The organism is Pseudomonas sp. LBUM1648 (assembly GCF_059716145.1).
The window spans coordinates 3,360,089-3,590,774 of record NZ_CP166808.1 but is presented as its reverse complement, the minus strand read 5'-3'; the positions used below and the strand labels follow the sequence as shown (position 1 = coordinate 3,590,774).

General features: G+C 57.7%; 184 protein-coding genes, 4 tRNA genes and 1 pseudogene (2 of these 189 cut by a window edge). 85 read left to right on the top strand and 104 right to left on the bottom strand.

What is annotated here, in order from left to right:
• Positions 1-1,391, top strand: partial view of a phospholipase D-like domain-containing protein gene (locus ACA043_RS16335; RefSeq protein ID WP_497657414.1) — the 3' portion only. It extends 256 nt beyond the left edge of the window; 1,391 of the gene's 1,647 nt are visible here — the last part of the coding sequence; its start codon lies beyond the left edge, outside the window; it ends in the stop codon at positions 1,389-1,391.
• A gap of 287 nt (positions 1,392-1,678) precedes the next feature.
• A complete protein-coding gene (locus ACA043_RS16330; RefSeq protein WP_497657413.1) occupies positions 1,679-3,238 on the top strand; it encodes a TerC family protein in 1,560 nt (519 codons plus the stop codon).
• An 88-nt stretch (positions 3,239-3,326) separates the two neighbouring features.
• Here ACA043_RS16330 and ACA043_RS16325 read toward each other — a convergent pair whose 3' ends face one another.
• Positions 3,327-3,770 carry a thioredoxin family protein gene (locus tag ACA043_RS16325; RefSeq protein WP_489879488.1) on the bottom strand — a complete coding sequence of 148 codons (444 nt, stop codon included), beginning with the start codon at positions 3,768-3,770 and terminating at the stop codon, positions 3,327-3,329.
• A gap of 348 nt (positions 3,771-4,118) precedes the next feature.
• Between ACA043_RS16325 and ACA043_RS16320 the strand changes: the two genes are divergently transcribed.
• The 8 genes from ACA043_RS16320 to ACA043_RS16285 all read left to right on the top strand — a co-directional run bounded on the left by ACA043_RS16320 (position 4,119) and on the right by ACA043_RS16285 (position 10,756).
• Positions 4,119-4,967: a transporter substrate-binding protein gene (locus ACA043_RS16320; protein WP_497657412.1), complete on the top strand. Its 849-nt coding sequence runs from the start codon at positions 4,119-4,121 to the stop codon at positions 4,965-4,967.
• Positions 4,968-5,019: 52 nt separating this feature from the next.
• On the top strand, positions 5,020-5,682 hold the full coding sequence (locus ACA043_RS16315) for an amino acid ABC transporter permease (RefSeq protein WP_003225455.1): 663 nt from the start codon (positions 5,020-5,022) through the stop codon (positions 5,680-5,682).
• 9 nt (positions 5,683-5,691) lie between these two features.
• Entirely contained in the window at positions 5,692-6,354 is a 663-nt protein-coding gene (locus tag ACA043_RS16310) for an amino acid ABC transporter permease (protein WP_497657411.1), read from the top strand.
• Positions 6,351-7,148 carry an amino acid ABC transporter ATP-binding protein gene (locus ACA043_RS16305; protein ID WP_187679948.1) on the top strand — a complete coding sequence of 266 codons (798 nt, stop codon included), beginning with the start codon at positions 6,351-6,353 and terminating at the stop codon, positions 7,146-7,148. Before ACA043_RS16310 ends, ACA043_RS16305 begins: the two co-directional genes overlap by 4 nt.
• A gap of 31 nt (positions 7,149-7,179) precedes the next feature.
• On the top strand, positions 7,180-7,569 hold the full coding sequence (locus tag ACA043_RS16300; RefSeq protein WP_007912330.1) for a RidA family protein: 390 nt from the start codon (positions 7,180-7,182) through the stop codon (positions 7,567-7,569).
• 147 nt (positions 7,570-7,716) lie between these two features.
• Entirely contained in the window at positions 7,717-8,481 is a 765-nt protein-coding gene (locus tag ACA043_RS16295) for an IclR family transcriptional regulator (protein WP_187679954.1), read from the top strand.
• A 42-nt stretch (positions 8,482-8,523) separates the two neighbouring features.
• On the top strand, positions 8,524-9,738 hold the full coding sequence (locus tag ACA043_RS16290) for an amino acid deaminase (protein WP_497614195.1): 1,215 nt from the start codon (positions 8,524-8,526) through the stop codon (positions 9,736-9,738).
• An 85-nt stretch (positions 9,739-9,823) separates the two neighbouring features.
• On the top strand, positions 9,824-10,756 hold the full coding sequence (locus tag ACA043_RS16285; protein ID WP_497657410.1) for a sugar kinase: 933 nt from the start codon (positions 9,824-9,826) through the stop codon (positions 10,754-10,756).
• A gap of 75 nt (positions 10,757-10,831) precedes the next feature.
• On the opposite strand, the gene ACA043_RS16280 is transcribed toward ACA043_RS16285, so the two are convergent.
• The 4 genes from ACA043_RS16280 to ACA043_RS16265 all read right to left on the bottom strand — a co-directional run bounded on the left by ACA043_RS16280 (position 10,832) and on the right by ACA043_RS16265 (position 16,391).
• Positions 10,832-11,656, bottom strand: a complete 825-nt coding sequence (locus ACA043_RS16280) for a hypothetical protein (protein WP_497657409.1) — start codon at positions 11,654-11,656, stop codon at positions 10,832-10,834.
• Between the two features lie 2 nt (positions 11,657-11,658).
• Positions 11,659-13,323, bottom strand: a complete 1,665-nt coding sequence (locus ACA043_RS16275; RefSeq protein WP_497657408.1) for an AAA family ATPase — start codon at positions 13,321-13,323, stop codon at positions 11,659-11,661.
• Between the two features lie 203 nt (positions 13,324-13,526).
• On the bottom strand, positions 13,527-13,802 hold the full coding sequence (locus ACA043_RS16270) for a peptidylprolyl isomerase (protein ID WP_007912322.1): 276 nt from the start codon (positions 13,800-13,802) through the stop codon (positions 13,527-13,529).
• A 51-nt stretch (positions 13,803-13,853) separates the two neighbouring features.
• A complete protein-coding gene (locus ACA043_RS16265; protein ID WP_497657407.1) occupies positions 13,854-16,391 on the bottom strand; it encodes a hybrid sensor histidine kinase/response regulator in 2,538 nt (845 codons plus the stop codon).
• A 130-nt stretch (positions 16,392-16,521) separates the two neighbouring features.
• Here ACA043_RS16265 and ACA043_RS16260 point away from each other — a divergent pair, with 130 nt between their 5' ends.
• Complete coding sequence (locus ACA043_RS16260) at positions 16,522-17,634, top strand: PilT/PilU family type 4a pilus ATPase (protein WP_489879495.1); 1,113 nt, start codon at positions 16,522-16,524, stop codon at positions 17,632-17,634.
• A 66-nt stretch (positions 17,635-17,700) separates the two neighbouring features.
• Here the strand turns inward: ACA043_RS16260 and ACA043_RS16255 are convergent, their stop codons facing one another.
• The 10 genes from ACA043_RS16255 to ACA043_RS16210 form a co-directional block, all read right to left on the bottom strand.
• On the bottom strand, positions 17,701-19,656 hold the full coding sequence (locus ACA043_RS16255; protein WP_497657406.1) for an acetoacetate--CoA ligase: 1,956 nt from the start codon (positions 19,654-19,656) through the stop codon (positions 17,701-17,703).
• Positions 19,657-19,691: 35 nt separating this feature from the next.
• Complete coding sequence (gene hbdH / locus ACA043_RS16250) at positions 19,692-20,465, bottom strand: 3-hydroxybutyrate dehydrogenase (RefSeq protein ID WP_497657405.1); 774 nt, start codon at positions 20,463-20,465, stop codon at positions 19,692-19,694.
• A gap of 7 nt (positions 20,466-20,472) precedes the next feature.
• The gene (locus ACA043_RS16245) at positions 20,473-21,864 is read right to left on the bottom strand and encodes a GntP family permease (RefSeq protein WP_187679939.1); all 1,392 of its coding nucleotides are present in this window, start codon (positions 21,862-21,864) and stop codon (positions 20,473-20,475) included.
• Positions 21,865-22,157: 293 nt separating this feature from the next.
• Positions 22,158-23,564 carry a sigma-54 interaction domain-containing protein gene (locus tag ACA043_RS16240; RefSeq protein ID WP_497657404.1) on the bottom strand — a complete coding sequence of 469 codons (1,407 nt, stop codon included), beginning with the start codon at positions 23,562-23,564 and terminating at the stop codon, positions 22,158-22,160.
• Positions 23,565-23,660: 96 nt separating this feature from the next.
• On the bottom strand, positions 23,661-25,235 hold the full coding sequence (locus tag ACA043_RS16235) for an ABC transporter ATP-binding protein (protein ID WP_497614187.1): 1,575 nt from the start codon (positions 25,233-25,235) through the stop codon (positions 23,661-23,663).
• Between the two features lie 9 nt (positions 25,236-25,244).
• The gene (locus tag ACA043_RS16230) at positions 25,245-26,267 is read right to left on the bottom strand and encodes an ABC transporter permease (RefSeq protein WP_305438116.1); all 1,023 of its coding nucleotides are present in this window, start codon (positions 26,265-26,267) and stop codon (positions 25,245-25,247) included.
• Positions 26,267-27,328 carry a microcin C ABC transporter permease YejB gene (locus ACA043_RS16225; protein ID WP_497657403.1) on the bottom strand — a complete coding sequence of 354 codons (1,062 nt, stop codon included), beginning with the start codon at positions 27,326-27,328 and terminating at the stop codon, positions 26,267-26,269. Before ACA043_RS16225 ends, ACA043_RS16230 begins: the two co-directional genes overlap by 1 nt.
• Positions 27,328-29,196 (bottom strand): extracellular solute-binding protein, encoded by a 1,869-nt coding sequence (locus tag ACA043_RS16220; protein ID WP_497657402.1) that lies wholly within the window; start codon positions 29,194-29,196, stop codon positions 27,328-27,330. The genes ACA043_RS16225 and ACA043_RS16220 overlap by 1 nt, the downstream gene beginning before the upstream one ends.
• 133 nt (positions 29,197-29,329) lie before the next feature.
• Complete coding sequence (locus ACA043_RS16215) at positions 29,330-29,611, bottom strand: peptidylprolyl isomerase (RefSeq protein ID WP_401263861.1); 282 nt, start codon at positions 29,609-29,611, stop codon at positions 29,330-29,332.
• Between the two features lie 95 nt (positions 29,612-29,706).
• A complete protein-coding gene (locus ACA043_RS16210; protein WP_497659658.1) occupies positions 29,707-30,576 on the bottom strand; it encodes an esterase/lipase family protein in 870 nt (289 codons plus the stop codon).
• A 335-nt stretch (positions 30,577-30,911) separates the two neighbouring features.
• On the opposite strand from ACA043_RS16210, the gene ACA043_RS16205 reads away from it, so the two are divergent.
• Positions 30,912-31,997 carry a hypothetical protein gene (locus ACA043_RS16205; RefSeq protein ID WP_497657401.1) on the top strand — a complete coding sequence of 362 codons (1,086 nt, stop codon included), beginning with the start codon at positions 30,912-30,914 and terminating at the stop codon, positions 31,995-31,997.
• A gap of 47 nt (positions 31,998-32,044) precedes the next feature.
• Here ACA043_RS16205 and ACA043_RS16200 read toward each other — a convergent pair whose 3' ends face one another.
• Positions 32,045-33,121: a 3-deoxy-7-phosphoheptulonate synthase gene (locus tag ACA043_RS16200; RefSeq protein WP_497657400.1), complete on the bottom strand. Its 1,077-nt coding sequence runs from the start codon at positions 33,119-33,121 to the stop codon at positions 32,045-32,047.
• A gap of 618 nt (positions 33,122-33,739) precedes the next feature.
• On the opposite strand from ACA043_RS16200, the gene ACA043_RS16195 reads away from it, so the two are divergent.
• The 9 genes from ACA043_RS16195 (at position 33,740) to ACA043_RS16155 (ending at position 39,722) form a co-directional block, all read left to right on the top strand.
• Positions 33,740-34,501: a carbon-nitrogen hydrolase family protein gene (locus ACA043_RS16195; RefSeq protein WP_497657399.1), complete on the top strand. Its 762-nt coding sequence runs from the start codon at positions 33,740-33,742 to the stop codon at positions 34,499-34,501.
• Entirely contained in the window at positions 34,498-34,941 is a 444-nt protein-coding gene (locus ACA043_RS16190; RefSeq protein WP_497657398.1) for a GNAT family N-acetyltransferase, read from the top strand. The genes ACA043_RS16195 and ACA043_RS16190 overlap by 4 nt, the downstream gene beginning before the upstream one ends.
• Before the next feature lie 127 nt (positions 34,942-35,068).
• On the top strand, positions 35,069-35,710 hold the full coding sequence (gacA, locus tag ACA043_RS16185) for a response regulator transcription factor GacA (protein ID WP_016984198.1): 642 nt from the start codon (positions 35,069-35,071) through the stop codon (positions 35,708-35,710).
• Positions 35,711-35,712: 2 nt separating this feature from the next.
• The gene (uvrC, locus tag ACA043_RS16180) at positions 35,713-37,536 is read left to right on the top strand and encodes an excinuclease ABC subunit UvrC (protein ID WP_401263868.1); all 1,824 of its coding nucleotides are present in this window, start codon (positions 35,713-35,715) and stop codon (positions 37,534-37,536) included.
• A 32-nt stretch (positions 37,537-37,568) separates the two neighbouring features.
• A complete protein-coding gene (gene pgsA / locus ACA043_RS16175; RefSeq protein WP_007950102.1) occupies positions 37,569-38,129 on the top strand; it encodes a CDP-diacylglycerol--glycerol-3-phosphate 3-phosphatidyltransferase in 561 nt (186 codons plus the stop codon).
• 60 nt (positions 38,130-38,189) lie between these two features.
• Positions 38,190-38,265, top strand: a tRNA-Gly gene (locus ACA043_RS16170).
• A 45-nt stretch (positions 38,266-38,310) separates the two neighbouring features.
• Positions 38,311-38,384, top strand: a tRNA-Cys gene (locus ACA043_RS16165).
• A 194-nt stretch (positions 38,385-38,578) separates the two neighbouring features.
• Positions 38,579-38,665 (top strand) — tRNA-Leu (locus ACA043_RS16160).
• Between the two features lie 208 nt (positions 38,666-38,873).
• Positions 38,874-39,722 (top strand): LysR family transcriptional regulator, encoded by an 849-nt coding sequence (locus ACA043_RS16155; RefSeq protein ID WP_497659657.1) that lies wholly within the window; start codon positions 38,874-38,876, stop codon positions 39,720-39,722.
• A 78-nt stretch (positions 39,723-39,800) separates the two neighbouring features.
• On the opposite strand, the gene ACA043_RS16150 is transcribed toward ACA043_RS16155, so the two are convergent.
• The 9 genes from ACA043_RS16150 to ACA043_RS16110 form a co-directional block, all read right to left on the bottom strand.
• Positions 39,801-40,085: a hypothetical protein gene (locus ACA043_RS16150; protein WP_489879506.1), complete on the bottom strand. Its 285-nt coding sequence runs from the start codon at positions 40,083-40,085 to the stop codon at positions 39,801-39,803.
• Between the two features lie 261 nt (positions 40,086-40,346).
• The gene (locus tag ACA043_RS16145; protein WP_123449131.1) at positions 40,347-40,577 is read right to left on the bottom strand and encodes a hypothetical protein; all 231 of its coding nucleotides are present in this window, start codon (positions 40,575-40,577) and stop codon (positions 40,347-40,349) included.
• Positions 40,578-40,697: 120 nt separating this feature from the next.
• Positions 40,698-40,928, bottom strand: a complete 231-nt coding sequence (locus ACA043_RS16140) for a hypothetical protein (protein WP_187679926.1) — start codon at positions 40,926-40,928, stop codon at positions 40,698-40,700.
• 71 nt (positions 40,929-40,999) lie between these two features.
• Positions 41,000-42,637: an ATP-binding cassette domain-containing protein gene (locus tag ACA043_RS16135; protein WP_497657397.1), complete on the bottom strand. Its 1,638-nt coding sequence runs from the start codon at positions 42,635-42,637 to the stop codon at positions 41,000-41,002.
• A gap of 146 nt (positions 42,638-42,783) precedes the next feature.
• A complete protein-coding gene (locus tag ACA043_RS16130) occupies positions 42,784-43,821 on the bottom strand; it encodes a DNA topoisomerase IB (RefSeq protein WP_489879508.1) in 1,038 nt (345 codons plus the stop codon).
• 72 nt (positions 43,822-43,893) lie between these two features.
• Complete coding sequence (gene modC, locus ACA043_RS16125) at positions 43,894-44,973, bottom strand: molybdenum ABC transporter ATP-binding protein (protein WP_497657396.1); 1,080 nt, start codon at positions 44,971-44,973, stop codon at positions 43,894-43,896.
• A gap of 3 nt (positions 44,974-44,976) precedes the next feature.
• Positions 44,977-45,657 carry a molybdate ABC transporter permease subunit gene (modB, locus tag ACA043_RS16120; protein WP_187679922.1) on the bottom strand — a complete coding sequence of 227 codons (681 nt, stop codon included), beginning with the start codon at positions 45,655-45,657 and terminating at the stop codon, positions 44,977-44,979.
• The gene (modA, locus tag ACA043_RS16115) at positions 45,658-46,425 is read right to left on the bottom strand and encodes a molybdate ABC transporter substrate-binding protein (protein ID WP_497657395.1); all 768 of its coding nucleotides are present in this window, start codon (positions 46,423-46,425) and stop codon (positions 45,658-45,660) included.
• A 168-nt stretch (positions 46,426-46,593) separates the two neighbouring features.
• A complete protein-coding gene (locus ACA043_RS16110; RefSeq protein ID WP_497657394.1) occupies positions 46,594-47,658 on the bottom strand; it encodes an NAD(P)H-dependent flavin oxidoreductase in 1,065 nt (354 codons plus the stop codon).
• 304 nt (positions 47,659-47,962) lie between these two features.
• Between ACA043_RS16110 and acuI the strand changes: the two genes are divergently transcribed.
• Positions 47,963-48,946, top strand: a complete 984-nt coding sequence (acuI, locus tag ACA043_RS16105; protein WP_497657393.1) for an acrylyl-CoA reductase (NADPH) — start codon at positions 47,963-47,965, stop codon at positions 48,944-48,946.
• Positions 48,947-48,954: 8 nt separating this feature from the next.
• Here the strand turns inward: acuI and ada are convergent, their stop codons facing one another.
• The 5 genes from ada to ACA043_RS16080 all read right to left on the bottom strand — a co-directional run bounded on the left by ada (position 48,955) and on the right by ACA043_RS16080 (position 52,092).
• Positions 48,955-50,022, bottom strand: coding sequence for a bifunctional DNA-binding transcriptional regulator/O6-methylguanine-DNA methyltransferase Ada (ada, locus tag ACA043_RS16100; RefSeq protein WP_187679918.1), 1,068 nt, complete (start codon positions 50,020-50,022; stop codon positions 48,955-48,957).
• Positions 50,023-50,109: 87 nt separating this feature from the next.
• Complete coding sequence (alkB, locus tag ACA043_RS16095; RefSeq protein ID WP_489879513.1) at positions 50,110-50,775, bottom strand: DNA oxidative demethylase AlkB; 666 nt, start codon at positions 50,773-50,775, stop codon at positions 50,110-50,112.
• A 5-nt stretch (positions 50,776-50,780) separates the two neighbouring features.
• On the bottom strand, positions 50,781-51,491 hold the full coding sequence (locus tag ACA043_RS16090; RefSeq protein WP_497657392.1) for a 2OG-Fe(II) oxygenase: 711 nt from the start codon (positions 51,489-51,491) through the stop codon (positions 50,781-50,783).
• A gap of 93 nt (positions 51,492-51,584) precedes the next feature.
• Positions 51,585-51,761 carry a hypothetical protein gene (locus ACA043_RS16085; protein ID WP_497657391.1) on the bottom strand — a complete coding sequence of 59 codons (177 nt, stop codon included), beginning with the start codon at positions 51,759-51,761 and terminating at the stop codon, positions 51,585-51,587.
• Positions 51,762-51,789: 28 nt separating this feature from the next.
• Complete coding sequence (locus ACA043_RS16080; protein WP_042559354.1) at positions 51,790-52,092, bottom strand: DUF1883 domain-containing protein; 303 nt, start codon at positions 52,090-52,092, stop codon at positions 51,790-51,792.
• 210 nt (positions 52,093-52,302) lie between these two features.
• On the opposite strand from ACA043_RS16080, the gene ACA043_RS16075 reads away from it, so the two are divergent.
• Positions 52,303-52,659 carry a hypothetical protein gene (locus ACA043_RS16075; RefSeq protein ID WP_187679914.1) on the top strand — a complete coding sequence of 119 codons (357 nt, stop codon included), beginning with the start codon at positions 52,303-52,305 and terminating at the stop codon, positions 52,657-52,659.
• 71 nt (positions 52,660-52,730) lie between these two features.
• Positions 52,731-52,961, top strand: a complete 231-nt coding sequence (locus ACA043_RS16070; RefSeq protein WP_489879516.1) for a hypothetical protein — start codon at positions 52,731-52,733, stop codon at positions 52,959-52,961.
• Between the two features lie 3 nt (positions 52,962-52,964).
• Here ACA043_RS16070 and ACA043_RS16065 read toward each other — a convergent pair whose 3' ends face one another.
• Both ACA043_RS16065 and ACA043_RS16060 read right to left on the bottom strand, forming a co-directional pair.
• Positions 52,965-53,246, bottom strand: a complete 282-nt coding sequence (locus ACA043_RS16065) for a hypothetical protein (RefSeq protein WP_187679952.1) — start codon at positions 53,244-53,246, stop codon at positions 52,965-52,967.
• A gap of 156 nt (positions 53,247-53,402) precedes the next feature.
• Complete coding sequence (locus ACA043_RS16060) at positions 53,403-53,594, bottom strand: hypothetical protein (RefSeq protein ID WP_401263892.1); 192 nt, start codon at positions 53,592-53,594, stop codon at positions 53,403-53,405.
• Positions 53,595-53,852: 258 nt separating this feature from the next.
• Here ACA043_RS16060 and galU point away from each other — a divergent pair, with 258 nt between their 5' ends.
• Positions 53,853-54,692, top strand: a complete 840-nt coding sequence (galU, locus tag ACA043_RS16055) for a UTP--glucose-1-phosphate uridylyltransferase GalU (RefSeq protein ID WP_105345983.1) — start codon at positions 53,853-53,855, stop codon at positions 54,690-54,692.
• A gap of 129 nt (positions 54,693-54,821) precedes the next feature.
• Complete coding sequence (gorA, locus tag ACA043_RS16050) at positions 54,822-56,180, top strand: glutathione-disulfide reductase (protein ID WP_497657390.1); 1,359 nt, start codon at positions 54,822-54,824, stop codon at positions 56,178-56,180.
• On the opposite strand, the gene ACA043_RS16045 is transcribed toward gorA, so the two are convergent.
• Entirely contained in the window at positions 56,177-57,193 is a 1,017-nt protein-coding gene (locus ACA043_RS16045) for a DNA-binding protein (RefSeq protein ID WP_497657389.1), read from the bottom strand. The two genes, gorA and ACA043_RS16045, sit on opposite strands and share 4 nt — an antisense overlap.
• A 177-nt stretch (positions 57,194-57,370) precedes the next feature.
• Between ACA043_RS16045 and ACA043_RS16040 the strand changes: the two genes are divergently transcribed.
• The 3 genes from ACA043_RS16040 to ahpF all read left to right on the top strand — a co-directional run bounded on the left by ACA043_RS16040 (position 57,371) and on the right by ahpF (position 60,698).
• Positions 57,371-58,309 carry a site-specific integrase gene (locus tag ACA043_RS16040; protein WP_497657388.1) on the top strand — a complete coding sequence of 313 codons (939 nt, stop codon included), beginning with the start codon at positions 57,371-57,373 and terminating at the stop codon, positions 58,307-58,309.
• A 138-nt stretch (positions 58,310-58,447) separates the two neighbouring features.
• On the top strand, positions 58,448-59,011 hold the full coding sequence (gene ahpC / locus ACA043_RS16035; protein ID WP_034154256.1) for an alkyl hydroperoxide reductase subunit C: 564 nt from the start codon (positions 58,448-58,450) through the stop codon (positions 59,009-59,011).
• A gap of 124 nt (positions 59,012-59,135) precedes the next feature.
• Complete coding sequence (gene ahpF, locus ACA043_RS16030) at positions 59,136-60,698, top strand: alkyl hydroperoxide reductase subunit F (protein ID WP_497657387.1); 1,563 nt, start codon at positions 59,136-59,138, stop codon at positions 60,696-60,698.
• A gap of 94 nt (positions 60,699-60,792) precedes the next feature.
• Here the strand turns inward: ahpF and gloA are convergent, their stop codons facing one another.
• Complete coding sequence (gloA, locus tag ACA043_RS16025) at positions 60,793-61,314, bottom strand: lactoylglutathione lyase (RefSeq protein WP_497614148.1); 522 nt, start codon at positions 61,312-61,314, stop codon at positions 60,793-60,795.
• 140 nt (positions 61,315-61,454) lie between these two features.
• Between gloA and ACA043_RS16020 the strand changes: the two genes are divergently transcribed.
• The gene (locus tag ACA043_RS16020; protein WP_497657386.1) at positions 61,455-61,973 is read left to right on the top strand and encodes a DUF4946 domain-containing protein; all 519 of its coding nucleotides are present in this window, start codon (positions 61,455-61,457) and stop codon (positions 61,971-61,973) included.
• Positions 61,974-62,190: 217 nt separating this feature from the next.
• On the opposite strand, the gene ACA043_RS16015 is transcribed toward ACA043_RS16020, so the two are convergent.
• A complete protein-coding gene (locus ACA043_RS16015) occupies positions 62,191-62,556 on the bottom strand; it encodes a histone-like nucleoid-structuring protein, MvaT/MvaU family (RefSeq protein WP_497657385.1) in 366 nt (121 codons plus the stop codon).
• Positions 62,557-62,792: 236 nt separating this feature from the next.
• Entirely contained in the window at positions 62,793-64,328 is a 1,536-nt protein-coding gene (locus tag ACA043_RS16010) for an EAL domain-containing protein (protein WP_497657384.1), read from the bottom strand.
• Positions 64,329-64,821: 493 nt separating this feature from the next.
• Here ACA043_RS16010 and hppD point away from each other — a divergent pair, with 493 nt between their 5' ends.
• Positions 64,822-65,898, top strand: a complete 1,077-nt coding sequence (gene hppD / locus ACA043_RS16005) for a 4-hydroxyphenylpyruvate dioxygenase (RefSeq protein ID WP_497657383.1) — start codon at positions 64,822-64,824, stop codon at positions 65,896-65,898.
• A gap of 65 nt (positions 65,899-65,963) precedes the next feature.
• On the opposite strand, the gene rarD is transcribed toward hppD, so the two are convergent.
• The 4 genes and pseudogenes from rarD to ACA043_RS15985 form a co-directional block, all read right to left on the bottom strand.
• Positions 65,964-66,845 (bottom strand): EamA family transporter RarD, encoded by an 882-nt coding sequence (gene rarD / locus ACA043_RS16000; protein ID WP_401263908.1) that lies wholly within the window; start codon positions 66,843-66,845, stop codon positions 65,964-65,966.
• 111 nt (positions 66,846-66,956) lie between these two features.
• Positions 66,957-69,068: an acyltransferase family protein gene (locus ACA043_RS15995; RefSeq protein WP_497657382.1), complete on the bottom strand. Its 2,112-nt coding sequence runs from the start codon at positions 69,066-69,068 to the stop codon at positions 66,957-66,959.
• Between the two features lie 107 nt (positions 69,069-69,175).
• Positions 69,176-70,189, bottom strand: a pseudogene (locus tag ACA043_RS15990) (aldo/keto reductase).
• 68 nt (positions 70,190-70,257) lie between these two features.
• Positions 70,258-71,157 carry a LysR family transcriptional regulator gene (locus ACA043_RS15985; protein WP_497657381.1) on the bottom strand — a complete coding sequence of 300 codons (900 nt, stop codon included), beginning with the start codon at positions 71,155-71,157 and terminating at the stop codon, positions 70,258-70,260.
• A 98-nt stretch (positions 71,158-71,255) separates the two neighbouring features.
• Here ACA043_RS15985 and ACA043_RS15980 point away from each other — a divergent pair, with 98 nt between their 5' ends.
• Positions 71,256-71,612 carry a VOC family protein gene (locus ACA043_RS15980; protein ID WP_187679899.1) on the top strand — a complete coding sequence of 119 codons (357 nt, stop codon included), beginning with the start codon at positions 71,256-71,258 and terminating at the stop codon, positions 71,610-71,612.
• An 80-nt stretch (positions 71,613-71,692) separates the two neighbouring features.
• On the opposite strand, the gene ACA043_RS15975 is transcribed toward ACA043_RS15980, so the two are convergent.
• Entirely contained in the window at positions 71,693-73,003 is a 1,311-nt protein-coding gene (locus ACA043_RS15975) for an MFS transporter (protein WP_401263913.1), read from the bottom strand.
• Positions 73,004-73,173: 170 nt separating this feature from the next.
• Between ACA043_RS15975 and ACA043_RS15970 the strand changes: the two genes are divergently transcribed.
• The 4 genes from ACA043_RS15970 (at position 73,174) to ACA043_RS15955 (ending at position 78,682) form a co-directional block, all read left to right on the top strand.
• Positions 73,174-74,295 carry a sugar diacid recognition domain-containing protein gene (locus ACA043_RS15970; RefSeq protein ID WP_497614138.1) on the top strand — a complete coding sequence of 374 codons (1,122 nt, stop codon included), beginning with the start codon at positions 73,174-73,176 and terminating at the stop codon, positions 74,293-74,295.
• A gap of 175 nt (positions 74,296-74,470) precedes the next feature.
• Positions 74,471-75,610 carry a glycerate kinase gene (locus ACA043_RS15965; protein WP_497657380.1) on the top strand — a complete coding sequence of 380 codons (1,140 nt, stop codon included), beginning with the start codon at positions 74,471-74,473 and terminating at the stop codon, positions 75,608-75,610.
• 217 nt (positions 75,611-75,827) lie between these two features.
• Positions 75,828-77,453 carry a methyl-accepting chemotaxis protein gene (locus ACA043_RS15960; RefSeq protein ID WP_187679895.1) on the top strand — a complete coding sequence of 542 codons (1,626 nt, stop codon included), beginning with the start codon at positions 75,828-75,830 and terminating at the stop codon, positions 77,451-77,453.
• A gap of 41 nt (positions 77,454-77,494) precedes the next feature.
• Complete coding sequence (locus ACA043_RS15955; protein WP_401263919.1) at positions 77,495-78,682, top strand: pyridoxal phosphate-dependent aminotransferase; 1,188 nt, start codon at positions 77,495-77,497, stop codon at positions 78,680-78,682.
• 71 nt (positions 78,683-78,753) lie between these two features.
• Here the strand turns inward: ACA043_RS15955 and ACA043_RS15950 are convergent, their stop codons facing one another.
• From ACA043_RS15950 to ACA043_RS15930, 5 genes are all read right to left on the bottom strand, one after another.
• Positions 78,754-79,731: a 2-hydroxyacid dehydrogenase gene (locus ACA043_RS15950; RefSeq protein WP_497657379.1), complete on the bottom strand. Its 978-nt coding sequence runs from the start codon at positions 79,729-79,731 to the stop codon at positions 78,754-78,756.
• 13 nt (positions 79,732-79,744) lie between these two features.
• The gene (locus ACA043_RS15945) at positions 79,745-81,043 is read right to left on the bottom strand and encodes an MFS transporter (RefSeq protein ID WP_401263923.1); all 1,299 of its coding nucleotides are present in this window, start codon (positions 81,041-81,043) and stop codon (positions 79,745-79,747) included.
• 55 nt (positions 81,044-81,098) lie between these two features.
• On the bottom strand, positions 81,099-82,118 hold the full coding sequence (locus tag ACA043_RS15940; RefSeq protein WP_497657378.1) for a sugar kinase: 1,020 nt from the start codon (positions 82,116-82,118) through the stop codon (positions 81,099-81,101).
• Positions 82,111-82,893 (bottom strand): sugar phosphate isomerase/epimerase family protein, encoded by a 783-nt coding sequence (locus tag ACA043_RS15935; protein WP_497657377.1) that lies wholly within the window; start codon positions 82,891-82,893, stop codon positions 82,111-82,113. Before ACA043_RS15935 ends, ACA043_RS15940 begins: the two co-directional genes overlap by 8 nt.
• A gap of 110 nt (positions 82,894-83,003) precedes the next feature.
• The gene (locus ACA043_RS15930; RefSeq protein ID WP_401263928.1) at positions 83,004-84,029 is read right to left on the bottom strand and encodes a LacI family DNA-binding transcriptional regulator; all 1,026 of its coding nucleotides are present in this window, start codon (positions 84,027-84,029) and stop codon (positions 83,004-83,006) included.
• Between the two features lie 230 nt (positions 84,030-84,259).
• Between ACA043_RS15930 and ACA043_RS15925 the strand changes: the two genes are divergently transcribed.
• The 3 genes from ACA043_RS15925 to ACA043_RS15915 all read left to right on the top strand — a co-directional run bounded on the left by ACA043_RS15925 (position 84,260) and on the right by ACA043_RS15915 (position 89,788).
• Positions 84,260-85,084, top strand: coding sequence for a hypothetical protein (locus tag ACA043_RS15925; protein WP_489879534.1), 825 nt, complete (start codon positions 84,260-84,262; stop codon positions 85,082-85,084).
• Positions 85,085-85,234: 150 nt separating this feature from the next.
• Positions 85,235-87,244 (top strand): hypothetical protein, encoded by a 2,010-nt coding sequence (locus ACA043_RS15920; protein WP_497657376.1) that lies wholly within the window; start codon positions 85,235-85,237, stop codon positions 87,242-87,244.
• A gap of 144 nt (positions 87,245-87,388) precedes the next feature.
• Positions 87,389-89,788 (top strand): autotransporter outer membrane beta-barrel domain-containing protein, encoded by a 2,400-nt coding sequence (locus tag ACA043_RS15915; protein WP_497657375.1) that lies wholly within the window; start codon positions 87,389-87,391, stop codon positions 89,786-89,788.
• 63 nt (positions 89,789-89,851) lie between these two features.
• Here ACA043_RS15915 and ACA043_RS15910 read toward each other — a convergent pair whose 3' ends face one another.
• The 4 genes from ACA043_RS15910 to ACA043_RS15895 all read right to left on the bottom strand — a co-directional run bounded on the left by ACA043_RS15910 (position 89,852) and on the right by ACA043_RS15895 (position 95,777).
• The gene (locus ACA043_RS15910) at positions 89,852-90,313 is read right to left on the bottom strand and encodes a hypothetical protein (protein ID WP_489879537.1); all 462 of its coding nucleotides are present in this window, start codon (positions 90,311-90,313) and stop codon (positions 89,852-89,854) included.
• A gap of 379 nt (positions 90,314-90,692) precedes the next feature.
• Positions 90,693-91,334 carry a DUF1345 domain-containing protein gene (locus ACA043_RS15905; protein WP_497657374.1) on the bottom strand — a complete coding sequence of 214 codons (642 nt, stop codon included), beginning with the start codon at positions 91,332-91,334 and terminating at the stop codon, positions 90,693-90,695.
• Positions 91,335-91,505: 171 nt separating this feature from the next.
• A complete protein-coding gene (locus ACA043_RS15900; protein ID WP_401263937.1) occupies positions 91,506-94,604 on the bottom strand; it encodes a multidrug efflux RND transporter permease subunit in 3,099 nt (1,032 codons plus the stop codon).
• A gap of 15 nt (positions 94,605-94,619) precedes the next feature.
• A complete protein-coding gene (locus ACA043_RS15895; RefSeq protein ID WP_497657373.1) occupies positions 94,620-95,777 on the bottom strand; it encodes an efflux RND transporter periplasmic adaptor subunit in 1,158 nt (385 codons plus the stop codon).
• A 293-nt stretch (positions 95,778-96,070) separates the two neighbouring features.
• On the opposite strand from ACA043_RS15895, the gene ACA043_RS15890 reads away from it, so the two are divergent.
• Positions 96,071-96,772 (top strand): response regulator, encoded by a 702-nt coding sequence (locus ACA043_RS15890; protein ID WP_187678934.1) that lies wholly within the window; start codon positions 96,071-96,073, stop codon positions 96,770-96,772.
• Positions 96,773-96,776: 4 nt separating this feature from the next.
• Positions 96,777-98,078: an ATP-binding protein gene (locus tag ACA043_RS15885; protein WP_497657372.1), complete on the top strand. Its 1,302-nt coding sequence runs from the start codon at positions 96,777-96,779 to the stop codon at positions 98,076-98,078.
• A 31-nt stretch (positions 98,079-98,109) separates the two neighbouring features.
• Here ACA043_RS15885 and pncA read toward each other — a convergent pair whose 3' ends face one another.
• Genes pncA through ACA043_RS15865 form a run of 4 tightly spaced genes read right to left on the bottom strand, consistent with a single transcriptional unit; the run spans position 98,110 to position 100,626 of the window.
• Entirely contained in the window at positions 98,110-98,736 is a 627-nt protein-coding gene (gene pncA / locus ACA043_RS15880; RefSeq protein WP_497657371.1) for a bifunctional nicotinamidase/pyrazinamidase, read from the bottom strand.
• 51 nt (positions 98,737-98,787) lie between these two features.
• Positions 98,788-99,546, bottom strand: a complete 759-nt coding sequence (locus ACA043_RS15875; RefSeq protein ID WP_497657370.1) for an anti-sigma factor family protein — start codon at positions 99,544-99,546, stop codon at positions 98,788-98,790.
• On the bottom strand, positions 99,543-100,073 hold the full coding sequence (locus tag ACA043_RS15870) for an RNA polymerase sigma factor (protein ID WP_497659656.1): 531 nt from the start codon (positions 100,071-100,073) through the stop codon (positions 99,543-99,545). The genes ACA043_RS15875 and ACA043_RS15870 overlap by 4 nt, the downstream gene beginning before the upstream one ends.
• 19 nt (positions 100,074-100,092) lie before the next feature.
• Complete coding sequence (locus ACA043_RS15865) at positions 100,093-100,626, bottom strand: tetratricopeptide repeat protein (protein WP_497657369.1); 534 nt, start codon at positions 100,624-100,626, stop codon at positions 100,093-100,095.
• A gap of 159 nt (positions 100,627-100,785) precedes the next feature.
• Between ACA043_RS15865 and ACA043_RS15860 the strand changes: the two genes are divergently transcribed.
• Positions 100,786-101,559, top strand: coding sequence for a class I SAM-dependent methyltransferase (locus tag ACA043_RS15860; RefSeq protein WP_497657368.1), 774 nt, complete (start codon positions 100,786-100,788; stop codon positions 101,557-101,559).
• 61 nt (positions 101,560-101,620) lie between these two features.
• Here the strand turns inward: ACA043_RS15860 and ACA043_RS15855 are convergent, their stop codons facing one another.
• From ACA043_RS15855 to eco, 4 genes are all read right to left on the bottom strand, one after another.
• Complete coding sequence (locus tag ACA043_RS15855; RefSeq protein WP_497659655.1) at positions 101,621-101,956, bottom strand: DUF2834 domain-containing protein; 336 nt, start codon at positions 101,954-101,956, stop codon at positions 101,621-101,623.
• 232 nt (positions 101,957-102,188) lie between these two features.
• Entirely contained in the window at positions 102,189-102,629 is a 441-nt protein-coding gene (locus ACA043_RS15850) for a hypothetical protein (RefSeq protein WP_489879546.1), read from the bottom strand.
• A 170-nt stretch (positions 102,630-102,799) separates the two neighbouring features.
• Positions 102,800-103,105, bottom strand: coding sequence for an NIPSNAP family protein (locus tag ACA043_RS15845; protein ID WP_150591961.1), 306 nt, complete (start codon positions 103,103-103,105; stop codon positions 102,800-102,802).
• A gap of 21 nt (positions 103,106-103,126) precedes the next feature.
• Positions 103,127-103,612, bottom strand: a complete 486-nt coding sequence (gene eco / locus ACA043_RS15840) for a serine protease inhibitor ecotin (protein WP_497657367.1) — start codon at positions 103,610-103,612, stop codon at positions 103,127-103,129.
• A gap of 371 nt (positions 103,613-103,983) precedes the next feature.
• Between eco and ACA043_RS15835 the strand changes: the two genes are divergently transcribed.
• Positions 103,984-104,253, top strand: a complete 270-nt coding sequence (locus ACA043_RS15835) for a DUF1652 domain-containing protein (RefSeq protein WP_401263948.1) — start codon at positions 103,984-103,986, stop codon at positions 104,251-104,253.
• Here the strand turns inward: ACA043_RS15835 and ACA043_RS15830 are convergent.
• Both ACA043_RS15830 and ACA043_RS15825 read right to left on the bottom strand, forming a co-directional pair.
• The gene (locus ACA043_RS15830; protein ID WP_401263950.1) at positions 104,250-104,648 is read right to left on the bottom strand and encodes a hypothetical protein; all 399 of its coding nucleotides are present in this window, start codon (positions 104,646-104,648) and stop codon (positions 104,250-104,252) included. The genes ACA043_RS15835 and ACA043_RS15830 overlap by 4 nt on opposite strands.
• A 91-nt stretch (positions 104,649-104,739) precedes the next feature.
• Positions 104,740-105,009, bottom strand: a complete 270-nt coding sequence (locus tag ACA043_RS15825; protein WP_497614111.1) for a DUF2790 domain-containing protein — start codon at positions 105,007-105,009, stop codon at positions 104,740-104,742.
• 496 nt (positions 105,010-105,505) lie between these two features.
• Between ACA043_RS15825 and ACA043_RS15820 the strand changes: the two genes are divergently transcribed.
• Positions 105,506-105,802 (top strand): hypothetical protein, encoded by a 297-nt coding sequence (locus ACA043_RS15820; RefSeq protein ID WP_489879550.1) that lies wholly within the window; start codon positions 105,506-105,508, stop codon positions 105,800-105,802.
• Positions 105,803-105,877: 75 nt separating this feature from the next.
• Here the strand turns inward: ACA043_RS15820 and ACA043_RS15815 are convergent, their stop codons facing one another.
• The 5 genes from ACA043_RS15815 to ACA043_RS15795 form a co-directional block, all read right to left on the bottom strand.
• On the bottom strand, positions 105,878-106,222 hold the full coding sequence (locus ACA043_RS15815; RefSeq protein WP_401263953.1) for a DUF3304 domain-containing protein: 345 nt from the start codon (positions 106,220-106,222) through the stop codon (positions 105,878-105,880).
• Between the two features lie 224 nt (positions 106,223-106,446).
• A complete protein-coding gene (locus tag ACA043_RS15810; protein WP_489879551.1) occupies positions 106,447-107,433 on the bottom strand; it encodes a tetratricopeptide repeat protein in 987 nt (328 codons plus the stop codon).
• Positions 107,430-111,002 carry a LysM peptidoglycan-binding domain-containing protein gene (locus ACA043_RS15805; protein WP_497657366.1) on the bottom strand — a complete coding sequence of 1,191 codons (3,573 nt, stop codon included), beginning with the start codon at positions 111,000-111,002 and terminating at the stop codon, positions 107,430-107,432. Before ACA043_RS15805 ends, ACA043_RS15810 begins: the two co-directional genes overlap by 4 nt.
• A 28-nt stretch (positions 111,003-111,030) precedes the next feature.
• The gene (locus ACA043_RS15800) at positions 111,031-111,888 is read right to left on the bottom strand and encodes a DUF4123 domain-containing protein (protein ID WP_497657365.1); all 858 of its coding nucleotides are present in this window, start codon (positions 111,886-111,888) and stop codon (positions 111,031-111,033) included.
• Positions 111,879-113,927: a type VI secretion system Vgr family protein gene (locus tag ACA043_RS15795; RefSeq protein ID WP_497657364.1), complete on the bottom strand. Its 2,049-nt coding sequence runs from the start codon at positions 113,925-113,927 to the stop codon at positions 111,879-111,881. Before ACA043_RS15795 ends, ACA043_RS15800 begins: the two co-directional genes overlap by 10 nt.
• Before the next feature lie 375 nt (positions 113,928-114,302).
• Between ACA043_RS15795 and ACA043_RS15790 the strand changes: the two genes are divergently transcribed.
• Positions 114,303-115,604 carry an OprD family porin gene (locus tag ACA043_RS15790; protein ID WP_497657363.1) on the top strand — a complete coding sequence of 434 codons (1,302 nt, stop codon included), beginning with the start codon at positions 114,303-114,305 and terminating at the stop codon, positions 115,602-115,604.
• A gap of 166 nt (positions 115,605-115,770) precedes the next feature.
• Here the strand turns inward: ACA043_RS15790 and ACA043_RS15785 are convergent, their stop codons facing one another.
• The 15 genes from ACA043_RS15785 to ACA043_RS15715 all read right to left on the bottom strand — a co-directional run bounded on the left by ACA043_RS15785 (position 115,771) and on the right by ACA043_RS15715 (position 133,999).
• Positions 115,771-116,391 (bottom strand): transglycosylase SLT domain-containing protein, encoded by a 621-nt coding sequence (locus tag ACA043_RS15785; RefSeq protein WP_497614102.1) that lies wholly within the window; start codon positions 116,389-116,391, stop codon positions 115,771-115,773.
• Positions 116,392-116,436: 45 nt separating this feature from the next.
• Positions 116,437-117,375, bottom strand: coding sequence for a carbohydrate kinase family protein (locus ACA043_RS15780; RefSeq protein ID WP_497657362.1), 939 nt, complete (start codon positions 117,373-117,375; stop codon positions 116,437-116,439).
• A 13-nt stretch (positions 117,376-117,388) separates the two neighbouring features.
• Positions 117,389-118,885 (bottom strand): xylulokinase, encoded by a 1,497-nt coding sequence (gene xylB, locus ACA043_RS15775; protein WP_497657361.1) that lies wholly within the window; start codon positions 118,883-118,885, stop codon positions 117,389-117,391.
• 132 nt (positions 118,886-119,017) lie between these two features.
• A complete protein-coding gene (locus tag ACA043_RS15770; protein ID WP_497657360.1) occupies positions 119,018-120,490 on the bottom strand; it encodes a mannitol dehydrogenase family protein in 1,473 nt (490 codons plus the stop codon).
• An 18-nt stretch (positions 120,491-120,508) separates the two neighbouring features.
• Positions 120,509-121,612: an ABC transporter ATP-binding protein gene (locus ACA043_RS15765; protein WP_401263972.1), complete on the bottom strand. Its 1,104-nt coding sequence runs from the start codon at positions 121,610-121,612 to the stop codon at positions 120,509-120,511.
• A 33-nt stretch (positions 121,613-121,645) separates the two neighbouring features.
• On the bottom strand, positions 121,646-122,476 hold the full coding sequence (locus ACA043_RS15760; protein WP_187678961.1) for a carbohydrate ABC transporter permease: 831 nt from the start codon (positions 122,474-122,476) through the stop codon (positions 121,646-121,648).
• Between the two features lie 8 nt (positions 122,477-122,484).
• On the bottom strand, positions 122,485-123,411 hold the full coding sequence (locus ACA043_RS15755; RefSeq protein ID WP_489879560.1) for a carbohydrate ABC transporter permease: 927 nt from the start codon (positions 123,409-123,411) through the stop codon (positions 122,485-122,487).
• A 153-nt stretch (positions 123,412-123,564) separates the two neighbouring features.
• Positions 123,565-124,875, bottom strand: a complete 1,311-nt coding sequence (locus ACA043_RS15750; protein ID WP_401263978.1) for an ABC transporter substrate-binding protein — start codon at positions 124,873-124,875, stop codon at positions 123,565-123,567.
• Positions 124,876-125,194: 319 nt separating this feature from the next.
• On the bottom strand, positions 125,195-126,100 hold the full coding sequence (locus ACA043_RS15745; RefSeq protein ID WP_489879562.1) for an AraC family transcriptional regulator: 906 nt from the start codon (positions 126,098-126,100) through the stop codon (positions 125,195-125,197).
• A 93-nt stretch (positions 126,101-126,193) separates the two neighbouring features.
• Positions 126,194-127,105: a phosphatidylinositol-specific phospholipase C domain-containing protein gene (locus ACA043_RS15740; protein ID WP_489879563.1), complete on the bottom strand. Its 912-nt coding sequence runs from the start codon at positions 127,103-127,105 to the stop codon at positions 126,194-126,196.
• Positions 127,106-127,209: 104 nt separating this feature from the next.
• Positions 127,210-128,100, bottom strand: a complete 891-nt coding sequence (locus ACA043_RS15735; RefSeq protein ID WP_497657359.1) for a phosphatidylinositol-specific phospholipase C domain-containing protein — start codon at positions 128,098-128,100, stop codon at positions 127,210-127,212.
• Between the two features lie 118 nt (positions 128,101-128,218).
• A complete protein-coding gene (locus tag ACA043_RS15730) occupies positions 128,219-129,517 on the bottom strand; it encodes a glycosyltransferase (protein WP_497657358.1) in 1,299 nt (432 codons plus the stop codon).
• A gap of 115 nt (positions 129,518-129,632) precedes the next feature.
• On the bottom strand, positions 129,633-131,855 hold the full coding sequence (locus tag ACA043_RS15725) for a M35 family metalloendopeptidase (protein ID WP_497657357.1): 2,223 nt from the start codon (positions 131,853-131,855) through the stop codon (positions 129,633-129,635).
• 93 nt (positions 131,856-131,948) lie between these two features.
• A complete protein-coding gene (locus tag ACA043_RS15720) occupies positions 131,949-133,460 on the bottom strand; it encodes a hypothetical protein (RefSeq protein WP_497657356.1) in 1,512 nt (503 codons plus the stop codon).
• Positions 133,461-133,639: 179 nt separating this feature from the next.
• Complete coding sequence (locus ACA043_RS15715) at positions 133,640-133,999, bottom strand: response regulator (protein WP_489879567.1); 360 nt, start codon at positions 133,997-133,999, stop codon at positions 133,640-133,642.
• 264 nt (positions 134,000-134,263) lie between these two features.
• Between ACA043_RS15715 and ACA043_RS15710 the strand changes: the two genes are divergently transcribed.
• The 6 genes from ACA043_RS15710 (at position 134,264) to ACA043_RS15685 (ending at position 143,803) form a co-directional block, all read left to right on the top strand.
• Entirely contained in the window at positions 134,264-137,761 is a 3,498-nt protein-coding gene (locus tag ACA043_RS15710; RefSeq protein WP_497657355.1) for a response regulator, read from the top strand.
• Entirely contained in the window at positions 137,761-138,594 is an 834-nt protein-coding gene (locus ACA043_RS15705) for a CheR family methyltransferase (protein WP_187678970.1), read from the top strand. Before ACA043_RS15710 ends, ACA043_RS15705 begins: the two co-directional genes overlap by 1 nt.
• Positions 138,591-139,184, top strand: a complete 594-nt coding sequence (locus ACA043_RS15700) for a chemotaxis protein CheB (RefSeq protein ID WP_497657354.1) — start codon at positions 138,591-138,593, stop codon at positions 139,182-139,184. Before ACA043_RS15705 ends, ACA043_RS15700 begins: the two co-directional genes overlap by 4 nt.
• On the top strand, positions 139,178-140,392 hold the full coding sequence (locus ACA043_RS15695; RefSeq protein ID WP_401263993.1) for a hybrid sensor histidine kinase/response regulator: 1,215 nt from the start codon (positions 139,178-139,180) through the stop codon (positions 140,390-140,392). The genes ACA043_RS15700 and ACA043_RS15695 overlap by 7 nt, the downstream gene beginning before the upstream one ends.
• Positions 140,393-140,436: 44 nt before the next feature.
• Positions 140,437-140,814: a response regulator gene (locus tag ACA043_RS15690; RefSeq protein WP_401263995.1), complete on the top strand. Its 378-nt coding sequence runs from the start codon at positions 140,437-140,439 to the stop codon at positions 140,812-140,814.
• Between the two features lie 739 nt (positions 140,815-141,553).
• Positions 141,554-143,803: an RHS repeat domain-containing protein gene (locus ACA043_RS15685; RefSeq protein ID WP_497659654.1), complete on the top strand. Its 2,250-nt coding sequence runs from the start codon at positions 141,554-141,556 to the stop codon at positions 143,801-143,803.
• 49 nt (positions 143,804-143,852) lie between these two features.
• On the opposite strand, the gene ACA043_RS15680 is transcribed toward ACA043_RS15685, so the two are convergent.
• From ACA043_RS15680 to ACA043_RS15650, 7 genes are all read right to left on the bottom strand, one after another.
• A complete protein-coding gene (locus tag ACA043_RS15680) occupies positions 143,853-145,523 on the bottom strand; it encodes an ATP-binding protein (protein ID WP_497657353.1) in 1,671 nt (556 codons plus the stop codon).
• Positions 145,520-147,022, bottom strand: coding sequence for an ATPase domain-containing protein (locus tag ACA043_RS15675; protein WP_497657352.1), 1,503 nt, complete (start codon positions 147,020-147,022; stop codon positions 145,520-145,522). Before ACA043_RS15675 ends, ACA043_RS15680 begins: the two co-directional genes overlap by 4 nt.
• A gap of 131 nt (positions 147,023-147,153) precedes the next feature.
• Positions 147,154-148,209 carry a tetratricopeptide repeat protein gene (locus ACA043_RS15670; protein ID WP_187678976.1) on the bottom strand — a complete coding sequence of 352 codons (1,056 nt, stop codon included), beginning with the start codon at positions 148,207-148,209 and terminating at the stop codon, positions 147,154-147,156.
• A gap of 294 nt (positions 148,210-148,503) precedes the next feature.
• A complete protein-coding gene (locus ACA043_RS15665; RefSeq protein ID WP_401264001.1) occupies positions 148,504-149,925 on the bottom strand; it encodes an efflux transporter outer membrane subunit in 1,422 nt (473 codons plus the stop codon).
• Positions 149,922-153,113, bottom strand: a complete 3,192-nt coding sequence (locus ACA043_RS15660; protein ID WP_187678978.1) for an efflux RND transporter permease subunit — start codon at positions 153,111-153,113, stop codon at positions 149,922-149,924. The genes ACA043_RS15665 and ACA043_RS15660 overlap by 4 nt, the downstream gene beginning before the upstream one ends.
• 15 nt (positions 153,114-153,128) lie before the next feature.
• Positions 153,129-154,382, bottom strand: a complete 1,254-nt coding sequence (gene mexE / locus ACA043_RS15655; RefSeq protein WP_401264004.1) for a multidrug efflux RND transporter periplasmic adaptor subunit MexE — start codon at positions 154,380-154,382, stop codon at positions 153,129-153,131.
• Between the two features lie 272 nt (positions 154,383-154,654).
• Positions 154,655-156,394, bottom strand: a complete 1,740-nt coding sequence (locus ACA043_RS15650; RefSeq protein WP_489879574.1) for a dipeptidase — start codon at positions 156,392-156,394, stop codon at positions 154,655-154,657.
• A 325-nt stretch (positions 156,395-156,719) separates the two neighbouring features.
• Here ACA043_RS15650 and ACA043_RS15645 point away from each other — a divergent pair, with 325 nt between their 5' ends.
• Positions 156,720-157,895: a sugar transporter gene (locus tag ACA043_RS15645; RefSeq protein ID WP_489879575.1), complete on the top strand. Its 1,176-nt coding sequence runs from the start codon at positions 156,720-156,722 to the stop codon at positions 157,893-157,895.
• Between the two features lie 79 nt (positions 157,896-157,974).
• On the opposite strand, the gene ACA043_RS15640 is transcribed toward ACA043_RS15645, so the two are convergent.
• A complete protein-coding gene (locus ACA043_RS15640) occupies positions 157,975-158,889 on the bottom strand; it encodes a LysR family transcriptional regulator (protein WP_262410342.1) in 915 nt (304 codons plus the stop codon).
• Between the two features lie 270 nt (positions 158,890-159,159).
• Between ACA043_RS15640 and ACA043_RS15635 the strand changes: the two genes are divergently transcribed.
• The 5 genes from ACA043_RS15635 to ACA043_RS15615 all read left to right on the top strand — a co-directional run bounded on the left by ACA043_RS15635 (position 159,160) and on the right by ACA043_RS15615 (position 166,739).
• Positions 159,160-160,182 carry a zinc-dependent alcohol dehydrogenase family protein gene (locus ACA043_RS15635; RefSeq protein ID WP_187678982.1) on the top strand — a complete coding sequence of 341 codons (1,023 nt, stop codon included), beginning with the start codon at positions 159,160-159,162 and terminating at the stop codon, positions 160,180-160,182.
• A 549-nt stretch (positions 160,183-160,731) separates the two neighbouring features.
• Complete coding sequence (locus ACA043_RS15630) at positions 160,732-162,198, top strand: hypothetical protein (protein WP_497657351.1); 1,467 nt, start codon at positions 160,732-160,734, stop codon at positions 162,196-162,198.
• A 49-nt stretch (positions 162,199-162,247) separates the two neighbouring features.
• The gene (locus ACA043_RS15625; RefSeq protein ID WP_497657350.1) at positions 162,248-163,651 is read left to right on the top strand and encodes an aminotransferase-like domain-containing protein; all 1,404 of its coding nucleotides are present in this window, start codon (positions 162,248-162,250) and stop codon (positions 163,649-163,651) included.
• A 105-nt stretch (positions 163,652-163,756) separates the two neighbouring features.
• On the top strand, positions 163,757-165,403 hold the full coding sequence (pgm, locus tag ACA043_RS15620) for a phosphoglucomutase (alpha-D-glucose-1,6-bisphosphate-dependent) (RefSeq protein ID WP_187678985.1): 1,647 nt from the start codon (positions 163,757-163,759) through the stop codon (positions 165,401-165,403).
• A gap of 113 nt (positions 165,404-165,516) precedes the next feature.
• Positions 165,517-166,739 (top strand): IS3 family transposase gene (locus ACA043_RS15615; protein ID WP_497657349.1). Its coding sequence is split into 2 segments (ribosomal slippage): positions 165,517-165,868 and positions 165,868-166,739, totalling 1,224 coding nucleotides; the frame shifts between segments, so codons are not numbered across the junction.
• A 52-nt stretch (positions 166,740-166,791) separates the two neighbouring features.
• On the opposite strand, the gene ACA043_RS15610 is transcribed toward ACA043_RS15615, so the two are convergent.
• On the bottom strand, positions 166,792-167,487 hold the full coding sequence (locus ACA043_RS15610; RefSeq protein ID WP_401264012.1) for a pirin family protein: 696 nt from the start codon (positions 167,485-167,487) through the stop codon (positions 166,792-166,794).
• A gap of 277 nt (positions 167,488-167,764) precedes the next feature.
• Between ACA043_RS15610 and ACA043_RS15605 the strand changes: the two genes are divergently transcribed.
• Positions 167,765-170,239, top strand: coding sequence for a UvrD-helicase domain-containing protein (locus ACA043_RS15605; RefSeq protein ID WP_497657348.1), 2,475 nt, complete (start codon positions 167,765-167,767; stop codon positions 170,237-170,239).
• Between the two features lie 50 nt (positions 170,240-170,289).
• On the opposite strand, the gene ACA043_RS15600 is transcribed toward ACA043_RS15605, so the two are convergent.
• On the bottom strand, positions 170,290-170,562 hold the full coding sequence (locus ACA043_RS15600) for a DUF1652 domain-containing protein (protein ID WP_187678988.1): 273 nt from the start codon (positions 170,560-170,562) through the stop codon (positions 170,290-170,292).
• A 264-nt stretch (positions 170,563-170,826) separates the two neighbouring features.
• Here ACA043_RS15600 and ACA043_RS15595 point away from each other — a divergent pair, with 264 nt between their 5' ends.
• The 14 genes from ACA043_RS15595 to ACA043_RS15530 all read left to right on the top strand — a co-directional run bounded on the left by ACA043_RS15595 (position 170,827) and on the right by ACA043_RS15530 (position 192,555).
• Positions 170,827-171,642, top strand: coding sequence for a helix-turn-helix domain-containing protein (locus tag ACA043_RS15595; protein WP_401264015.1), 816 nt, complete (start codon positions 170,827-170,829; stop codon positions 171,640-171,642).
• Between the two features lie 52 nt (positions 171,643-171,694).
• Positions 171,695-173,101 (top strand): NAD(P)/FAD-dependent oxidoreductase, encoded by a 1,407-nt coding sequence (locus tag ACA043_RS15590; RefSeq protein WP_497657347.1) that lies wholly within the window; start codon positions 171,695-171,697, stop codon positions 173,099-173,101.
• 54 nt (positions 173,102-173,155) lie between these two features.
• Positions 173,156-173,500: a cupin domain-containing protein gene (locus tag ACA043_RS15585; RefSeq protein WP_187678991.1), complete on the top strand. Its 345-nt coding sequence runs from the start codon at positions 173,156-173,158 to the stop codon at positions 173,498-173,500.
• Positions 173,501-173,555: 55 nt separating this feature from the next.
• Positions 173,556-174,641, top strand: coding sequence for a polyamine ABC transporter substrate-binding protein (locus ACA043_RS15580; RefSeq protein ID WP_187678992.1), 1,086 nt, complete (start codon positions 173,556-173,558; stop codon positions 174,639-174,641).
• Positions 174,642-175,040: 399 nt separating this feature from the next.
• Complete coding sequence (locus ACA043_RS15575) at positions 175,041-176,507, top strand: serralysin family metalloprotease (RefSeq protein WP_489879581.1); 1,467 nt, start codon at positions 175,041-175,043, stop codon at positions 176,505-176,507.
• 92 nt (positions 176,508-176,599) lie between these two features.
• Positions 176,600-177,028, top strand: a complete 429-nt coding sequence (locus ACA043_RS15570) for an AprI/Inh family metalloprotease inhibitor (RefSeq protein ID WP_489879582.1) — start codon at positions 176,600-176,602, stop codon at positions 177,026-177,028.
• Between the two features lie 204 nt (positions 177,029-177,232).
• Positions 177,233-179,011 (top strand): type I secretion system permease/ATPase, encoded by a 1,779-nt coding sequence (locus tag ACA043_RS15565; RefSeq protein ID WP_497657346.1) that lies wholly within the window; start codon positions 177,233-177,235, stop codon positions 179,009-179,011.
• The gene (locus ACA043_RS15560) at positions 179,008-180,357 is read left to right on the top strand and encodes an HlyD family type I secretion periplasmic adaptor subunit (RefSeq protein WP_187678996.1); all 1,350 of its coding nucleotides are present in this window, start codon (positions 179,008-179,010) and stop codon (positions 180,355-180,357) included. Before ACA043_RS15565 ends, ACA043_RS15560 begins: the two co-directional genes overlap by 4 nt.
• Before the next feature lie 2 nt (positions 180,358-180,359).
• Entirely contained in the window at positions 180,360-181,727 is a 1,368-nt protein-coding gene (locus ACA043_RS15555; RefSeq protein WP_187678997.1) for a TolC family outer membrane protein, read from the top strand.
• A gap of 121 nt (positions 181,728-181,848) precedes the next feature.
• A complete protein-coding gene (gene eprS, locus ACA043_RS15550) occupies positions 181,849-184,800 on the top strand; it encodes an autotransporter serine peptidase EprS (RefSeq protein ID WP_497657345.1) in 2,952 nt (983 codons plus the stop codon).
• A gap of 204 nt (positions 184,801-185,004) precedes the next feature.
• Complete coding sequence (locus ACA043_RS15545; protein ID WP_497657344.1) at positions 185,005-188,091, top strand: autotransporter domain-containing protein; 3,087 nt, start codon at positions 185,005-185,007, stop codon at positions 188,089-188,091.
• Positions 188,092-188,153: 62 nt separating this feature from the next.
• Entirely contained in the window at positions 188,154-189,842 is a 1,689-nt protein-coding gene (locus ACA043_RS15540; protein WP_497657343.1) for a polyurethane esterase, read from the top strand.
• A 209-nt stretch (positions 189,843-190,051) separates the two neighbouring features.
• The gene (locus ACA043_RS15535; protein ID WP_497659653.1) at positions 190,052-191,905 is read left to right on the top strand and encodes a polyurethane esterase; all 1,854 of its coding nucleotides are present in this window, start codon (positions 190,052-190,054) and stop codon (positions 191,903-191,905) included.
• Between the two features lie 275 nt (positions 191,906-192,180).
• Complete coding sequence (locus ACA043_RS15530; RefSeq protein WP_401264033.1) at positions 192,181-192,555, top strand: hypothetical protein; 375 nt, start codon at positions 192,181-192,183, stop codon at positions 192,553-192,555.
• Between the two features lie 99 nt (positions 192,556-192,654).
• Here ACA043_RS15530 and ACA043_RS15525 read toward each other — a convergent pair whose 3' ends face one another.
• A complete protein-coding gene (locus ACA043_RS15525) occupies positions 192,655-192,879 on the bottom strand; it encodes a YgdI/YgdR family lipoprotein (protein ID WP_187681354.1) in 225 nt (74 codons plus the stop codon).
• 194 nt (positions 192,880-193,073) lie between these two features.
• On the opposite strand from ACA043_RS15525, the gene ACA043_RS15520 reads away from it, so the two are divergent.
• The 4 genes from ACA043_RS15520 (at position 193,074) to ACA043_RS15505 (ending at position 199,568) form a co-directional block, all read left to right on the top strand.
• A complete protein-coding gene (locus ACA043_RS15520; protein ID WP_497657342.1) occupies positions 193,074-194,726 on the top strand; it encodes a VRR-NUC domain-containing protein in 1,653 nt (550 codons plus the stop codon).
• On the top strand, positions 194,723-197,041 hold the full coding sequence (locus ACA043_RS15515) for an ATP-dependent DNA helicase (RefSeq protein ID WP_497657341.1): 2,319 nt from the start codon (positions 194,723-194,725) through the stop codon (positions 197,039-197,041). The genes ACA043_RS15520 and ACA043_RS15515 overlap by 4 nt, the downstream gene beginning before the upstream one ends.
• A 5-nt stretch (positions 197,042-197,046) precedes the next feature.
• On the top strand, positions 197,047-198,966 hold the full coding sequence (locus ACA043_RS15510; RefSeq protein ID WP_497657340.1) for a hybrid sensor histidine kinase/response regulator: 1,920 nt from the start codon (positions 197,047-197,049) through the stop codon (positions 198,964-198,966).
• Positions 198,967-199,031: 65 nt separating this feature from the next.
• Complete coding sequence (locus ACA043_RS15505; RefSeq protein WP_187681350.1) at positions 199,032-199,568, top strand: hypothetical protein; 537 nt, start codon at positions 199,032-199,034, stop codon at positions 199,566-199,568.
• A gap of 54 nt (positions 199,569-199,622) precedes the next feature.
• Here ACA043_RS15505 and ACA043_RS15500 read toward each other — a convergent pair whose 3' ends face one another.
• From ACA043_RS15500 to ACA043_RS15485, 4 genes are all read right to left on the bottom strand, one after another.
• Positions 199,623-199,919 carry a hypothetical protein gene (locus ACA043_RS15500; RefSeq protein WP_497614043.1) on the bottom strand — a complete coding sequence of 99 codons (297 nt, stop codon included), beginning with the start codon at positions 199,917-199,919 and terminating at the stop codon, positions 199,623-199,625.
• A 153-nt stretch (positions 199,920-200,072) separates the two neighbouring features.
• Positions 200,073-201,416: a cation:proton antiporter gene (locus ACA043_RS15495; RefSeq protein WP_497657339.1), complete on the bottom strand. Its 1,344-nt coding sequence runs from the start codon at positions 201,414-201,416 to the stop codon at positions 200,073-200,075.
• A gap of 148 nt (positions 201,417-201,564) precedes the next feature.
• Positions 201,565-202,422: a glucose 1-dehydrogenase gene (locus ACA043_RS15490; RefSeq protein ID WP_497657338.1), complete on the bottom strand. Its 858-nt coding sequence runs from the start codon at positions 202,420-202,422 to the stop codon at positions 201,565-201,567.
• A gap of 199 nt (positions 202,423-202,621) precedes the next feature.
• The gene (locus ACA043_RS15485; RefSeq protein ID WP_497657337.1) at positions 202,622-203,770 is read right to left on the bottom strand and encodes a MalY/PatB family protein; all 1,149 of its coding nucleotides are present in this window, start codon (positions 203,768-203,770) and stop codon (positions 202,622-202,624) included.
• A 324-nt stretch (positions 203,771-204,094) separates the two neighbouring features.
• Here ACA043_RS15485 and fdnG point away from each other — a divergent pair, with 324 nt between their 5' ends.
• The 8 genes from fdnG (at position 204,095) to ACA043_RS15445 (ending at position 214,565) form a co-directional block, all read left to right on the top strand.
• Positions 204,095-207,160 carry a formate dehydrogenase-N subunit alpha gene (gene fdnG / locus ACA043_RS15480; protein WP_497657336.1) on the top strand — a complete coding sequence of 1,022 codons (3,066 nt, stop codon included), beginning with the start codon at positions 204,095-204,097 and terminating at the stop codon, positions 207,158-207,160.
• Complete coding sequence (fdxH, locus tag ACA043_RS15475; RefSeq protein ID WP_497657335.1) at positions 207,161-208,096, top strand: formate dehydrogenase subunit beta; 936 nt, start codon at positions 207,161-207,163, stop codon at positions 208,094-208,096.
• Positions 208,093-208,758: a formate dehydrogenase subunit gamma gene (locus ACA043_RS15470; protein WP_497657334.1), complete on the top strand. Its 666-nt coding sequence runs from the start codon at positions 208,093-208,095 to the stop codon at positions 208,756-208,758. Before fdxH ends, ACA043_RS15470 begins: the two co-directional genes overlap by 4 nt.
• Positions 208,759-208,761: 3 nt before the next feature.
• A complete protein-coding gene (gene fdhE / locus ACA043_RS15465; protein WP_489880436.1) occupies positions 208,762-209,688 on the top strand; it encodes a formate dehydrogenase accessory protein FdhE in 927 nt (308 codons plus the stop codon).
• Between the two features lie 309 nt (positions 209,689-209,997).
• A complete protein-coding gene (gene selA, locus ACA043_RS15460; RefSeq protein ID WP_489880437.1) occupies positions 209,998-211,410 on the top strand; it encodes an L-seryl-tRNA(Sec) selenium transferase in 1,413 nt (470 codons plus the stop codon).
• Positions 211,407-213,323, top strand: a complete 1,917-nt coding sequence (selB, locus tag ACA043_RS15455) for a selenocysteine-specific translation elongation factor (RefSeq protein ID WP_497659652.1) — start codon at positions 211,407-211,409, stop codon at positions 213,321-213,323. The genes selA and selB overlap by 4 nt, the downstream gene beginning before the upstream one ends.
• A 7-nt stretch (positions 213,324-213,330) precedes the next feature.
• Positions 213,331-213,426, top strand: a tRNA-Sec gene (locus ACA043_RS15450).
• A 176-nt stretch (positions 213,427-213,602) separates the two neighbouring features.
• Positions 213,603-214,565, top strand: a complete 963-nt coding sequence (locus ACA043_RS15445; RefSeq protein WP_497657333.1) for a fimbrial protein — start codon at positions 213,603-213,605, stop codon at positions 214,563-214,565.
• A 168-nt stretch (positions 214,566-214,733) separates the two neighbouring features.
• On the opposite strand, the gene ACA043_RS15440 is transcribed toward ACA043_RS15445, so the two are convergent.
• The 9 genes from ACA043_RS15440 to ACA043_RS15400 all read right to left on the bottom strand — a co-directional run bounded on the left by ACA043_RS15440 (position 214,734) and on the right by ACA043_RS15400 (position 230,160).
• Complete coding sequence (locus ACA043_RS15440) at positions 214,734-215,678, bottom strand: fimbrial protein (RefSeq protein ID WP_497657332.1); 945 nt, start codon at positions 215,676-215,678, stop codon at positions 214,734-214,736.
• 115 nt (positions 215,679-215,793) lie between these two features.
• A complete protein-coding gene (locus tag ACA043_RS15435) occupies positions 215,794-218,364 on the bottom strand; it encodes a fimbria/pilus outer membrane usher protein (RefSeq protein ID WP_489880439.1) in 2,571 nt (856 codons plus the stop codon).
• A gap of 88 nt (positions 218,365-218,452) precedes the next feature.
• Positions 218,453-219,190 carry a fimbrial biogenesis chaperone gene (locus ACA043_RS15430; protein ID WP_489880440.1) on the bottom strand — a complete coding sequence of 246 codons (738 nt, stop codon included), beginning with the start codon at positions 219,188-219,190 and terminating at the stop codon, positions 218,453-218,455.
• A gap of 71 nt (positions 219,191-219,261) precedes the next feature.
• On the bottom strand, positions 219,262-219,864 hold the full coding sequence (locus tag ACA043_RS15425) for a fimbrial protein (protein WP_489880562.1): 603 nt from the start codon (positions 219,862-219,864) through the stop codon (positions 219,262-219,264).
• A 120-nt stretch (positions 219,865-219,984) separates the two neighbouring features.
• Positions 219,985-220,632, bottom strand: coding sequence for a response regulator (locus ACA043_RS15420; RefSeq protein WP_123531356.1), 648 nt, complete (start codon positions 220,630-220,632; stop codon positions 219,985-219,987).
• A 52-nt stretch (positions 220,633-220,684) separates the two neighbouring features.
• Complete coding sequence (locus ACA043_RS15415) at positions 220,685-223,906, bottom strand: hybrid sensor histidine kinase/response regulator (RefSeq protein WP_489880441.1); 3,222 nt, start codon at positions 223,904-223,906, stop codon at positions 220,685-220,687.
• A 67-nt stretch (positions 223,907-223,973) separates the two neighbouring features.
• Complete coding sequence (locus ACA043_RS15410) at positions 223,974-226,823, bottom strand: ATP-binding protein (protein ID WP_489880442.1); 2,850 nt, start codon at positions 226,821-226,823, stop codon at positions 223,974-223,976.
• A 97-nt stretch (positions 226,824-226,920) separates the two neighbouring features.
• Positions 226,921-228,216, bottom strand: coding sequence for an OprD family porin (locus ACA043_RS15405; protein WP_497657331.1), 1,296 nt, complete (start codon positions 228,214-228,216; stop codon positions 226,921-226,923).
• Positions 228,217-228,456: 240 nt separating this feature from the next.
• A complete protein-coding gene (locus ACA043_RS15400; RefSeq protein WP_497657330.1) occupies positions 228,457-230,160 on the bottom strand; it encodes an amidase in 1,704 nt (567 codons plus the stop codon).
• Positions 230,161-230,557: 397 nt separating this feature from the next.
• Here ACA043_RS15400 and ACA043_RS15395 point away from each other — a divergent pair, with 397 nt between their 5' ends.
• On the top strand, positions 230,558-230,686 hold the 5' portion of the coding sequence (locus ACA043_RS15395) for a nucleotidyltransferase domain-containing protein (protein WP_489880445.1). 477 nt of this gene lie beyond the right edge of the window; only the first 129 of its 606 coding nucleotides appear in the window; the start codon lies at positions 230,558-230,560; the stop codon falls past the right edge of the window.

Sequence of the window (230,686 nt, the reverse complement as noted above, 5' to 3'; positions counted from 1 at the left end):
CCGATTACGCGGTCAATCCGGGGATGACGATTCACTATCGCGTTCACCTGGCTTATGGCACGCCCGATGCGCCGCAACTGGGCGAGTCGCTGGAGCTGACGATCAGTTCAGACGACGGTCACCCGGCCAACCAAAGCGTGATCTTCAACCGTGCGGTCGCTGCCAGCCAGGCGTTCCAGCGCAAATTTCCCGATCTTGATGCTCAGATCAGCGCCAACAAAAACATGCCCATCGAAGCCTGGCCGGATGCGCCACGGCAATGGCTGGAGAACGGCTTGCTCGCGCGTTTGCTGGGTTTTATCCAACGGGCGGTTGATGGTCAGTGGGCGCTGGACATTGCCATTTACGAATATCAGTTGCAGGCCATCGTCGATGCCGTGAATGCGGCATTTGCGCGGGGTGTGCAGATTCGAGTGCTGTATCACGCTCGAATCGACGACGAAGACACCACAATCAACGAGGCGAGTCTGGCGAAACTGCCGGCGACGAGCAAACGTGGGCGGGTGACGCACAACATCTTCCACAACAAATTCATCGTCCTCAGCCGACTCGACGCAGCGGGACAGCGCCAACCGCAAGCCGTGTTGTGCGGCAGCACCAATTTCACCGCCAATGGCGTTTATCGGCAGGCGAATGTGGTGCATGTGCTTGATGACGCTCCCGTGAGTTCGAGCTATCTGCGGATTTTCGAACGGATCTGGGACGATCCCGAAGATCTCGGTGCCACCCGCGACTGGATCACCGAACACAACCCCATGGACGCTGCACAGTCGCTGTTTGCCGGGTTCTCGCCACGCACCGGCGGCGGCGATCTACGCGAGTTCGTCGAGATCATCGAAGCGGCGAAGAAGGATGTCCTGTTCGTCACTGCGTTCGTCTTGCCTGACGCGATTCTCAATGCTTTGCTCGGCCAGCCACACGACGACATCCTGCGTTACGGCCTGCAAAACACCACCAGCCGAATCACCGGTTTTCACGCCGACCGCAGCGCCGAATTCGCCGCCACCGCATTGCTCAACACGGGGCTGGAAGGCTGGCTGCGCGAGAACATGAAGGGCCAGGAGGGCAATCTGCTGGTGCATACCAAAGCGGTGGTCATCGACTTCACGACGGACACGCCGACTATTATCAGCGGCAGCCACAACTTCAGTGCCTCGGCCAGCAACGGCAATGACGAAAACTACCTGATCATTCGCGGCGACACCGATCTGGCGGATCGTTATGGCCTCGAGCTGCTGCGGTTTTACGAACATTACCGGTTTCGTTACTTCGCGAAGAAACTGGCGTTGAAGCAAGTGAATCCGTTGGCGGTGGATGATCGCTGGACCCATGATTATTACGTCGATGGGGATTTGCGGCAGTTGTCGCGATTGCGTTTTGCCGGACGTTGAAGTGTCGCCCTGGCAGGTAATACAGATTTTGAAATGATTTGAGACTGTAGGAAAAGTCACTTCAGCCTGTACGCTTCAAGGCCTTTTTTCATTCAGGATCTACATGAACACCCTCTCGGAGCCTCCCAGTTATCCATTCACCTCGCGCTATGGCGCGGTCTTGACGCACTCGCAGCATCCGGTTTTCCGACACCCGTCTATTGTTGATAACGCGGCCCCAGAGCCTTTGCGTTGCGCTTTGCCGTGTCCGGCAGCCTGAATTTACTGAAGAGAGATCGAGACGTTTTATGGAATGGTTAGCGGATCCCACGGCCTGGTTAGGCTTGTTGACATTGATCGTGCTGGAACTGGTGCTGGGTATCGACAACCTGGTGTTCATCGCAATCCTCGCGGACAAACTGCCGCCGCATCAGCGTGATCGCGCGCGCATCATCGGCCTGTCGCTGGCACTGATCATGCGCCTGGGCCTGCTGGCGAGTATTTCCTGGCTGGTCACCCTTACGCAGCCGCTGTTCGAGGTGTTTGACAAGAGCTTCTCCGGCCGTGACCTGATCATGCTGTTCGGTGGTGTGTTCCTGTTGTTCAAGGCCACCATGGAGTTGCACGAACGGCTGGAAGGCCATGTCGGCGAGCGCTCAAGCAACACCGCTTATGCGCTGTTCTGGCCGATCGTCGCGCAGATCGTCGTGCTCGACGCCGTGTTCTCGCTGGACGCAGTGATTACCGCTGTGGGCATGGTCGATGAATTGGCGGTGATGATGATCGCGGTGATCATCTCCATCGGCCTGATGATTGTCGCGAGCAAGCCGCTGACCCGCTTCGTCAACGCGCACCCGACCGTGATCATGCTGTGTCTGGGCTTCCTGATGATGATCGGTTTTGCCCTGACCGCCGAAGGCTTGGGCTTCCACATCCCGAAAGGCTATCTGTACGCGGCCATCGGCTTCTCTATCCTGATCGAGGTGTTCAACCAGATCGCCCGTGCCCGACGCAAACGCTCGATGCAGGGCCTGCGCCCGATGCGCGAACGCACGGCGCACGCGGTGCTGCGCTTGCTTGGCGGGCGCAAACTGGCGGTGGAGGAGGTTGGTGAAGAGCTTTCCGACCTGTTGGACGACGGTGATGCGCCAAGCACGGAGCTGTTCGACCGTCGTGAGCGGGTGATGATCAGTGGCGTGCTGCAATTGGCCGAGCGGCCGATCCGCAGCCTGATGACCGTGCGCGCCGACGTCGACACTATCGATCTGGCTGACGATGCCGAGGCGATCCGGACGAAGTTGATGCACTCGTCCTACTCGCGTCTGCCGCTGATTCGCGATGGTGTTGTGGATGAACCCTTAGGCTTCGTGCACAAGAAGGAATTGCTCAAGGAGTACCTGGCCGGCGCTGAGCCGAATCTGGAGCACTTGGCGCGCAAGACCATCAATCTGCTCGACAGCTACTCGATCCTCAACGCGCTGGAACAGATGCGCGCGGCGTCGACCCACATTGCCTTTGTAGTCAATGAATTCGGCGACTTTGTCGGCGTGTTGACCATGACCGACATTCTCGAATCGATTGCCGGCGAGTTGCCCGATGCCAGCGAAATCGAAGGCCCGGACGTAGTCGAGGAGCAGGGCGGCTTCATGGTCAGTGGCGCATTGAACCTGGCGCGTGTTCGCCAGCGTACCGGTTTTGGCGCCGAGCCGACCGAGGATTACCAGACCATGGCCGGATTGGTGATGAGCTTGCTGGATCGGTTGCCGATGATGGGTGATCGTCTGGAATATGCGGGCTGGCAGATGACCGTCAAGGCTGTGGAAGAGCGGCGGGTGACGCGGGTGTTGTTGGTGCGTGAGGCCGCGTAAACACGAATCTCCCTTGTAGGAGCTGCGGCACGCTGCGATCTTTTGATCTTAAAAAACAAAATCAAAAGATCGCAGCGTGCCGCAGCTCCTACAGGGATATCGCGTGGTGTCGAAGTGACTGCGCACGCGGGATGCTGCAATAGCTTCTCAAGGTGCGTCGAAGCCAACTCAAATCATGCCGCTGCTTACGCAGCACCATTGGTGCCTTGGTTTTGCCAATGTGCCGGGCGAAGTCAGCCGCCAACGTTTCTTCAGTGCCAATCCCCTTGAGTTTTTTCACCAGCCTGCCGTCCTGGTAGAACAGCACCGTCGGCGTGCCAGTCACCTGTGGATGGCGCGGCGATTCGCTGGTGTTAAGCATGTAGATATTGGCGCGATGCCGGTACGGCTCGGCAATCTGACGAAAAATCGGCCCGGCCCATTCGCAGGCAGGGCAGTGTTCGTTGGCGAAATACAGGATTACCGGCCGCCAGGTTTTCAGGGCTTTGCGGTAGGTGTCGGGCAGGTCTGGACGCTGTGTTACAGGGCGCATATCAACCTCGTTGCACTGGTGATGTCGGCTGGGTTGACGGTAATACTCCGCAAGGCGTTGATCTACTGTCAAAGTTGACAGGTGACAGCGCAAACCCGGTGTGCACTTTCAATAATGTTGCACCGAGATGTGGCCCCGCTACCCGCAATGTGTGGCCTGCGGTAGCGCACGGTGGAGGCACCTCGCTAGACACCTTCTTGTGCGACTCTTGTATCCCTTTGATTCCCCGAACATTTCAATCGGTTGCAGATTCCTCGCGTTTCCTGTGGCACACTTTCTGCTGTCTATTCCGTAGTAACAAACCGAGTTCCGGTATAGCGGAATAAACAACATCCTGGAGTGCTTGCCATGCATCGCCGACCTTCTTTGTTCAAAGCGTGTGTTTTTGTTCTTGCGGCTTCGTCCGCTGCCATGGGTATGGCCCAGGCAGCCGACAGCAAGCTCGACAGTGTTCTGGCCCGTGGGAAACTGATTGTGGGTACTGGCAGCACCAATGCGCCGTGGCACTTCCAAGGCGCGGATGGCAAGTTGCAGGGGTTTGATATCGACATCGCCAGGATGGTGGCCAAAGGTCTGTTCAACGATCCGAGCAAAGTCGAGTTCGTCGTTCAGTCGTCCGATGCACGGATTCCCAATCTGCTCACCGACAAGGTCGACATGAGCTGCCAGTTCATCACTGTGACCGCCAGCCGCGCTCAGCAAGTCGCCTTCACCCTGCCGTATTACCGCGAAGGCGTCGGCCTGTTGCTGCCGAACAACAGCAAGTACAAGGAAATCGAAGACCTGCAGGCTGCCGGCGACAGCGTCATTGTGGCCGTGCTGCAAAACGTCTATGCCGAGGAACTGGTGCACCAGGCCCTGCCCAAGGCCAAGGTCGATCAGTACGACAGCGTCGATCTGATGTATCAGGCGGTGAACTCCGGCCGCGCCGATGCCGCCGCCACCGATCAGTCCTCGGTCAAATACCTGATGGTGCAGAACCCTGGCCGCTACCGCAGCCCGGCCTACGCCTGGAGCCCACAGACCTACGCTTGCGCGGTTAAACGCGGCGATCAGGACTGGCTGAACTTCGTCAACACCGCGCTGCATGAAGCCATGACCGGCGTTGAATTCCCGACTTACGCGGCGTCGTTCAAGCAGTGGTTTGGTGTGGCTCTGCCGTCCCCAGCCATCGGTTTCCCTGTCGAATTCAAATGATCCCGTGAGAGTGGGGCGCCGATAACGCGCCCCGCTCAAGGTACTGCTGACCATGAACTATCAGTTGAACTTTGCCGCCGTGTGGCGCGATTTCGACACCTTGCTGGCGGGGCTCGGTCTGGGCCTCGAACTGGCGCTGGTGTCGATCGCCATCGGTTGCGTGATCGGCCTGCTGATGGCGTTTGCCTTGCTGTCAAAGCATCGCGCCTTGCGGGTGTTGGCTTCGGTGTACGTCACGGTGGTCCGTAACACGCCGATTCTGGTGTTGATTCTGTTGATCTATTTTGCCTTGCCGAGCCTGGGCATCCGCCTGGACAAGATCCCGTCGTTCATCATCACCCTGTCGCTGTATGCCGGGGCGTACCTGACCGAAGTGTTCCGAGGTGGTTTGCTCAGCATCCCGAAAGGTCAGCGCGAAGCCGGGCTGGCGATCGGTCTGGGCGAGTGGCAAGTGAAAGCCTACGTCACCGTGCCGGTGATGCTGCGCAACGTACTGCCGGCGCTGTCGAACAACTTCATTTCGCTGTTCAAGGACACCTCGCTGGCCGCCGCGATTGCGGTGCCGGAGCTGACCTATTACGCGCGCAAGATCAACGTCGAAAGCTACCGGGTGATCGAAACCTGGCTGGTGACCACGGCGCTGTATGTCGCGGCCTGTTACCTCATTGCCATGCTGCTGCGGTATCTCGAGCAGCGTCTGGCGATCCGCCGATAGGAGGCTGCGATGTACGAATCCCCCAGTTGGTTGCATGAATTGTGGGTGGCGCGCGAGCCACTCTGGCAAGGCTTCCTGACCAGTGTGCAGGCCTCGGCGCTGGCGATTCTGTTCGGCACGATTCTCGGTGTGTTTGCCGGTCTGGTGCTGACCTACGGCAAGTTCTGGATGCGCGCACCGTTCCGCTTTTACGTCGACTTTATTCGCGGCACCCCGGTGTTTGTGCTGGTCCTGGCCTGCTTCTACATGGCGCCGGCGCTCGGCTGGCAGATCAGCGCGTTTCAGGCCGGCGCGTTGGGGCTGACGCTGTTCTGTGGCTCTCACGTCGCCGAGATCGTGCGTGGTGCGTTGCAGGCGTTGCCCCGAGGGCAGATGGAAGCCAGCAAGGCCATCGGCCTGACGTTTTACCAATCCCTTGGCTATGTGCTGTTGCCCCAGGCACTGCGGCAGATCCTGCCGACCTGGGTCAACTCGTCCACCGAAATCGTCAAGGCATCGACCTTGCTTTCGGTGATCGGCGTCGCCGAATTGCTGCTCAGCACTCAACAGATCATCGCCCGGAACTTCATGACCCTGGAGTTCTATCTGTTCGCCGGTTTTCTGTTCTTCGTCATCAACTTCGGCATCGAATTACTCGGCCGGCACATTGAAAAGCGGGTGGCCTTGCCATGACTGAAGCTCAAGTTTCCAACGTTCAAAACGGCCAGCCACTGCTGGACATCCGTGGCCTGCACAAACAGTACGGCACGGTGGAGGTGCTTAAAGGCGTCGACCTGAGCATGCAACGCGGCAACGTCGTCACGCTGATCGGCTCCAGCGGTTCCGGCAAGACCACGCTGCTGCGCTGCGTGAACATGCTCGAAGAGTTCCAGGGCGGGCAGATCCTGCTTGAGGGCGAATCGATCGGCTATGACGAGGTCAACGGCAAACGCGTGCGCCATGGTGAAAAAGTCATCGCTCGCCATCGCGCCATGACCGGCATGGCGTTCCAGCAGTTCAATCTGTTCCCGCATCTGAGCGCATTGCAGAACGTCACCCTGGGACTGCTCAAGGTGAAAAAGATGCACAAGGATGAAGCCGTGGTGCTGGCCGAGAAATGGCTGGAGCGGGTCGGCCTGCTGGAACGGCGCAATCACTTTCCCGGTCAGTTGTCCGGCGGTCAGCAACAGCGCGTGGCCATCGCCCGGGCGATTGCGATGAACCCGAGCCTGATGCTGTTCGACGAAGTCACTTCAGCCCTCGACCCGGAGTTGGTCGGCGAAGTGCTCAACGTGATCAAGGGCCTGGCCGAAGACGGCATGACCATGTTGCTGGTGACCCACGAGATGCGTTTCGCCTTCGAGGTCTCGGACAAAATCGTTTTCATGAACCAAGGGCGGATCGAAGAGCAGGGGCCTCCCAAGGAGCTGTTCGAACGCCCGCAATCACCGCGTCTGGCTGAGTTTCTGAAAAGCACGCGGTTCTGAATTTTCACTTTTGTAATCAGGAGAAACACCCATGAGCATTACGCGTTACGGTACCGGCAGCACCGCCGCTGGTGGTCAGCCTCGTCCATTCGCCCGCGCCGTTGAAGCGGATGGCTGGCTGCACGTGTCCGGCCAGGTGCCGGCAGTGGATGGAGAGATTATTGTTGGCGGCATCGTCGAGCAGACGCACCAGACCATGAAGAACCTGATCGCGATTCTCGAAGAGGCCGGTTATGGCCTGGAAGATGTGGTGCGTGCCGGCGTGTGGCTGGACGATCCGCGTGATTTCAGCAGTTTCAACAAAGTCTTCGGCGAGTACTTCAAACCGGAACACGCTCCGGCGCGGGCGTGTGTGCAAGCGAGCATGATGGTGGATTGCAAGGTCGAGATTGATTGCATTGCTTACAAGAAGAAGGCCTGAAATCTGTGCTGACTTCTTCGCGAGCAGGCTCGCTCCCACATTTGAAATGCAATCCCCTGTGGGAGCGAGCCTGCTCGCGAAAGCGGCCTACCAAGCGATGCAATACTCTCGGTAAACTCCCGGCGACTTTGAATGGGAACCACTGAAATGACCGAAGACACCATCAAACGCAGGGCCCGAGGTCTGGACCGGGCGTTCGATATCCTCGATTTCCTCAAGGAAGTCGGCCAGCCGCTGCGTCCGAATGACATCGCCAACGGCATCGGCAGCCCGAAATCCACGGTCTATGAACTGGTCGCCTCGTTGCTGGAGCGGCGAATCCTGGAACCGGTGGGCAAGGACGGTCACGTCTATCTCGGCCGGCAGCTGTACTTCCTCGGTCAGGCGCATTTGCGCCATTTTGACCTCAGCCGCGAAGCCGATCACGCCTTGCAGGAGATCGTCAGCCAGACTCGCGAAACCGCGCAAATGTGCCTGCTCAACGGGCGCAAATACACCGTGGCGCTGATGAAGGAGGGCGAGCGGCACTTCCGCATTTCCTCTGATATCGGCGAGAACGCGCCGATCCCATGGACCGCGTCCGGGCGCTTGCTGCTCGCGCACCTGAGCGATCAGCAAATCATCGACCTGATCGACGAAGACGACTACATCCTGCCCGACGGTGAACGCCTGCCGCTGGAGCGGTTTTTGGCAGAAATCCGTCAGGCCGGTATCGATGGATTTTTCTCCTTCGACAGTGTTGCCGACACCTTCACCCATTGCTTCGCGGCACCGGTCAAAGACCCTTCCGGCGTTGCAATCTGCACCCTGTGCATCGTCGCCCCACGGGCCGACGCGAAGAACAATTACAACGACTATCGCCGGGTTCTGATCGAGAGTGCCAACAGCCTCGCCCGTCGAATCAACGAATAACCGCGGCTGTCTGCGCCGCGAATGAATGCGAGGAGTTTGACCATGACGACTGCCATCAATACTGCTGTGGAAAAGGGCGATGCCGCCATCGGCGCGCACCTGGTACGAGACGTCAGCCTGCCGGCGCTGGTGCTGCACCGCGGGGCGCTGGAGCACAACATTCGCTGGATGCAGAAGTTCGTCAGTGACAGCGGCGCCGAACTCGCGCCTCACGGCAAGACCAGCATGACCCCGGCCCTGTTCAAACGTCAGCTTGACGCGGGCGCCTGGGGCATCACCCTCGCCAGCGCTACCCAGACCCGCGCGGCATATGCCCACGGCGTGCGCCGGGTGTTGATGGCCAACCAATTGGTCGGCACGCCGAACATGGCGCTGATTGCCGATCTGCTGGTCGATCCGTCGTTCGATTTCCATTGCATGGTCGATCATCCGGACAACGTTGCCGACCTCGGCGCCTACTTTGCTTCGCGCGGGGTGAAGCTCAACGTGATGATCGAGTACGGCGTGGTCGGTGGTCGTTGCGGGTGCCGCAGCGAGCAGGAAGTCATTGAGCTGGCCAAAGCGATTAACGCGCAACCTTCGTTGGCGCTTACCGGTATCGAAGGTTACGAAGGCGTGATTCACGGTGATCACGCGGTCAGCGGTATTCGCGCGTTCGCCGCGTCGCTGGTGCGTCTGGCGGTGCAATTGCAGAACAGCGGGGCGTTTGCCATTCCCAAGCCGATCATCACCGCTTCGGGATCGGCGTGGTATGACCTGATCGCCGAATCGTTCGAAGCGCAGAACGCTGGAGGCCGCTTCCTCAGTGTGTTGCGTCCGGGCAGCTACGTGGCACACGACCATGGCATCTACAAAGAAGCGCAGTGCTGCGTGCTCGATCGTCGTAGCGATTTGCATGAAGGCCTGCGGCCGGCGCTGGAAGTCTGGGCGCACGTACAGTCGATGCCGGAACCGGGGTTTGCGGTGATTGCCCTGGGCAAGCGTGATGTGGCGTTCGATGCCGGGCTGCCGGTGCCGCTGCTGCGTTACAAGGCAGGCGTGTTGCCGGCGGAGGGCGATGATGTCAGTGCATGCAAGGTGACAGCGGTGATGGATCAGCACGCGTTCATGACCGTGGCGCCGGGCGTTGAACTGCGCGTCGGCGACATCGTTTCCTTTGGTACTTCGCACCCGTGCCTGACCTTTGATAAGTGGCGCGTGGGGTTGCTGGTGGATGAGCAGTTGTCGGTGATCGAGAGCATGGAAACCTGTTTCTAAGACTCGAAACCGAGTAGTGATCATCGCTGGCTTGCCAGCGATGAGGCCAGACCAGACACCCGCGAATCAGCAGAGACACCACACAATGACCACCCTCAGCCCCTTGGGCCCCAACGCCCCGCGCATCGCCCTGATAGGCGAATGCATGATCGAACTCCAGCAACGCGCCGATGGCAGCCTGCAGCAGAGCTTTGGCGGCGACACGCTCAACACTGCCGTTTACCTGTCTCGCGCCTTGGGCGACAAGGCTCAGGTCGATTACGTCACGGCGCTGGGCGATGACAGTTTCAGCGACGCCATGTGCCAGATCTGGACCAGCGAAGGTATTGGCCTTGACCTGGTGCAGCGCCTGCCCGGTCGCTTGCCGGGCTTGTATTGCATCCAGACTGACGCCAACGGCGAACGGCGCTTTCTCTACTGGCGCAACGAAGCGGCTGTGCGCGATTGCTTCACCACCCCGGCCGCCGAGCCGATTCTGGCCGCGTTGCCGGATTACGACGTGCTGTACTTCAGCGGCATCACCCTGGCCGTGCTCGGTGCGCAGGGCCGCGAAAGATTGATTCAGGTGTTGATCGAAGCGCGTCAGCGGGATGCACGGATTGTCTTCGACAATAACTACCGACCACGTTTGTGGGCGTCACTGGCAGACGCGCGGGCGGCCTATCGCAGCGTGTTGCCGCACATCGATCTGGCGTTGCTGACGGTGGATGACGAGCAGGCGCTGTTTGGTTTTGCCGATTGCGATGCGGTGTTTGACGCTTACGCGCAGATCGGCACGCCGGAAGTGGTGCTCAAGCGCGGCGCCGAGGCATGCCTGATTCGCTGTGACGGTGAAGCGTTTGAAGTGCCGGCGCAGAAGGTCGAGAAGGTCGTGGACACCACGGCGGCGGGGGATTCTTTCAGTGCGGCGTATCTGGCCAGTCGTCTGACTGGCGGCAGCCCGGCTGAGGCGGCCGACGCGGGGCATAGGTTGGCAAGCCGGGTGATTCAAGTGCCGGGTGCGTTGATTCCGAAGTAAACGGTGAATGGCCGCTTGCTGTGCATTCCATTCCGCGAATGCACAGCGCATTAAACACTGCTGAGGGTGTGTTGTTTATCTTGTCTTTAACACAGAGATCTTGGGACTTGTGAGCACGGCCAGCCTTTCAGAATGGTTGATTTCCAACAAGCCTCTAAGAAACGCACCTCGCCAGCAACGCGCTCCACCAGACTTTATCAAGACTCGCAACTCTGTGCTGATCAGTTTTTCAAGGGCCACGTCGGTGCTTTTTTCCTCGGCTCTGATCGCTAATTCACTTCGATAGTTTAGAGTGACAAACCGATACGCTTTATCCAGAACATTCATTTTTATATGAAGTTTGATTCTGTTGTTTTCTGCTGCCGAAAATACGATTTCATTATAGCCCAAGTGAAATTTTATGGATCGGCCTACTATTTGGAATCGCGTAACAAGCTCAAGGCGACAGAGAATAGATTCATCAAAAATGGGGTGAATAAATTTCTCGGCAACAGTGTAAATGTGACGATTTCCTCGCTTGCTATTACAGTCAACGCAGGAGGGTACAAGGTTCAGGCTGAAGATCGAAAACTCAGGGAACGGTGTCTTTGGCAAATAGTGCTCTACCGTTCCCAGTGCGGTATTACCACACATCGGACATGAACTGGCAACGTGGGCCTTTATTTTGTCTATCCAGTGCAATCCATACATTTTCGCCGCGTTCTCGTACACCGAGTGTAGACAGGAAGTCTCACTCTTGCTCAAACCCAACGGGCTCATGTACGGGCTACCTCTAGTGCGTTTGTACTCGCCGTAGGCGCTGGATATTTTATGGTAGGCACTCGTCAAGGCCCCATAGCTTTCACTTACCTGAGACAGGCTCCAGTCATCCTTGGCTGTATATTGTTTATAGCTGTTCATGTCTAATCGTGCCTGCCGGCGTTCTCCATACGATCATTTATCTCAATCAGCATATTTAAGTTGAAAATGTCGCTATAGCTTTCGATAATTTGTTCGAACGTTAGATCCGAATTTGCCAGTTGCTGAGTTATTTTTCTGTGGTAGGCGTTGGCTGTGCTGTCACCGAACACGGTTGTGGATATTTCGGAAATGCTGGCACCTAGGGTATTCAGGTACGGTGATCTGCTTACAACAACGTCATTTTCTCGCTGGAGTACATGAACGCAATGTTTGGGAAGCTCTCTCACTACGTAGGCGGAGTGGGTTGCTATTACTGCTACTGAGCCTGTGGCAGTGAGTATGTTGTACAGCAGCATCATATAGTCGCTGACAAGATTGGGATGCAGATAGGTTTCAGGCTCATCTATGATTAATAAGGAGCCATAGCCGGCATGAGTCAAAAAGTGCAGAGCGAATCGAAACATTGCTCTCTGGCCACTACTGAGGGCTATGGGAAGAGTGCGCGCTGATGAAAAAATTGCAGGTGGCCGGTTTGAATCTACGGTGCCGTAGATGTCCAGACTGTTTTGCTCTCCGCTGATCGTGCTGATATAGCACCACCGGTCCCCGAGTTCATCGACAAAATAATGTTCTTGGGGGCATTCTCTTGTAACTGGAATAGCTAGACAGTCCATTGGAATCAGATTTTCCAGGCTAGTGCTGAGAATCTCCCACGCACGCTGAGAAAATTCGGTGCTCGCGTCCCTCAAAATATTCAATAGCAAATGTGACAGGCTTTCACCGTAAGCACTCGACGAGTTTTGATCTGCCGAGTTGAAAATATGGTATTCGAAAGAAGAAGGCTCGCCAGGTAACGGCAATGTCGTCGACATGTCCGAACAATAAGCGATGACCCGATTGAAATAAAAACCTTCGGGAAGATCAATGCGCCGGTCTGCGCGCTCTATCGGGCTTTTTGATGGGTAAAGTATTCGAGGTTTTGGCAAGTTTTTGTTCATCTCGCCGCAGCGTTGTGCAATCGATCCGATCATTCCAGAGAGTACTTGGGTTTTTCCGACGCCGTTAACGCCAATCAGGCAGTGGATCCTATCTTGAAAGAAGATGTGATTTTTATATTCGAAAGTTAATCGCAGAAACTCATTTGTTCCGGGTAAGAGCATGGAAAAGGAGAAGTCGATACGGGCATCTCCGCAAGTTTCTGCAATATAAGAGTTTTCATACCCGCGGGTGAGAGATAGATAGGCGCTTGTGGCTCTAAGGATGCCTTGGCGAAATGGTTCAAGGGCAGCAATATAATGTAGTTGTGTCTGGGTAATCAGTTTTAGGTGTTTTGCGGCTGAAAGCTCATTCAATGCTTTCAAAAGTTCGATGTAGTCAGATTCATCAAGGCGTGAAGCTAGTTCTTTATACGTAGCAGGCTTGCGGAGCAGACTTAAGTAATTAGTGATTTCTCCTTGCGGGACTTGTGATAGTTCATTAAAAATATTTCTTTGCTCGTCGCTCGGAAGCAGATACAGATCAAAATCGATTGACTCAGATTTGTACTGAATGTTCGCTACGGCGTGATAATTAAACCAAAAATCATTCCAGGTAGGGTTGCGTACCGTGATTATTAAAGTCTTTCTAAAATTTGATAAGTGCTTAGGCAGGGTGATCGTCCATTGCATACCAAAACTCCTTGATGTAGTGGCTGCATGCTATCACTGGGCGATTTTCGGGTCATTGCTTTTTAAGGTATAGGCGCCAGCGCCGTTTGACTGAGGTCAAGTAAGGGTAATGACGCGTCCCTTGGTGGCGGGGCGAGGTGCAGGGGCCGGTAGCGCTCGTAACAGCAACACAAGTGTCGCCCCGATTTTACGTCGAGCACGTGTTAATCGCGGTAAAACACTTGCACCAGGTGATAACCAAACTTGCTCTTGATCGGTCCATGCACCGTACGCAGCGGCTTCTTGAAAATCACCGCATCAATCGCCCCCACCATCTGCCCCGGTCGCACTTCACCCAGATCACCGCCGCGTTTGCCGGACGGGCAGGTGGAAAATTTCTTGGCCAACACATCAAACGCTTCGCCCTTGGCGATACGTTGTTTAAGCTGTTCGGCCTCTTCGGCGGTTTTCACCAGAATGTGGCGGGCTTGGGCTTTCATCTTGCGATACCTGATAACGGGGTGAAGGCGGGGCGCGGATTATGCCTCAACTCAAGAGGTTTGGCTGATCATCGCGCGGATCTTGCTGGCCAATAGCTCGATGGAAAACGGTTTCGCCACCATGTCCATGCCGTCCTCGAGAAAGCCCTGGCGTTCGGCGGCTTTCTGCGCATAACCGGTCATGAACAATACTTTGAGGCCCGGGCGATGCTGACGAGCGATTTCCGCGAGTTGGCGACCATTCATGCCCGGCAGGCCGACGTCGGTAACCAGCAGGTCCACCCGTAGATCGGATTCGAGCAACGGCAGGGCCACCCGGGCGTCCTCGGCTTCGTGCGCCTGATAGCCCAACTCCTTGAGCAGATCGAGCACCAGCATGCGCACCGCCGGGTCGTCTTCGACCACCACCACGGATTCACCGGTGGCCGTGGCCGGTTGCGGCTCGGTGGGCTCGACTGGCAGACGTTCCGCTTCCAGGCCAACCATTCGCGGCAAGTACAGACGCACGCAGGTGCCTTGGCCGGGCAAGCTGTCGAGGCTGACATGCCCACCCGATTGCTGGGCAAAACCGTAAATCATCGACAGGCCGAGCCCGGTGCCCTGGCCGATCGGTTTGGTGGTGAAGAAGGGATCGAACGCCTTGGCCCTCACCGATGGCGTCATTCCCGTGCCGTTATCGCTGACCGCCAGCATCAGGTAATCGCCGGCCTTGACCGGTTCGAGGGTGGTGATGTCGCTGCCGTCGAGGAAGACGTTTGCCGTTTCGATCAGCAAGTCACCGCCCTCAGGCATGGCATCGCGGGCGTTGATCACCAGATTCAACAGGGCGTTTTCCAATTGACTGATGTCAGTGCTGACCGGCCACAAGTCGTCGGCCAACTTTAACTTGAGTTCGATTGGATCGCCCTTGGTGCGGCGGATCAGGTCTTCCAGCGAGTGAATGAGTTCGTTGACGTTCAGTTGCTTGCGATCCAGCGATTGCCGCCGCGAGAACGCCAGCAACCGGTGAGTCAAGGCGGCCGCACGGTTCGCCGAGGCGACGGCGGCTTCGGTAAAGCGGCCGATCTCGCTGGCGCGACCGTTGGCGATGTAGCGCTGCATCAGGTCGAGGCTGCCGATGATCCCGGTGAGCATGTTGTTGAAGTCGTGGGCAATGCCGCCGGTAAGCTGTCCGACCGCCTCCATCTTCTGCGCATGGCGCAACGCATCTTCAGCGCGCTCGCGTTCGAACATCTCGTTCTGCAAACGCTGATTGGCCTGGGCCAATTGCTCGGTGCGGGCGCTGACACGCTCTTCAAGGGTTTCATTGAGGTTACGCAGGGCTTCTTCGGTTTTCTTGCGCTCGGATTCGTCGATCACAAAGATGTAGAAACCGTTGACCGAACCGTCCGCACCGTGGCGCGGCAGGTAATTCATCAGGGCATGGCGGCTGCTGCCGTCGCGGTGGGGCGTGTACAGGCTGAACGAACAGGATCGACCGGCGAGTGCTTCGGCGATATACGGCGCGCGCAGGAAATACGCTTCCTCTCCGATCACTTCTCGAATGGTTCGGCCGCACAGCTCTTGGGGTGTGAGGCCGTACCAGTCCAGATAAGCCGCATTATTGAGGCGAAAGCGTTCTTCGTGGTCGACATAACTGATCAGGATCGGCATGGCGTTGATGATCAGCTGCAGTTCTGTCTGACTCTGGCGCAACGCTTGTTCGGTGTGTTTGCGCTCGGTCAAGTCCAGCGCCGCACCGAGAAAACGCACCGGCCGGCCATGGTGATCCTTGTAGCAGCGGCCGCGGGCAAACACCCAGCGCTGCTCACCGTCGGGCAGCAACAAGCGGTATTCCTCGGCATATTCGGTGCCGTGGGTGATGCAATGTTTGATGCTGCGAGCCACCAGCGCACGGTCTTCAGGATGGACACCGTGCAGGTAATCACTGATGGGCAATTGCGCGGCGCGAGACGGATCAATGCCGTGCAATTGGGCGAAGTGGGCGTCGGCAATGAAGCGGTCTTCGCCGATATCCCAGTCCCAGGTACCGACCGCATCTGTCGCGGCGAGGGCCAGTTGCAAGCGCTCTTCTGTTTCGCGCTGAGCCTTGAGGCTGTCGTCGGAGCGCTGCTGCAACTCCAGGGCGATACGTCGGCGCTCATTGGTTTCGATCGCCGTAACCAGAATACCGGCGACCTGCGCGTTTTCATCGCGGATCGGGCTGTAGGTCAGATCCAGCCAGAAGTCGGTATCTTTACCGTCGCGCTGCAGGGTGAAGCGTCGTTCACTGTAGGTGCGTACCTGGCCTTGCAGGACGGCGCTGTAAATCGGGTCAGTGAAGTCTCGAAGTTCCGGCCATATAAGGTGCGCAGGCTGTCCGAAAGCGTGGGGATGTTTGTTGCCGGCGAGCAGGGCGAAGCCGTTGTTATAAATTTGCGTGAGTTGCGGCCCCCACAACAACAGCATCGGCATCGGCGAGTGAATCACGATATCCACCGCGGTACGCAGGCTCTGCGGCCAGGTTCCTGCCGCGCCCAGTGGACTGCGGCTCCAGTCGGTGCGGGCGATCAGTGCCTGCGCGTCGTCGTTGGTCGGTGCAGCGTTCATCACATCAATCCTGAGCGTCGGTCGGTGAGACGGCGTCTATCATTGTTGCAGGCTATAGACGCTGTATGGCTCGTCGCGTCACGACGGCGGCCAATTCTGCTCATTGAATGCTTCGCGGGTGCTTTTTGCCATGGAAATCGATGCACTGTTATCTCGTTTGTCCAACTTACAGGGTTCTGACCTGTTCCTGTCTACCGCCGCGCCGCCCAGTGTAAGAGTAGACGGTGTACTGACGGCATTAAGCGACGAACCCTTCAAATCCGGTGAAATTGCCGCCATGGCGACCTCACTGATGGACGCCGAGCAGCGCCGAGAGTTCGACCGGGATCTGGAAATGAATCTGGCGATCTCCCGAGCCGGGATTGGCCGCTTTCGGGTCAATATCTTCAAGCAACGCAACGATGTGTCGATCGTCATTCGCAATGTAAAACTCGACATTCCGCGTTTCGAAGACTTGAAACTGCCGCCGGTACTCCTCGAAACGGTGATGCTCAAACAAGGCTTGATCCTGTTTGTCGGCGCCACCGACTCGGGCAAGTCGACCTCGCTGGCAGCCTTGATTGATCACCGCAACCGCCACAGCACCGGGCACATCATCACCATCGAAGACCCGATCGAGTACATCCATCGGCACAGGCTGTCGATCATCAATCAGCGTGAAGTCGGCGTCGACACCCGCAGCTTTCATGCAGCGCTGAAAAACACCCTGCGCCAGGCGCCGGACGTCGTGCTGATCGGAGAAATCCGTGACCGCGAAACCATGGAACACGCCTTGGCATTTGCCGAAACCGGGCATCTGGTGCTTTCCACGTTGCACGCCAACAACGCCAATCAGGCGCTGGATCGGATTATCAACATGTTTGCCGAAGAGCGACGCCCGCAGCTGTTGCATGCGTTGGGTAACCACCTTAAAGCGTTTGTATCGCAACGACTGGTACGCACCCTGGACGGGCAGCGCAGAGCGGCGGTCGAGGTGATGCTGGGTACGCCGACGGTCGCGGATCTGATTCGCCGTAACGAGTTGGGGGAACTGAAGGCGATCATGGAAAAGTCTGCCGAGCTTGGGATGCAGACCTTTGATGCGGCGCTGTTTGCGTTGGTCGTGGAAGGTGTCATCAGCGAGGAGGAGGCGCTCAACCATGCGGACTCAGTGAACAACCTGCGTCTGCGCCTGAAACTGCATGATGATAGGGTGCCCGGGCTGCCGCCAGCCGCTTCGGGGGAGTGGGGGTTGGTGGATTAGACAGCATCAAAAGATCACAGCCTGCGCCGGGCGAGTCTCCCCGGCCGCAGGCTGTGATCTTTACGATCAACTGCGCAACTCGTTTCTATTGCGAAATTGCTCCAGTGCCTCCGGGTTGGCCAGCGCATCGGTGTTTCTCACCGGCTCTCCGTGCACCACGTTGCGCACCGCCAGCTCCACGACCTTGCCGCTGATGGTGCGTGGAATGTCGGTGACCTCGACGATCTTTGCCGGCACATGCCTGGGCGTGGTGTTGGCGCGGATGACCTGACGAATCTGCTGTTGCAGCGTTTCATCAAGTGTCACGCTGTCCTTGAGCCGCACGAACAACACGACCCGCACATCGTCTTGCCACTGTTGCCCGATGGCCACGCTGTCGAGTACTTCCGGGATTTTCTCGACCTGGCGATAGATCTCCGCCGTACCGATGCGCACGCCGCCGGGATTGAGCACGGCGTCGGAGCGACCGTGGATCATCATCGCGCCATGGGGCAACTGTTCGGCGTAATCGCCCTGCGCCCAGACACCGGGGAACAGGCTGAAATAGGATTTGCGCAACTTTTCCCCATCGGCATCGTTCCACAACCCGATTGGCATCGCCGGAAAATGCCGCGTGCAGACCAGTTCACCCTTTTCGTCGATCACGGGCTGCCCGTCGTCATTCCACACTTCAACCGCCATGCCCAGGCTCTTGCCCATGATTTCACCGCGACGCACTGGCGACATCGGGTTGCCATTGACGAAGCAGGAAACGATGTCGGTACCGCCGGACATTGAAGCCAGGCACACGTCAGGTTTGAAGTCGCGGTAAACAAAGTCATAACTCTGCGGCGACAACGCTGAACCGGTGCAAAGCAGGGTTCTCAGGCTGCTGAGGTCATGGCTCTCGCGCGGTCTGAGCCCGTTGCTTTCCAGCGTCGCGAGGTATTTGGGGCTGGTGCCGAAGACGCTGACACGTTCGTCTTCGAGCAGATCCAGCAAACGCTCCGGGCCCGGGTGAAACGGCGAACCGTCGTACAGCACCACGGCGCTGCCGACCGCGAGTGCCGACACCAGCCAGTTCCACATCATCCAGCCGCAGGTGGTGTAGTAAAACAAGCGATCGCCTGGGCCGAGGTCGACGTGCAGGCCATGTTCCTTGACGTGTTGCAGCAGTACGCCGCCGGTGCTGTGCACGATGCATTTCGGCACGCCCGTGGTGCCACTGGAATACAGCACGTACAGCGGATGAGCGAAAGGCACCGGGACGAAGCGCGGCTCATCGCCGGGCTGATAAAAGTCGTCCCACAGGGTGACATTGGCTTGCGTGCGATAGTCTTCGATGCGCGCTTGCGCACGTGCATAGGGAACGATGATCAACTGTTGCAGCGATGGCAGTTGCGCAAGGATTTCATTGAGCTTCGTCGTCTGGTCTATCTCTTTGCCGGCATAGCGGTAACCGGCGCAGGTGATCAGGACTTTCGGTTCGATCTGGCCAAAACGATCAATCACGCCGTGGGTGCCGAAATCCGGCGAAGAGCACGACCAGATTGCCCCAAGGCTGGTGGTTGCGAGCATCGCCACCAGCGCCTGCCAGGTGTTGGGCATACACGCCGCCACCCGGTCGCCGAGACCCACGCCCACGGCTTGCAGACTTGCCTGGAAACCGGCGACCTGGCGAGCCAGTTCGGCCCAGCTCAATTGCTCGCGCTGACCGTTCTCGGCCAGGCTTACCACCGCCACGGCGTCATCACGGCGCCGCAATAAATGTTCGGCAAAGTTCAGGGAGGCGCCGGGAAACCATTCGGCGCTGGGCATGTATTCACCTTCGCGTAACACGGCGTCTGGCTGGGTATGGAAGCGAATGTCGAAGAAGTCGACGATGGCTTGCCAGAACGCTTCACGCTCTTCGATGCTCCATTGGTGCAGGGCAGGGTAGCCTTCCAGATTGAGCGAATGGCGCTGATTGACGAAGCGTCGGAAGGTATCCATGCGCGACTTGGCGATGCGGTTGGCGTCGGGCTGCCAGAGGATGTCGGACATTTGTTTGCCTCTTGTTTTCCTGAAGGTGTCGCGGCTTATTGCGCCAACCACCCACCGTCAATATTCCACGCCGCACCACGCACCTGGCTGCCTGCTTCGCTGCACAGAAACAACACCAGTTCCCCCAGATGCTGCGGCGTAACGAACTCCAGCGATGGCTGTTTCTCGGCCAGCAAATCATGTTGCGCCTGCTGCGGATCGACGCCCTTGGCGGCGCGGTCATCGATCTGCTTCTGCACCAGCGGCGTCAGTACCCAGCCCGGGCAAATCGCATTGCAGGTGACGTTGCTGGTCGCGGTTTCCAGACCGACCACTTTGGTCAGGCCGATCACCCCGTGTTTGGCAGCAACGTAAGCCGCTTTGCCTGTGGAACCGACCTGGCCGTGTACAGAGGCGATATTGATGATCCGCCCCCAGCCTTTGGAGCGCATGCCCGGCAGACTCAGGCGGGTGCTGTGAAACACCGAAGAGAGGTTGATGGCGATGATCGAGTCCCAGCGTTCAATCGGAAACTCTTCCACGGCGGCGACATGCTGGATGCCAGCGTTGTTGATAAGAATGTCCACGCCACCGAACTCGCGTTCGGCGTAGGCGATCATCTCGGCAATCTGCGCCGGGTCGCTGACGTCCGCCGGATGATGGCCGACCTTGCCGCCGAACAGCGCCACCTCGCTAATCACTTTGGACGCATCGCCAAAGCCATTGAGAACAACATTGGCCCCAGCCTTGGCCAGCACGAGCGCAATGCCCAGGCCAATGCCGCTGGTGGAGCCGGTAACCAGTGCGGTCTTGCCAGTAAGAGTCGTCATGAATGCCTCACACAATGCCAGTGGCGTAGAAAGTGCCGATCACCACGAAAACCGCCAGGGTTTTGATCAGCGTAATACAGAAAATGTCTTTATAGGCTTCACGATGGGTCAGGCCAGTGACCGCCAACAGCGTGATGACCGCGCCGTTGTGCGGCAGGGTGTCCATGCCGCCGCTGGCCATCGCAGCCACGCGGTGCAACACCTCCAGCGGAATGTTCGCCGCATTGGCGGCGCTGATGAACTGCTCGGACATTGCCGCCAGCGCAATGCTCATGCCGCCCGAGGCCGAGCCGGTAATACCCGCGAGCAAGGTCACGGTGATCGCTTCGTTGACCAGTGGATTGGGGATTTGCTTGAGCCAGTCGGCCAGCACCAGAAAGCCCGGCAGCGAGGCGATCACTGCGCCGAAACCATATTCGGAAGCGGTGTTCATCGCTGCGAGTAACGCGCCACTGACCGCACTTTTGCTGCCCTCGGCCAGTTTGCTGCGAATCGCCTGAAAGCCGAACGCCAATACCATCAGAATCCCGACCAGCAATGCGGCTTGAACGGCCCAGATCGCCGTCAGTTTGGCGATTTCAGTGGTCACCGGTGTGGCCATGCCTGGCAGCGCCAAGCTGTGGGTCTTGCCGTACCACTGCGGAATCCAGTGGGTGAACAGCAGGTTCATGATGCCCACCGCCAACAACGGCGACAGCGCAAGCCAAGGGTTCGGCAGCGTCAGGTCTTCGGCGGTTTCCGGCTCGTTGCGCAGTTCGGTGCCATAGCCTTCACCGGCGCGTTGAGCCTTGTTGCGTTGACGTTGCAGAAACAGCATGCCGGCGCAGAACACGAAAATCGTGCCGATCACACCCAGCCACGGCGCTGCCCACGCGGTGGTGTTGAAGAACGTGCTGGGAATGATGTTCTGGATTTGTGGCGTCCCGGGCAGGGCGTCCATGGTGAACGAAAACGCGCCGAGGGCGATGGTGGCCGGGATCAGACGTTTGGGGATGTTGCTCTGGCGAAACATCTCCGCTGCAAACGGGTAAACCGCGAACACCACCACGAACAGCGAAACGCCACCGTAGGTGAGGAGGGCGCAGACCAACACGATCACCAGCATGGCCTGCTTTGTGCCTAATAGACGGATGGCCGCCGCAACGATCGAGCGCGAGAAACCCGACAGTTCGATCAACTTGCCGAACACGGCACCGAGCAGGAACACGGGGAAATACAGCTTGATGAAACCGACCATTTTCTCCATGAACACCCCTGTGAAAGCTGGGGCAACGGCGGACGGGTCAGTCAGCAGGACAGCGCCGAGCGCGGCGATGGGTGCGAAGAGGATAACGCTGTAGCCACGATACGCAGCGACCATCAACAGCGCCAGGGCTGCCAAGGCAATGATCACACTCATGGTGTGTCTCTCCAGAATTGTTATTTTTGTGGTTGAAACGGGTGTGGGAAGGGGCAAAGCGAGATGTGTGCCAAGTTGTTAACATGTTGAAATTTAAGGAAATTATTCTCTATTTTGAATATGTGGATAGAGTTTTGTCTCAATCGGGAGATTTAGTCGGCCAAAAAAGGTCGCAGCCTTCGGCAGCTCCTACAATTTGAAGCCTATCCACCCTGTAGAAGCTGCCGAAGGCTGCGATCTTTTGATCTTTAAGGTCTTATCCAGAAATAGAGATAAGCATCTCTTTATTGAGACTAGACGATCCCCAGCGCCACCATTTTCTTGTACAACGTCGACCGTCCAAGCCCCAATCTAGCCGCCGCCTCCGGCACCTTACCCCCGCATTGCGCAAGGGCAGACTGAATCAACTGCCGATCAAACCGCTCCCGCGCCTCAGCGAATGTCTCCTCGGCCAACGACTCAATCATCTGTGCAGAAGCACGCTCCACCGGCGTAAACGTACCGATGGCCGCGCGAATGTCGTTCTCGGTGAGCATCAGGTCATCACTCAGCAGCGCTGCTCGTTCCAGCACATTGCGCAGCTCTCGAATATTGCCCGGCCAGGCATGCTGCCCAAGCAACGTCAACGCTTCACGGTTCAGCTCATGTTGACTGCGAAGCTCTTCCAGAATGGCTTCGCTGAGTGCCGGCAGATCGTCGAGCCTTTCACGCAGCGGCGGTACATTGATCGGCAACACGTTGAGCCGGTAATAAAGGTCCGCGCGGAATTCGCCGCGTTTGATCGCCGCTTGCAGATCCGTCGACGTGGCGGCGATCACCCGCACATCACTTTGGATCACGTCGTTCGAACCTACCGGCTCGAACTCCTTCTCCTGCAGCACGCGCAGCAATTTGCTTTGCAGCGGCAGCGGCATGTCGCCGATTTCGTCAAGGAACAGCGTGCCGCCCTGAGCGATTTGCAGTTTGCCGGTACGGCCCTTGCGGTCGGCTCCGGTGAACGCGCCTGGGGCGGTGCCGAAAAACTCCGCTTCCAGCAGCGCCTCGGGAATCGCCGCGCTGTTGATGCTGACGAAGGCTTTGTGCGCTCGGGGCGAGGCACTGTGGATGGCCTGTGCCAGCAATTCCTTGCCGGTACCGGTTTCACCCAGCAGCAACACAGGAGACTCGGCACTCGCACTGCGCCGCGCACGGCGTTTGACGTCGAGGCTGGCGGCACTGGTGCCGATGAAATGGGCGAAGTTGTATTTGGTCTGCCGCGCGCGCAGCAAGGAGCGGGTCGAGGCCAGCTCTTCCTGCATGCTCAGGTAACGCTTGAGCATCGGCGACAGGGTACGCAACTCATCGAACAGGGCGAAGCCGATGGCGCCAATGACCGTGCCCGCGTCGTCGTGGATCGGCAGGCGCATCACCACCAGCGGTTCTTTTGGGGTGTCCTGCATGTCCAGCAGAATGGGGCGACCGGTGCGCACCACCTCACGCAGGAGACTTCCGGGGATCACCCTTTCACAGGGCTTGCCGATGGCGCCTGCGGCGGATTCCAGACCGAAACGCCGGGCGTAACGCTCATTCATCCAGACGATGTTGGCGTCACGATCGACAATCACCGTGCCTTCGCTCGACTGCTCGATGATCTCGAACAGCGAACGGATCGCCAGAGTGCGAACCCTTTGGTAGTCCTTGAGGCTTTCGGTGGTGTTCATGAAGGCTGGTCCGAGGTTTGTGTTGTCAGTGCCGACGCCATCGCGGGCTCGCCAGCGATGGCCACGACCGGGTTTCAAATCGAGCGCCGATTATGCCTACCCCGGATGCGCCGCCGCCAACAGCTCTTTGGTGTAAGGATGCTGCGGCGAATCAAACACCTCGTGACTGGCGCCACGCTCGACCACTTTACCGTCCTTGATCACGATCATGTCGTGGGCCAAAGCGCGGACCACCGCCAGGTCGTGGCTGATAAACAGATAGGTCAGACCGTGTTTCTCCTGAAGCTGACGGAGCAGGGCGACCACTTGTTTCTGCACTGTACGATCCAGTGCCGACGTCGGTTCATCCAGCAGGATCAGCGCCGGTTTCAGTACCAATGCCCGGGCGATGGCGATGCGCTGACGTTGACCGCCGGAAAACTCGTGAGGGTATCGATGACGACTTTCAGGATCGAGACCGACTTCCTTGAGTACACGGATCACTTGCTCGTCGCATTCGCCAGCGGTGGATTCGCAATGCACTTCCAGGCCTTCGCTGATGATCTGTGCTACCGACATACGCGGGCTGAGGCTGCCGAACGGATCCTGAAACACCACTTGCATCTGCCGGCGCCAGGGTCGCAACTGCTTCTGATTGAGGCCGTCGAGCGCTTCGCCCTGGAAGCGGATACTGCCTTCGGAGTCGAGCAAACGAAGAATCGCCTGACCGAGTGTCGACTTGCCCGAACCGGACTCCCCGACGATGCCCAACGTCTTGCCGCGCTGAATGTTCAGGCTAATGCCGTCGACCGCGCGCAGGTATTGTTTGCGCTGAAACAGGCCGCCACCGACGGCAAATTCGACCCGTAGGTTATCGACTTCCAGCACGTTCTCACGCTCGTCCCTCGGCAGTGCTTCGCCTTCCGGTTCGGCATTGAGCAGGACGCAACTGTAAGGATGTTTCGGCTCGGTAAACAGGGTTTCGCACGGTGCCTGTTCGACGATTTCTCCGGCCTTCATCACGCACACGCGTTGAGCGATGCTACGCACCAGATTGAGGTCGTGGCTGATCAGCAGTAGCGACATGCCCAAACGCTGTTGCAGGGATTTGAGCAGCAACAGGATCTTGCGTTGCACGGTGACGTCGAGCGCTGTAGTTGGCTCGTCGGCAATCAACAATTCCGGCTCGCAGGCCAGAGCCATGGCGATCATTACCCGCTGGCGTTGTCCGCCGGACAGTTGATGAGGGTAAGCCTTTAGCCGCTCCTTGGGTTTCTGGATGCCCACTAGTCCGAGCAGTTCGAGAATGCGTGCTTGCGCCGCTTTGCCTCCGAGGCCGCGATGCAGCAGCAGGGTTTCGCCGATCTGTTTTTCGATGGTGTGCAGCGGATTGAGCGAGGTCATCGGCTCCTGAAAGATCATGGCGATACGGTTGCCACGCAGTTCGCGCAGGACCTTGGGGTCTGCCCCCACCAGTTCCTGCCCGCGATAGCGAATGCTGCCGATGGTTTGCGCTTCACTGTCAGGCAGTAATTGCAGGATTGAATGAGCAGTCACCGATTTACCCGAGCCCGACTCGCCGACCAGCGCCAGGCACTCGCCAGGGCGGATGTCCAGGCACAGGTCGCGCACCACGGGCTGGCCATGGAAGGCAACGTTGAGGTTACGGATTTCAATCAGGTTGTCAGTCATGGCCACGCTTCAGGATCGAGGGTCGAAGGCGTCACGTAACGCCTCGCCGATGAACACCAGTAAAGAAAGGATCAGCGCCAGGGTGAAAAACGCCGTCAGCCCCAGCCAAGGCGCCTGCAGATTCTGCTTGCCCTGACCGATCAGTTCGCCCAGCGAAGCGCTGCCGGCCGGCATGCCGAAACCGAGGAAGTCCAACGCGGTAAGGGTGGAAATCGCCCCGGTCAGAATGAACGGCAAGTAGCTCAATGTCGCATTCATGGCGTTGGGCAAGATGTGCCGGACAATCACTTTGCGGTCAGTCAGACCAAGGGCTCGCGCGGCTTTGACGTATTCCAGATTACGCCCGCGCAAGAACTCCGCCCGCACCACATCGACCAGCGCCAGCCAGGAAAACAGCGCCATGATTCCCAGCAGCCACCAGAAATTCGGCTCGACGAAACCGGAAAGGATGATCAGCAGGTACAGCACCGGCAGTCCCGACCACACCTCAAGCAGACGTTGCCCGATCAAGTCGACCCAGCCGCCGTAGTAGCCCTGCAACGCGCCGGCAGCGATGCCGATCAGCGCACTGACAAACGTCAGCATCAGGGCAAACAGAATCGATACCCGCGCGCCGAAGATCACCCGCGCCAAGACATCCCGCGACTGATCGTCGGTGCCCAGCCAGTTGACTGCCGTGGGCGGGCTCGGTGCCGGTTTGGTGAGGTCGTAGTTCGGTGTGTCGTCGCTGAAGGGAATCGGCGGAAACAGCAGCCAGCCACCGTCCTTGCGGATGAGGTTCTGCACATAATCGCTGCGGTAATCGGCCTGGAACGGCAGTTGTCCGCCGAACTCCTGCTCGGTGTGGCGCTTGAACACCGGGAAGTACCACTGGCCCTGATAGCTGACCACCAGCGGCTTGTCGTTGGCGATCAGTTCGCCACCCAAGGTGACAATAAACAGCCCGATAAATAGCCACAACGACCACCAGCCACGACGGTTCTTCTTGAATCGCTCGAAGCGACGACGGCCCAAAGGCGAGAGCTTGAACATCAGGCGTTCCTCGCGGCGAAGTCGATGCGCGGATCAACGAGGGTGTAGCACAGGTCGCCGATCAGTTTTATCAGGAGGCCGAAGAGGGTGAAGATGAACAACGAGCCGAATACCACCGGATAATCCCGGGAAACCGCTGCTTCGTAGCTCATGCGGCCGAGGCCGTCGAGGGAGAAGATTACTTCGATCAGCAGCGAGCCGGCGAAGAACACGCTGATGAAGGCTTGAGGAATGCCCGACACCACCAACAGCATTGCATTGCGAAACACATGGCCATAGAGCACCCGACGCTCACTCAGACCCTTGGCCCGTGCGGTAACCACGTATTGGCGGGTGATTTCATTGAGGAACGAGTTTTTGGTCAGGATCGTCAATGTCGCGAAACCGCCGATCACCAGTGCCGTCACCGGCAACACCAAGTGCCAGAAGAAGTCGGCGATCTTGCCCAGGGTCGACAGCGATTCGAAGTTGTCCGACACCAGCCCCCGTACTGGAAACCAGTTCAGTGAGGTGCCGCCGGCGAACAGCACGATCAGGAACATCGCAAACAGGAACGCCGGCATTGCGTAACCGATGATGATCGCCGTGCTGCTCCAGATATCGAAATGGCTGCCATGGTGCACGGCTTTGCGGATGCCCAGCGGTATCGACACCAGATAGGTAATCAGCGTCGCCCACAGACCGAGGGAAATGGTCACCGGCATTTTTTCCAGGATCAGGTCGGTGACCGTCGCGCCGCGAAAGAAGCTTTTGCCGAAGTCCAGTTGCGCATAGTTCTTGAGCATCAGCCACAGACGTTCATGAGCGGGCTTGTCGAAGCCGTACTGTTTTTCGATGTCTTTGATCAGCTGCGGGTCGAGACCACGACTGGCACGGGATGTGCCACTCATGGTTTCGCTCGCGCCGCCGCCGACACTGGCACCGCCGATACCTTGCAAGTGCGCGATCGCCTGCTCGACCGGGCCACCCGGCGCGGCTTGAATGATCACAAAATTCACCAGCAGGATGATCACCAGTGTCGGAATGATCAGCAGCAGGCGCCGCAGTATGTAACCCCACATCAGTGCGGTCCTCCGGGTCTGCCGCGAGAGATTTTTTCAGCGGTCATCTGTTGATTGGTCAGCGGTGTGCTGCTGATTTCCCACCAGCTCTCGATGGCTTCGTCATTGCTCGCCTGAACCGACGGCATGCCGAAACGGTTCCACCAGACAGTCGAGGTACCCGGCGGATAGTAGTTGGGAATCCAGTAGTAATTCCATTGCAGCACCCGGTCCAGCGCGTGGGCGTAGTGCAGCATGTCGGATTGGGTCGAGGCGCGCATCAGGCCGTTGATCAAGGTATCAACCGCCGGGTTTTTCAACACCATGTAGTTGTTGGCGCCCGGATCGTTGGCCGACGCTGAGCCGAAGTAGTTGAGCAACTCGCCACCCGGAGACGTGGTGACGGGGTAGCCGGTGACGATCATGTCGTAATCGCGGCTCATCAGGCGGTTGACGTATTGCGAGGAGTCGATACGGCGGATATTGAGATCGATGCCGATCTGTTTCAGCGTGCGCTTGTACGGCAGCAACAGACGATCCATGCCGTTCTGGCTGACAAGGAAGGTAAAACTCAGTGGCTCGCCTTCGGCGTTGACCAGTTGATCGCCATCGGGTTTCCAGCCGGCCTGTTCCAGCAACTCGAGGGCTTGCAACTGCTTGTCGCGGATCAGGCCGCTGCCATCGGTTTTTGGCGCTTCGAAGACTTTTGAGAAGACTTCGTCGGGAACCTGCCCACGCAGCGGCTCAAGGATTTTCAACTCTTGCGCATCGGGCAGTTCGCGAGCCGCGAGTTCGGTATTGGAAAAGTAGCTTTGCTGGCGGATGTACAGGTTGCGCATCATCTGCCGGTTGCTCCACTCGAAATCCCAGAGCATGGCCAACGCCTGACGCACGCGCCGATCCTGGAAAATCGGTTTTTGCAGGTTGAACACAAAACCCTGGGCCGATTGCGGCGCTTCGGTGGCCAAGTGGGCTTTTTGCAGGCGCCCGTCGCTGAGGGCGGGGCTGTCATAACCGATCGAGTAGCCGGTGGCGGAGAACTCTCGGTTGTAGTCGTAGGCGCCGCCGCGCAGCACCTGACGTGCAACGTCGGTGTCGCCGAAATACTCGATGCTGAAGTGATCGAAGTTGTACAGGCCGCGGCTGACCGGCAAATCCTTGCCCCACCAGTCGGCATTACGCTCAAACGTAATGCTGCGCCCCGAATCGACTTTGCCGACACGATACGGGCCGCTGCCCAGCGGTGGCTCGTATCCGCCACCGCCGGCGAAATCGCGGTTCTTCCACCAATGTTCGGGGAACACCGGCAGGGTCGCGATATCCAGCGGGAGGGTGCGGTTTTCATTACTTTTGAAGTCGAAACGCACAGTCAGCGGCGCTTCCACTTCGACGCCTTTGACGTCGGCGAATTGGGTGCGGTAGCGCAGGCTGCCCTGGGTCATCAACAAATCGTAGGTATAGCGCACGTCTTCGGCGGTAATCGGTTTGCCGTCGGCGAAGCGTGCTTTGGGATTGATGAAGAAACGCAGCGACAGGCCGTCGTCCGAGCGCTCCATCTTCTGTGCGACCAGGCCGTAAACGGTGTAGGGCTCATCCATCGAACGCTGGGCCAGCGGCGAATAAAGCAGGCCATCGATCTGAGTGACGCCGATGCCTTTGTCTATATAAGGAAGGAGATGGTCGAAGTGACCGATTTCGATCGCCGAGCGGCGCATCGTTCCCCCTTTGGGGGCCTGCAGGCTGGTGTAATCGAAGTGACTGAAATCGGCAGGGTATTTGGCAGGTTCGCCATACACGGTCAACGCATGTTGCGGTGCCGCGTTCACACCGGCGGCGCCCGACAGCAGGGCGAGGGCGGTGAGCATCAATGTGGGGAAAACCAGTCGCATTGTCAGCCTTGGAACCGGGTAATCGATAAGCGCAAGTTGTACGCGAGAGGCGCGTCAGTCGCCAGCCGTATGTGTAACTGAAACACAACGGCCCACCAGAAGGCGGGCCGTTGGACAGCGCTCAGGCGACGGATCAGTCCTGACGGCTGGTGACTTCCAGCAGGTGATAACCGAACTGGGTTTTTACCGGGCCTTGCACGACGTTGATTGGCGCGCTGAATACCACGGTGTCAAATTCCTTGACCATTTGGCCTGGACCGAACGAACCCAAGTCGCCACCCTGACGGCTGGATGGGCAAGTGGAGTTGGCCTTAGCGATTTCAGCGAAATCAGCGCCGCCTTCGATCTGGGCCTTGAGTTCGTTGCATTTGGCTTCATCGGAAACCAGGATGTGACGGGCAGTGGCTTTAGCCATGAGAAAACTCTCCAATCTATTTCAATAAAGTGCGGAGCCTACCGGATTCAGTGGTCGAATTCTCGGCAAAGTTCCGTTCGGTTGTCATGGCCTGATCAGAGATTCGCTGCTTGCAGGCGCGCGGCATGCTCAACGTAAAGGTCTATCGGGTCGAACTGACCGGTTACCTTGCCGGCGCAATGGCGCAGGCTGCTCAGATGATCCAGCGGATAGTCGGAACGGATGACTTGACCCAAGTGAGAGCTGAAACGCCCGACGAAGCCGTCATTCTGCTCCCCCTCGGTCATGAAATACTGCGACAGCGCCCGGCAGGCTCCCTGCACCGGGTCGAGTGTTGCTAGCCCAATGGCCGGAAGAACGCCGCTCCAGGAGTAATACCGTACACCATTGACCTGTTCGGGGCCGTGTCCGCCCCAAGTGCCGGGTAATCCCTGTGGAAACCTGTCGTTGAAGTCACCCACTCCCTCGGTCGTCAGTGCATTGAGCGCCGCCAATGCATTCTGCGGCAGCGTGGTACTGCCGCTAAGCAACGAAAGAAAATCGGCAAATACCGTCGCCACGTTCTGCGCGACGACTTCCGGCAGCCGACCTGGAACCAGCGCCTTGCGCAAAAAGTCAGCCAATTCCGAGCCATGATTGGGGCCGCTGACTGAAGTCACTGAGGCCACGGTGTGTGGGGCAAGCGCTGCGGCGTATCGAGCTGCCAAAGCTCCCTGGCTGTGCCCGATGAGATTGACTTTTTTGGCACCTGTGCCCCGCAGGACACTGTCAATCTGCGTCAGCAGTTGCTTACCCCTGACTTCATTGTCGTGGGTGGCGGAGAGGTGTGGAACGAACACTCGGCAGTCAGCGGTTTTCAAAGCGTCCTTGACGTCATGAAACAGCTCGAAATGGCCGATACGCTCAAATCCAAACAGGCCGTGTACCAACAGGATGGGATAACGAGTTGTAGCACTCCGTTGCATGTTCTTACCTTTTTCGCAGAAGTTCATCGGGGAAATCTGTTGGCCACTCTAAAACACACACCTCGTTGAAGAAGTACGAAGAGGCTTCACTTGGCCGTTGAATTCGGACTAGAGGCTGTACGAATTTTCAGATACTTACGAAATCCAAATCGGAAGTTCTAGCCGTCCTCCGCCTGGGGAAGGTCGATTTAGTGTTGGTTGCCTACCGGGCTTGTAGCGTTTGCGCCATGGCTGCGGTGTATCGGGCTGATATCGAGAACACCAGCAATCGCGTTCAATGTTGGCTGTCGACGCCGTCATGAAGACAGCGTTTTATCCAGGGAATGGAGTTGCGAATGAACATGCATGAAATCGAGTTTTGCTATCGAATGCGTCACCCCGCCAGCCCCAAGACGGCACATGAACAGTTGCCAGCAGCAACGCTTGATTCTCTGCAGGGGAGCGTGCTCGATCCCGCCCTGAGCAAGGCCGTCGTTCGTATCGCGCCTTATGCAAACATGGCGTGTGGCGATCAGTTGCTGATGAGTTGGGAGGGGCTGGATGTCGAGGGTTTTGTTTATCAGCACGAAATGGTCCGCTTTGTCAGCGAAGCTCAGGTAGGCAAAGACGTCGTCTTCGTTATCAAAGGCATGCACGTCGCGGCCCTGGATGGCGGTTCACTGGAGGTCTACTGGACACTTGTCAGCGCGGCCCTGCCCGAACCTGCATCGTCTGCGCGCTTGCAACTGACAGTGGGGGATTCAAGGCCTCAGTTGCTTGCCCCGCACGTCGAAGGTGCAATCGGTGGGGCCCTGGATCCGGCGCGGGTCGTGGAAGGGGCACTCGTCACTCTCCAGCCCTACGCACGAATGGCGGCAGGCGATCAGGTGTCACTGAGCTGGTGCGCAGACGCGTCATCCGCATCGTTCCACGACAGATTGAAGGTCGAAACCTTTGCTGTTTCAGATTTGCTGTCTTTCTGGGTTCCGCCCGAGTACATCGCAGCAAATCTCGGTGGTGAGGTGTCGGTACGCTACCGAGTCGAGCAGTCCAATGGCGTGGCACGTGAGTCCGAGCCGACGAGAATTCTCATCACCCCGTTTCTTCGTGGCGAACTGGACGCACCCGATGTACTTGAAGCTGAGGACGGCGTGCTGCTTGCGGAAGACTCGATTGATGGCGTAACCGTCGTGATCGGCAACGCTCAGGCGCAAGAGGGTGAGCTGGTTTATCTCAAATGTGACGGAGACTTTTTCAATCATCGGGATGATCGCGAAATCACCCGGGAAACCGCAGGAAAGCCGCTGATTTTTATCGTTCCACATCGCTTCTGGCGCGAGCACCACGGATCTTCCGTGCGTGTTGCGTACACGGTTGAACGTTTGGACGATGTCAGTCAGGAGTCCGCAGTGACGCGGGTGCAGGTAGAGGCCAAGCTGTAACGCTGACGGCCCTCCAGTTTGAATAAGCCGGAGGGCCTGTCTCGCAATCAGCGTCTGGCGTGTGCGCCAAGACGCTTAGCAGCATCGACCAGCAATCGCTCTGTTGCGCTGAAACCTAGGCAGCCATCAGTGATCGAAACGCCGTAGCGCAGCGATGCACTCAGCGGCTGACAACCTTCGAACAAATGAGACTCCAGCATCATGCCGATGAGTGAGCGATCACCGTGTAAGCGTTGTTCAAGCACTTCATTGAAAACGCCAGGTTGACGCAATGGGTCTTTGCCGCTGTTGGCGTGGCTGCAATCGACCATGATTCGGCTCGGGATCTTCAGTCGGTCCAGATCGGCGTGAATTCTGGCAATGCTTTCGCGATCATGGTTCGGTCCTTTATGTCCGCCGCGCAGCACCAGATGGGTGTCAGGGTTGCCAGGCGTCTGGATGATGGCTGGGTGTCCCTGGCTGTCGACCCCGAAATGGCGATGCGGGTGTGAGGCCGAGCGCATGGCATCGACAGCCACGGCCGCGCCGCCGTCGGTGCCATTTTTGAATCCTACCGGCATGTTCAAGCCGCTGGCCATCTCGCGATGGATTTGTGATTCGGTTGTGCGTGCGCCAATGGCAACCCAACTGAGCAAGTCGTCGAAGTAGCCAGCTGCCATGGGTTGCAACAATTCGGTCGCCACGGGCAAGCCGAGACGGATCATTTCCAGCATCAGCCCACGGGACAGGGTCAGGCCTGCGGCCATGTCATCACTACCGTCTAGGTGCGGGTCATAAGCCAGGCCTTTCCATCCGACTGTAGTGCGCGGTTTTTCGATGTAGGCACGCATCACCAGCAGCATTTCATCGCTGACTTCTTCTGCCAGGCGGGCGAGTTTTCCGGCGTATTCAAGAGCGGATTGAGGGTCGTGGATAGAGCAGGGGCCAACGATTACCAGCAGGCGCTGGTCCTCACCGTTGAGGATCGCGCGAACCGCTTGGCGGTGGGCGGCGACTTGTTGGCTCAAGGCATTGCTCAATGGCAATTGCTGTTTGAGTTGCAACGAGCTGGGCAGACGCAGGGTCAGTGCTTCGTTGGCAGAATCGAGGGTGGGCAGTGGCAGAGCAGAAACTGACGAGTTCATATTCGGTCTTCCTGGGCTGGCGGCGGGCTTTTCCCGCGCGCTCGGCCCTACTGGGGTGTTCGACAATTGGCCGTATTGGCTACGTGTGCATGTTTGCCACCTGTAGGTGACCGATCGGAGGCGGCAGGCTGTCCCGAGCGGAGGCTGCTAAATCGCCAGGCGCTAAAGCTGTCGTAACGGTAGTAAGTGGCGTAGTTCATTGCGTAAATCCTCAAGGTGTCTGATGTGTTGCTGAAAAATTTTGGGCCTGAAAAAACAAAACCCCCGGTCGGGAAGCCGACCGGGGGTTGAGAAATCTCTGGTAGGCGACCCGTTTTTATGGGCGCCGTTTGGGTATCAGGCGCGCCAGTGGCTAAACCAATACCCAAAATAAAAGCTGACCGGAGCGCAAACGTCATTCGCCCGGGCAGCCGCAACCGAGCGCAGTGCGCTGGCGGTACGAAGCTGTGAGAGGGCGTTGAACATGGTCTGTCTCCGATGAATGCGCCGAGCTTACTAGAGGCCGACACGCCTCAGCAATCAGAAAATGCTATAGCGCGGCTAGCCAAATGCCTATTGCTTGAGCGCTGCATGAGTTGTGACACACTCAGCGTTTTGCCTGATGACCAAGGTTGAATCATGTCGACATTGAACATTGCAGCCGCCCAGACTACTTCCATTGCCGGCGATCTTGCCGCAAACATTGCCAGCCATATGCGCTTCATCGAGGTCGCGGGGGAGCAGGGTGTGGAGTTGCTGGTGTTTCCTGAGCTGTCACTGACCGGGTACGAAGGCGAGGTGGCTGCGGCATTGGCCATCGATCCACAGGATGCTGTGCTTCAGCTACTACGGGATCTGGCGCACGCACTGGGTGTGACGGCTGTCGTCGGCATGCCGATTCGACTGAAACACAGTTCGGCGGTATTGATTGGCGCGCTGGTTCTGGGCGCCGACGGATCGCTTGGGGTGTACAGCAAACAACATCTGCACTCGGGCGAGGAGCGGGTCTTCGCCGCTGGGTTCGGCGGGTCACCCCTGAGCATCGGTAACGATAAGGTAGCGCTGGCGGTCTGCGCCGATTTCTCTCATGCCAGCCATGCGGCTGCGGCCGCTGATCTAGGCGCCGACCTTTACGCTGCGGGTGTGTTAATCAGTGAGCAGGGCTACGACGCAGACGCCGCGGTGCTGCAGGGTTATGCCCGACAACATGCGATGGCGGTGCTGATGGCCAACCATAGTGGCCTTACCGGCGGTTGGCAGTCGGCGGGGCGTAGCGCGATTTGGTCCGAGGACGGTTCACTGATTGCTGCGGCGCCGGGGTCGGGTGATCTTCTCGTGGTCGCCCGGCGTGACGCCGGTGCATGGCAGGGGCGAGTCATTTACGTGGAACAGGCTCAATGACATTCCAGGCACGCCCTGCGACAACAGAGGACCTGGCGTTTTCGCGCTACCTTACTTGTCAGAACATGCTGCGTTACTACATTCACCATGACCTGTTGTGGCAGGACGAGGCATTCGATGTTGCATGGCTGGGGCGCGAGAACTGGCTGATATTGCGTGATGATGTGCCGGCAGGTTTTTTCAGTCTCAGCCGAGATTCGCGCGCACTGTATATTCGTGAACTGCAGATTGCTGAAGCCTTTCAGCGGCAGGGTGCAGGTTCCTGGGCGATTGATCAGGTTATTGGCATGGCTCATCAGGAAAGGCGCCCGGCTTTGCGACTCACCGTGTTTGAAAATAACCCGGCGAAATATTTGTATGAAAGAAAAGGACTACGCGTGCAAGGCGAGGACGAGTGTTTCCTGCGGATGCAGCTGGATATCGGTACACCTGTGCTCTGAAACCCACGGCGGGCAAGCCCTCAATGATGAATTGAAACTTTTTAAATGATGCTTGCCGCTAGGTCTGTCCGGTACTTTTTGCTAAGGTGTCCGGCATCCCAATAAGACCATATCGCGAGGTGTCTGCTTGATTAGGGTGCTAGTGGTCGATGACCACGATCTCGTTCGTACAGGCATTACACGGATGCTGGCCGATATTGATGGCTTGCAGGTGGTGGGCCAGGCCGAATCCGGGGAAGAATCCCTGATCAAGGCCCGAGAGTTGAAACCCGATGTGGTGTTGATGGACGTCAAGATGCCCGGCATCGGCGGCCTGGAAGCCACGCGAAAACTGTTGCGCAGTCATCCGGACATCAAAGTGGTCGCGGTTACGGTGTGTGAGGAGGATCCTTTTCCTACTCGGTTGCTGCAGGCAGGTGCTGCTGGCTATTTGACCAAAGGCGCGGGTTTGCCGGAGATGGTTCAGGCCATTCGCCTGGTCTTTGCCGGTCAGCGCTATATCAGCCCGCAGATTGCTCAACAATTGGCGATCAAGTCCTTTCAGCCGTCCAACGATTCGCCCTTCGACGCTTTATCCGAGCGTGAAATCCAGATCGCTTTGATGATTGTCGGCTGTCAGAAGGTGCAAATCATTTCCGACAAGTTGTGCCTGTCGCCGAAAACCGTTAACACCTATCGCTACCGTATTTTCGAAAAGCTTTCGATCAGCAGCGACGTCGAGTTGACACTGTTGGCGGTTCGTCACGGCATGGTTGATGCCAGCCTCTGACCATGATTGAAACATTCGATTCCAGCGCCTTCCTGTCTACCGTCAGCGGGCGCCCCGGCGTCTATCGCATGTTCGACAGCGATGCGCGCCTGTTGTATGTCGGCAAGGCCAAAAACCTTAAGAAGCGCTTGGCGAGTTACTTTCGCAAGACCGGGCTGGCGCCGAAAACGGCTGCATTGGTTGGTCGCATTGCTCAGGTCGAAACGACCATCACCGCCAACGAAACGGAAGCGCTGCTGCTTGAACAGACACTGATCAAGGAATGGCGGCCGCCGTACAACATCCTGCTACGCGACGACAAATCCTATCCCTATGTTTTTCTGTCAGATGGACAGTTCCCGCGTTTAAGCATCCATCGCGGGGCAAAAAAGGCCAAGGGCAAATATTTCGGGCCTTATCCAAGTGCCGGCGCCATTCGCGAAAGCCTGAGTTTGCTGCAAAAGACGTTTTTCGTTCGTCAGTGTGAAGACAGCTACTACAAGAACCGCACTCGCCCATGTCTGCAATATCAGATCAAGCGATGCAAGGCACCTTGCGTCGGGCTGGTCGAGCCTGATGTTTATGCCGAAGACGTGCGCCACTCGGTGATGTTTCTTGAAGGGCGCAGTCATGCGCTGACCAATGAGCTGTCCACGGCAATGGAAGAGGCGGCGATCAACCTTGAGTTCGAGCGTGCCGCCGAGCTGCGTGATCAGATCGCGCTGCTACGCCGCGTGCAGGACCAGCAAAGCATGGAAGGGGGCACGGGTGATATTGACGTCATCGCTGCCTTCGTCAACCCGGGCGGTGCCTGCGTGCATCTGATCAGTGTCCGTGGCGGACGCGTGCTGGGCAGCAAGAATTTCTTCCCGCAAGTCGGGATTGAAGAAGACGTTTCTGAAGTCATGGCGGCGTTTCTTGGGCAGTATTTCATCAGCAGCCCGGAGCGCGACCTGCCGAGCGAACTGATTGTTAACGTCGTGCATGAGGACTTCCCGACACTGATCGAGGCGATTAGTGAGCTGCGCGGTCGAGAATTGGCCATCAGTCATCGGGTGCGCGGCACCCGCGCGCGCTGGCAGCAACTGGCCGTCACCAACGCAGAACAGGCGTTGGGCGCACGCCTTGCCAATCGGCAGCACACGGCAGCGCGTTTTGATGCACTGGCTGAGGTGTTGAACCTGGATGAGCCGCCACAGCGTCTGGAATGCTACGACATCAGTCACTCCAGCGGCGAGGCTACGGTCGCGTCCTGCGTGGTCTTTGGCCCGGAGGGCGCAATCAAGTCGGATTACCGTCGCTATAACATCGAAGGTGTCACGGCAGGTGACGACTATGCCGCCATGCACCAGGCGCTGACGCGACGATTCAGTAAGCTCAAGGACGGCGAGGGCAAGTTACCGGATATTCTGCTGGTCGACGGTGGCAAGGGGCAGCTATCGATGGCCCGTGACGTTCTCAATGAGCTTGCAGTCCCGGATCTGATCTTGCTCGGTGTGGCCAAAGGCGCAACCCGCAAGGCCGGCTTTGAAACTTTGTATCTGAATGATGCCGCGCACGAGTTCACCTTGCGCGGCGACTCACCCGCATTGCACTTGATCCAGCAGATCCGCGATGAGGCCCACCGATTCGCAATTACCGGACACCGCGCACGCCGCGGGAAAACCCGCCGCACGTCCACACTGGAAGGCGTTGCCGGCGTCGGGCCGACCCGACGTCGCGACTTGTTGAAACATTTTGGTGGATTGCAGGAGCTGTCTCGTGCAAGCATCGAAGAGATCGCCAAAGCCCCGGGGATCAGTAAAAAGCTCGCAGAGTCGATTTATGCAAACCTGCATAGCGAGTAGAATGCCCCTTCACCTCGTAGCCAGTTGTGCCGATGAATATCCCTAATCTGATTACCGTTCTACGCGTCCTGCTCATTCCGATCTTCATTTTGCTGTTCTATCTGCCTTACCAGTGGAGTTACATGGCCTCCGCCTCGGTGTTTGCCTTTGCGGCAGCCACCGACTGGCTGGATGGTTATCTGGCCCGCCGTCTGGAACAAAGCACTCCGTTCGGCGCTTTTCTTGATCCGGTCGCCGACAAACTCATGGTCGCGGTGGCGCTGGTACTGCTGGTGCAAGAACACGGCAATCTCTGGCTCACGCTGCCGGCTGCCGTGATCATCGGTCGTGAGATTGTCGTATCGGCATTGCGTGAATGGATGGCCGAACTCGGCGCCCGTGCTCATGTAGCTGTATCGAATCTAGGCAAATGGAAAACCGCTGCGCAGATGCTGGCGCTGGTCATTCTGCTGGCCAATCCGAAAGACTTCAGTTTCTGGGTGATCCTCGGTTATGCCTTGCTGATGGTGTCGGCAGGTCTGACTTTGTGGTCGATGGTTCAATACCTTCGCGCTGCCTGGCCACATCTGAAAACCGATGTTGAAAAGAAATAAAACTTTTTTGAATCAAAGGGTTGACGGGGCTTCTGAAATCTATAGAATGCGCCACACCAAGCGGGAATAGCTCAGTTGGTAGAGCACGACCTTGCCAAGGTCGGGGTCGCGAGTTCGAGTCTCGTTTCCCGCTCCAATTTGTACGTGTTTGTTGTTGTGCTACTGACAGCAGATGCTTTGAGGCCGAGTAGCAAAATGGTTATGCAGTGGATTGCAAATCCACCTACGCCGGTTCGATTCCGACCTCGGCCTCCACTATAAACAAGCTCCGTAGATCCATGATTTACGGAGCTTTTTTATTTCCGGTGCGCTGCAAGATTTTGTCTTGAATACGGCCATTGCGAACTTGCTTCACCGGGAAGTGATGTATATATTTCCCGCTCTGCTGCTTAGCGTGCATCCTGTCAGGATCGCGACTCGGCAGTTGAAATGAGCTACACCGCGCTACCGCCCGAATGGCGAAACTGGTAGACGCATGGGACTTAAAATCCCCCGCTCGTAAGGGCGTGCCGGTTCGATTCCGGCTTCGGGCACCATGAATATCAAGGGCTCGCATGAGATTTCTCATGCGAGCCCTTATTTTTTTGCCCGCCATAATATGGACTGTGCACCGCGATTCACTCGCAAATAGTCATATCCTTCGTCGAGCCATAGCCCACGTGATTTTTTGTAACGTCACCATTGGCTCCTGCCTTGTAGGCCCAAAGAAAGTCACTCTTGTGGCGTCGCCGGCGCAACCGGGTAATCCACGTAGCCACGGTGATCGCCACCAAAGAAAGTGCTTGGCTGACGCGCCAGGTGGCAGGCCTGGAAAACGAGCTCGGCGCCAGCCTGCTCAACCGCACGACTCGCAATACCAGCGTTACTGTCGCCGGGCAAACCTATTTCGAGAAAGCCGTGGCCATTCTCGATGCCATCGATGAGGCCGACGCGGTCGTCGCCGATCGTGGCAGCGAGGCGCAAGGACGATTGCGAATCAGCGTCCCCGTCGAGTTTGGCCGGCGCATCATTGCGCCGCATTTGAGTCGCCTGCTGGAGCGTCATCCGGGGCTGGAAATCAGCCTGTCGTTGAGCGACCAGGTCAGTGATCTTTTGAGTGAGCAGATCGATGTTTCCGTGCGCCTCGGCTCCTCGGTGGTCAGCGACGATATCGTCAGCAAGCGGGTAGGGGCGTTCCAGCGCTGGGTCGTGGCCAGCCCGGATTATCTGACTCGGCACCCGACGCCATGTCATCCCCGCGACCTGCTCGAACTCCAATGCCTGCGCTTTGATTATGCAGGCTCCCACCTGCACTGGACCTTTCAGGACGACGAAGAAACCATCCAGCTCAACGTTCACGGTCGTCTGCAAAGCAATAACGCCGATATTCTGCGCGAAGCAGCAATAGCGGGCGGCGGCTTGACATTGCTGGCCGATTGGCTGGTGCGCGACGACGTCGCGGCAGGGCGACTCACCCGATTGTTGGAACACTATGAGGTCAATCCCGGCAGTGCGAGCAGTTGCATCAATGCGCTGTATTTGCCCAATCACCGGGGGTCTAGCCGGATCAATGTGTTTATTGATTTTCTTGAGGAGATTCTCGCTGCGAGATAGATCCCTGGCGAAACTGTCTTCTGAGTAACAACTAACGCAAAAATGGGCCGACTTGCTCGGCCCATTTTTTATCCCGCTCTAAACAAATGCCTGCCCGGCAAATCCACGAGGCAAGCGTTGAAGCCCGGCCATCGCCGTGAGCCGCTCGATCCATTCTGCGCGCCAGTTTGTTGCGCCATGAGTGGTTTTTGCGTGCCGTGCGCTACGTCGGGCTGCATTGCGTTGATCTTTTCTCGCCTGTTTGTAGGCATCGGTATTACGGCAACTGCGGCACTTCACGCGATTGAGTTCCTTGCTCGCAGTGAGTTGCTTGCCTTTGTGGCCGCAGGCCAGATGCCCTTCGACGTTGAAATGGATAACCATGGACCGTCTCCTTCGTGACGTGTACAGGTTATGACAACTCGTAGATAGCGCCGTTCGGTGAGTGGAACTGCAGGCAAAAAAACACCCGCATGCGGGCGGGTGAGAGGGGGACTTTCTAAAGGAGTAATTTCACTGTAAGCGCTTAGATGTGATGGTTATGTGAAAAGAACCAAATCCCTGAGCGAAGAATATAAATGCCGCACAGGCGACGCCGCGGTGGCACAAGCGTCACCGCGTATGAAGCCTTATTGCCAACCTGTGCTATCTGAACCGAGGTAGCGGCCGATCGATTGGCTTGAGCGCTGTCAGCGTGTTGCGAATCAGCGGCGCGTCTTTCTCGATGTCGTTCAGGCGATCGCGGATGCGCAGGGCGGTCGGGTGTCCGCCTTGGTGATCGACCCAGTCGGCGATCTCTTTGCAAGCGGCCGCGAGGCGCGCCTGCCGGGCGTCGAGCAGGGTGAGGAGGGTGGTGATGGACTCTTTTTCGGACATGGAACACCTCCGTTCGTGAAACCGCTGAGCGGCAGCAAAAAGCCCGCTATTTGCGAGCCTTCTGCCGTTGGGGCGCCGCTCCATCAGCTGGTTTCAGTATAGACCCGCTTCTGCTCGGCATCAGCCGGAAGACTCGCGGGCCGGAATGGGCGAACTGACTGCATTGAGACGTGTGCATTCGCGCCGAGCGTCTGCTTCCGCGTCGTAGCCATCGCCGATGAAGCCGCCTGTTCGGGTATCGCAAATGCGGAACCAGCCAATGGCTTCGGCGGGATCATGCTGGCTGTCCTCGGCGCGTCGACCGTGAATAATGATCTTGTTGCAACGCTTCACGACGAAAATGTCTTCCATGGCGCCACCGCAGCTGATTCGTGTCACATCAACTATAGAAGCCCCCGGCGATCGTGCAAAAAATAGACAGGTCAACTCGTCGGTTGCAGGTGCCAACCTAGCGGATGCCAAATCAAATCGTGGGTCGGGTTTAAGGCGCGTAGAAACGTTTGATCGTGGGAAACGGCGACGATCGCCCCGGGAAATGTCTGCAATGCCCGCTCGAAAGCTTCCACGGATGCCAGATCAAGATGATTGGTCGGCTCATCAAGCAGCAACAATTGCGCCGGCGTCTGGCGCCACAATGCCAGGGCCAGCGCGGCTTTCAGGCGTTCACCGCCACTGAGTGAGGCACAGGGCAAGGTGACGCGCTGCGCATTAAGTTGCAGATGCGCCAGATAGCTGCGCAAGGTGCCTTCGTCCAATGGTGTTTGTTGTGCCTTCAGTTGCTCAAGGATGGATGTCCGCTCATCCAGCAGCGTCAATTGTTGATCGATGAACGCAAAAGGCACGTGGGTCAGGCATTCACCGCACACAGGTCTCAGCTCATTGGCGAGGATGTTCAGCAGAGTCGATTTGCCACACCCGTTGGGGCCGCTGACGGCAATGCGCATCGGCCCGTGGATGGCGAGGCTCACCCGCGTAGAAGGCGCACCAATCGGCAGCCATGGCAGGCACGCATCGACCAGTGTGCAGACCTGACGCTTGCTCGGCACGACGCTGCCCGGCAAGTTGATCAGCACCCCGTCGGCGGGCACGACGTTCGCATAAGCGTCGCGCACACGAGTATCCAGATCGCATTTACGAGCCTGATGCCCGTGGCGCACCTTGCCCATGATTTCTCGCGCAGCCGCTTTAGCGGCCACTCGTTCGAAGCTGGCCACGTTGGCAGTCTCAGCTTTATGCCGGCTGCCGGCAGCATGGCGCTGGATCGCATCGTGCTCGCGTTGCAGTCTCGAACGCTCGCGCTGGCGTTCGATCCGGGCTTGATCAAATTGAGCTTGCGCAGCGGCTTGATGGATTCGGCGTTGTTCGGCAAATTCCGAATAACAACCGCTGAAGACGCTGGCGCCCAAAGGCGTGAGTTCAACGATTTTGCGCATTTGCTCCAACAACTGCCGGTCATGGCTGACGACGATCAAGCCACCGCGCCATTCTTCGAGTTTTTTCGTCAGCCACTGCCGGCCCGCGCTGTCGAGATGATTGGTCGGTTCATCCAGCACCAGTAATTGTGCCGGGCTCTGCAGCGCGCCAATCAGGGCGATCCTGGCTTGCTGGCCGCCGCTGAGGTTGGCCGTCAGATCGTTCGCAGCGATGTCGGTCAGTCCGCACTCATCGAGTAACTGGCGCAAGCGTTCCGGCAAATCCCAGCGTTCGCCAATGATGTCGAAATCCCCGGCACTGGCGTGCCCCAGGTTGAGTCGCCCCAGGGCCGCCAGAAGGGAGGCCGCGCCCGTTGCGTCGGCCACGGTTTGCCCCGGTGGTGCGACGAAATTTTGTGAGACGGAATGCACAGTAAAAGAACTCACCACGCTGCCGGTTGTGGGCCGTAGCTGCCCGGCAATTAGCCGCGCGAGTACGCTTTTGCCGACACCGTTCCGTCCGACGATAGCGGTCGGCAGATGATCGAATTTCAGATTCAGGTCGTTGAAAATCGTCTCGCCATTGGCGAATTGAAAACCCAGTTGATTCAGCGAGACGAGTGCGGGCGTACGCGAGACGTGAGTCATCGGCACCTCCAGAAAAATGTCGTGAAAACTGACAAGCGCCGTTTGCGGCGTGTCGCGATTACATTTTCAGAGGGCTGAGTTGTTCACTTCTGCGGTCGTCCTGAGGAGGGGAAAGGTGGCTAGCCTAGAGGACGACGCGCAATCGATCAAGGTGTAGCCGTTATCTCGCTCATGCGTTCGAGAAACATCGCCAATGCCACTTCCTCGGCGCGCAGGCCTTTGCGCACGCGCGGGCGCGGTAATTCGGCGAGGGCACCGAGCATGAATTTTTCCACCACCGCCGGGTGGATGTAGCACTTGCGGCACACCGCTGGCGTGTTGCCCAACTGTTTGGCGACACCCTTCACCATTTCCACCACGTGCCGTTTGGCTTCCGTTTCGGACTCGTGTTTAAGCTCGCGTAAAACCGCTAGTGCCAGGGCACTGCCGGCCCAGGTGCGATAGTCCTTGGCAGTGAAATCGGCACCGGTAAGGGTTTGCAGGTACGTGTTGACGTCGGAGGAGCTGACGGTGTGCCGCTCGCCGTTTTCGTCCAGATACTGGAACAGGTTCTGGCCAGGAAGCTCCAGGCAGCGCTTGATGATCCGCGCCAGGCGTCGATCTTTCACGGTGATTTGGTGTTCGATGCCGCTCTTGCCCCGGAACTGGAACAGGATCGCACTGCCGTTAACCTCGACATGCCGACTGCGCAGGGTGGTCAGGCCGTAGGAGCGGTTGTCGCGCGCGTACTGCGTATTGCCGACCCTGATCAGCGTGGCGTCGAGCAGGGTGATCACCGTGGCCATGACTTTGTCGCGGCTGAATCCGGGGGCAGCCAACAAGGTTTCCAGCTGTTTGCGCAACTTCGGCAGCGCGAGACCGAACTCGCGCAGCCGCGAGTACTTGTCGGCGTCGCGCACTTCGCGCCAGCGCGCGTGATAGCGGTATTGCTTGCGGCCACGGGCATCGCGGCCGGTGGCTTGCAGATGGCCGCGTGGGTCGAGACAGATCCACACGTCGGTGTAAGCCGGCGGCACGGCGAGGGCGTTGATGCGTTTGATTTCGTCGGGATCGGTAATGCGCTGGCCCGACGGTTCGAAGTAGCTGAACTTGCCGCGCAGTTTTTTGCGGGTGATGCCGGGCTGTGTGTCATCGACGTAATGCAGGTCGGATGGCAGTGTATCGGTCAGCACGGTGTCGGGCATGGCGGCTTCCTTCGTTGGCGCGGCGGTCTGTAAAACGATTGACCGCGCACTGATGCCGTCGTGCCAACGGATTTAGGCGAGCACTGCGACTGCCTTGATTTGCGCCCAGAGTTGCTGACCCGGACGCACACCCAGTTGGTCGCGCGAGTACCGTGTGATGCGTGCCAGCAGCGGAGTGCCGCCAGCGTCGAGACGGATCAGCACATGGGCGGCGTTGTCTGCCGCTTGCTCGCTGATCACGGTCACCGGCAGGCGATTGAGGATGCTACTGAAAGCGTCGTTGTGCAGGGCCAGGCTGATGTCGCGCGCGTGTACCTTGCAGCGCAAGGCCTGGCCCACGGCCATCGGTGCATGAGTGACGCGGATGTTCATTTCGGTGGCCGGCAGTTGCAGGCTCAGCAACTGATATTCCGCATCGTAGGCGCTGACCTGACCTTCAATGATCACGCCGGCGTCATCGCCCATTGCCATCGGCAAGTCCAGACGGGCGAGGGTTTCGCCGATCGGGCCGCTGGCCAGGGCCTTGCCATCGTTGAGCAACACCAGATGGTCGGCCAGACGAGCGACTTCATCCTGCGCATGACTGACGTACAGCACCGGAATATCCAGTTCGTCATGCAGGCGTTGCAGATACGGCAGGATTTCGTTTTTGCGCTGGCTGTCGAGCGCGGCCAGTGGCTCGTCCATCAGCAGCAATTTCGGACTGGTCAGCAGCGCGCGGGCGATGCCGACACGCTGACGCTCGCCACCGGACAAATGCTGCGGATGCCGCTCGAGCAAATGACCGATCCCCAGCAGTTCGGTGGCGTGCGCCATGTCTACGCGACGCTGCGACTTGGCGATGCGCTTGAGGCCGAATTGCAGATTGGCCAGCACCGACAAATGCGGGAACAGGCTGGCTTCCTGAAATACATAACCCAGTGCGCGTTTGTGCGGCGGGACGAAAATCCCGTTTTCGCTGTCCTGCCAGACTTCTTCGTTGATCCGGATAAAACCGTGGTCGGCGCGCTCAAGCCCGGCAATACAACGCAGGCAGGTGGTTTTGCCCGAACCGGAATGGCCGAACAGTGCGGTGACGCCACGCCCCGGCAAGTGCAGATCGACATCCAGGCTAAAGCCTGAGTAAGCCAGTTGAAGACGTGCATCAATCATTGATCAGCTCCAGCCCGCGCGGGTTTTACGGCTGGAGTACAGCACCAGCAACACCAGAAACGAAAACACCAGCATCGCGCCCGCCAGCCAGTGAGCCTGGGCGTATTCCATCGCTTCGACGTGGTCATAGATTTGCACGGAGACCACGCGGGTCTTGTCGGGAATATTGCCGCCGATCATCAGCACGACGCCGAATTCACCGACGGTATGCGCGAAGCCCAGGATCGCCGCAGTGACAAAGCCGGGACGGGCCAGCGGCAGGATCACGCTGAAAAACGTGTCCCACGGGTTGGCGCGCAACGTCGCGGCCACTTCCAGCGGGCGGGTGCCGATCGCCGAGAACGCGTTTTGCAACGGTTGCACCACGAAAGGCATGGAATAGATCACCGAACCGATCACCAGTCCGGTGAAGCTGAACGTCAGGGTGCCGAGCCCCAGCCATTGGGTGAACTGGCCGAGAAAGCCGTGTGGCCCCATCATCAGCAACAGATAGAAGCCGATGACGGTCGGCGGCAGCACAAGGGGCAGGGCGACAATCGCCCCGATCGGGCCGCGCAGCCACGAGCGGGTGCGCGACAGCCACAGGGCAATCGGAGTGCCGACAATCAACAGGATCACGGTGGTCAGGGACGCCAGTTTCAGTGTCAGCCAGATCGCCGCGAAATCAGCACTCGTCAGCGACATTTAGAGCTGATAACCGTAAGACTTGATCACCGCAGCGGCTTTCGGGCCTTTGAGGTATTCAACCAGTGCCTTGGCTGCCGCGCTGTCCTTGCCTTTGTTGAGGATCACCGCGTCCTGTTTGATCGGGTCATGCATGCTGGCCGGGACGATCCACGCCGAACCGCTGCTGACTTTGCCGTTCTTGTAGATCTGCGACAGCGCCACAAAGCCCAGTTCGGCGTTGCCGGTGGAGACAAACTGATAGGCCTGAGTGATGTTCTGGCCTTCAACGATTTTGGCTTTGGTGGCTTCGGTCAGCTTGAGCTTTTCCAATACCTGTGTGGCGGCCAGGCCGTATGGCGCGGCTTTAGGGTTGGCGATGGACAGGTGCTGGTATGCGTTCTTCTTCAGCACTTCACCCTGGGCATCGACGTAACCGTCCTTCGCCGACCACAGCGCCAGAGTGCCGATGGCGTAGGTGAAGCGCGAGCCTTTAACCGTGTCGCCTTCTTTTTCGAGTTTTTCCGGGGTGGTGTCGTCGGCCGAGAGGAACACCTCGAACGGTGCGCCATTCTTGATCTGGGTATAGAACTGGCCGGTGGCGCCATAGGCTGCGACCAGTTTGTGCCCGGTGTCTTTTTCGAAGTCGGCTGCGATGGCCTGGATCGGAGCGGTGAAGTTGGCTGCAACCGCTACCTGTACTTCGTCAGCCTGAACTGCGCCAATGGCGAAGACCGCCAGCAAGGATGCAAGGCAGGCAGGGGCAAAACGTGAGGCAAGAATGGTCATGTAACAGCTCCGTTATTGGCGGTGCAGAGGGCAGTTCTTATTGGAATGGACTGCGCCGATGCAGAGGTGAAATCGCTATATAGCGAAATATATAGCGAAATGCCGCCAAACGGGAAGCTCTGCTGGAAATCAGGGTAAAGACCTTTGCTTCCTCACGCTGTTCACACGTCAACGACGAGTCAGCTTAGCCAACGCACCTTCGGCCAATTGCCGCGTCAGCTCGGCGCTACTGATGTCCTTGCCCAGTGTGAAGGCCTGACCGGCCCACAGGTTGGCGAACTGCGCGTCATCTTTCGCACGCAATGGCATCAATGCCCCACCGGCCAATGGAAATGCCGGTGCTTTCGGCGACATCGGCCCCAGTTCACGCATGACGCGGTTGAGAATGCCGCGAGCGGGACGTCCGGTGAAAAGGTTGGTGATCGCTGTTTCGCTTTCCTTGGCAGTGCGCAATGCCTTGTGATGCGAGGCGCTGACTTTCGCTTCGGGGGTGAACAGATACGCGGTGCCGACCTGTACTGCCGAAGCGCCCAGCATGAACGCCGCCGCAACACCGCGGGCATCGGCAATCGCCCCGGCGGCAATCACCGGCACTTTCACTGCATCGACTACCTGCGGCACCAGAGCAAACGTACCGACCTGGCTGCTCAAGTCATCACTGAGAAACATCCCGCGATGGCCTCCGGCCTCATAGCCCATGGCGATGATCGCGTCGCAACCGTTCTGCTCCAGCCAGACCGCTTCATCGACGGTGGTTGCAGAAGAGAGGATTTTTGCGCCGGTGGCCTTCACTCGATCAAGCAAGGATTTTTCCGGCAGGCCGAAGTGAAAACTCACCACCTCAGGCCGGAATTCCTCCAGCACTTCGCACGCCGCCGCATCGAACGGCGCCCGGTTGGACACGGGTGTTGGCGCATCGAAGTCGACGCCCAGTTCGCGATAGTACGGCTCCAGCAGATTCTTCCAGTCGCGCGCCCGCTGCTCATCGGCTGCGGGCGGCTGGTGACAGAAAAAATTCACGTTGAAAGGCTTGTCGGTGTGCTGACGAATTGTCTTCAGTTCTTCGCGCAACTGCTCGATGCTCAGCAATGCCGCCGGCATCGACCCGAGGCCGCCGGCGTTGCAAACGGCAATCACCATGGATGAGTTCGTGGCACCGGCCATCGGGCCCTGAATGACTGGCAGTTCAATGCCGAGCAAGTCGACGATGCGGGTATCTGGCCATGGGCTCATGGGAGCGGTTCTCCGAACGATAAAACGGGGCAGGGACGGTAGAGCCGGTTTTTTAACAGTAAAACCGGATAAAGGGCCACTCTGAAATACAGAACGTCACATTCAGATTTTCAGCGTTGACGGAATCTGCCTCCGCCAAATGAATGGTTCAGGAATTGCGAGCCGCTGTGAAAACCTCGGGTACGCTGATTGCCAAAGTTGTTGGCGGGGATTCGCCGATTGGCGGAAAGTCGAGTGTGGCAACCTGTTGCGATGTGCTATTTGAATGGCATGACTACCGCAAACCCTTCCATGAGAGGCCATCATGTTCAACGGTATTTTGATCAATAAAGACGACAACGGTTACCGCGCCAACCTGCAACAGATCAACGAAGAACAACTGCCCGAGGGAAATGTGACGGTCAACGTCGCCTACAGCACGTTGAATTTCAAGGACGGTCTGGCGATTACCGGCAGCAGCCCGGTGGTGCGCAAATTTCCGCTGGTGCCGGGGATTGATCTGGCGGGCACGGTCGAAGTCAGTTCCCATCCTGACTATAAAGTGGGCGACCAGGTGCTGCTCAATGGCTGGGGCGTCGGCGAAAGCCATTGGGGTGGCCTGGCGCAGAAGGCACGGCTCAATGGTGACTGGCTGATTCCACTGCCCAAGGCTTTTACGGCAGCACAGGCGATGGCCGTCGGTACCGCCGGATACACTGCAATGCTGTGCATTCTGGCGCTCGAACGTAATGGTGTGACCCCGGAGCAGGGCGAGGTACTCGTCACTGGCGCTAACGGCGGCGTCGGCAGTTTCGCTATCGCGCTACTGAGCAAGCTAGGCTATCGAGTAGTGGCGTCCACCGGCCGGGTGTCCGAGCATGAATACCTGAAGCAGTTGGGCGCCAGCGAAATCATCGACCGCGCGACCCTCTCCGAACCGGGCAAGCCGCTGGCCAAGGAACGCTGGGCAGCGGTAATCGACTCGGTCGGCAGCCATACGTTGGCCAATGCCTGCGCCAGTACGCGTGCAGAAGGTACCGTCGCCGCGTGCGGTCTGGCGCAGGGCATGGATTTTCCAGCGTCGGTAGCGCCGTTCATTTTGCGTGGTGTCACCTTGGCGGGTATCAACAGCGTGACCCAACCCAAGGCGCGTCGCCTTGAAGCGTGGGATCGTCTGGCCCGGGATCTGGACTTCACTTTGCTGCCATTGATCAGTCATGAAATCGCCTTGAGCGAAGTCATTGAAGCCGCGCCAAAACTACTGGCCGGACAACTTCGCGGACGGGTTGTGGTTGACGTCAATCGCTGATTAAGTCGCTAAGGCTGCGTCTCGCGCTCAAGCAATTGCCGTTTGCGCTCCACCCCCCAGCGGTAGCCCGAGAGATTGCCATCGCTGCGCACCACGCGGTGGCAAGGGATCGCCACTGCCAGGCGGTTGGCCCCGCACGCTTGAGCCACGGCGCGCATGGAGGTCGGCGCGCCGATGCGCTGGGCAATCTCGGTGTAACTGGCGGTGCTGCCGAGCGGAATTTCCCGAAGCGCCTGCCAGACGCGTTCCTGAAAAGCCGTGCCGCGCACATCCAGCGGCAAATCCAGGCCAATGGCCGGTGTCTCGATAAAACCCACCACTTTGGCGATCAACTGTTCAAATCCAGAGTCGGCGCCAATCAGGTTCGCCTTGCGGAACTGGTCCTGGAGGTCACACACCAGTTGGTGAGGATCGTCGCCTAGCAGGATCGCGCAAACGCCGCGTTCGCTCTGTGCCACCAGAATCGCCCCGAGTGAACATTGCCCAACGGCGAAACGTATGTCGTTGTTCCGCCCGGCGGCGCGGTAGTCGCCGGGCTTCATTCCCAACAACTGATCGGCGGCTTCATAAAAACGGCTGTTGGAATTGAAACCCGCGTCATACAGCGCATCGGTCACAGAACCTCCGTCCGCCAGACGTTCACGGACTTTGCGCGAGCGGTGCGCACTGGCGTAACCCTTGGGCGTCAGTCCTGTCGCGGCTTTGAATACACGGTGGAAATGAAAGGGGCTTAACCCGGCTTTCTCAGCGAGTTCGTTGAGTGCCGGCAAGGTTTCGGCGGACTCGATCTGGCGGCAGGCTGTCGCCACCGTGGCGGCATGCTGAGCGCTCACGTCACTCTGATCCTTGCTGGCTCGTTTGCTGGGGCGATAACCGGCGGCTTCAGCCTGTTGGGCAGTGTCGAAGAACTCGACATTCTGTGGTTTCGGCAACCGCGCAAGACTGCTCGGGCGGCAGTAAATGCCAGTGGTTTTCACGGCATAGACAAATTGCCCGTCTGCCCTTGGATCCCGCGCTACCACGGCGGCCCAACGTGGATCGTCTTCAGCGTTGACGCGGGTTGAAAGCGTTTTCATGGTGGATAATCCGTTGACCTGTTTGATTCAGGTTAACCAGCGTGGGTGGACGCAACACTCCGGGCCTTGCGGTCAAACTTTTGCTGCTTATCCAGCAACGCGAAAAGTCAGATTGATCCGTTGTTCACCCAGTCGTGGATGCCGACCCTGCTTGATCGGCAAAACCCCATGAAAGCGCAAACGATCGACGCCGCCCCAGATCACCATATCGCCATGCAGCAAAGGAATTCGCTGGCTCTTGTCGCTTCGAGCGAATCCGCCGAACAGAAACATCGCCGGCAACCCTAGCGACAGCGAAACGATCGGCGCCGCGTAGGCGTTTTCGTCTTTGTCCTGATGCAATGACATCTTCGCGCCGGGGACATATCGGTTGATCAGGCAGGAATCTGCCTTGAAGTCGGAAAACCCCGATTCCAGCGCCGCCGCATGCGCCAGCTCAGCAAACACTGCTGGCATCTGCGGCCAGGGCAATCCGCTGAGCGGATCGACACGCGAGTAACGATAGCCGCTGCGATCGGTTATCCAGCCCAGCTCCCCACAACTGCTGGTGCCCACCGACATGCTGAAGCCGCCCGGTGTGACCATGTGGCGCAGCGGGGCGGCGACAAGAATGGCATCCAGCGCCGGCAGCAATTGCTCGATAAGCGGCAGGGCAAACCCGCGAAGCACCCACGATTGTTCGCCGATCTGTTCGGCGCGTGATTGTTGTGCGGGTTCGTTGTCAGCGAACAAATCGAACGTGTGAGGCTGCATGGCGGTTATGTGGCGTCGTGAAAGATGATGCCTAGGGTATGCCTTTTTCCACTGTGCAGGCGACTGACACCATGACGCATGGTCACCCGATAGTCACCGCGCACGCCTTTGACCGGACGTTGGTTGACGGCAAAAATCACCGCGTCGCCTTTCTTCAAGTCCAGCACTTGCGGCCGGGACTGCATGCGCGGGCGTTGCTCGGTGAGCACAAACTCGCCGCCGGTAAAGTCGTGCCCGGGCTCTGACAAAAGAACTGCCACTTGCAGCGGATAAACCCGTTCGCCATACAGGTCTTGATGCAGGCAGTTGTAGTCCTGTGGGCCGTACTGCAATAACAGTAGAGTAGGGCGTAACTGCCCGGCGCTATGACAGCTCTGCAGAAATGCTGCGTGGGTCGGCGGGAAGCGAGTGGGCAGGCCCATCCGTTCGTGCCAGCGGTTGGCGATTGGCACCAGGCGCGGATAGAGCGCAGTGCGCAGACGTTCTACGGTCGTAGGAAGTGGATAGCGGAAGTACTTGTATTCGCCGCGACCGAAACCGTGGCGGGCCATGATGACCTGCGAACGAAAGGGTTCGGTCTGCGGATACAGGCCGCTCAAGCGATCACAGCTCTCGGCATGCAGCAGCGAACGGATGATCGCGCAGCCGTCCTGATCCAGTTGCTGTTCCAGGCTGGCCCAGTCGAGCGCATCCAGTCGGGAGGGTGACATCGACATGCTGACTCCTTGACTCAAGGTCGAGGCGGTCAGTCTAGGCAGGCCCCAGCGGCAGATCACTCCGCCGCTTGCGGTTGAATTCCTGCCGCAGTCTTACAGCGCTTTGCTGACGGCGATCTCGCTGATCACGTCTTCGCTCTGGTCGTGGATCGCGTCCAGCGCAGCTTTGGCTTCTTCGGCGGTGCCGTTTTCCAGCTGCGCGAACTCGAAGCGGCGTTCACCGTTGAGTTTGTACTTGATGACGTATTTGGTCGTTTGGGCCACGGTCATGAATACCTGTCTGTGTGGGCGGGGCGGCTCAGCTGAGTTTGGAGCTGGAGCGGCGGATGATCTTGATCGAATGCGTCAGCGTCGGTTTGCGTGTAACGCTGATTGCCCGGGTGGTGACGGTGTCGATGGTGATGTTCCAGAAACCGGTGCTCGGCGCGGTAATACGCGCCGGGAACGTGTCGAAAGCGCCGCCGTGGTAAGAGTGACGACCGCCATTTTTGAAGCTGCGGAAGTTGGCGTCGCTCATCAAACGGATGTTGCAGGTTTGCGAGCACTGGATGACGACGATGTCGTCTTCGTTGAGGTGCTCGCGCTGGTGAATGAATTTCATGGGCGCCTCCAGAAGGGCTTTTTCTACTAAATCAAAACGATAGCTTGTAATTGCGCGCAGTTTATCAGCCCGCACGGGTTATTATCGGGCCGTCGGGCGTTGCTTTGACAATTTTGAACAGATATTCGCGATTGGATGCGGGTTAAATGCAGAAGGCCCCGGAGAAAAACGGCATTTTTGCTGTCGGACGGTCTTTAACGGAGGTTTTGTATGAAGTGGGGTGTGGTGTGTCTGCCGTTGGTTTTGGCTGTGGGTGGTTGTGCGAGCGTTTCCGAAATCAATGAAACGCTGCCGACTGTGAGCGTGATCTCCGGAAAGAAACCCCAGGAGTACGCGCAGTGCCTGACCGAAAAACTGGCTGACAGCCGCGGCGCGCTGCAGGTGCAACCGCACAAGGATGGGGTTCGCGTTATTGTTCCGGGCAAACTGTCCTCAGGCCCGGCCGCCGTATTCGATATCGAAGATCGCTCCGGCGGCAGCAGCATCAAGCTGCATGAGCGCATGTCCAATGTGCCTGTTCGCCCGCACGATGTGCGTAACGCTGCCAATGCGTGTATTTCCGGCTGATAGACTGTGGGTCATCAGCATCGATGCCGTCACAGTCATGCTGTGACGGCATTTTCATTTATGGAGTCGCGATGAAGCGAGAGCAAGTGCGGGAGCGCCATGTAGAGGGCCTTATCTCTGCCACCCATGTAATCCAGAACCCGGCGAACTCGGGCGAGTGGATCGTATTTTTCAAGAAAAGCGCCGGCCGCAGCTACTTCCTGGTGGACGAGAACGACGAAGTCGAGTCATTCAGTCGACTCGACGATCTGATCGAAGTCGTACGCGGGCTCGGAATCAAATTCGCTGAAATTCACATGTAGCGTCTATTTGCAGACCACCACCACGCTGCGGTTCTTGTAGTTGCCGACATCGACGCCCAGTGTCTTGTCGCTTTCCTTAGGCGCTGGCGTACCGTCGGTGCCGATGATGCGATAGCCGGTGCCTGCGCAAGAGGCGTCTGCCTTCTCATAGCAGGTGGCCCAAGAGTTGGCTTCACCGGAGCAGTCGATGGTGAGGCCCTGTTCGCCGTTGTTCAGGGTGGTAGGCTCTGAAGTGGCACAGCCGCTCATTACCAGTACCGCAATCAGTGGCAAAAATACTTTCATGTTCATAGTTGTCGTCTTCAGCGAGGGGGGGACTAGACGCTCTGACAGCGCCGGTGTGAAAAGGTTATAGCGATTGGCCACTTGTTTGCGACTGTTGTTTGGCCAGACACAAAAAAGCCCTGCACGATGGCAGGGCTCTGCTTGCGCCGCTGGAGATCAATCCTGATCTTTATCTTTGCCGCGACGCTTCGCCGACGCTGGGGTATCGGTGAATACCGACGCTACATCAGTCGCCAGCTGTTCGCTGTCGAAAGGCCCGGCGACATGTTCGCCATTGGTAGTAGTCAGAGTCCACTTGCCGTCTTTCTTGTCGATCACATACCCGTTGATGATTTTTACCGCGGCCATCTATCTGTCTCGTTCGCTGGTTCAAAGTCGCCATGATACCGGCAAATGCTCGCATTGGGGGGCGATGAGCGTATGGTGGTTCTGCTTGCCGGCATCTTTGAGCTACGCTGATCTGGTTGCGCAAATATGCCGATGGAACTATCAGCGAGAATATTTCTCTATGTTGGCATCGGTTAGCCAGTGCGGGGCATTGTAAGGTGCACGCCGCCTGATTAGACTGCGCCGAAACTCGTACACACAGCCCTTTCAAGGACTTATATGATCAAGAAATGCTTGTTCCCAGCAGCCGGTTACGGTACTCGCTTCCTGCCAGCGACTAAAGCCATGCCCAAAGAAATGCTGCCGGTGGTAAACAAGCCACTGATCCAGTACGGCGTTGAAGAAGCTCTGGACGCTGGCCTGACTGAAATCTCGATCGTTACCGGTCGTGGCAAGCGCGCTCTGGAAGACCACTTCGACATCAGCTACGAGCTGGAAAACCAGATCAAGGGCACCGACAAGGAGAAATACCTGGTTGGCATCCGCAAACTGCTGGACGAGTGCTCGTTCTCCTACACCCGTCAGACCGAAATGAAAGGTCTGGGCCACGCGATCCTGACCGGTCGCCCGCTGATCGGTGACGAACCGTTCGCCGTGGTGCTGGCGGACGACCTGTGCGTCAACCTCGAAGGCGACGGCGTACTGACCCAGATGGTCAAGCTGTACAAGCAGTTCCGCTGCTCGATTGTGGCCATCCAGGAAGTCGATCCGCAGGAAACCAACAAGTACGGCGTTATCTCCGGCGAGATGATCCGCGACGACATCTACCGCGTTCACAGCATGGTCGAGAAGCCAAAGCCGGAAGATGCTCCGTCGAACCTGGCAATCATCGGTCGTTACATCCTGACCCCGGACATCTTCGACCTGATCGAACAGACCGAGCCAGGCAAGGGCGGCGAAATCCAGATCACCGACGCTCTGATGAAACAAGCCCAGAACGGCTGCGTAATGGCCTACAAGTTCAAGGGCAAACGTTTCGACTGCGGTGGCGCTGAAGGCTACATCGACGCGACCAACTTCTGCTTCGAAAACTTCTACAAGACTGGCAAGGCTTACTGATAGCGCTTGATCCGTCTGTACGAAAAAGCCACCTTCGGGTGGCTTTTTCATTTTCCGTCCTTATATGGATAGCAGTGCTTGCCCAATGGATGTCTACAGGTATGCTGATCCCCTGCCGAGGAGATAGAAATGGCCTACGATTTTGACCTTTATGTGATTGGTGCCGGTTCCGGCGGTGTGCGCGCTGCGCGGTTTGCTGCCGGTTTCGGCGCGAAGGTGGGGGTGGCTGAGAGCCGTTATCTGGGCGGGACCTGCGTCAACGTTGGCTGCGTGCCGAAAAAACTGTTGGTGTACGGCGCGCATTTCGCCGAGGACTTTGAGCAAGCAGCAGGCTTCGGCTGGAGCCTGGGTGAGGCGGATTTTGATTGGTCGACGTTGATCGCCAACAAGGATCGCGAGATCAATCGCCTTAACGGCATCTATCGCAATCTGCTGGTTAACAGTGGCGTGACCCTGCACGAGGCGCACGCCAAAATCGTCGGCCCGCATGAGGTTGAGGTGAATGGCGAGCGCTTCACCGCCAAAAATATTCTGATTGCTACCGGTGGCTGGCCGCAGATTCCGGAGATTCCGGGGCATGAGCACGCGATCAGCTCCAATCAGGCGTTCTTCCTTAAAGAGTTGCCCAAGCGTGTATTGGTTGTGGGCGGTGGTTACATCGCGGTCGAATTCGCGGGGATTTTCCATGGTCTCGGCGCGAACACCACATTGCTGTACCGCGGCGATCTGTTCCTGCGCGGTTTCGACGGTTCGGTACGCAAGCATTTGCAGGAAGAGCTGACCAAGCGTGGCATGGATCTGCAATTCAACGCCGACATTGCACGCATCGACAAGCAAGCCGACGGCAGCCTGAAAGCCACGCTCAAGGATGGCCGCGTGCTGGAGGCGGATTGCATCTTCTACGCCACAGGTCGCCGTCCGATGCTGGACAACCTGGGGCTGGAAAACACTGACGTGCAGCTCGATGACAAAGGCTTCATCAAGGTCGACGAGCAGTATCAGACCAGCGAGCCATCGATTCTGGCGTTGGGCGATGTGATCGGTCGTGTGCAGTTGACGCCGGTGGCGTTGGCTGAAGGTATGGCGGTAGCGCGGCGTCTGTTCAAGCCGGAGCAATACCGTCCGGTTGATTACAAGATGATCCCGACGGCGGTGTTCAGTCTGCCGAACATTGGCACTGTCGGCTTGACCGAGGAAGAGGCGCGCGATGCAGGTCACGATGTGGTGATCTTCGAGAGCCGCTTCCGGCCTATGAAGCTGACCCTGACCGAATGTCAGGAGAAAACGCTGATGAAGCTGGTGGTCGACGGCAAGACCGACAAAGTGCTCGGTTGTCACATGGTCGGCCCGGACGCGGGCGAAATCGTCCAAGGCCTGGCGATCGCGTTGAAAGCTGGCGCGACCAAGCGCGACTTCGACGACACGATCGGGGTGCACCCGACCGCCGCCGAAGAGTTTGTCACCATGCGTACGCCGGTCGGCGCTTAAGCGTCCTTCGGTTTGGCCGAGTCTGGCGCTGCCGCAACGGTAGCCGCCAGACGCTGGCTCTCTTCCAGGCTCGCCCGAGCTTTGCTCAATGCCTTCTCGAGTGACTGATTAAGCTGCGTTTGCTCTTCGACGTTCTGCTTGAGCGTCTGGGTTTCCAGTGATGCCACGCGCAAGCGTTCCTGGAGGAGGGTGCGCTCGCTGTCGACGCGGGTCGCTTGCTCCAGCAGTTGATCCTGGCGCTGGTTGCTGTGCTTGAGCTGATCCTGCATCAGGCTCAGTTCGCGCTGGGTGCCGCGGTTTTCGGTAAGCAGGCGTTCGTTGTCACGGTGCAGTTGAGTGATCTCGTCCTGACGTACCAGCGCACTCTGTTGCGCCTGGCGCAGTTCTGCCTGCAACTGCTGCACTTGCCCTTCGTGGCGACTCTGTTCCTGTTCGCGCTGTTCTTTGGTGGCGTTGCGGTAATGCTCCAGCGCGTCGCGTGCATGCAGATGCTTTTCTTCCAGTGAGCGAATCTGCTCGTCTTTGTCCTGCAAGCGCAACTCAAAATCGGCCAATGCCTGATTCAGGCCGGCGTTGCGGGTTTGTTCGGTCTGCAGCATTGAGCGGGTGTTGCTCAGCGCTTCGGATTCACGTTCCAGTGCGGCGCGTTGGATCTCGTGCTGTTGCTCCAGTTGTTCCAGTGTCTGGCGCAGCTGTTTCAGTTCGGATTCGAGTGTCTCTCGCTGTTCTTCAAACTGCTCGCGAGCCTGCTCGATAGGCTCTTGTGCCTGTTCTTTCAGTCGCTGTGCAAGGCGTGAAACCAGTGCGGTCAGCTCATCATCGATCGGCTCTGCCGACGCTTCGACGAGCGGGGCGCCGTCATCCAGCTCTTTCAAATAACGATGGATCGTGGTTTTCGAGCCGGTATTGCCCATTTCAATGCGTACTGCATCGATGCTCGGGTGTTCGCCGCGGGCCAGGATCGCTGTGCGCGCGATCTGAACCAGTGCTTTGGTAATGCCGCCACGGGCCATGTGAACTCCTACGGTTACGTACTGTGGTACATGCCACTAAAGTACGCAGTGTACCATCTGAGGAATAAAGGTAAATCTTTGAAATTAAAGAGGCGGGATATACTGGTATTACCCAGTGTCAGACGGCAAAATGCGTTTCTGCATCCTTGAATCAGTACGCCAGTGAGAAAACAGCCCATGAGCGACCTCGATCGCTATCTGCAAGCCGCTACCCGTGACAACACCCGCCGCAGTTATCGCGCGGCCATCGAGCATTTCGAAATCACCTGGGGTGGTTTCTTGCCGGCCACAGCAGAAAGTGTTGCGCGTTATCTGGTGGCGCATGCGGGCGTGCTGTCGATCAACACGTTGAAGTTGCGTTTATCTGCGCTGGCGCAATGGCACAACAGTCAGGGGTTTGCCGATCCGACAAAGGCGCCGATGGTGCGCAAGGTGTTCAAAGGCATTCGGGCGCTGCATCCGGCGCAGGAAAAACAGGCCGAGCCTTTGCAATTGCAGGATCTGGAGCGGGTTGTCGATAGGCTGGAACAAGAGATTCAAACCGCCAGAGAACAACAGGATCGTCCGTTATTGCTCAAGGCTTATCGCGACCGGGCGCTGATTCTTCTGGGCTTCTGGCGCGGCTTCCGCAGTGATGAGTTGTGCCGCTTGCAGATTGAGCATGTGCAAGCGCACGCAGGGCGTGGCATTACGTTGTATCTGCCGCGCAGCAAAGGCGACCGGGAAAACCTTGGCCAGACCTACCAGACCCCGGCGCTGTTGAAGCTGTGCCCGGTGCAGGCTTACATCGACTGGATCACCGAAGTGGCGCTCGTGCGCGGTCCGGTGTTCCGCGGTATCGATCGCTGGGGCAATTTGAGCGAGGAGGGCTTGCATGCCAACAGCATCATTCCGTTATTGCGCCAGGCTCTGGAGCGTGCCGGGATTGCCGCCGAACGTTACACCAGCCACTCGTTGCGCCGCGGCTTCGCAACGTGGGCGCATCAAAGCGGCTGGGATCTCAAATCACTGATGAGTTACGTAGGCTGGAAGGATATGCAGTCAGCCATGCGCTATGTTGAAGCCAGCCCCTTTCAAGAGATGGCTCGGATTACGGATAAACCGGCTTCGTCGTAGATATCGTTTTCTTCTATTAATACAGTCTGCTAATAGCGAAAACAAATCAGCAGCATCAGGTTTGCCAATGAGCCATCCGTCGAGTGAGTGGGTAGGATTCACCCCATCAACTTCATAACCCCTGACGGAGAGTCATCAATGCCTATCATCAACAGCCAAGTAAAACCGTTCAAAGCTACCGCGTTCAAAAACGGCGACTTCGTTCAAGTCTCGGACGCTGACCTGAAAGGCAAGTGGTCGGTGGTGTTCTTCTACCCAGCTGACTTCACCTTCGTTTGCCCAACCGAACTGGAAGACCTGGCTGACAACTACGCTGCCTTCCAGAAGCTGGGCGTAGAGATCTACAGCGTTTCCACCGACACCCACTTCGCTCACGCTGCCTGGCACAACACTTCGCCAGCCATCGGCAAAATCGAATACACCATGATCGGCGACCCGACCCACGCCATCTCCCGCAATTTCGACGTACTGATCGAAGAAGCTGGCTTGGCTGACCGTGGCACCTTCGTGATCAACCCTGAAGGCCAGATCAAAATCGTTGAACTGAACGATGGCGGCGTTGGCCGTGACGCTTCCGAGCTGCTGCGCAAAATCAAGGCTGCTCAGTATGTTGCCGCTCACCCTGGCGAAGTTTGCCCAGCCAAGTGGAAAGAAGGCGAGGCCACTCTGGCTCCGTCCCTGGACCTGGTCGGCAAGATCTAAGTCTGTGACACGCAACTCAGGGCGGAACTCCGCACCTACTTAAGTAAGCTGCACCGCCCAATAGAAAAGCCCGGGCGAGATTCGCTCGGGCTTTTTTTCGCCTCAAATAAAGGAAATCGCCCGTATGTTGGACGCCAATCTTAAAGCCCAGTTGAAATCGTACCTGGAACGGGTCACCCAGCCGATCGAGATCGTTGCTTCTCTCGACGACGGTGCGAAATCCCGTGAAATGCTGGAACTGCTGAAAGACGTTGCCAGTCTTTCGAGCCAAATTACCCTGATCGACAGCGGTGATGATGCGCGCAAGCCATCGTTCTCGATCAATCGCCCGGGCGCCGACATCAGTCTGCGCTTCGCCGGCATCCCGATGGGCCACGAATTCACTTCGCTGGTGCTGGCCCTGCTGCAAGTCGGCGGCCACCCATCGAAAGCCAGTGTTGAAGTGATCGAGCAGATCCGCTCGCTCAAAGGTGGGTTCAGCTTCGAGACTTACTTCTCGCTGTCCTGCCAGAACTGCCCGGACGTCGTCCAGGCACTGAATCTGATGGCCGTACTCAACCCGAACATCCGCCACGTCGCCATTGACGGCGCGCTGTTCCAGGACGAAGTCAACGATCGCAAGATCATGGCCGTACCAAGCATCTACTTGAATGGTGAGAACTTCGGCCAGGGCCGTATGGGTCTGGAAGAAATCCTCGCCAAACTCGACACTGGCGCCATCGAGCGTCAGGCCGAGAAAATCAGCGCCAAAGAAGCCTTCGACGTGCTGGTGGTCGGCGGTGGCCCGGCCGGTGCTTCGGCAGCTATTTACGCTGCACGCAAAGGCATTCGTACCGGCGTTGCGGCTGAGCGTTTCGGCGGTCAGGTGCTGGATACCATGGCCATCGAGAATTTCATTTCCGTGCAGGAAACCGAAGGCCCGAAACTGGCCACTGCACTGGAAGAACACGTCAAACAGTACGACGTCGACATCATGAACCTGCAGCGCGCCGACAAACTGATCCCGGGCAAAAACGGCGAGCTGCACGAAGTCCGCTTCGCCAGCGGCGCGACCCTCAAAGCCAAGAGCGTGATTCTGGCGACCGGTGCGCGGTGGCGTGAAATGAACGTCCCGGGCGAGCAGGAGTACCGCAACAAAGGTGTGGCGTACTGCCCGCACTGCGACGGTCCGCTATTCAAAGGCAAGCGTGTCGCGGTGATTGGCGGTGGTAACTCCGGCGTTGAAGCGGCGATTGACCTGGCCGGTATCGTGTCTCACGTAACCTTGCTTGAGTTTGATGTACAGCTGCGTGCTGATGCCGTGTTGCAGCGCAAGTTGCACAGCCTGCCGAACGTCACTGTGATCACCAGCGCGCAAACCACCGAAGTCACCGGCAATGGTGAAAAGGTCAACGGCCTGCGTTACAAAGATCGCAAGACTGACGAACTGCGCAACGTCGAACTGGAAGGGATTTTTGTGCAGATCGGTCTGCTGCCGAACACTGATTGGCTCAAAGGCACTATCGAGCTGTCGCCACGCGGCGAGATCATTGTCGATAACCGTGGTGAAACGTCGATCCCGGGCATCTTCGCTGCCGGTGACGTGACCACTGTGCCGTACAAGCAGATCGTGATCGCGGTGGGCGAGGGCGCCAAGGCTTCGCTGAGCGCGTTCGATCACTTGATCCGTACTTCGGCTCCGGCGTAAACGCCAAGCCTTAAAGCACAAAACCCCATGAGTGATCATGGGGTTTTGTGTGGGTGTAACAAAAGATCGCAGCCTGCCTCAGGCTGCGATCTTTTTACATCGGTGCTGGCTGGATGATCTCAACCCAATAGCCATCCGGGTCCTTGATAAACGCCAGACTCTTCATGCGGCCATCGGTGAGGCGTTTCTGGAAATCACAGCCCAGTTCTTCAAAACGCGCGCAAGCGGCGACGATATCCGGCACCGAGATGCAGATGTGGCCGAAACCACGCGGGTCGGTGTTGCCGTTGTGATAGGCAAACTCAGCATCGTTTTCGGTGCCGTGGTTGTGGGTCAATTCCAGAATGCCCGGGATCGACTTCATCCACTCGGTGCGGGCGGCGGCGTCGGCAGGGATCTGCGCTTTGTCGACCAGGGCCAGGAAGTACAGGCTGAACTCGGCTTCCGGGAAGTCGCGTTTCTCGACCAGCGAGAAACCCAGCACGCGTGTGTAGAAGTCCAGCGACTGGGTGATGTTCTTCACACGCAGCATGGTGTGGTTGAAAACGAAGTTGTGGGTTGCGCTGTCCGGGGTGGCAGTGACGCCAGGGAAAGTGTTCAGTTCGTGCAGGCTCATAGGCCCTCCGTAACAATGGGGCGAGTGAATGGGCGCAATGATACGCATGCCTGCCGGCATCGCCAAACCCAAAGCGCGGGCTTGCTCTGTGTGCGGGTGGGCCTCAGACTTTGTGGTTCAATCTGCGAGTGTTGCCGGCAATGATCCGACTGTTCAAAACCCTGTTTGTTTTCTTTGGCCTGGCGTTTGTCGCGCCGGCCGTGTTTGCCGACCCGCCAGGCATCACTTGGCCCGCAGGTTGGGAGGTCGAAGCGCTGGCTGATACGGCGCCGCAGGTTTTCCGGCAGCGGGCGGTGAAGAATGATGCCGATGGCAATCAAGTGATGGTGATGGAATTGACCATGACTCAGGTGGAGCCGGGTCACCAGGTCAATTTGCAGGGCGTGTTGCTGGAAATGCGCAAGTCGATACAAAAGGACTTTTTTCAGGGGGGTTATCAAAGTGTCTGCAACAAGGTGCATCCTGCGACGCTCGGTTCTTTGTCTGCTCTGGAGACGACTTGTACGGTGACTGAAAACGGTCGGCATGTGTTATCGCAAACGCTCGTCGCAGCCATCGAAGCGGATAAGGCTTATGTCCTTTCGTATGCCGGTCAGGCTGAGGTCTATAAGGCGAGTTCAGACGAAATAGCAGCAGTGAAAAACAGCCTAAAACTTTAGACGCCTGCTCTATTCAAGACAGGATTAGATACCCGAAGGGATTAAGCATAAAGTTTAACGTTGCTCCAGGGCGCAACATCGAGCAGCAAAATGTTTAGCTCGCCGGCTCGGAAACGTTACAGAAAAGTCGCAACTTTAACGATGAAATTCATTTCATTTGTTAGATATTGTCAATAAAAAAAGCCCTGCGTATGCAGGGCTTTTTGTTGGCGTCAGATTAACCGCGCAACCAGGAGTCAACGGTGCCTGCACCGTATTGTTCCTTCCAGGCTTTCAGGCCTCGGTGGTTGCCGCCCTTGGTCTCAATCAGTTCACCGGTATGCGGGTTATGATAGACCTTGACCACGCGAGCGCGGCGGGTTTTAGTTGCTGCAGCGGTTTGCAGGCCGGATTTAGCCGGATTCGGGTCGAGAATGGCGATGATGTCTTTCAGGCCTTTGCCGTAGGTTTTCATCAGCCCCTGGAGCTTTTCTTCGAATTCGATTTCTTTCTTGAGCCCGGCATCGTTCTTCAGCGATTCCAACTGCTTGAGCTGTTCCTGAAGGGCCTTTTCAGCTGCACGAAATTCAGCGAGTCTGGACAATATCTTTACTCCAATAGTGTATTTGGCTGATACCAACCGCAAACAAAGCTATAAGCCAAGAGCCCTGTAGCGACTCGGTGATAATTGGCTCACCTGCCAATCTTTGCGCAGGCAAGAAAAATTGTAGTTGTTAATCCCTCAGGAGTAAATCCTGATGTTGTCTTCATGTAACAGCAGTGGACTTTTTGTATCAATTTGGTGCGCCTTGTCGGCGTGTCACGCTTAAGTCAATTTAGTTAATGGTGACTTAATGCACTAATGAAGTCTGCCGCCGGCATGGGTTTGCCGTACAGATAGCCCTGTAGAAAGTTGACCTTGTGCGCGGTCAGATAGTCGGCTTGCGCCTGAGTTTCGACACCTTCGGCAACAATGCCCAGATCAAGCTTGGCCGAGAGTTCGATGATGGAGTCCAGTATGTGCCGTGAGAGCGCATCGATGCCGATCATGGCAACGAAGCTCTGGTCGATCTTGAGGAAGTCCACATTGAATTTGCGCAAGTAACCAAGACTCGAATGACCGGTGCCGAAGTCGTCGATGGCGATCATCACGCCCAGCGCGCGCAACTGTTCGAACAGTTGTCGTGTCGTGTCGGTGGGCTCGATCAGCTCGCGCTCGGTGAGCTCCAGCACCAAGTGGATGCTGTCGGGAACGAAGGCGGCGAGAAACTCGCGGCAATCCTTCACCAGTACCAGATCCTGACAATGGCTTGCCGTGATGTTTATGCCGATGTGAAACGGTGTGGCGAAGGTCGATGACTGTGGCCCGAGCAATGCTGCGGTCTGCTGCATCAAGGCGCGGGTCATCGGCACGATCAGGCCCGAATGCTCGGCGAACGGGATAAACAGATCCGGACGCACCAGGCCTTCCTTGGGGTGATTCCAGCGCATCAGGACTTCGGCGCCCGACCATTTCTTGCTATCGCCATGAACCACGGGCTGGAAGTACGGAATGAACTCGCCGGCTTCCAGGGCACGGAGCATTTCATGGCTCGGCGAAGTGGAGCGCTTTTGCAAGACGTGCCCGATTGCGCCGGAGACCACACCAAAAAAAATCAGCAGGCTGAACAGCGGCGGGTATTCGTGGGCCATATAACGCCAGGTTTCACCGCTGGGAAACCCGGCAGACACGTTGAATGCATAGCGGGAAGAGTCCAGCATGCTTTGCGCTACCGGGAAAGCGGGCAGGGCACCTTGATGGACTTTGCCATCGGCGGACAACCAGTTGTCGCCCACTTGCAGCAACAGCAGCGTCTGCCGGCCGATCAGGCGCAGCATGTTGCTCAAGTGATAGCCATCCAGTGTCGTCAATGCACCGCCGCGACCTTCACTGAGTCGATACACCAGCAATGCCGTATTGGGCGTCACCGGGTTGCCGTTCATCAACCACAACTTGCCATCGTTGTAGTCGCCGGCATTGACGGCTTCCTTATAGTCTCCGAACAACGAGCTGCAATAGAGGTTGTCTTCCCACACCAGATTGGTGGAGCGTACGAAAGGGCGGCGGGTGACTTGCTCGCGCAGGGCCAATTTGACGTCTTCGCAGCGTTGGCCGGCCAGTGGCAGCAGTTCCTGAGCGGCTTGGGCGGTGTTGTCGAGCATCAACTCAAACTGACGCAACGCCTCCTCGGCGGTCTGTTGTGAACTTTGCTGCAGCGTTCGTTCCGCCTGCATATAAAGAATTAAGCTGCCCAGTAAAACCGGGAGCAAGCCACTGAACAGTGTGACGACGATGCGGGTCATGCGCTTGCGGCGGGTTCTGATAGTTAAAGGCATGAGCGCATCCTGTCGCATGAAAGTGGGATCTTGAATGCAGGCCGGGCAACGGCGCATCACTGAGAAACTGCTCAGTTAGAAGGGATGATAGATGGCCGTTCACGCTTGCGCCGCTCATCGTCAGCTATGCGTAAGGCCAACTCTATAAGTAGCCGCGCTGGCCATCTGCCGGGGATGTGCGGAATGCAGGGCAATATACGTTAGCAACAATCTCCTTGCACCAGCGCCAAAAAAGCGGATTTTATAGAGAGGGCAGACAACCCTATTTACGCTGTGTAGAATCGGGTTACGCATACAATAATAATCGTCTTCTGGCAGCAGAAGCCTCGCCCGCAAGAGCCTTGGGTCGACAATGAAGATATTCGGGTTTCAACTGATCTACGGTGACTTCCTCGCCCGCAGTGTGCGTGGCATCTCCTGCGCGCCACCCACCGGTCTCAGCATTACTGACAAATAACCCTGGTTAATTGATAAGAAATGATGAGGCGCCACCATGGCAGATTTATACGAAAACCCAATGGGCCTGATGGGCTTTGAATTCATCGAGCTCGCATCGCCTGTTCCTGGCACCCTTGAGCCGATCTTCGAGATCATGGGCTTCACCAAAGTCGCGACCCACCGCTCCAAGAACGTGCACCTGTATCGTCAGGGCACGATCAACCTGATCCTCAACAACGAACCGAACAGCGTTGCTTCGTACTTCGCAGCCGAGCACGGCCCGTCGGTATGTGGCATGGCGTTCCGGGTCAAGGATTCGCAAAAAGCCTACAACCGCGCACTGGAACTCGGCGCCCAGCCGATCCACATCGAAACCGGTCCCATGGAACTGAACCTGCCCGCGATCAAAGGCATTGGCGGTGCGCCGCTGTACCTGATCGACCGTTTCGGCGAAGGCAGTTCTATCTATGACATCGACTTCGTCTTCATCGAAGGCGTTGACCGCAACCCGGTCGGTGCCGGCCTGAAGATCATCGATCACCTGACCCACAACGTGTACCGCGGTCGCATGGCTTACTGGGCGAACTTCTACGAGAAGCTGTTCAATTTCCGCGAAATTCGTTACTTCGACATCAAGGGCGAATACACCGGCCTGACGTCGAAAGCGATGACTGCGCCGGACGGCATGATCCGCATCCCGCTGAACGAAGAGTCCTCGAAGGGCGCCGGGCAGATCGAAGAGTTCCTGATGCAGTTCAATGGCGAGGGCATCCAGCACGTCGCATTCCTCTCCGACGACCTGATCAAGACCTGGGATCACCTGAAAAAAATCGGCATGCGCTTCATGACCGCGCCGCCGGAAACCTATTACGAAATGCTCGAAGGCCGCCTGCCGAACCACGGCGAACCGGTTGATCAACTGCAAGCGCGCGGCATTCTGCTCGATGGCTCGTCGGAGCAGGGCGACAAGCGTCTGCTGCTGCAGATCTTCTCGGAAACCCTGATGGGGCCAGTGTTCTTCGAATTCATTCAGCGTAAAGGCGACGATGGTTTCGGCGAGGGCAACTTCAAGGCGCTGTTCGAATCGATCGAGCGTGACCAGGTGCGTCGTGGTGTACTCGCGACCGAGTAACCGGCTACTGAAATGAAAAATCCCGGCCTGCAGTGATGCAGGGCCGGGATTTTTTTGTGTTGGATTTAAGGTCTGCGTTGCCGCATCAAGTGCTTGAAACCTTCAAAAACCAGCACAACGACGGCCAACCAGATCGGAATGTACGTCAACCATTCACCGGACTTGATGCTTTCACCCAGCAACAACGCCACACCGAGCAACAGCACCGGCTCAACGTAACTCAACAAACCAAACAGACTGAATGGCAGTAACCGGCTGGCAATAATGTAAACCACCAGCGCCGAAGCACTGATCAGGCCGAGCAGCGGAATCAGCCACATCAACGCCGGATACTGGTCGAACACGGCCAGGCCTTGCTCGCCGCCCTGAACAAACCAATAGGCCACCGGCAGCATCAGGGTCATATCAACCCACAAGCCGCCGAGGTTGTCGGTTTTCAGGTATTTGCGCAGCACGAAGTACAACGGATAGCCGACCACGACCACCAGCGTCGCCCAGGAAAATCCACCGACCTGATACAACTCGTTCAGCACACCCAGACTCGCGAAGAACACCGCGACCTTTTGCAGGTACGACAGGCTCTCGCCATAGGCAATCCGCCCGGTCAGCACCATGGCCAGCGGCAGCAGGAAGTAGCCCAGCGACACATCGAGGCTGTAACCGTTGAGCGGCGCCCACATGAACAGCCATAACTGCACGCCGAGCAGGCCGGCCGAAACAATCAGTCCGCCGATCAATTTCGGCTTTGCCGCCATCAGGCGAACCAACTCCAGCACCCGCCGCCATTCCCCGGACACCAGCATGAATACGGTCATGCACGGCACGGTCAGCAGCATCCGCCAGCCAAAGATTTCCACGCCGCTCAACGGGGTGAGCAGCGAGGTGTAGTAATACATGACGGCAAACAGCACCGAGGCTGAAACCGATAGAGCGATACCTTTAGACAAACTGTCCTCGCGAGTGGGTGATCAAACGGGGCGCGAAGGATACGTGGTTTTTGTGCTGAATATTGGCCAGATGCTCATTATTTGCCACACACACACAAGCGTAGTCAGTTTTTACGGCCTGGCCTTCAGCGGATTGCCATAGCGCTTGAGGTACATCTCCCCGAACCGGTAAGAGGCGTAGTCAGTCACGTGGCCGATGTCACGGTAGACCGGCAAACCGTCGACCATCGTCACGCAAGTGCCGTCTTTGCACTGCGTGCTTTTCGGATCGATCACAATCAACGTCGGATATTCGGCCGTCAGGTCATTGAAGAGTTTTTCCAGCACGGGGTCTTTATCGCCTGCCCATGGCACCGTAGCGCAGAGACGGCTTTGCTCGGTACTCCCCATCAAACCCCGCAACTTGACCTGTTTTAACAGACACTCGTTGATACCCGGCGGCATTGGCAGGGTGTTCTCCAAAAAGACTGGGGTAGCTCCCGATTTGACGATGATATCCAGGGCTTCGCGGATCGCCACGCCCAGGCGCTGTTGCGACAGTTCATAACTGCGCGGGTCATCCAGTTTGGTGACGATGGCATCGGTGAGATAGGCCTCCCAGAACTGGCCAACAATCACATACTGAAAATGCTTCTTCGCGATCATGGCGTAGTAGCGCTGGGCGGCATCGTGGCACTTTTGATAAAGCGCGTTCTTGTATTTGTTCCAGTTGTACAAATAGATTCCGGGCAGCGCCAGACATGCCGGGTAACCTTGAACAAGAACTGAAAGATTGGCATCCGTCGCCAATGTTTCAACAAAGCCCCAGTAGTGATTTGAAAACGAATCCCCCATCAGTAGTACTTGCGGCGCTGTCTGCGCGCTGCCAATCAAGCAGCCGGGATCGGCACCATCGCTGACACCCAGGCAACCCTCACGGCTCACCGGAACAGCCGCTTTCAAACCGTTGAACAGGTTGGTGTAGCCTTCGTTGAAGCGGTTCGGCCAACCCTCGTGTCTATCGCTGGCTGAGTGGAGGATCGACAGGCAGATGGCGGGCAAAATCATCAGCACTACCAGGGTTTTGGTAAAACCAGCCCGGGCTTTTCGATATCTGTTTTCAATCAGCAAAAAGGACAGCCAGGCAACCACGAAGGTGGAGACGAAGTAGACGACCGTCATCATCGGCGTGAGGGCGATGCCCAAGTAAGTCATCACCGCCAGAATCGGCCAGTGCCACAGGTACAGGGAGTAAGAGAGCGTGCCAATAAACACGAGAGGTTTGAACGCCAGCAATTTTGACGTGATGCTGGCGTCGCCTATGCCCTGAAAGAGCAGCGCTGCGGTGGCGAGACACACGGCAATGGCGTAGTAGTCCGGAAAACCCGACACGATATCTACCCGGGTAGCGCAGTAGATAATAGTGGCAAGTGAGAGCGCACAGAGCAGGGACGCGCTGAGGCGATTGAGTCTGAACCTGTCCGTGCTGAAGATCACGGCACAGGAGCCGATCATCAATTCAAAGATTCGCGCGGTGAAGAAGTAATAGTTCTTTTCGGGGTGCGCGTAAGACAGATACAACGCGAGTGCCATTGCCGCCACGGTCAAAGCGAAGACCACCGCTTTGAAGGCTTTTTTCGCCACATAACGGTTGATCAACCACATCCCCAGTGGCAGAACCAAATACCACTGCCATTCGATAGCCAGCGACCAGGTGTGCAACAGCGGCAGGCTTGCCGCATCGGGCGTGGCATAACCCGTTGTCACTTTGGAAAAGTACTGGTTGGAGATGATTAACGATGTGTACTTTTCGCTTTTCAGAAAGTCGACATAGTCATCGGGCAGGTACAGCAGCGTTGTGACGATCAGTGTCGCTACCAGCAACGCGATGACGGCAGGTTGCAATCGCCAGATCCGACGCGTGTAAAACCCGGAAAAAGTGAATGTGCCGTTGTTCAGCGACTTCAGGATGATCGAGGTCGTCAAATACCCCGAAATCACGAAGAAGATATCGACGCCAATAAAACCGGAGGGGAAAAGCGCCAGTCCGCCGTGAAAAATCAGTACGAGCAGAACAGCGATTGCGCGAAGTCCATCAACATCAGCGCGGTAATTAATGGAGGGCGTGCGATCCCCGGCAGTTACGGCCGCAACGGGCTGACGCCACTGCTTTTTCTCGCCGAGTAGATTAAACAGCAGCCCACGCAAAGACTTTTTTGATACCTCAACGGGGCGATTGAACATGATTAATCCCTGGCGATGTCCGAACGATCACTGATTCCGTTTGATCGTGCTCGATTCAATGAAAAAACAGCCGATTGTATCGGCTGTTGCAGGGATAGGGAAAAATCTTAAGCCCGGTGCGGTTTGCGACCCGACACAAAATGGCTTACATCGTTGAACCCCGGTGTCGAGGCATGGCCTGGTGTCACCAGCGAATCGATAAACGCTTCATCCTCCGCCGTGATCTTCACCGATTGCGCCTTGGTGTACGCGTCCCACTGCGCTTCGGTACGAGGCCCGACGATTGCCGACGTGACTGCGCTGTTGTTCAACACCCAGGCAATCGCAAACTCGACGATGCCGACGCCACGGCCCTCAGTGTATTGCTGAATCTGCTGGGCAATGCGCAGCGACTCCACCCGCCATTCGGTTTCCAGAATGCGTTTGTCCTGACGCCCGGCACGGCTGTTGGCGTCTGGCGTTACGTCTGGCGCGTATTTGCCGCTGAGTACGCCTCGGGCGAGTGGGCTGTAAGGCACCACACCCAGACCATACGTCTGCGCAGCGGTAATCTGCTCGGTCTCGGCCTGACGGTTGACGATGTTGTACAGAGGCTGGCTGATCACCGGGCGATCAATGCCAAGTTTGTCGGCGATGCGAATCACCTCGGCGATCCGCCAGCCACGATAGTTCGACAGGCCCCAGTAACGAATCTTGCCTTGACGAATCAGGTCGCCGATCGCCGAGATCGTCACTTCCAGTGGCGTGTTGTGGTCTTCGCGGTGCAGGTAATAGATGTCGAGGTAATCAGTGCCGAGCCGAGTCAGGCTGGCATCGAGTCCGTTGAAGATATGTTAGCGGCTTAAACCGCTGCGGTTTGGTACGCCGTCCACCGGGCCGAATCCCACCTTGGTCGCCAAGACCCATTCATGGCGATTGCCGGCAATCGCTTCGCCGACGATCTCTTCCGAGCGACCATTGGTGTACACGTCAGCGGTATCAATGAAGTTGATGCCCTGATCCCAGGCCTTGTCGATGATGCGCAATGACTCCTCGGTGCTGGTCTGTTCGCCAAACATCATCGTGCCGAGGGTGAGGGTGGACACCTGCAACCCCGAGTGGCCCAGTGTGCGATAGCTCATGCCAAAATCCTTTTGTCGGTGGGAATGCCTTAATCAAATACCAGAAGCGTGCGACGCGGCAAAGTGAATTATCGGCCCAAGCCTCGGCAGCGTGCCTGCAAAAACGCCTGCAACACACGGACCCGTTCCGATACCTGCACCCGATGTGGGCAGAGTAAATTGAACGGCACACTTTCACCTTCCCAGTCATCGAACAAGGTCATCAGTCGCCCGGCACGCACGTCTTCGGCGACATCGAGCCAGGCTTTGTAAGCGATGCCATGCCCGGCCAGTGCCCAACGGCGGGCGACTTCGCCGTCGTCGCTGAGATAGTCGCCATGGACTTCGACTTCAAGCGTTTCGTCGTCGCGACTGAAACGCCAGGTGTTGTAAGGCCGACCATTGCGTAAGTAGAGCAGGGCACTGTGCTTCGTTAATTCGCTCGGGTTTTGCGGTGTGCCATGACGGGCTAAATAGGCTGGACTGGCGCAAGCCACGCGACGATGCTCAGGCAGGATCGGCAACGCCACCAGCGTCGAATCGCTCGGTACGCCGAAGCGCAGCGCCACGTCCACGGTTTCACGAAACAGATCGGCATGGCGGTCGTTCAGCAGCAGTTGCAACTGAACGTGCGGATGTTCGCGTTTGAAATCATCCAGCCACGGCAACAACACATTGCGCCCGAAGTCCGACGGTGCCGCCAGTTGCAGTACGCCGCTCAGGCCTTCGGTTTGACGCTTGAGCGCCTGCTCACCCTCGGCCAGTGTTGCGAGGGCAAGGCGCACACTTTCCAGATAGCGCCGGCCTTCTTCAGTCAGGCGCATGCTCCGGGTGGAGCGCGCCAGCAGGCGGATGCCGAGGCGGGTTTCAAGACGCTTCAAGGCGATGCTGGCGGCGGCCGGTGTCAGCTCCAATGCGCGGGCGGCGGCGGAAATGCTCCCGGAGTCGGCGACGCGGACGAAGATCTCCAGATCGAGAATCGAGCTCATTGGTAAAAATCCTTTAAAGATCTTTGCGTTTTAGCGGGATTTTTCCGTGATTGGCAAGTGTGGATACTGCAATCAGTGAATAACCGCAGGAGATGAGCATGACGTGGACATTCGATCATCTGGCTTTCAACACCGCTGACGGCCAGACGTTGCAGGACAATTTCGCGGCATTGCTGGGGCTGGCGCCGGGGCGCCGGCCGCCGTTTCCGTTTCCCGGCCGCTGGCTGTATCAGGACGCGCACGCCGTGGTGCATGTGATCGAGCAGCCAACTTTCGATGATACTGAACTCAGCCACATTGCGTTTCGCACCGATGAGCCGGCGGAAACTGTGTTGCGGCGGGTGCGTGAGAGTGGATTGCCGTACCAGTTGGCGCAAGTGCCGGGCGAGGGGATCTGGCAGATCTTTGTGCAGATGCCGGGTGGATTAGTAATTGAGTTGGATGCGTTTTCCTGACAGCAAAAGATCGCAGCCTTCGGTAGCTCCTACACCGACTGTAGGAACTGCCGCAGGCTGCGATCGTTTGATCTTCTAAATCAAACCCGCAACGTCCGCGTCATCCGCAACGCCAGCAGGCTCCCGCCGACAATCACACCCGCCAGCAGATACAACGCCGCATCGGTCGACCCGGTGCTGTCCTTGACCCAACCCACCAGATACGGGCTGAGGAACCCGGCCATCTGCCCCATCGAGTTGATCAACGCCAGACCACCCGCTGCTGCGCCTGCACTGAGCATCGCCGTCGGCACCGGCCAGAACATCGGCAGGCCGGTGAGGGCGCCCATGGTCGCAATGGTCAAACCGAGAATCGCAATCGCCGGGTTGGCCGCAAAGTTCACCGCAATCACCAGACCAATCGCACCCATCAGCATCGGCACCACCAAATGCCAGCGACGTTCTTGGCGCAGGTCTGCCGAACGCCCGACCACCAGCATGAACACCGCCGCCAGCAGGTAAGGAATCGCACTCAACCAGCCGATGACCAGGTTATCGCTGAAACCGAGGTTCTTGATGATCGACGGCAGCCAGAAGTTGATCGCGTACACGCCGCTCTGGATGCAAAAGTAGATCAAGCCAAACGCCCAGATCGCCGGGTTCTTGAATACCGCCAGCAGTGAATCAGATGTGGTTTTTGGCTTGTTCGCCAAGTCTTCGGCCTGATCCGCTTCGAGCACGGCGCGCTCGTGTGGGGTCAGCCATTTGGCGTTGGCGAAGCTGTCGCTCAGCAGGAAATACGCCAGCGCACCCAGTATCACGGTCGGAATGCCTTGCAGCAGGAACATCCACTGCCAGCCGGCCAAACCGCCCTGGCCCGCCGCGAAATGGTTGAGAATCCAGCCGGAAAACGGGCTGCCGAGCAAACCGGACACCGGGATCGCCGACATGAACAACGCCATGATCCGGCCACGGCGGAACGTCGGGAACCACTGCGAGAGATACAGCACAACGCCCGGGAAGAACCCGGCTTCGGCAGCACCGGTGAACAGGCGCAGGGTGTAGAACTCGGTGGGGGTGGTGACGAACAACAGGCAGGTCGACAGCGTGCCCCAAGTGATCATCATCAGCGCGATCCAGCGCCGCGGACCGAATTTGGTCAGCGCCAGATTGCTCGGTACGCCGCACAGCACGTAACCGATGAAGAAAATACCGGCACCGAGGCCGTAGACGGTTTCGCTGAATTTCAGCGCGTCGAGCATCTGCAGTTTGGCAAATCCAACGTTTACCCGGTCGAGGTAGTTGAACAGATAGCAGATGAAGATGAAGGGGATTAAACGCAGGGTGATGCGTTTATAAACGGCGTTTTTACCGTCATCGATGGTCTGGGTAGCTGCGGCGCTCTGCGACATAGCGGCTCTCTCTTTATTATGATTTTTTGCGATGCAAAGGGTAACGTTGATCGCCCTGAGAGTCTCGGCCACCTTTGGCCGGATTGTCTTTGTGCCTGAGCACAGGGTTTGCCGCCAAGCCCTGTGCGCGTGAACAACCGTCCGCCCCGTTTTTAAGGATCTTGCCCACCATGTTCGAACTCGATCACGACCTCGCGCAGGACATCGTCGACCGGGCCATGGCTATTTTGCCGTACAACGTCAACGTCATGGACAGCCAGGGGCTGATCCTCGGCAGCGGCGAACCGGAGCGGATCAACACCCGACATGAAGGCGCGCAACTGGTATTGGCCAACGGTCGGGTGGTCGAAATCGACGCGCCGACAGCCCAGCATTTGAAAGGCGTGCAGCCGGGGATCAACCTGCCGTTGCTGCTTGATCAGCGTCTGATCGGCGTGCTTGGCATCACCGGTGAACCGGAACAACTGCGCACCTACGCCGAACTGGTGCGCATGACGGCGGAAATGTTGGTAGGTCAGCGCAATCAGCAGGCCGAGCAGCAATGGCGGCGTCAACGTTGTGATGATCTGCTGGCGCTGCTGTTAAGCGAGGCGGGAGATTCACCACGGCTGGTCGATGAAGCGCAGCAACTCGGTCTCAAACCGCAATTGACGCGGATCCCGTATTTGCTCGAATTGGGGCCGGAACATGGCCCGGGGCAAACCGTCGAGGCGCTGAGTGCCTGGCTGATGTCACGCTATCCGGACAGTTGGTGCGTGAGCTCGGCAAAGTCGTCGCTGCTGTGGTGTCGGCCGGCGAGCCACAACGTCGAGCATGATCGCTTGCTGGAGAAGCTCGACGGCCTGGGCTGGAACGTCCTGCGCATTGCAGTGGGTGGGCAGGCGGACGGGTTGAGCGGGTTGCGTCGTTGTTATCGCCGGGTGGGCGATCTGCTTGCCTATGGCCGCGAGGTATTGCCGCATTCACGTCTGTTGACCCTCAATCGCTATCGCTTGCCGGTGATGCTCTGGCGGCATCGCAACGACGATGCGCTCGATGAACTGCTCAAGCCTCTGCGCAAGGTGATCGCCAAGGACAGCAACGGCCAGTTGCTGGCGACGTTGCGCAGTTGGTGCGATCACGATGGGCAGAGTCAGGCGTGTGCCGATGCACTGGGGATTCATCGCAATAGCCTGCGCTATCGGATGGAAAGGATTGCCGAGATCAGTGGGGTGGATCCGTTGAGGCTGGAAGGGATGTTGGCGCTGTATCTTGGGGTGCAATTGCTGCCGCAAACTGATCCCTCTGCATGAGGTGTGTTTGAAGACGCCATCGCTGGCTTGCCAGCGATGGCGCCGGGACATTCAGCATCCACTCCAGGGCTTTTGTAGAAATGAACAATAAACGCCTGCGCCCATTGTGCAGCGGACCGGCGTCAATGCGCAGACCGACTGGCAGCATGATGAGCATTGGAACTGGAGAATTCGCATGAAGATCGTCATCGCCCCCGATTCGTTCAAGGACAGCCTGAGTGCCCAAGGCGTCGCCGAGGCCATTGCTCTGGGCCTGGCGCAAATCTGGCCGCAGGCCACACTCATCAAATGCCCGATGGCTGACGGCGGCGAAGGCACGGTCGAATCGATTCTCGCCGCGTGCGAAGGCGAGTTGCGCCGCACCCGCGTGCGTGGCCCGTTGGGTTCAGCGGTTGACGCCGCTTGGGGCTGGTTGCCGCATAACCACACCGCGATCATTGAAATGGCTGAGGCCAGCGGCTTGCAATTGGTGCCGCCGGGGCAGCGCGATGCGTGCATCAGCAGCACCTTCGGCACCGGCGAACTGATTCGCGCAGCGCTGGATGCCGGGGCACAACGGGTAATTCTGGCGATCGGCGGCAGTGCCACCAATGATGGGGGCGCCGGAGCCATGCAGGCGTTGGGGGTGAAGTTGCTGGACGCACAAGGTCAGGCATTGGTGCCCGGCGGCCTGGCGCTGGCGCAATTGGCGCGTCTGGACTTGAGCGAACTGGACCTGCGTCTGGCTCAGGTGCGTTTCGATATCGCCGCCGACGTTAACAACCCGCTGTGCGGCCCACACGGTGCCTCGGCGATTTTTGGTCCGCAGAAAGGTGCATCGCCGACACAAGTGCAGCAACTTGATCAAGCGTTGGGGCATTTCGCCGAACTGAGCGCGCAAGCCTTGGGTAAAGATGTTCGCGATGAACCCGGCAGCGGTGCGGCGGGTGGCTTGGGTTTTGCCGCCAAGGCATTTCTCGGTGCGCAGTTTCAGGCCGGGGTCGAGGTGGTCGCCGAGTTGGTCGGGTTGGCCGAGGCGATCAAAGGCGCGGATCTGGTGATTACCGGCGAAGGACGGTTCGATGCGCAGACGTTACGCGGCAAAACCCCGTTCGGCGTGGCGCGGATTGCCAAACAACACAACGTCCCGGTGATTGTCATCGCGGGGACATTGGGCGAGGGTTATCAGGAGCTGTACGCTCATGGCATTGATGCCGCGTTCGCCGTGACCAGCGGGCCGATGACGCTGGAGCAGGCTTGCGCGCAAGCGCCGCTTCTGCTGCGCGAGCGAGCGTGTGACATCGCTCGAGTCTGGCGACTCTCCACCAAACCCTGACCAACCTCCTGCACGGGGCGTGCGCGCGGTGTTTCAATGGTGTAACACCCAGAAAAATATTTGCTCTTTACACGCAACCTTCCTAAAGCCTGGCCGATACAGCCAATAGGCGCGCACAAGAATCCCAAAAACAGTGACGCCGGACTGAAGCCCGCCCCCCACGGGTCAGTGATCACGGCATGGACGCTCGTAGTTTCTATCTTCCGAGAGTCCAACTATGTCCTTGCGTAACCTGAATATCGCGCCCCGTGCCTTCCTCGGTTTTGCCTTTATTGCCCTGCTGGTAGTCGTGCTCGGCGTGTTCGCCGTGAACCGCATGACGATCATCCGTCAGGCGTCAGTCGAGATGGACTCGACGCAGTTACCCAGCGTGACCCAGCTTGCCATCGTCACGGAAAACGTCCTGCGTCTGCGCATCCTGTCGTTCCGGGTTCTGGTGAACCGCGACCCGGCCGCCCTGCAAGAAGCACAAACCCGCATCGGTGTTCTGGTGGACAAGGTTCGCAGCGGCCAGGCCAAGTACGCCGCGCTGCCGGCCGGCCCGGAAGAGCGCGCGATTTACCAGACGTTCGCGACGACGCTGGACAACTACCTGCAAGCGCAAAACCAGATGCTGGAGCTGTCGCGTCAGGACAAAGTTGACGAGATGCGTACCCTGATCAACACGCGGATCAAGGACGGCACCGACCAGATGGGTGAGCAACTCAACAAGCTCATCGCGATCAACGCTGCCGATGCGAAAACTGCTTCCAATAAGGCTGGCGAACATTACGACAGCGCCATCACCGGTATCGTCATCGTCGCCGTGGTTGCTGCGCTGGCCACCGTGTTGCTGGCGCTCTTGCTGACTCGCAGCATCGTCACGCCGCTGAACCGTGCCGTCGAGGCTGCGCGGACCATTGCCGACGGCAACCTGACCAAACTCATCGAAGTCGACGGCAAGGACGAGCCTGCCCGTTTGCTCGAAGCCCTCGCGGCGATGCAAACCAACCTGCGCAAAACCATCGAGCAGATCGCCGGTTCCGCCACGCAACTGGGCGCCGCCGCCGAAGAGCTCAGCGCGGTGACAGAAGAAGCGTCCCGTGGCCTGCAACAGCAGAACAATGAAATCGAACAAGCCGCCACTGCCGTCAACGAGATGACCGCTGCCGTGGAAGAAGTGGCGCGTAACGCCGTGTCGACCTCCGAAGCCTCCAATCAGTCGACCCACGCCGCCCGTGAAGGCCGCGATCAAGTGGTGAAAACCGTCGACGCGATCCAGACCATGACCCACGACGTGCAGAACACCGCGCAAATGATCGAAGGTCTTGCCACGCAAGGTCGTGACATCGGTAAGGTGCTCGACGTTATCCGCGCCATCGCCGAACAGACCAACCTGCTGGCGCTCAACGCCGCCATTGAAGCGGCCCGTGCCGGTGAGGCCGGACGTGGTTTTGCCGTGGTGGCTGATGAGGTGCGGGCACTGGCACATCGCACCGCGCAGTCGACTCAAGAGATTGAGAAGATGGTCGCCGGCATCCAGAACGGCACCGGTGAAGCGGTTTCCTCGATGCAGCAAAGCAACCAGCGCACCCAGTCCACCCTGGAAATGGCCCGCGCCGCTGGCGTGGCACTGGAGCAGATCACCCAGTCGATCCACCAGATCAACGAACGCAACCTGGTCATCGCCAGCGCTTCCGAAGAGCAGGCGCAGGTGTCTCGCGAAGTCGACCGCAACTTGGTGAACATTCGCGATCTGGCCACGCAATCGGCAGCAGGCGCCAACCAGACCAGCGCAGCAACCCACGAACTGTCGCGTCTGGCGGTCGACTTGAATGCCATGGTGGCGCGTTTCGTGATTTGAGATAGGGTGAAGGCTGGAGACTGCGCAATCAGGAGACGTACATGCGCTATTCAGCCTTGACCCAACGAATCGCCGGCGAGGGAGCAGCGGCCTGGCAGATTCATGACCGAGCGCTGGAGTTACGCGCCGAGGGTGTCGATATTCTGCTGCTGAGCGTGGGTGATCCTGATTTCGACACACCGCTGCCGATTGTCCACGGCGCCATCGACAGCCTGCTGGCGGGCGATACACATTATTCCGACGTGCGCGGTCGCTTGGCCCTGCGCCAGTTGATTGCCGCTCGCCATCGCCGACGCAGTGGCCAGGTGGTCGACGCCGACCATGTGATTGTCATGCCCGGCGCACAATGCGCGGTGTATTCAGTGGCGCAATGCCTGCTGGATCCGGGCGACGAAGTGATCGTCGCCGAGCCGATGTACGTCACCTACGAAGGCGTGTTCGGCGCTTGCGGTGCGACCGTGGTGCCAGTGCCGGTGCGTCCGGAAAACGGCTTTCGTGTCGATCCCACGGATGTCGCCGCACGCATCACCCCGAAAACCCGCGCCATGCTGCTCAACAGTCCGAACAATCCCTGCGGCGCGAGCCTGTCGCTGCTGATCTGGCAGGAACTGGCGGCGTTGTGCATTCACCACGACTTGTGGCTGATCAGCGACGAGGTCTATAGCGAGCTGCTTTATGAAGGCGAGCACATCAGCCCGGCTAGTCTGCCCGGCATGGCCGAGCGGACGGCAACGATCAACAGCCTGTCGAAATCCCATGCGATGACCGGCTGGCGTATCGGCTGGATGATCGGGCCAAAATCCTTGGCCGAACATCTGGTCAATCTGTCATTGAGCATGTTGTTCGGGCTGCCGGACTTTGTGCAGAAAGCGGCGCAGGTGGCGCTGGAAAGCGATTTGCCGGAAGTGACGCAGATGCGCGAGGAATATCGTCTACGGCGGGATCTGGTGTGCGAGCGCTTGCGTGGTTGCCCGGGGTTGCAGCCGATCCGCCCGGATGGCGGGATGTTCGTGATGGTCGATGTGCGCCAGACCGGGCTCGGTGCCCAGGCGTTTGCCGAACGATTGCTGGAAGGTTATGGCGTTTCGGTGCTGGCCGGTGAAGCGTTCGGGCCGAGTGCGGCGGGGCATATTCGCATCGGGTTGGTGGTGGATCGGGTGAAACTGGCAGATGCCTGTGCGCGGATTGCGTTGTGTGCGGCGCAGCTGTTGCAGGCGCGCAGTGCCTGACAATCTTGAACTGCCCGCACAGGCCTCATCGCTGACTTGCCAGCGATGAGGCCCATTAGGCACAGGAGATCTCAACCCAGCCAGGCATCCCGGTTCACCAGATTCAAAGGCTTCTCCCCAGCCAAAGCCGCCAGCAGATTCTCCACCGCGCAGCGCGCCATCGCCTCGCGCGTTTCATGCGTCGCCGACCCCATATGCGGCGTCGCCACCACATTGTTGAGCTGCAACAACGGCGAGTCATGATTCAACGGCTCACGCTCGAACACATCCAGCCCCGCCGCGCGAATCCGGTTGTGACGCAGCGCATCGATCATCGCCGCCTCGTCCACCACCTTGCCCCGCGAGATGTTGATGAAGATGCTTTCCGGGCGCATCAACGCAAACTGCTCGGCGCCGATCAGGCCTTCAGTCTGTGCCGTCAGTGGCAAGGTCAGGCAAATGAAATCGGCCTGCTGCAACAGATCCTCCAGGCTGCGGTATTGCGCGTCGAAGCGTTCCTCAACCGCCGGTTTGCGCGACTGGCTGTGGTAAATCACCGGCATGCCGAAGCCGAAATGCCCGCGCTGCGCCAACGCCTCGCCAATCCGGCCCATGCCGATAATCCCTAGCGTCTTGCCATGCACATCGGTGCCGAAATGCGCCGGGCCGATGTTGCGGTGCCACTGGCCGCTGCGCACCATGTTGGCCAGTTCCACCACACGCCGGGCGGCGGCGAGGATCAGCGCGAAACCGGTGTCGGCCGTGGTTTCGGTGAGTACGTCGGGGGTGTTGGTCAGCAGGATCTTGCGGCGGGTCAGGTAGTCGATATCGTAGTTGTCGACGCCCACTGACACGCTGGCAATGGCCTCCAGTTGCGGTGCCAGATCCAGCAACGCAGCGTCGAGTTTCAAACTGGCACCGAGCAAACCGTGGGCGCGGGGCAGGGCATCGCGCAGTTGCATCAGGCCTTGGGCGTCGAGGCTTTCGATCAGCGTCACATCAAACTGTTCTTGCAGGCGCGCCATCAGCGCGGGCGAGAGTTTCTTGTAAAGAACGACCTGTTTTTTCATGGCAAAAATCTCTTCAGGAATGAGCCGGCACGGGACGCGTGGCCACGGCTTTGGCCACGACGCGATCACTGGCGCCGGGCTTGAGGAAAATCGTCAGCACCACCGACAGCAGCAACGCGCCGCTCATCAGCAGGTAGGAGGAACCGGGCGAACCGGTGGAGCTGTTCAGGTAACCCACCAGATATGAACCGCCGAACGAACCGAGTGCGCCCATGCTGTTGATCAGCGCCATCGCGCCGCCGGCGACGTTGGCCGGGAGAATCTCCGGAACGATCGCGAAGAACGGCCCGTAGGGCGCGTACATGCAGGCGCCGGCAATCACCAGCAACGTGTACGACCACCAGAAATGTTCCGCGCCCAGTGCGTAGGAACCGTAGAAAGCAATCGAGGCGATCAGCAGCGGCGGCCAGACGAAGCGTTTGCGTTTTTGCAGTTTGTCCGAGCCCCACGACACGAGGAGCATGCCAATCACCGCCGCCAGATACGGCAGCGCCGACAGCCAGCCGGCCTCGATCATGTCCATTTGCGCGCCGGCCTTGAGGATCGACGGCAGCCACAGCACAAAGCCGTAAACGCCAATGCTCCAGCAGAAGAACTGCAACGCCAGGATGATCACCTTCGGCGAGCGAAACGCTTCGGCGTAGTTCTTCACCGCTTTGATCCCGACCTGTTCGGCGGCCAGAGCGCTTTCCAGGTCCTGCTTTTCCTGGTCGTTTAGCCACTTGGCCTGGGCTGGACGATCATCGGCCAGACGCCACCAGATAAACGCCCAGAGCACCGCCGGCAGACCTTCGATGATGAACATCCAGCGCCAGCTGAAATGCTGCACCAGATAACCCGAGACCACCGACATCCACAGCATCGTCACCGGATTACCGAGGATCAGGAAGGTGTTGGCCCGCGAGCGTTCGGCACGGGTGAACCAGTGGCACAGATAGACCAGCATCGCCGGCATCACGGCGGCTTCGACCACGCCGAGCATGAAGCGGATAACGATCAGCCAATAGGCGTTGGAGACCACGCCGGTCAACGTGGCGAGCCCGCCCCAGAGGATCAGGCTGACAAAAATCAGTTTCTTCACGCTGTGCTTTTGCGCGTAGATCGCCCCCGGCACCTGGAAGAAAAAGTAGCCGAGGAAGAACAGCGCACCGAGCAATGAAGACAGGCCCGGGGTGATCATCAAATCTTCGGCCATGCCGGAGGCGGCGGCGAAGCCGTAGTTGGCGCGATCGAGATACGCCAGGCTGTAGGTGATAAACACGATCGGCATGATGTACCACCAGCGGCGGGCGGCGAGGGTTGCGGTTTTCATGGTGTTGCTCCTGAGCTTGTTGTTTTTGTCGCAGCAGGTTCAAATTTTTCGCTGACTAGGCTGGCCTCTTCGCGAGCAGGCTCGCTCCCACAAGGGAATGCATTTCAAACGTGGGAGCGAGCCTGCTCGCGAAGGCAGACTCAAATTCAACCGATAACTCCAGGCGGGTCGGCAAACCCTCCATATCCCCGCGACTCTGCACCGCCCGACTGCCAATCCAGTTCGCACGCTGCACCGCCTCGGCAAAACTCTGGTGTTCGAGCAGGGCACTGATCATCCCCACCGCAAAGCCGTCACCGGCACCCACCGTGTCGACGACATGGGCCACTGGCACCCCGGCGACAAAGCCCTGATCCAGATGCGTGCGGTAATAGGCACCCTGTGGGCCAAGTTTGATCGCCACCGCTTCGGCGCCTTGATCGAGATAAAACGCGGCAATGTCCGCCGGATCTTCAAAACCGGTGAGCAAGCGACCTTCGCTCAACCCCGGCAACACCCAATGGGCGAGGGCGGCGAGGCGGTTGATCTCAGTAATCATTTCGCGTTCGCTGGCCCACAGGCTCGGGCGCAGATTGGGGTCGAACGACACGCTACGCCCGGCATTGCGCATGCGGCTCATCAGCTCGAACGACATTTCCCGCGCTGACGCCGACAGCGCTGGCGGAATGCCCGTGGCATGAAGATGCCGGGCGCTCAGCAGGCTTTCGGTGATTGAGCGTGGTGACAGATGACTGGCCGCCGAGCCGCGACGGAAATATTCGACTTGTGGATCACTGCCATCGTCGGTGCGCGACTTGAACTGGAAACCGGTGGGGTGCGCTGTGTCGACATCGACATGGCTGCAATCGAGACCCTCTTTGGCCAGTGTCTCGACCACGAAGCGACCCAGCGAATCGGCACCCACCCGGCTCAGCCAGGCCACATTGAAGCCGAGCCGCGAAAGGCCGATCGCAACGTTGCTGTCGGCGCCGGCAATGCGTTTATGAAAGTGCTCGACCGCCGCCAGATCACCGCATTGCTCGGCCACCAGCATCGCCATGGTTTCGCCAAACGACAGAATATCGATCTCAGACATGGGCAGGCTCCAGACGCGATTGGCCGAGACGGGCGAGGGTGGCGACGTGTGCTGTGGTCAACTCGACCAGATCATCACCCTGCAACGGATACTCGGCCGCGCGCATAACGCCTTGGGCCATGTGCCGCAAGAGTTGTTCCCACAGATGCAAATCGCTGACAGCAGGCGGCACGGCTACCAGTTTGCCGTCGGCACGCCGGGCCACGGCCTTGCAGTGCACGTAGCTGACGTGGCGACCGAGCAGGCGTGCGGCGCTGGTGGCGGACTGGTCTTGCCACTGCCAGTTGCCGATATCGAACGTCATTTTGATTGGCAGGTTGTGCTGTTCGACGGCGGTGAAGAAACGCTGAAAAGGTTCGATCCGCCCGCCGTGCAGGGTCTGGTCGTTCTCCACCAGTAATTGCACTGGGCTGTTATTGAGCCGTTGCTTGAGGACTGACAGATCACAGTTGTCGGTGAAGTAGCCGAGGGAGACTTTCAGCCACTTCGAACCGAACGCCTCGGCGTGCTGCAGGGCGGTGATCAACTCGGGATTGGGTTGTGCCTGGCCGGCGAGCCACAGTTCGGTCGGTGAGGAATAGATGCTTTGCAATCCAAGCGCGGCGGTGGCGGCACTCAAATGCGCGGGCACTTCACGGGTCAGCAATTCCTCGCGCCACTCGATGCGATCGGCACCGGCGGCGGCTAGCACGTCAATAAAAAAGTCTTGCCCGCGTTGACGCACAAGCTCGGCGCCGTAGCTGGACAGGCTGATGGAAACGGCAGGTTTATTCATTGTTTTTTTACCTCTGAAACCGGTTTCATTTTTGTTCAAAAAAATATCAGTGAGTGATGTGCTTTTCTTTCGGCCCTCTTCGCGAGTGCTCGCGAAGAGGGCCGGCAAATTCACCGCAAATTCCCGAGGGTCGAACCGCGTTCAACCAACACAGGCGCAAAATCCAGCACCCGCGCCTCGCCAGCATCCCCACGCAAGCGCTTGAGCAAACACTCAAACGCCCGCGCACCAATCGCCTCCGTCGGTTGGGCAAGCGCCGTAATCCCGCTGCCCACCAACGGATACCAATCCAGATCATCCAGGGCAATCAGCCCGACATCCTCGAACAGCCGACAGCCGATCTCACGCAATGCGCGAGTGCTGGTCAGCGCCGCCACGCCATTGGCGCAGAACAGTGCCTTTGGCCCATTTGCAGGTTTGTTTAGAAAATTCTGCAGACCAGTCGCCAGCTCATCGCCGGTCTCCAGTACCGCGCCAGTCAACCCGGAGCGCTGCGCAATCTGTGCCTGAAAACTGCTGACCCGCTCGATCCGCGAACTGGTCCCGTCATAGGGCTCGGTCACCAGCAACACATCGCGATAACCGCGCTGTTCAAGATGGGCGAGGGCCATCTCCACTGCCTGCGGGTTGTTCAGCCCGACCATGTCGCTGTCGAGTCCGTCGACTTTGCGGTCCACCAACACCAGCGGCATTTCGCGATGCAGTTCATGCAGTTCGTCACGGTGATGGCCGAGGGTGTTAACGATCAGCCCTTCGATGTTGTACGAACGCAGCAGCGCCAGGTGCTGGCGTTCCTGTTCGTCATCGCGGTCGGTGTTGCACACCACCAGGCTGTAGCCGTGCGCACGGCAGGCGGTTTCCACCCCGTGCATCACGGCAATCGAATAAGGGTTACGGATATCGGCCACCAGCATGCCGATCAGGCGAGTGCGACCGCGTTTAAGGCCACGGGCCATCTGGTTCGGGCGATAGCCGAGTGCGCTGATCGCTTGCTCGATGCGCAAGGCAATGGCGTCGGAGAGCAGGGCGCGGTCATCGCCGATGAAGCGCGACACGCTGGCCTTGGAAACACCGGCGCGTTCGGCGACATCTAGCATGGTGACGCGGCTGCGTTGGGCGGCAGAGAAATCGTTCAAGGGATTGACCTTATTTTTGTAGGAAACGCCTGAAACCGGTTTCAGAAGACACGATAAACCTCACTCCCGTCAACCCACTCTCGCGCAGAATTCCCTCTAACTCCCGACAGACGGTCGCATTACCTGTCAGATATGACAGTAGGCAGTTGGAGTGAATCGGCGCTCAATATCTGAAAGCGTCATTCAACAAGAATATGCGCTGAGACCACCTCACAGAGCGAGAATCCGCGATGCCAGAGCCTAATGAACACGTCACCGCTGCAGGTTTGAAAATTGACGGTGTAAGCGAGAGCGATTCGGAAGGCCGTGTACCTTTGGAGCAACTGATTAATGGGACGATCATCAGAGTTCCCAGGTGGGATCGTTTCCCTGATCGACCCGGACGGTTTTCGATCCTTCATATCTTCTGGAAACAGAACAATGTTGAGAAGGAAATATATACCGAGACATACACCGAAGTAGATGACCAGCCAGAGTTTACTTTTCCATTGACGCCCCAACAAATGAGGGAGGATGGGGTCGCTTTTATCTATTATATCCTTGAAGGCTATGATGGGAACGATGATCCTTCTCCTATAAAGAAGCTGACAATTGATCACGCTTTGGCACCAACTCTTAAGGCGCCCGGTTTTCCGGACGCAAATATATCGGGATATATTGGATGTACTCCTGAATATCCGGACAGTCCGCCTGTTTGGGAGTGCATCAGATTAAAAATTTCGGCGGAACTCGTTTTTCGAGAGTTTGACGAGTTTGTCCTTGAGTGGCAGGGCTTCCCGAATCTCAACATCGAACCGCCCCCGCTAACCCAGTTGTTTCGGTTAACCAAAACATTGAGTTTAACGGACGCGAGAGATGGGTTTTTCTTTGAAATACCTTTTGAGCCCTATGTAAGGCCGATGTTTAACAAGCACTCGGGGGCGGCGCAATACACGATAGTTAGAAATGGTGTGCCGTTTGCAAGGTCTTTTAAAGAATATGTGAAGATAGATCGAACTACCAATGGTGAACCCATTCCCTGCGGTGGATTTCCGTTGGGATATGAAGAAGTTTGAAGTTTTCCTGCGTTTTGCGGTGCCGTTGTGTTTCATAAACAGGTAGCCAGTCGCCCGGTGAGAGTGTTGACGTACTTTTTATGCCGTTTCGTCAAACTTCGTAACATGCCGGGATTGATTTGGCTTGGATGTTTTATTCGGAGAAAAAAGATGACTATCCAAGAGAAAATCGGTAAAGGAAAGAAACTAACAGCCCAAGAAGTATCAGCGAATTCTCGTTTGGCGTTGCGTACGTCCACCGTTAACGTAGGCCTTCTCGCTGATGCACCCGTCATTGTGGGGCAGATTGTAGACAATCTGATTCCAAAATCGATTCTAGACCCAGGACCGATGATAGTCAGATTCGACACTAAAACAATTACGCTTCCTCACGATAACGATGAATGGGAACTTTGGCAGCGCAAAGGACCGTCCGGGACTGAAACGATAGTTGACTCTGATGTTTTTGGGCCTATAGCCACTCGCCCTGAATTTTTAGACATCCCGGTACCTACAGCAGGGCTTGTTGATGATGATGTGACGAAGATTTCGACAACTTATCAATTTCAGTTTACGCATTTCAGAGGTATAGATGGCAATCCGGACGATACCGGGTGGGTGACGGCGGAGATTGATCGCACTGCGCCTGAAGAGGATAAAGCTTCCGGTACTAAGTACAAGCCGGAGGCATTTACCTTCTTGAACTTGCCAGCGCCCAGATTGATTGATGATGAGTGGCTAAAGAATAACTCGCAACTTTCTTTGAGTGTCAATATTGGCTATGAGTTTTATCGCCCTGATGATGTGATTGATGTCTATATCGACACAAATTATGGGGCGGGTACACCTGTCCATAGTCAGCCGCTGACCTCGGCCACTGTGAATATTCCACAAGCCCAACTTCCAAAACTCGATTCACTTTACTTTATCTGGTACGTATTGCGCGATGTAGTGGGTAATGAAAGTGCTCCCGCTCTTTCCGGATCGTTTAATGTTCGGCGCCTTCCGCCCCCTTCTTTGATTCCTTGTGTAATTCCCAAGGGCATTTCGCCGGATGTCATCGACCTTGAAGATATTGAAGGTCCTGTTTTTGTGAATGTGCCGTATACCACCAATGGTAATGAGAATGACCGCATTATCACATCGGTCACCAATGGTACATTGCCGATCTCACTGGGCACTCAACCCTTGGGCACAGCGCCAAGAACACTTCAGTTCCAGATTACTACCAGTAGATTGTTGGCGCTTTGGGGCAACGCTACAGCGGAAGTTCCGATTATCGCCAATTACAAGTTTTCACGTGGCCTTGAACCGTTGATTGACTCAGTCGATACGGATTCCGCTCTGGACTTTACCTACCGAGGCCCTGTCAATCCGGTCTTCCCTAGTAGGGAAAACCCAAATATGACGAAGGTCACCGTTCTAGGGGATTCTCTAACACCTAATCATATTACTGCGGATGACCGAGGTAAAAATGCGGACATCAGCACACCAATGATTACTGCTCCCGTAGTATGGGTGCCACTAGGGGACGAAACTGCAAAACTCTGGTTCAATGGCACTGCTGTATCTACCCAGTTGCTGACTGCCGGTTCAACAACACCAATAACCTTTTCGATGCTTCCTGCTGTTATTGACGCAGCGGGCCCAGGTACAAAAATCGCTTACTGGACGATTGAGGAAACGGGTGGACGCAATGTAATGAAGTCACCTGATACTGAGGTGATTATTGACAATGTTCGGGTTACGCTGCCCCCACCATCAGTTCGATTGTATAACTTGTTGGTATCATGCCGGTACTTGACTCGCCCCGCTTATGAGTTGCCAGTGACAGTTCCGATTGATCCGACTCATATGCCGACAGGCACGTCCGTAACATTAAAATCGGTAGGCACAGAGGACTTACTAGGCCTCAAAGAAATTCCAGGTACTGAGTTCAGCAAGACTTACACTATTACCGGCACTGAAACAGGTGGTGTGTTTATAGATAATATCCAGCCATATTTGACGAAGTTGAAGCCCATTCAACCGCCACGCAGCTCCGGTCTTCCGAATGGATATATCAAGATCTGGTATGAGGTCACCATTTCTGGTGCGCCGACACCGTCGTTGGTATTCCTTAATGAGGTTTCCTTGCTCAACGATAGCGGAAACTACTGTGACGCAACGCTAACCAATTAAATCTGACTGAGCATTTACCGGGGGAGCACGCTCTCCCGGTATTTTTCCCATTGCAGTAGGTAAGACTTCCCTGTTGAGTCTCGGATTATTCCTACATACCAGGGTTACGCTTAGTTGTAGTGTGCCGGCGTTAATGAGCGACATATGGTCGCTCACCCATTTCACTTCCTCGTTTCTCCAAGAGCGAAAAAAGCGGAAAACTCTATTATGTGGACAAAAAAAAATCTCTCCCGAACGATGATGGCGAGAAGGTGGGCGGATGGGTCCTCGGTGTGTCTTTTTTCATTGTTGATGTCTCAGACCGCTAACGCCGGAACATTGGTGGGCGGCACCCAAACGATTACGAATGGCTCCAACGTTGAGGGCTGGACGCTTTCTCAAAACGCCACTTTGAATGTCGATGGAGCTCAAACACTCGCTATCACCGCGTTTCAATCAACGTTGAACGCTGATGGTGCGCAGACTCAACAGATCTCTGTTAACCAGGGTTCGACAGTCAATCTCGTCAACACTACCGTCGTGGGAGGCAACGCACGCGCGGGTCTTGAACTGACCAACAGCACTGCGTCTATCAGTGGCAGTACCATCAGTGGTAATCGGTTAGGTTTGCAGGTGGCGCATTTGGTTGGCTCAACTACGGGGTCGAGTGCCGCGCTATCGGATAGCAATGTCACTGGTGTAACCGGCGGTGCGCGCGTAACGGCTTTCAGCACGCTTGAGTTAGACAATTCGACGCTGGAGGGCACGGGGGCGGGCAGCAATGGCCTCACTTTGCTCAGCGGGACTGCGTCCGCGGTAAACGGCTCACACATTGTCGGCGCGCAAAGCGGCGTGACATTGGGCCTGGAGGGGACGGAATTAACGGCCAGTCAATTGCGACTGGATCAATCGAGTGTCGAAGGCAAAAACGGCTCTGCTATCGTTGTTGACAATGCTGGTAATGCGGTGCCGGTTTCTCGAATTGATGTACTCAATGGATCAACACTGACCAGTAGCAATGGAACAATTTTGGACGTGAAGGGCTCGGGCGACGCTGTGTTTAACGTCGAACGCAGTGATCTGACAGGCAATCTCCAAGTGTCGGACAACAGCCGCGCAACATTGAGCTTTACCCAGGCTTCGCTCATTGGAGATGTGAGCGCAGATACCGGCAGCACAGCAACTATCTCGCTTCAGCAAGGTTCGCAATTAAGTGGTGTAATGAGTAATGTTGCCACAGTTGGAATTGATGCCACCTCCAGATGGAATCTGACAGGTACCAGCCAGGTTGGTGACTTGGTGTTGAGCGGTGGCACGGTGAAACTGGGGGCTGATAACGAATACTTCCAGTTGAACGTTCATAATCTGTCCGGTAGCGGTTTGTTTGAGATGGGAACCAACTTCACGACAAACCAGACAGATTTTCTGAATGTCACCGGTACGGCCACCGGTGACCATCAATTGCTGATTGCCAGCACCGGCACCGAACCAGCCAGCGGCGAGCCAATTCAGGTTGTCCACACCGAAAGCGGAGATGCCCGATTTTCGTTGGCCAATGCTGAGGGCCAAGTCGATCTTGGGGCATATTCCTATGGACTGAAACAGGGCGGAACCGGCAACGACTGGTTTCTTGACCCTGAGACTCGCACGATAAGTCCTTCCACACGTGCAGTGACGGCACTGTTCAATACGGCTCCCACTGTTTGGTACGGCGAATTGACGTCGTTGCGCAGTCGTATGGGCGAACTTCGATTCAATCCGGACAAATCAGGCGTGTGGCTCAGAGCTTATGGCAACAAGTACAACGTCAACGATGCTTTTGGTGATGGATATCGACAAACCCAGCAAGGTTTTACGCTCGGTGCCGATGCTCCTCTGCATCTGGGTGACGGGCAATGGCTATTGGGTGTGATGGCTGGCCATAGTTCATCAGATCTGAATCTGCATCGTGGCACGTCCGGCACGATTAAAAGTTACTACGTGGGCACATATCTGACGTGGATGGATGACGTAAGTGGCTACTATGTTGACAGCGTGCTTAAACTCAATCGGTTCCAGAACGATGCCAAGGTCGGTATGACTGACGGCAATCGATCCAAAGGCGATTACGACAACACGGGGATCGGTGGTTCTGTGGAAGTGGGTCGACATATCAAACTGGAAGAAGGTTATTTCATTGAACCTTTTACTCAATGGTCCGCCGTAGGTATTCAAGGTAAAGATTACAAGCTGGACAATGGATTGCAGGCTGAAGGTGATCTCACCCGCTCTTTGCTTGGCAAGGTCGGGGTGACCGCTGGGCGTGATGTGCAGTTGAAGGGTGGGACGAAGTTACAACCTTATGTTCGCGGAGCATTCGCCCATGAGTTTTCATCGAACAACAAAGTCGAAGTCAACAATAATGTGTTCAATAATAACCTCTCTGGCTCAAGGGCTGAGGTCGGGGCGGGCATCGCGATTAATCTTTCGGAACGCTGGCAGGCGCACGCGGAAATTGAGTATATGAGTGGTAAAAATATTGAAATGCCAATGGGTGCCACTTTAGGTGTGCAATTCAAATGGTAGTCAACTGTGTCGTGTAATTAGATGTAAAAGGGCCTGGGTCAAATACCAAGGCCCTTTTTTACTTTATCGAACAAGCGCTGGGCTGGAACGACTGAGTATCGTATCGAAGTGAGCTCTACACAGGTACTGTCCGGAGCCATCAGATTTGTCTATGTCGGCGTTGAATGAGCCCTTCAACGTCATTTCTTTAAGATCCAGTGTATATTGGATCGTACCTGTTCTAGCTTGTTGAAGGGTTGGATTGTCAATATCTTCATAGTTATTGTAGAAAAGCGAAACCTCATCATCACCGTCGGTGATTTTGCCGATATTACTTTCAATGTCTTTCGAGAAGGAGATGGTGAATGTTTTTGCACTGTCGTCTCTTCGGTCAGTGGCGATGACAACCCAGATGTCGCCCCGCCCCGGGGTTGACGAACTCCTGAGCTCAGTAAGCGTTGCGACAAAGTTTTTGCCATCTTCCAGGTTAGCGCTGAAGGTTTCCTCCAGAGTCGAGGCGCAAGCATTCAAGGCGGTATTGCTCATGATTAAACTCTCCATATTTGTGACAGGGAAGTCCAGGCCGCATCTTTCGATGTGAGTTGCTTGGATGTTTCATATAAGACCAATGCCCTGCTTTTGTACACTGTCAGATATAGCAGCTATACAAGGTGTGGAATATGTGTTGGAGGTTTTAGCGTCGATGGCTGTCTTGTATGGCGAGCAAAGCATTTACACGTAACTTTATAACCAGATGTACTGACGGTCCCATCGTCATTCATATAAAGGCTAATATTGGATTTAAATCTTCAGGGTATGAGGATGTGCATTCGTGCATTTCAGGAGCGCTGATACCGCAGCTGTATGTCAGGGGCATCCAAACGGCGCCGGACTTGCGCGGCTGGCTGGTTGGTCGTGGTGACTGTCAGCCAAACAAACCCGCCGCGATGTTGATTGAAAACCCCAGAATCGCCGTATTGAACACAAAACCGATCAACGATTGCGCCAGCACGATCTTGCGCATGTCCCGTGTCGCAACGCCGACATCAGCCGTCTGCACGGCCACGCCGATGGTGAACGAAAAGTACAGAAAGTCCCAGTAGTTAGGCGTTGTCAGACCCTCCGCAAAGCGCAATGCCGGTTCCTTGCCGTCCCAGGTGTAATACAACCTTGCGTAATGCACGCAGAAAATTACCCCGATCAGCAACCATGAGCCGATGACGGTCAATGCGGTGAAACCGTAGTGCATGAGCTTGCGGGTGGTTTCCAGATCCTTGCTGCCGGCCAGTTCGAAGGTGATGGTGGCGAGGCTCGCCAGTGCCGCAATGCACACCACGAACAAAACCAGCCCGGCGTTTTCGTCTTCGACTTCGGCGATGCGTTTGACGTCCGGTGCCCTGGCGCGGGCGGTGAGCCAGAACATCAGGATCAGATACGTCCAGACGCCCGCGTTCCAGCCGATCAGGATTTTGCTGACGATGGAGTCGGCGGGGGCCAGAAGACCTGTGGCGAGACCAAGCAGGGCGGCGGCAGAGAGGCGAGGGTGGGTGCGGGCGAGAAAGCGCATGGAGGCTCACATCAGTGATCGATCCCTGCACCATAGCGCACGCCACCGGGCTTTTGTAGGAGCTACCGCAGGCTACGATCTTTTGGCCTTGGGACGCAGAGCATCCCCAGCGTCGTTCCCACGCAGAGCGTGGGAACGATCAGATCGCAACCTGCGGCAGCTCATACAGGGTCAGTGGGGTTTGGTGAATCTTTTTACGAGCTTCATCACAACGACGAAGAACACCGGGACGAAGATCACCGCCAAGGTTGCCGTGATCATCCCGCCGATCACTCCGGTGCCGATGGCTTGCTGGCTCGCCGAGCTGGCGCCAGTGGCAATCGCCAGCGGTACTACGCCGAGGATGAACGCCAGCGACGTCATCACGATCGGGCGCAGACGCAGGCGTGCGGCCTGCAATGTCGCGTCGATCAAGTCGTGGCCTTCGTCGTACAGGCTCTTGGCGAACTCGATGATCAGGATCGCGTTCTTCGCCGAGAGACCGATGATGGTGATAAGGCCGACCTTGAAGAACACGTCGTTGGGCATCCCGCGCAGCGTCACCGCCAGTACCGCGCCGAGCACCCCCAAAGGCACCACTAGCAACACCGAAGTCGGAATCGACCAGCTCTCATACAGCGCTGCCAGACACAGGAACACGATCAGCAGCGACAGCCCGAGCAGAATCGGCGCCTGACTACCGGACAAGCGCTCCTGCAACGACAGGCCCGTCCATTCCTGCCCCAGACCTTTCGGCCCTTGCGCGACAAGGCGTTCAACTTCGGCCATGGCTTCGCCCGTGCTGTGACCGGGCGAAGGCTCGCCGGAAATCGCAATCGCCGGGTAGCCGTTGTACCGGGTCAGTTGCGCCGGGCCCTGAATCCACTTGGCCTGCACGAATGCCGACAGCGGCACCATTTTTCCGGCGTTATTGCGCACATGCATTTTCAGCAAGTCATCGACCTGACTGCGTTGATCGCCTTCAGCCTGCACCACAACCCGCTGCATGCGCCCCTGATTGGGGAAGTCGTTGATGTACGCCGAACCCACAGCGGTGGACAGCACATTGCCGATGTCTGCGAACGACACGCCCAAGGCATTGGCCTGCTTGCGGTCCACTTCCAGTTGCACCTGCGGTGCTTCGGCCAGCGCGCTTTCACGAACGTTCATCAGCACCGGGCTTTTCTCGGCGGCTGCCAGCAACTCGGTACGCGCCTGCATCAGTGTTGCGTGGCCGAGTCCGCCGCGATCCTGCAAACGGAACTCGAAACCGCTGGACGTACCGAGGCCGTCCACGGGGGGCGGCAGCACGGAAAACGCCATGGCGTCCTTGATCTGGCTCAAGGCGATGTTGGCGCGGTCGGCAATCGAGCTGGCCGAGTCGTCGCTACCGCGTTGCGACCAATCCTTCAGCGTGGAGAACGCCAATGCCGCGTTTTGCCCACTACCGGAGAAGCTGAAACCCAGAATCACCACACTGTCACTGATGCCTGGCTCGCCAGCGTTATGTGCTTCAAGCTGTTCGGCCACTTGCACCGTACGGTTCTTGGTCGCTCCGGGTGGCAGTTGAATGTCAGTGATCGTGTAGCCCTGATCTTCCACCGGCAAAAACGAGGAGGGCAGACGCATGAAGCAAATACCCAGGCCAACCAGCAACACGACGTAGATCAGCAGATACCGTCCGGTACGTTTCAGCGCATAACCGACCCAACCCTGATAGCGGTGGGTCAATTGCTCGAAGCGGCGGTTGAACCAGCCGAAGAAGCCGCTTTTCTCATGATGCTCGCCTTTGGCAATTGGCTTGAGCAGCGTTGCGCACAGCGCCGGGGTCAAGGTCAGTGCGAGGAACGCCGAAAACAGAATCGACGTTGCCATCGACAACGAGAACTGCTGGTAAATGACCCCGACCGAACCCTGCATGAACGCCATCGGTATGAACACCGCCACCAGCACCAGGGTGATGCCGATGATGGCGCCGGTAATCTGCGTCATTGCCTTGCGTGTGGCTTCCTTCGGCGACAAGCCCTCGGTGGCCATGATCCGTTCGACGTTCTCCACCACGACAATGGCATCGTCCACCAGAATACCGATGGCCAGCACCATGCCGAACATGGTCAACACGTTGATCGAGAATCCCAGCGCCAGCATGGTCGCGAACGTGCCCATCAGCGCCACCGGCACCACCAGTGTCGGGATCAGTGTGTAACGCACGTTTTGCAGGAACAGGTACATCACCGCAAACACCAGCAACATCGCTTCGCCGAGGGTATAGACCACCTTGGTGATCGAGACCTTCACGAATGGCGAGGTGTCGTATGGGATCTTGTATTCCACGCCGGCCGGAAAGTAACGCGCCAGCTCATCCATCTTCGCCCGCACCAGCGTCGCGGTGTTCAGTGCGTTGGCGCCCGGCGACAACTGCACGCCAACGGCGGTGGACGGCTTGCCATTGAGGCGAGTGCCGAATTGATATTCCTGACTGCCGATCTCGACCCGCGCCACATCTCCAATACGAACGGTGGAACCGTCCGGGTTGGCCTTGAGCACGATGTCGGCGAATTCCTGCGGCGTCGACAATTGGCCTTTGACCAGAATCGTCGCGGTGATTTCCTGCGTCGACGGCGCAGGCAGATCGCCGATGCTGCCCGCCGACACCTGGGCGTTCTGCGCGACGATGGCGGCGTTGACGTCTGCCGGGGTCAGGTTGAAACCGATGAGCTTCTGCGGATCGATCCAGATGCGCATGGCCCGTTCGGCACCGTACAACTGCGCTTTGCCAACGCCATCCAGTCGCTTGATTTCGTTCATCACGTTGCGCGCCAGATAATCGCTGAGCGCTACGTCATCGAGCTTGCCGTCGCTGGACGTCAGGGTGATCAGCAACAGGAAGCCGGAGGAGACTTTCTCCACCTGCAAACCTTGCTGGTTCACCGCTTGCGGCAAGCGCGACTCGACCACCTTGAGGCGGTTTTGCACGTCGACCTGCGCCAGTTCCGGGTTGGTTCCCGGTTGGAAAGTCGCCTTGATCGTGGCGCTGCCCAGGCTGCTTTGCGATTCGAAGTACAACAGGTGATCGGCGCCGTTGAGCTCTTCCTCGATCAGGCTGACCACGCTTTCATCGACGGTCTGCGCCGACGCGCCGGGGTACACGGCGTAGATTTCGATCTGTGGCGGCGCGACGTCGGGGTATTGCGCCACTGGCAATTGCGGGATGGCCAGCGCACCGGCCAACAGGATGAACAGTGCGACTACCCAGGCAAACACCGGGCGGTCGATAAAGAACTGCGGCATATAAAAGCGTCCTGCTTACTGACCAGAGGTCTGGGCAAGTGGAAGAGGGGTCTCGTCGATCTGTACTTTCTCGCCGGGGCGAGCGTGCTGCAGGCCTTCGATGACAATGCGGTCGCCGGGTTTGAGGCCGCCAGTGACGATCCAGCGATTGTTCTGCACCGCGCCCAGTTGCACCGGTTGCTCGGCCACGCGCATCTGTTCGTCGACAGTCAACACGTTCGCCACTCCGGCACTGTCTCGCTGCACGGCGCGTTGCGGGACGGTGATGCCATTCTGGATGGTGCCCTGTTCCAGGCGCACGCGGATGAAGCTGCCGGGCAACAGGTCGAGATCCGGGTTTGGGAATTCGCTGCGCAGAATGATCTGGCCGGTGCCCGGGTCGACGGTGATGTCGCTGAACAAAAGTTTGCCCGGCAGCGGATACAGACTGCCGTCGTCCTGAATCAGCGTGGCCTTGACCTGATCCTGCCCGACTTCCTGCAATTGCCCGGAACGGAATGCGCGGCGCAATTCGTTGAGTTCGCGGGTCGACTGGGTGAGGTCGGCATAAATCGGGTTGAGTTGCTGAATCAGCGCTAACGGCGTGGTTTCGTTCTGGCCGACCAGTGCGCCTTCGGTGACTAGCGCACGGCCAATACGCCCTGAAATCGGTGCGGTGACGGTGGCATAACCCAGGTTCAGCTTCGCCCGTTCCACCGCGGCTTTGCTGGCGGCGACATCGGCGGCCGTTTGCCGTGCATTGGCGCGGGCGTTGTCGTAGTCCTGGGCGCTGATGGCCTTGTCGTCGATCAACTGGGCGTAGCGCTGCTCTTGCAACTTCGCCTGAAAGGCATTGGCCTCGGCCTTGCGCAAGGCGGCATCGGCGCTGTCCAGATCAGCCTTGAACGGTGCCGGATCGATGCGGAACAGCACGTCGCCCTTTTTCACGTCGCTGCCTTCGCGGTAGGTGCGTTGCAGCACCACGCCGGGCACCCGGGCACGCACTTCGGCAATGCGCGGCGCGGCGATACGGCCGCTGAGTTCGCTGCTGATCGACAGGGGGTGGGCTTCGATGGTCTCGGTGCGCACGGTGGCTGGCGGCGCCTGCTCTTCGGCGTTCGAAGACGAGTCACAGGCGCTCAGCGTCAGCGCCATGGCGATCAGGCCGAGCCCGGCCAGCAGTTTGTTCGACATTTACCACCCCCAATATTGATGCCCGCATCCTACGGGCAGTTGCCGAGAGTAGCGGTGAAGCTTTGTAGGCGCTGTGTGAAATTGTGTAAGGGTTTTACTCAGGAGTGGGTGAGGGCGTATATCCTTTAGCCCTTGAAATTTATTGCGACAGTTCAATAGCTATCGCGAGCAGGCTCACTCCTACAGTGTTTGTGGCGGTCACAAAATTTGTGGCTGACATAGAACCAATGTAGGAGTGAGCCTGCTCGCGATGAGGCCCGAGCAGTCGCCACAGCACTTTTTCTGGAACACCCATGCCCAACATCCTGCTGGTCGAAGACGACACCGCCCTCGCCGAACTGATTTCCAGCTACCTGGAGCGCAACGGTTATTCCGTCAGCGTGATCGGCCGTGGCGACCATGTGCGTGAACGGGCGCGGGTCAATCCGCCGGATCTAGTGATCCTCGACTTGATGTTGCCGGGGCTTGATGGCCTGCAAGTCTGCCGTTTGCTGCGCGCCGACTCGGCGACGCTGCCGATCCTGATGCTCACCGCTCGCGATGACAGCCACGATCAGGTGCTGGGCCTGGAAATGGGCGCTGACGATTACGTCACCAAACCCTGCGAACCGCGCGTGTTGCTTGCGCGGGTGCGTACTTTGCTGCGCCGCAGCAGCCTGGGCGAACCGCTGACGGTCAACGACCGCATCGTCATGGGCAACCTTTGCATCGATTTGTCCGAACGCACCGTGAGCTGGCGCGATCAGCCGGTCGAGTTGTCCAGCGGCGAGTACAACTTGCTGGTGGTACTGGCGCGACACGCCGGCGAAGTGCTCAGCCGCGACCAGATTCTGCAACGCCTGCGCGGCATCGAATTCAACGGCACTGACCGTTCGGTGGATGTGGCGATTTCCAAGCTGCGGCGCAAGTTCGATGACCATGCTGGCGAGGCGCGCAAGATCAAGACGGTGTGGGGCAAGGGTTATCTGTTCAGCCGTTCCGAATGGGAATGCTGATCTGATGTTTCGCATCCTGTTTCGTCTGTATCTGGTGACGATTGTCTCGTACAGCGCGGCCATCTATCTGGTGCCGGATCTGGTGGTCATGGCTTTCCGGGAGCGCTTTGTCACCTACAACCTCGACTACTCCCGTGGCCTGCAATCGCTGATCACCAAACAGTTTCACGCCGTGCCGCAGGAACAATGGCCCGCCGTTGCAGCGTCGATGGACAAGGACTTCCAGCCGCTGCAGATCGTGCTGGCGCGCATCGACGATGCCGACTTCACCGCCATTGAACGTGAGCGACTGCGGCGTGGCGAGAACGTGGTGCGCATCGGCGATTGGGGCTGGCGCACACTCGCGGTCACGCCGCTGGACGACACCATGGCGGTGCAAATGGTGGTGCCGCCCGACCCGATGGACGTCGATCTGTTGTACTGGAGCATCAACGTCTTGATCGGCGCAACGCTGCTCGCCTGTCTGTTGATGTGGCTGCGTCCACACTGGCGCGATCTGGAGCGCCTCAAGGGCACTGCCGAGCGTTTTGGTAAAGGTCATCTGAGCGAACGCACGAATATCGCCTCGAGTTCGAACATCGGCAGCCTGGCCAATGTGTTCGACACCATGGCCGGTGACATCGAGAACTTGCTCAACCAACAGCGCGACCTGCTCAATGCGGTTTCCCACGAACTGCGCACACCGTTGACCCGTCTGGATTTCGGTCTGGCGCTGGCGCTGTCCGACGACTTGCCAGCAGCGAGCCGTGAGCGTTTGCAAGGGTTGGTTGCACATATTCGTGAGCTGGATGAATTGGTACTGGAATTGCTGTCTTACAGCCGCTTGCAGAACCCTGCGCAGTGTCCGGAGCAGGTCGAAGTGTCGCTGGACGAATTCATCGACAGTATTCTGGGCAGCGTCGACGAGGAACTGGAGTCGCCGGATATCGTCATCGATGTGCTGCTGCACGGACAGCTCGAGCGCTTCTCGCTTGATCCGCGACTGACTGCCCGGGCGATCCAGAATCTGGTGCGCAATGCCATGCGGTACTGCGAAAAGCGCATTCAGATCGGCGTACAGGTTTGCGCAAAAGGTTGCGAGATCTGGGTGGATGACGACGGCATCGGCATTCCCGACGATGAGCGCGAGCGGATTTTCGAGCCGTTCTATCGACTTGATCGCAGCCGTGATCGGGCCACAGGTGGGTTCGGCCTTGGACTGGCCATCAGCCGCCGCGCACTGGAAGCGCAGGGCGGGACGTTGACGGTCGAGTCTTCGCCGCTGGGGGGCGCGCGATTCCGACTGTGGCTGCCAACGTCAGTCTGACGGCCGCTCGCCACAGGGGAATGGTCGCCGATCAGCTGATTTCAGTGGATTGAATCAACCCGACCCCTGCGCCCTGCATCCGGTCCATCGCCGCCGCCAGTGATCCATCCAGATCAATCGCCCGGCAGGCATCCAGCACCACAAACGTATTGAACCCCGCCGCCCGCGCATCCAGAGCGGAAAACATCACGCAGAAATCCAATGCCAGACCAACCATGTAGACCGTATCTATGCCGCGCTCTTTCAAGTAACCGGCCAGTCCGGTGGTGGTGCGCCGATCGGCCTCCAGAAACGCCGAATAGCTGTCGATGTCGGGATTGCAGCCCTTGCGGATGATCAACTGGGCGTGGGGCAGATCCAGCTCCGGGTGAAACTGGGCACCGGGAGTGGCTTGCACACAATGGTCGGGCCAAAGTGTCTGTGCACCGTAAGGCAGTTGAATGACATCGAAGGGTTGATGGCCGGGGTGGCTGGAAGCGAAAGAGACATGTCCCTTCGGGTGCCAGTCCTGGGCAATGACAACCTGTTTGAAGTGGCCGGCAATGCGATTGATCAGCGGCACAATCTGGTCGCCTTCAGGCACCGGCAATCGACCGCCGGGAATGAAGTCGTTCTGAACGTCGATCACCAGTAATGCAGTGCGAGACGAAATCGGCATCGGTGGAATACTCCTTGGAAGATTACTTTTCCAGCATAGAAGTGGTTTTTCTCATACGGCTAAACGACTTCTCAACAAATTTGCCTTTTCTTCGAGCCCAGCGGCGGTGTCATGGCCGATCAACATCCACGCATGCTCTCGCTCGGTCCAATACACCACATTCATCCCTTGCCGGCGTTCGTGCGCCAAAGGTTGACTGCCGCTGTTCGAACGCCTGGCGCACAGCGCCAATGGCCCATGTTTCGCGTCCAGATACACGATCTGCGCAATCGGTACGCCGTCGTACTCAAGCATTTGCGCGCGCTTGAATTCGGCGCCCGGCAGTTTCAGCGCGGCAGCGGAAAGATTCAGGCCAAGGCGTGCGTCGACGCTGCGTAACTGTGCGCGCTGTGTAACGTCGTCAGTGGGCAAATGCTCCAGTGTCTGCGGCACATACAGCGCCATATAGTCGCCAACCAACCCACGCCAGTTGTGTGATTGCTGCGCCTGCCAGCCGAGCAACAATCGGTCCGCCAGCACCCCGCCAGCCACCAACGTGGCTGCTGTGGCACCGATAAACCAGCGGCGACTCAGCCCCGGCTTTTGTGGCGAAGGAATGGCATCCAGGCGTGCTTGCAGACGATCCAGCGGCGCTTGTTGCGCCAGTTCATCGTAGGCGTTCTTGAACGGCAGGCTGCTGCGGCTCAACCACTGCGCGCGCAGGTTGAGCAGCGGGTCGTCAGCGATTGCGTTGTCGAGTCGGCGGCGATAATCCGGGTCGAGCTCATCGTCCAGATAGGCCACCAGTTGCTCGTCCGAAGGTGTATTCATGAGCGGTCTCCTTCGGTAGGTTTCGGCACGGATTGCAGCGGCGGATATTCGGCGAGTTTGAGGCGGGCGGTGGCCAGACGACTCATCAAGGTGCCGATCGGCACCTGCAGAATCTCCGCGACTTCGCGATAGGACAGGCCCTCGACATACGCCAGGTACACGGTTTCACGCTGAATTTCAGGCAGCGCATCGACCCGACGAATTACTTGCGCCGCCATGACGTGCGTCTGCGCCGCGTGCTCACCGTCGAACGCCAGTTGCCCATCGGCATCGACCTGACCGGTACCGTGGCGCACGCGGCGAGCGCGCACTTCATTGAGCCAGATCGAATGCAGAATGCTCAGCAGCCAACGATCCATGCGCGTGCCGGTCGCGTACTGCGCAGAACGCTCCAGCGCCCGCACGCACGTGGCCTGCACGAGATCCTCGGCCACGTGTCGATTGCGCGACAGCAGCAAGCCGTAGCGCCACAATCGCGCCAGATGCTGGCCGAGTTCTGCTCTGAATGCCTGATCGCTGACGATGATCGCCTCCGTTGATTGATGCTCAGGTTTTCGATGAATCGTTGATGGCTTCAGCCAAATCCTGGTACTCCTCGCAGGACGTGCCGCAAATCGATTTGATCTGCTGCAACTGTTCCTGCGCCAGGTCGACGCGGCCTTTGATCACATAGGCCTCGCCGAGGTATTCGCGCACTTGCGCATACTGCGGATCGAGTTTCACCGATTGCAGGTAATAGCTGATGCCTTCGTCGGTACGGCCCAGTTTGCGCGTGGCATATCCGCGATAGTTCAGGGCCTTGGCGGTGTTCGGTTGTTGCAGGGTATCGAGCAGCGCCAGCGCTTCGTCGTAGCGACCGTCCTTGGCGAGGCGATAGGCGTAGTCAGCACGATCAGCGTCGGGCAACAGGCTGCTGGTTTGCAATACGCACTTCTGCGTTTTGCTGTCCCAGACCTGGCCTTTGGGGCATTCGGGCTTCTTGACCGGCTCGTCTTCATCACCATTGGCAAACGCCAAATGGCTGGACAGGGCAGCGGCCAGCAGCAACGGGGCGGCGAACATAACGGAACGGATAGTCATGGGCAAGGCTCCACAGAGGGTTATGTCTGACTTTGAACACCACAGGGTGAAATTTTATTCATTGCTTTGTCAGTGACTGTTCAAGGTAGGCGTAAATTCAAGCGCTATGCTCGTGGGCATCCGCCGTTGATCCGAAGCTTTGCCGCAAGGGGAGTTGCCATGAAAGATCAGGTCCATCACTCAGCCGCCGCCGGCTACAAAACCGCTGCCGATACCTACGTCAAAGGACGGCCGGATTACCCGCCGCAGGTCAGCGAATGGCTGACCGTCACATTGGGTCTGGATGGTCATAAAACCGTGATTGATCTGGGCGCTGGCACTGGCAAGTTTACCGGGCGGCTGGTGGCGACCGGCGCGCAAGTGATTGCCGTGGAACCGGTGGCCCAGATGCTGGAAAAACTCTCTGATGCCTGGCCGCAGGTACTGGCGGTGAGCGGGACGGCAACGGACTTGCCATTGCCCGATGCTTCAGTGGACGTGGTGGTCTGCGCCCAGGCGTTTCACTGGTTCGCCAGCACTGAGGCGCTGACCGAAATCGCCCGAGTGCTCAAATCCGGGGGCAAGTTGGCGTTGATCTGGAACCTGCGCGATACCCAAGTCAGTTGGGTGCCGAAACTCGATGCAATCGTCAACGCACTGGAGGGCGACACGCCGCGCTATTACACCGGTGCCTGGCGGGCGGCGTTTCCGCATCCGGCGTTCGGCGCGTTGCAACTCCAGCAGTTTCACCATGGCCACACCGGATCGCCGGAAGATGTGATTTTCAATCGAGTGCGCTCCACCAGTTTTATCGCCGCGTTGCCGGACGCGCAGCGGACGCAGGTCGATGAGCAGATTCGCGCGCTGATCAACTCCGAGCCAGAGCTACGCGGTAAAGATGTGGTGACAGTACCTTACGAAACCGCAGCCTTCTTCGCCGTAAAACTTGGCTGAGTCTCCCTGTGGGAGCGAGCTTGCTCGCGAAGGCGGATTCAGCATCTACACAACATCCGGATCAGCTCAACCGAGGCGCATCGACAACTTTCTTCCGCTCCCGAACCCCACGAACCACCAGATACAACAACAGCCCAACCGACACAAAAACCGCCGTCAGCAACAAATAAGGCACTACCGACCACACAGTCTTCCCGCGCGCCTTGGCATCCTTGACCATCCACACCCCGGCCAGTGTCGCCAGCAAATAAAGATCAATCACCACCTGCGCAGTATCCGGGCGCGACATCAGACTGATCCCGAAGTCGATCAGCGACTGCTCGGCCTGAAGCATCACCGAAACGGTATAACCAGCAAAAGCGAGCAAAGCCGTGAGGGGCAGGGCAATAGGCATCATGCATTCGTTCCTTGAAGTGATGAGCAGAATCGCCAGCCTACCTTTGTCGCGCGGAATTGGCCATTGAAGCGCGAGCACCGCTCGGGCTAATTTCCAGCCCATGACTTCCACCGTATTGCGCTGCCAGCCAAGCATTATTACCGCCATTCCTCATTTGGCGGGCTAGCTCACGACTGCAGCACCCAACCCGCCCTAGAGGCGGGTTTTCATTTGCAGCGGTGCCGATGTAATTTCAGGCCTGTTCAGTCAAATTGAATTGGCCATTGGTGATCCTGACGTGCTTGTCTTGGTATTTGCCGGTGAATGAAACAGTGCCCTCCAGCCGCTTATTGTCAGGCGACGGCACAGTTTTCAGCGTGACCTCGCCGCTTATGGATAGATACGCCTCAATATTACCGGACCTCTGAATGCCATAACTTGCCCAAACTTCTCCCTCACCAATCTTATAGATTCCTGGCGCCACGCCCTCGGCGACGAAGACACTCAGGTGTACCTGCACCGGATCAAATGGGTCTGAGGAGATGTCCTGAGTACCGAAACCTTGCCAATGTGGGGTCGGTATTGAAGAAAGCCTGTCGATTATTTTCGTATTGTCTGCACTGAACAAAGGACGTTCGCCTCCATTTACGTCGGCAGTAAATACATTGGCAGTGTTTGATTTTGAAAGGCTCATCGCAATGCTCCTGATGCATGAACACGGTGGGAGTGAATTCCCGGTGAATGCTCAAACTACGGCATCAGGATGAGTTGCATAACTGTCAGAGTTGACAGGTATAACCAGGTTGGCAATCGCTATTTGATCAAGCTGTATTCGTCGCGCTGCTGCTTGCTGCGTGATGGCGATCAGGGCAGCAATGGGCGCAGGAAACTGCGCTCGTAGCTGATGATGAACTTCTTCTCGACCAGTGATTCCACCAACGCGGTGCTCTCCGGATCGGTCATCGCGATGTGCCGATAGCTTTCGTAATCGGCCAGCGACGGAAAACTGAACAGACAATAAGCGATATTGCTCGCACCCTCGGACGGCAGAAAGTAGCCGTGATGGGTACCGCCCAAGCGTTCGACAATGCCGAGCCAGGCCTTGGCGTAGGCCTCGAACTCGGTCAACTGGTAAGGATCGATCACGTATCTGACGTGGCAGGTAATCACGGAAGATGCTCCTTGCTCAGATCATTCCTGAAGGGCAGTGCCGACTTTGTCCGAGGCGGACCAGATGCGATAACGCACTTCGACGTCCGACGGAGCATAAACCACCACTGGCAACTTGCTGTTGTAACGCAGCATGAAGCCATCCCCGACCACGGGCACGAACGCGCGCTTCTTCTGAGAGCCGGGTGGGCAGGCCATCTTCGTGCTCATCGGGCCGATGACTGTTTCCAGTCGGTAGAACGAGTAACCCCAGCCTTCGAGGTTCTTCTCATCCAGCATGCCGCCCAGACGTTGGCGGTTGCAATCGACTTCGAGGGTTTTGCCAGCGAGGATCTCGACCTGAAAGTTCTCTTCCTGATCCTGCTTGGGCAGATGAATGACCTGACGAGTGAAACCGGCTTCAGCCTTTGGATACGGCGCAACATCTTCCAGTTTGGCCGCGTGGGCGAGGGAGGACAGGCTGGCAACGATCAGGCCGGTGGTCGCGTAAGTACGGAAAGAACCCATGGAAGCCTCCTTGCGGGTGTAGTGTGGATTGAGGGGCATTCTTACCCCCACGCGCGTCGAATGCAAACCGACGCCGAGTTGCAATTTGCAGGGCCTGGAAGTCCTTTTCTTGCATTTTGCAACTGGCCAAATGCTGGCCTCATCGCCAAGTGCTTGATTTTACGAGGGTCAAAACGATCCGATGGAAGGCACGCTTTATGCGTCTGTTTGGTGCAGCGCACCGGGTTCGGGCGCCTACACTCCAAAAGGCATTTCGCAGTACAACCGCTTGCCGCACCAGGGAACCAGCGGGGACACACCCGTGCAGGGGCAGCAAAAGCGGTCAACGTGAAGCGTTGATTGGCAGTTTCATTTAGAAGGAGAGGTTCACCATGTTTCTGTCTGCCTTGGAACTACGCAATATCATTGAAAGCAGCTTTCTGCCTAAACGCTGCCAATGCACGCTGTCGCCAGACTTGTCGATGACCGTCAAGGTTTTCGGCGATCACCAGACCGACCAGGTCGATTTATTGGTTAGCGGCATTGATGCCAGTCATTTGAACGGCTGTCGCGAAATCAACGAACTGATCGCCGGGCTACGCTCGGACCTGGAGCGACAGGCGACGCCGCATCACTACAGTCCACGATCCAGAGCCGTTTAACGCACCGTTTCACCCAGTTCGACCGTCACGCGCCGGGCCTGCACAAAACCAAGGCCCAGCGCGAACTCGACCAGCACCGCGAGCAGAATCCCGGGGCCGGCGTGACCGTTGAGCCATTCTGCAAAACCCAGCACCGCCAAACCAAAACAGCCAACGATAAACCCATTGCTTAGCGCGTTGCGCCCAAGCGATGGCGGCGCGCTGCGCACCAGATAAAACATCAGCCCCAGCGCTGCAAACAGCACCGCACTGCGCCGTGCGACAAAACCGGCTGAGTCGGAATACGCGATGCTCCAGATCGCCAGCAACACGTCGGGGAAAAAGCCCCAGACCAACGCCAAGAGAAAACACAATGAAGAAGTGAGAGTCGACAACGTGCGAAACGACAACTGCATGGCGAATCCTTGCGGCAGTGAGGAAGGGCCCCGAGCATAACCCCGCGAAACACTCCCCGCCTACCGCAAAGCCGCAAATCAGAGCTTTCCGTCAGTTCTGATAACTGCAAGCGTCAGACAACTTCCGATAACTGATTTCCGCAGGCTTGCCGTTGTTATCGATGTACTTCATGTCGGCAGTGATCACCTTGCAATCCAGAGTGGGCGGCTCGGTCAGCGAAACGACCTTCGCCACATGCAGCGGCATGCCGTACTCATAAGGCACAGCGTTGGACGTGGCAGACGAGTCATTGGCCTGGGCGAGCCCAGCGAACGCGGTGCAGGCGAGGGCAGTGGTGAGCAGGAAAGGACGGATATTCATGAAAGGACTCCCGTGTGACGGTTCTAGAGTTCGGCGAGATTCAGCCAAACCTGCCGCACTGGGCGTCAGCCAAAAGCGCTGAGGGCGTGCGGTTCAGTAGAGTTTTTGACCGCAGCGTTAAGCGATGGTTAACCAGGCTGAATGCCGGCTGTCAGGGAGCGGGGCGATTTCCTGCGCAGGCAGGCCGGATTCCTACAAGGACAGATGCCTTGTCTGCTTTCGACGGCTGGAGTGGGGCGGTTATGGTTTCGCGTCGCTGCAAAATCAGCGATTCGGGTTTGGTCACCTGAGCGTTCACCCCATTGCAAATGTGCCATCATTTGCGCTGCGGACATCTATGTCCTCGCAGTGCTCTGTTGTGGCGGCTGTGTGCAGGATCGCTTTCGAGCGAGCTGAGTTGGGGTTATCTCGGTTGACCAAGCCTGTATACAGTCCGCCTCCCATTGTTTGGTCACAGTGCCGGCGGTTACTTTTGCCCCATTATGAGTAATCACCCATGCCTATCATTAATCCGCTCCCCAATCGCTACATCCCCCTCAACAGCGGCGTCACCGAAAGCGCGGCCCTGGTCATCGACACCGAAGCCAACCCCAAAGACATCCTCGAAGCCGCTGTCCAGCGAGTCCGCGCCTCGGCCGATCTCCTCGAAACCCTGCACTGCCTCTGCTTCAAACACGCTGATGTTCAGGACATTCCGCACATTACCCATGCGTTGTACCTGCTGACGCAGGATGGCAATGATTTGCTGCAGGTGGCGCAGCAGCAGATGTTGAATTGGAAGGCGCCGGTTTAAAGATTGGCTGCATGCTCTGGCATTCACGGGCGGAAGAGTTTCTGCCCGTGCTTAACGCTCGTGACACTCGATGAGTCAATGACGAGATTCTTTAACCAGAGAAGATTCAAGCGGACTGATCAAATCAGGGGCCCATTTCAGCTCGACAATATTTCCTGGTAAAAACCGCACATGCAGAAAATCATCACCGCGTTCTCGGCGAGGCAGCGGCAAAGTAACCTCATGATCTTCTTTCTTGACCCCTTGCCTTAACTGCTCGCCTGTACGGCTGAGTATCCAAGAAACCCGAACCGTCTCGCCCTCAATTCTTTGGCAACACACGGTTCCACCACCACCCATTGCAGCCAGGTTTCCGCCCCAAAAATCATTTACCCAGAAACTCAAAATAGGCCGATCCGTGTAGTTTGCGGAAGTCAGCATGGCTCCGGGAGTACGGAGCAGGGCGAGGATTTTGGGTGTGGCATAGCAAAGCAGCAACGCCAATACACTCAGCGCTATTCGCCTTCGTCGCCATGTTTGTTTTCGGCGTGTGTCCGCTGCAATGTCTATCAATTAAAATTCCCAAAGAATGATGACTACATTCTTCGTCTGGAATGCTTTTACCCATTGACTGTGAGCGAATGTTTTATGACGCATCACTGGCGTTAATAACCTAGTTTGTCAGGAAAAAACGATAGGGGTGGGTGGTTAGCCTTCCACGTTTTCGCGAGTTCTTTTGCACTATCTATTTGTTCTTTAGACATGTTTTTTTCAACTTCTGGCAATGTATCATTGACATTATTTATCACGTTCCCACCACCATCAAGCTCTAGTAAATTTAAAAGTAACGCATATGATGTAACCGGGTCCGAGGTAAATCCGTATTTTGGTTCTTTTTCACCAATGTAATATGCATATCCAAAAACTCCCGATACATAGCTTGAAGCAGCAGCTTTCTCATTCCAGATTCTGAACGACGACAAATCGTTTTTTTCAACCCTAGCTGCTGCAAACCCCATCATGCCTGGAGGATACCCATTTTCTGCAGATGCTTTCATCCACTTTTCAATTGCATCAGATCTTCGGGACGGCAGTAGGAATGTCCCGCCCCCTTCTTGATACTTAGTGGCTAAACGAAATTGTGCCAAAGCGAACCCACTTTCTGCAGATTTTTCTAACCAGTCATCGTTACCTGTTATCTCCCATAACAAGTACATTGACTCAGCGTTTCCCTCGGATGCCTGTTTAGTTGCAATGTCTTTAGCTTTATTCATCCACTCTTCGGGCGATTGCTCAGCAGGAGAGCAGTTCTTCATAGTTACACACAAGTCTTCGTCCGCTCCTCCAAGTCGAATCATCGCATAGATATTGCCTTTTTTTGCGGACTCCTCGTATGCTTTTTGTGCATCTTTAGTCATGTAGCGGTTGTTTTTTCTTATTGACTCACCTAAATAATAAAGTGCTTCATCGTCCCCGCCGCTGGCTGCGATTTTCAGATATTCGATTGCGGAGATTGCTTTGTATTGATTGTAGAGCTCCATTCCTTTTTTCTTTGCTTCTTCTTGCTTTTGTGTAAGTGCGGCATTTGCAGTAGTGCAGAACAAGGCAAGGAAGATACAGAACGATGCTGAGTACAATTTTGTATTTTTCAATTTGTTTTTCCCGCTGGGCCTGAGTATCTTACCGAAGGCTTTGGAATATAACTGTTTTCATTCATGGAAATTTTACATGATCCATCAAACGGCTCGCCTAGTAGGGTGGCGTTTTTCTTATATCGAGCTCTTGTAACGTTTCCTATCGGGTCACTTAATGTAAGTACGGGTTCGCCCATGAAGTTGTCAAGAAGATAGCGGTTTTCGCAGTATTTTTGACCGATGTCGACGGGTACTACTCCAAATTTATTCATGCATGCGCAGGCTAACTCAAATTGTTTTTGAGCTTCTAAAAAACTTCCATTTTCTCTGGCGTTGGTAGTGATATAAGTTATTATTATTTCAATCGCTGTTTGTTGGGCTAAATGCGAAGCTTGTCTAGTGTATGTTTTCTTGCCGTCTTTTGATGTGCTGGCGCTACTTTGCTTTGTTGTAGCTATTGTGAACTCTTCTGGGGTAGACATTAGTGTCATTAATATTGGTCCTAGTGCTGCTGGAGTGGCTTCTATCACCCATTTTTTTAACTCATCGGGATTTTGGTATTCAACAATCGCATGAGCAATCGGGCCACCTTTTCCGCTACTGGTCATTGCGTCATATAAGCTCATGACTAAATCCCAGCCCATGAGATAAGACATTTCCACACTAAGTCCAGCTGCTCCTAGTGCGTTCAGAGCCGATGCAAACTTTCCTGCTTCAGGCTCCATCCACTCCACTTTTCTGCCTTTCGCTTTGTGCAGTTCCTTGCGATACAAGTTGATAAGGTCGACCACTGCCTCATATCCAACTTCAAACTTAAAGCTGCCGTTAGCACCGGGACCCAGCACGACCGCCGCTTTCAAGTTGAGAATAAACCGCCCCTTATCCAGAGACACCTGCGCCGTTCCCTGAAAGCCTGCACCTAACGCAACACCCACAGAGCCACTTAACTTGGCGAGGGTTAACCATGGATTCGCTTTCTTGGCATCTTTGTCACTGCCGATGCCCATTGTTGGTGTGGTGCGCAGGGCGACGAGGTCTTTTGGCGGTGCCCAGTTCAGTGCCCCGGTGAGTTCGATGGCGGCTTGCAAGCCTCCGAAAACATTAAAGTTGGCTTTTGCGCCGTTTTCGACTTGCACTTTGGCGAAGCGGCCGCCTCGCAGTTGATCTGTGCTCTTGGAATCGGTGTAGGTGCCGGATTTCGACTTGTGTTCAAGATCGGGAGTAGGGCTGTTGTCACCGCTGTCTGTCTTGGCCTTCTTGGCGGCTTCGTGATCCGCGCGTTCTTCCTTGGCTGAGGCATCTTCACGCTGTGCGCGTTTTACAGGGCTCAGTGACGCACCGTACTTGACGTTGCCGAAGATCGGGTTCAATTCGACGCTGCCTGCCAGCAGCAGAGACGCTCCGGCGTAGCCCCAGGCCTTCACACCGAAGTGGAAGGAAAACCGACCGAAATTCATTTTCTGGGGGACGCCGTCCAGAAAATAATCCAGCGTTCTTTCTTGAGCGCTTTCTTTGGCAGGCATGTCGACTTTCATCAATTGCACTTCGCCGCGGGCGAGGTCCAGGCTCAATCCCATCTCGCCAGATATCTGGAAGCCCTCGGCGGCGGACATTTTCGGGCCTTCGAGCTTCACTTCACCGTGAATACTTGGCTGCGGAGGTGTCAGGCAGCGGACGAATTGTGCCTGAGGGTTGGCATCAAAGAGTCGAACTTTGCCGCGTACACTTTTCTGGAACACCAGTTGCTGAAGGTGATTGCCCCAGTTCGTCAGGGCTGCGTCGTCTTCAAGTTCAGTGACCTCATAGCCTTGTTTTTTCAAGTAAGCGTAAAAGTCTTTAGCTTGAAACCAGCCTTTTTTGTCGAAACAGTCGCCAACCTGATCACTGAACTTTATGGCGCCCTGATCTTGAAGCCATTGGCGGAACGAGCTGATTTCACTGTTTTTATCGGAGCCTTCGGTAGCATCGGCAGGCACGCTTTTAGCGACTTTTTTTACCGCACCGGCCGCACTTTTTGAATCCTCTGTCATGATCTTTTTTGCGTCTTTCAGGTTCGCCATGCTGAACCAGCCCAAGGGTGTGCCCTTGGCATCCGAAAGACTGACTTCACGCAGCGGAAAGCCCGGCTTCACCATACGGTCGACCGGCTTTGGCTGGAACTCTTCCGGTTCCCAAATCAGAAAACGCCCGGGTTTGCTGGTGCTGACATTACTCTGGGCTGTGGTCTGAAGGTCGTCTTTGATTTTCTGCAGGCTATCCCATTTGGCACGTTCCACATCAACCAAACCCGCCGGCGCTTGGGCATTCTGGCCTGTTGCCTCGATCCAGCGTTTGTATTTCTCCTGAAGCTGCGCTGTAACTTCCGCCTGCTCTTTTTCGGTATCCAGATACAGTTTGAACTTCTCGATACCGGAAGGAAGGCCGTCACTGATCAAAGCGAATTCTGGAAGTGCGATGCCGTATTCAGACGCCTTGATGATGGATTCAGTGTAAGCATGGTAATCAAGCGCATCAGCGTTTTTGTAGAGCGTGTATACATACCCGACCAGATCGGCGGTGCAGTCATCCATGCCGCTGCAGATGTTTTCGTAACTTTTTTTCTTTTCCGCCAAGGCTTTCGCAACGTCTTCCAGCGGAATCTGCTTGAAGTTTTTGTTGCTGAGGAGTTTCTTGCGAGCCTCCAAATAAGCTTGCACGCGTGCGCGCGCTTCAATCGCCTCTTTGGAGTACAGCGAGCCACTTTCGTAGGTGTAGCCTTCCAGCTTCGCAGCTGCTACCGCTTCTTTTTTCAGCGCATGCCACTCAGCCCTCTGCTTGTAAAAGTCGGTATAGGCTTTGTGGACTTCCTGGTCAGTAGCCAGGTCTGCCGTTAGACGGTCCAGGCGCGATTGCGGGGTGTCCTCTTGTGGAGACTGTGCAGGAGCCGCTGCTGGTTTGTTTCCGTTAGCTTCGTTTTGCCTCTTTTTGGCGGTGGCGGGATCGATTTCGATCTCATCTCCCATCGCTTCAAATTCTTCCATTCGCGTACGCTTCGCGCCCGTGAGGAAGTTGCTCAACTTAGGCTCAAGGAAGTATTCCAGCAAACCCGATTCCTGCAACCCGTTCAGGCGTTCATCACGTGGTTTGTTGGGGGCAATCATTTTCTCCAGCGTGAACATCGATTCTTTGATAGAGGACTTTGCACGTTCAGGGAGCAGCCAGAACTCTTGCTCCTCGGTTGCATAAATCGCACTGGCAAATTTTTTAGAGCAAGGAGGTGCGTGAGGCTTGAAGGTTTTTGAGGCGTTATCTGGAGCGTCCTTGACGGGATCCAGTTCAACCAGATCCTCAGCAGAGCACTGAGTTGCAGGTTCTGAGTTTGCCTGTGCAGGGGCCTCAGGCGCAGCGGGTGACTGAGCAGCGGGCGAGGCTGGCGCGGCGGTCGCTTGCGCGCTCTTCGGTACGCTCAAGTTCCATCCGACTTTGACGTTGTCCGGATTGGTAATGAAGGGGTTGAGCTGGCGGAGTTGAGCCACGGTGCTGTTGTAGCGCGAGGCGATCTGATCGAGGGTTTCGCCGGGCATGACGGCGTGATTCGTGATTTCCATGGTGATTCCGTTCTGTTGTCGCGTCGCCTTAATGTTGGGCGACGGCGGCTGATTCCAGGAGCCGATCTACTTTGATAAACGACTCGTCCTTAGATTGCAGGATCGCCATGATCTCAGGCTGTGTTTCGAATAGCGGTCCGTTCACGGCATGGCCAAGCTTGAGAAGGTGATCACCGTCATAAATGTTGCTTTTGAGCAGCAGGTCAAGGTTGTCGGCGATATCGTTCAAGCGTTCATCGCCTGGCTCGTCGAATGCCGCGTATTCCTCATCCACCCAATAAACCCATCCCAGGCGCGCTTGAACTTGCGCGGCGGTCTCAGGAAGATTGAATGCCGCTCTGTCACCTAGCCATGTTGATTTCTCATTGGCAATCCAGGCTAGCCATGGTCCACGCTGTTGGCCGAAATGCATTGGCGCGGGGGAGTAGACGGCGCTCCAGCAACCCAACAATTGATCAAAGGCCTTATCGGCGGTGTAGACCAACGCTCCCCACAGGCTCGGTTTATGGAAGCTCAACAAACTCTGGCCTCCGGAGCCGTCGTTGGCTCTGAGTAGCCAGCGTGCGTGAGCCAAGGCTTTTTCGGGATCAGGGGTTGAGATCGCAATTCCCGAAAAGCGTTCCTCACAAAGTTTGGCAGCTTCGACGGCCACTTTGCTGCCCTTGGGCGCTACCAGCCACAAGGGGCCATCAGGTATCTCTGCGAAATCTGTCGAGAAAAACAGCCCTTGGGACACAACCGGTTCGCCTGTTCGGTAGAGGCAAACCAAGGCTTCTGGCTGGAGACCTCGGTCGATGATGAAACATAGCGACTCGCTGGCCGCCGGCAGGTCTGAAAAGTTGTAGCGAGGCTCTGCTAGCAGAGCGCTCAGCGCTTTTACATGCATGTGCAATCCTTACGGCTGCAAGCGCCGTTACTCTGTTTGCCGCACAACGGGGTGATACCTGATTCATTAAGGCGGACGGGGAGTGGGGCTTTACCCGCCTTATCCGCATCCGCTACCTTCATCGGCCCTGGCAGCAACGGCGCAGCCGGCGTACCAACCCCCGGCGCACCGCCGGTATTCACCTTCACTTCAGCGCCACTGATCGTGACACCACCCGCATCAACCTTCACAAAACTCCCACCAGCCTTGGCGGTTAGCTCCATGCCACCCTCAATCACAACCTTCTCGCCAGCGTGGTAATGAATCTCCGTCCCAGCCTCAACAAACTGCGCCGTACCCACCTTCACATGCTGTGTCACCGCAACCGTCAGGTGATCATCCGCGCGCATTTCGCTTTTGCGATCCAGATGCGTAATCCGGTGCTCTTCGACCTTGAACTCGCTCAGGGTGTTGGCTTCAACGGTGTCGTGCCGTTCGTTGCCGACACGAATCTTCTGGTCGTGCTCGATGTTTTCGTCCCAATCGCGCTGGGCGTGGATGTAGATCTGTTCCACACCCTTTTTGTCTTCGATGCGGAATTCGTTATAGCCCTTGCCGCCCGGTGAGCTGAGGGTTTTGAAGGTGCTGCGGGTTTTGTTCGCCGGGAGGTCGTAGGGGACGACGTTTTCCTTGTGGTACAGGCAGCCGGTGACGAGTGGCTGGTCGGGGTCGCCTTCGAGGAAGGTGACGAGGACTTCCATGCCGATGCGCGGGATGGCGAGGCCGCCGTAGGCGGCGCCGGCCCAGCCGCTGGCGACGCGCATCCAGCAGGTGGTTTTGTCGTCGCCCTGGCCGTCGCGGTCCCAGTGGAACTGGACTTTGATGCGGCCGTATTGATCGCAGTGGATTTCTTCGCCTTTCGGGCCGGTGACGACGGCGGTCTGGCTGCCGAGGACTTTTGGTTTCGGGTGTTCGAGGGCAGGGCGGTAGTGCGCGTCCCACGGGGTGGCGAGGAAGCTGTTGCGGTAGCCCTGGTGGAAATCGCTTTTGTTGTCGGTGACGTCGCTGGTGACGTTTTCGCCGAGCACTTGCGGTTGTTTGCCTTCGTGGAAGACTTCCAGAAGCAACCACATATCGTTCCACTCGGCGCGCGGGTGCTCGGCGAGGGTGAGGAAATGGCCGCTGGTGAGGGTCGGCTCGTCACCTTTGCCTTCGGCGAGTTTGTAGTCGCTGCGATGGCGTTCCAGTGCGCGGGTCGAGAGGAACTTGCCGCGCTCGCGGGTGGTGAAACGGCCGGGGTAGTCGTAATCCTCAAGGTCCGGGGCGAACTCGGATTTGACCGCGCCTTCGGGCAGGATCTTCGGTTTTTCGAAGTCGTAGTCGCGGCGGCTGACGCGGGTGGTACGGGTTTCCAAGCGCAGGTTGAAGCGTTTGATCACCGGTTTGTCGGCGCTCATTCCGGAGTCTTGCTGGTAGCTCACGGCTTTGAGTTTGCGGAACACGGTCTGGTCGTCGCCGAATACCAGTTTGTGGCCGCTGCTGCTGTGCTGGAAGTGGAAGTGGATGCCTTCCTCTTCGCACAGGCGCTGGATGAAGTGCAGGTCGGACTCGTCGTACTGCACGCAGTAATCGCGTTCCGGGTATTCGGCGCTGAGCTGGAAGCTGTAGGCGTCGGCGAGAATGCCGCGATCCTCCAGCACCCGGGCGATGATCTTCGGCACGGTGAGTTGCTGGAAGATCTGCTGATCGTGGTTGTGCCGCAGGTACGCCAGTTGCGGCACCAGGCTGATGCTGTAGCGGGTCAGGGTCTTGCCGGAATCGCCTTGCTCGATGCGGTACACCAGGCCATGGATCTTGCCTTCGCCAGTGGCGCCGAAGGTCAGGACGCCGGGCTTGTGCAACAGCTCTTCGAGTTTCAGGTCGGGACGGGCGCTGACCAGTTCGAGGTCGAAACGGAACGGTTCGTTGAGGGCTTCGCGACCGGTGAAGCTAAGGACTTGCAGGTCGGCGTTGGCACCTTCGAGCGTGAGGGTGATGTGGGTTGCGTTGGCGTCCAGCATGCCTTGAATTCCGTCCGTTGAATAAGCAGGAGACGGATGATGGAGGATTAAACCGCCTCATTCAAGGCGCAAATGCCGTAGGAAGGCGCCCCGTGACCCCTAGGGAAAACCCTTAGGCCGGCCTTTTTTTCTAATGAATCCGGGCGTTTGCTGGATTTTTACGACAAAAGTTCAGGTGCAATCAACTGGCCATGCGCTAAAGAATTGCCGGTCAGTTTCAGACTAAAGTCGCCTGTGGCACGTCAAAGCCATCTGCCATCATTGCAACTCACCCCTGCGTGTTCACTTCCTCTCGGCTCAATACTGACCCGGGACGGGAGCTATTTTTCTGGCTTATTGCGCCTGTGCGCAAACGCTGCATTGTTGGAGTTTTTGATGCGTCCCCCATTTCCCCTCATCACCCCGCGCCTGTCATTGGGCTTCGGCGCCGTTGTGCTGTGCGCAGGATTTACCGCGCCCGTTCAGGCCAGCGGATTTCTTGAAGACAGCACGGCGAAAATCGAATCGCGCACGGTGTATTTCAACCGCGATTTCCGTGATGGGCACACGTCCAACGATCAAGGCGCGTCCAAGCGCGAAGAGTCGGCTCAGGGTTTCATTCTCAATCTGCAATCGGGTTACACCGAAGGCACCGTGGGTTTCGGTATCGATGCGCTGGGCATGCTCGGCTTCAAGCTCGATTCCAGCGCCGACAGCAGCAACAGCGGGTTGCTACCTTCCAGCGGGCAGGACCCGCGCGGTTCGAAGGATCAGTACGCGAAACTGGGGCTGACCGCCAAAGTGCGGGTGTCCGATACGTTGCTGAAATACGGCGCACTGCTGCCGGATCTGCCGTTACTCAAGTACAACGACGGGCGTTTGCTTCCAACGATGTTCAACGGTGCGATGTTGACTTCAAAAGAGGTGAAGGACCTGACCTTCATGGCCGCGCGTCTGGACAAGTACACCGCGCGTGATTCCACCGACTCCCAAGACATCCGCGTGCACTGCAAGAACAAGCGCTACGCGTGCAACACCACTGCGGACCATTTCGACATGTACGGCTTTGACTACAAGATCAATGATCGTCTGACCGCGCAGTATCACTACGCGGAACTTGAGGACATCTATCGTCAGCACTTCGTCGGGCTGTTGGGGAATCAGCCTTTGGGCGGCGGCGTATTAAAGGCCGATGTACGCCTGATCAAGAGTGCCGACAGCGGTGCAGAACGGGCCGGTTCCATCGATAACCGCGCGTTGAGCGGCATGCTGTCTTACGCCATCAGCGGCCACACGTTCAGTGGCGGTTGGCAGCGCATGAACGGCGACAACTCGATGCCGTACCTCGATGGCAGCAATCCGTATCTGGTCAACTATGTGCAGGTCAACGACTTCGCTGCCGCGCAGGAGCGCTCCTGGCAGTTGCGTTATGACTACGACTTCAAGGCGATCGGCATCAATGGCCTGAGCTTCCTGACCCGCTACGTGAATGGTGATCACATCAAGGTGTTGGGCAGCGATCAGGAAGGTAAAGAGTGGGAACGCGACAGTGAGTTGAAGTACGTGATTCAGACCGGCACGTTCAAGGATGTGAGTGTGCGTTTGCGTAATGCGACTTACCGCACCAACTATGAAAAGTTTGCCCGGGATGTGGATGAGACCCGGTTGATTGTGAGTTACAACTTTTCGGTGTTGTAAGCCGTTGGGCGTTTTGCGTCTGAACGGACGCTATCGCTAGCAGGCTAGCTCCCACAAGGAGGACGGCTTAACACACCAACCCTATGTAGGAGCTGCCGCAGGCTCTTGTTTGTGAAAATCAAAGTCAAAAGATCGCAGCCTGCGGCAGCTCCTACAGGGGGCCGTGTTATAGCCAATGCCAGAACCGGCTCCAGAACCCGCGATTCAAATCTTCCTTGCACCCGGCATATTGCTGGGCATACATGTCGGAGCGATTCTGCACCTTGCGCGCCGTCGGCATCAGCCAGGCTTTGGCGGCGTAAGTCTTGTTGCGATAGCCGCCCCAGCCTTCGTGGTAGTTGAGGTACTGGCCATAGGCGTCGTATTTGTAGACGCCATTGATCGACGTGGTCTTGTCCATGTACCAGCCGACGAAGTCGATCGCGTCGTCGAAGTCTTCGCGGTCTGCCCAGTTTCTGCCGGTGCTTTTCTGATAGTCAGACCAGACTTCATCCTTGGCCTGGGCATAACCCGAAGCGGTCGACACCCGGCCCCACGGAATTACCCAGAGCAGGTATTTACGCGGGGTCTTGGCGTCGTAACGGTAGCCGGATTCCTGATACATGATCGCGAAGGGCACCTGAATCGGCACCCCCCAGCGCTTTTGCGTGACTTGCGCGGCGTCGTACCAGTCGCTTTTCTCCCGGAAGATCTCGCAGATGTTTTCCGGCGAACGGGGCGGCGAGGTGCCGCAACCCGTCAACAGCGCCGCGAGTGCCAGTAGTCCAACTGTTTGCCCTGAATTCAAAAGCCGTCATCCGTCATGCGCGAAAAAGGGCGACAGTCTACGCGCTCAGGTCAATTGGTGACGATAGGGCAAATCCGGACCGGTCTTGCTGCAGGTCAGCGCTGCGGCTTGCACGGCGAACATGAGCATGCCGTCGATTTGCTCGCGACCGAGTTGCTGCACGCCTTCAACCGAGTCCAGACCGTGCTCGGTCAGCCAAGTGATCAGCGCGGCCTGGAAGGTGTCGCCGGCACCGACGGTATCGGCGATCTTCACCGAGCATGCTGGCACCGACCATGAGCCATGGGCGCGGCTGAACACGGTCGCGCCTTCGCCACCGCGAGTGAGGAAAACGACTTGGCAGCGATGTTCCAGCCAGCCTCCGATGACGCGCTGCGGATCCTGTTCGGGATAGAGCAGGCTCAAGTCTTCGTCGCTGACTTTGATCAGATCCGCCAGTTGCACCAGCGTGGCGATTCGCTCGCGCCACAAGTCGATATTCGGCTCGGGATTGAGGCGTACGTTGGGATCGAGGGTGATCAGGCGTTTGCCGCTTTCACGCTGGACCAAGGCGAGCAGGGTGTCGGCAATCGGCTGCACCACCAATGAATACGAACCGATGTGCAAGCCGCGCACCTCGTCGCCCAGCGACGGCAGATGGCTTGGATTCAGTTGCCGATCCGCACAGCCTTCACCGCGAAAGCTGTAGTGCGGCGAGCCGTTGGCACCGACAGCGACCATCGCCAGAGTGGTCGGCGCGGCGAAATCCACCAGAAAGTCCGGGCGTACACCTTCTTCCTTAAGGACTTGCTGCAAGCGGCGGCCGAGGTAGTCGGTGGACAGGCCGGCGAACAAGGCAGAATCCACGCCCAAACGGCGCAAACCCACGGCGACGTTGAACGGCGAGCCGCCGGCAATCGCCTTGAAATTCACTTTCGATGCCAGACCGCTGGCGTCGTCTTCGCTGAAAAAATCAAACAGGGCTTCGCCACACACCAAATACATAATTGTTTGCTCTTTATAGGGTTGCGACATGCTGTTGATAGCGTTCATAAGCCTGCTGAAACGCCGCGACATTGGCGGCGACCGGCAGGGTTTCACTGTTCAGGTCGAGCTTCACGCAGCGCTGGCACAGGCCGGCCAGTGTGTCCTCGTGACCGTTCGACCATGACTTGCACCACGCTGCTTGAATCGCCGCACCAAGGGCCGCAGCTTCGCTTTGCTCAGTGCAGATCACTGGCGTGTTCATGATGTCGGCGACGATCTGACGCCACACCGCGCTTTTCGAACCGCCGCCGATCAGGCAAATGCTGCGGCTTTGTAAACCATTCTGACGGAGCAAATCCAGTCCATAACGCAGGCCGAAGGTGGTGCCTTCGACGGCGGCGCGGCACAGATTGGCCTGAGTCAGATTATCCAGCATCAAACCGTGCAGGCTGCCGGTGGCATGGGGCAGGGCGGGGACGCGCTCACCGTTGAGGAACGGCAGCATGCTCACGCCTTCGGCGCCAATCGGTGCCTGAGCGACGAGGTCGTTGAATTGCTCGAGATCGAGGTCGAACAGGTCGCGAATCGCGCCCGTGGCGTTGGTCAAGTTCATCGTGCAGATCAGCGGGAGCCAGCCGCCGCTGGAGGAGCAGAAGGTCGCGACCGAGGCGTCCGGGCTGACTTTCGGCGCGTCGGCGTAGGCGTAGACGGTGCCGGAAGAGCCGAGGCTCATGGTGATCGTACCGGGTTGAATATTGCCGGTGCCGATGGCGCCCATCATGTTGTCGCCGCCGCCGCTTGCGACCAGTGCGTTGCGGTTGATGCCGAGGTGTTCGGCGATGGCCGGCAGGATCGTGCCCACGGCTTCATGCGCATCGATCAACTCAGGCAACGCGGCTTGCAGGCGACCGCTGGCGTCGATGTCGCGCAGCAGCTGCAAGTCCCACTGACGGGTGCGCACGTTGAAATAGCCGGTGCCGGAGGCGTCGCCGTATTCACTGCACGAACGGCCGGTGAGCCAGAAATTGAGGTAATCGTGGGGCAGCAGGATGCGGACGATGCGCGAAAACACCTCCGGATGCTGCTCTTTGGTCCACAGCAGTTTCGACACCGTGTAACCCGGTGCAATGACCACGCCGAGGCGTTCCAGCGAACCTGCTTCACCGCCCAGATGGCTGAGCAGTCGATCGTTTTCGGCGCTGGTTTCGGTGTCGCACCACAGCTTGGCCGGGCGCAGGACTTCGCCTTGATCGTCGAGCAAAACCAGGCCGTGTTGCTGGCCGGATACGCCGATGCCCAGGATTGACTGGCCGTCGACATTCGCCGCCAACAGTGCCTGACGGGTGGCGAGTGCGAAGGCTTCCAGCCATTGTTGCGTGTCTTGTTCGCGGCGGCCGTTGGCGCCGCTGATCATGGTGTGCGCGGCGGCGCCTTGGCCGAGCACCTGACCGCTGGCGGCATCGAGGATGATCGCTTTGGTGCCTTGGGTGCCGCAGTCGATGCCGAGGAAGAGTTGTCGGGTTGTCACTGGGATATCCTCAGGGGATCAGGTCTTTCGCGGTGAAGCGATTCGCGAGCAGGCTCGCTCCCACAGGGGGACGCATTTCAAAATGTGGGAGCGAGCCTGCTCGCGAATGGGTCATTAAAGTCACCGCATCACTCAAACCAGAACCCGCTCCAGAGTCTGCGAAACCCCCACCTCGCGCAAGCTGTCACAGCACCACTCGAACGCCGCCACAAACTCCGCCGACTGCGCAATCGCCGTACCGAAAATCTCCTCAACTCCCAGCAAACGCTGAGTCATCGACGCGTCATCCGCCACCAACGCCTGACAGAACGCCGCCCGAGGATCCGGAATCGAATACGTATCGCCATTCTCATCCACGCCTTTCAAGTAAAGCGCCCAAGCCGCGACCACCAACGCCGCGCGTTTGGTTTCCTGGCCATCGGCAATCAACCGATTGATGGTCGGAATGGTGAACTTGGGAAACTTCGACGAACCATCCGAACACACTCGCTCAAGTTGATCGGCAATCGCCTGATTGGAAAACCGCGCCACCAGCGTGTTCTTGTACTCGGTCAAATCGATGCCCGGCACCGGTGCCAGTTGCGGCGTGACATCCAGATCCATGTAAGCGCGCATGTAACGCACGAACAACGGGTCATTCATGGTCTCGTGGACAAAGCGATAGCCCTTCAAAAAGCCCAGATACGTCAGCGCCAGATGGCTGCCGTTGAGCAGTTTGATCTTCATCTCTTCATACGGCGAAACGTCGTCGGTGAACTGTACGCCGACCTTTTCCCAGGCCGGGCGACCGTTGACGAATTTGTCCTCCAGCACCCACTGCACAAACGGTTCGCAAACCACCGGCCAGGCGTCGTCTACGCCGTGTTTGTCGGCCAGTTGCAGGCGATGCGCGGTGCTGGTCATCGGGGTGATGCGGTCGACCATGGCGTTGGGGAAACTGACGTTGGCGTCGATCCAGCTGCACAGATTGCTGTCGCGCAGTGTGGCGAATGCCAGCAATGCCTTGCGGGTCACGGCGCCGTTGTGCGGCAGGTTATCGCAGGACATTACGGTGAAGGCCGGAATGCCCGCTGCCCGACGTTTTTCCAGGGCCGCGCACAAAAAGCCGAACACGGTTTTCGGCGCGTCGGGATTGGCCAGATCGTGCTGAATCTGCGGCAGATGCGCCATGAATTCGCCGTTGCTGTCATCGATGCAGTAACCGCCCTCGGTGATGGTCAGTGAGACGATGCGGATCTGCGGATCGGCGAGTTTGTCGATCAACGCCTGAGCGCTGTCTTCGGCCAGCAGCATGTCGCGAATCGCGCCGATCACGCGCACTTCGGTATCGTCGCTGTCACCCAGTTCAAACAGAGTGAACAGGTAATCCTGTTCCTTTAGATCGTCACGGGCGCGGCGATCTTCAGCGCGCAGGCCAACCCCGCAAATCGCCCAGTCCAGCGCTTCGCCGGTATTCATCAAGGCATCGGTGTAATACGCCTGATGCGCGCGATGGAAACCGCCGACGCCAATGTGCGCGATGCCCTGACGGGTGTCGCTGAGGCCGTAGGCTGGCAGTTTCACTTCGGCGGCGAGGCGGTTGAGGTTCTGTTTATTCAGGTTCATTGGGCAAGTCTCGAAAAATCAGGCCGCAGCACGCAGCGGACGGGTCAGTGCCACACCTTCGGCATCGAACAAGTGGCAGTGGGCGGCGTCCAGATACAGGTTCAGTTGCTCGCCATAACGGCTGGCCAGGTCACCGCGCACGCGCATGGTCAGCGCTTCGCCGGCGTTGGTCTTGACGTGGCAGAAGGTGTCGCTGCCCAGCCGTTCGCTGACATCGGCGGTGACTTGCAGGGTGCAGTCCCCCGGTTGTGCCAGTTCCAGATGCTCCGGGCGAATGCCCAGAGTCACGGCGCTGCCGACGGCCAGGTTGGCGGCGTTGAAGGGCAGGGTGATGCGGGTGCCGGCGTCCAGTGCGACTTCGCAGGTTTGGCCATCGACCCGGGCGATCTTGCCCTTGAGGAAGCCCATCTTCGGCGTGCCGAGGAACCCGGCGACGAACAGGTTGGCCGGGTTGTGATACAGGTCCAGCGGCGAGCCGACTTGTTCGATTTTGCCGCCATTGAGCACCACGACTTTGTCAGCCATGGTCATCGCTTCGACCTGGTCGTGGGTGACGTAGATCATCGTGGCTTGCAGGTCTTTGTGCAGGCGCAGCAGTTCCAGACGCATTTGCACCCGCAGTGCGGCGTCGAGGTTGGACAGCGGTTCGTCGAACAGGAAGATTTTCGGGTTGCGCACAATCGCGCGGCCGATGGCGACACGCTGGCGCTGACCACCAGAGAGCTGCTTCGGTTTGCGCTCAAGCATCGGCCCCAGTTCAAGAATGCGTGCGGCTTCGCCGACTTTTTTCTCAACCTCGGCTTTCGGTACGCCGGCCAGATCGAGGGCGAACGACATGTTCTTTTTTACGGTCATGTGCGGATACAGCGCGTAAGTCTGGAACACCATCGCCAGATCACGCTTGGCCGGGCTGACTTCAGTGATGTCGCGGCCATCGAGTTCGATGGTGCCGCCGCTGACTTCTTCCAGGCCGGCGATCAGGCGCAGCAGGGTGGATTTGCCGCAGCCGGACGGGCCGACGAAGACCACGAATTCCTTATCGTTCACCTCAAGGTCGATGCCCTTGATGATGGAAAAACCTTCGAAGCCTTTTTGCAGATTCTTGATTTTCAGGTTGGCCATGGTGGCGCTCCTTTTGTGCTTATTCTTTGAGGGCTATTTCACGGCGCCGAACGACAGGCCGCGCACCAGTTGTTTCTGGCTGATCCAGCCGAAGATCAGGATCGGCGCACAGGCCAGGGTCGACACCGCCGACAACTTGGCCCAGAACAATCCTTCGGGACTTGAATACGAGGCGATCAGCGCGGTCAGTGGCGCGGCTTTCGAGGAGGTCAGGTTCAGCGACCAGAAGGCCTCGTTCCAGCACAGGATCAGCGACAGCAGCACGGTCGAGGCAAGACCACCCTTGGCGATCGGCAGCAGCACACGGATCATTTCCTGCCACAGCGTGGCGCCGTCGAGGCGGGCGGCTTCGAGGATGTCTTTGGGGATGTCCTTGAAGTAGGTGTAAATCATCCAGACCACGATCGGCAGGTTGATCAGCGTGTAGATCACGATCAGTGAAATGCGCGTGTCGAGCAGGCCGAAACTCTTGGCCAGCAAGTAGATCGGCATCAGCACGCCCACCGGCGGCAGCATCTTGGTCGACAGCATCCACAGCAGCGTGCCTTTGGTGCGCTGGGTTTCGTAGAACGCCATCGAATAGGCCGCCGGCACTGCGATCAGCAGGCACAGGGCTGTGGCGCTGAAGGAAATCACCACCGAGTTCCAGGCAAAGCTGAAGTAGTCGCTGCGCTCGTTGATGTGCAGGTAGTTCTCCAGCGTCGGCGTGAAGATGAACTGCGGCGGCGTGGCGAAGGCGTCGATTTCGGTTTTGAAACTGGTCATCACCATCCAGAAGATCGGGAAGAAAATCACGATCGCGATGGCCCAGGCCAGGGTGCCGAGCAGCAGGCTTTGCAGCCGGCGGGATTGTTGAAGAGTCATGGCGGGCCTCAGGCTTTGTCAGTCAGGTTTTTGCCGATCATCCGCACCAGAATGATCGCGGCGATGTTGGCGATGACCACGGCAATCAAGCCGCCCGCCGACGCCATGCCGACGTCGAACTGCACCAGCGCCTGGTTGTAGATCAGGTAGGCGAGGTTGGTCGAGGCGTAGCCGGGGCCGCCGTTGGTGGTGGTGAAAATCTCGGCAAACACCGACAGCAGGAAGATTGTTTCGATCATCACCACCACGGCAATCGGCCGGGCCAGATGCGGCAGGGTCAGGTGCCAGAAGATCGCGATCGGGCCTGCGCCATCCAGGCGCGCGGCTTCTTTCTGTTCCTGGTCGAGGGACTGCATGGCGGTCATCAGGATCAGGATCGCGAAGGGCAGCCATTGCCACGAGACAATGATGATGATCGACAGCAGCGGGTAGTGCGCCAGCCAGTCCACCGGTTGCGCGCCGAACAGTTTCCAGATGTAGGCGAGGATTCCGGACACCGGATGGAAGATCAGGTTTTTCCAGATCAGCGCGCCGACCGTGGGCATGATGAAAAACGGCGAGATCAGCATGACCCGCACGATGCCGCGACCAAGGAATTCACTGGCCTCCAGCAGTGCGCTGATCAACACGCCCAACACCACGCTGATCAGCAGCACACTGCCGACCAGCAACAGCGTATTGGTGGCGCCGGGCATGAAGCCCGAGTCGGTCAGGAAGTAGGAGAAGTTCTCAAACCCGACGAACTCGTTTTCGCCAGGGTTGAGCAGGTTGTAGCGGATCATCGAAAAGTAAAGGGTCATGCCCAGTGGCACGATCATCCACAGTAGCAGCAGGGCCACCGAAGGGCTGACCAGAAACCAGCCGGGATTGGCTACGCGGTTTTTGCGCTGTGGCTTGGCGAGGTCGATGTGGGCTTTGGCAGTTGAAGTATTCATGGTGATCACAACCGAGTCATACAGACCTATGGAGATCCCATGTGGGAGCGAGCCTGCTCGCGAAAGCGGTGGGTCAGTGCCATGTGTATTGGCTGGAAAGACGCCTTCGCGAGCAGGCTCGCTCCCACAGGAGGCAGGAGCGAGCTTTACGGGTTACTTGGGATAACCGGCGCGCTTCATCTCGCGTTCGGTGGTCTGCTGCGCGGCGGTGAGCGCCTGGTCGACCGTGGTCTGGCCGATCAGCGCTGCCGAGAAGGACTTGCCGACCTGGGTGCCGATCCCTTGGAATTCAGGAATAGTCACCAGTTGAATGCCGATGTAAGGCACCGGTTTCAGCGTCGGTTTGCTCGGGTCTGCAGCTTTCAACGACTCGAGGGTCACCTTGGCGAACGGCGCAGCGCTCATGTAGGCGTCGCTGTAAGTCGAGGCGCGAGTGCCTGGCGGTACGTTGGCGATGCCGTCGGTTTTGGCCACCAGTTCACCGTATTCCTTGGAAGTCGCCCAGGCGCTGAACTCTTTTGCCGCATCCTTGGCCTTGGAGCTGGCAGGAATCGCCAGCGCCCAGGAATACAGCCACGCCGAACCTTTATCGGTGACCTGATGCGGTGCGAAGGTGAAGCCGACGTGATCGGCGACCTTGCTCTGGGTCTTGTCGGTCACGAATGAGCCGGCGACGGAAGCGTCAACCCAGATCGCGCACTTGCCGCTGTTGAACAGGGCGAGGTTCTCGTTGAAACCGTTGCTGGAAGCACCCGGCGGGCCGGATTTTTTCATGGTGTTGACGTAGAAATTCAGCGCGTTCTTCCACTCGGGGCCGCTGAATTCCGGCTTCCACTGCTCATCGAACCAGCGTGCGCCATAGGCGTTGGCGACCGTGGTGACCAACGCCATGTTCTCGCCCCAGCCAGCCTTGCCACGCAGGCAGATGCCGTACTGTTCTTTATCCTTGTTGGTGAGTTTTTCGGCGAAGCCTGCGATCTGTTCCCAGGTCGGACGCTCGGGCATGGTCAGGCCGGCATCCTTGAACAGGTCGGTGCGGTAATAGGTGATCGAGCTTTCGGCGTAGAACGGCAGGGCGTAGAGCGAACCCTTGACCGACAGGCCTTCACGCACTGACGGGAATACATCGTCGAGGGCGTAACTGGCCGGCAGATCCTTCATCGGTTCCAGCCAACCCTTGCCGCCCCACAGTGCCGCTTCGTACATGCCGATGGTCAACACATCGAACTGGCCACCCTGGGTGGCGATGTCGGTGGTCAGGCGCTGGCGCAGGACGTTCTCTTCCAGCACCACCCAATTGAGCTTGATGTCCGGATGCTCGGTCTCGAAGGTTTTCGAGAGTTTTTGCATGCGGATCATGTCGCTGTTGTTGACGGTGGCGATGGTCAGGGTCTGGGCGCCAAGGCTGACGCTGCTGAGGGTCATGCAGGTGAGGGCAAGCAGAGCTTTTGCAGTGGGTTGCATCGTGCACTCCTTTTCTGAACCCAGAGGGGGCAGAAGGACAGTTATTGTTTTTGTGTCTTCCTGTGCAGGAAGAATGTGCACTGATTACAGCCTTCAATCGACAGACTGACAAATCATCCATCGCACTTTTATCAATACTTTTTTGCACTGAGCTTTGCGTGAAGAAACACAGGGAAGGGGTTTACAGCGAAACTGAGCTATCGAATGTGTACAGGTTTTCAGGGTGTTCAAAGCACAAATCAAAAGATCGCAGCCTTCGGCAGCTCCTACAGGGATCGGTGTAGGAGCTGCCGAAGGCTGCGATCTTTTGATCTTGGCTTTAAATATGATTTTGTTCGGTGAGGCGTTGCACAGCGAGGCGCCGATAGTGTGAAGGCGTCATGCCCTTGAGCTGTTGAAAGCGCCGATTGAAGTTGGAAATATTGTTGAAACCCGACTCAAAGCACACATCGGTCACCGGTTTATCGCCGTCCGCCAGCAGCTCGCAGGACTTACTGATGCGCAAACGATTGACGAATTCGATGAAGTTACGCCCGGTCGCCTGTTTGAACACGCGACTGAAATACGTCGGCGTCATGCCCAGATGCTCGGCGACTTCTTCCAGCGAAATATCCCGGGCGTAGTGGCTGAAGATGTAATCAACGGCGCGGTTGGTGCGATCGATGTTGTGTTCATCGGCCAGTTGCGGCGTGGTGGCGCCGGACAACAACTGGAAATCATCGCTGGCGGCGAGCAACTCCATCAGGATGAAGAAGTGCCCGAGCCGGGTGATGCCTTGAGTATCGGCGATACGCTGCATCAGCGTCATGGCTTGACGGATCGTACGCTTGCAGCGGAATTCGATGCCGTACTGAGCACGCTCCAAGAGCGGTGCAAGCGTTCGGAGTTCAGCGAATACCTGATGGCCGCTCTCGAACAGCTCATCGGTAAAATTGACGAGCATGTCGCGCTTTTCCACCACTTCGTCTTCGGCCACCTGGCTGATCCAGTTGTGCGGCAGATTGGGACCCGTCAGAAACAGGGTCTCGGGATAGAAGTTGCCGATGTAGTCGCCTATGAACACTTTGCCAGAGCTGGCGACGATCAGATGCAGTTCGTATTCCTTGTGGAAATGCCAGCGCACCAGTGGGCAGGGGAAACCATGCTGGCGGTAGATGATGGACAACCCGTTGTGGTCATCCATCAACTCGTATGAAGGGTCGGTCACGCGGGCAGTTCGGGTCATGGCGGGTAGCTTCTTTTCGTAGGAGCCTTGCGATCATGCCTCGTTTGTCCTGCCGTGCGCCAGTTTGCCGCGATGGACATCCGTTGCGCAGGTTCAGCCAACGTGCTGCAGGTGAAGCGTTACCGTGGACTTCGCAATCGCTTTCTGCAGATTGGCTTGCTGGCAAAACAACACGATGTTCGAATTTTTAATGAAGTCGAAATTGATGATGTTGCAGTTTTGCGCCCAATCACTGTTCGCCGGATCAAACCAGGCGTCGAGCTTTTCATAAATCCGTTGAGGGCCGGTTGCATTCCAGATGGCTGCCGAAAGCGACCACAGCAAGGTTCTCGAAGGCGGCCTCTTCATCACCTCGGTCAGGTAGTTTTGTAGCGTAAACGTCGGCAACAGGGTTTCCAGAACATAGGCGTTACCCGCCCACTTATGAATCACCTGGTGGCAAAACCACTGCCAGTCGATGTTGGAATGAAAGGGGGTCGCTACCAGCAAACGTTGCATTCGGCTGATGTTCTTCAATTCGCCGAGGCTCAGATGTTTGTTTTTTTCAGGGATTATGTACTCGCCGAGATGTTGCAACATCATGTCGTTGAAGTACTTGAAGTCGAAGGGCGTGTCACCGTCCCTTAGTTCGTGAAAGTCAAGGACGATAAATTCATCGTAACTGCGCTCGAGAAAACCTTTGAGATCACGAATGAGATCTTCCAATGTGCGCGATGACCAGACCTTGTCATGAAAGAATCGGAATTTTGCCAGCCCTGTGGCGTGGCTGTCATACACCAATCGCAGATCAAGTGCCCTGGCACCGCGATTGAGCTGGGAATAAAAAGGCACATCCTGGCAGACCGCCCAGTTTGCGGCGATCGAGGGGCTGTAAGAGGCCTCCCAATCACAACCGGCATTATGCGTGCCGGGTAAAGTCATCTCGAATAATGACAAGTTGTCGAGTTGCGGTGTGGCGGCCATCCATCGATTGGGCTGGAAGTGTTGAAGGTCAAGATCATGCATTTGCTGAATCCTGTGTGGACATACTGGAAATCGTAATGGCATTAGAGGATGGACGACCCGTTTGGTCGTCCATCAATTCGTAAAGGAGCGTTCACACAGAGAATTTAATCTGCTTGCACACGAGGAGCTATCAGCGATTTCTTATTGGCTTTAATAATACTGGCCGATTGGCAATAGAACACGATGTTCGAGTCTTTAATGAAGTCGAAATTGATGATGTTGCACTTTTGGGCCCAGTCCGATCTGGCAGGGGAGAACCAGTTGTCCAGATCATTGAGAATTCGCTGGGGACCAATACTAAAAGTCGTCGCTGATAAAGACCAGAGGCGTAGCCTGCTCATAGGTTCGCTCATCACTTTTGTAATGTAGCCGTGCAGATCACTGGTGGTAACGATTTTTTCACCGATCCATTTGTGGCCGATCGGCGAGTTGAACCTGTTGTCGTTTGTGTCCCACGTCATGGACGCCGCTACCAGAATGCGTTGCAGGGGGCTTGCTTGTTTCAGTTGCCCCAGCGTCATATGTATATTGTGGGAAGGGATCATCCGTTTGCCGAGATGTTCGAGCATCAGATCCCTGAATTTGGCGTGATTGAATTCGGCGTCACCTTTCTCCAGTTTATGAAAGTCCAGAATGATGAATTCTTCCGGATTGTCCTCAAGAAACTTGTTGACGTCTCGTACAAGGTCTTCAAGGTTTCGAGAAGAAAGGAACCCGTTGTGCTGAAAGCGAAACTGATTAAAGCCTTGTGCTTTGGCATTGTAAACCAGTCGAACATCCAGAGCTCTGGCGCCAAGATTGAGTTGTGAATAGAAAGAATCATCCTGGCATGCAGTCAGGTTTTTGCCTGGGAACAATGCGTAAGAGGCTTTCCAGTCACAGCCGGCATTATGAGTCCCTGGTATGGTCAGTTCGAACAGTGACAAGTTGTTGATTTGTGGAGTTACGGTCATCCACCGATGAAGAGGCGAGGTTTCATACTGGGTGTTATTCATTTGGTTATCCTGCGTTAAATAGTATTTAAGTTGTGCGCGCAGGATGTTTATAGTGCTTAATACTTGTTTGGCCAATGCTTGTTTTAATGCAAGTCGTGTACGGGGTGAAGTTATCTGTTCAGTCAGTAGGTGAATGGCGGTTTTTTGCTTCAATCCACTGCGACATGTATTGAGTGCTTTTATGAAAGTGGTGGCGCAACATGCTTCCGGTAAAATTGCTGGTTCTAAGTATTTGTAAATGCTGCTGGCAATAGCGCAGTTTTTCAATAAGTGCCTGACCGTGTACAGCGTATTGATAGCGCTCGCTGAGCAACATGGTTCCTGCCTGCTGAGCCGCTTGCCAAAGTGTTTGATCCTTATACAACCGAACGGCACTGTCGGCGATATCACATGCGTTGTGTGCGACAGCGCCAGGCCAAGGGTGGTCGCCGTACATGCCTTCGGCGCCGATCGGCGTCGTGACACTTGGGGTGCCGCACAGCATCGCATCAACCAGTTTGCCCTTGATCCCGGCCCCGAAACGCAACGGCGCCAGGCACACCCGTGCAGCCGACATGACCTGCAACGCATCTTCGGCCCAGTTCATGATGTGAAAACCCTGCGCGGCGTTGTGCAAAGCCGTGGCCTTGGGCGGCGTGTAGGCGCCATAGATGTGCAACTGCGCATCCGGCAATTGCTGACGAATGAGTGGCCAGACCGTGGTTTTCATCCACAGCACGGCATCCCAGTTGGGCGCGTGACGGAAGTTGCCGATGCTCAGGAAATGCTCGCGATCGGCAAATGCCCGCGCGGGTGCCGAAGGGAGTTCAACCATCAGTGGACACCAATGCAACAACTGACGCGGCAAGCCGAATTGCTCGACCAGCAACTCGATTTCAACTTCGGAGATCATCAGGTTCAGATCGCAACGGTACAACGCCGCGATTTCACGTTTGGCCAGATCTGTATCGGCCATCAATTCAAACTCTTCGCGCAGTGCAGGCGCAAACAGCTCGCTGAAGTCGTCCTGATCGCTGTTGGCTTTCAGGCGATCCTTGAGCCGCTGATGGCGGGCATGCCGCAGGCTCTGCAGGTCGGAGGTTTCGAGCACACGCAGGGCTACGGGGCAGTGCTTCTCAACCCGCCAGCCGAACTGCTCCTCCATCATGAACTGGTCGAACAGCACAATATCCGGCGCCAGTTCACTGATGAACACGTCGAAACTGCTGTTGTTGAGTTCAATGGATACTTCGCGAATACCCAGCACTGCCAGATCCGCCTTATGCTCGCCGGGGCCGGCGGGGCTGCTGAAGGTGATGTCCCAACCCTGTTGCAAAAACGTTTCGAGGATCTGCATGACGTGGCCACTGGCGGCGGACGAGCGCGGTTCGGGCCAGACATATCCGATGACCAGGACTTTGGTGACGGGCTGAGTCATTAGCGGTGATCCTGTGCAGCAAAGCGGGGGCGAAAAACGGGCGCAATTAAACCACAGTGGTGGTTGCTTGCACCCGGTTATCAATCAGGCCCGGTGGCGGAAATACAGGTACGACCTACGCTTTGCCCAGGTTGAGGCCCAGAGTGCCGAGGAATGGTTCGGCTGCGGAATTTTTCAGCGCTGATTCGATGGTCGACATGTTTATGCCAAATCCAGCTGGATCGGATTTGATTTGATTAATCAAAGAAACCGCTACTTCGTAAGATTCTGCGTTGTACAGAGCCGGGTGCTTCTGAATCAAAGTCGGAAGACTCGGACGAATGGAATCAAACTGATGCAGATGGGTGAAGCTGTCCGTGCTCACTGTTCTGTAAGGATTGGAGAACGTCGGATCGACCATGCGCGGGTTTCGTGCGAGATCAATCAGGGAAGCCACATCGGTTTGCGCGTGTTCCAGGGTCTTTCCGTAATACAGATCGAGTGTGCCGGGTGCGCCATGGGACATCTCATGGATCAGAACATCCGCTATCCGGGTTTCGTCGTATTTGGATGTGCGATATAGATCATCCAGATGTTCCGGAAAAATCTTGATGAACCTTTTGATTGATTCCTGATGTACGGTGCCCTTGACGACTGCCTTTTTCCATCGTTTGTAATCGGGCACATGCAAGGCTGCCACCGCAGGCACATCGGTCCTTTTGAATGATACGTTGGCGAGCGTGAAAGCATCCAGATCCTTGCGCATTGCCTGCAGTCTCGACCCGATGTGCTTTACGGCTTCGTCAGACCCAGTGCCAAACAAATAAGTAAGAATCTTGCGAACTTCGAATTCCCATTCCGAGTCGCCCAACAAGGCGATGGCATTGTTGAGTTTGGTTTTGGCGGCGGGGATTGCTTTTTTCAAATACCGTTGGGTGTAACTTTTTGGCATGAGCTTGCGCCAAGGTAGGGAAGGCAGTTTGAACTTGTAATTCAGACTGTCCATTTTGGCTCCCCATGGTTCGCCCAAACGGTTCAACGCGTACCATTCATCACTGTGGCGTATGCCCCAAACCTGGAACACGTCTGCGGATTCTTGCGCAGTTTGTCGGATGCCCAGGCGGATAGTGTCTGGATCGACAGCCTTCGAAAGTGCGTGATAGGGCGTCTTTCCCGACCATTTGCGTGCATCGTAAATAGCGCTTTCGAGTGCAGCCACACCGCTGTGCCAACCTTTGCGCAAAAGTTTGGCACCATTCACAAGCAAATCGGTTGCGCCATCCAGCGGATTGAGCAAGTTGCTGACCAATCCAGCGCCTGTGGAAGCTATCTTGCTGGCCTTGGTGGCGATACTCATGCTCGTGGCGGCCAGGCTGGCAATCTTTGCGATGGCTCCGACCACTAACAGAACGGTCATCGCGGCTTCCAGGGTGCACGCCTTGGCTCCGTCCAATTGTCGCTCGATGTCGCCTGAACCGAGATCTTCGATGCATGACTTGAAGGGCACGACAAAGTTGAGAAGCGTGTCCAGGTCCTTTTCCCGTTTTGCACGCAATGCTTCAAGCCGGGTCTGGCCCCAGCACTCTTTAACCAACTCATCGTAAGTCGCGACGGGTCTGTGCTTGAGTACGAAGTTCACCAGACGGTCGAACTCTGTCGAGTAGAAGCTCTGGTAGTACCCATTTATTGGCTCCAGCGGCGCGACGGCTGACAACTCGGCAACTTTGTCGATCACCCCCGAACTGACGTCCACGAGACCGGGCGTTACACCATGGGTATAACACTCGATGTTCATCGGCAGTTGATGAATTTTCGCAGGCGCAGAGTAATTCGTCTCATTGCTGCGAGCGGGAGCGCTTAACAGGTTTTCCCTTTGCACAAGCTTGGCCAACTCAGTGTTTTCGCGACAGACGCCGTGCAGCGTGAATAATTCGTAACAGGTCACCCGGCCTTCGAACTCGCTGCAGACCACTACGCCGTAGCGACCCTTTGCTTCATCTATTTCTTTATGACTTTCCGTCGGTTTGCGCTCAGTCGTTTTCAGAATGGCGTCAAGGGTCGCCGCGATAGGATTGGCGGAGATACCGGTAATCGATTGGAGTCTGGCGACCGAGGGCCTGACGGTGAACATCGTCACCTTGCCCTTGAGCAATCGAATCCGGTCGAGCAATGGCATTGAAGTAAATGCTTGCTTCAAATGCGTATTCATCGCTTGCGCATGCGCCAGATAGGCCCGATTGAACTGACGGTAGAACTCATCGTCGGGAGAAACCAGATTACGGCGCATGTTGGGGAACGCTGTATAGATGCTTTCCCCTTTTTTCAAATCCCAATTGCCGGTCGCCAGATCGTTGGACATATGCAACTCGACAGGTGACATTTTTAGCGAAATGTAAGCGTCTTCCAGCGGTCGATTGCGCGTTTGCTGAAGGACGTCGCTTTCAAGATAAGTTCAGCCCTTGGCGACCTGCTTGAGGATATCCAGTGCGACGCTTTTGCGGGTTGGCAGTTGACGCGTCAGTGTTTCAGCGTTTTCGGCAAGCGTCCTCGCATGTCGGGCGTAGGCGTCCGTGGCGACTGTCAGTGAGTCAGTGACTGATTTTTCAACGTCTTCAGGCGTGACTATTTTGTTGAGCACTGCCCAATCAATCACAGGATCCACGGCGGCCAAAGCGTCGAGCAACTTGCGTGATTCGGTCACTGGTTCCAGTGTCGAAAGTTGCTGCAATTGCGCGTAAGTCATGGATCGAGTCGAGCCTGGCGCTATGATTTCTTGCACCGCCACGATTCGGCAAAATTCCACGCATTGCGGCGTTCCCACTAGCAGGGTGGCAGGTAGACCTTTGACCAGAAATTCCGGCGCAGGCTCCGCCAGCAGTAAGTGAGCGGCCAATGCTGCATTCTTTTTACTCACCCTGTGGTGCTCGATCAGGTGATTCTCGAAATCGGTTTGAATCTCGGCGAAGGATTTTTCCATATGCTTGGCAGCATACAAATCGAAACCAGCAACATGATTTCGCGGTACATCTTCGCCGACTTGAGGATGAAGATTGAGCAGCAGCGATGTCAGGACAACCTGCTTGCGCGACGTTTCCGATTGCGGTTGGTTGTCGCGCGCGCCGTACCAGCCAAGATCCCGTACGTAAGCGTCGGCCCAGTCAGCAGCGATGGGGCTGGAAACAAGTGCCTTAATAATGTCCTCAGCCTCGGCACGTGTGAAGGGCGTAGTTCGTCCGCCAAAAATGCTCTCCGACAAATGCTCCAGTAACGATTTATCCTTGATGTAACTGGCGATGAGTTTGCGGAACTCACTGCGCTCAGTTGCAGAAAGCGTCGCCGAGTTGCCTTCTCCAGTCTTTATCATTTCCCAATAGTTGCTCAACTCTGGGCTTGCAGGAGGGGCGGCTTGCATGAATGCCAGTAACCGGGAAACGTCGGCGGCATGGTGAGGGATCAAGTAACCGTGGAAAGCCAGCCATTGTGCTAAATCAACTTCGTCTGCGGTGGAAATTTTGCCACCGGTCAAATGGGCCATTTCAACCAGTATCTGCAGATCGTCTTTCAGATCGGGGGAAAGTTTGAAGGCGTTAGCAAAACTCACGATATCACCGGAGTGCTTTGCATTTATTTCGCCTTCAGCGGTCACTTCAAAGTCTGAGTGCTCGGTAAGTCTTAGCTTGCCCACCAGTCTTTTGAAGGAATCTTGTTCGGACATCCGTTGCAACAGCTGCCTGCCGGGAAGCAGGGCGTCTTCAAGTGACGATCCCGACTCCACAGAAATTTTTGCGCCTTCCAGTGAAATTCTTTGCGAAGGAGCAAGATGTTCTGAGCGCTGCTTGAGTTTATATATCACTTCCTCTCGTTCGCGGTTATCGCATGCAACGTATTCACGGTGGAGGTTAGAAGAAGGGGCAGGTCGGGATAAGTAACGTTGATTCAGGGAGTTTGAATGTTTTAGGGTCATAATAAATTCGTTTATGTTGGTTTGTATGTTTGAGTGATCCTCTTTTGTTGGGGCGTGTTTATCAAGAAGCATTATGTGAGTGTGTTTTTCAACAGCTCGCCAGCTTAAGTTTTATTCGCAAGAATATGAGGCCGGACTGCCCCTTGAAGTTGTTTGAAAGGGGCGGTCCGTTGAGTTATTTATTGAATGATGTTTTTTACTTTGTCGCGCAATTGATCGATCGAAAAGGGTTTGCCGATGACATGCATGCCTTCGGGCACTTCGATACTTTCAGCGTAACCACTGGCAAACAGGATTGGCAGCGCGGGGCGCACGATGCGTGCCTGAGTCGCCAACTCACGACCATCCATACCCGGCAAACCTACATCGGTCATCATCAAATCAATGTTCTGGTCCTTATCATTGAGAAACTCCAGCGCCTGTTCGCTGCCGTCAGCCTCCAGCACCTTGTACTCCAGCTCCTCCAGCACATCGACGATCAGCATGCGTACAATGGCATCGTCTTCTACTACAAGGATGATGGACGCTGGGGTGGACATAATAGAGGCTCTCAAAGATAGAAATTCAGGGGTATCGGCCGGTCGAATCTGCCGGGCTCATGCATGAGTAAGTGGCGCATGGCCACAAGTTCCCGGTTTGATACAAAAAACATTCACTGCAAATGGACAGGCAAGGATAACTGTTGGCGTGGCTCTAGACGCGAGCAAATGTAGGAATTTGCTGCCAAAGCTGTGAGAAAAATGGATCCACGCCGCTTGTTGGGGCAAACTCTCGGGTTTTCAACAGTTCGACAAGGCTGCCCCATGTCCTCTCCGTCTTCGGTTGATGAGCAACGGTTTCGCAAACTCCTGAGTCGCAACATCAGCCTGCCGCTGGGTGTTGGTGTGCTCAGTGCCGTGTTCTTCGTTTCGCTGATCACGTATCTGCTGTCGGTCATTCAGTGGGTTGAACACACCGACCGGGTGATCAATAACGCCAACGAAGCGGTGAAACTCACCGTGGATCTGGAAACCGGCATGCGCGGTTTTCTGCTGAGCGGCGACGAGCACTTCCTTGATCCCTACGAGACGGCCAAGCCGCGTATTGCCGTGGCGCTCAATACCTTGCTCGAACTGACCGCCGACAACCCTGTGCAGACCGACCGTTTGCGCCGTCTCCAGGCGTTGCAGACCGAGTGGGCGACCTATGCACAATCGATGATCGATTTGCAGCGCAGCAGCGGGGATTATCGCGGTGCCGTGAAGGCTGGACGTGGCAAGCGCCTGACCGACGAGATTCGCAAGCAGTTCGAAGACGTCATCGATATGGAGCAGCAGTTGCGCACCACGCGCAATGAAGAAGTGCGGCGCACCACGATCTGGAGCATCACCCTTTATCTGCTGTTTGTTGCAGGCATCAGCGCATTGCTGGCGTACATCGGTCGGCGAGACCTGGTCAATCTGTCCGAAAGCTACGGCGCCACATTGGCGGCGCAGCAGGCCAGTGCCGAGCGTCTGGAACAGCAAGCCTGGCTGCGCAACGGGCAGACCGAGTTGGCCGAACAGGTGCTGGGGCAACTGACGCTCAATCTGCTCGGTCGCAACATTCTGCAGTTCTGCGCGCAATACCTTGGCACGGCCGTAGCGGCGTTGTACGTGCGCGAAGAGCACGGTGGCCTCAAACGTGTGGCGACTTATGGGTTTTCTCGCGAACAGGAAGATCAGGACCAGTCGATCTACAGCGGCGAAGGTATTGTCGGTCAGGTCGCGCAGCAGGCGCGGCTTATCCGTCTCGATTCGGTACCGTCGGATTACTTCAAGGTCAGCTCCGGACTTGGCGAAGGCCTGCCGCGCAGCGTTGTGGTCGTGCCGACCAGCGATGACGAACGGGTCAACGGCGTGATCGAACTGGGTTTCCTGCGTCCGCTCAACGACCGCGATATCGAGCTGCTTGAATTGATTGCCGGCAACGTCGGCACTTCCATCGAAGCGGCGCGTTATCGTCAGCGTTTGCAGGAAGTGCTGGCCGAAACCCAGCAGCTCAACGAAGAGTTGCAGGTGCAGCAGGAAGAGTTGAAGACTGCCAACGAAGAGTTGGAGGAGCAGTCGCGGATCCTCAAGGAATCCCAAGCGCACTTGGAAACCCAGCAAGTCGAACTGGAACAGACCAACGAACAACTCGCTGAACAGGCGCAGACCTTGGCCGAGCAGCGCGATGCCATGGATTTGAAGAACACCGAACTGAATCAGGCGCAGGTGCAACTCGAAGAGCGCGCCGAAGAGTTGCAGCGCTCAAGCAAGTACAAGTCCGAGTTCCTCGCCAATATGTCCCACGAACTGCGCACGCCGCTGAACAGTTCGCTGATCCTGGCCAAGTTGCTGGCGGAAAACCCGCAGGACAATCTCAGTGCCGAACAAGTCAAGTTTGCCGAGTCGATCTACTCCGCCGGCAACGATCTGCTCAACCTGATCAACGACATTCTCGATATTTCCAAGGTCGAGGCCGGCAAGCTTGAAGTGATCCCGGAAATCACCAGCGTGGCGCGTCTGGCCGATGGCCTGCGCAGCGTGTTCGAACCGCTGGCGGCCGACAAACGACTGACCTTCAGCGTGGATCTGCTCCCGGATGCGCCGGTGACACTGTTTACCGACCGTCAACGTCTGGAACAAGTGATCAAAAACCTGCTGTCCAACGCCGTGAAATTTACCGAGCAGGGCACGGTGAGCCTGACCATCAGCGGCCAGCCGAATGATCGCATTGCGTTCATCGTGCGCGATTCGGGCATCGGCATTGCCGCGGATCAGCAGGAAAGCATCTTTGAAGCGTTCCGTCAGGCCGATGGCACCACCAACCGCAAATACGGCGGTACCGGGCTGGGCCTTTCGATCTCGCGGGATCTGGCGACCTTGCTGGGCGGCTCGATCAGCGTCAGCAGCGCACCGGGGCAGGGCAGTGTGTTCACGCTGGTATTGCCGCAGCAGTACAACGAGTCCACTGATGTATCGAAAGCGCCGTTGACCTTCACTCCGCCAGTCCAAACCGTGACGGCGACCGTAGCGCCTGCGGTGGTGGTTTCGCCTCTGGCGCCGGTTCACATCCCGCGCTTTGCCGACGACCGCGACAAGGCACCGTTCGCCACCCGTTGCATTCTGGTAGTGGAGGATGAGCCGAACTTTGCGCATATCCTCTACGATCTGGCGCACGAACTGGGTTATCAGTGCCTGGTTGCCCATGGCGCGGACGAAGGTTATGACCTGGCCCGCGAGTTCGTGCCGGATGCCATTCTGCTCGACATGCGTCTGCCGGATCACTCCGGATTGACTGTGTTGCAGCGTTTGAAAGAACACGCCGAAACCCGCCACATCCCCGTGCACGTGATTTCGGTCGAGGATCGGGTCGAAGCGGCGATGCACATGGGCGCCATTGGCTATGCAGTCAAACCGACCACCCGCGAAGAGCTCAAGGACGTGTTCGCCCGTCTCGAAGCCAAGCTGACCCAGAAGGTCAAACGCGTGTTGCTGGTTGAAGACGACGATCTGCAGCGCGAGAGCATTGCGCGGCTGATCGGCGATGACGACATCGAGATCACGGCTGTCGGTCTGGCGCAGGACGCGCTGGAGAAACTGCGTACGACGATCTATGACTGCATGGTCATCGACCTGAAGCTGCCGGACATGCTCGGTAATGAGCTGCTCAAGCGCATGTCCACCGAAGATATCTGCTCGTTCCCGCCGGTCATCGTTTATACCGGTCGTAACCTGACGCGCGATGAAGAGGCCGACCTGCGCAAGTACTCGCGCTCGATCATCATCAAGGGCGCACGCTCACCGGAGCGTCTGCTCGATGAGGTCACACTCTTTCTGCACAAAGTTGAATCGCAGTTGTCCCATGAGCGGCAGGAGATGCTGAAGACCGCGCGCAGCCGCGACAAGGTTTTCGAGGGTCGCAAAGTGCTGCTGGTGGACGACGATGTGCGCAACATCTTCGCCCTGACCAGTGCCCTGGAGACCAAAGGCGCAGTCGTGGTGATCGGGCGTAATGGCCGTGAAGCGATTGAAAAACTGAATGAAGTCGAAGACATCGATCTGGTGTTGATGGACGTGATGATGCCGGAGATGGATGGTTTCGAAGCCACCATCGAAATCCGCAAGGACCCGCGCTGGCGCAAACTGCCCATTATTGCGGTCACGGCCAAGGCCATGAAGGACGATCAGGAGCGCTGCCTGCAGGCGGGCGCCAACGATTATCTGGCCAAGCCCATTGATCTGGATCGCCTGTTCTCGCTGATTCGCGTGTGGTTACCGAAGATGGAACGCATTTAGTGGAACGCAATCATCCAGCGGAACGAAACAGTGAAATCGAATTACGGCTGTTGATCGAGGCGATCTACCTCAAGTACAGCTACGATTTTCGCGATTACTCCGGCGCTTCAATCAAGCGCCGGGTCCAACACGCGTTGGGTCAATTCGAATGCGCGACGATTTCGGCGTTGCAGGAAAAAGTCCTGCACGACCCGACGGCGTTTATGCAGTTGTTGCAGTTGTTGACGATTCCGGTCAGCGAGATGTTTCGCGATCCGTCGCACTTCCTGGCCATTCGCAAGGAAGTGGTGCCACTGCTCAGAACCTATCCTTCGATCAAGATCTGGATCGCCGGGTGCAGCACGGGTGAGGAGGTCTATTCGATGGCGATTCTGCTGCGCGAAGAGGGTCTGCTCGATCGCACGATCATTTACGCCACCGATATCAATCCGCGCTCGCTGGACAAGGCCAAGCAGGGGATATTTTCAATGGAAAACGTCCGTGCCTATACCGCCAACTATCAACAGGCCGGTGGGCAGCGATCATTTGCCGACTATTACACCGCGGCCTATGGCTATGCGATTTTCGACAAGAGTCTGTGCGAGAACGTGACGTTTGCCGACCACAGTCTGGCCACCGACAGCGTGTTCTCCGAAACCCAATTGATTTCCTGCCGTAACGTGTTGATCTATTTCAACAAGAAGCTGCAGGATCGAGCGTTCGGGCTGTTCCATGAGTCCCTGTGTCATCGCGGTTTTCTGGTGCTCGGCAGCAAAGAGACGCTGGATTTTTCCAGCTATGCAAACCAGTTCGAACCGCTGGTGAAACAAGAACGGATCTACCGCAAATCATGAACGACATTGCGGATCTGCCTCGAATCGAGGCTATTGTGGTCGGGGCTTCCGCCGGTGGCGTTGAAGCCTTGTTAAACCTGCTTGGGCCGCTGGGCAAAGGTTTTGCGCTGCCGATCATCATCGTGCTGCACCTGCCGGAAGAGCGCCGCAGCCAGTTGGCCGAGGTATTCGCCCGGCGTCTGGCGTTGCCAGTCGAGGAGGCCACGGACAAGCAGGTTATCGAGGCGGGCACGGTGTATTTCGCCACGCCCGGTTATCACCTGTCGGTGGAGCAGGATCGCAGCCTGTCGTTGAGCCAGGAGGATCGCAACCATCATTCCCGGCCGTCGATTGACTACTTGTTCGAGTCCGCCGCCGACGCCTATGGCCCGAAACTGGCCGCTGTGCTGTTGACCGGTGCCAACCAAGATGGCGCGCGCGGACTGGCACAAGTCAAACGCCACGGCGGACTGACCATCGTCCAGGATCCCGCCGACGCCCAAGTCGCCACCATGCCTCTGGCTGCCCTGAAAATCCTGCAGCCGGATCATGTTTTACCCATCCACGGCATCGGCCGTCTGCTTGTCGAGCTGGAACGAATCGCATGCTGAGTAATATCCAGGCAAAACTGCTGATCGTCGACGATCTGCCCGAGAACCTGCTGGCGCTCGAAGCGCTGATCAAACGCGAAGACCGCACCGTCTATAAGGCGCTGTCGGCAGACGAAGCATTGTCGCTGCTACTGCAACACGAATTCGCCATGGCCATTCTCGACGTGCAGATGCCGGGCATGAACGGCTTCGAACTGGCCGAGTTGATGCGCGGCACCGAGAAGACCAAGAACATCCCGATCATTTTTGTCAGCGCTGCCGGTCGTGAACTGAACTATGCGTTCAAGGGCTATGAGAGCGGGGCAGTGGACTTTCTGCACAAGCCGCTGGATATCCACGCGGTCAAGAGCAAGGTCAACGTTTTCGTCGATCTGTACCGACAGAGCAAGGCCATGAAGCAACAGGTCGAAGCGCTGGAACAGGCGCGTCGCGAGCAGGAAGCGCTGTTGCAACAGTTGCAGAGTACGCAGTCGGAGCTTGAGCAAGCCGTGCGGATGCGCGATGACTTCATGTCAATCGTCGCCCACGAAGTGCGCACCCCCCTCAATGGCCTGATACTCGAAACCCAATTGCGCAAGATGCACTTGGCGCGGGATAACGCCGCGGCGTTCACCCTCGACAAGATGCACGCGATGGTCGATCGCGACGAGCGCCAGATCAAAAGCCTCATCCGGCTGATCGAAGACATGCTCGACGTCTCCCGGATACGTACCGGCAAGTTGTCGATCCGGCCTAACCGTTTCGATCTGGTGCAGTTGGTGGGCAATCTGCTGCAAAACTTTGCGCAGCAGATCGAAGCAGCGGAAACGACGGTCAGCTTCGAAGCGGACATGCCGTTGGAAGGTTGCTGGGATGAGTTCCGCATCGAGCAGGTCATTTCCAATCTGCTGACCAATGCGCTGCGTTATGGCGGCAGAAGCTTGATTCAGGTGCGCGTCTACCGCCAAGGCAACGAAGCTCGGGTCGAGGTTCAGGATCACGGGATCGGCATCAGCGAAGAGAACCAAAAGCGTATTTTCCAACAATTCGAACGGGTTTCCGCCAAGACGGTAGTCGCCGGGCTCGGGTTGGGTCTGTTCATTTCCGAGCAGATCGTCGCCGCCCATGGCGGCTCAATCGTCGTCGAGAGTGAAATCAACGAGGGCGCCCTGTTTCGCGTTTGTCTGCCGATAGAGGAAAACGGCAAATCCGACGCAACCTCTGAGTGACCACACGGTCGTATCAGCAGCTATTGACCGAACAAAGGCTTCCCATGAGCGTAGATGCACAAGATGTAGTACTTATCGTCGAAGACGAACCGAATATCTTGATGATTCTGTCGATTTATCTGAAGGATCAAGGGTATCGCGTGCTCGAAGCCGAAAACGGCGAGCAGGCGTTCGAAATCCTCGCGAGCAAGCCACATTTGGATCTGTTGATCACCGACTTCCGTTTGCCTGGCGGCATCTCCGGCGTACAGATCGCCGAGCCCGCCGTAAAGCTGCGACCCGACTTGAAGGTGATTTTCATCAGCGGTTACCCGCAGGAAATCCGCGAGACCGGCAGCCCGATCACGCTCAAGGCACCTATTCTGGAAAAGCCGTTCGATCTGGACGTGCTGCAGGAAAAGATTCAGGAGCTGCTGGCCTGAAAACGCGTTATTTCTAAGCCCGACCTGTAATTTCTGACAGTTGACGTGATCGCCTCCACGGCTGATAAAGACCTCGTGAACCACGTCGAGGTCGCCGCTCATGCATCGTCATACGCCAACGCTTGCCGTAATCGACCCTCGCGGTGCTGCGGTACGCGCAGTCGCGTATTGTCGGTCGTCGGGCATAGACGATCTTCAAGTACACGTCTCGCAAACGGTGCATGACCTTCAGTGTCGCGCCAGCCACACGCGTGACCCGCGCCTGTTTGCGCTCTTTCAGACAGACGACTCAACCCCCGCCAATCAGACCACCATTACCAGCCTGCCCGGGACATCGTTGCTGTCGGTCAACGTGGATGCCGGTTGGCGTTTGAGTTTGACGGGGGCGTCTGGCCAGCCGCTTGAAAGCTGGGATCAAAAACTCAATCGGCGCCGTGTGCAATACGATGCCTGCCTGCGGCCGGTGTTTGTTTTCGACCTTGAGGCCGGTGAACTGGAGCGGCGCAGTGAATGCCTTTGCTACGGCGATGCCAGCGCCGAATCAGCCCGGCATAACCGCTGCGGACAATTGATTCGTCACGACGACACGGCGGGGTCGGCGTACCTCAGTGAATTCAGTCTGAGCGGTGCTTCCATCGAACAAGCCCGGCGATTTCTCAAGGCGCTGAACGAATCAGACTGGCCACAGGATCAGACCGAACGTGACGCTTTGCTGGAGAGTGAAAGTGCCGTGACCCGCATGGGATACAACGCCTCAGGCGATCTGATACATCACGTTGATGCACTGCGCAATGAACAATTGCTGCGCCAGACGCTGGCCGGCGAATTGTCCGGGATCTTCCTCAAGTCAGTCAGCACTGACACTTACACCCCACTGGTCAGCGATATTCACTGCAACGCTTCTGGCCAGATAGAACAGCAAACCGCCGGTAACGGTGTCGTCACGCGCAGCGCCTTCGATCCCGCGAACGGGCGACTGAGCACCTTACTCGCGCAAGTTGAAGGGGGGCCGCCGTTGCAGGGTCTGGCGTATGCCTACGATCCGGTGGGCAATCTGATCAGCATCACTGACAGTGCCCAGCCGATTCGCTACTTCCGCAACCAACGGGTCGCCCCTCTAAACACCTATCGTTACGACACGCTTGGCCGATTGATCGAAGCCTTTGGCCGTCAGCGGATCTGCGCGCCGGGCGGGCCACCGTTGCCGGAGTTCATGTCGCCGCCGGATTCGGCTCAACTGGAAAATTACCGGCAGACGTTTGAATACGACTGCGGTGGCAACTTGCACACCTTGAACCACGTCGCCGGCCTTGGTTCGCGCTGCGAACGCACGGCTATGGCAGCGACTAGCAATCGCAGTTTGCCGTACACCGCCGCAGGTGAAAGGCCGGACGAGGGTGAAATCGCCAGGCGATACGACGTCACCGGCAATCTCAACCTGCTGCAAGAAGGCCAGAATCTGTTTTGGGACCCGCGCAATCAATTACGCCAGGTTGATCAGGTGATTCGTGAAGATGGGCCCAACGACAGTGAGCGCTACGTCTACGACAGTGCCGGTCAACGCCTGCGAAAAGTCCGCACGGCCCAAAGCTCCGGACTGACCCGCACCCACGAAACCCGCTACCTGCCCGGGCTTGAAATCCGTACCACGCCTGAAGAGGTCCTGCACGTCATCAGTATTCAGGCGGGCCGCTGCACCGTGCAGATCCTGCAGTGGGAAAAGGGTCGGCCCGCGCACATCGCCGAGGAGCAACACCGGTACATCCTGACCGATCACCTGGGCTCCAGCAGCCTGGAGCTTGACGCCGATGCCCGGTTGATCAGCCAGGAAAGCTACTACGCCTATGGTGGAACGGCGTGGTGGGCGGGGCGCGACAAGGTCGAGGCGGGTTACCGGACGTTGCGTTATTCAGGGCAGGAGCGCGATGCGACAGGTTTGTACCATTACGGTTTTCGTTACTACATGCCGTGGCGTCAACGATGGTTGAGCGCCGATCCGGGAGGCACCCACGACGGGTTGAATCTGTACGGTATGGTCGGTGGTAACCCGGTGGGGTATGTCGATTTGCAGGGTTTGTCTCGATGGGAGACGGCCAAGGCAATGATGTGGGCCGGAGTGTTTGACTTTGCGGCAAAACTGCCCGCAGCCGCCGTGGGCTATGTCATGAAAGTCTCGAGTCCGGCGAGTTGGGGGCTGACGGCAGCAGGAGGGGCCTCGGCAGCGATCAACGGTGCTATCACGGGAGCGGCGTGGGTCGCTCAGAATCAGGCTGAGGATATCGGTAACGTGCGGCGTTATGCTGAACGTTCGGCGGGAGCCTTCGCTGGCGCTCTGTTAACCGCTGCTCCTGTTGCGGTTGAACACTTTTTCAGCCCGGGTTTGAATCTGGCGGCAATCGATCAGATCAGCTCATTGGGCGATAACGTCGGTTTTGAGTTCTTTTCTCAATTTGAATCAAGCTGGCCGAACAATGAATGGGCAGGGGCGCCCCCAAGAGCAGGCATTAATGCTGAAATTGGCACCACGGTGTTGACAAAAGGGGCCTCGCAAATCCTCAAGTACAATCTGTTTGATCCTGCTCCATCCTTGGCGTTAAGCCTTGCCCAAGAGGTGCTGTACCCCGCAGCGACCAAAGGAGTCGTTGCCATGAATATGAGTTTTGCCCGCAGTTTTTTTCCGGAGGAGGCGCCATACCATGAGTCTCGAGACGTATCGCAGTTTTCGGTTGTAAAACAGCTAAGCAATGTGGCCGGCCGCGATGCTTTTAGCGCAGTGCCTCGACTGGTGGCGCAGGGGCTGCAGTCCGATGCCGTGGCCGCAGTGATTGGCGATGGGGGGCAGCAAGTCGTAAATTTCGTTGTGAATTCCGGGTTTCAGACGGTACGAAATGCCTACAAACGAGACATAAAGTCCGGTCTTCAGAAAATGATGACGACGAATCGCCCGGCGCTTGCTGATAAAGCGATTCAAAGTTATGGCGCCGTTTGATGAAATGAACGCCATCTCCACTTGATGTTCACCAAAAAAATACAACCGATCACCCCCGGATCATCTCCCGCACCTTGGCGGTGAGCAGATCGAAAGTGAACGGCTTGGTGATCATCTGCATGCCCGAGTCGAGGAATCCGCCACGTACCGCCGCATGCTCGGCGTATCCAGTGATGAACAAGACCTTGAGCCCCGGCCGGTATTGCCGCCCGATTTCCGCCAGTTGGCGGCCGTTCATGCCCGGCAGCCCGACGTCACTGATCAGCAGATCGATGCGCTGCGCGGAGTTGAGAATAGGCACGGCGCCGTCGGCATCCCCGGCCTCCACGAACGCATACCCCAACTCACTGAGTACCGCACTGACCAGCACACGTACGGCCGGATCGTCTTCGACGATCAGCACGGTCTCGCCATCCATCGCGTGCGGGGTTTGCAGGATGTCGTGAGCAGGCTGCTCCAGTTCTTCACCGCGAAAACGCGGCAGGTAAAGGTTGACCGTTGTGCCCTGATCGATTTCGCTGTCGATTGAGACATGACCGCGTGATTGCTTGCTGAAACCGTAGATCATCGATAGGCCCAGACCGGTGCCCTGACCAATCGGCTTGGTGGTGAAAAACGGGTCGAACGCGCGGTTGATCACGCTCTGCGGCATGCCGCTACCGTTGTCCGTGACACTCAGCATGACGTAGTCACCGGGTTCGAGATTGCTGTAAGCCTCGGTGAATTCACTGTGCAACACCTGGTTGCTGGTCTCGACCACTAGTTTGCCGCCCTCGGGCATGGCGTCGCGGGCATTGATGACCAGATTGAGCAGGGCGCTTTCCAGTTGATTGGGGTCCGCCTCGGCCACCCACAGTTTTTCGTTCAGACGCATGTCCAACTGAATGCTTTCGTTGAGGCTGCGCTGCAACAGCTCGCCCATGGACAGGACGAGGGTGTTCATCTGCACCGCCTTGGAATCGAGCGACTGGCGACGGGAAAACGCCAACAGACGATGGGTCAGGCCGGCCGCGCGATTGGCAGACGTCACACCCAGATCGATGAGACTGTCGAGGTCTTCGGTGCGCCCACGGGCCAGGCGCCGGCGCAGCAATTCGAGGCTGCCTATAATGCCGGTCAGCATGTTGTTGAAGTCGTGGGCAATACCGCCGGTGAGCTGGCCGACCGCTTCCATTTTCTGCGACTGACGCAACGCTTCTTCGTTGTGGCGCAGTTGCGCGGTGCGTTCCTCGACCTGTTGCTCAAGGGTTTCCAATGTCGATTGCAGACGTCGTTCGCTTTCACTCAGATCGATCAGACGGTCGCGGGCTTCGTACTGTCGTCGTCGGCCGCGCAGGGCGGCAGACACCAGGCTGATCAGCGTCGCGGGATGAAACGGGCGCTCGAGGAACGTGACGTTGCCTAACAGGCTGCTCAGGTGCGAGGAGGGGCCTTGCTCTTGTCCACCGTGATGGGTGAGCAGAACAATGGGGAGATCCGACCATGCCGGTTGCTGTTCCAGGTAAAGGAACAAGGCTTCCATTTCTGGCCCGCGCAACGCTTCTGCGGCGATCAACAGAAGACCGGCGCCGGGCTCCAGCTCAGTGCACAGCGAACCGAGATTCGGCGTCACCAGCCCTTCGTAACCGGCCTCGTTGAGGATCATCAGCGCAATTTGGCTGTCGCGCCCCACAGGCGCCAGAATCAGCGCCCGTTCGGCCAGTGTTACCGAAACCGTCACGAAGCCTCTTCCCGAAGCAGTGGATTGCTCGCGCCGAGGTAGGTCGGTACGCCGCGCAGCACGCCCTGGAAGGCTTCCAGCGGCTTACCGATGGTCATGCCCTGCGTAGAAATGCGGTATTCGCGAATCGTCGATTCGTGGCTGCCGGTGCGTTTCTTGATGATGGAAATCGCGCGGCGGACTTTGCCGAGGGCTTCGAAGTATCGCAACAGAATCACCGTGTCGGCCAGATAAGTGATGTCGACCGGTGCCTGCATGTCGCCGACCAGACCATGCTGGGCAACGGTCATAAAGGTCGCAGCGCCTTTGCGATTGAGGTACAGCAGCAGTTCGTGCATATGCAGCACGAGGGCGTTCTCTTCAGGCATTGCCGCCTGGTAGCCGTTGATACTGTCGATGACCACCGTCTTGATCTGGCCTTCATCGACGCATCGACGCACCCGGTGAGAGAACTCGCCCGGTGACAGCTCAGCGGCATCCACCTGCTCGATCAGCAGATTGCCGGTGGCTTGCAGGGCTTTGAGATCAATGCCGATGTTGTTCATGCGCTCGAACAGCAGGCCGAGTTCTTCATCGAAGATAAACAGTGCCGCTTTTTCACCGCGAGCGACCGCTTCCGCCGCAAAGATCATCGTGATCAGCGACTTGCCGGTACCTGCCGGACCAAGAATCAGTGTGCTGGAACCGGTTTCCACGCCGCCGCCGAGCAAGGCGTCCATTTCTGGAATGCCACTGGTCAACTGCAAACGCGGGTAATTACCACGGTGTTCGGCCGCCACCAGACGCGGGAACACATGTACGCCGTCCCCCATGATGGTGAAGTCGTGAAAACCGCCGCGGTACTTCTGCCCGCGATACTTGATCACGCGGATCCGCCGCCGCTCGGCGCCGTAATTAGGCGTCAACTCCTCAAGGCGGATCACGCCGTGGGCCACACTGTGCACGGTTTTATCGAGGGACTCGGTGGTCAGGTCATCTAGCAGTAGAACCGTGGCGTCGTAACGCACGAAGTAGTGCTTTATCGCCAGAATCTGCCGGCGATATCGCAAAGAGCTTTGCGCCAGCAAACGAATCTCCGACAGGCTGTCGAGCACTACGCGGGTCGGCTTGAAGCGCTCGACCACTTCGAAAATCTGTTTCGTCGCCTCACCCAATTCCAGATCGGAGGAGTACAGCAGGCTCTGCTGGTGTTCGGCATTGAGCAGGCTTTCCGGCGGCGTCAGCTCGAAGATTTCGATGTTTTCATTCAGCTCCCAGCCGTGGGACAGCGCCCCTTGGCGCAATTCACGCTCGGTTTCCGAGAGCGTGATGTATAACGAGCGTTCGCCGGCTTTTGCGCCGGCCATAAGAAAATGCAAGGCGACTGTGGTTTTGCCGGTACCGGGCTCGCCCTCCAGCAAAAACACATGACCGCGAGACAAACCACCGGCGAGGATGTCATCCAGGCCCACAATGCCGGTGGCGGCTTTCGCACTGATCAACTCGTTAGATGTAGACAAAAAATGCCCTCTCATGACTACGGGGGTCGAGGCCGCCGACTGAGTTCGGCGACCTGAATTACTTGACCCCACGCGTTGATGGCGGTTCCGCTTTTTCTCCCACAATGTGTCAGGAAGGCTGCCGACAGCGCTTAAAGCCCTTGCTGCAAAGCAGGGTCATCCGGATTGAGCTGCTCGAGTTGGGCCAACAGGATCTGCACGTTTTGCAACTGGCCACTTTCTTTCCAGTAGTTGATCAGCAGAACCCGCGCCTTGCGGTCGGCCGGGTGGCGCTGGACGATTTCCTGTAGCTGGTTCTGTGCCGCTTCCAGCTCCTCCGCACTGTGCAGAGTGGTGGCGAGGTCGTAGCGGTAATCCTTGTTGTCAGGTTCCAGCTCGACCGCCTTGGACAAGCCGAGAAGGGCGTACTCACGTTGACCGTGGTGCAGCAGCCACAGGCCGAGGGCATGTTGCAGATAAGCGGAGTCAGGTTGGGCTTTAAGCTGTTGGGCGAGCAACTGCCGGGCGGCGTCGCTCTGGCCCTGGCGGTCGAGCACATCGATCTGCATCACCAGGGCCGCAAGGTTGCCGGGCTCCAGACGTAGCGTATTGTCGAGTGCAAGCTGCGCCTGTTTCAGTTCGGAGTTATGGATATAAAGTCGCGCCAGTTGCGCGTAAGCCGCGGCGCTTTCCGGTTCTCCTTTGAGCGCTTCTTCCCAGCCATCGATGGCCTGCTGCAGCGGGGCGAAATACAGGCCCAGCTCATCCGGGGTCAGGCCGAGCAAAGCGTTGATCGCGGCAAAGCGAACCGTTTGATCTTCATCATCGAGCATCGGCCCCAGCAACAGGCTGCGTTGCCCGCCCGGCACCAGTCCAACCACACTTTTGATCGCTGCCAGCCGCACTTGGGGTGCTTCGTTCTGCAAGTCCGCGTCGGCGAGTTTCAGCGCCTGTGGACTGGGGTAGTTAGCCAGTTCGCCATGCAGCCAGACGCGCCGCTTGACCGACAAATCCGGCCGCCCCAATTGCTGATACAACTGGCGCGCCGCGCCGGGCTCACCGGTGCGGGCGGCACCCAGCGCTTCGCTATAGCCATGCTTGATCGCGTCCGGAATGACTGGGGCGGTGCTGCGCAGGAACAGCCATGCGACGACGACAACAAGCACAAGGCCAAGGCTGATAAGCAGGTAGCGGCGGGACTGAGGCATGCAGGTTTCCGAAAACTGGCGTACTTGAGCAGAGGGGCAAGCTTCGGTCAGCTCGGGCCGTGAGTCAAACCCCGCGCGAGCGAATCGGCCTACAAGTTCTGTCGACTCCGTTGGCCGTCAAATTTTCGATGCAGTGTCTACGCTTGCAGGTGTCGCTTGCAGGCGGGCACAACATCCACTGTCAATGTGCTTGAAAGCAAAAAGGATCAGGCAAAAAAAGCCCCGCGACCGAATGATACGCGGGGCAAAAAAATTGGTTGGTTGCGGCCAACCAAAGGAGCTCATTAACAACTTTTACTTACTGGCGACCGTCTCTGGTTGCCAGCCACCGCCAAGGGCTTTGTAGATCGCGACAATGCCGCGGTACAGATCGACTTCGGCCTGGGCCTGGCTGTCTTCGGCATTCAGACGTTCACGCTGCGCATCGAGCAGCACAAGGAAGTCAGTGGTGCCTTCGCGATAGCGGATCTCCGCGAGATCGGCAGCCTTTCGGCTCGATTCACTCTGGCGAATCAGCGAGATCAGGCGCTGCTGCCGTTTGCCGTAGTCGCTGAAGGCGTTTTCCGACTCTTCCAGTGCCAACAACACTTGTTGCTCGTAGGTCGCCAGCGCGCCTTCAGCATCCGCGTCGGCACCGCGCAAACGGGCCCGCACACTGCCAAGGTCGAATGCTGCCCAGGTGATGCTCGGGCCCAGTGCCCAGGCGTTGGCCGCCGAGGAACCGATCTGCGAACCGCGCCCGGCCGTCCAGCCCAGGAAACCGCTGAGGCTCACTCGTGGGAACAGATCAGCTTTTGCCACGCCAATGCGCGCCGTGGCCGAGGCCAGTTGGCGTTCAGCGCTGAGGATGTCCGGACGACGTTGCAGCAGCTCGCCCGGGTTGCCAATCGGCAATGCCTTGGCAATCGCCGGCAAGTCTTTAGGGCTCAAGTCCACTGTGAGCTTGTCCGGGCGTTCACCCAGCAGAGTGGCGATGCGGTTTTTCTGGCGAACCTGTTCCGCCTGGAGTTGCGGCACACTGGCTTCGACCGACGCCAGGCGCGCATCGGCACGTTCCACGTCGAGCTGATCGCCAACACCAGCGTCACGCAGGCTGATGGTGATCTTGCGCGACTCCTGCTGGTTGTTCAGGTTGGCCACGGCGATCTTTTCCCGCAGTTGCGCGCCACGCAGTTGACCGTAAGCGTCCACCAGTTCGGCAATCATGGTGACTTGCAGTTGATACAAGTCGGCTTCGGCGGCCTGCTGGTCGGCATCGCTGGCTTCCAGATTGCGCTGGATACGACCGAACAAGTCCAGCTCCCAGGCCATGTCCAGACCCAGGTCATAGCGTTCGCTGTTGACCCGATTGGTGGTCTGGCCGGGGATTTGTCCCTTGGCCAGATCGCTGGAGGCGCGGCTGGTGATGGTCGGCATGGCGTCGTTGCTGGCGTCGTCGCGGATCGCCCGGGCAGCTTTCCAGCGAGCGAAGGCCACGCGCAGTTCACGGTTGCCTTGCAGCGATTGTGTCACCAACTGGTTGAGGGTCGGATCGTCGAACTGCTGCCACCAGATGCCTTCGAACTTCGAACGGTCAAAGTTCTTCTGACCGTTGGCGCCGTCGGTGGCGGTCGTGATGTTGGCCGCCTCCGTCGCCGGGGTCTTGTAGTCGGGGCCGACGGCGCAGGCGCTGAGGGCCAGCACCAGCAGACTCGGCAGGAAGACTTTCAGACTCATTGTTGCGCCTCCGGTTGCTTTTGAAGATTGTGCGCCTTGGCCGCTTTGCGCTGCTCGCTGCGTTCGACAAAGTTACGGATCAATACGTAGAACACGGGTGTCAGCAACAGACCGAAGAAGGTCACCCCGAGCATCCCGGAGAACACCGCCACACCCATGGCGTGACGCATCTCGGCACCGGCACCACTGGAGAGCACGAGCGGCACCACCCCCATGATGAACGCGAAGGAAGTCATCAGGATCGGCCGCAGACGCAGACGGCAGGCTTCCAGTACCGCAGCGAGCGGGTCGAGGCCTTCTTCCTGTTTATCCTTGGCAAATTCGACGATCAGAATCGCGTTCTTACACGCAAGTCCCACCAGTACGATCAAACCGATCTGGGTGAAGATGTTGTTGTCACCGCCAGAGATGATCACACCGGTGATGGCCGACAGCAGGGTCATCGGTACGATCAGGATCACCGCCAGTGGCAGGCTCCAGCTTTCGTACTGAGCAGCAAGTACCAGGAACGCCAGCAGTACGCAGAGCGGGAACACGAACAGCGCGGTGTTGCCGGACAGAATCTGCTGGTAGGTCAGGTCGGTCCATTCGTAGGTCATGCCGTTCGGAAGTTCATCCTTGAGCAGTTTCTCGATGGCTTTTTCCGCCTGGCCGGAGCTGTAGCCGGGGGCTGCCGCACCGTTGATTTCCGCGGTGATGAAGCCGTTGTAGTGCATCACGCGATCCGGCCCCGAGGTGTCGCTGACCTTGATGAAGGTCGCCAGCGGGATCATTTCGCCTTTGTTGTTGCGCACTTTCAGTTGACCGATCTGATCGGATTCGAGGCGGAACTGTTGCTCGGCCTGGACGTTGACCTGATAAGTGCGGCCGAAACGGTTGAAGTCGTTGGCATACAGCGAACCCAGATAGATCTGCAGGGTGTCGAAGATGTCGCTGACCGCAACGCCATGGGTCTTGGCTTTTTCACGGTCGATGGCTGCATCGACCTGCGGCACGTTCACGGTGTAACTGGTGAACAGGCCTGCCAGTTCCGGCACGCTGTGACTCTTGTTGATGATGTTCATGGTTTCTTTGTACAGCTCGTCGTAGCCCAGGTTGCCCCGGTCTTCGATTTGCAGGCGGAAACCACCAATGGTGCCCAGACCTTGTACCGGCGGTGGCGGGAAGATCGCCATGTACGCCTCTTGAATGTTCGCGTACTGGCCGTTCAAGGCACCGGCAATCGCACCGGCGGACATGCTCGGATCTTTACGCTCGTCGAACGGTTTCAGGGTGACGAACACGATGCCGGCGTTCGGGCTGTTGGTGAAACCGTTGATCGACAGACCCGGGAACGCTACGGCGCTTTCCACGCCTGGCTGTTTCAGCGCCAGGTCGGACATGCGCTTGATCACGTCTTCGGTGCGATCCAGGCTCGAGGCGTCCGGCAACTGCGCGAAGGCCACCAGGTATTGTTTGTCCTGGCCAGGTACGAATCCGGTCGGGGTGCTGGAGAAACCGAAGAAGGTCAGCACCATCAGGCCTGCGTACAGCAACAGGGCGATGCCGCTGCCGCGGATAACCCGGCGCACGGTGCCGACGTAGCCATGGCTGGCACGGTCGAAGAAACGGTTGAACGGACGGAACAACCAGCCACCGAAGATCTTGTCGAGAACCTTGGAGAAGCGGTCTTTCGGCGCGTCGTGACTTTTCAGCAACACAGCGGCCAGCGCTGGCGACAGGGTCAGCGAGTTGAATGCCGAGATCACTGTCGAAATGGCAATGGTCAGAGCGAACTGCTTATAGAACTGACCTGTGAGGCCGGAGATGAAAGCCGCCGGAACAAACACCGCACATAGCACCAGTGCCGTCGCAATGATCGGGCCGGTCACTTCACGCATGGCGCGTTTTGTGGCTTCTACCGGGGTCAAGCCAAGTTCGATGTTCCGTTCGACGTTCTCTACCACCACGATGGCATCGTCCACCACGATACCGATGGCCAGTACAAGGCCGAACAGTGACAGCGCGTTGAGCGAGAAACCAAACAGGTGCATCACCGCAAACGTACCGATCAACGATACCGGCACCGCCACCAACGGAATGATCGAGGCGCGCCATGTTTGCAGGAACAGAATCACCACCAGCACCACGAGGATCAGCGCTTCGAAGAGGGTATGAACCACCGCTTCGATCGAGCCGCGCACGAAGATCGTCGGGTCATAAACGATGCTGTAATCCATGCCCTGCGGGAAACCTTTCTTCAACTCGTCCATCTTCGCCCGAACGTCGTTCGAGATATCGATGGCGTTGGAGCCTGGACGCTGGAAGATCGGGATGGCCACGGCTGGTTGGTTGTTCAGCAACGAACGCAGGGCGTATTGGCTGGAGCCCAGTTCGACGCGAGCAATGTCTTTGAGCCGAGTGATTTCACCGTTGTCGCCTGCGCGAATGATGATGTTCTCGAACTCTTCCTCAGTTACCAGACGGCCCTGAGTGTTGACCGACAGCTGGAAGCTTTGCGCAGTCGGGGCAGGGGGCGCGCCCAGTTGGCCGGCAGCCACCTGACGGTTCTGTTCGCGAATTGCGGTGACTACATCGGTCGCAGTCAGGTTACGCGAAGCGGTCTTGTTCGGATCGAGCCACACACGTAGCGAGTAATCGCCCATGCCGAACAACTGCACATCACCGACACCGCCCAGACGCGCGAGCTCATCCTTGATGTTCAGGATTGCGTAGTTGGACAGGTAGAGCATGTCGTAGCGCTTGTCCGGCGAGGTCAAGTGCACAACCATGGTCAGGTCGGGTGATGCCTTGTCGACGGTGATACCGATGCGCGTCACTTCCTCGGGAAGCTTCGGTTCGGTACGGGTCACGCGGTTTTGCACCTGCACCTGCGCATTGTCCAGGTCAGTGCCCAGGGCGAAGGTGATGGTCAGCGTGATCTTGCCGTCAGCAGTGGACTGCGAGGACATGTACAGCATGTTTTCGACACCGGTGATGGCTTGCTCCAGCGGAGCGGCCACGGTCTCACCGATGACTTTGGGGTTGGCGCCCGGGAAGTTGGCACGTACTACCACGGTTGGCGGCACGACTTCCGGGTATTCGCTGATCGGCAACTGGAACAGCGAGATCGCACCGGCGATCAGGATCAACAGCGACAACACCGCTGCGAAGATCGGCCGTGAAATGAAGAATTGGGAAAAATTCATCGGAGTTATCGTCCCTTAACCGCGTGGGTTCGTAGCAGCCAGCTTCACAACCGAACCGGACGCGCCTTTGGCAGGGGCGACTTTTGGCAGGTTGCTGGCTTCCAGCGCTTGACGTTGTTGAGCGAGTGCCGCGAGGGTTTGCTCGCTGGCCATCGGCACCACTTCAGGGGTAACCGGTGAGCCAGGACGAACCCGTTGCAGACCCTTGACGATGATCGTGTCGTCCTTGTTCAGGCCGGTACGCACGATGCGCAGGCCTTCGATCTTCGGACCAAGCTCAACTGGGCGGTAGGCGGTTTTGTTGTCCGCATCCATTACCAGCACGAACTTCTTGCCCAGATCGGTACCGACGGCTTCGTCGTTGATCAACATGGCGTTGTAGGTGCCACTGCCGACAAGTTTCAGGCGTGCATACAGGCCAGGGGTGTAGTTGCCGTCGCTGTTGTCGAACACCGCGCGGCCACGGATGGTGCCGGTTTTCGGATTGACCTGGTTGTCGACGAAGTTCATCTGGCCCAGGTGCGGGTTGCCGTCTTCATTCGACAGGCCCATGTAAACCGGTGTGGTGGCACCGCGCTGACCCTTACGGGCGAGTTGGGTGTATTTGAGGAACACACGTTCGTCGGCGTCGAAGTAGGCGTAGACCTTGTCGGTGGAAACAACGCTGGTCAGCGGAGTAGTGTCGGCGGTCACCAGGTTGCCGGCGGTGATTTCGGCACGGCTGACGCGGCCGCTGATCGGCGAAGTGACGCGGGTAAAGCTCAGGTTCAGTTTGGCCAGATCCAGTTGCGCTTGCAGTGCACCGACGGCGGCGCGGGCTTCTTGTGCAGCGCTGGTGCGCGAGTCGGCCAGTTCAGCGGAGATGGCGTTGCTGGCGCGCAGACGTTCACCGCGTCCGGCTTCGTTTTCACTGCGGGTGGCGTTGGCACGGGACTGGGCGACCAGGGCTTCGAGGCGGCGAACTTCAGCCTGGAACGGACGGGGGTCGATCTGGAACAGCAGGTCGCCTTTCTTGACCAGTGCGCCTTCAGTGAAAGCGACATCGTCGATCTGGCCGGAGACCCGTGGACGGATTTCAACGGTTTCCGGCGCTTCAAGGCGCCCGGTGAATTCGTCCCACTCGTTGACCGGTTGTTCCAGCACTTTGGCCACGCTGACTTTGGCAGCGGGCAGGGTGGCGGCAGTCTCCGGAGTCTTGCCGCAGGCGCTCATCACCAGTACGGCCAACATGGCCAACGGGAAGCGCAAATGTTTGAGTGACTGTTCCATGGATGCATCCGCCAATGTATTGAAGATGGGCGGATGATGCTCGGCGGGGTGGTATGGCACGAATCGAATGAAGCAAAGGTAACTATCATTCGGAATGATATAAGACTCGAGCGAGCCCTCTAGCATGCACCTTTCGTTAGGTGGCTATCAATCTCGTCGATGGCAATGCTGTGTTGTCTGCTTTGCAACGATCAGGGCTGAGGTTGAGAGAAGGGGATTATGTGGCGATTAAAAAGAAGAACCCGCCAGTGCGGCGGGTTCGAATTTCATGATCAGAGTTTCGGTAACTGACCGATCCGCGCAATCATCTCTGTCACGATCTGCAGATCGAGCTGGAACTGATCCACGGTCTTGAATTCACCGTCGGTATGACCGGTGTACTTGACCTCAGGTCGAGCCAGACCGAACTGCACGCCGTTTGGCAGTTCATGCACCGAAGTCGCTCCCGCGGAAGTGCCGAATTCGTGTTTCATGCCCAGATTTTCGGTGGCAACCGCCAGCAGCGCCTTGACCCACTCACCCTCAGGATTGCGGTACATCGGCTCGGCAATCGAATAGTCGAAAGCTACGGCCACATGGCTCTTCTGGCTCCAGACCGCCAGTTTTTCGGCGATTTCTGTCTTGAGCTTCTCAGGCGATTTGCCCTTCGGAACGCGCAGGTTGACTGCAAGCTTGAAGGTCTTTTCATCCATCCCGACGTAGGTCAGCGACGTGGTCAGCGGCCCCATGAAGGCATCGGAGAAACCGACCTCCAGTTTATTGCCAAGGTAATCCAGGCCCCAATTGTCAGCGGCGTAGCGCGCAGCATCGGTAATGTGGTTGTGCTTGAGCGCGACTATGCCATCAAGGCTATTGATGAAGTCGAGCATTCGCGCCACCGGATTGACCCCGGACTCGGGCTCGGAGGAGTGCGCGGACACACCGGTCACCGTCAACTTGACATCTTTGCCATCGACCTTCGCCGCTACTTCAAAATTGCCACCGTTGCGCTTGGCGTAATCAGCGCCGGCCTTTTGCAGGCTGGCAGCCAGTTCGGCAGGCTTGTCGGTCAGCAGTGTGGCGACCGATACGGAAGGAATCTGGTTGGTCGCCAGGCCTCCGGTCATCGAAATGATTTCTGCACCTTTGCCTTCGCCCTTGCGTTTGGCGAAGTTGGCCATGACCGTGCCGTAGCCCTTCTCGGCAATCACCACCGGGTAACCACCGTCCAGCGCCAGGTTGTAGTTTGGCGTCGGATTGCGCTCGAAGTAGTAGGGGATCGCGTCGCCGGTGGTTTCTTCAGTGGTGTCCACCAATAGCTTGAAATTGCGCGCCAGTGGCAGTTTTTCGTCCTTGATTACCTTCATGGCATACATCGTCACCACGATGCCGTTTTTGTCATCTTCGGTGCCGCGGCCATACATGCGATCACCGATCAGGGTGATCTTGAACGGGTCGAGGCGGGTGCCGTCCTTCAGTACCCAGTTTTCCGGCGTTACCGGAACTACGTCGGCGTGTGCATGAATGCCGACCACTTCATCGCCCGTGCCTTCGAGAGAGATCTCATAGACGCGGTTGTCGATGTTGCGGAAATTCAGATTGAACGACTTAGCCAGGCTTTTGATCTTCTCGCCGATCTTGATGAACTCCGGGTTTTCGTGCTGAGCAACGCCGTCCTTGCGATAAGTCGGGATCTCGACCAGTTCGCGCAGAGTCTCGGTTGCAGCCGCGCTGTATTTCACGCGTGCGTAGATGCCGAGCAGGCGATAGATCTCGTTCTGCTGTTCAGCCGTCAGCGTTTTGTTGCCGAGGAAAGCGCCAATGGCCGGACCGATATCAGCAGTCTTGGCCAGATCGCTTTTGGCCAGGCTGCCGAGGAACTGGCGGAAATCGGTGGTCGATTCGGCCTTGAAGGTTTTGAGGATTTCAGCGCTTTGCTGTGGAGTGATATTGGCCTGAGCCGGTGCGGTGAAAGCTGACAGCCCCGCCAGCATCAAGGTCGCTGCGGCGAGTTTTTTGAAAGGGAAATTCATTACGAAGGGCATTCCTTTGCAGGGCAGTGAGTTGGGAGTGTCTCAACGATGAGACACATACACTTACAAACTAACACTGCTGTAGAGCATCGCGGGAGCCCTGAAACGGGATTTGTCGCACAGAAATGCAAAAGCGACGCAGAAACGAAAGTGGTTCTGGCTCAGCCATCGAACTCTTTTCGGGCCAGCAGCGGACGCTGGTCGTCGACGATCGATTCACTTTTTCTTTATAGTGCGGTCCCCAGCGAACTACCGGTCGCCTGAGGTTTTGGCCGACGGGTAAGCATAAACGTTCGCGATTTTCGAGTGAGTAATACGCCCTTCAATGAGCAATTCAACGGCTACAACTAATGGTAATTGGTACGCGGTGATTGCGTTGGCACTGGCAGCGTTTGTGTTCAACACCACTGAGTTTGTGCCTGTTGGCCTGTTGAGTTCGATCGGCAGCAGCTTCGACATGTCGTCGGCGCAGGTCGGTTTGATGCTGACGATCTATGCGTGGGTAGTGTCGCTGACATCGCTGCCGATCATGCTGCTCACGCGTAACATCGAGAGGCGCAAATTGTTGATCGTGCTGTTTGGGATGTTCATCGTCAGCCACGTGTTGTCGAGTTTCGCGACAAGCTTCGCTGTCCTGTTGGTCAGCCGTATCGGTGTGGCGTTGGCACATGCGCTGTTCTGGTCGATCACCGCTTCGCTGGCCGTGCGTCTGGCGCCACCGGGCAAGCAAGTTCAAGCCTTGGGTTTGCTGGCAACCGGTACTTCGCTGGCGATGGTGCTGGGCATACCCCTCGGTCGGTTGTTGGGCGAAGCCATGGGCTGGCGCACGACCTTCATGGTGATCGCTGGTTTGGCGGCCACGCTGGTGTTGTGCCTCGCCAAGGTTCTACCGTTGCTGCCGAGTCAAAACTCAGGCTCCCTGAGAAGTCTGCCTTTGTTGTTCAAACGACCTGCGCTGGTGGCGGTGTACATCCTGACGGCAATGGTAGTGACTGCCCAGTTCACCGCTTACAGCTATATCGAGCCGTTCGTTGAAGGAGTGGCGGGTTTGAGTGGCGATGCAGTAACGCTCATCCTGCTGTTATTCGGCGGTGCAGGTATTTTCGGATCGCTGCTGTTCAGTTGGCTGCACAGCTATAACCCGCAGCGCTTCCTGATCGTCACCGTGGTGGTACTCGCGTTGTGCCTGATGTTGTTGCTGCCTTTGAGCGGTGAGGTGTCGTACCTGGGTCTGCTGAGTCTGTTCTGGGGAATGGCGATCATGGGATTTGGGCTGGCGTTGCAGTCGAAGGTTCTGGTGCTGGCTTCGGACGCCACCGATGTGGCGATGGCGATGTTTTCAGGGATCTACAACGTCGGGATCGGCGGCGGCGCACTGCTGGGAAGCTGGGTAGGCGGCCAGTTAGGGTTTGCTTACATAGGGATAGTGGGTGGCATGCTGGCGGCGTCGGCGCTGTTGTTCTACTGCCTGTCGATCTACCGCTTTACTCGGTCTGCTTGAGCTGGGGTTGTTTGAATAAGATGAACGCTTGAGCAGAGTGGCGTTAACGGGTAACGCCACTCTGCTCCGCTAAGACTTTTCAAAGACTGTCCGGATCCCCAAAAAACATCTGAATCCGCGACCTCAACCAGCGCTCACCCGGATCGTTATCCTGCGACCCGCGCCAGGCCATGTGCAGTTCAAACGTACGCGTCGGCAGCGGCGGATCTTCCGCGCGAACACCGCCAGCAGCCGTCAGTGCATCAGCGGTGTAGTCCGGCACGGTGGCGACAATGTCAGTGCCCGCGAGCAATGTACTCAAACCATTGAACTGCGGCACGGCTAGCACTACGTGGCGTTTGCGGCCAAGTTTCTCCAGTTCCTCATCAACAAAGCCGCTGAGGTCGCCAGCGAACGACACCAGCGCATGCGGCCGGGCGCAGTAATCGTCGAGGCTCAGCGGGCCGGGCACGGTGTCGGCGCGCAGCAGCTTTGGCGCACTGCGTCGCAAGACTTTGCGCTTGGCATTGGCCGGCAAGTCGGTGGTGTAGCTGACCCCGATGGAGATTTCGCCGGATGCCAGCAAACCCGGCATCAGAATGTAATTGACTCGACGCACTACCAGCACAATCCCCGGCGATTCGGCCCGCAGACGTTTGAGCAGCATTGGCAGCAGCGCGAATTCAACGTCATCGGACAAACCGATCCGAAATACCGAAGTGCTGGTCGCCGGGTCGAATTCCGCCGCACGGCTGACCGCTGTCGAAATCGAATCGAGGGCAGGCGAGAGCAGGGCGAAGATTTCCACGGCACGGGCGGACGGTTCCATGCTCCGGCCAGTGCGGACGAACAAAGGATCATCGAACAGGCCGCGCAGGCGCGAAAGCGCCGCACTGATCGCCGGCTGGCCGAGGAACAATTTCTCGGCGGCACGGGTCACACTGCGTTCGTGCATCAATGTTTCGAATACGATCAACAGGTTCAGGTCGACACGACGCAGGTCATTACGATTCATCTGGAGTCCTGGCAGAGTCATCAAGCTTGACGAGGGCGACCATATGAGAACAATGGCCGGCATGAATCTTACGGGGAAAGGCTGGTACTCTGCACCGGAAAATTCAGCTTTACTGCGACGGTGTGAGCAGTTTTTTCAAGGATTTTGCGAATGCCGCCCATACTGCGGAATCAATGACAGGCATGTCGACTATTAATAGCCACTGATAGTCTTGGGTCAAAAGCCCAGATAGAGTTCAGGGCATTAGAGGTTACTTTGACGAGGTTTGCGATGTCCCGCACGATCCGTTTTCACAAGTTTGGTCCGGCCGAGGTGCTCAAATGCGAAGAGCATGCGGCCGCTCAGCCAGGTCCTGGCGAAGTGCAGGTGCGTGTCGAGGCTATCGGCATCAGCTGGTATGACACGCTGTGGCGTCAGAATCTGGCGTCTTCCCAGGCACGCCTGCCCTCCGGGCTTGGCCATGAAATGGCTGGCGTGGTTACGGCGGTTGGTGCTGATGTCGAAGATCTGTCCGTCGGTGACAAGGTCGCCAGTTTTCCGGCCGAGAGTCCGAACGACTATCCGGTCTACGGTGAGTCGATTGTACTGCCGCGTACCGCGCTGACCCGTTATCCGGATGTGCTCAGCCCGATCGAAGCCAGTGTGCATTACACACCGCTGTTGATCGCCTATTTCGCTTACGCCGATCTGGCGCGGGTCAAACCCGGGCAATTTGCCCTGGTTACTGACGCCAGCCATTGCGCCGGCCCTTCGTTTGTTCAACTGGGCAAGGCGATGGGTGTGCGGGTGATTGCTGCCACCAAAGAGGCGGAAGAGCGTGAATACCTGCTCTCACTCGGTGCAGAAAAGGTGATTGTCACCGAAGAGGAAGATCTGTTGATGCGAATCAACAAGATCACCGAGAACCGTGGCGTGGACGTGGTTTTCGATGGTCTCGGTGGTCCGCAGATGTCGCTGCTTGGCGATGTTCTGGCGCCGCGTGGCAGCCTGGTTCTTTACGGCCTGCAGGGTGGCAACCAGACGCCGTTTCCGGCGTGTGCAGCGTTCCAGAAGAACATCCAGTTCTTCGTGCACTGCATCGGCAACTTCACCGGTAAGCCGGAGTTAGGCATCACCCAGGACCACGTCGCCTTGCAACGTGCCTTGCGTGACATCAACCAGTTGACCGCTGATCGTGTTTTGCTGCCACTCAAGACCCGTGTGTTCCCGTTCAATGAGTTCGTCGAGGCACATCGTTACATGGACGAATGCCCTTGCCGCGAACGGGTCGCTCTTCAAGTCGAACCAGCGTAAAGCCAGCAATCAGAGTCCGTGGCCCCACGGACTCTTGCGTGTTAATCCCCCCCCCTGAAGAACAAAACGCCCGGTGCTGTGCCGGGTATCAGTTCAGTAACTGAACTGGTTTTTACTCTCGATCTGTATCTTCTAATCGCAATATAAGCCCTGATAATTGAATGATTACTTTCATCTCAAGGAATGAGTCATGGCTGTGCATTCAATTTGCCCTGCGCGCAATAAATCGACCCACTCTGTTGGTCGCGCCCACTACTGTTTAATTGTTGTAGGTTTATTCGGAAACTGCTTCTCTTTTTCTTGTACTCATTTGTCGTGGGACGTTGTGGGAAGTTTCCTAGGAATCCAAAATAAAAGAAAAACATCAATGATTACAGTCGCTTGAAGCGCCACGTCTGCATTTGGCGGTTTTTTTATAGCTTAAGTGTTTCAAGTGACTACAGATTTGTAAGTGTTAGCATCTGAATGTCTATTACTTATTGATGAATTGTCGTGTGACTGATGTTTCGGTTTGCGCGGCATGAAACTTTTGATACCGGGTAAATACCGATGAGCACGATCCATGATCAGGCAATGAATTATGTCTACCAGCAAGTATTGCAACGTTTGCTGAGTTTCTTCTCTCGCGCCGAACGCACGGCATTGCAGTTGTTGATCCAGCGACTCGTCGTGGCGGCTGGCGGCATGGAGAACATCGGTCATTTCAAGGTGCTGGTAAACCAGTCCGGATCACGCGACAGCTGTTACACGCTGGCCTTGTTACGGGCGGCGCAACTGAGTATTGCGGGGCGTGCGCCCGCGACTTTTCAACTGCGGGTGGCGACCCTGCGCTGGAGTGGCAACAGTCATACGGCACTGCAGAATATGCACCGCAGCTACAGCGCGCTCTTCCTTTATGACGATCCTCGGGTCGAACTGTTGATGGTGGATCATCGCCAGGTCTTGCCCTTCGATCATCAGGCACCCATCTGCGAAGAGGGGCGTGAAGCCAACCGCGTCAACCTGCTGCTGATCGGCCATCGTAGAACCTTCAGTGAAGTGCTCGAATTGTGGGATGACGCTTATCTGGCCACGGCCGAGTTCTACGGTCAGATCGCCCGATGGAACAATGGCGTCGATGCAATGATCGGCAGTGAGTCTGCGCGTCGTCAAAAGCACTTTCTCGACGGATTGAGTCGCGCAGTGCAGAAAGCGGCAATTGCCGGACCGATTGTCGGTGGTTCAGGCTTTGAGATTTTGTTCCCATTGCTTGACGGTCTGGGCGGGGATTATTACCGCGAATTTTATACGGAGGAGGAGCGTGTAGCGTGGCGGCCCGAAGGTCAATTTGAAACCTGCCGGCGCACCGGCTTCATTAACATCAATGACATGATTGTCGGCAAGCTCGAAGAGCGTTGGCCCTTGCTCAGCGACTTCCTGGGATTTCAGACGGATGAGCTGACGCTTTATCAGGGTGACGATGAATACGCGGACCCCTTGGTGGCTGCGCATCTGCAAGGTATGCAGGCGCAATTCATCGAGGATCGCACTTACGAGTCTGGAATCAGTGACTACCTTCAAAGCAGCTTGAATGCGATGCGCCGCAAGCAAGTGCCTGAGCCGGTGTGTGAACAACTGCTATGCAGTTTCGGTAATCCGCAAGAACCTGAACAGTTGCGACACCAGGCAGAGAGCTGCCTGATGGCCAACTTCGATCTGAACGAAATTCAGCTGACCTGCCTGTTGTTTGCGCCGTTCATTGACAGCGGCGCCGGTCTTGAACGGTTTTTACGCAGTTGCCATCCCGGCATGTTGGTGGCACTGCCAGATTTGCATCGGGCGATGCAGGGCTTGCATGCTCCGGAACAGGTACTCAAGTGGGTGACGGACGTCAGCGGATTGCCCGTCAGTTTGATCGTCCGTCTCTACGCAATGGGGCCGATTCGAATCATCGCATCCAGCGACTTGGTCTCGCAGGACGGAAGTCTGGACAAGGCGGTTTCCGGATCGGCAGCCGATCGGTCGGCGGAAGGCTGATTGTGAGTTATTTACCGGAAAATGAATCGGTATCCCGGGATGTGGGTTCGTGAAAGCGTTGCGCGAAAACGACTTCATTTATCAGGCGGTTTACCGTTATCTGACATTACTGATCGACGAAGCGGGAAGCAGCTCGGCGGCGCGTTTGCCCTCACTGCGGCAACTGGCAGAGCGGTTGAATGTGTCCATCTCGACCGTCCAGTACGCTTATTCGCTGCTGGAAAAGGAAGGACGCGTCTATTCGATAGCCAAGTCCGGATATTTCGCGCAAGCGCTACCGAGCATGCAACTGCCCGGTGATGGCACAGATCTGCTCGAAACCGTCTACGTCAACGCCAGGCGACCGGGCATGTGTGTGTTGAGTGACGACGAGCCGGCTTCACTGCAACCGCTCGACAGCCCATTGTTGATGCTCGAACGGGAGCTGCTTCGCCAATATCCGCGCCAGCCACAATTGGCGGTGCAGCCCTGCGGCGAACTGGAGTTGCGCACCGTACTGGCTGCGCGCTATACCTCGTCAACGGTGAATTTCTGGCATGCGGATGACGTTTATATCGGCGCAGACCTGCGCGGTGTGTTGGAAATACTGATTTCTGTACTCCAATTGCGGCGCGCCACCGTGGTGGTTGAATCGCCGTGTGACTGGGTAATCTTGCGCCTGCTGGAAGCCGCCGAAGTACGGGTTATCGAATTGCCGCTAATGGCCGGTGGAGTGATCGATCCCCAACGGCTGGAGTCGTTGCTCAAGAGCGAACCTGTGCGGTTGATCCTGTTGTCTTCAGCGTTGAGCATGCCTCAGGGGAGCCTGTTGCCCCATGCCAATCGTCAGGCCATCGCCCATTTGCTCGGGTGTCATGGCACCTGGGTTCTGGAAAACGACTGCTACAGCGAACTCGATGATGAAGGGGGCGACTCTCGGCATCTGCGCGACTGGCTCGACCCTGATCGTTTGCTGGTGTTTTCCACGTTCGAGAAATTCATCGGTGCAGAAGCGCCTTTCGGATTTGTCCTGTCGCACCATTGGCGCAGTGAGCTGCAGCGCCATTTCCTGTTGCGCGCATTCCGTTTATCACCGATCCGCCAGAAAGCGATCGCCAGGCTGTTGGCCGGCGGCCGGCTGGATCAGCATTTGTGCATACTGCGGCGGATGCTCAAGGAGCGCCGTACGCAATTGATTCAGCTGTTGCGTGAGCGCCTGGGCGATGCGTTGCAGATTATCGAGCCGCAGGGCGGGGCGACGGTGTGGGTGCGCTCGCTACGCCCGGTGGACATGGGCAACGTGTTCCATCGCCTGCTCAAACAGCAGATCATCATTGCGCCCGGGGAGTTGTTCAGCCTGCAGGGTTTGCATGCGCACCATCTGCGCTTGAGCCCATTGACTCATGGCGATCACGATCTGGTCAGCGTCGTCGGGCTGCTGGGCGATGCATTGCGGTTGGCACCGGATGAGTAACGTTAAAAAACATCGGAAGAGTTCCGGATAGATCCCTTCGCATAGCGGTCAAACTGCCAGTAAACTGCGCTCTATTCCTGAACCACTCTATTTCAGAGGTCTTGCATGACTATCAGTCCTTTTGCGGGCAAACCGGCACCGGCAGAATTGTTGGTCGACATCCCGCGACTGGTAACGGCTTATTACACCGGCCAACCTGACGCTTCCATTTCCACACAGCGTGTGGCGTTCGGCACCTCCGGTCACCGTGGCAGTTCCTTCGACTTGAGTTTCAACGAATGGCACGTTCTGGCCATTAGCCAGGCAATCTGCCTGTACCGGGAAGCCCAAGGGATTACCGGCCCCTTGTTTGTCGGCATCGACACTCATGCACTGTCGACCCCGGCCGGGGCCAGTGCGCTGGAGGTTTTGGCAGCCAACGGTGTGACCGTGATGATCGCCGAAGGCGATGAATATACGCCGACACCTGCCATATCCCATGCCATTCTCTGCTACAACCGCGGCCGTACCTCGGGCCTGGCCGACGGCATCGTCATCACGCCGTCGCACAACCCGCCACAAAGCGGCGGCTACAAATACAATCCAACCAACGGCGGCCCGGCCGACACCCACATCACCAAGTGGATCGAAGCCAAGGCCAATGAATTGCTGGTCAACAAACTGGCTGGCGTGAAACGCATCAGCTACGAGCAGGCGCTGAAGGCCAGCACTACCCATCGCCACGACTACGTGAATACCTACGTTGCCGATCTGATCAACGTGATCGATTTCGACGCCATTCGTGATGCCAAACTGCATCTGGGTGTCGATCCTTTGGGCGGAGCAGGGGTGCGCTACTGGTCGGCCATCGCCGAGCACTACCGTCTGGATCTGGACGTGGTGAACAAGCAAGTCGATTCGACCTTCCGTTTCATGACCGTTGACTGGGACGGCCAGATTCGAATGGACCCATCGTCCAGCCACGCGATGCAAGGCCTGATCGGTCTGAAAGAGCGTTTTGACGTGGCGTTTGCCTGCGACCCGGATCACGACCGCCACGGCATCGTCACGCCGTCGGGTGGCCTGCTTGCGCCAAACAACTATCTGGCGGTGTCCATCGATTACCTGTTCCAGAACCGTCCGCAATGGCGTGCCGATGCTGGCGTGGGTAAAACCGTGGTCAGCAGCGGTTTGATCGACCGCGTCGCCAAGCGTCTGGGTCGTCGTCTGTATGAAGTACCGGTCGGTTTCAAATGGTTCGCTGACGGCCTCTTCGACGGTTCGCTGGGTTTTGGTGGCGAAGAAAGTGCCGGCGCCTCGTTCCTGCGCAAGGACGGCGGCGTATGGAGTACCGACAAGGACGGTCTGATTCCGGCATTGCTTGCTGCAGAAATGACTGCTCGTACCGGCCGCGATCCAAGCCAGGCTTATCGCGCGTTGACCGAAGAACTGGGCGAGCCGTTCTCGGTGCGCGTCGACGCCAAGGCCAATCCGGAGCAGAAAGCACTGCTGAGCAAGCTGTCGCCAACGCAGGTGACCTCGACAGAACTGGCAGGCGAGAAGATTCAGAGCATTCTCAGCCACGCGCCGGGCAACGATCAGGCCATTGGCGGCTTGAAGGTAATGACCGAAAACGGCTGGTTCGCCGCACGTCCGTCTGGCACCGAAGACATTTACAAAATCTACGCCGAAAGCTTCATCGGCGACGACCACCTCAAGCAATTGGTGGCCGAGGCGCAGACCCTGGTGGATGGTGCTATTTCCAGCAAGTGATGCTCCTTGACACGCAGCATAAAAAAGGGCAACCCTCGCGGTTGCCCTTTTTTACGTCTGTGTCCCGTCCTGAATAAGGTTTACACCTTCTGACCCATTCTCAGGAGGGAGTAATGAATACGGGAGAAAGGCGCAGTCAGCGTGATTACACGCTGACCTTTAAATTGTCGGTCGTCGATCAGGTCGAAAAAGGCGAGTTGAGTTATAAAGAGGCTCAAGAGCGCTATGGCATTCAGGGTAAAACGACCGTACTGAACTGGTTACGCAGGCATGGTCGGCAGGACTGGAGTCAAGGCGCGTCCATTCGCTCCAAGAGACCCCGTTCCATGGATGAGCCCGATAAACCCCTGACACCCGAACAGCGAATCAAAGAGCTTGAAGAAAAGCTTGCCCAAGCCAACCAGAAAGCTCAGTTTTTCGAGGCCGTCGTTGGCGTTTTGAAGAACGACTTCGGTGTTTCTGTCGTAAAAAAGCGATCCGGCAAGTCCTCTCCCAAGGGCAGATCCAAGGCCTGAGCATCAGTAGGGCTTGCCAGTTCATGGGGATTTCCCGTCAGGCTTATTACAAGCGCAACCGGGCGTGTGATGCCCGGGCCCGTCATGCCCAGGAAGTGATGGGATTCGTGAGGGAAAAGCGACTTAGGCAGCCGCGCCTTGGCACCCGAAAACTTCACAATCTAATGCGCACTGAGCCAGAAGTGTCCGTAAAGGTTGGTCGAGACCGTTTATTCGATATCTTGCGAGATCGGCGCGAACTGGTTCCCCGCAGACGGGCGTATCACAAAACGACAGACAGCCATCATCGCTTTCGCCGGCATCCAAACCTGCTCAAAGATGGACCGATTCAGGTAGTCGCCAAGGCGCCAGAGCAAGTATGGGTTGCGGACATCACCTACTTACCGACGCAAACGGGTGTGGCTTATCTGAGTTTGGTCACCGATGCGTACTCCCGAAAAATCGTGGGGCACCATGTCCATGAAAGCTTGCACACCGAATCGGTGATCCAGGCGTTCAACAAAGCCCTCAGGCAGCGGAAAACGGAGCAACGCCTGGTGCATCACTCGGATAGAGGCGTCCAATACTGCTCCGAGCTTTATCAGCGGCTGCATGCCAAATACGGCATCACCTGCTCAATGACCGATGGCTACGACTGCTACCAAAATGCGTTGGCTGAGCGTGTGAACGGGATTTTGAAAAACGAGTTATTGCTGCATCGCCCCAAAGATTTGGCAGAAGCCATCCGGATGGTGGACGAGTCGGTGCAGATCTATAACAACGAGCGGCCTCATCTGTCGCTGAAATACAAAACGCCCGATGCGGTGCATCGGGCGTTTTGAGGCTGAAACAGGTGTAAACCTATTTCAGGACTAGACACTGCAATTCAAGCACTCAAGCCAGATCCACCAACACGATCTCACTGTCTTCAATTGCCGTAACCGTCAGCAACTGTTCATGCGCCACCGCCACACCGTCCCGTGCTTGAGCACGCAGGCCGTTGACTTCAATTACGCCAGTGGCCGGCACCAGATAAGCCCGGCGCCCTTCGTCGAGGCGATATTCAGCAGTTTCCCCAGCCTTGATGTTCGCCGCGACCAAGCGTGCATCGGCGCGAATTCGCAGGCTTTGATCATCGCCATCCTTACCGCTGGCAAGCGTTACAAAGCCTTCACGCTGACCTTTCGGGAAGGGTTTCGCGCCCCATGACGGCGGTGCGCCGGTTTCAGTGGGCAAAATCCAGATCTGGAAGATTTTCGTGTCTGCGGCTTCCAGATTGTATTCACTGTGCGCGATGCCGGTGCCGGCACTCATCACTTGCACGTCGCCTGCCTCGGTGCGGCCCTTGTTGCCCAGATTATCCTGGTGGGTGATCGCACCTTCACGTACATAGGTGATGATTTCCATGTCGCGATGCGGGTGCTGCGGGAAACCGGTGCCTGCGGCAATCACGTCGTCATTCCACACCCGCAGATTGCCCCAGCTCATGCGTTGCGGATCGTAGTATTCGGCGAACGAAAAATGGTGATGGGCATCCAGCCAGCCATGATGGGCGCCGCCCAGCGAGCTGAAAGGTCTGAGTTCAAGCATGATCGTCTCCTCAAAAGGTTTGTCGCGGGGCGAGAGAGCCGCACCCGGCGCAAGACCGGTGGTTTATGACGGCGATCATCTATCAGTCAATCATCGATAAAAAGCGTAAAAAATGCGGCATTATCATCGGATAAATTGATAGAAGAGGGCGTCGAAACCGTTTCATCTCACCTTCAATTCATCGCCTAAACCAATGACGCGTAAGCATTTCGCTAGAACTCAACGGTAAATAAAGACACCATAGCCGCAACAGCCTTACCCACTGGAGCCCATTAGCGTGGCGCAACACACCCCCGATCTTCCTCCTGAACTCCGTCCGCTGGCTGAGATGCCTTGGTTCAAGCGCCTGGCCGCACGTTTCTTTGGTCATGGTTTGACTCGGTTGCGGGCTCAGCACCGTGCGTCATGGCTGCACGGCCAGGCTGACGGCTTTCGCAGCGGTCACACTGCGGGCGTCGAGTACGGCTTTAAAGAGGGCAAGCTCGAGGGGCTGGAGGAAGGCCGGCAAGTGTTGCTGATCCGCGACAGTCGCAGCACCAAGCATCGTCCGCCGAGCGTCGACAATCACTTGTTCGACGATTGGCGCCTGCCACTCACCGCCGAGCTGAAGAAACGCATCAAGGCCGATGTCGCTAGATTGTTGCCGGAACACGCTCAGCCGAGTGCCGCGCAATGGAAGATGATTTTCAGCGAGACTCCGTCAACTTCCGTGGTCGCTGGTGCCGGAGCAGGCAAGTCGACCACGCTGGTGCTGCGCATTCTGCTGCTGACCCAGTATCTCGGCTTTGAAATCGATTCGATGACCGTAGTGACCTTCACCCGCGAGTCGCGCAAGGACTTCATCAACAAACTGATCGAGATTTTTGCGCTTTGGGGTCAAGTATTGAGCTTGAAACAGGCGCGGGAACTGGTGCGAACCTTTCACTCGCGCATTCTGCCGATGGTGCGCAGCCTGCCGGGATTCGAACGTTTGCAGGCATTCGAGAACCTCAGCCATCGCGCGCAGGGCGCTGACGAGGAAGTCGACAGCAATCCATTCGACCTGCGCATCAACGATGCTCAGCGCCAGCAGCTCAATGCCTGCTACCACCGCTTATTCAGCCAGGACGAGCGTTTCCGCCAGTTGATTCAGCCTATGGCCAAGGCGGGCTTGCAGCTCAGAGAGCTGGAGCGCGATCACCCGGATGTGCAAAAGCGTATGGCTGTCACCGAGCTGGCGGCCAAACGCGACGAAGAACTCTGCGATGTCATTGAAGATTTGTGGTTTCGTGCGGGTGCCTGGCCCATCAAAGGCATCGAACCAAACCGGCAGACTTTCGAAATCAACGGGGCGAAATTCCATTGCCATGGCTATATCCCAAGCCTCGACGCCTGGGTGGTGCTCGGTTTCGATCCACGGGAAAACCCACAGCTCAGCCGACCCAATGCCAAGCTCTCCGTTCGCGCAGAGTGGGCGGTCAAGCGCACCCTGTTTCAAGCTTTCTATCGTAAGCCATTGATTTGGATAGATAGTTACGAGTCGGCCAAGCGCGTGCTCGCGACATTGGCAGCGGATGCCAGCGCCGGTCCGGGCTTCGATTACAAAGTCAAAGGCGAACTGGCCTCCGCGCCTTTGCTCGACTGTTTCGTTGCCGCAGCAGGCTTCATCGAGAACCTGGGACTGGATGTGCCTGACGCTGTCGGACGTATGAGTTTCGCCAAGGACGATCCGGACCGGTTTTTCTTCGAGGCGCTGAGCCTGTTCTGGCGTGCTCTGGAAGATCATCTGCTCGACCAGAAGCCGCCGATCATGACCTACAACCGCATGTTCGCGCTGTTCAGTGAGCACTCGCCAGAGAACCTCAAGCTGCTCAGCGATGAGTTGCTCCGGCCGATGTCGCACCTGATGATCGATGAATTTCAGGACGTTTCGCCGCAGATCGTTTCCTGGATCCGCGCAAGCCTCAACGAAATCCGCAGTCGTGGCCCCGCGATGCATGTCGGGCGGGGAGCGCAGCGTTCAACGCTGCTCTGTGTCGGTGATGATTGGCAGTCCATTTATGGCTGGCGCGGCAGTTCACCAAGCTATTTCATGGAGTTCAACAAGGAATTCCCCTCTCCGAGCACCACACGGGTAATGCTCAGCGACAACTATCGCAGTCATCAGCACATCATCGATGCGGCTGAACACATCGTTCGCGCTGCGCCGGCGATCCCCGGCAAGAAAGCCAAGGCCAGTGGCGAACCCAAGGTTTTGCAGCCAGTCAACGTACTGGAGCGTGACGATCAAGCCTTGGGGCAACGCCTTGCCGAACACTATCGACAGGGCCATTCAATCCTGATGCTTTATCGAAAAAGCAGCGATAAGTTGTTGATTGAAGAACATATTCAGTCGGTAGTTAATGTTGATTCGAGCTTGCCGTACGAAGCCAGAAGACTCAAACAGCTGACTTATCACAGCGCCAAAGGCTTGCAGGCAGACGCGGTGTTTCTGCTCGGAGACTGCCAGCACCTGACCAGTTCGCCGTACAAGAATCAGGTGTATCGCATGGCCGGTTTGGGCAAGAATGGCGACAGCGAGCCATACGATACTGCGCAAAAGGATGAAATCCTGCGCCTGGCCTACGTCGGGATTACGAGGGCAGTCAGCCATTGCTACTGGTATGTCGAGCCGCAAGAAGTGCAAGCGGTGAATATGCCCCGGGCGTCTGATCGGGTGGTGAAGGACAAGCCGTTCTTCCTCGATCATCGAACGGAAAAGTCCACCGCATGAGCCACAAAAAAAGCCCGCAAACTGTGCGGGCTTTTTTGTAAATCAAGAGGTTATGCATAACTCCTGAGAGATTCTGGAGGAATGAAAGTCTCAAGCTCATCCTCCACAGCCTCGATAATTCGCTCGACATCGGCCGCATTCATCACCGTGGCACACGGGATGCCAGCAATGGCGATCATGGTTTCGCCGCTGGCGCGATCAAACAGACGGGCAATCATGCTGCCGGGCGCATCCATCGTCGCCTCGAAACCCATGGGATGAAAATGCCAGCGCATCAGCTGGCAGGCATTAGGGAATGTGACTTTGCTTGAACCTTTATTCATATGTTGCCCGCCTTCTTCATCGAGCGCTTCCGTTTGCTCATGTTAGGTGGGAAGAGCCTTCATTGGCTCAACCGGTGACTTGCCATTAAAAGTAGCATCTCGATGTGAAATTTCTGTGAGAGTTTTCAGTTCATTTTGCGATTGCTTCGCATCTTTTGATGTAGGTCATGGCCTACGCGATCATCGCCGCAGTGCCACTGCAGATTAGCCATTGATGCACGTGCCGAACTTGGGCAAGCTCGGTTCTTTTTCGCCGAGCTCCTTATGCACGCCGACGACGACGGCCCAGAACAGACCAAGGCCACGGCTGCCACGGTCATGCGCTACCACTTGAGCTGGAAACACCGCGAGCTGGACAGCGTCATGGCGCTGTATCACCCGGATATCCAGTACAACGATTTTTTCCAGAACCGCGTACTGGGCCTCGACGAGTTGCGCGAGTATGTGCGCGTCAGCATGCCGCGGGAATTCGACGAAGCGCTGGAGCATTGCGACCGGATCCGTGTCGACGGCAACACAGCGTTCATTCAATACGAAGTGACCTTGCGCGGTGGCGACGGTCTGGTGTCGTTCCGTTCCAGTGAGGCGATCACGGTCAGGGACGGTTTGATCTGGCGTGTCAACGAGTACGCCTCACTGGTGCGTGGGCAAACCAGTGACAAGACAACGCCGAGCCAGCGTCCGGCCGTCAGTCGATTGGGACTTTCTCCGCGCCAACTGAGCTTCATGGCTGACGATCTGCAGCAATATTTCGAACGGCAACAGCCGTATCTTGATCCTGAGCTTGATCTGCAACGGGTGGCGAAGGAGTGCGGATACAGCCGTAACCAGATTTCCTACCTGCTCAATCAAGTGCTTGGGCAAAGCTTTTATCGCTACGTCAATCAGGCACGGTTACAGCATTTGCTCAAATCCCTGGACGCCGCCACGCCGCCGGTGCGTATCGATGAGCTGGCCTTTGCGGCCGGATTCAACTCGCTATCGGCGTTCTACAGCTGTTTCCGGCAGCACACCGGTCAGTCGCCCAAGGCTTACGCCAAACAAATTTCTTTGCGGACACGCGCGCAAGACATCCTCTGAGCTTGCGCACTAGGATCGACGCCATCGAAGGTTTTCAGTGGCGGAGTCTTGCATGCCGGCGTGGCGCACTATCAGTTTGTGGATGGATCAACTCGACGAGCCGCTGATCGCGCGGCCGGAGCTTGAACGGGATCTGGACGTCGACGTGGCGATCATCGGCGCCGGTTACACCGGGCTGTGGACGGCGTACTACCTGAAGAAACAGGCCCCGGACCTGGACATCGCGATCATTGAGGCGCAAACCGCCGGGTTCGGCGCGTCCGGCCGTAACGGCGGTTGGCTGATGGGCAATCTGCTCGGTGAAGATCGTCTGCTGGCCGGTTTGTCGCCAGAGCAGCGTCGCGCCTCGTTCGATCTGCTGCACAGCATCCCCGATGAAGTGGAAGTTGTCCTCGAACGCGAAGGCATTGACTGCGATTACCGCAAGGGTGGCGTTTTGTACTGCGCCGCGCGTTACCCGGAGCAGGAAGCCAGTCTGCGTGAATACCTCGCCAGCCTGCACGCCCAAGGCCTGACCGACAACGACTACCGCTGGCTCAGCCCCGAGCAACTGGCGCAGCAGATCCGCATCGCCAAACCGTACGGCGGCATTTATGCGCCACACGTGGCGACCATCCACCCGGCCAAACTGGTTCGAGGCCTTGCGCGCACCGTGCAGAAGATGGGCGTGAGAATTTACGAAAACAGCCCTGTCACGCACTGGCAGTCGGGTAGCGTGCGCACGGCCAAGGCCAGTGTGCGCAGTCGCTGGATCGTGCCGGCGGTTGAAGGGTATGCGGTGACATTGCCGCCGCTGGGGCGCTATCAGTTGCCGGTGCAAAGCCTGATCGTCGCCACCGAGCCGTTGTCCGCCGCGACCTGGGACGAGATCGGCCTCAGTCGCGGCCAGGCCTTCAGCGAGTTCAGTCGCCAAGTGACGTATGGCCAGCGCAGTGCCGACAACCGTTTGATCTTCGGCGCCCGTGGCGGCTATCAGTTTGCCGGCAAGCTGCGCCACAACTTTGACCTGACCCGTGATGAGGTCGAACTGCGTCGCTACTTGTTCGGTGAACTGTTCCCGCAACTGAAAAACGTACAGATCACCCACGCCTGGGGCGGCAATCTTGGCATGTCCCGGCATTTCAAACCGCACATGCTCTGCGATCGGGCCAACGGCATTGCGCTGTCCGGCGGCTATGGCGGGGAGGGCGTCGGTGCCAGCAATCTCGGTGGCCGCACTCTGGCGGATCTGATTCTGGAACGCGACAGCGAATTGGTTAAACAGCCGTGGGTGCTGCCGGATGGCGGAATTCACGCGCTACGTGCGTGGGAGCCGGAGCCGTGCCGCTGGCTCGGCTACAACGCGATCATCAAAAGCTTCGTCCACGAAGACCAGACCCTGGCCAACCCGGCGACCGCGCCATGGCGGCGCAAGCTCGCCAGTCAGGTGGCCGGTTTCATGGAAGGTTTCATGCACTGAGCGTCAACGCAATCCAAAAAAAGCCACCAAGAAAGCCCCAAGACAGGTAACGCCATGAGCATCACCCAGTTCAAAAACACCGCCACGCTCCAACTGGAAGAATCCAATCCGGTGGCCGTACCGCTCGGCGAACCGATCGCCATTGCCTCGACCACCAGCGTCGAGCGTGAAGACGGCGTCGAAACCGGCGTCTGGGAGTGCACGCCCGGGCGTTGGCGCCGGCAGATTACCGCTCAGGAGTTCTGTCACTTCATCTCCGGGCGCTGCACGTTCACCCCGGATGACGGCGGCGAAACCCTGCATATACAAGGCGGCGATGCACTGATGTTGCCGGCCAACACGCTTGGTATCTGGGATATCCACGAGACCGTGCGCAAGACCTACGTACTGATTTTCTGATTGTTTGATCCTTTGATTGCCTGCCAACAACAATAGCCTCTACAGGAATCGACCCATGATCCAGAAAACCCTCGCCCTGGCGCCGCTGCTGCTGGTCGCCTCCATCAGTCACGCCGCCGACACGGTAAAGGTCTACAACTGGTCCAGCTACATTGCGCCGGACACCACCAAGAATTTTCAGAAAGAAACCGGCATCGGCGTCACCTATGACGTGTACGACAGCAACGAAACTCTCGACGGCAAGTTGATGACCGGCAACTCAGGTTATGACGTGGTGTTCCCGTCCAACCACTTCATGGCCCGGCAGATTCAGGGTGGGGCGCTGAAGAAGCTCGACAAGAGCCAGTTGCCGAACTGGAAGAATCTCAATCCGGTACTGCTCAAGGCTTTGCAGACCAACGATCCGGGCAACGAGCACGGTTTTCCTTATCTGTGGGGCAGCACCGGCATCGGTTACAACGTCGCCAAGATCAAAGCGGTGCTGGGCGACGACGCACCGGTGGATTCCTGGGATCTGATCTTCAAGCCCGAGTACATGGAAAAACTGCAGAAGTGCGGCGTAGCCATCCTCGACAATGGCCCGGAACTGCTCCCGGCCGCGCTCAACTACCTGGGCCTGCCGCACCACAGCAAAAATCCCGAGGACTATAAAAAGGCCGAAGCGCTGCTGATGAAGGTGCGGCCGTACGTGAGCTACTTCCATTCCTCGAAATACACCAGTGACCTGGCCAACGGCGATATCTGCGTGGCCGTCGGTTTCTCCGGCGACATCCTGCAAGCCGAGAGCCGCGCCAAAGAAGCGAAGAACGGTATCGAAATCGGCTACGCAATTCCCAAGGAAGGCGCGGCGATCTGGTTCGATATGGTCGCCATGCCCAACGACGCACCGGACGAGAAGGCCGGTTATGCGTTCATGAACTATCTGCTGCGCCCGGACGTGATGGCGGACATCAGTAACTCCGTGCACTACGCCAATGGCAACGAACAATCCGACAGCCTTATCGACCCGGCCATCAAGAACGACACCAAGGTTTACCCGAGCCCGGAGATGATGGGCAAGCTGTTTGCGCTGGAGGCGATGCCGCTGAATATCGACCGGATTCGCACGCGGGTATGGAACAAAATCCGCACCGGTAGCTAACACAACAAAAATCCTGTGGGAGCGAGCCTGCTCGCTCCCACAATGAGTTTTAAGTGGCTGTTATTGATTGATATCAATCCGCTGGCACGCACTAATAATGTGCAGAAAAGTGAGACGTATCCAACAAAAAGCAACTTACCCATATTTAATATTTAAATAGAAAATCGTCAGACAATTAGGCAATGCCCCGCCCTTTAAAACATTCCTTCGCCCCCCGCGCGCATTGTTTACGGGAGTTTCCCGGAACAGCCAGATTCGATCTCAAAAAAATCCTTTACGACAGATTTCGAATTGTGTCAGGTTTCTTACGCCTTCATTGGGCGAGTGATAGGACGATCTCGCCAGAGATTGTCGCTATCTGACAAAAACTGTTCCATTGCTAAACAAGGAAGTGTGTTTATGTCGAAAGTTAAATCGAATGCTATTGATACTGCCGAACAGGCTTTTCTGCTGTCCGCGGCGCCGCAACCTCTGGCCGCAGCCAGCTCGGCGTACAACCAGATCAATAGCTTCAGCCATCAATATGATCGTGGCGGCAACCTCACGGTCAATGGCAAACCCTCCTTCTCCGTTGACCAGGCCGCAACCCAGTTGCTGCGCGACGGCGCTGCCTACCAAGACAAGGACGGCAGCGGCAAGATTGAACTTACCTACACGTTCCTGACGTCGGCATCGTCCAGCACGATGAACAAGCACGGGATCAGCGGGTTCAGTCAGTTCAGTGTTCAGCAACAAGCCCAGGCCAAGCTCGCCATGCAATCCTGGGCCGATGTGGCCAATGTCACCTTCACCGAAAAAGCCTCGGGCGGCGACGGCCACATGACCTTCGGTAACTACAGCGGTGGTCAGGATGGCGCTGCAGCGTTCGCTTATCTGCCAGGCACCGGCGCCGGCTACGACGGCACCTCGTGGTACCTGATCAACAGTGGCTACACGCAAAACAAAAATCCGGAGTTGAACAACTACGGTCGTCAGACTCTGACTCACGAAATCGGTCACAGCCTCGGTCTGGCCCACCCTGGCGACTACAACGCCGGCAATGGCAACCCGACTTACAACGACGCTTCCTACGGGCAAGACACCCGCGGCTACAGCGTCATGAGTTACTGGAGCGAGAGCAACACCAATCAGAACTTCAGCAAGGGCGGCGTAGAAGCCTATTCCTCCGGCCCGCTGATGGACGATATCGCTGCGATCCAGAAGCTTTACGGTGCCAACACCACCACCCGTACCGGTGACACCACCTACGGCTTCAACTCCAACACCGGTCGCGATTTCCTCAGCGCTTCGTCGTCGAGTGACAAAGTGGTGTTCTCGGTGTGGGATGCGGGCGGCAAGGACACTCTGGACTTCTCGGGTTTCACCCAGAACCAGAAGATCAACCTCAATGACGCTTCGTTCTCCGACGTGGGCGGCCTGGTGGGCAACGTGTCCATCGCCAAGGGCGCGATCATCGAGAACGCCATCGGCGGTTCGGGCAACGATCTGCTGATCGGCAACAGCGTGGCCAACGAGCTCAAGGGCGGTGCCGGCAACGACATCCTCTGGGGCGCTGGCGGTGCCGACAAGCTGTTGGGCGGCGCCGGTTCGGACACGTTTGTGTTCGCGGCCAGCTCGGACTCCAAGCCGGGTGCGATCGATCAGATCCTCGATTTTGTCAGCGGTCTCGACAAAATCGACCTGACCGGTATCACCAAAGGCGCCGGCCTGCACTTTGTCAGCAGCTTCACCGGTGCAGCCGGCGATGCGGTTCTGACTTCGTCGGGCGGCAACAGCCTGCTCTCGGTGGATTTCTCCGGGCACGGCGTGGCCGACTTCCAGGTCAGCACCGTTGGCCAGGCAATAACCAGCGACATCGCGGCTTGATGTGAAACAGGAGAGCGGCGCGTGATGCGCCGCTTTCTCGCTTGCATCGTCCTGCCCGGTAGGCAAGGCTAGGCATCGGAGTGAAATGTCCTATGAGTCGAAACGCTTTTACCTACAAGACGCTGGCGTGGCTGATGGCAACGCTGATTATGATTTCTGGAGAAACAAGCATGGCAAGCAGCCTGAGACTCGAAGAACCCTCGGTATTCGCCGGTCAGTGGCAGGCGACCTTGTCGGCTCGGGGCGACTCGCCCGAAGCACAAAAAATGCAAGACAAGCCTTCGAATACCTGCCTTGTGGAACTGGCTTCAAACAAGACGCTGGGCAAGGGCGCCGACTGCCTGGGCGCATGGCTTGAGGAAGTGCCGATCGGTTGGTTTCCGGATCCTGACGGTTTGTCGATTACCGGCAAGGAGGGTTCAAGAATTCAGTTCTTCAGCCGACAACGTGATGGGCTTTATCTGACGACTTTGAAATCAGGCCTGGTCATTACACTTCAACGCACTGCGCAATCGTCGTGATGATCAAGTAGCTGACCGAGTTTTAATATAAGGCCCTGCTGCGTGGTTATAAGCAGGCTCTTTTATGGCAACTGCACCGTAATAAATAACGGAAGTTGTTATGAAAGTGTAAGCGGCCACCTGAAAAGCAAGTTCCGGCATCGCGCGGATAACTAATTCAAGTCTCGCCCAGAATTGGCGAGAGATATTGACCAGGAAGAATCAATGAAGATGGCGAAGGCCCCAGCCACCGCTCCCTTATTCAAGGCATTGGGTGACTATAAAAGCATTCTGATCAGCGTCGGCTGCTTTACCGCACTGATTAACGTGCTGATGCTGGTGCCCTCCATCTATATGCTCCAGGTCTATGACCGGGTGCTGTCGTCGCAGAACGAAACCACTCTGGTGATGCTGTCGCTGATGGTCGTCGGTTTCTTCGCTTTCATCGGCCTGCTGGAAGTGGTGCGTAGCTTTATCGTGATCCGCATCGGCAGCCAATTGGAGCGCCGTTTCAACCTGCGGGTCTATCAGGCGGCGTTCGAACGCAACCTGTTCAAGGGCGAAGGCAACGCCGGCCAGTCGCTGGGCGACCTCACTCACATTCGCCAATTCGTCACCGGGCCTGCGTTGTTCGCGTTTTTCGATGCGCCGTGGTTCCCGGTGTATCTGTTCGTGATTTACCTGTTCAACGTCTGGCTCGGTGTGCTTGCCACTGCGGGTGCGCTGTTGCTGATCGCATTGGCCTGCCTCAACGAATACATGACCAAAAAGCCGTTGGGTGAAGCCGCCGGTTTCTCGCAGAAGTCCAGCCAGTTGGCCACCAGTCACCTTCACAACGCCGAGACCATTCAGGCGATGGGCATGCTCGGTTCGCTGCGCAAACGCTGGTTCCAGGTGCATTCGCGCTTTCTCGGTCTGCAGAATCAGGCCAGCGACACCGGCGCCGTGATCAGTTCTCTGAGTAAAACCTTGCGTTTATGCCTGCAATCGCTGGTGCTTGGATTGGGCGCGTTGTTGGTCATCAAGGGCGACATGACTGCCGGGATGATGATCGCAGGTTCGATCCTGATGGGCCGCGTGCTGAGTCCGATCGACCAATTGATTGCTGTGTGGAAACAGTGGAGCGGGGCGAAGCTGGCTTACCGGCGTCTCGACGCGTTGTTGCAAGCCTTCCCGCCAAGTGATGACGCCATGGCGCTGCCGGCGCCGAAAGGCCAGATCACCTTCGAGCAAGTCAGCGCCGGCCCGCCGGGGCAGCGTGCCGCGACGTTGCATATGGTCAACTTCAACCTTGGCGCTGGTGAAGTGCTGGGTGTACTGGGTGCGTCCGGCTCCGGCAAGTCGACGCTGGCCCGTGTACTGGTCGGCGTGTGGCCGACACTGGGTGGCACGGTGCGACTGGACGGCGCGGATATCCATCGCTGGAATCGCGACCAACTCGGTCCGTACATTGGCTACTTGCCGCAAGACATCGAACTGTTCAGCGGCAGCATTGCTGAGAACATTGCGCGTTTCAGCGAGGCCGATGCGCAGAAAGTCGTGGCCGCTGCGCAACAGGCGGGTGTCCACGAAATGATTCTGCGCCTGCCGCAAGGCTACGACACGCAACTGGGTGAGGACGGCAGCGGCCTGTCCGGCGGTCAGAAGCAGCGCGTGGCACTGGCTCGCGCGATGTACGGCACGCCAAGTCTGGTGGTGCTGGATGAACCCAACTCCAACCTCGACACCGTCGGTGAAGCGGCATTGGCCAGCGCCATCGCCCAGCTCAAGGCTCAAGGCACCACCGTGGTTTTGGTGACGCATCGTTCTTCGGTGCTGGCCCAGGCCGACAAGCTGCTGGTGCTCAACGACGGGCGTTTGCAAGCCTTTGGCGCCAGTCAGGACGTGCTCAAGGCGCTGTCTGGCGCCGCCAATGAACAACCTCGCGAAAAAACTGCGCAAGCACCGGGCGGGCTCAACATGAGTCGGCAGTACCAGCCCACGACAAGGAACTCGGGTGTATGAGCAGCGTCAGCATGAACACTGAAAACGAAGCGAGCATGGAACACGCGTACATCACCGAACGCCCGGAACGCGATGCGAAGTTCTTCGCGCGTATGGGCTGGATTCTGGCGATTGTCGGCGCCGGCAGTTTCTTCACCTGGGCGGCTCTGGCGCCGCTGGATCAGGGCATTCCGGTGCAGGGTACCGTGGTGGTCTCGGGCAAACGTAAAGCGGTGCAGTCGATGAGCAGCGGCGTGGTCAGCCGGATTCTGGTGCGCGAAGGCGAAATCGTGAAACAGGGGCAACCGCTGTTTCGCCTCGACCAGACGCAAGTCGCCGCCGATGTGCAATCGCTTCAAGCGCAATACCGCATGGCCTGGGCCAGTCTGGCGCGCTGGCAGGCCGAGCGTGACAACCTCAAGCAAGTGACCTTTCCGGCCGAGTTGAGCAACGACCCGGACCCGCGTCTGGCGTTGGTCCTTGAAGGTCAGCGTCAGTTGTTCAGCAGCCGCCGCGAAGCGTTCTATCGCGAGCAGGCCGGATTGCGCGCCAGTATCGAAGGCGCCACCGCGCAACTGGCCGGCATGCGCCGTGCGCGCACTGACCTCAATGCCCAGGCGGACTCGCTGCAACAACAGTTGAGCAACCTGCAACCACTGGCCGACAACGGCTACATCCCGCGCAACCGCTTGATGGAATATCAGCGCCAACTGTCGCAAGTGCAGCAGCAACTGGCGGAAAACACCGGTGAAAGCGGTCGCGTGGAGCAGGGCATCCTCGAATCGCGCCTGAAACTGCAACAGCACAGCGAGGAATATCAGAAGGAAGTCCGCACGCAACTGGCCGATGCGCAGCTCAAAAGCGTCACCCTGTCCGAACAATTGACCTCCGCCGGTTTCGATCTGCAACACAGCGAAATCGTCGCCACGGCGGATGGCGTGGCGGTCAATCTGGGCGTGCATACCGAAGGCGCGGTGGTGCGTCAGGGCGAGACCCTGCTGGAGATCGTTCCGCAAGGCACCACCCTGGAAGTGGAAGGACATTTGCCGATCAACCTGATCGACAAGGTTGGCACGCACCTGCCGGTCGACATCCTGTTTACCGCGTTCAACCAGAGTAAAACGCCGCGTGTACCCGGTGAAGTCAGCCTGATTTCCGCCGACCAGATGGTCGATGAGAAAACCGGCGTGCCGTACTACGTGTTGCGCAGCAGCGTCAGCGATCAAGCCATGGAAAAGCTCAATGGTTTGGTGATCAAGCCCGGCATGCCGGCAGAAATGTTTGTGCGCACCGGTGAACGCTCACTCCTCAACTATCTGTTCAAACCGCTGCTCGACCGGGCCGGCTCTGCGTTGACCGAAGAATAAGGATGTCCGGCTGTATGAATAAGCTTTCCATGCTCGGGGCGGCATTGATGCTGCTCGCGAGTCACTCGGCAGTGGCGGCGATGGGGCCGTTCGAGATCTACGAACAGGCGTTGCGCAATGATCCGGTGTTCCTCGGTGCGATCAAGGAGCGTGACGCCGGCCTGGAGAACCGCGCCATTGGCCGCGCCGGGCTGCTGCCGCGAATCGGTTACACCTATAACAAGGGCCGCAATACGTCGAAGGCCACGTCCCTCGATGAACGAGCGCGCAATCGTACGGACGAGCGCAATTACAGCAGTTACGGCTCGGCCCTGACGCTGCAACAACCGTTGCTCGATTACGAAGCCTATGCGGCATATCGCAAGGGCGTGGCGCAGTCGTTGTTCGCTGACGAGAACTTTCGCGGCAAGAGCCAGGAACTGTTGGTACGGGTGCTGGATAACTACACCAAAGCCTTGTTTGCCCAGGATCAGATCGATATCGCCCAAGCGAAGAAGAAGGCCTACGAACAGCAGTTCCAGCAGAACGAGCACATGTTCAAGCAGGGCGAAGGCACGCGCACCGACATTCTCGAAGCCGAGTCGCGCTATGAGTTGGCGACCGCTGAGGAGATCGAAGCGCGCAACGAACAGGATGCCGCGCTGCGTGAACTGGGCGCACTGGTTGGCGCACCTTTCGTGGACATCAGCGATCTGGCGCCGCTGGATCAGAATTTCCAGACCTTCGCGCTGATGCCGGCCAATTTCGACACCTGGCACGAAATGGCGATCAGCAATAACCCGAACCTGGCCTCCCAACGTCAGGCCGTGGAAGTGGCGCGGTACGAGGTAGAGCGCAACCGTGCCGGGCATCTGCCGAAAATCAACGCCTATGCCTCGATGCGGCAGAACGAATCGGAAAGCGGCAACACCTACAACCAGCGCTACGAAACCAACACCATCGGCCTGGAAGTCAGCGTGCCGTTGTATGCCGGCGGCGGGGTGTCGGCCTCGACGCGTCAGGCCAGCCGCAGCATGGAACAGGCCGAGTACGAACTGGATGGCAAGACCCGCGAGACGCTGATTGAACTGCGTCGTCAGTTCAGCGCCTGCCTGTCCGGAGTGAATAAATTACGCGCTTACCAGAAAGCCCTCACCTCGGCGGAAGCGCTGGTGGTTTCGACCAAGCAGAGCATTCTCGGCGGTGAACGGACCAATCTCGATGCGTTAAACGCCGAGCAGCAGTTGTTCACCACCCGCCGCGATCTGGCACAGGCGCGGTACGACTATTTGATGGCCTGGACCAAGTTGCATTACTACGCCGGCACCTTGAACGAACAGGATCTGGCGCGGGTGGATGAGGCCTTCGGACAAGGCCCGAAAACCCGATAACACCGCAAATCCCTGTAGGAACTGCCGAAGACTGCGATCTTTTGACTTTGTGTATTGAAGATCAACAGATCGCAGCCTGCGCCCCAGCGCTTACACAACAATAAGAAAGTGAGTGGTGAACATGGAAGTACGCATCAAGCCGATATCGGTCGGCACCCTGTTGCTCGCAGTTTCCGTTTCCCAGGCCCAGGCTCAATACCTGGAATCCGGTAAACCCGGCGATCCCGCCAGTTGGCGCAGCGCCGAGTTCCTGCGTGACTGGGGCCTTCAGCGCATGCAGGCCGATCAGGCTTACGCGGCGGGCATCACCGGCAAAGGCGTGAAAATCGGCGCTCTCGATTCCGGCTTCGATGCCGCCCATCCCGAGTTCGCCACTGACCGATATCACCCGGTACTGGCCAGCGGCAGTTACATTGACGGCTCGCTGTTCAACGTCGACGGCACCCTCAACCCCAACAACGATTCCCACGGCACTCACGTGGTCGGCACCATGGGCGCGTCCCGTGACGGCACGGGTATGCACGGCGTGGCTTACAACGCGCAGATCTACGTCGGCAACACCAACAAGAACGACAGTTTCCTGTTCGGCCCCAACCCCGATCCGCGTTATTTCAAAGCGGTGTACGACGCACTGGCCGATGCCGGCGTGCGCGCGATCAACAACAGTTGGGGCAGCCAGCCGCCGGATGTCAGCTACCGCACACTGGCCGACCTGCACGCCGCTTACGCCCAGCACTTCAACAAAGGCACCTGGCTCGACGCGGCTGCCGATGTTTCCCGTCGCGGCGTGATCAACGTGTTCAGCGCCGGCAACAGTGGTTATCCGAACGCCAGCGTACGCTCGGCGCTGCCGTACTTTCAGCCGGATCTTGAAGGCCACTGGCTGGCGGTCTCCGGCCTCGACCAGAGCAATCAGCAGAAATACAACCAGTGCGGCATCGCCAAGTACTGGTGCATCACCACCCCCGGGGCGAAGATCGACAGCACGATTCCTGGCGGCGGTTATGCGATCAAGTCCGGCACTTCGATGTCGGCGCCGCACGCCACTGGCGCACTGGCGTTGGTGATGGAACGTTACCCGTACATGAGCAATCAGCAGGCACTCGAAGTGCTGCTGACCACCGCCACGCAACTCGATGGCTCAGTGACCGATGCACCCACCGAGCGGGTCGGCTGGGGCGTGGCCAACCTGAACCGGGCGATGCGCGGGCCGGGGCAATTGCTCGGGGCGTTTGACGCCAATCTCGCGGCCGGGCAAAGCGATGTCTGGAGCAATGACATCTCCGACAAGGCGCTGATCCAGCGTCAAAGCGAAGACCTCGCCGAACACAGCGCCTGGCAGCAGACCTTGCAAGACAAAGGTTGGCAGAACGGTATTGCCGCCGGTGCCAGTCAGCAGGATCAGACGGATTATGCCGTTGGTATGGCCCGCGATGCTGCTGCGGCAACCCGGGTTTATCAGGGCAGTCTGATCAAGTCCGGAGCAGGGCGTTTGCTGCTTACCGGGGAAAACACCTATCGCGGCCCGACCACGATCAACGGCGGCCTGTTAAGCGTCAATGGCTCGCTGGTTTCGGCTGTTACCGTCAATAACGGCGGCACCCTGGGTGGCTCCGGACAGATCGGCTCGCTGACCGCCAACAGCGGCGGCCGTGTTGCGCCCGGCAACTCCATCGGTACCTTGAACGTCGCCGGTGACGTCACCTTCGCGCCGGGCTCTACCTACGCCGTTGAATTATCGCCGACCAGCAGCGATCGCATCGTCGCCGGTGGCACAGCAAATATCAGCGGCGCCACGGTCAGCCTGTCGCTGGAAAACAGCCCGACCTTGCTCAGCACCGCCGAGGCGCAAAGCCTGCTCGGCCGTCAGTACGACATCTTGCAAGCAGCCGGTGGCATACAGGGGCAGTTCGGTGCGGTGCTGCCGGATTACCTGTTCATCGGCGGCAGCCTCGATTACGCGGCCAACGGCATTCAACTCGATATCGAACGCAACGCGACGTCCTTCGCCAGCGTCGGCCAAACCCCGAACCAGCGTTCGGTGGCCGCTGCCGTCGAAGGTTTGGGCGCGGGCAACTCAGTCTACGAAAGCCTGCTGCTGTCGGCGGACGCAGCTTCCGCACAACAAGCCTTCCAGCAACTGAGCGGCGAAATCTACCCAGCGATGGGCACGATGCTGATCAACGACAGCCGTCAGCTGCGCGATGCCGTGGGCGAACGCCTGCACGATGCCTCGGCCAAACAAAACAACGGCTGGATCAAGGCACTTGGGGCGTGGGGCTCGACTGATTCAAACCATGACACGGCGGGTTACAGCACCTCATTGGGTGGGTTGTTGGCCGGTGTTGACGGCGCACTGGACGACCAGACCCGCATCGGTCTGGTCACCGGTTACAGCGACAGTTCGTTGAGCATGGGCTCGGGCACGCACTCGTCAGCCAAAGTCGACAGCTATCACCTCGGCGCTTACGCCGGACGCGAGATCGGCGCCTGGCGTCTGAGCACCGGCGCGGCCTACAGCTGGCATCGCGCCGATGTGAAGCGCGATCTGCAATACGGCAACGTCAGCGCCAAACAGAAAGCCAAGGTTGATGCGGCGACCACTCAAGTGTTCGGCGAGGCGGCTTATCGACTGCACCTGCAACCGTTGGCGCTGGAACCGTTCGCCAATCTCGCTTACGTGCATCTGGACACCGAAGGCTTCACTGAGAAGGGCGACGCAGCCGCGCTGAAAAGCTCCGGCGATCAGCGTGATGCGGTGCTCAGCACCCTCGGTGTGCGGGCGATCAAGACCTTCAACCTGTCGGCGCAGCAGACACTGGATGTCAGCGGCCATCTCGGCTGGCAGCACAGCTTGAGCGATATCGATTCCGAGCAGCATCTGCGCTTTGCCAGCGCTGGCACGCCGTACTCCGTAGAAAGCTCGGCGCTGGTCCGCGATGCCGCGCTGGTCGGCGTGCAAGCCAGTCTGGCATTGAGCAAGGACGTGCGGGTCAACCTCAATTATGACGGGCAACTGGCCAATCGCGAGAAGAGCCACGGCGTTGGTTTGAGCTTGAACTGGCAGTTCTGAACCACCGTTGATCACATACCTGTGGCGAGGGAGCTTGCTCCCGCTGGGGCGCGAAGCGGCCCCTGCATTTTCCAGTGGAATCGCGGATGCAGGTTTTGCGGCTGCTGCGCAGCCGATCGGGGATAAATCCCCTCGCCACAGGAAGATATTCTCAGCATTTGAGATAGACGGATTTTTCGCAACATCACTAAGGAAGGTCGCTGGATGAACAACAACAATACCCCCGCGCAAACGGGTGGCCGCTTTGCCCTGAAAACGCTGACTTGCGCCGTGTTGTACGCACTCACCACCCTGGGCTCCGCGCACGCTGCGTCCTATGTGGAAAGTGGTCGCACGGGCGATCCGACGAGTTGGCGCAGCGCCGAATTCCAGGCTGACTGGGGTTTGGGTGCCATCGGTGCCGATCATGCCTACGCTGCTGGTTACACCGGCAAAGGCGTCAAACTGGGCATTTTCGACCAGCCGGTTTACGCCGCGCATCCGGAGTTTTCCGGCACCAATAAAGTTGTCACGCTGGTCACCAGCGGCATTCGCGAATACACCGACCCGTACATCCCGGTGAAAGCCGGGGATGCGTTCCGCTATGACGGTTCGCCCTCGGTTGGCTCCGACGGCAAGCTTGGCGCCCACGGCACTCACGTCGGCGGCATTGCGGCGGGCAGCCGTGACGGCGGGCCGATGCACGGCGTGGCGTTCGGCGCGCAGATCATCAGCGCTGATAACGGCGATCCGGGCCCGGAAGACGGCATCGTTCGCGGTAACGATGGCGCGGTGTACAAGGCCGGTTGGGACGCGCTGATCGCCAGCGGCGCGCGGATCATCAACAACAGTTGGGGTATCGGCATCACCGACCGTTTCGACCTCGGTGGCCGCGACCCGGCGTACCCGCACTTCACCGTCAACGACGCGCAGGTGCAGTTCAACGAGATCCGCACGTTGCTCGGCACCAAACCCGGCGGCGCCTATGACGGCGCCATCGCCGCGGCGCGCAGCGGGATCGTGACGATTTTCGCCGCCGGCAACGACTACAACCTCAATAACCCGGACGCCATCGCCGGCCTCGGCTATTTCGTCCCGGATATCGCACCGAACTGGATCACCGTCGCCGCGCTACAACAGAATCCGGATCTGGCCAGCGCCAATCCGTACATCATGAGTACGTTCTCTTCGCGCTGCGGTTATACCGCGAGCTTCTGCGTCTCGGCGCCGGGTACGAAAATCTACAGCGCGATCATCGAAGGCACCAACGCCGACAACCTGACCACCGGCTACAAAAATTACAACGGCACCTCGATGGCTGCGCCACACGTGGCCGGCTCAATGGCCGTGCTGATGGAGCGCTTCCCGTACATGACCGGCGATCAGGTCGCCACAGTATTGCGTACCACCGCGACCGACCTCGGCGCACCGGGCATCGACGCCTTGTACGGCTGGGGCATGATCAACCTGCGCAAGGGCATTGATGGCCCGTCAATGTTCGTCACCGAGCAGGACATTCCTGAAGAGTTTCGTATTCAGGGGGCGTACGGTTCCGGCCAGTTCGTTGCGGATCTGCCGGGCATCGGCGCGATCATCGATCAGGGCAAACCCACCGAGCGTGTGTGCACCGACATCACTTGCGGTCTCGATACTTGGCGCAACGACATTTCCGGCCACGGCGGTTTGACCAAGCAAGGTATCGGCACTCTGGTGCTGACTGGCAACAACACCTACAGCGGCCCGACCCTGGTCAATCGGGGCCGACTGGCCATCAACGGTTCGCTGCAATCGGCGGTCACCGTCAATGACGGCGGCATCCTTGGCGGTAATGGCCGCATCGGTACGTTGTCGGTCAACAGCGGCGGCACTGTGGCGCCGGGCAATTCGATCGGCACCCTGAACGTGGCGGGTGACGTGACTTTCGCGCCGGGTTCGACCTACGCGGTAGAGCTGTCGCCGACCAGCAGCGACCAGATCGTCGCCACTGGCAAAGCAGTAATCGAAGGCGCCACAGTGACCATGTCGCTGGAAAACAGCCCGACCTTGCTGACCACTGGCGAAGTCAAAAGCTTGCTCGGCACGCAATACAACATCCTGCAAGCGGCCGGCGGCATTGAAGGACGCTTCGGTCAGGTGCTGCCGGATTATGCGTTCCTCGGCGGCACGCTCGCTTACTCGGCGAGCGGCATTCAACTGGCAGTGGGGCGTAACGACGCCTCGTTCGCCAGCGTCGGCCTGACGCCGAACCAGCGTGCTGTCGGTGCCGCTGCCGAGCGCTTGGGCGCGGGCAATGCGCTGTTCGAAACCCTGCTGTTGTCGCCAAATGCCGCTTCGGCGCAGCAAGCCTTCCAGCAGTTGTCCGGCGAGATTCATCCGGCCATCGGCACGATGCTGATCAACGACAGCCGTTACTTGCGCGATGCCGTGGGCGAACGTCTGCGCGAGCGTGATCTGTTCGACGCCAATGCGCCGACTGACGATCGCAGCAACGCCTGGGTCAAGGTGCTCGGTGCCTGGGGCAAAAGCGATGGCGGGCATGACTACGCCGATTCCAACAGTTCCATCGGCGGCTTGCTGGCCGGTGTCGACGGCTTGATCGCTGAAGATACTCGCCTCGGTTTCGTTACCGGTTATAGCGACAGTTCGTTGAGCATGGGCAGTGGCACGCATTCGTCGGCATCCGTCGACAGCTACCACTTGGGTGCGTATCTGGGCCATGAAATCGATGCACTGCGTCTGACCGTTGGTGGCGCTTATAGCTGGCATCGCATCGACGTGAAGCGTGATCTGCAATTCGGCGACGTCAGCGGCAAGCAGAAGGTCAAACGCGATGCGACCACGGCGCAACTGTTCACCGAAGCGGCCTATGACCTGGGGCTGCAACCGATGAACCTGGAGCCGTTCGCCAATCTGGCTTACGTGCACCTGAACAGCGACAGCTTCACCGAGAAGGGTGATGCCGCCGCACTGAAGGGCGGTGAAGACAATCGCGATGCGGTGTTGTCGACCCTCGGTGTCCGCGCCAAGCGCACGTTTGCCCTGTCGGACAAGCATCAACTGGAACTGGGCGCGACGCTGGGCTGGCAGCACAACCTGAGCAGCGTCGACTCTGAAAACCATCTGGCATTCGCCAGCGGCAACAGCGCGTTCAACGTGCAGAGCGTGTCGCTGGATCGTGATGCGGCGGTGGTCGGCGTGCGCGCCGGGCTGGCGCTCAATCGCGATGTGCGGGTGAACCTTGATTACAACGGGTTGATCGGTAGCAACGAGAAAGACCACGGTGTGGGTCTGACCCTCGACTGGCAGTTCTAAAGGAGTACTGGCCGTTCCAGAGGGAACTGCCAGCACTTGTTTGATGGAAGAGAGAGCACAACATGGGACTGTTTGATTACAAAAATGCCGATGGCAAAGCTTTGTACAGTGATGCCATCGCCCTGACGCTGTATGCCTACACGCCGACCGGGCAAGCCTTGCCGGGGACTGCCTGGAAGCCGGTCAGCGCGACGGCGCTGGGATACCAAGGCAAGGTCGGTGCGCAGGGCACGTTCTTCGGCGAGAAGGACGGTTTCACCAGCGCCGAAGCCGAAGTGCTCGGCAAGTACGACGCTGCCGGGAAGTTGATCGGTATTGGCATTGCCTTTCGTGGCACGGGCGGGCTGGGTTACAGCGACACCTTCGGCGACTTGAAAAACAATCTGCTGGCCGCCGTCGGGCCGTCGGATTACGCCACGCAATACGCAAAAAACGCCTTCGACAATTTGCTCAAGGCTGTTGCGGCGTTCGCCATCGTCAATGGCATCGCCGCCAAAGACGTGCTGATCAGCGGCCACAGCCTCGGCGGGCTCGGGGTTAACAGCGTTGCGGAGTTGAGCGCGAGCAACTGGGGTGGTTTCTTCAAAGACGCCAACTATGTGTCTTTTGCCTCGCCGACCCAGAGCAGCACCGGCAACAACGTGCTGAACATCGGTTACGAGAACGATCCGGTGTTCCGCGTGCTCGATGGCACCACGTTCAGCACTGCGTCGATGGGCAAGCACGACAAGCCGCACGATTCGACCACCGACAACATCGTCAACTTCAACGACAACTACGCGTCTACCTCGCAGAACCTGGTGCCGTTCAGCATCGTCAATCCGCTGAACTGGTCGGCCCACAGTTCGCTGGGCTATGCCGACGGCTTGAACCGAGTCATCGACTCCAGGTTCTACGGCCTGACCCACAAGGACTCGACCATCATCGTTTCCAACCTTGAGGAAGCGTCACGGGGTAAAACCTGGGTCGAAGACTTGGGTCGCAGCGGCGAGGCACACACCGGCAGCACGTTCATCATCGGTACGCAAAGCAACGACTGGCTCAAGGGCGGGGTGGGTAACGACTTCCTTGAAGGTCTGGGCGGTGATGATCGTTTCCGTGATGACGGCGGCTTCAACATCCTCCTAGGCGGCCAGGGCCACAACACCTTCGAGTTGCAGAAACCGTTGCAGAACTTCAGCTTCGCCAACGACGGTGACGGCACGCTATACGTGCGAGATGCCTATGGCGGCATCAGCATGACCCGCGACATCGGTGCGCTGGTGAGCAAGGAGTCGGGGTCGTGGTGGGGCAGCAAGGAGATCACTTGGGGCGTCACGGCCAAGGGTTTGACCAATGGCAGCGAGCTGACCCAGTACAACCATTCGCTTAGCGGCGATGGCTACGGCAATGCGCTGCACGCCACCAATGACGGCGACTGGTTGTTCGGGCTGGGCGGCGACGACAAGCTGATCAGCGACAAGGGCCATGTGACCTTCGTCGGCGGCGCCGGCAATGATGTGATGACGGCGGTGGGAGGCAACAACACCTTCCTGTTCAGCGGTGCGTTCGGCTTTGATGCCATCAACGGCTATCAGGGCAGCGACAAACTGGTGTTCATGGGCGTCGAAGGCGCGGGGCAGGGCTACGACTACAAGCAGCATGCTTCGCAGTCGGGCGGCGATACCGTGCTGAAGATTGGCGAGTTTGCCGTGACCCTTGTGGGGGTTGGAGTGGCTAACCTGTCGGACGCAAGTTTCGTGTTCGCCTGAACAGTAATCCTGTAGGAGCTGTCGAGTGAAACGAGGCTGCGATCTTTTGATCTTGCTTTAAAGAGCAAAGTCAAAAAATCGCAGCCTTCGGCAGCTCCTACAGTGTCCGCGTTAAGAAGTGTTGTATCGAAATGCTCCGGGGCGTCCCGCGAGGGGCGCCCTGGCTGTGAGCTATCTCTGACAATTCCAACAAAAGAGAGGCAATGGCAATGGGTGTGTATGACTACAAAAACTTCGGTACAGCCGATTCCAAGGCGTTGTTCAGTGACGCCATGGCCATCACGCTGTATTCCTACCACAACCTCGATAACGGCTTTGCCGCCGGTTATCAGCACAACGGCTTCGGCCTGGGCCTGCCGGCCACGCTGGTCACCGCACTGATTGGTGGCACCGATTCACAAGGCGTTATCCCCGGCATTCCCTGGAACCCCGATTCCGAAAAACTCGCCCTTGAGGCCGTGAAAAAGGCTGGCTGGACGCCGATCACCGCCTCGCAATTGGGTTACGACGGCAAGACCGACGCGCGCGGAACCTTCTTCGGCGAGAAGGCCGGATACACCAGCGCTCAGGTGGAAATCCTCGGCAAATACGACGCCCAGGGCCATCTCACCGAACTGGGCATTGCCTTTCGCGGCACCAGCGGCCCGCGAGAAATCCTCATCGGCGATTCGATTGGCGACGTGATCAACGACCTGCTTGCGGCATTCGGCCCCAAGGACTACGCCAAGAATTACGTCGGTGAAGCGTTCGGCAATCTGCTCAATGACGTGATGGCGTTCGCCAAGGCCAACGGCCTCACCGGTAAAGATGTGCTGGTCAGCGGCCACAGCCTCGGCGGGTTGGCGGTCAACAGCATGGCGGACTTGAGCGGCGGCAAGTGGGGCGGGTTCTTTGCCGACTCCAACTACATCGCCTACGCCTCGCCAACCCAGAGCAGCACCGACAAGGTGCTCAACGTCGGCTACGAAAACGATCCGGTATTCCGCGCCCTCGACGGCTCGACTTTCACCGGCGCCTCGGTCGGCGTGCACGATTCACCGAAGGAATCGGCCACCGACAACATCGTCAGCTTCAACGATCACTACGCTTCGAACGCATGGAATGTGCTGCCGTTTTCGATCCTGAATATTCCGACGTGGATCTCGCACTTGCCGACGGCGTATGGCGACGGCATGAACCGGATCGTCGAGTCAAAGTTCTACGACCTGACCAGCAAGGACTCGACGATCATCGTCGCCAACCTGTCTGACCCGGCGCGAGCCAATACCTGGGTGCAGGATCTGAACCGCAACGCCGAGACCCACAAGGGCAGCACTTTCGTCATCGGCAGCGACGGCAATGACCTGATCCAGGGCGGCAGCGGCAACGACTATCTGGAAGGCCGCGCCGGCAACGACACCTTCCGTGATGGCGGCGGCTACAACATGATCCTTGGCGGGCAGGGCAGCAATACGCTGGACTTGCAGAAGTCGGTGAACACCTTCGACTTTGCCAATGACGGCGCGGGCAATCTATATATCCGTGATGCCAGTGGCGGGATCAGCATCACCCGCGACATCGGCGCCATTGTCACCAAGGAACCGGGTTTTCTCTGGGGATTGTTCAAGGATGATGTGACCCACAGCGTCACGGCCAGCGGCTTGAAGGTTGGCAACAATGTCACGGCCTATGAGTCGAGCGTGAAGGGCAGCAACGGCGCTGACACACTCAAGGCTAATGCCAGCGGCGACTGGTTGTTTGGACTCGATGGCAACGATCACTTGATTGGTGGCGCGGGCAACGATGTGTTTGTCGGTGGCGCCGGCAATGATCTGATGGAGTCGGGTGGCGGGGCGGATACGTTCCTGTTCAATGGCGCGTTCGGGCAGGATCGGGTGGTCGGCTTTACCGCCAACGACAAACTGGTGTTCCTTGGCGTGCAGGGTGTGTTGCCGAACGACGACTTCCGCGCCCACGCCACGGCGGTCGGGCAGGATACGGTGCTGAAGTTTGGCGGCGATTCTGTGACATTGGTTGGGGTTGCGCTGAATAGCCTGAGTGGCGATGGCATCGTGATCGCCTGACACATCGATAACCTGTGGCGAGGGGATTCATCCCCGATGGGTTGCGTAGCAACCTCAATTGCGCCGACCGTGGCAGGCCTGAAACACCGCCTGCCCGGATTTTACGACTGCTGCGCAGACGATCGGGGATAAATCCCCTCGCCACAAAGTGTATTTGACGTGACTTGTCAGCCATTCTCCGACTCAAACCCTGTGCAAACAGAAAATGCGGCCTAAAGCCAGCACGTGCACACACGTTCTATAGCTAGCCGCCATTGAGCACAGGAGATTCAATCGTGAAAGGTTTCAAGGGGTATGTTGGTGTAGCGGGACTGGCGCTGTTAGCGGCCAATGCCTGGGCCGATCTGCCTCAAAGCTCGATTCTGAGCCGTTATGGCGTCACCACCGATCAGTTGCCGAGCCCGGCGAAAACCGAGGTGGTTGAACCGGTTGAAGAGAAAAGCCGCTTTCAGATCCAGCCCGAACAACCGTTCGTGACGATTCGTCTGGGTGACGGCAAGCAGCCACAAACCACCGGCAACCTGAGCATTGATCGCATGGCGCAGCAGGATCTGGAACGTTGCCAGCGTTTGCAGGGCGAACTGGCCAAGCGTGGCGGAACGTACTTGAACTGCGACAACAGCATCCCGGGCATGACTGTCGATCAATGATGTTTTTGTAGGAGCTGCCGAAGGCTGCGATCTTTTGATCTTGAACTTGCAAATCAAAAGATCGCAGCCTTCGGCAGCTCCTACAGGGGTATTGCTTCGTCAGTCTTCTTTGCGCACCGTGGCCACTTCATCGGCCCGCACTTTCACCTTGGCGCCGGAAATATCCTCGAACTCATAGAAGCCGTCGTCGGTTTTGGTCTTCGGCATGTCCTTGGTCAAATACTGGGTGCCGTTCTGCAAGGTGACCACGGTCTGGGTCGAGCAACCGCCCAATGCCAGCAGGGCAGCTACCGCCAACGGGATGCCCAGAGTCTTGATTTTGATACCCACGTCTAATTCCTCATTCGCTGTGATACCGAGCATTGTCGGTGTTCTAACGCGGTTGGTGCCATAGCGCCGGAAAAAGTTCGATAGGCCGGTGAAAAAATGCCATTGATCTTTTTCCGTTTGCGCCGGGGAGGGCAGAGCTGTTATCTGTACGCATAACCAGTACTTGCTCGCCATGGCCCTGAATTCCCGTGACTGCCAATCCCCTCGATGATCCGTTCTATTACCTCAACAACTTCCGGCAAGTGCTTGATTGGCTTGAGCTTCGCTACGCCGATTTGATGAGCGAACACGAGCTGGCATTTTTTCACGATTTCAAAGCGTTGCCCAAAGCCTCGCAGGGCTTGCTGGTGCGAATGGTGATGCGCAAGGGTGTGCATTTTCGCGCGGGCAAGCTCAACTATGCGGAAATCGGCGATATCGCCCACGCGGCGCAGCCATTGCTGGATCAGGGCTGGATCGACGAACACGCCCCACTGGCGATTGCCGAACTCTTCGACGTATTGCTCAAGGCCGAAATTCTGCAAGCCTTCGCCGACGTTATCGAACAACCCAAGGGGCGCAAGGACGACTGGCTGCCGATGCTTGCCGAGCAATTCGCCGAACCGCGCAGTTTGCGCGAATGGGCACCGGCGCTTGCAGATCGATTGTTCAGCCTGACCATCATGGACCTTTGCGATCGCTTGCGCCTGATGTTCTTCGGCAACCTGTATCAGGATTGGTCCGAGTTCGTGCTGGCTGACCTCGGCATCTTCACCTACGAGAAAGTCGAATTCAGCGGCGATTCCCGAGGCTTGCGCAGCCGTGAGGACGTCGACGCCTGCCTGTTTCTGCACAACTGCCAATTACGTTTCGAAGCTGGCGAACCGCTGGCAACCATTGTCGAACAAGTCAGTGCCTTGCACTTCGACAACCCGTGGCTGCAGCGTCGGCGCAACAAGGTACTTTTCCAGATCGGTCAGTACTGTGAGCGCATCACCGAGTTCGCCCTGGCCCTGAACATTTACCGCAATTGCGCCTATCCCGGCGCCCGATTGCGGATGATCCGCGTCCTTGAGCGTTGCAGTGAATACGCTTTGGCGCTGGAAATCGCCATGCTCGCCGAACAGGCACCGCAAAGCGCCACCGAGCAGCAAGGCTTGCAGCGCATGGTGCCGCGACTGCGCCGCAAGCTCGGTGGCCCGCCACTCAAACGGCTGGCGCCTCGACCGGTAGAACGTCTCGATCTGCACTTGCCGCGCACTGATCCGGCGCTGTCGGTGGAGTTTTACGTGCAGGCGCATCTGCATGACGACGACGGCCCGGTGCATTACGTGGAAAACAGCCTGATCAACTCATTGTTCGGTCTGTTGTGCTGGCCGGCAATTTTTGCGCCGCTGCCGGGGGCGTTTTTTCACCCGTTCCAGCGTGGCCCGGTGGATCTGCTCAATGAAGATTTCCAGCAGCGCCGTGCCGATCTGTTTGACGCTTGCCTCGCCGAACTCGATGACGGCCGTTATGCCGACACCATCCGCGCGCGGTTTGTCGCCAAGTGGGGCGTGCAGTCGCCGTTCGTGTTCTGGGGCGCCTTGAATGAAGCGCTGCTTGAGCAAGCGCTGGCCTGCCTGCCCGCCGAACACCTCAAACACTGGTTCAACCGTTTGCTGCTCGACATCAAGGCCAACCGCGCCGGGATGCCGGACCTGATCCAGTTCTGGCCACAGCACAAAACCTACCGGATGATCGAAGTCAAAGGCCCGGGCGACCGTTTGCAGGACAATCAACTGCGCTGGCTGGAGTTCTGTCACGAGCACCAGATGCCGGTGGCCGTGTGTTACGTGCAATGGGCGGAGCAGAGCGCTTGAGCTACAGCATTGCGGTGCGGGCGCTGTGTGAGTTCACTGCCAAGACCGGCGACCTCGACCTGCGTTTCACCCCATCACCCACGGCGCTGGAGGGCATTGCCGGCCATCGCACCGTGGCCTCGCGGCGTAATGACCAGTACCAGAGCGAAGTGGCGCTCGAAGGTGAGTTTCGCCAGTTGAAGGTCAAGGGCAGGGCGGACGGCTACGATCCGGCGCAGAACTGCCTGGAAGAAGTCAAAACCTATCGCGGCGACCTGAGCAAGCAACCGCCCAATCACCGCCAGTTGCACTGGGCGCAAGCGAAGGTCTACGGCTGGCTGATGTGTCGCAAACTCGATCTTGCGCAGATCAACGTGGCGCTGGTGTATTTCGACATCGTCAGCGAGAAGGAAACCTGCCTGGTCGAAGCCTTCAGCGCCGAGGCCTTGCAGGTCTTTTTCGAGCAGCAATGCAGCTTGTTCCTTTATTGGGCCGAGCAGGAAATGGCCCACCGCGACGCCCGCAATCTGGCCGCGCAGCATCTGGCCTTTCCTCATCCGGACTTTCGTCCCGGCCAACGGCATCTGGCCGAATCGGTGTTCAAAGCGGTGAGTACCGGCCGTTGTCTGATGGCGCAGGCGCCAACCGGCATCGGCAAAACCCTCGGCACGCTGTTCCCGATGCTCAAGGCGCTGGCGCCGCAGCAACTGGACAAGGTGTTCTTTCTGACCGCCAAGACGCCCGGGCGCAAACTGGCGCTGGATGCCAGTCAGGTGTTGTTCGATCAATCCGAGACCTTGCCGCTGCGAGTATTGGAAATGGTCGCCCGGGACAAGGCCTGTGAACACCCGGACAAGGCCTGCCACGGTGAATCCTGCCCCTTGGCCCAAGGCTTCTATGATCGTCTGCCCGCCGCCCGGGAAGCGGCCAGTCGCATCAAGCTGCTCGATCAGGCCGCGATGCGCGAAGTCGCCGCGCAGCATACGGTGTGTCCGTATTACCTGAGCCAGGAAATGGCTCGTTGGGCTGATGTGGTGATCGCCGATTACAACTATTACTTTGATTTCAGCGCGCTGCTGTACGGTCTGGCGCAGCTCAATCAGTGGAAGGTCGCGGTGTTGGCGGACGAGGCGCACAACCTGGTCGAGCGCGGCCGGCAGATGTACAGCGCCAGTCTTGATCAGGCGACGCTGGGCGGTGTGCGCAAAACCGCCCCCGAAGCGCTGAAAAAGTCCCTGCAACGGGTCAACCGCGAATGGAATGCGCTGCATGCGCCGCAACTGGCGGCGTATCAGGCCTACGACAAGGCGCCGGAAAAACTGCTTCAGGCGATTTCCCTGTGTTGCTCAGCCATCGGCGATTACCTCAATGATCATCCGCAAGGGCTGGACAGTGGCTTGCAGAACTTCTACTTCGACCTGCTGCAATTTGGCCGGGTGGCGGAGCTGTACGACGAGCATTACCTGTTCGACATCAGTAAACGCGACCTCGACCGCAAACGTCCGCTGTCTCAGCTGTGCCTGCGCAACGTGGTGCCCGCGGCATTTATTGGCCCGCGCCTGAAATCTGCGCGTAGCAGCGTACTGTTTTCCGCCACGCTCAGCCCGCGCAATTATTACGCCGACTTGCTCGGCACGCCGGCCGACACCGTGTGGATCGACGTCGAGTCGCCGTTCAGCGCCGAGCAATTACAGGTGCAGATCGTCAGCCGCATCTCCACGCGATTCAATCATCGGAAGGCGTCTCTGGCTCCCATCGTTGAACTGATCGCCCGTCAGTTCAGTGAACGGCCGGGCAATTATCTGGCGTTCTTCAGCAGTTTCGATTACCTGCAACAGGTGGCGACCTTGTTGGCCGAGCGGCATCCGCACATCACCCTGTGGCAGCAATCGCGCGGCATGGTCGAGGGCGCGCGGCAGGCCTTTCTCGATCAGTTCACCGCCGATAGCCAGGGCGTCGGCTTTGCCGTATTGGGCGGCGCCTTCGGTGAGGGCATCGATTTACCCGGCGCGCGGTTGATCGGCGCCTTCATCGCCACGCTGGGGCTGGCGCAGCTCAACCCGGTCAATGAACAGTTGAAACGGCGAATGGCGGCGATCTTCGGTGCCGGTTACGACTACACCTACCTGTTCCCCGGCGTGCAGAAAGTGGTGCAGGCCGCAGGGCGCGTTATCCGCACCCGCGAGGATCGCGGCGTGGTGATGCTGATCGACGATCGCTTCGCCGAGAGCCGGATCAAACAACTGTTGCCGCGTTGGTGGGCCATCCAGCATGAACCGGTCGCTTCCCAAATGTCCGGATTGCCGCATACTCCTGCCCATGACTTTGTGCGGTGAATGTAATGAGCGAAAAGAACAAGTCCGTGGCGATCGAAGAGATGCGCTTTCGGCTGTTGATCGACGCGGTGGTCGACTACGCGATCTACATGATCGACCCGGACGGCATCATCACCAGTTGGAACTCCGGCGCCAAGCGCTTCAAGGGTTACGAGGAGGCGGAAATCCTCGGCGAGCATTTTTCGCGGTTCTATACCGCTGATGATCGCGCGGCCGGCCTGCCGCAACGGGCGCTCGACACGGCGATCCGCGAAGGACGCTTCGAAGGCGAGGGCTGGCGGGTGCGCAAGGACGGCACGAACTTCTGGTCACACGTGGTCATTGATCCGATCATTGACCCGAGCGGCAAACTCCTGGGTTTCGCCAAGATCACTCGCGACCTGACCGACCGCAAGATGGCGGAAGAAACCCTCAAGCAGAGCGAGCAACAGTTCCGCCTGCTGGTGCAGGGCGTCACCGACTATGCGATCTACATGCTCAGCCCTGAAGGGCGAGTCAGTAACTGGAATCAGGGCGCGCAGCGGATCAAGGGTTACCTGCCGGAGGAAATCATCGGTCAGCATTTTTCGATTTTCTATACCCCCGAAGATCGTGAGCGCGGCGAGCCGCTGCGGGCGCTGGAGATCGCTACACGAGAAGGTCGCTTCGAGAACAAGAGCTGGCGCGTGCGCAAGGACGGCACGCGGTTTCTGGCGCATGTGGTGGTCGATGCGATTCGCGGAGAAACCGGTACGTTGCTCGGGTTTGCCAAGATTACCCGTGACGTCACCGAGGCCCATGAGGCGCAAGTCGCCCTGGAAAAGACTCGCGAGGCGCTGGCCCAGGCGCAGAAGATGCAAGCCATCGGTCAGCTCAGCGGCGGTATTGCCCACGACTTCAATAATCTGCTGACGGTCATTCTCGGCAACCTTGAGATCGTTCAGAAGCGCGTCGGCGACGACGCGAAGATCAGACGCTTGCTGGAAAACGCCACGCAAGGCGCTTTGCGCGGTGTGTCGCTGACCCAGCGCATGCTGGCGTTCGCCCGCCGTCAGGAACTCAAGACCGAATCGGTCGACATTCCACTGTTGGTGCAAGGCATCACCGGGCTGTTGCGCAGCTCCCTGGGGCCGGGTATTCGCATCGAGACCCAGTTTCCCGCAAACCTTGAACCGGTACTGGCGGACACCAATCAATTGGAACTCGCCTTGCTCAACCTGGCGACCAACGCCCGCGATGCCATGCCTGAGGGTGGCAGTGTCATCATCAAGGCGCAGACGGAAGTCGTGTTTGAACTCGGTCATTCGGAGTTGGCGGCGGGTCGATATGTCTGCCTGAGCCTGACCGACACCGGTGAGGGCATGGACGAGCACACGCTGGCCATGGCCAAAGACCCGTTTTTCACCACCAAGGGCGTGGGCAAGGGCACCGGATTGGGGTTGTCGATGGTCTATGGTTTTATCGAGCAACTCGGTGGCCGCTTTATCCTCAAGAGCGAGAAAACGCAGGGCACCACGGCTGAACTGTGGATACCCGTAGCCGTTGAGGGCGAAACGGCCAAGCCGGTGTATCCGTCGACCGAACTTATCGCGGTGCCACGCCTGAGCGTATTGGTGGTGGACGACGATTCACTGGTGTTGACCAGCACCACTCTGCTGCTCGAAGACCTCGGCCATCGCGTGGTCAGCGCCACGTCCGGTACCCAGGCCCTGGCGTTGTTCGATCAAGGCGAGGTCATTGACCTGATGATCACAGACATGGCCATGCCGCACATGAGCGGGGCGCAACTGGCGCATGCGGTGCGTCTGCTCAAACCGGATCTGCCGATCATCCTCGCCACGGGTTACGCCGAACGTCTGGAGGGTTTTTCGGCGCAATTACCGCGTCTGTCCAAGCCGTTCACGCAATTGAATCTGGTGGAGATCATTGCTCAGTCGATGAAATGAATCCGGCTGAACTTGTCCGTGGCAGAGCGCTTCTAAACGTTTTCCTGCTTCGGAGCGTGCGTCCCGTGCCTCGCATATTGACTCAGCCCACCGCTGAAGAAACCCTGACCGAACATGACGCCAAGATGTTCGGCTCACCCAAGGAACGACTGGATTTCTATCGCCGTGAGATTCAGTACGAAACCAGCATCCTCGCCAATCGCACCGATGCCTATCTGGCGGCGCAGTCGTTTCTGGTGATTGCCTTTGCATCGTGCATGTCCAACCTCAACCCGGAGTGGGGCAAGTTGTTTACGCTGGTGGTGCCACCGTTCCTGGCGCTGCTCGGTCTGCTCAGCTCGCTCAACGCCTGGCCGGGGATTCGCGCAGCGTATGACATCATCGATCACTGGCACTTCAAACAGAGTCATTTGCTGCTCAGCGAGCCGTTAATGGGGCTGGCCTATGACGAGTCGCCGCTGTTCAGCGAGACGGAATCGAGCCACAAGGGTTATCGCAAGTCGCTGCTGTTCTCGGTGCGTACGCCGTGGATCTTTGCGACGTTCTGGGTGGTGTTGGGGAGTTATGCGGTGTTTATTCAGGTGACCAATCCGGGGGGATGAGTGCCGGACAGAAAAAGCCCGGTTTTCAACAGCCGGGCTTTTTCTTCGCTTCGGTCACTCGGTGGTCTCAAGCTGCCGCCGCAGCCCCTGCGAGTTCTGCACCGACATCGGAATCGGTGGGAAATCCTCGTTCAACACGCACAGATGCTCAATTGCATCGGCAAACTTCACATCGGCTTTTCGGCGTAACGCCCGGTACTGCTCAAACTGTTCGACATCCAGTTGCCCGGTTTCGAGTAACTCATGAGCCGCCCGATTCAGCGCCTGCGCTTCTTCGAACAATTGACGATTGCGCTCCAGAGCCAACGCTCTGCAAGCCTTGATTTGCGCAGGAGTCGAGCATTCTTTCATGACCGTGACCTTAAGTTTTCAAGGATTCCTTTTCATAGGCTTGTCGCCGCAGGGGAACCGAACCTGCCGGACCCCGTTGGACGGGGCCAGCGGGGGGTTATGGTTGTGACCATCGACCCTTACGCAGAGATCCATTTTTTTGCAGAAGATTTGCTAGGGCTTTTGATGCTTGCGTTGTTCATATCGAGCAAGGATCGGTTGGGTGCTGATGCCGTGCAGCAGAATGCTAAGCGCCACGACAGAGAGCGTGATGTCGGTACACAGCGCCGCAACCGAGTCACTCAGGCCATGATTCAAGGCATAAAACAAATAGAAAAGACTGCCAATTCCGCGGATACCGAACCAGCCGATCAACAACCGCTGTCGTCCCTCCAGCAACGAACCCCATGGCATCAGCGCTACGCAAACCGGGCGAATCACGCAGAACAACACGCCGCCGACCAGCAAGGCCCGCCAGTCCCAATGTGTCACCAGCACCACGCCGAGCAGCGTTACCAGAAACACCTCCATAGCCCGTTCGACCAGGCTGCCGAACGACAACATGTCGCCCATCATGATGCCGGCGGCGACCTGGCTGTTCTGTAGTTGCTCAGTGTCGCCATGTACCGCGTGTTGCGGCTCGACGTTCTGGTGGCCGACCACCGGCTGCACCAGATGTTCGGCGGGCGGCTGGCTGGCGCCGGTCGACTTCACTTCCACCTGACGCAAGCCAAGCCCTGCGGCGAATACCGACAGGAACCCGTAGCCACCGATGGATTCAGCCACCACGTAGGCCAGAGCGATCAGCGCCAAGGCCAGATAATCATTGGAGCTCAGGGTGCTGTCGTCATTGCGCAGGCGCATGGACAGCGTCAGGCGTCCGATGCCGCGACCCATCCAGTACCCGGTCAGCAGCCCGGCCGGCACCGCCCACAAGAGACTGCGCAAGATCCATTGCGGCCACTCGTCGGGATGCCCGGAGCCGTCCAGCAGCAACATTCCGAGCAGCACAAAGGGGAAGGCAATGCCGTCATTGAGTCCTGCCTCGCCGGACAGGCCGAAGCGCACACTGTCGACATCCCGCGCATCATTGACCTGCACCAGAGCCGCGAGTACCGGATCGGTCGGCGCCAGAATTGCGCCAATCAACAACGACGGCCCCCACGGCAATTGCAATCCCCAGTGCAACAACGCGCATACGCCGGCGATGGTCAGCACCATCACCGGCCCGGCCAGGCCGAATGCGATTCGCCAGCGCTTGTCGCGAAGGGGCAAACGTAGTTTCAGCCCGCAGACAAACAGCGAGAAGAGCACCGCGACTTCTGTCAGGTGCTCCATCCACTGCGAGGCGTTATCGACCGACAGTTTCAGCAGATCAAGGCCACTGGGGCCAATGCCGATCCCCAGCAGAAGGCACACGGCCGAGGTAGTGACCGGCATCCAGCGCAGGTACGACGAGGTGAGGGCCAGAGTCAGCAGCACTGCGCCGAGCACGGCGACCCATACAATGAATGTCACGATGCGTTGTCGCGACGGATACTGGTCCAAGCGAGGGCGAGGAGGTTGAGACGTTTGGTGATAGGCGCGGACATGACAGCCTCCTGATCGTGACTCTTAAAGTATTGAGAGGCGTCATGCCGGCGGGTTCAGTTTTTCTCGCGTGCCGTCACAGCATCGGCTTACCGCCGGTCACGCCATAGCGCTGGCCGGTGATGTAACTGGCTTCGTCCGAGGCCAGCAGCACATAGATCGGTGCCACTTCCACCGGTTGACCGGGCCGACCGAGCGGGGTGTTGCCGCCGAAGTTCTGTACCTCTTCATCGGGCATGGTCGAGACGATCAGCGGCGTCCAGATCGGCCCTGGCGCGACACAGTTCACGCGGATCGCTTTCGGCCCGAGCATTTGCGCCAGGCCGCCGGTGAAGTTGGCAATCGCGCCCTTGGTGGTCGCGTAGGCGAGCAGGCTCGGTTTGGGCATGTCCGAGTTGACCGAACTGGTGTTGATGATCGACGCGCCGGGGCGCATGTGTTTGATCGCTGCCTGACACAGCCGGAAAATGGCGGTGATGTTGACATCGAAGGTCATCACCCATTCGTCATCGGGGATGTCTTCGAAGTTTTCGTGGGTCATCTGGAACGCGGCGTTGTTGACCAGCACATCGATGCGACCAAAGCGTTCAACGGTTTGATCGACCAGCGCCTGGCACTGGGCCTTCTGCGCGATATCGCCTGGCAGCAACAGGCATTGGCGCCCGGCCTGTTCGACCCAGCGTGCGGTTTCTTTGGCGTCTTCGTGTTCGTTGAGATAAGCGACCGCAACGTCAGCGCCTTCACGGGCAAAAGCGATCGCCACGGCACGGCCGATGCCGCTGTCACCGCCGGTGATCAAGGCGATCTTGCCGGCCAGCCTCCCGGAACCGACGTAGCTCTGCTCGCCACAGTCTGGATAGGGCTCCATCTTGCGTTGCGAACCGGGAACAGCTTGCGTCTGCGCGGGGAAGGGTGGTTTTGGGTAATCGGTCATCGTCAGTCTCCGAGTCACATGGCAGGTATGGGCGGTTGACCCGGGGTGTTTGCCGTGAGTTCGATCGGATTTGCGATGGTTTTTTTGTGAACGCTGACTCAACGTAGGAGCTGCCGAAGGCTGCGATCTTTTGATTTTGTTTTTAACAGACAAGATCAAAAGATCGCAGCCTTCGGCAGCTCCTACATGGGGGGGCGGGTTAGCGGTTGGCCAGAGCCCGCTCCATCCGCGCAATGCCTTCTTCGAGCAGCGCACGCGGGCAGCCGAAATTCAGGCGCACGAACTGCTGGTTTTGATCGCCAAAGTCCAGACCGGCACTGAGGCCTACCTTGCTCTGTTCAAGGAAGAACTGCTGCGGGTTGGGCAGATCCAGGGCCGAGCAATCGAGCCAGGCCAGATAGGTGCCTTGCGGTACATTGATGGTCACGCCCGGCAAACGGCTGCGCACCGCGTCCACCAGATAATCGCGGTTGGCCTGCAGATAGGTTTTCAGCTCGGCCAGCCAAGGCCCGGCTTCGCTATAAGCGACGCGGGTGGCTTCCATGCCCAGCGGGTTGACGCTGTCGACCATGCCGCAACGGGCGTGATTGACGCGTTCGCGCAGGGCGGCGTCCTGGATGATCATGAACGAGGTTTTCAGACCGGCGATGTTGTACGCCTTACTCGCCGACATCAGGGTGATGGTGCGCTGGGCGATTTCCGGGCTCAGGGACGCGGTCGGAATATGTACGCGACCGTCGAAGCACAGCTCGGCGTGGATTTCGTCGGAGATGATCCAGGCGTCCTGCGCCACACAGATGTCGGCCACGGCTTGCAGCTCTTCGCGGCCGAACACTTTGCCGATCGGGTTGTGCGGGTTGCTCAGCAGCAACGCGCCGCCGCCGGTCAGCGATTCACGCAGCACGTCCAGCGGCGTGGCGTAAGTGCCGTCGGCCTGGGCGACGAATTCCAGTTCAACCTTGTTCATGCCCCAATGGCCCGGCGCGTGGCGCAGCGGCGGGTAATTCGGCACCTGCACCACGACGTTCTGCTGTGGCTGCACCAGTGCTTTCAAAGCCATGTTGAAGCCCGACTCGACGCCCGGCAGGAAGATCAGCTCTTGCGGTTTGACCTTCCAGGCGAATTTGTTCCAAAGGTCGGCGACGATGGCCTCGCGCAGGTTGTCCTGGGCGACGCTGTAACCCACCAGTGGATGCAGCAAACGTTGTTGCAAAGCTTCGATCACCACCGGTGGCGCGGCGAAATCCATGTCAGCGACCCACATGGGCAGCACGTCGGCCGGATAGCGGCTCCACTTGGTGCTGCCGGTGTCGTGGCGGTCGAATACCTGATCAAAATCGAAAGTCATGCGCGGTCTCGTGAAGGCGGGATTGGTCCTGCCGGCCATTCTAAGCCGATGGCCCGGTGGGAGCACACAAAACCTGTGGGAGCGAGCCTGCTCGCGAAGGCGGTGTGTCAGTCAATATTTGTTTTATCTGACAGGACCTCTTCGCGAGCAGGCTCGCTCCCACGGTTTCTCAGCGCTTGACCGATTGTCGCCGACGGTCGGTTTTCACACAGATCGTATGGTCTTTGTCTACAGTGAAAAAGTCGGCAGGCTTTCTGCCGCAACCGTGATTGTCCAGAAAAAGCCCGGCTCAAGTACCGGGTTCCACCTGATCAGGAGTGCACGATGGATCTCAGCCGTCGTCAATTCTTCAAGGTCGCCGGTATCGGCCTTGCAGGCTCTAGCCTGGGCGCGTTGGGCATGGCCCCGACGCAGGCCTTCGCCGAGCAGGTGCGTCACTTCAAGCTTGCCCACACCCATGAAACCCGCAACACCTGCCCGTATTGCTCGGTCGGTTGCGGCTTGATCATGTACAGCCAGGGCGATACCTCGAAGAACGTCGCGCAAAATATCATCCACATCGAGGGCGACGCCGACCATCCGGTCAATCGCGGCACCCTGTGTCCAAAAGGCGCGGGCCTGCTGGACTTCATTCACAGCCCGGGCCGCTTGCTGTATCCGCAAACGCGCAAACCCGGCAGCAGCGAATGGACGCGGATCAGTTGGGATGAAGCGCTGGATCGCGTCGCCGACCTGATGAAGGCTGACCGCGACGCCAACTTCATCGAGAAAAATGCCAACGGGCAAACGGTGAATCGCTGGGTTTCCAGCGGATTCCTCGCGGCCTCGGCGGCGTCCAACGAAGCGGGCTACATCACTCAGAAGGTGATTCGCAGTCTCGGCATGCTGGGGTTCGATAACCAGGCGCGTGTCTGACACGGCCCGACGGTGGCAAGTCTTGCCCCGACGTACGGCCGTGGTGCCATGACCAACACCTGGACCGATATCGCCAACGCGAATCTGATCCTGGTAATGGGTGGCAACGCAGCAGAAGCGCATCCGTGCGGCTTCAAATGGGTGACCGAGGCCAAAGCGCACAACGCCGCGCGGCTGATTGTGGTCGATCCGCGTTTTACCCGGACTGCTTCGGTGGCCGACTATTACGCGCCGATCCGTACCGGCACCGACATCGCCTTCATGGGCGGCTTGATCAATTACCTGCTGACCGAGGACAAGATCCAGCACGAATACGTGCGCAACTACACCGATGTCTCGTTCATCGTCAAAGCCGGCTACGGCTTCGAAGACGGGATTTTCAGTGGCTACGACGCAGCCAAACGCAGCTACACCGACAAGTCCGGCTGGGGCTACGAGTTGGGCGAGGACGGCTTTGTCAGAGTCGATCCGACTTTGCAGGACCCGCGCTGCGTCTATCAATTGATGAAGCAGCATTACAGCCGCTACAACATCGAACTGGCGAGCCAGATCTGCGGCATGCCGGTCGACGCCATGCAGAAAATCTGGGACGAAATCGCCACCTGCTCGACACCGGGCAAGACCATGACGATTCTCTACGCCCTCGGTTGGACGCAGCATTCCATCGGCGCGCAGATCATCCGCAGTGCGGCGATGGTGCAACTGCTGTTGGGCAACGTCGGCATGCCGGGCGGGGGCGTCAATGCCTTGCGCGGTCACTCCAATATCCAGGGGCTGACCGACCTTGGCCTGCTGTCCAATGCGCTGCCGGGTTATCTGACGTTGGGCACCGACACCGAGCAGGACTACAACGCCTTCATCAATAAACGCACGCAAGTACCGCTGCGTCCGGGGCAATTGTCTTACTGGCAGAACTACAGCAAGTTCCACGTCAGCCTGATGAAATCCTGGTACGGCGCCAACGCCACCGTCGAGAACAACTGGAATTACGACTACCTGCCGAAACTGGACATCCCCAACTACGACATCCTGAAAATGTTCGACCTGATGAGCCAGGGCAAGGTCAACGGTTACGTGTGTCAGGGGTTTAACCCGATTGCCGCGTTGCCGGACAAGAACCGGGTGATGGGCGCGCTGGCCAAACTCAAGTGGCTGGTGGTGATGGACCCGCTGGCCACCGAAACTTCGGAGTTCTGGCAAAACGTCGGGCCTTACAACGACGTTAAAAGCGAGGAGATCCAGACCGAAGTCATTCGCCTGCCGACCACCTGTTTTGCCGAGGAGGACGGCTCGCTGGTCAACAGCAGTCGCTGGTTGCAATGGCACTGGAAAGGCGCCGATGGCCCGGGCGAAGCGCAGACTGACATTCGCATCATGAGTGAACTGTTTCTGCGTCTGCGCAAGCGTTATCAGGCCGAGGGCGGCAAGTTCCCCGATCCGCTGTTGAAACTGTCGTGGCCGTACAAGATCCCCGACGAACCTTCGCCGGAAGAACTGGCCAAGGAACTCAACGGCAGCGCCACCACTGACATCACCGATGCCACCGGCGCGACAATCAAGGGCGGCACGCAACTGGCCGGGTTTGGTCAGCTCAAGGATGACGGCAGCACCGCGTCCGGTTGCTGGATCTTCGCCGGTAGCTGGACCGAGGCCGGCAACCAGATGGCGCGGCGGGACAACTCCGATCCGTATGGCATGCACCAGCATCTTGGCTGGGCGTGGGCGTGGCCGGCCAACCGGCGGATTCTCTACAACCGCGCTTCGGCGGACGTCGCGGGCAAACCGTGGGATCCGAAAAAGCGTCTCGTGTGGTGGAACGGCAAGGCCTGGGGCGGCACGGACGTGCCGGACTACAAGGCCGACGTGCCGCCTGAAGCCGGGATGAACCCGTTCATCATGAACCCCGAAGGCGTGGCGCGGTTCTTCGCCGTCGACAAGATGAACGAGGGGCCATTCCCAGAGCACTACGAGCCGTTCGAAACGCCGATCGGCATCAACCCGCTGCACCCGCAGAACAAGAAAGCCACCAGCAACCCGGCGGCGCGGATCTTCGATTCGGTCTGGGAAAGCCTCGGCGAAGCCAAGGACTTCCCGTACGCCGGTACCAGTTACCGGCTGACCGAGCATTTCCACTTCTGGAGCAAGCACTGCAAGTTGAACGCGATTGCTCAGCCTGAGCAGTTTGTCGAGATCGGCGAAGTGCTGGCGAAAGAGAAGGGCATTGCCGCCGGCGACAAGGTGCGGGTCAGCTGTAAACGCGGGTTCATTGAGGCGGTGGCAGTGGTGACGAAAAGGATCCGACCGTTGCAGGTCAACGGCCAGGTCGTGCATCAGATCGGCATCCCGCTGCACTGGGGGTTCACCGGCCTGACGCGCCACGGTTACCTGACCAACACCCTGGTGCCGTTCCTCGGCGATGGCAACACCCAGACCCCGGAATCCAAGTCATTCCTGGTCAACGTGGAGAAAGTCTAAATGGCCAGCCAAGACATTATTGCCCGCTCGGCCACCACCACAGTGCCGCCGTCGGTGAGGAATCAGGAGGCGGTGGCCAAGCTGATCGACACCACCAAATGCATCGGCTGCAAGGCCTGCCAGGTTGCCTGCTCGGAATGGAACGAGCTGCGCGACGAGGTTGGCCACAACCACGGCACCTACGACAATCCGCAGGATTTGAGCGCAGAAACCTGGACGCTGATGCGCTTAACCGAGCACGAAACCGACGCCGGCAACCTTGAGTGGCTGATCCGCAAGGACGGCTGCATGCACTGCGCCGAGCCCGGTTGTCTGGCGGCATGCCCGAGCCCAGGCGCGATTATCAAGCACGCCAACGGCATCGTCGATTTCGATCAGGATCACTGCATCGGCTGCGGTTATTGCATCACCGGTTGCCCGTTCAACATTCCGCGTATTTCGCAGAAGGATCACAAGGCCTACAAATGCACCTTGTGTTCGGATCGGGTCGCGGTCGGGCTGGAGCCGGCCTGTGTGAAAACCTGTCCGACCGGCGCCATCGTTTTCGGCACCAAGGAAGACATGAAGGAACACGCTGCCGAACGCATCGTCGATCTGAAAAGCCGTGGTTTTGAAAACGCCGGTTTGTACGACCCCGCAGGTGTTGGCGGCACTCATGTGATGTATGTGCTGCACCACGCCGACACACCGAAAATCTACGCCAATCTGCCGCAGGATCCGGCGATCAGTCCATTGGTGGGCCTGTGGAAAGGCATCAGCAAACCGCTGGGTCTGCTGGCCATGGGCGCCGCGGTGTTGGCCGGATTCTTCCACTACGTGCGTATCGGGCCGAACCGGGTCGAAGAGGATGACCTGCCGACGCCCCCCGACACCTCGGTGCATGTCGTCGATCCAGCGGTGCACACCTTCGATCCACGCGGGGAGGACCGGCCATGAGCAACAAGACGATCCTGCGTTACACCGCCAACCAGCGCACCAATCACTGGCTGGTGGCGATTCTGTTCTTCATGGCCGGGCTATCGGGGCTGGCGTTATTTCATCCGTCGATGTTCTGGCTGACTCACCTGTTTGGCGGCGGGCCGTGGACGCGGATTCTGCACCCGTTCATGGGCGTGGTGATGTTCGTGTTGTTCCTCGGTCTGGTGTTCAGGTTCTGGCGCGCGAACTTCTTCATCGGCAATGACTGGAAGTGGCTGCGCCGCATCGATCGGGTGCTGGTCAACGACGAAGAGACGGTGCCGCCGGTGGGCAAGTACAACGCCGGGCAGAAGCTGCTGTTCTGGACTTTACTGCTGTGCATGCTCGGTTTGCTGTTCACCGGGCTGGTGATCTGGCGCGCGTATTTCAGCGCGTATTTCGGCATCACCGTGATCCGCTGGGCGATGCTGCTGCATGCGCTGGCCGGGTTTGTGCTGATCCTCAGCATCATCATTCACATCTACGCCGGGCTGTGGATCAAGGGGTCCATCGACGCGATGCTGCATGGTTGGGTCAGCCGTGCCTGGGCGAAGAAACACCACGAACTCTGGTACCGCGACATTACCCGCGACGAACGCCATCCGGATGCGCCGGAACGACCGATCACCAAAAAGGGCTGACCTTTGGCAACCATTCTTGAACCCGGGGAAATCGAAGCGGCGGCCAGTTCGCCGCCGTTTCTGCACCTGCCGCCGCACAACCTGTTCACCCTGCGCGCTCAACGTCTGGAGCAATTGGCCGAAGGGCATCCGCTGGCTGACTATTTACGCTTGATCGCCGGTTTATGCCGGGCGCAGCAACACGTGCTGGACGATCCACCCTCGACAGAAGCCGTCGATCAGCAACGCCTTGAGCTGTGTCAGCAGCACGGCATGCCGCCGTTCGCGGCCGATACCCTGGTTCGCGAAGATGACTGGCAAATCTGGCTGGACGCCTTGCTGCAACGCTATATACCGCTGGATCAACCCGCCGTGATCGATGCGATCACCACGCTGCGTAGCGCGAGTTCCGGCCAATTGCGCGCCTGGGCCGTGGCGCTGGTCAGCGGCCAATATTCAATGGTGCCGGCAGCCCTGGTGCCATTTTTGGGCGCGGCGTTGCAAGCGGCATGGAGCCATTGGCTGCTCAGCGTGCCCAATCTGCAACTGGCTCCCGGCAACAGCCTCAGCCAATGCCCGGCCTGTGGATCGCCGGCCATGGCCGGGGTGATCCGCCATCGCGGCAAACACAACGGTCTGCGTTATCTGGTGTGTTCGCTGTGCGCCTGCGAATGGCATGTGGTGCGGGTCAAATGCGTGTATTGCGAGTCGAGTAAAGGCCTCGATTACCTGAGCCTCGAAGATGATCGCCACGCCGCCAATCAGGCGCCGCTGCGCGCGGAAGTCTGCCCGAGCTGTAACACCTATCTGAAACTGCTTTATCTGGAGAACGATGCCGACGGCGAAGCGTTGTCGGCGGACCTCACCAGCCTGTTGCTCGACATGCGCCTGGCCCAGGACGGCTTTCAGCGTCTGGCGCCGAATCTGTTGCTGGCGCCGGGAGACGAATGAGCACAGCGTCTACACTCCTACAGGTCCGGTTATATCGGGCATTTTTTTGTGGGAGGGGGCTTGCTCCCGAAGGGGCCGTGTCATTGACATCATCAGAGGCTGATTCATCGCCTTCGCGAGCAAGCCCGCTCCCACAGGTCCGGTTATGTTTGGCAATTTTTTTGTGGGAGGGGGCTTGCTCCCGAAAGGGCCGTGTCAGTTATCTCATCAGAGGCTGATTCACCGCCTTCGCGAGCAAGCTCGCTCCCACAGGTTTGACGGTGTGCTGTACCTGGACACCAGACAGTCTTTTGTTTTCGGGAGTGGCTGATGTCTGCGAGCAGTGCCCTGCGTTTACCTTCCATTGATGGGTTGTTGCGTCACCCGGCGTGCCTGCCGCTGCTCGATCGCTATGGTCGTGAGGCGTTGTTGAGCCGTTTGCGGCAGTTGCTGGATGAACTGCGCTCAGACGTGTTGAACGGGCAATTGTCGGCCGTTGAAATCAGTCCTGAAGTGCTCGCTGGCCGCGTCGGTGAGCGCTTGGCCCAGCAACAACGCAGCAACGTGCGCCGGGTGTTCAACCTGACCGGTACGGTGCTGCACACCAATCTGGGGCGGGCGCTGCTGCCGGACGAAGCCATTGATGCGGTGCAAATGGCGGCGCGTTATCCGCTCAATCTGGAGTTCGATCTGGCCAGCGGCAAGCGCGGCGATCGTGACGATCTGATCGAAGGCCTGATCCGCGAACTGACCGGCGCCGAAGCCGTCACCGTGGTCAACAACAATGCCGCTGCGGTGCTGCTGACGCTCAACAGTCTCGGTGCGCGCAAGGAAGGCATCATTTCTCGCGGTGAGCTGATCGAGATCGGCGGCGCATTTCGCATCCCCGACATCATGGCCCGCGCTGGCGTGCGTCTGCACGAAGTCGGCACCACCAACCGCACCCATGCCAAAGACTACGAAGCGGCCATCAGCCCGCGCAGCGGTTTGATCATGCGCGTGCATGCGAGCAATTACAGCATCGAGGGTTTCACCGCGAGCGTGCCCACAGCTGAATTGGCTGAGTTGGCCCATCGGCATGGCTTGCCGCTGCTGGAGGACCTGGGCAGCGGCAGCTTGCTGGACCTCACGCGTTGGGGCTTACCGGCAGAACCGACGGTGCGTCAGGCGCTGCTCGATGGCGCAGACATCGTCACCTTCAGCGGCGATAAGTTGCTCGGCGGGCCGCAAGCCGGGTTGATTGTCGGGCACAAAGAATTGATCGCGAAGATCAAGAAGAACCCGCTGAAGCGCGCGTTACGGGTCGACAAACTGACGCTGGCCGCACTGGAAGCGGTGCTCGGTTTATATCGCGATCCGGATAGGCTGGCCGAGCGCTTGCCCAGTTTGCGCCTGCTGACCCGTCCGCAAGCCGACATCTTCGCGCAGGCCGCTCGTTTGCAACCGGCAATAGCGCAGGTCTTGGGTGAGCCATGGCAGGTCAGCGCGGTTCAGGCATTGGGCATGATCGGCAGCGGCAGCCAACCGGTGGCGCGGTTGCCGAGTGCCGCCCTGTGCCTGCGTCCGCTGGTGTCCAAACGCTTGCGCGGGCGTTGCTTGCTGAACCTCGAAGCGGCGTTGCGGGCCTTACCCATTCCGGTGCTCGGGCGCATTGACGCCGACGCGCTATGGCTGGACTTGCGCCAACTCGACGATGAACCGGCGTGGCTGGCGCAACTGCCGCACTTGCAGGTCGCTCAGTGATCGTCGGCACGGCAGGGCACATCGACCACGGCAAGACGTCGCTACTGCAAGCCCTGACCGGGCAAACCGGCGACCGTCGCCCGCAGGAACGCGAGCGCGGGATGACCATCGACCTTGGTTATCTCTACGCCGAGCTGGAGGCGGGGGTGGGTTTGACCGGGTTCATCGACGTGCCGGGCCACGAAAAATTCACCCACAACATGCTCGCCGGCGCGCAAGGCATCGATCTGGTGTTGCTGGTGGTCGCCGCCGATGACGGCGTGATGCCGCAGACCCGCGAGCATCTGGCGATTGTCCAACTGCTGGGAATTGCGCGGGCAGTCGTTGCGGTCAGCAAATGTGATCGGGTTGAAGCGGGCAGGGTGGAGGAAGTGCAGCGCCAGGTTCTGGACTTGCTGGAGGCCGGGCCTTTTGCCGAAGCGCCGATAGTGCCCGTGTCGAGCGTGAGCGGGCAGGGTGTCGATGAGTTGCGTCAGGTTTTATTGGAAACACAAAGCGCAGTGCAGGCGCGCAATCGTGAAGGCGGATTTCGCCTGGCCATCGACCGCGCCTTCAGCGTGGCCGGCGCCGGGATTGTGGTCACCGGCACGGCGCTGTCGGGCAGTGTTGCGGTCGAGGACAGACTGGTTTTGGCGCCGCTGGGTAAAACTGTCCGGGTGCGTGGCTTGCACGCGCAGAATCAACCCGCCGCCCAGGCCTTCGCCGGGCAACGGGTGGCGCTGAACATCAGCGGCGAACGCTTGGCGCTGGAGCAGATCCATCGCGGCCAATGGTTGCTGGCCGAATGGCTACACGCACCGACTCAGCGGCTCGACATCGAGTTTCAACTGTTGCCAGGCGAACGGCCTTTCGAACACTTCCACCCGGTGCACCTGCACCTCGGCACACAAGACGTGATCGCCCGTGTCGCCTTGCTGGAAGGTGCGCGCCTGAACCCAGGCTCGCGTATGTTCGCGCAACTGCTGAGCAACGCGCCGGTACACGCGGTGAAGGGCGACCGGCTGATCCTGCGCGACCAGAGCGCCCAACGCACCCTCGGCGGTGGCCAGGTGCTCGACCCGTTTGCCCCGGCGCGACACCGACGCAGCCCCGAGCGCCTGGCGCAACTGGAGACCTTGGCGCGTAGCGCAAGCCTTGAACAAGCATTGCCGGTGCTGCTCAACCACAGCGCCGGCGGCCTTGACCCGCAACGCCTGGAACGCCAGTTCAATCGACCGCGCCAAGGCTGGTCGCTGCCAGAAAACGTGCGCCTGATCGACACTCGCCAAGGCACGGTGCTGTTCAACGTACAACGTTGGGGGCAATTGAAATTCATGCTGCTGGAGCAACTGGCTCGTTTCCATGAGCTTGAACCCGACCAGATGGGCCCGGATCGCGATCGTCTGCGGCGCTTCAGCGGGTTGTCTCTGGAGCGTTCGACCTTCGCCAGCCTGCTGGATGAGTTGCGCAGCGCGAGTGCGATCAACGCCAGCGGGCCCTGGCTGAATCTGCCGGATCATCAGGTGCGCCTGAATGCCGAAGACGAAACCCTGTGGCAACAACTGCAACCGTTGTTCGAACAGGCGGAATTCGATCCGCCGTGGGTGCGCGATGTGGCCAACTCGGTCGGCAAGGACGATGCCGTTGTGCGGCTGCTCCTGCGTAAACTGGCGCGTCTGGGCTTGATGCACCAAGTGGTGCGCGACCTGTTTCTCAGCGACACGCGGCTGCGGCAGATGGCGACGCTGTTGCTGCAACTGGCCCGGGAAAATCCGCAGATCCAGGTGACAACCTTCCGTGATGCGCTAGGCTTGGGACGCAAACGCTGTATTCAGTTCCTCGAATACTTCGACCGCCTCGGCCTGACCCGGCGCATCGGCGAATCCCGCGTGATCCGCCCCGACAACGCGCTGGCCAGTGCCGACGCACCCTGAGTTCAAAGGAAGGCAATCGCGCCCGGTGGCGCGGCCGGGCTTCAAACCCGGTTGGGGACGGCATCCGTTCCCGGGCAGGTTCGACTCCGGCTGCCTTCCGCCATTTCGAGAATCGTTCCCCTTGAGATTTCTGCTGCTCATTCATGTGCAGGGCGGCCATCACGTGCTCGCGGGTGGCATTTAAGATTGCTCTTATTCACGCCTTTGAGATTAGTGGTTTAAATGCTCGGTCAAGTGATCTGTTCAAGAGTCACGAGCGGCTACGATCGAGGATTTTTTATGAAGTTATGGATTGCGCTTTTGGCGTGGTTTATCGTTCCGAATGCATGGGGTTATTGTGTCTTTGCTTTAAGCGACGACTTGGAAAAGATTCGAGATTATGGTGCTCACGGACCAGGCTCGCAGTTTATTAATACACCTAGAGATGCTACCGGTTTGCCGGTGATTTACACTGAATCGTTGCCAGTCGTGGGCAGCAAAATGATAATTACATGCCCATTCAAAGAGACCTTGGGCCTGAGACTAAATCCTGCCATTGGTGCGCAGCCCAACTTCAGCACTTCGCTTTTCCGATTGAAAGACACCGGGATTGCACTTCAGTTCTTCCTTGATAGCAACGCTGCCGCACTGGTCCCCCTCCAATTTAGCGATACGTCTATGTGGTTACGCACGAAGATCCCCACGCCGGCTCCTCAATTGCGTGTGTTACAAACCGGGCCGATCAAGGAAGGGGCTGTGATCCCGGCGGGACTGCTCGCCTCATTGGTATCCAGTGACGACCAAACGTTTGCAACGTTCAATTTGTCGAACCCTGTCTATATTGTTGCAGGAGCCTGCAAGACACCTAATGTCAGTGTCGACATGACACGGGACAACAAAACCAGTTCATTCAAGAAAGTCGGGAGCAAGACCAATCCTGTTGCATTCAATATTCAATTGGTCGAATGCCCCAACTTTCTGAAGACAGTCAAGTATTCAATTAAGGCAAACACGAAAATTATTGACGCAAATAAGGGTGTTGTTTCACTGGATGCTTCTTCTACCGCGAAGGGTATAGGACTGCAGGTATCAAGGGGGGATGATCAGCCAGTGGTGATTGGAACAGAATACAACTTTGCTGGATATGATCGCGCGGGCGGCGATTTCAATATCCCTTTCAGTGCATCGTACATTCAAACCGATGCATCAATAGAGGCAGGAATCGCTGACACTTCTCTGACGTTCATCATGAGTTATCAATGAGTATTTGAACCTTACGCAAGACACCGAAAAATCACTAGACTCTTGCTTCTCAATTGCAGGAGCCTGGGTTGATTCTTTTTCGAGAGTAGGGGAAGGGTTGCATTGCAGCAGCCCGTTTTTGTCTCGTTTGGTTTCATGCCAAGGTATCATTAATCATCGCAGCCAAAGTTACAGGTAGTTTATCAGGAACATGATTTCAGAGTTCGCGGTTCCTGCCTTGATGGGCCCGGTTCCCAGGTTTATATATTTAGCGGAAAGCGTTTGGATAAAGGTACCCTGGCTATCTCTTGAGGATAGAGGGTAGTCCTTGTCGAAAGTGATGGCCTTACCCGAATCGTCGGTGATTTGTATGCCGATATTTTTTGCATTAGAAGCTTTATTCAATGAAATAACTCCGCTGGACCCATCTATCACCTGAGTGAGAGGTTTCAGGCTAAAGGTCATTCCTTTGGTGCTTTTTGGGCATTCCGTAATAGATACAGAGAAGCTTTTCGATAGGCTGTCGCCACTCGAATCATAAACTTCATGAATATAATGGCTACCCATGTCGACCACTACGGGTTGCACCTCACAAGCGCGTTCATAAAATCCGCTATTGGTAGTGGTTTTGAATATATATGAATCTACGCCACCGTCACTTTGCGTAGCGATCTGTCCAGAGGGCAACTGGTGGACTGAGTCAATTTTTCCGGTTTTAATGACTCGCAGGGTAAAACGGGTGTGGGTGTAACCCCACATGCCTTCGCCCAGGGACGTGGTGCCGTAGGATGTCAATAGATTACCATCAGTGCCTTCGATGCTAAAAGAAAGTCCGGTGGTGCCCAATCGAAATAGCCTTTCGCCTGCAGCCGGATTGCTGTACCGGGGAATAACTCCTGAGGGACTATTGCCGCTGCATATTACTACTGGGTAACGGCTCACTGAAGCAGATGTCGAAAATAATACGGTATTTATTGGAAGACCGGGTTCGATAGCTTGCCAACGCCCAGTTCCTGCGAACATTACAACTGCAGAGCCTGTACCTTCCTTGAATCGACAGCTGGCATTAGAAGTATTCCAACAGATTAATGTAGCCATCGGAATGAATAAAGTAAGTATTTTTTTGTGGGTCATGCTAAATCCTTTCGAATAGGTCAATTGATTTTTTACTGAAAGAACTTTTCACCGGGGGTCGTGATACTTGGGGGGGTGATTGTTGTTTTTTAGTGCTGTTGGCTGACGGTGCGCGCTACTTCCCAGGCAGACAGACTAGCCGGTAAGTTTCGTAGTTTCGGTTTTTATCCTGCGCTGGTAATACATAAGGCGCCTGGCATTGTTTTTCGCCCCATTTTATATTGATCACGCCTTGCTCTTTCTCCATCAATGCCAACGCTTTCCCACTCGGATCACTGAGCGACAGTTGTTTACCTTCGCTGTCCTCAAGTACTGCGCCAAACGGTAACGGCTGTTTCTGCGCGTCGAACAGTTCAAATTGCACGCGCCGGCCGGTCTTGCCGGCATAACGTGCCTTGACCACCGCACCACGGCGCGGCACGCGTTGTTGGCTGGCGTTGTCGATTTCGAGATCGGCACCGAGGTCGCGGGTGTCCAGGGTGATCCAGTTGACCCGATAGGGTTGCGCACTGGGGATCACCGCATAGCCATTTCGGCCGGTGGTCACACCGCTGTAGCTGCTGATTTTGGCGTCCTTGACCCCCGGCACTTCAACCAGGGCGAAGGTTTCGCCCACCGTCTGGCCAAGGTTTATGCCGCCGGCATGGGCCACAACCGATCCTGATGCATTAAGGCTTTGTGATTTATAACCACGGCCCTCGCTATAGCCCAGGCTCAAGTCGCCCACTGATGTGCGGGTGTTGAGATTGAACGATCCCGAATTGCCGCCACTGGAGCTATTCCCGGCCTGTACGGAGTAGAAGGTATCACCGGTTTCCGAGACATAACCGTTGATACCGGCCTGCGTGCTGCTGTTGTTTTTCTGACGGGTAGTGGTCATGAAAGCGCGAGGCGCGCGAATTTTTCTACCCAGCGGAAACGAGATCGACAGGCTCATTTGGGTGTCATTGCTGGTCGAACCGTAATAGCCCTGATCTAGGGTATGCGTGACGCCGAAGTTGTAATTCAGGTCGCCCCAGTTATTGCTGTAGCCCGCGGAAACGCTCCGCGAACCGCCACGATTCCAATAGCGTTGATCGTTCGCCGTCAGATAGAGGTTGCCTAGCTGTTGATCCCGGCCAAGGCTCTGGTTGATGGTCAAGTCGGTGCGGGTTTTCGAGCTGCCGCTGCTGCGCGCGCCGTCATCACTGATGGCCTGTACGTGTTCGGTCAGGGTACGAAAACCCTCGGTTGAATAGCGGTAGGCCGCCAGGGTGAAGCTGGTGTTGGTGCCCGTGAACGTTTTCGCATAGAGGGCACGCACGCTGTCACCTTGGGTGGTTACGCCGCCAACCTCGCTGGTGGAGTGGGTCATATCCAGTGAAACCGCGCCCAATGAGGTGTTTTTGCCCATACCCAAGCCCAGCGCTTTGTAGCCATCACTGACCTGAACACCGGCGATGCCGGTCAAATTGCTGGTGAGGCCGTACGCCAGTGTGCCGCTGACCAATTGCGGGTTTTTCTCACCCTCGGTGTGGCTGCTGTATTCACCGGCCGAGACGCTGTACTTCAATTGACCTTCACGCACCATGATCGGTAGCGCGGAGAACGCCTGGCGGGTGACGTGACGGCTACCGTCGGCTTCGATGACGGTGATTTCCAGATCGCCGTTGGAGCCACTGGGGTAAATGTCGCTGATCTCGAACGGCCCCGGCGGCACGTTACTGGTATAGAGGATGTAGTCGTTCTGGCGGATTTCCACCTTCGCACTCGTCTGCGCGACACCCCGAATGACCGGGGCATAGCCGCGTTCGCTGTCGGCTCGCATGCCTTCGTCTGACGCCAGTTTCAGGCCGCGATAGCGCACGCTGTCAAACAGATCAGGATCAGAAAAGATATCGCCCGCGCTGAATTGGCCCTTGATCGCCGTGACATCATGCTGCAGGTAGGTGCGATTGCTGGTGAAGGTATTCGGGCGGCCGGTGCCGGTGCTGAAGTTGGATTCATTGCGCAGGCGCCAGCCAGCGAGGTTGATGCCATTGCGCAGCCCCAGGTTGTTGGAAATCTTGACGCCGTAATCGCCAGTATTACGATTGGTGTTGAGTTGGTAGTTGATGAACGCCGCCGACACGCCTTCGTCCCATAACTCGGGCGCGACATAGCCGCGAAGGCCTTTCTCCATCGACATTTGCGGCACGCTGACGGCCAGGCGCAGGTGACTCGCGTCGTAACGCACGCTGGCCTGATCAATCATGCCGGGCAAGTCATAGCAGGCTTGCGGCTCGTCCGGGTTGAACGTGCCCTGAGCCTGGAGCTTATTCAGATCGATGCCCAACTGTTTGAGCAGATCAAACGTCAGGCACGGCTCAACCCGGCCATTGATCTGGTTGCGCATGAAATCGATATCGCGTCGACCGACCAGCACCTCATTGCTGTAAAGATCGACCCGATAATTGCCAGGCAGCACGCTGTCGGCTGCCAATAGCAGTTTGAGGTCGACATTGGACTGCGCACCTTGCAGGAAAGTGGTGTTGTAATCGTCCAGTTGCAAATCTTCATCCGCACCCAGTACGAGAGTGGGCAGGCCAATGAAAATGGCCAATGCCAGCGTATTGAATGCTGTCGAATCAAATGCCTTGAGAGCATATGAATTGCACGCGGGCTCCCCTGAACAACTTCCGGTTTTGTTTAGAGTGGAAAATGGCATGCAATAAAACCTGTATCGGCGCCCACAACCCAATCGCTGGCCGAGCGCAAGCGAGCACCTGGTTTAAAGGTGCTTGCGCAAGGACGTGTTACTTGGATTCAGTCGGTTCGGCGTTGACGGCTTGGCCGTTGATCAGCGACGCCTGGTAATGACTCATCGCCCCGTAGTCATTGATGCTGGAAAAAGTCAGGCGCACAGGTGGGCTGCCGGATGAGAAGCGGCTCAACGAAAATCTGGCTTCCGTTCCCGGTCCGACCATCTTCGAGTCCAGTGCAAGTTCACTTCCTTTCGAATCCCGAAGTGCCAGATCGGTCATTGATACGTGGTACGCACCAGGGTTTTTTACAATAAGAACGGCATTGCCGTTTTCTTGTGTGACTTGCCACTGCAATTGGGTCGGCGCCAGGATGGGGTCGCCGGGCAGGCCAGGGGGACGGAAAAAAACCTTGATCCGTTGGCGCACGGCCAATTGCAAGGTATTGGCAGTTTTGGACGCTTGCGGAATTTCTTGGACATTAAGCCAGGCCACCGATTCTTTATCGGTTGGCATGCCTTGGCCTTCGTAAAGAATGCGAAGAAGTTGTTGTTCTTTGGCAAATACACGGGCCAATGGCGGTGTTACGGCGAACGGGGTCGCTTTATCACTGGTGTCTTCACGGTCGATCCAGGATTGAATCAGCGCATCCTGGTTGCCATTGCGCACGGTGATATTGGCTTCTTTATGAGCCCCATCAAACACCACTCGCGTGGCACTCAAGGAAATACTGCCCAGTGCCTGTGCACTCACCAGCAGTGCCAGGAAGGCGAAAACGAATTGACGCAACATAGTGGTTACCGCTGTTTCTGTATAAAAGGCGAGGCCGAGGCCTCGCACGAACTCAGGCAGGCGCCAGGGACTTATTCGTATTCGAGAGTGAAGGGCAGGGTGGCATCGCCACGACCGGCAGTAGCTTCTCCCTTGCCTGTGGTGACGTAGGCGGCAGAAAAGCTCAGTGTGCTGTCGCCACCGAACTCGCCAGCGCCATGCATGCCGGCTTCGATACGAGCGTCGTCTTTGTTGCCCAGGTCGATTTGCACGCCGTTACTGTCCAGCAACGCAATACCGACGTTGGTTGCCGTGCCGTTGCCAGGGGTCAGTGCCAGCAATTTTTTGTCGCTAGGGACAAAACCGGAGCCGCCGCTGCTCGGATCGAAGACCATCGCGACTTTGGTGCCTTTGTTGCAGTTGACGTTGAGGTTGAAGTGGTTGCCGGCGACACGCCCGGCTGCCGGGTTCTCAGCAGTACCCATGTCTTTGATCGACACATCGCCCATATTGACGGCGATTACTCGATTGGCATCGCTGCCGTCGACAGAGCAGGCATCGTTGTTGATCACGCCAGTAAAGCTGATTTGGCCGCTGCCACCCTTTGTTGTTGGTTTTACTGGATCCTCTGCGAGCGCGTTGCACGAAGCACCCAATACTGCGCAAGCAAGAAGAGCAAGGGAAAACTTTTTCATCATGATGTCCATTTATATGAAAGTGAAATGTGCTGAAAGAAATTGCATGAGCAAGATAATCAGCGAGCACTTTTCAGGACATCAGACGAATCTTAATCGTCGCAGCTGTTGTAATGCCTTCTAGTTAAAAACATTCAGTGCGTGACAGTAAGCCAACAAATCCTGGTCGCTTGAAACTTCCAGTTTGCGCATGGCCGATATTTTCTGCGCGCTGACTGTTTTGGTACTGCGGTTTTGACTGCGGGCGATATCACTGACGCTTTTTCCAGACACAAACAGCCGCAGAATCTCGAACTCCTTTGGCGACAGCATTGAAAAACGCTGTTGGATATCGGCGTTGGACTTGATAACAGATTGCGGTGCAGGTTGCTGGCTGAGGTATTGGCCTTTGCGGGCAATGGTTTCGAGGGCCAATTGAATCTCATTGTGCAATTGACTCTTTTGAATCACGCCGGCCACACCCAACTCATGCAGACGCGTGAGTATCAGTTGATTGGACAGCATGGTCAGTACCAGCACCTGTACCGCAGGGAAGTGTCGCTGTAGATATTCGACCAGTTTCAGGCCATCGCCATAGGGCGAGTCGGCGGGCATGTTGTAGTCGGTGATGACGATGTCTACCGAATGGAGGTTGAGCAGGTCGATCAATCCTTGTGAGCAGACAGCTTCGCCTACCACGCAAAAGCGACCATCGCGCTCGACCAGTTCGCGCACTCCGAGCAGGACGATTGGGTGATCGTCAGCAATGACTACGTTCAACTTTTTCATGAAAACCAACCCGTGGACGCGTGTATCGATGAGGTAACTGCATGTGAGTCGTTCAAGGGGAAACCTTGTCGAGCAGGTTCTGAATGCGCTGCACCATTTGCCGGACATCAGCCAGCAATGTCGCGGTGACTGCGCCTGATGACAATCGGCACTCCAACTCAGTGCAAGCATGAGCCAGCTCGCCCGCCTGTACGGCGCCCATGGCACCTGCGATGCTGTGAAGCCTTTGTGCTATACCCGGCGTGTCAGTGTTGGCCAGGGCTGAATTGAGCCGCGCCAGGTCCTCGCGCATGGTCACGGAAAAGATGTCGCGCATTCTCGGTGAAAGCACCACGTTGTCATCAAAAAATTCGGGTTGAACAGATGTCGAGACCTCAGTGACTGACGCCGCTTCAACCGGTAACGAGCAAAATCCGAGCAATTGCTCGCGCAATGTTTTGAGGCTCAATGGTTTTACTATCCAGGCATTCATCCCGACCTCAAGGCAGCGCGTGCCTTCTTCACGCATTGCATTAGCCGTGACGCCAATAATGGGGGTGCGCAAGTCCAGTTCCCGCAGTGCCTTGGCCAGTTCATAACCGTTCATCACGGGCATGTTGACGTCAGTCAACACCAGATCGAAAGCCTGCTCGCGCCACTGCTCCAACGCTTGCTCGCCGTTGGCTGCAACGCAGACACTACAGCCCAGTGCTTCCAGTTGTTCTTTGATGATCGCCTGGTTGATCGGATTGTCTTCGGCGACCAGAATCCGCAACTCAAGCGGTGTCTGGGCAGGGCGTGTCAGTTCGGTTGCGTTTACCGCCTTGCCTTTTTGTACAAGACTGACCGCCCGGGCAATCGCTCTGATGTCATACAAATCGACATCTGGCGTGTCTGTGATCGTTTCAGGCTGAGTGAGTCCATTTATCCGGCAGACAATCCGCGAGCCCTGCCAGGCCGCGACGTTATCGGATGGAAGAATGTCGACCAGCACCGCGCCAGGCTCAACAGTCAGGTTATCGCTGAATGGGCGGGCCATCAGTTCGAAACGCTTGAGCCAATCGCAGACGTTTTCTGCCAGTTCCGGTACTGGGGCGCGAACAAGGACAGTCGCCGGGCTTGGCGTGATATCCATGCAATCGGTCAATTCGCCGGGCAGTACCTTGAGCCTCAGCTGCAGCGAAAAACTGCTGCCAAGCCCCGGCTCGCTGATGACGGTCAACTCGCCATTCATCATTGCGCAGAGTCTTTGACAGATTGCCAGCCCCAAACCGGCCCCGGCCTCGCTGGAGGCGTCACGCACCTGAAAGAACGGCGTGAACAACTGTGTTTGTTGTGCCTGGGCGATACCTATTCCGGAGTCGCTGACTTGCCATTGCACCGAGACTTGGTCCAAGTCGTTGGCCAGCACCCGAGTGCGCAGGACAACCCGGCCTGAATCGGTGAATTTGATCGCGTTGCTCACCAGATTGTTGAGGATCTGGCGGATGCGCACCGGGTCACCCTGCAACCGATTGGGCAGGGCCGGGTCGGTGCATGCACAGAGCAACAGCCCCTTGCGCTGGGCGAATGCGGCATAGGTGTGCAGCGTGTCCTCGATCAGTTGCAGGGGGCAAAAACCGATGGACTCGATCAGCATTTGTCCGGACTCGATCTTGGAAACGTCCAGCACATCGCTGATCAACTGAAACAACGTCGTCGATGAGCGTTGAATAGTCTGTAGATAGTCCTCTTGACGTGCGCTGAGGCTGGTCATGCCAAGTAACTCAAGCGTGCCCAGAACGCCGTAGAGTGGGGTGCGGATTTCGTGGCTCATGGTCGCCAGGAACCGGGTCTTGGCCTGGTTCGCCAAGTCGGCGGTACGCCGAGCCTTTTCCAGGGCCAGGGCGTCCTCGACGTGGCGCGTGATGTCATTGAACGCGCAAAGCAGTACGTCCTGCCCTTGATAGCGGGTCGAAATGAAGCCCACATGCAAGTGCCGGCCTTCGATGTCCAGGCGCGTTTCGCCGATATCCGCCAGATCGTGATGGCGGTCCAGTACCGCCACCAGTTTTGCGGTGCCTTGCCACTGTTGGGCGCGCTGGTTTTCCAGCAGGACTTTGAAATCGGTGCGCCGCACCACACACAACCCAGTGGGAGCGGTATCGATCACCGCACGGCTGAACGCTTCGCTTTCGGTGATGCTTTGATGCGCTTTTTCGGCTGGCTGGACGACGCGAATCCTGTACCAGCGACTGATCATCCAACTGACACCCGCACCGCCCAGTAACAACATCAGCAGGCCGACCAATGGCCACATCAGTTGCCCGAAGTAACTTTTGAAGCTGATGGTGTAAATGGCTGTCCAGGGTTGCTCGGCTTTGGCCACGACCTTGAACACCATGCCATTACGATTGATGTTCAGACCTTCATGCAGGGTTTGATCGGCATTGATTGAGCCAATGACCGCGCGCCCGTCGGGGGTTATCAACGTGAAACTGTCGTAAATCGACCATTCCATGATGCGTTCAACATCATTGACCTGGTTCATGTTCAATAGCGACGCCACCACGCTAGACTCACTGGTCCCATTGATTTTCAGATCCCGTGGATCAAGATGAACATTGATGTAAGCGAGCATTTCGGTTGAGCGCGCGTGATCATTGGGCACGTTGTAGGCTTCCCAGTGCACGCGATTATCAGCGACGCCGTTGTTCTTAACTTTGAGATGTCGAGCCACGCGGGCGACTATCGTGTTGAGCGGTTCCTCACTTTCTTTAGTGCCTGCGTGCAGTACGCCATTGGATGGAACGGTGATGTCGAAATTGTCATTGTCGTTGTACAAAAAGATCTGTGGCGACTGATAGTGCGACGTTGACCAAAAGGCGCTGTACAGACTCGAAAGGTGGACGCCGAGGGTGAACACTTTAGGCAGTTCACTTTCCTTGAGTTTCTGATGGTTGAAACTCAAGCCGAAAGGAACGGAATAGGGAAACTCATAGCCTTCGTAAATATTCGGGCCTTCGGTTGCCAGCTGTCTGGCGCTGTAGCGCGCATTCAAGCCCTTGTAGAACATTTCCCCTTGTACACTTTGTTGCGCCACCTCACGCAGAAATGCTTCATGGCGCTGCACGTTCTCCATCAATCGTGCGAAGTGAAATCGCACGGTGTCGTTTTGTTCCCTGAGCAAACGCTGGAAAGCCCAAGAGCTGAATCCCACCAACAGGATGGCAATGCCCAACAACACCAGCAACCCCTTGTTCAGGCGCATGGAACTTCGAGAAAGGTTTTCAAGCAAGGAGGGGTTGTGTTTCATGTTCGGTCATTTCCAAAGGGCATACAGGTGCCTCGTTGACGGGCATCTTGTCTCTAAGCTCCTTTTTTCATTGGCTTGATGTCGGCTGCACCGTAGCGTTTTGCGGGGCTGCCCGACCATAGGGCAGCAAGCAATTGAACAGCGCTCGTAATGCAAACGGCTTGACCAGGCAGTGGTCCATTCCTGCCTCAAGGCACAATGCTTCTTCGCCGCGCATGGCATTGGCCGTCGCGCCGATAATGGGCTGTACATAGCCTAGACGTCGTAATTCTTTTGCCAACTCGTAACCGTTGAGTTTCGGCATGTTTACATCGCTGAGCACAACATCGAAGGTGCCGGTTTTCCAGAGTGCCAGGGCTTCTTCACCGTTGCAGGCCAACTCCACCGAGCAACCGAGCTCTTCGAGTTGATCACGAAGAATCAGTTGGTTGATGTCATTGTCTTCTGCAACCAAGAGATGCAGATGGAGTTTTTTCAAAGCGCTGGTCGTCAAGCTTTGTGTGGTCTGGTCGACCCACAAGCCCTGTGCCTGGCTGACAGCCTGGTGAATGGCATACAGGTGGCTGACGTTGACGTACCGGCATTCGGGCTGCGATGCAGGCGTATTGCGCAGGTTGGCGGTGGCGATTATAAGGGGGCCGCACCAATTCGGCACCAGGCGATGTTCAACATCACCGACATGCAACTCGATCAACAGACTGCCACGCGCCGCTGTGTTGTTGCCAAGGGGCGCTACCTGAGCCCGCGCCCCCCACCGACGCAACCAGCCCGCGATGGACTCGTTCAGCTCTCGCACCGCAGACGCCACGTAGATTGTGTTCGGTAGCAGGCAATGGGTTGCCGGCAACGATCGGGTGACGATGTCGAGTGGCAACGTCAGCGTAAAACTGCTGCCCAGTCCCTTTTCGCTCACCATGCGCAGTGTGCCATTCATCAACTGCGTCAGGCGTTTGCAGATCGGCAGGCCCAAACCGGTTCCGGCAACGACGTTGGTATTGCCTTCAGTCTGGTAGAACGGCTCGAAAATATGTGCCTGGTCATCCCGGGAGATACCACGGCCGGTATCCGTCACTTGCCACGCCACCTGTGCCTGGTCGTCAGTGCAGTCAAGTAGCCTGACCCGTAAAACCACCCGCCCTGAATCAGTGAACTTGACCGCGTTGCTCAGCAGATTATTCAGTATCTGCCGGATACGTGTAACGTCGCCAATCAATCGCTCGGGCATTTGCGGGTCCATGCAAGCATACAACTGGACACCTTTGCTCTGCGCCGCCGCCGCGTACCCCTGAACGGCCTCGTATACCAATTCCGTCGGGGCAAACTCGTGCAGTTCCAGGGCCAGTTGCCCGGCCTCGATCTTCGATACGTCCAGGACATCGCAGATCAATTGCAGCAAGGTCGCGGAGGAACCTTCGATGGCACGCAGGTACCCTTTCTGCTGGCTGTCCAGTCGAGTCCGGCCCAAAAGTTCCAGTGTGCCCAGCACGCCATACAGTGGGGTGCGGATTTCGTGGCTCATGGTTGCCAGAAACAGGGTTTTGGCTTCATTCGCCGCATCAGCTAATCGGCGTGCCTCTTCAAGCGCCGCCTCGACCTGCTTGCGCGCACTGATATCGCTGAACGCGCAGAACAGCACGTCTTCACTTTTGTAGCGAGTCGGTGCGCTGCTCAAATAAAGGTGGCGGCCGTCGACGGTGGAAAAATAGTCACTGCGATTGGGTTGTGTCGTATCGAATGCTTGCTCGATCCAGCTTTTGCAGAGCATGTCGCGCTCAATACCATTGCCCAGCCATCGCTCGGACAAGGTATTTTCGAGCATCACCTGGCCGTCCGTGCGCCGCAGCACGCAAAGGGCGACGGGCGCGGTTTGAATCACGTCACGGCTGAATGCTTCGCTCTCGATCAGTGCCTGCAAGCGGTTGAGTGCCGGTGTAATAAATCTGTGCTCGACCCGACGAATCAATAGCCAGATCAAAATCATGCTTGCCAGGCAGAACGCCAATGCCGCGAGCAGTTGCGGCATCAGTGCCTTCAGCAGATCCAGCAAGTCGAACGAGTACACCAATTGCCAGTCCGTGGACTTCAACTGTTTGCGGATCACCAGATGATCGGGAAGCCACCCGCTGCCGACAAAGCCGAAGTAGTTGTTCTCATGCGATCGGCTCAACGCCTCGCCTAGTCGGTGCGCTGGCGTGTTGGCAAACAACAGGGAACCATGGGAGTTGAGCATCATGAACGTGCCGGCACTTTGATCGTTCAGGGCTGCGGAGATTTCTGCACCGTCCATTTCCAGACCCAGCCAGCCTGAGTTTTTCACGCCATCATCCAGACGGATGAAGATGTACAACTGCGAAGCGGTAGCCGCTTGATCGGTCAACCACAACTCTTGGTCCCGTTCCGGTAATTGGTCATTCAATGCGGAAAGTTGATCCAGGATCGACCGGGGAAGCCGCGGAAGATTCGCACTGGCGGTATACAGCCGATTCACCTGAGGATTCGCTTCGGCGGAAACGTAAATCAGATTCAGCTGATTACGTTGCATGTAATCGAGCATCCTGCGTGTCAGCCAGAGGGTCCACTGCGCGCCGCCGGGAATGCCCAATTGAACGGAATGGTCCTCAATCGATGGCGAGTAGGAGAGTGGCGTGGCCATCATTGGCTTACATACGGCTGAAAGCCCCAGACTCTCAAGCAGGGACTCGCGGCTGGTAAAAAATGTCTGCGCCTCTGCGACCGCGCTGCTCATGTAGCTGCGGCGCTGGGAAATATCGTTGGCCAGGGTGGAACGCAAGAAGTTGTACGAGGCGCTGAGGATACCGGCCATCAGCACCAGCGCAAACAAACGAAGCAGCCGGCGGGCTGCTTCGGGACTGGATAAGAACGGGTTGATCTGATGCAGGTAACTTTTGAGTCTCATCACCCCACTGTAAGGACTGTGCCATCCGCGGGGCATAAGACGATTCTTAAAGTCGCTTTTTTGTGAGCCTCTTCACCCACATTGGCGGTCGACCGTTTCAAAACCCCAGCGGGTACTGAATCACTACATAAATCCGGTCAATGTCATCCCCCGCCTGCGCTTCATTGGCCCGGTGCGAAACATGTGAAACCTGCACCGACAAGTCCTTCGCGGCACCCGACTGGACGATGTACTTCAAATCAATGTCGCGCTCCCAGTGCTTACCGCCGTCACCTTGCTGCGGCTGGAAGTCACCGCTGTTGGCATCAAACGGGTTGTAAGCGCCGCCTCTGGGGGCGTGGGTGCCGTCGATATGGCTGCCGGAAACGTAGCGGGTCATGAAGTTGAGGCCGGGGATGCCGAACGCGCCCAGGTCAAGGTCGTAGCGTGCTTGCCAGGAGCGCTCACCGGCGCCGTTGAAGTCGGCGTATTTGATCGAGTTGGCCAGATAGATGGAGTCGCCGCCGACGAAATCGAACGGTGTGTCGCCATTGATCCGCTGCCAGCCGAGCATCACGGCGTGTGGGCCGAAGGTGTATTTGCCGGACAGGCTGAATGCCGTGTTGTCGATTTCACCGGCCAGCGCCTTGCCTGTGTCGCGGGTGTGATAGAGGTTGGCGTCGAGGAACACGCCCGACTGCTTGAAGTGCAGATTGCCGTAGTACTGATGCCAGGTGTCCTTCAATTCAGACGCGTACAGCGCACCGCCCAACGGTTTGTCGCCGAACAGGTCGGCGCCGAGAAAGCTGATGGAGCCGTGTTCGGTGTTGGCACCGTAGCCGTAAAAGTCGCCTTTGCCGGAAGAACTGTCCTGATTCTTGAACGCCGTGAAATGCCCGGCCTGCAGATTGACGTTGTCGATTTCACGGCTGTTGAGCAGAAAACCCGTGGCGTACTCCGGTTGCAGACGTTTGTCGGAGGTGTCGAAGACCGGCGTTTCCACGGTCATTTCACCGAACGCGAGGGTGGTGCGTGATGCCTTCAATTTGAGGGCTCCACCGGCGCTGGAATAGTTGTTTTCGCTGCGGCCATCACTGTCGACCGGCAGTAATCCAGTGCCGGAGTGGCCTCTGCCGCCGTCCAGTTTCAGGCCGGTAAAAGCATGTGCGTCGATGCCAAACCCGACCGTCCCGGGTGTGAATCCAGATGAGAAAGTACCGATAAACCCTTGTGCCCATTCCTGTTTGTAGTTCTTGCCGGCGGGTGAGGGTGAGCGGTAGTCGTTGCTCAGATAGAAGTTGCGAAGGAGTACTTCAGACTTGGCATCGTCGAAAAAACCGCTCGCGGTAGCCGATTCGGTCAGCCCGCACAGCAGCAATAAGACGGTGATTCGCGATGGCGAGAAATCGATCATGGTCTGTGGCCAGCAATAAAGAATGTGGCACTGATGATCAAGGGATTGTGGGGGTGGAGATTGAGCGAGTGTGCTCAGTTGTTATGAGAACAAGCACGCAGGCATCCAGGGCGTGCTCACAATGATGACAGCACACAAAAACCTGTAGGAGCTGCGGCACGCTGCGATCTTTTGATCCTGATCTCTAAAATCAAAATCAAAAGATCGCAGCGTGCCGCAGCTCCTACAGAGATATCGGCGTTATGACAACGGTGGCGTGCGTGGCGGGATCATTCGCTTGCTGCCCGTCGATTCAAATGCCGACGCCAGCCGCAACAGGCTCGAATCGTCGTAGGCACGACCGGCGAAGGTCAGGCCGACCGGCATGCCGATATCCGCCATCACGCCCATGGGCACAGTGACGGTCGGTACGCCGAGGTGGCGAATGGCGAGATTGCCGTTGGCGACCCAGATGCCGTTGCTCCAGGCGATGTCGGCTGATGCCGGGTTGACGTCCGCATCTGCCGGGCCGACGTCGGCGACGGTCGGGAACAGCACGGCGTCGAGGCCGAGTTTGTCCATCCAGTCTTCGAGGTCGATGCGACGGGTTTGCTCCAGACCGCGCAGGCCATCGGGCACGGTGGAGATTTCATTCCAAGGCGTGATGCCGCGTTCGGCCATGCGCACGTATTCGTCCATGCCGGCAACCAGATCGCCCTCACGGTTGGGCAAGGTGCCCGGCTCGTGCGGGAAGATTTTCGCGCCGTCGACGTCGGCCAGGCGATTGAGTTTCGGATCACCGTTGGCTTGCAGGAAGTCGTCAAACGCCCAAGCGGTCAGATCCCACAGTTCATGGTGCAGAAACTCTTTCGACACCAGACCTCGGGTGAACACGGTCGGCGCACCGGGACGGTCGCCTTCACAGTTGGAGACCAGCGGGAAGTCGGTTTCGATGACTTCGGCGCCGGCGGCTTCGAGGGCCTGACGCGCCTGTTTCCAAAGGTCGATTACCGAAGCGCGGGTGTTGATGCGCTGGCCGGTCGGGCCGCCGATACCCGGTGCTTCGCTGGTGCCAGCCTCAGGGTCGGCGTTGATGAACATGCGCGGCACGGCGAAGCGCTTGCCGGCCAGCGCTTTGGCGTCGGCAGCCAGTTCGGCGTAAGCGGCGGGGCGCACGGAGCTGACGCTCGGGATCGGCACCCAGGGTTGCAGACGCCATAGATCGCCACGGGTGTCCGGGTCTTCGGCGACAACAATGTCGAGCACTTCCAGCAGGTCGGTCATGGTGCGGGCGTAGGGCACCACGACGTCCATGGTCGGGGTCAACGGCCAGTTACCGCGCACCGAGATCACCCCGCGCGAAGGCGTGTAGGCGCACAAACCATTGTTCGACGCAGGGCCGCGCCCGCTGGACCAGGTTTCTTCGGCCAGACCAAACGCAGCAAAACTGGCGGCTGTGGCAGTGCCGGCGCCATTGGACGAACCGGAAGCGAATGGAGCCGTGAGGTAATCGGCGTTATACGGGCTCTCGGCGCGGCCATAAACCCCGCGCTGCATCCCGCCATTGGCCATCGGCGGCATGTTGGTCTTGCCCAGGCAAATCGCCCCGGCGCCGCGCAGGCGCTCGATGGTGAACGCATCGCGATAGGCGACCAGATCGACGAAGGCCGGGCTGCCAGACGCCGCCGTCAGGCCTTTGACCAGATAACTGTCTTTTGCGGTGTAAGGAATGCCATCGAGCGGGCTGAGCGTTTCGCCTTTGGCGCGGCGGGCGTCGGAGGCTTGCGCTTCGTTCAGCGCTTCGGGATTGCGCACCACAACAGCGTTCAGCGCAGTCGGGGTGTCGGCGCCATCGTAGGCATCAATACGGGCCAGGTAGGCCTGCACCAATTCAACCGAGGTGGTCTGGCCGGATTCAAGCGCAGCGCGCAGGTCGGCGATGGAAACTTCGGTGACTTCGATCATGCGGTCACCGCCGTTTGCAGTTGAGCGTTGGAAAAGATGGTCATAGCGGTTCTCGTGGCACGGCTTTAAGCGACAAGGTTAAGACTGGCGTCTATTTAACACCAAGCCGGGCGCGGAGTAATCGGTGGGATTGATCGGCCACCGATTTTCTCGTGGGTCGGCCCCTTCGCGAGCACCACATCATTCAAGCTACAAAACACCATACCAGTCGATATTGACGTGGCGGCGACGTTGTTCAATCAATATGCGTTTATTCGCTTGGCGCCTGAGGCGACGTGGGACAGAGAGGCGCATGCCCGGCACATGCGCAGTGTTTTGGCCTTAATCTGCCACGGCATTTTGAGTAGCGCCGAGTAATCGAACGTTGAGATTTGAAACCATCCAAGGAGCAGGTCACATGACCATACCGGATCAGGAAGCATGGAATGCGTGGACACCCGATGAGTTATCGCAGCGACTGAAACAGGTCTCACGTCCTTGGTCGGTGGTGGGTGGCTGGGCGATTGACTTGTGGTTGGGGCGCCAG

What these genes read in the sequence shown, in the direction of transcription:
- ACA043_RS16330 (WP_497657413.1), top strand. Translation starts at nt 1,679, where the DNA reads ATGGAATGGTTAGCGGATCCCACGGCCTGGTTAGGCTTGTTGACATTG.
- ACA043_RS16325 (WP_489879488.1), bottom strand. Translation starts at nt 3,770, where the DNA reads ATGCGCCCTGTAACACAGCGTCCAGACCTGCCCGACACCTACCGCAAA.
- ACA043_RS16320 (WP_497657412.1), top strand. Translation starts at nt 4,119, where the DNA reads ATGCATCGCCGACCTTCTTTGTTCAAAGCGTGTGTTTTTGTTCTTGCG.
- ACA043_RS16315 (WP_003225455.1), top strand. Translation starts at nt 5,020, where the DNA reads ATGAACTATCAGTTGAACTTTGCCGCCGTGTGGCGCGATTTCGACACC.
- ACA043_RS16310 (WP_497657411.1), top strand. Translation starts at nt 5,692, where the DNA reads ATGTACGAATCCCCCAGTTGGTTGCATGAATTGTGGGTGGCGCGCGAG.
- ACA043_RS16305 (WP_187679948.1), top strand. Translation starts at nt 6,351, where the DNA reads ATGACTGAAGCTCAAGTTTCCAACGTTCAAAACGGCCAGCCACTGCTG.
- ACA043_RS16300 (WP_007912330.1), top strand. Translation starts at nt 7,180, where the DNA reads ATGAGCATTACGCGTTACGGTACCGGCAGCACCGCCGCTGGTGGTCAG.
- ACA043_RS16295 (WP_187679954.1), top strand. Translation starts at nt 7,717, where the DNA reads ATGACCGAAGACACCATCAAACGCAGGGCCCGAGGTCTGGACCGGGCG.
- ACA043_RS16290 (WP_497614195.1), top strand. Translation starts at nt 8,524, where the DNA reads ATGACGACTGCCATCAATACTGCTGTGGAAAAGGGCGATGCCGCCATC.
- ACA043_RS16285 (WP_497657410.1), top strand. Translation starts at nt 9,824, where the DNA reads ATGACCACCCTCAGCCCCTTGGGCCCCAACGCCCCGCGCATCGCCCTG.
- ACA043_RS16280 (WP_497657409.1), bottom strand. Translation starts at nt 11,656, where the DNA reads ATGAACAGCTATAAACAATATACAGCCAAGGATGACTGGAGCCTGTCT.
- ACA043_RS16275 (WP_497657408.1), bottom strand. Translation starts at nt 13,323, where the DNA reads ATGCAATGGACGATCACCCTGCCTAAGCACTTATCAAATTTTAGAAAG.
- ACA043_RS16270 (WP_007912322.1), bottom strand. Translation starts at nt 13,802, where the DNA reads ATGAAAGCCCAAGCCCGCCACATTCTGGTGAAAACCGCCGAAGAGGCC.
- ACA043_RS16265 (WP_497657407.1), bottom strand. Translation starts at nt 16,391, where the DNA reads ATGAACGCTGCACCGACCAACGACGACGCGCAGGCACTGATCGCCCGC.
- ACA043_RS16260 (WP_489879495.1), top strand. Translation starts at nt 16,522, where the DNA reads ATGGAAATCGATGCACTGTTATCTCGTTTGTCCAACTTACAGGGTTCT.
- ACA043_RS16255 (WP_497657406.1), bottom strand. Translation starts at nt 19,656, where the DNA reads ATGTCCGACATCCTCTGGCAGCCCGACGCCAACCGCATCGCCAAGTCG.
- hbdH (WP_497657405.1), bottom strand. Translation starts at nt 20,465, where the DNA reads ATGACGACTCTTACTGGCAAGACCGCACTGGTTACCGGCTCCACCAGC.
- ACA043_RS16245 (WP_187679939.1), bottom strand. Translation starts at nt 21,864, where the DNA reads ATGAGTGTGATCATTGCCTTGGCAGCCCTGGCGCTGTTGATGGTCGCT.
- ACA043_RS16240 (WP_497657404.1), bottom strand. Translation starts at nt 23,564, where the DNA reads ATGAACACCACCGAAAGCCTCAAGGACTACCAAAGGGTTCGCACTCTG.
- ACA043_RS16235 (WP_497614187.1), bottom strand. Translation starts at nt 25,235, where the DNA reads ATGACTGACAACCTGATTGAAATCCGTAACCTCAACGTTGCCTTCCAT.
- ACA043_RS16230 (WP_305438116.1), bottom strand. Translation starts at nt 26,267, where the DNA reads ATGTTCAAGCTCTCGCCTTTGGGCCGTCGTCGCTTCGAGCGATTCAAG.
- ACA043_RS16225 (WP_497657403.1), bottom strand. Translation starts at nt 27,328, where the DNA reads ATGTGGGGTTACATACTGCGGCGCCTGCTGCTGATCATTCCGACACTG.
- ACA043_RS16220 (WP_497657402.1), bottom strand. Translation starts at nt 29,196, where the DNA reads ATGCGACTGGTTTTCCCCACATTGATGCTCACCGCCCTCGCCCTGCTG.
- ACA043_RS16215 (WP_401263861.1), bottom strand. Translation starts at nt 29,611, where the DNA reads ATGGCTAAAGCCACTGCCCGTCACATCCTGGTTTCCGATGAAGCCAAA.
- ACA043_RS16210 (WP_497659658.1), bottom strand. Translation starts at nt 30,576, where the DNA reads ATGCAACGGAGTGCTACAACTCGTTATCCCATCCTGTTGGTACACGGC.
- ACA043_RS16205 (WP_497657401.1), top strand. Translation starts at nt 30,912, where the DNA reads ATGAACATGCATGAAATCGAGTTTTGCTATCGAATGCGTCACCCCGCC.
- ACA043_RS16200 (WP_497657400.1), bottom strand. Translation starts at nt 33,121, where the DNA reads ATGAACTCGTCAGTTTCTGCTCTGCCACTGCCCACCCTCGATTCTGCC.
- ACA043_RS16195 (WP_497657399.1), top strand. Translation starts at nt 33,740, where the DNA reads ATGTCGACATTGAACATTGCAGCCGCCCAGACTACTTCCATTGCCGGC.
- ACA043_RS16190 (WP_497657398.1), top strand. Translation starts at nt 34,498, where the DNA reads ATGACATTCCAGGCACGCCCTGCGACAACAGAGGACCTGGCGTTTTCG.
- uvrC (WP_401263868.1), top strand. Translation starts at nt 35,713, where the DNA reads ATGATTGAAACATTCGATTCCAGCGCCTTCCTGTCTACCGTCAGCGGG.
- pgsA (WP_007950102.1), top strand. Translation starts at nt 37,569, where the DNA reads ATGAATATCCCTAATCTGATTACCGTTCTACGCGTCCTGCTCATTCCG.
- ACA043_RS16150 (WP_489879506.1), bottom strand. Translation starts at nt 40,085, where the DNA reads ATGGTTATCCATTTCAACGTCGAAGGGCATCTGGCCTGCGGCCACAAA.
- ACA043_RS16145 (WP_123449131.1), bottom strand. Translation starts at nt 40,577, where the DNA reads ATGTCCGAAAAAGAGTCCATCACCACCCTCCTCACCCTGCTCGACGCC.
- ACA043_RS16140 (WP_187679926.1), bottom strand. Translation starts at nt 40,928, where the DNA reads ATGGAAGACATTTTCGTCGTGAAGCGTTGCAACAAGATCATTATTCAC.
- ACA043_RS16135 (WP_497657397.1), bottom strand. Translation starts at nt 42,637, where the DNA reads ATGACTCACGTCTCGCGTACGCCCGCACTCGTCTCGCTGAATCAACTG.
- ACA043_RS16130 (WP_489879508.1), bottom strand. Translation starts at nt 43,821, where the DNA reads ATGCCCGACACCGTGCTGACCGATACACTGCCATCCGACCTGCATTAC.
- modC (WP_497657396.1), bottom strand. Translation starts at nt 44,973, where the DNA reads ATGATTGATGCACGTCTTCAACTGGCTTACTCAGGCTTTAGCCTGGAT.
- modB (WP_187679922.1), bottom strand. Translation starts at nt 45,657, where the DNA reads ATGTCGCTGACGAGTGCTGATTTCGCGGCGATCTGGCTGACACTGAAA.
- modA (WP_497657395.1), bottom strand. Translation starts at nt 46,425, where the DNA reads ATGACCATTCTTGCCTCACGTTTTGCCCCTGCCTGCCTTGCATCCTTG.
- ACA043_RS16110 (WP_497657394.1), bottom strand. Translation starts at nt 47,658, where the DNA reads ATGAGCCCATGGCCAGATACCCGCATCGTCGACTTGCTCGGCATTGAA.
- acuI (WP_497657393.1), top strand. Translation starts at nt 47,963, where the DNA reads ATGTTCAACGGTATTTTGATCAATAAAGACGACAACGGTTACCGCGCC.
- ada (WP_187679918.1), bottom strand. Translation starts at nt 50,022, where the DNA reads ATGAAAACGCTTTCAACCCGCGTCAACGCTGAAGACGATCCACGTTGG.
- alkB (WP_489879513.1), bottom strand. Translation starts at nt 50,775, where the DNA reads ATGCAGCCTCACACGTTCGATTTGTTCGCTGACAACGAACCCGCACAA.
- ACA043_RS16090 (WP_497657392.1), bottom strand. Translation starts at nt 51,491, where the DNA reads ATGTCGATGTCACCCTCCCGACTGGATGCGCTCGACTGGGCCAGCCTG.
- ACA043_RS16085 (WP_497657391.1), bottom strand. Translation starts at nt 51,761, where the DNA reads ATGACCGTGGCCCAAACGACCAAATACGTCATCAAGTACAAACTCAAC.
- ACA043_RS16080 (WP_042559354.1), bottom strand. Translation starts at nt 52,092, where the DNA reads ATGAAATTCATTCACCAGCGCGAGCACCTCAACGAAGACGACATCGTC.
- ACA043_RS16075 (WP_187679914.1), top strand. Translation starts at nt 52,303, where the DNA reads ATGAAGTGGGGTGTGGTGTGTCTGCCGTTGGTTTTGGCTGTGGGTGGT.
- ACA043_RS16070 (WP_489879516.1), top strand. Translation starts at nt 52,731, where the DNA reads ATGAAGCGAGAGCAAGTGCGGGAGCGCCATGTAGAGGGCCTTATCTCT.
- ACA043_RS16065 (WP_187679952.1), bottom strand. Translation starts at nt 53,246, where the DNA reads ATGAAAGTATTTTTGCCACTGATTGCGGTACTGGTAATGAGCGGCTGT.
- ACA043_RS16060 (WP_401263892.1), bottom strand. Translation starts at nt 53,594, where the DNA reads ATGGCCGCGGTAAAAATCATCAACGGGTATGTGATCGACAAGAAAGAC.
- galU (WP_105345983.1), top strand. Translation starts at nt 53,853, where the DNA reads ATGATCAAGAAATGCTTGTTCCCAGCAGCCGGTTACGGTACTCGCTTC.
- gorA (WP_497657390.1), top strand. Translation starts at nt 54,822, where the DNA reads ATGGCCTACGATTTTGACCTTTATGTGATTGGTGCCGGTTCCGGCGGT.
- ACA043_RS16045 (WP_497657389.1), bottom strand. Translation starts at nt 57,193, where the DNA reads ATGGCCCGTGGCGGCATTACCAAAGCACTGGTTCAGATCGCGCGCACA.
- ACA043_RS16040 (WP_497657388.1), top strand. Translation starts at nt 57,371, where the DNA reads ATGAGCGACCTCGATCGCTATCTGCAAGCCGCTACCCGTGACAACACC.
- ahpC (WP_034154256.1), top strand. Translation starts at nt 58,448, where the DNA reads ATGCCTATCATCAACAGCCAAGTAAAACCGTTCAAAGCTACCGCGTTC.
- ahpF (WP_497657387.1), top strand. Translation starts at nt 59,136, where the DNA reads ATGTTGGACGCCAATCTTAAAGCCCAGTTGAAATCGTACCTGGAACGG.
- gloA (WP_497614148.1), bottom strand. Translation starts at nt 61,314, where the DNA reads ATGAGCCTGCACGAACTGAACACTTTCCCTGGCGTCACTGCCACCCCG.
- ACA043_RS16020 (WP_497657386.1), top strand. Translation starts at nt 61,455, where the DNA reads ATGATCCGACTGTTCAAAACCCTGTTTGTTTTCTTTGGCCTGGCGTTT.
- ACA043_RS16010 (WP_497657384.1), bottom strand. Translation starts at nt 64,328, where the DNA reads ATGCCTTTAACTATCAGAACCCGCCGCAAGCGCATGACCCGCATCGTC.
- hppD (WP_497657383.1), top strand. Translation starts at nt 64,822, where the DNA reads ATGGCAGATTTATACGAAAACCCAATGGGCCTGATGGGCTTTGAATTC.
- ACA043_RS15995 (WP_497657382.1), bottom strand. Translation starts at nt 69,068, where the DNA reads ATGTTCAATCGCCCCGTTGAGGTATCAAAAAAGTCTTTGCGTGGGCTG.
- ACA043_RS15985 (WP_497657381.1), bottom strand. Translation starts at nt 71,157, where the DNA reads ATGAGCTCGATTCTCGATCTGGAGATCTTCGTCCGCGTCGCCGACTCC.
- ACA043_RS15980 (WP_187679899.1), top strand. Translation starts at nt 71,256, where the DNA reads ATGACGTGGACATTCGATCATCTGGCTTTCAACACCGCTGACGGCCAG.
- ACA043_RS15975 (WP_401263913.1), bottom strand. Translation starts at nt 73,003, where the DNA reads ATGTCGCAGAGCGCCGCAGCTACCCAGACCATCGATGACGGTAAAAAC.
- ACA043_RS15970 (WP_497614138.1), top strand. Translation starts at nt 73,174, where the DNA reads ATGTTCGAACTCGATCACGACCTCGCGCAGGACATCGTCGACCGGGCC.
- ACA043_RS15965 (WP_497657380.1), top strand. Translation starts at nt 74,471, where the DNA reads ATGAAGATCGTCATCGCCCCCGATTCGTTCAAGGACAGCCTGAGTGCC.
- ACA043_RS15960 (WP_187679895.1), top strand. Translation starts at nt 75,828, where the DNA reads ATGTCCTTGCGTAACCTGAATATCGCGCCCCGTGCCTTCCTCGGTTTT.
- ACA043_RS15955 (WP_401263919.1), top strand. Translation starts at nt 77,495, where the DNA reads ATGCGCTATTCAGCCTTGACCCAACGAATCGCCGGCGAGGGAGCAGCG.
- ACA043_RS15950 (WP_497657379.1), bottom strand. Translation starts at nt 79,731, where the DNA reads ATGAAAAAACAGGTCGTTCTTTACAAGAAACTCTCGCCCGCGCTGATG.
- ACA043_RS15945 (WP_401263923.1), bottom strand. Translation starts at nt 81,043, where the DNA reads ATGAAAACCGCAACCCTCGCCGCCCGCCGCTGGTGGTACATCATGCCG.
- ACA043_RS15940 (WP_497657378.1), bottom strand. Translation starts at nt 82,118, where the DNA reads ATGTCTGAGATCGATATTCTGTCGTTTGGCGAAACCATGGCGATGCTG.
- ACA043_RS15935 (WP_497657377.1), bottom strand. Translation starts at nt 82,893, where the DNA reads ATGAATAAACCTGCCGTTTCCATCAGCCTGTCCAGCTACGGCGCCGAG.
- ACA043_RS15925 (WP_489879534.1), top strand. Translation starts at nt 84,260, where the DNA reads ATGCCAGAGCCTAATGAACACGTCACCGCTGCAGGTTTGAAAATTGAC.
- ACA043_RS15920 (WP_497657376.1), top strand. Translation starts at nt 85,235, where the DNA reads ATGACTATCCAAGAGAAAATCGGTAAAGGAAAGAAACTAACAGCCCAA.
- ACA043_RS15915 (WP_497657375.1), top strand. Translation starts at nt 87,389, where the DNA reads ATGGTCGCTCACCCATTTCACTTCCTCGTTTCTCCAAGAGCGAAAAAA.
- ACA043_RS15910 (WP_489879537.1), bottom strand. Translation starts at nt 90,313, where the DNA reads ATGAGCAATACCGCCTTGAATGCTTGCGCCTCGACTCTGGAGGAAACC.
- ACA043_RS15905 (WP_497657374.1), bottom strand. Translation starts at nt 91,334, where the DNA reads ATGCGCTTTCTCGCCCGCACCCACCCTCGCCTCTCTGCCGCCGCCCTG.
- ACA043_RS15900 (WP_401263937.1), bottom strand. Translation starts at nt 94,604, where the DNA reads ATGCCGCAGTTCTTTATCGACCGCCCGGTGTTTGCCTGGGTAGTCGCA.
- ACA043_RS15895 (WP_497657373.1), bottom strand. Translation starts at nt 95,777, where the DNA reads ATGTCGAACAAACTGCTGGCCGGGCTCGGCCTGATCGCCATGGCGCTG.
- ACA043_RS15890 (WP_187678934.1), top strand. Translation starts at nt 96,071, where the DNA reads ATGCCCAACATCCTGCTGGTCGAAGACGACACCGCCCTCGCCGAACTG.
- ACA043_RS15885 (WP_497657372.1), top strand. Translation starts at nt 96,777, where the DNA reads ATGTTTCGCATCCTGTTTCGTCTGTATCTGGTGACGATTGTCTCGTAC.
- pncA (WP_497657371.1), bottom strand. Translation starts at nt 98,736, where the DNA reads ATGCCGATTTCGTCTCGCACTGCATTACTGGTGATCGACGTTCAGAAC.
- ACA043_RS15875 (WP_497657370.1), bottom strand. Translation starts at nt 99,546, where the DNA reads ATGAATACACCTTCGGACGAGCAACTGGTGGCCTATCTGGACGATGAG.
- ACA043_RS15865 (WP_497657369.1), bottom strand. Translation starts at nt 100,626, where the DNA reads ATGACTATCCGTTCCGTTATGTTCGCCGCCCCGTTGCTGCTGGCCGCT.
- ACA043_RS15860 (WP_497657368.1), top strand. Translation starts at nt 100,786, where the DNA reads ATGAAAGATCAGGTCCATCACTCAGCCGCCGCCGGCTACAAAACCGCT.
- ACA043_RS15855 (WP_497659655.1), bottom strand. Translation starts at nt 101,956, where the DNA reads ATGATGCCTATTGCCCTGCCCCTCACGGCTTTGCTCGCTTTTGCTGGT.
- ACA043_RS15850 (WP_489879546.1), bottom strand. Translation starts at nt 102,629, where the DNA reads ATGAGCCTTTCAAAATCAAACACTGCCAATGTATTTACTGCCGACGTA.
- eco (WP_497657367.1), bottom strand. Translation starts at nt 103,612, where the DNA reads ATGGGTTCTTTCCGTACTTACGCGACCACCGGCCTGATCGTTGCCAGC.
- ACA043_RS15835 (WP_401263948.1), top strand. Translation starts at nt 103,984, where the DNA reads ATGTTTCTGTCTGCCTTGGAACTACGCAATATCATTGAAAGCAGCTTT.
- ACA043_RS15830 (WP_401263950.1), bottom strand. Translation starts at nt 104,648, where the DNA reads ATGCAGTTGTCGTTTCGCACGTTGTCGACTCTCACTTCTTCATTGTGT.
- ACA043_RS15825 (WP_497614111.1), bottom strand. Translation starts at nt 105,009, where the DNA reads ATGAATATCCGTCCTTTCCTGCTCACCACTGCCCTCGCCTGCACCGCG.
- ACA043_RS15820 (WP_489879550.1), top strand. Translation starts at nt 105,506, where the DNA reads ATGCCTATCATTAATCCGCTCCCCAATCGCTACATCCCCCTCAACAGC.
- ACA043_RS15815 (WP_401263953.1), bottom strand. Translation starts at nt 106,222, where the DNA reads ATGCTGACTTCCGCAAACTACACGGATCGGCCTATTTTGAGTTTCTGG.
- ACA043_RS15805 (WP_497657366.1), bottom strand. Translation starts at nt 111,002, where the DNA reads ATGGAAATCACGAATCACGCCGTCATGCCCGGCGAAACCCTCGATCAG.
- ACA043_RS15800 (WP_497657365.1), bottom strand. Translation starts at nt 111,888, where the DNA reads ATGCATGTAAAAGCGCTGAGCGCTCTGCTAGCAGAGCCTCGCTACAAC.
- ACA043_RS15795 (WP_497657364.1), bottom strand. Translation starts at nt 113,927, where the DNA reads ATGCTGGACGCCAACGCAACCCACATCACCCTCACGCTCGAAGGTGCC.
- ACA043_RS15790 (WP_497657363.1), top strand. Translation starts at nt 114,303, where the DNA reads ATGCGTCCCCCATTTCCCCTCATCACCCCGCGCCTGTCATTGGGCTTC.
- ACA043_RS15780 (WP_497657362.1), bottom strand. Translation starts at nt 117,375, where the DNA reads ATGTATTTGGTGTGTGGCGAAGCCCTGTTTGATTTTTTCAGCGAAGAC.
- ACA043_RS15770 (WP_497657360.1), bottom strand. Translation starts at nt 120,490, where the DNA reads ATGAACCTGAATAAACAGAACCTCAACCGCCTCGCCGCCGAAGTGAAA.
- ACA043_RS15765 (WP_401263972.1), bottom strand. Translation starts at nt 121,612, where the DNA reads ATGGCCAACCTGAAAATCAAGAATCTGCAAAAAGGCTTCGAAGGTTTT.
- ACA043_RS15760 (WP_187678961.1), bottom strand. Translation starts at nt 122,476, where the DNA reads ATGACTCTTCAACAATCCCGCCGGCTGCAAAGCCTGCTGCTCGGCACC.
- ACA043_RS15755 (WP_489879560.1), bottom strand. Translation starts at nt 123,411, where the DNA reads ATGAATACTTCAACTGCCAAAGCCCACATCGACCTCGCCAAGCCACAG.
- ACA043_RS15750 (WP_401263978.1), bottom strand. Translation starts at nt 124,875, where the DNA reads ATGCAACCCACTGCAAAAGCTCTGCTTGCCCTCACCTGCATGACCCTC.
- ACA043_RS15745 (WP_489879562.1), bottom strand. Translation starts at nt 126,100, where the DNA reads ATGACCCGAACTGCCCGCGTGACCGACCCTTCATACGAGTTGATGGAT.
- ACA043_RS15740 (WP_489879563.1), bottom strand. Translation starts at nt 127,105, where the DNA reads ATGCATGATCTTGACCTTCAACACTTCCAGCCCAATCGATGGATGGCC.
- ACA043_RS15735 (WP_497657359.1), bottom strand. Translation starts at nt 128,100, where the DNA reads ATGAATAACACCCAGTATGAAACCTCGCCTCTTCATCGGTGGATGACC.
- ACA043_RS15730 (WP_497657358.1), bottom strand. Translation starts at nt 129,517, where the DNA reads ATGACTCAGCCCGTCACCAAAGTCCTGGTCATCGGATATGTCTGGCCC.
- ACA043_RS15725 (WP_497657357.1), bottom strand. Translation starts at nt 131,855, where the DNA reads ATGTCCAACGATCTGGCGACCGGCAATTGGGATTTGAAAAAAGGGGAA.
- ACA043_RS15720 (WP_497657356.1), bottom strand. Translation starts at nt 133,460, where the DNA reads ATGACCCTAAAACATTCAAACTCCCTGAATCAACGTTACTTATCCCGA.
- ACA043_RS15715 (WP_489879567.1), bottom strand. Translation starts at nt 133,999, where the DNA reads ATGTCCACCCCAGCGTCCATCATCCTTGTAGTAGAAGACGATGCCATT.
- ACA043_RS15710 (WP_497657355.1), top strand. Translation starts at nt 134,264, where the DNA reads ATGTCCTCTCCGTCTTCGGTTGATGAGCAACGGTTTCGCAAACTCCTG.
- ACA043_RS15700 (WP_497657354.1), top strand. Translation starts at nt 138,591, where the DNA reads ATGAACGACATTGCGGATCTGCCTCGAATCGAGGCTATTGTGGTCGGG.
- ACA043_RS15695 (WP_401263993.1), top strand. Translation starts at nt 139,178, where the DNA reads ATGCTGAGTAATATCCAGGCAAAACTGCTGATCGTCGACGATCTGCCC.
- ACA043_RS15690 (WP_401263995.1), top strand. Translation starts at nt 140,437, where the DNA reads ATGAGCGTAGATGCACAAGATGTAGTACTTATCGTCGAAGACGAACCG.
- ACA043_RS15685 (WP_497659654.1), top strand. Translation starts at nt 141,554, where the DNA reads ATGGGATACAACGCCTCAGGCGATCTGATACATCACGTTGATGCACTG.
- ACA043_RS15670 (WP_187678976.1), bottom strand. Translation starts at nt 148,209, where the DNA reads ATGCCTCAGTCCCGCCGCTACCTGCTTATCAGCCTTGGCCTTGTGCTT.
- ACA043_RS15665 (WP_401264001.1), bottom strand. Translation starts at nt 149,925, where the DNA reads ATGAGTCTGAAAGTCTTCCTGCCGAGTCTGCTGGTGCTGGCCCTCAGC.
- ACA043_RS15660 (WP_187678978.1), bottom strand. Translation starts at nt 153,113, where the DNA reads ATGAATTTTTCCCAATTCTTCATTTCACGGCCGATCTTCGCAGCGGTG.
- mexE (WP_401264004.1), bottom strand. Translation starts at nt 154,382, where the DNA reads ATGGAACAGTCACTCAAACATTTGCGCTTCCCGTTGGCCATGTTGGCC.
- ACA043_RS15650 (WP_489879574.1), bottom strand. Translation starts at nt 156,394, where the DNA reads ATGAATTTCCCTTTCAAAAAACTCGCCGCAGCGACCTTGATGCTGGCG.
- ACA043_RS15645 (WP_489879575.1), top strand. Translation starts at nt 156,720, where the DNA reads ATGAGCAATTCAACGGCTACAACTAATGGTAATTGGTACGCGGTGATT.
- ACA043_RS15640 (WP_262410342.1), bottom strand. Translation starts at nt 158,889, where the DNA reads ATGAATCGTAATGACCTGCGTCGTGTCGACCTGAACCTGTTGATCGTA.
- ACA043_RS15635 (WP_187678982.1), top strand. Translation starts at nt 159,160, where the DNA reads ATGTCCCGCACGATCCGTTTTCACAAGTTTGGTCCGGCCGAGGTGCTC.
- ACA043_RS15630 (WP_497657351.1), top strand. Translation starts at nt 160,732, where the DNA reads ATGAGCACGATCCATGATCAGGCAATGAATTATGTCTACCAGCAAGTA.
- pgm (WP_187678985.1), top strand. Translation starts at nt 163,757, where the DNA reads ATGACTATCAGTCCTTTTGCGGGCAAACCGGCACCGGCAGAATTGTTG.
- ACA043_RS15610 (WP_401264012.1), bottom strand. Translation starts at nt 167,487, where the DNA reads ATGCTTGAACTCAGACCTTTCAGCTCGCTGGGCGGCGCCCATCATGGC.
- ACA043_RS15600 (WP_187678988.1), bottom strand. Translation starts at nt 170,562, where the DNA reads ATGAATAAAGGTTCAAGCAAAGTCACATTCCCTAATGCCTGCCAGCTG.
- ACA043_RS15595 (WP_401264015.1), top strand. Translation starts at nt 170,827, where the DNA reads ATGCACGCCGACGACGACGGCCCAGAACAGACCAAGGCCACGGCTGCC.
- ACA043_RS15590 (WP_497657347.1), top strand. Translation starts at nt 171,695, where the DNA reads ATGCCGGCGTGGCGCACTATCAGTTTGTGGATGGATCAACTCGACGAG.
- ACA043_RS15585 (WP_187678991.1), top strand. Translation starts at nt 173,156, where the DNA reads ATGAGCATCACCCAGTTCAAAAACACCGCCACGCTCCAACTGGAAGAA.
- ACA043_RS15580 (WP_187678992.1), top strand. Translation starts at nt 173,556, where the DNA reads ATGATCCAGAAAACCCTCGCCCTGGCGCCGCTGCTGCTGGTCGCCTCC.
- ACA043_RS15575 (WP_489879581.1), top strand. Translation starts at nt 175,041, where the DNA reads ATGTCGAAAGTTAAATCGAATGCTATTGATACTGCCGAACAGGCTTTT.
- ACA043_RS15570 (WP_489879582.1), top strand. Translation starts at nt 176,600, where the DNA reads ATGAGTCGAAACGCTTTTACCTACAAGACGCTGGCGTGGCTGATGGCA.
- ACA043_RS15565 (WP_497657346.1), top strand. Translation starts at nt 177,233, where the DNA reads ATGAAGATGGCGAAGGCCCCAGCCACCGCTCCCTTATTCAAGGCATTG.
- ACA043_RS15560 (WP_187678996.1), top strand. Translation starts at nt 179,008, where the DNA reads ATGAGCAGCGTCAGCATGAACACTGAAAACGAAGCGAGCATGGAACAC.
- ACA043_RS15555 (WP_187678997.1), top strand. Translation starts at nt 180,360, where the DNA reads ATGTCCGGCTGTATGAATAAGCTTTCCATGCTCGGGGCGGCATTGATG.
- eprS (WP_497657345.1), top strand. Translation starts at nt 181,849, where the DNA reads ATGGAAGTACGCATCAAGCCGATATCGGTCGGCACCCTGTTGCTCGCA.
- ACA043_RS15545 (WP_497657344.1), top strand. Translation starts at nt 185,005, where the DNA reads ATGAACAACAACAATACCCCCGCGCAAACGGGTGGCCGCTTTGCCCTG.
- ACA043_RS15540 (WP_497657343.1), top strand. Translation starts at nt 188,154, where the DNA reads ATGGGACTGTTTGATTACAAAAATGCCGATGGCAAAGCTTTGTACAGT.
- ACA043_RS15535 (WP_497659653.1), top strand. Translation starts at nt 190,052, where the DNA reads ATGGGTGTGTATGACTACAAAAACTTCGGTACAGCCGATTCCAAGGCG.
- ACA043_RS15510 (WP_497657340.1), top strand. Translation starts at nt 197,047, where the DNA reads ATGAGCGAAAAGAACAAGTCCGTGGCGATCGAAGAGATGCGCTTTCGG.
- ACA043_RS15500 (WP_497614043.1), bottom strand. Translation starts at nt 199,919, where the DNA reads ATGAAAGAATGCTCGACTCCTGCGCAAATCAAGGCTTGCAGAGCGTTG.
- ACA043_RS15490 (WP_497657338.1), bottom strand. Translation starts at nt 202,422, where the DNA reads ATGACCGATTACCCAAAACCACCCTTCCCCGCGCAGACGCAAGCTGTT.
- ACA043_RS15485 (WP_497657337.1), bottom strand. Translation starts at nt 203,770, where the DNA reads ATGACTTTCGATTTTGATCAGGTATTCGACCGCCACGACACCGGCAGC.
- fdxH (WP_497657335.1), top strand. Translation starts at nt 207,161, where the DNA reads ATGGCCAGCCAAGACATTATTGCCCGCTCGGCCACCACCACAGTGCCG.
- ACA043_RS15470 (WP_497657334.1), top strand. Translation starts at nt 208,093, where the DNA reads ATGAGCAACAAGACGATCCTGCGTTACACCGCCAACCAGCGCACCAAT.
- selA (WP_489880437.1), top strand. Translation starts at nt 209,998, where the DNA reads ATGTCTGCGAGCAGTGCCCTGCGTTTACCTTCCATTGATGGGTTGTTG.
- ACA043_RS15445 (WP_497657333.1), top strand. Translation starts at nt 213,603, where the DNA reads ATGAAGTTATGGATTGCGCTTTTGGCGTGGTTTATCGTTCCGAATGCA.
- ACA043_RS15440 (WP_497657332.1), bottom strand. Translation starts at nt 215,678, where the DNA reads ATGACCCACAAAAAAATACTTACTTTATTCATTCCGATGGCTACATTA.
- ACA043_RS15435 (WP_489880439.1), bottom strand. Translation starts at nt 218,364, where the DNA reads ATGCCATTTTCCACTCTAAACAAAACCGGAAGTTGTTCAGGGGAGCCC.
- ACA043_RS15430 (WP_489880440.1), bottom strand. Translation starts at nt 219,190, where the DNA reads ATGTTGCGTCAATTCGTTTTCGCCTTCCTGGCACTGCTGGTGAGTGCA.
- ACA043_RS15425 (WP_489880562.1), bottom strand. Translation starts at nt 219,864, where the DNA reads ATGAAAAAGTTTTCCCTTGCTCTTCTTGCTTGCGCAGTATTGGGTGCT.
- ACA043_RS15420 (WP_123531356.1), bottom strand. Translation starts at nt 220,632, where the DNA reads ATGAAAAAGTTGAACGTAGTCATTGCTGACGATCACCCAATCGTCCTG.
- ACA043_RS15415 (WP_489880441.1), bottom strand. Translation starts at nt 223,906, where the DNA reads ATGAAACACAACCCCTCCTTGCTTGAAAACCTTTCTCGAAGTTCCATG.
- ACA043_RS15410 (WP_489880442.1), bottom strand. Translation starts at nt 226,823, where the DNA reads ATGAGACTCAAAAGTTACCTGCATCAGATCAACCCGTTCTTATCCAGT.
- ACA043_RS15405 (WP_497657331.1), bottom strand. Translation starts at nt 228,216, where the DNA reads ATGATCGATTTCTCGCCATCGCGAATCACCGTCTTATTGCTGCTGTGC.
- ACA043_RS15400 (WP_497657330.1), bottom strand. Translation starts at nt 230,160, where the DNA reads ATGATCGAAGTCACCGAAGTTTCCATCGCCGACCTGCGCGCTGCGCTT.